The sequence below is a fragment of the Streptomyces chisholmiae genome (assembly GCF_031845445.1).
Classification (GTDB): domain Bacteria; phylum Actinomycetota; class Actinomycetes; order Streptomycetales; family Streptomycetaceae; genus Streptomyces; species Streptomyces chisholmiae.
The window spans coordinates 57,672-243,397 of sequence record NZ_JAVREO010000012.1 but is presented as its reverse complement, the minus strand read 5'-3'; the positions used below and the strand labels follow the sequence as shown (position 1 = coordinate 243,397).

The following is a 185,726-nucleotide window of genomic DNA, read 5'->3' as shown; positions in this document are numbered from 1 at the left end:
CCGACCCCCCGTACCGCCCGCCGCACCCGCCGCCCGTGTCCGCCGACGACCACCCCGAACGGAGCTGCCCCATGACCGCCAACCGTCCCCCGTTCCCCGGCCGGCGCCGGTTCCTGACCGGCGGCCTGGCCCTGGGCGGACTCGCCCTCGCCGCCGGCCCGTTGGCCGGCTGCGCCCCCGGCGAACCCGACGCCGCCCCGGACGCCGAAGCCGGCGGCTCGGCCGGCTTCGGACTCGCCTCCCAACGGCTGGCCTGGGTGAAGAACACCCAGTTCGCCGGCAGCTTCCTCGCCGACCACCACGGCTACTACACCGAGGAGGGCTTCAGCGGCGCCGACCTGGTCGCCGGCGGGCCCACCGCGCCACCCATCGAGTCGGACGTGCTGGACCGCACCTTCGCCGGGGTGTCGCAGATCGCCGGCGTGGGCGCCGCGATCAACGAGGGCGCCCCGCTGAAGATCATCGGCGCCGTCTACCAGCGCAACGCCAGCTGCGTGATGTCGCTCAGCGAACGCCCCGTCCGCGAGCCGACCGACCTCTACGGCAAGACCGTCGGCTGCTCATCCTCCAGCGCGCCGCTGTGGCGGCTCTTCCTCACCGCGCTCGGCCTGGACCAGTCCCGGATCACCACGGTCCCCGTCCAGGGCGACCCGATCGGCATGACCGAGGGGGAGATCGACGCCTACTTCGGCTACACCAACAACCAGCCGATCGAGCTGCGCGCCCGGGGCTTCGAGATCGACGAACTGCTGCTGGCGGACGCCGGGTTCCCCCTCGTCGGCCAGACCTACATCACCACCCAGGAGAACCTCGACCAGCACCGCGACAAGGTCAAGGGCTTCCTGCGGGCCGAGATCCGCGGCTGGCTGGACGTGCTGGCCGACCCCGAGCTGGCCACCCGGGTCACCGTTGAGGACTACGGCAGAACCCTCGGCCTCGACCCGGAGACCACGCTGACCGCCTGCCGGGTGGGCAACGAGCTGATCCTCGACGGCGACCCCGGCCAGCACATCCTGGCGCTCTCCGAGGAGACCGTCGCCGCCAACATCGAGGCCGCCAACGCCGGCGGCCTGGCCATCACCGCCGAGGAACTCTTCGACCTCGACCCGATCCGCGAGGTCTTCGCCGAGGACCCCGGCCTGGCCCTGGACGCCTGACCGGCCGCGCCCACGCCCCCCACCCTGCCCGCCCCCACCTGTCCCCGTCCACCCGTCACCCGCACCGAGACCGAGAGAGCCGAAGGGACCCACCCATGGCACACCAGGCACCGTACGACCTGCTCCTCACCGGCGGCACCGTGGTCGCCCACGACGCCCGCCACCAGCACGACATCGCCGTCCGGGACGGCCGGGTGGTGGCCGTCGGCGACCGGCTGGCCGCCGACACCCCCGCCACCACCGTCGTCGACGCCACCGGGCTGCTCGTGCTGCCCGGCCTCGTCGACGTCCACGTCCACTTCCGGGAGCCCGGCATGACGGAGAAGGAGGACTTCGGCAGCGGCACCCGGGCCGCCGCGGCCGGCGGCGTCACCACCGTCGTCGACATGCCCAACACCTTCCCGCCGGTGGCGACCGCCGAGGGCTTCCAACAGAAGCTCGACCTCGTCGCGCCCAAGGCCCACGTCGACTTCGGCCTCTACGGCATGCTCGGCCAGGACAACGCCGCCGAGATCGGCGCGATGGCCGAGCTGGGCGCCATGGGTTTCAAGCTCTTCATGGGGCAGACCACCGGCGACAACCGCTGCCCCGACGACGCGGCGATCTACCGCGGCCTGGAGGCCGCCGCGGCGGCCGACCTGGTGGTCGGCGTGCACGCCGAGAACGACCACCTGCTGCGCATGTTCATCGACCGGCTGCGCGCCTCGGGCCGCACCGACCCGCGCGCCCACCTGGCCAGCCGGCCCACCTTCGTCGAGGTGGAGGCCGTCACCCGGATCATCACCCTGGCCACCGAGGCCCGCACCAAGCTGCACATCCACCACCTGTCCACAGGGGCCGGGCTGCGCCGGGTGCGCGACCTGCGCGCCGCAGGGCACCGGGTCAGCGTCGAGACCCTCGTCGCCCACCTGTTCTTCGACGACAGCGCCTACGACACCCACGGCAACCTGGTGAAGCTCAACCCGCCGATCCGGCCGGCCGAGGACGTCGCCGAACTGTGGGCCGGCATCGGCCGCGGCGACGTCGACGTGATCGCCACCGACCACGCCCCGCACACCCCGGCCGAGCAGGCGGAGCAGGACGTCTGGCGCGCCTACGGCGGCTTCATCGGGGTGGAGACCATGCTGCCGCTGCTGCTCACCGCCGCCGCCGAGGGCCGGCTCACCGTGGAGGACATCGTCCGGCTCTGCTCCTACACCCCCGCCCAGCGCTGGTCCATGCCCGGCAAGGGCCGGCTGACGCCCGGCGCCGACGCCGACTTCGTGCTGGTCGACGCCGACGCCACCGGTGTGGTCGACCCGGCGCGCATGCACTCCCGGCACAACGTCACCCCGTACGCGGGGCACCCGCTGCGGGGTGCGGTGGTCGCCACCTATCTGCGCGGAGAATCGGTGTTCGACAAGAGCGGGATCACCGGGGCGCCGCGCGGCCGCCAGGTGCGCCCCGCCCGGCAGGTGTGAGATGAGGAACCAGATGACGACGGAATCCCGGACCCGGGTGGCGACCCCGCACGAGGCGGTGGCACGGTGCCTGGCGGAGGTGGGCCTGACCCCCGACCAGCCGCCGGCCGCCCGCCCGCCGGCGGTGCTGGCCGCGATCGGCACCACCGCCCCGCACGCGCTGGCCGGCCGGCTGCTGCGGGACGCGCTGGCCGCCGAACGGGTCGAGGTCGACCGGGCGTTGCCGTTCGACGACCCGGCCGCGCTGCTGGCCAGCCCCGACTGGCGGCTCGCCCTCGTGCTGAGCCCGTGGAAGAAGCAGGTCGCCACCCTGGTGGACGAGCTGACGCCGTCGGCGGCCGGCACCGGCGTGGTGGACACCGTGGTCCGCGACCGCGCCGGCCGGCTGCTCGGCGTCAACACCAACTCCTGGGCGGCGCAGGCCGCGATGGAGACGCTGCTCGGCGGCGAGGTGCCGGCCGGCACGCTGGTGCTCGGCTCCGGCGGCTCGGCCGGCTCGGTGGCGCTCGCCGCCCGCCGCGCCTGGCCGGCCGCGCCGCTGGTGGGCAGCGCGCGGAACGCGGCGGCGCTGGCCGCCTGGGCCGCCGACTTCGAGGCGCGGCCGGCCGCCCCCGACGCCCTGCCGGCGGTCCTCGCCGCCGGCGACGCCCCGTCGCTGATCGTCAACACCACCACCTGGGGCGAGACGGACGCCTCCGAGGAGCGGCCGTTCGCGTTCCCGCTGCCGCTGCTGCTGGCCCCCGGACGCCGCCTCTTCGATCTCAACAACCGGGTCTCGGCGCTCCAACACGCCGCCCTGGAAGCCGGGATGAGCGTGATGTCCGGCACCTACATGCAGCGGGTCACCAACCGGTGCCGGGCCGCCCTGCTCGCGGCGCTGGCCTCATGAGCACCACCCGGGAACGCGTCTACCGGCTGCTGCGCCAGCGCATCACCACCGGCGAGTACGCGGGCGGCATCCGGCTGGTCGAGGAGCAGATCGCCGAGGAGGTGGGGGTCAGCCGCACCCCGATCCGGGAGGCCCTGCAACGGCTGACCAGCGACGGGCTGGTGCAGCGGGTCCGCCGCGGCCAGCTCGTGGTGGTCAGCGTCGACGCCGAGGCGCGCGCCGAACTCCACCTGCTGCGCGTCGCGTTCGACGAGGTCGCCGCCCGGAGCCTGAGCGCCAAGGCGGACCGGGTGGACTGGGCGCCGCTCTACGCGCTGCTCGACCCGCTGGCCGCCGCGATGGGCGAACACGGTGTCGGAAGCCCGCAGTTCTCCCTGGCCCACCTGGACCTGCACATGGCCATCAACCGGGTCGCGTTCTCGCCGACCACCTCGTCGTTCCTGGAACGGCAGGCGTTCCTCTACCCGACGGACGACTACGTGCAGCAGTCCGGGCACGAACCGGTCTCCCAGCACCGGGCGTTGCTGGACGACCTGGCCAGCGGCGACCAGGAGCGGGCGCTCACCGCGGTCCGGGTGCACGCGCTGCGCGGCCACGGCAACACCACGCTCACCGAATGACCGGGCCCAGGCCCGCGGCCCGGCCGCCCCAGGCCGGGCCGCCCGCCGCCCAACGGGCCGACGCACGGCCCGACTTACCCGCCGCGCCGGCGGTCCGCCCCGCGGCCCGCCGCACGGTTCGACTCACGGACGACAGGAGTCCCCACGTGCACGACGACACCGTCACCATGTTCGTCAACGGCCAGGCGATGGGCGGGGGTGAGCTGAACGACGCCCTCGCCGGGGCCCGCTTCCTCGGCCCCGTCCGCACCGCCCCGCGCTACCGCTTCCTCTCCTTCGACGACCGCTTCCCCGGGCTGCTGCCCGACGAGGAGGCCGGCTGGTCGGTCCCCGGCGAGATCTACCAGGTCTCCTACCGCGACCTGCGGGAGCGGCTCCTGCCGAGGGAGCCGGCCGAGTTGGAGCTGTCGGCGATTCTGCTGGAGGACGGCCGCGGCTCGCTCAGCATGGTCTGCCGGCAGCCCGTCGTCCCCGGCGGCCGGGTCCGGGAGATCACCGCGGCCGGCGGCTGGCGAGCCCACCTGGCGGAGACCGCCGGCGCCTGACAACGAGCCGAGGCGGGCGGGCCGGCAGCGGGCGGGCCGAGGCGGGGCTAGCGCGCCGGTGCGGCCAACCGGCGGTGCCGAACGCTTAGTTGACGGCCCGTTTCGTCATTTCGCCGCCAGATCAATAGCATCAACGGATGATCTTGAGACGATGGTTGACGGTGGCCCTCGGCGGGCTGCTCGTCACACTTGCCATGGGCGGCGGCCTCGCCCCGACCGCCCAGGCTGACCAGCCAGAACAGGACGGCCCACCGCCCCGGGTCGACCTGGTCCTGGACGTCAGCGGTTCCATGCGGGAACGCGACATGGGCGGCGGCGAATCCCGCATAGCCGCCGCGCAGCGCGCCTTCAACGAGGTGATCGACGCCGTCCCCGACGAAGTGCACCTCGGCATCCGCACCCTCGGCGCCACCTACCCCGGCGACGACCTCGAAGTCGGCTGCCGGGACAGCGAACAGCTCTACCCCGTCGGCCCCATCGACCGCACCGAGGCCAAGACCGCGGTCGCCACCCTGCGCCCCACCGGCTGGACCCCGATCGGCTACGCGCTGCGCGGCGCCAACGAGGACCTCGGCGACGGCGAGGGCACCCGCCGGATCGTGCTGATCACCGACGGCGAGGACTCCTGCGGCGAGCCCGACCCCTGCCTGGTGGCCCACGAACTCGCCGCCAGCGGCACCGACCTGGTGGTCGACACCCTCGGCCTGACCCTCGACGACGCCGTCCGCGAACAGCTCAGCTGCATCGCCGAGGCCACCGGCGGCACCTACACCGCCGTCCAGGACGCCGACCAACTCGCCGACCGCATCAACCAGTTGGTGCGCCGCGCCGAGCAGCCGGTGGAGACCCCCGCCACCGTGACCGGCGCCGACGAGTGCCAGCGGGCGCCCTGGCTCGCCGTCGGCGTCTACGAGGACCGCGAGGAGTTCAACGAGCACCGCTGGTACCGGGTGCCCGTGCTGCCCGGCCAGGAACTCCGCGTCTCGGCCAGCGTCGCCGCCGACCGCGCCGTCAACCCCGACTACGGCGTGCTGCTCCGCGCCGTCGACGAGGACGGCCGCGAACTGACCCGCGGCACCGGAGCCGGCACCGGCCGCACCGACGTGCTCTCCACCGGCCTCCGCCACCCGGTGCCCGAGACCGACGAGGACGCCGACACGCCCCGCACCGTTTGCCTGGTGCTCAGCAACTCCTTCTCCGCCCCCGACTCCGTGGTCCGCACCCCCGGGCTGCCCGTCGAGCTGACCGTCGACGTGGTCTCCGGACCCGACACCTCGCCCGACGCGGCCTCGTTCGGGCTGGCCAGGGGCTGGGTGCCGATCCTGCTGCTGACCGGCGCCGGCCTGCTCGCCGGCCTCGTCGGCGGCGCGCTGGTACGACTGATCGCGGTGTTGCGGAGGACGGCATGAGACGACTGACCCGACGCGGGCCCCGCTGGTTCGCGCTGGCCCTGCTGACCGCGGCGCTCGGCCTGACCGGCGCCGGCCAGGCGCACGCGGCGGACGCCGAGGACCCGGCCGCCGCCGAGGCCACCGAGGCCGGCACCGCCTTCCGCACCGCCACCGTCATCGACCAGAACCAGACCGCCACCGCGGCCGCCTCAACCGGCGACTACCTCTACTGGGTCTTCCCGGCCGCCGCGGGCCAGCAGGTGACCGCCGAGGCCACCGTGACCCTGCCGGACCCCGGGATCCGCAGCGGCCCGGTCACCTGGCGCCTGGACGTCTACGACGGGCTGCGGCGCTACCAGTCCTGCACCTCGGGCCAGCAGACCGCGACCGCCGACGAGACGGCGACCACCCTCGCCCTGGACTGCGCCCCGCGCCCGGTCCGCTCCTGGGCCGACCCGTGGTCCGACACCCCGCTGCCCGGCGCCTACTACCTGCGCCTCTCGGTCGCCGAGCTGCCGGAACGCGACCTCGGGCTGCCGGTCGACGTCGAGGTGCGGGTCACCGCCGAGGGGTCCAGCGGCTCCGTGGCGGTCGGCGGCAGCCTCGCCGAGCCCCTGCTGCCGGTCGGCGCCGCCGGCACCGTCAGCACCGACGCGCCGGCCGACGCCACCAGCGACGGGGCAGACGACTCGGCAGACGCCGAGGAGACGAGTCCCTACCTCGCCGCCGTTCCCGAGCCGGACGGCGGCTGGATGGGCGGCTGGTGGAACGACCGCTGGCTGTGGACCACGGCCGGCGGCGTCCTCGCCGCGCTGGCCGCCCTCGGCGGCTACCGCCTCACCCGCCCCTGACCGCGCCCCCATCCCCGCCGCGCCGGCGCCCACCCGGGCCCCGGCGCGGCGCCGTCCCCGGGCCGGTCCGGTCCGGACTGGACAGCACACCGGCCCGGCTGGTCGGCTGGGCCCATGAGCCTCACCGTGGACGTGCTCACCATCGACCCGGACGGCACCTGGCACCTCCAGGCCACCCCGGCCGGCTGCTCCGACCTGGCCGGCCCCGAGAGTTGGCGCACCACGGTCTGGGGCTCGCCCACGGTCCACGCCCTGGGCGCGCGGTTCTTCCCCCAGCTGGCCCACGGCGACCTGATCGTCCCGCCGGACCAGGTGCCGGACTTCCTCCGCGAGTGCGCGCTGCTGCGCACCGCCCTGGACAGCATCACCCCCACCCCGGACGGGCGGTCCGCCCCGCTGGTCGCCGAGCGCCTGACCACCATCGAGCTGGCGGCCACCCGAGCCCTCCACACCGGCGCCGGCCTCGTCCTCTGGTGAGGGCGCTCGGCTCTGCCACGCGCCCGAGGCGTCTCCACGGCGCGCGTCCGTGGGGGGCGCGGGCTGCTATTCGACGAGCGTCCAGTCGGAGCAACCGGTGGTTTCGAACGCCACGTCGGACGGGTCGATGGTGATCACGCCGGGGCCGTCAAGGTTGTCGTTGGCGATGATGTCTCCGAACTCGCCGCTGGTACCGGAGAGCCGGGCCCAGTAGCAGCCGAAACTGTCCGGTCCTGCCGTCCGATAGGTGCCGGCGTCGATGTCGGTCCCGATGAGGAACACACCGCTGCCGGGAATCCCCTCGGGCTCGGGTACCGCCTCTTCCTCGGGCTCGGGTTCCGGTGCGGGCTCCTCCTCGGGAGCCGGTTCCTCCGCGACTGGCTCGGCGTCTTCCTCGGCGGGCACCTCCGAGGATTCGCTCGCCTCGTCGGCTGTGTCGCTGGCCTGTACCGGTTCTTCTTCCTCTTCGGGGGGCGCGACGATGTTGCCGACGACGCCGACGGCGAAGAGAGCGCCGACGATGACGCCGACCTTCTGCCAACGGGAGAGACGCTTCCACCGGCCGGGCGGTGGCCCTGGGGGTGGTCCTGGGTTCGGCGAGATTGGCTGCTGGGCCCATGAGGGCTGCTGTGGTGTCGTCACGCACAGCATCATGGCGGGGTGTCCACCGACTGTTCTCGGAAGTGATCATTCTGTGATGGTGATCGTGCCTCCTGGGTTGAGCCCCGGCCGGAACGTGCGTGACCGCTCAGGGCTGGGCGTCCACCTCCGCGAGCAACTCCGCCGCCGTGGTGCCCGGTTGGACCCGGACGTCGAAGTAGTAGCCCTGGTCGCAGAAGACCAGCTCCACGGCGTCCGGCACCAACCGGCGGAGCAGAGCGGCCAGTCGCGCCGAGTCGGGCAGCGACGCGTCGAAGTACAGGCCGGTGCCGTTTTCGGGCAGGACCACCTCGCCCGGCCCGTCGTCCGTGGGGACGACCCAACGAACGGCCGGCCGTTCGGCGAACCGGATCGGGGCGGCGTCCACCGCCCCCCACGACCCGGCCAGCGCGGTGGTCACCTCAGCCGCATCGAGCCGCCACGGCGTGGTCGAGCCGTCGAAGAACGCCAGATACGTCGCCATCTCCCGTGTCTACCACTCTCGCCTGGAGTCCGCGTCAGAACAGGCGGTGGCGGGAGATGGCCCGGAGGGCCTCGTCGGGGGTGGGGAAGGCGTCCGTGCCGGCCCGGACTTCGTCGACCAGCCATTCCTTGGTGTCGAGCACGCACACCAGGTGGAAGCCCTGCACCGGGTCGATGACCACCGCGCGCCAGCGACCCGGCGCGGTGTCGCTCGGCACCGCGTCCCCCACGTGCCGTCCCGTGACGGAGTCCACGGCGAGGACGCGGCCGGTGCCGTCCGTCGTATGGCGGGACGTCAACTCGCCCAGCAGCGGCGTGGCCGCCTCGGCCGCCGCCGGCAGGAGCAGCGTGACCAGCCACTCGGCTGGGGTGGACCGGAAGACCTGCTCGGAGTACGCGCGGCGGTCCGCCCCGGCGGGGAGCGGAAAGACCATCCACAGCGCGGGCGGCTTCACGACGACGACGGCGTTCGGCGTCACCGGGTGCGGCATCCGGAGCTCGGACGACGGGCGAGCAGCTGGCCGGCGGGCGGGCGGCAGACCGGAGTGGGCCCGGGCGACGGCCGCTGCCAGGTCAGGGTAGACGGCGGGGCGGCCACGCCACTGGAGGCACTCGGCACTGTTGCCGTCGCCCCGGGTCGTCCAGGCCCTCACCTCCAGCATCGCCCAACCCGCCGGTGGTGTCTCAGCCATGCTCACCTCGAAGCCGCCGCAGCCAGAGCGCGACCCGGTGGAACCCGCCCTGGCGGTGCACCGCTTCGTAGTACTCCCGGCTCACGGCCACGAGTTGGGACCGGTCCGGGCAGAAGAGCGTGAAGAGCCATATGTGCACCGCCTGGTCGGCGTCGCTCAGCAGCTTCCACTCCTCGCCCGTGGTCTCGGCCAGTTCGCTGAGGCACGAGGTCAGGGCGAGGTTCGCGTCGCCCGCCCAGTCCTCGTTGATCCACCGGTCGTGGTTCGCCCCGATCTGGACGACGTCCTGCTGCGTGGCCCTCCCGTTCAAAAGGCGCCTGACGAGCTCGACTTGCGGGTCGGGTGTGTTGCGCACCGGTCTCCCTTCGCGCCGCCGCCCGGTGGGGGCAACGGCCGCTGCGCACGGGGGAGTTTCAGGGTAGCGAGGCAGAGTGAGGCGGCGCCGGGCCAACCTGGGCCACGGTCGGGGGACATCCGGGCCTGGCCCGGTGGATTTTCGGGGCGGTGAAGGCTGTTGGGGGCGGCGTTGGGCAGCCTTCTCGGCGGGTGTGCCGGGCGACGGGCCGGCGAAGGTCCGCCACGACGAGGGGGAGCATGGTCGAGCAAGGGCAGGTCACACAGGGCCCTTCGGGAGGTCGGTCCGACGAGGCGGCGGTGTCGGCCCGGGCGGCCACGGCGGTGCGGCGGGCCGAGGAGGTGTTGCGTCGGGCGGAGTACGCCCCGGTGCCCGTCCCGGCCCTCGGCCTGGTGCGCGGCGCGGAGTTGGACGAGGCGGTGTCCGAACTCGTCGCGGTCGAGGACCTGTTGCCCGTGGACGCCGCCGAGCGTCGCGAACTGGTGCCGGCGCTCGGCGTTCTGCGTGCCCTCCGCCACGCGGTGACGTCGGGCACCGGCCTGCGGGTCCGGGAGTTCCGGCCGAACCCGGCCGGCCCGCCGACCCCGCCGGCGGTGGACCGGGAGGCCGCGCTGGGCCACCTGCGGTGGGCCGACCGGCGGCTGCCGCTGACCGACCCGCTGGCGACCGCCGCCCGGCTGGCTCTGGTCCGGCTGCTGGCCCCGAAGTGGCTGGCCCGCGCCGAGCGCCGCGACCTGCTGGAGATCGTGGGGTCGGCGGCCCGGCAGCGCGCCGCCGACCCCGGGGTCTGGGAGGCCGTCCGGGTGCAGGACCGCCTGGCGCGCACCATGTTCCCGCCGACCGTCACCTGGCGACTGGTCGACACCGCGCAGGTATTCAACATCGCGGTGGCCCTCAGCTGCGCGGACGGTGGCGTCGCCCTCATGGGGCTGCCGCCGCGCCAGGAGGCCCAGGCACGGCGGCTGTTCGCCGCGCTGGCCGAGGCGCCGGACGAGCGCCGGATGGTCACTGCCGTCCACGCCTGGCTGGACCTACTGGCCGCCCTGCCCGACGGGCCGATGCGGCCGCACTTCGTCCAGCACCGCGCCGACCTGCTCGGGGTGCTGGAGGCGGCGAACCCCAACCCGAGCGCGGAGCCGCGGGACGGCGGCGTCCCGCGCCGCGGCTGGCAGTGGCCGGCCGCCCGGGCCGCCGCGGCGGACCTCGCGGCCCTGCTCGACGGCGACGTGAGCTACTTCGGCGGCGTCCAACCGGCGGCGGCTGTGGCCGCGTTGGGCTGGCCGGCCGGTGCGCCGTCCGGGGTCTCCTGGCTGGTCGCCGAGCTGGCCGGCGGCGGCCCAGCCGGCCAGCCGGCCGCACCCGGTGCGGCCGGCCGCGCCGCCCCGGCCGGCCGCTACGGGCTCTGGCCGGCGGACCCGGACCGGCTGGCGCGGGCCGCCCGCCAGCTGCGGGACGCGGTGCGCGACCCGGCCGCCGCGGGCGGCGACCCGCGGCTCGCCGGGTACCGCCCCATGGCCCGGGCGATCCGGCTGCTCGGCCGGGCCCGCGTCGAGGACCGGGGCCTCCTCGACCAGGCCGTCGCGCGGGTTCGCCGGTGCCTGGACCGGGGGCCGATCCTCGGCGACCCGGAGTTCCACCGCCTGCTGGAGGGCGCGCTGCGCTGCGACCTCGCCCTGGAGTGCCTCCGCGGCGCGCTGCGGGAGCACAACCCGGAGCTGCTGGCGACGGCCCTGGTGGAGCTGGAGATGCTGCACGACCTGGCGGTGTGGGGCTGGGGCTCCGGGGTCGAGTACACCGCCCTCTCGCGGCTCGCCCACGCGCACGTCCTCCGCGCGCGGCTCGTCCCCGCGACCGCCGCCGACCACCTCGACCGGGCGGTGGAAGCCGGTCGCTGGGCGATGAACGAGCTGACCGCGCACGTCCTGCACCAGCACGGCGCCGAAGCCGCCCTGGCGGCGGCCCGCGCCGGTGCCACCCTGGCGCTGCGGGTGGCGGGCTGGGCCGGCGAACGGGGGCGGGCGGGGGACGTGGTGGAGGCGCTGGAGTTCGGCCGGGCCCTGGTGCTGCGGGCCGCCGCCGTCTCCGCCACGATCTCCGACCGCCTTCGGCAGCGTGGCTTCCCGCAGCTCGCCGCACGCTGGGACGCCACTTCCTGGGACGTCAAGGAGACGACGGACGAAGAGAGCGCTGCGGCGGAGCTGCGGCAGCAGGCGTTCCGCGCGCTCGGCGTCTCCGACCGGTTCACCAGCCGGGGCGGGCGCGGCACCCGGTTCCTCTTCGAAACGCCCAGCCCGGCGCTGCTGGGGACCGAGCTCGCCGAGTGCGGCGCCGACGCCCTCGCCTACCTGGTGCCGGGCGACGGGAGGAGCCCGGGCTACGCGGTGCTGCTGACGCCCGGGCTGACCGGGTTCCAGCTGCTGACCCTGCCCGGGCTCACCACGGAGGCCCCGCCGCTGCGGCGCTACCTGACCGCCGCCGCCGACCGCTCCCGCGCGCTCAACACGGATGACGAGCCGGCGGCCGAGGATGTCTGGCGAGGGGCCCTCACCGAGCTGTGCGACTGGGCGTGGCCGGCCGCCATCGGCCCGCTGCTCGACGCGCTCGCCCGGCGCGGCACGGCCGCCCCGGAACCGCGCGTCGTGCTGGTGCCCGGTGGCCCGCTCGGCCTCGTCCCCTGGCACGCGGCCCGGGCGCCGGGCGCCGGCCCTTACGCCTGCCAGCGAGCCGTGTTCAGTTACGCGGCCTCCGGTGCCCAGTTGCTCCGCGCCGTCGCCCGCCGCCGGCGGCGGCCCGCCGAACGCCCCGCGCTGCTGGCCTCCTTCGACCTGCTCTGGGCGCCGATCGAGACCGACCTGCTGCACGCGGCGTACTACCCGAACGCCCGCCGCTACGGCGACTGCGAGCGGGGCGAGCCCGACGCCCCCGGCACCCGCGACGAGGTGCTGGCGGTGCTTCCTGGCGGCGACCGTCCCGCGTCGCTGGTCCACCTGTCCTGCCACGGCATGGCAGGACCGAGCCCGGACCGGTCCTCGTTGTCGCTGGAGGACGGGGAGTTGACCGTCGCCCGGCTGCTGACCCACGCGGCCGGGGCGCGGTCGGGTGAGGACGCCGGCCCGCTGGTGGTGCTCAGCGTCTGCGAGACCGACCTCAGCACCCGTGACCATGACGAGGCGTTGACGGTGGCCACCGCGCTGGTCACCGCCGGTGCCGCCGACGTGGTCGGCTCCCGCTGGGCGGTGCGGGACGGTGCCACGGCGGTGCTGATCAGCGTTTTCCACCACTTCCTGAACACCGAAGGCCTCGCCCCGGCCGACGCGCTGCGCGCCGCCCAGCTCTGGATGCTCGACCCGGACCGGACGCCACCCGCTACCCTGACCGGCCCACTGGCCAGCGAGGCGACCCGCTCGGACCTGCACCACCCGCCGCACTGGGCGGCGTTCACCCACCAGGGGAACCCGCGGCCCAACGGCTGACATGTCGGTAACGTCGGGCAGGCCGGGATGTCCCGAAGCCCGGCGACAGATCATCGCTTGTCCCGACACCCCGCTCGTTGCGCTATGTTCACCTTCGGGGCACGGGTACGGGGCACGGGGAGATACTGATGACGCGTCCTTCCGACTGGTCGCCAGTCGACATGGATCGGGATCCGACACCGGGGGAGCCCGACGAGGTCCGCGAACTCGCCGACGAGCTGCGGGACTTCGCCGATGATGTGGGCGACGCGCTGGGGCGGATCCGCGGCATGGCGGGGGAGCGCGCCATGTTGGACTGGGCGGGGTTGTCGGCGGACGCGTTCCGCCGGGAGTTCGACGGGGTGCCCGGCAACCTGACCAAGCTGGAGGAGAGTTACTCCCTCTGCTCGCAGGCGTTGCAGACGTACTGGCCCAAGCTGCAGACCGCCCAGGGGATGGCGGACCGTGCGTTGGACCGGGCGGTCGCCGCGCAGGCCGATCTGGCGTCCGCGCAGAGCGCGTTGGGGGACGCGACGGACTGGGTCGGTCGGGCCGGCGAGGAGTCCGAGCGCCTCCAGCGGGAGGGCGAGCGGGACGATGTCGAGCCGCCGGACGAGGCCGACGTCCGCGCCGCGACCCGGGACCAGCAGGCCGCCGAGGCGGCGGCCGGCGCCGCCCAGGGCCGGGTCAACGACGCCGAGGAGCGCCTGTCCGCCGCGCGCCAACTGGCCCTGGACGCACAGGGGATGCGGGAGGACGCGGCCCGCGAGTGCGCCCGGGACATCGAGGAGGCGTCCGACGCCGGCATCCAGAACCGGAAGTGGTGGCAGGACGCCATCAAGTGGGTGACCGACAACTGGGACACCCTGGTCGAGATCTGCAAGGTGATCGTCGCCGTCCTCGGCATCGTCGTGATGATCATCGGCGGCCCGCTCGCCTGGGTGGTGCTGGCCGCCGCCCTCGTCGTGCTCGCCGACACCCTCATCAAATACGCCAGAGGAGAAGCCGGACTCCTCGACGTGGCCTTCGCCGCGCTGGACTGCATCCCCGGCTTCAAGGGCCTGACCACGCTCGGCGGCCTCGCCCGCGGACTGCGCGGCCTGGCCACCACCGGCCTCCGCGGCCTCCAGCAGGGCCTGCGCGGCCTCGGCCAGACGCTGCGCCGGATGGGCCGCGGCGGCGACAACCTGGTCTGCCGGACCGACCCCATCGACATGGCCACCGGCGAGATGGTGATGGACGCCACCGACGTCACCCTCCCCGGCGTCCTACCCCTGGTGCTCCAGCGGCACCACCGGACCAGCCTGCGGGAGGGCACCTGGTTCGGCCGCTCCTGGGCCTCCACCCTTGACCAGCGCCTCGTCCTCGACCCGGCCGGTGTACGGTTCGTCACCGCCGACGGCATGACCCTGGACTACCCGCGCCCGCTTCCCGACGAGCCGGTGCTGCCCGTCGAGGGCCCGCGGTGGGGGCTGGCCTGGAGCGGCGCGCCGGGCGATCCGCTCACCGTCCACCAGCCGGCGACCGGCCGCACCCTGGCCTTCGCGCCGATCTCCGGGCGGCGCGGCGGTGAACTGCCCCTGGTCTCCGTCACCGACCGGCACGGCAACCGGATCGACGTGCGGTACGACGCCGAGGGCGCCCCCACCGACGTCGTGCACGACGCCGGGTACCACGTCGGCGTCACCACCCACCAGGGGCGGATCACCGAGCTCCGACTGCTCAGCGCCCCGGACCAGCCCGTGCTGCTGGCCTACGGCTACGACGAGCGAGGCGACCTCACCGAGATCACCAACTCGTCCGGCCGGCCGTTCCGGCTCAGCTACGACGACCAGCACCGCGTCACCGGATGGCGGGACCGCAACGACCGCTGGTACCGCTACACCTACGACACCGAGGGCCGGTGCGTCGCCACCGACGGCACCGACGGCGCCCTGGCCAGCCGGATCGTCTACGACGCTGAGCACAACCGGACGTTGTTCACCGACGCGCTCGGCGGTACCACCGTCTTCCAGTTCAACGACTGCTACCAGCTCGTCACCGAGACCGATCCGCTCGGGCACCACACCCACCGCGCCCACGACCGCTACGACCGGCTGCTCAGCCTCACCGATCCACTCGGCCGGGTCACCAGGTACCGGCACGACGAGCGGGGGCGGGTCGCCGCCGTGGTCCGGCCGGACGGCCGGGAGGTCCGGTTCGACCACGACGAACTGGGGCTGCCGATCCGGATCGTCGAGGCCGACGAGGCCGTCTGGCAACAGGAGTTCGACGAGCGGGGCAGCCGCCTCTCGGTGACCGACCCGGCCGGGGTCACCACCCGCTACGCCTACGACGACCGGGGCGGGGTACGCGCCATCACCGACCCCTTCGGCAACGTCACCTCGGTGGAGTGCGATGCCGCCGGCCAGGTCGTCGCGGTCACCGGCCCGGCCGCCGGGGTGACCCGCTACCGGCGGGACGCCTTCGGCCGGCCGGTGGAGGTGACGGAGCCGGGCGGCGGGACCCGGCGCCTGGAGTGGTCGGTCGAGGGGAAGCCGCTGCGCCACACCGACCCGCTCGGCGGCACCCAGGTCTGGCACTGGGACGGCGAAGGGAACTGCCTGCGGCACATCGACGAGGCCGGTGGCGAGACCCGGTTCGCGTATGGCCCCTTCGACCTGCCCACCGTGCAGGTCCGCCCGGACGGCGCCCGGTACACGTTCACCCGCGACGCCGAACTGCGGCTGGTCCGGGTCACCAACCCGCAGGGCCTGGAGTGGAGTTACACCTTCGACGCGGCCGGCGGCCTGGTCGGGGAGGTGGACTTCGACGGCCGCGCCACCCGCTACCGGCGGGACGCGGCGGGCCAGTTGGTCGAACGGGTCAACGCCGCCGGGCAGCGCGTCGCCTTCGAGCGCGACGCCATGGGGCTGATCAGCCGGAAGGACGCCGACGGCCAGGAGACGCGCTACACCTTCGACGCCGCCGGCCGGCTGCTGTGGGCCGCCAACCCCGACGCCGAACTGGAGCTGGTCCGGGACCCGTTGGGCCGGATCGTGGCGGAGACCTGCAACGGCAGGACCGTCACCCACACGTTCGACGCGCTGGCCCGCCCCGTGCGCCGCACCACGCCCGGCGGGGTCACCAGCGAGTGGCGGTACGACGCGGCCGGCAAGCCGGTCTCGTTGACCACGGCGGGCCGCACCATGAGCTTCGAGCACGACGTGGCGGGCCGCGAGGTCAGCCGTGGCTTCGGGGCGGACGTGTCGGTCCGGCACGCCTGGGACGCGGCCGGCCACCTGGTCGGCCGCGGCGTCGCCGTCGGCGGCCGCCGGCTCCGGGACCGGACCTACGCCTACCGCGCCGACCACTACCTCAGCGAGACGCACCTCAGCGAGACGCCGCTCGGCGAGAGCCACCTCGGCGACACGCCGTTCGACGCCGGCCGACCGGGGGAGGCCACCCGGCTGACGCTGGACCCGGTGGGACGGGTCCTCGACCTCACCTCGCCGGCCGGCGACGAGTCCTACCGGTACGACGACGCCGGCAACCAGGTGTTCGCCCAGTGGCCCGACGCCGCGGACGCCCCGGACGTGACGGACGCCCTGGGCGACCGCCAGTACACCGGCACCTCGATCACCCGTGCCGGTCGGGTCAGCTATCGGCACGACGCCCTGGGTCGGATCGTCAGCAAGCGGCGGAAGACCCTGTCCGGGCAGGCCCGCACCTGGTCCTACGCCTGGGACGCCGAGGGCCGACTGACCAGCACCCACACCCCGGACGGCGCCAGGTGGGCGTACGCCTACGACCCCCTGGGCCGGCGGATCGCCAAGCACCTGCTGGACGCGGACGGCCGGCCCGTGGACAGCGTGCTCTTCGCCTGGGACGGCGCCACCCTCATCGAGCAGTCCACGGCCGCCCCGCCCGGCGCCGGCCGGCCGGCCCGGACGACCACCTGGGAGTACCGGGGCACTCACCCCGTCGCGCAGCTCGACCAGGACGAGGTGGACGCCCGGTTCCACGCCATCGTGACGGACCTCGTCGGGGCCCCCACGGAGCTGCTCGACGAGTCCGGCGCGGTCACCTGGCGGCGCCGGGCGACGCTCTGGGGCACGCCGGCCGCGGCGTTCGCGGCCACCTCGGGCGGCGCCGACACCCCGCTGCGCTTCCCCGGCCAGTACGCGGACGAGGAGACCGGCTGGCACTACAACTACCACCGGCACTACGACCCGGAGACCGCCCGCTACACCGCGCCGGACCCCATGGGACTGTCGGCGGCCCCCAACCCGGTCGCCTATGTGCACAATCCGCACATCTGGTCCGACCCGCTGGGCCTGGAGGGGTTCCTCGACTTCTTCACCGTGCAGTCCCCGGAGGACGCGGCCCGGCTGCGCGGCGACGGCACCCCGTGGCCCGGTGACGCGACCCGCGGCCAGTACGGCGACGGCGTCTACTCCTGGGGCAGCCAGCACGACGCGGAGGCCTACGCCGACCTGTTGCGCAACCGGCGGGGGGCCGACGTGGAGATCATGCACTTCCGCGTCTCCGAGGCCGACTTCGCCTCGATGAACCGGATGGACATCACCGCCCTGTCATCGGACGACGCGGAGGCCTTCATGGACCGGCACAGCCGGTTGTACGGCGACGGGGCACCGCACAACTTCGACTACATCAGGGGCTTCACCAGCAACTTCGGAAACGAACACTTCTTCACCCCGTCGGTATTCTGCCGACTGAAGTTCTCCTGAGGCGACGGGCACACCATGACCAACACCTACCAGTACCGTTTCCGGGCCCCCGGCGGCCGGGGTGGCCTGGCCGCCGACCTGGTGGCGACCGCCGGGCCGCCGCCGACGACCGTCGGGCGGGGCGTGCTCCGGCTGCACCGCGGCGTGCTGCTGGCGCTGCCGGCGGCCGTCTACTGGCGGGACGCCGCCTGGCTGGGTTTCGGCGCGGCGCTCTCCGCGCCCGCGCTCGCCGCGACCCATCCGGCCGGGCTGCTGCTCGACGTGCGGGCGCTGGACTACCCGCCGGACCACTACCGGGCCGAGGTGGCGGCGCTGGCCGTCGACGGCTGGCTGCACCGGGAGTTCGACCTCCCGCCGACCGGCGCCGGGGTCCGGCCGGCCGTCGACGGGTTCGCCTTCAGCTGGGGCGAGCACACCGCCCCGTTCGCCGACCCACCGCCGCCGCGGTAGCCGGGCGACCGGCGGCCGGCCCGCGCCGCCGGGCTGCCCACCCCGCCTGCCCGGCGCCGGCGGGCCCCTCTCGGACGGCCCGTCCGGCCAGCGCGCCCCGGCTGGTGACCAGCGCGCGACACCCCTCGCCGGCCGGCGGCGGCCGCACCCGCTCGGCGCTGCGGGCGTTGTCCGGCCCAGGGACGCCCGCGCGGACCGGTAGACGGCCAGCGCCTCGCCCGGCCGGCGTGGTGCAGCGCGGCCATCAACAGCCCGTGCAGCCGCTCGCGCGGCGGGTGTGCCCTCGCCAGCACGGTCAGCGACCACGTCCGCGCTCCGCCCGCACGCCAACTCGGCCTGGAAGGGTGCCTCGTACCCGGCCAGTCGGCGCTCGGTCGGCGGGTGCGCCCACGCGCCGGGCAACGGGACGTCCAGGGCGGTGAACGGGGGATCCCGCCACAGCCCGCACGCCTCCCACAGCGCTCCCGGCCCCCGGCGGCCGGGGAACGGAGGCGACCGCCGGGTGGGGGTCGGGCGCCCGGCGGTCGGCGCCGCGTGCGGCGCGGGTCGGGTGACCGGGTCAGCCGGCGGCGCGGGTGACCACGTCCTGGATGGCCGTGACGGCCTCCTCCGGCGTGTCGGTGTGGATGTAGTGGCCGGCGTTCTCCACGACGGTCAACTCGCTGTCGGTGGACAGGTTCAGCCAGGCCTCCTGGCCGGCGGTCCAGTCCTCCTCCAAGCCGTCGCCGTACTCGGGGTCCAGGTCGGCGAGGTAGCGCACCCCGTGCTGGAGCACCCGCACCGGGATGTCGCCGGCGGACTCGGCGGGGGCGTCGGCGAAGACCAGCTGCTCGTGGTTCTGCCCCTCGAACACGGCGAGCTGAGCCGCCCGCAGCTCGGCCGTGGCGCCGGTGACGTCCTCCGGAATCCGGTTCGCCAGGTCGCCGGCCGCGGTCGGGCCGGTGGCGTCCAGCAGGACCAGGCCGGCGACCTGCGCGTTGGTCGGCGCGTAGCGGCCGGCGATCAGCCCGCCCATGGAGTGCCCGACCAGCACGACCGGGCTGTCCCCGACGGTCTGCTCCAGCACCCCGGTCAGGATCGCGTTGGTGTCCCCGAAGTCCTGCGGGCCGGCCGGCGGGTCGCTCTGGCCCGCGCCGAGGCGGTCGTAGGAGCAGACCTGGCCGTCGGCGCTCAACGTCTCCTGGAGTCCGGCCATGTTGGTCAGGTCCTCGCCGCCACCGTGCAGCAGGACGACGACCGGCTGGCCCTCGACCGCCTCGCCGGTGCAGAGGACGTTGACGGCCTGGCCGTCAACGTCGATCTGCTCGGTGTCGGTGGGCGGCGCCTGCTCGGTCTCCTCCGGCGCGGGGCTGGCCGAGGAGTCCTCCGCCGGCACCGTGTCGTCATCGCACCCGACGAGCCCCACACCCGCCAGGGTGCAACACAGCGCCACGGCGGCCGAGGTGCCGATCCTGCGTATCACAGTTCCTCCGAGGAAAAAGTCGACATAAGTGTCCCCGCGTGCGGAGCGGACGCGTCGACCGTGCACTCCGGGGAGCGCCGACCGCCGGTCCCCCGTCGCGCGGTCGTCATCACCTGACAACGGCTCACAGACTAGGCACGCGCCACCGGCCGGCTCGATGGCCCTTCGCCCCCACCCGCCCCGGGACTGGGTGCACTCTCCGAGGGGGGCTGGCTACACCACGCGTCACCTGGCGGGCCTCCCGCTGGCTCGGGGACGCCGCCGTAGCAACTCGCTGACCTGCGGAAAAGGTGACGGGCCGCCGGCGGCTGCGGCCCGGCGCGGTGCCCGTGAGCGACCGGTCCGTGCTCCCGGCCCGCCCATCGATCCCGAACCCGTACGCCGCAGTATGTCCTCGCGGAAAACCTGCCAGGGAGCTTCCTGACACAACCTTTCACAGGACCCGTCGGTAGATTCACCGCACCGGCGCCCTCGGAAGGGTTCCGACACAACCTCCCGAGAACGGGTGCACCCGGCGCGGGTGACCGCTCCCGCCGGCCAGCGGAAACGCGTAGGCCCGACGCTCCCGCCCGGTTCACCCGGAGGTCGGTGGCCGCCCCCGGCCGAGCGCGTCGAGCAGCAGCCTGGCGGCCGTCGTCGTCCCGTCGGTGCGGATCGTTCGGGCGACCGCGCTCGCCCGGGTGTGGGTCGCGGGGGTCAGGGTCCTGGCGAGGGCCGCCGAGAGCGACGCGTAGGTCGGCGTCGGGCCGTCGTGTGCCGTGCCGATGCCCAGGTCGGCGACCCGGCCGGCCCAGTACGGCTGGTCCGCCGCCTGGGGCACCACCACCTGCGGCACGCCGGCCAGGGCGGCCGTGGTGGTGGTGCCGGCGCCCCCGTGCTGGACGACGGCGGCCACCCGGGGGAACAGCGCCTGGTGGTTGACCTCGCCGACGGCGAAGCAGTCGTCCCGGTCGTCGATCGGCGCCAGCCCCGCCCAGCCGCGGGAGACGAGCACCCGCCGCCCTTGCGCCCGGACGGCGGCGACGGCCACCCGGGCGGCGTCCGCCGCACCGTGCAGGGGCATGCTGCCGAAGCCCACGTACACCGGTGGCGTGCCGGCGTCCAGGAACGCCACCAGCGCGTCCGGGAGCGGGCGTTCGTCCGGCAGGATCCACGCGCCGGTCTGCACCACGTCGAGGTCCGGCATCTCCCGCATCGGGTCCAGGACCGGGTCCGTCGCCAGCCACGGCTGGTCACCGATGACATAGCCGCGGACGTCGGCCACCGGTGGCAGGCCGATCGCCGCCCGGTTCGCGTTGAGTGCCGCGCCGAACAGCTCGTTGGTCTGCCGGGCGTCCAGCTCCCACCGCGTCCGGTTGTCGGTCGTCTCCGGGGGCAGCGGCTGCCCCGGGTACGCCAACGGCCGGCGCAGCGGCGAGGGCAGGGTCAGCTGCTGGAAGGTCACGGACGCCGTGGGAACGCCCAGCTTCTCGGCGACCGACAGCGCGCCGGCCGCGGCCGGCAGCATGCCGGTCACCACCAGGGCGTCGCAGTCGGCGGCCGCCGTGCTGAGCACCTCCACCTGCCGGGCGATCACCTCGGCCGCCCGCTGGGGGAGGGAGGAGGGCGGCGGCGCCGCCTTCGTCAGGGCGCGCGCCGACGGGCCGACCGGCACCAGCTCCACGCCGACGCCGGCCAACCGCCGCGCGAAGTCCTCGTCCGGTGGCGCACATACCCGGACCTCCGCCCCGAGCGCCCGCAGCCGCACCGCGAGGCCCGCGACCGGTTCGACATCCCCACGTGATCCGTAGGTTGACAACAACACGCGCACCAGGCGACTCCTCTTGGACGTGGGTCCAGGCTTCGGCCGGTGATTCTGCGGCACCGGCGGGGTCTTGTGGCAAGCCCCCGGGTGCGCTATACGTTGAGCGTGGCAAGGGGCGCACGCTCCTTGCCTTTCGTGTTCTCCGCCCCCACCGGACCGCCCCCGCTTCCCCCGGCGCCGGAACAGGCCCCCCGTGCAGCGCACTTGTCGATTCCTCTCCTTCGGACAAGTCGCTGCGGCTATGGCATGTGCGCCTCAACTGTGTGGAGAATGAGGCGTGCCGCGACGGCACACTTCCCCCAGGAGAGTTACATGAGATCTGCGCGTTCCCTGATGGTTCTCGTGGTCGCCGTGGCGGCCCTGCTCGGGCTCGCCCAGCCGGCCTCCGCCGCGCCCGGGAGGTACGTCGCTCTCGGCGACTCCTACTCGTCCGGCTCGGGCGCCGGGGCGTACTACACCGACGGTGGCTGTCAGTTGAGCGCCAACGCCTACCCGCGGCTGTGGGCCGAGGCCAACTCCCCGTCCTCGTTCGCGTTCGTCGCGTGCGGCGGCGCGGTGACCGCGGACGTGCTCGCCGAGCAGGTCTCGGCGCTCACCGCCGACACCCGCCTGGTGACCATCTCCATCGGCGGCAACGACGCCGGGTTCGGCGACGTGATGACCACCTGCCTCCTCAGCTCCAACGCCACCTGCGCCGCCCGCAACGAACAGGCCAGGAACTTCATCCGGCAGACCTTGCCCGGCCGGCTGGACAACGTCTACGCCGAGATCGCCGATCGTGCCCCCGACGCCCAGGTGGTGGTGCTCGGCTACCCGCACATCTTCGGCTCCAACGCCACCTGCCTGCTGGCCGGCGCCACCAAGCGCGCCGCGCTCAACAGCTCCTCCGACACGCTGTCCGCCGTGATCTCCGCGCGCGCCGCCGCCCACGGCTTCGACTACATCGACGCCCGCGCCACCTTCGACACCCACGAGGTCTGCGGCAGCGGCACCGACTGGATCAAGGGCCTCTCCACGGACGGCGCGTTCCACCCCAACGCCGCCGGCCAGCGCGGCGGTTACTACCAGGCCCTGGAAGCCCTCGTCTGACCCGGCCCCGGACACCGCCCCGCCGCCGACCCGGACACCGCATCGCACCGCCCGCGCGGCCGGGGCGGTGCCCGCGGTCAGGCCGCCCGCGCCCGTTCCGGCTCCCCGCCCGGCGCCTCCCGGCCGCCGGGCGGGGAGCCGCGCAGCGTCACCGCGGCCAGCGCGGCCGCGCCCAGCAGGGCGACGGTGGTCAGCAGCGCGGTGGCGTGCAGCCCGGTCGTGAACGCCGCGCGGGCCGCGTCGAGCAGCGCGCCGCCCAGCGGCTCCGGCAGGGCCTCCGCGGTGCTGACCGCGCCGCCGATGGTCTCCCGGGCGTCGTGCAGCGCCGCGTCGCCGACGGCGTCCGGGGCGTGCGCGGACAGCTGTTGCCGGTAGACGGCGAGTCCGAGGCTGCCCAGCAGCGCCATGCCCAGGGCCAGGCCGAGTTCGGCGCCGCTCTCCGAGATCGCCGAGGCGGCGCCGGCCCGCTCCGGCGGGGCGGAGCCGACGACCAGGTCCGTGGTCAGGGCCAGGATCGGGGTGAGGCCGACGTACAGCACGGTGAAGCCGGTGACCGCCCAGGCCGGGCCGTCCTCGTCGGCCGCGGTGACCAGCGCCGCGCCGCCGGCGGCCACCAGCAGGCAGCCGGCGACCACGACGGCCGGCCGCACCCGGGCCACCACCCTCGGCGCGAGCAGGGTGCCGCCGATCCCGGCGACGACCGCGGGCAGCGTCCACAGCCCCGCCGCCAGCGGGGAGAGGCCGACGACGGACTGGAGGTACTGCATCAGCAGCAGCTGGGTGCCGGCCAGGCCACACACCGCCAGGGTCTGGGTGCCCAGCGCGGCGCTGAACGCGGGCAGCCGGAAGAGCCCCAGATCGAGCAGGGGTTCGTCGAGTTTCCGCTGCCGCCGCAGGAAGCCGCCGCCGACCGCGAGACCCACCAGCGCCCACCCCAGCGGCACCGCCCCCGGCCCCGCCCCCGACAGCTGCTTGACCGCGTAGACCAGGGCGAGCACCGCCACCGTGGACAGCGCCGCGCTGAGGATGTCGAAGCGCCCGGCCGCCCGCCCCGTGCGCCGCTCGGGCAGCAGCCGGGGCCCGGCGACGAGCAGCAGCAGCATCACCGGCACCGCGATGAGGAAGACGGAACCCCACCAGAAGAACTCCAGGAGCGCGCCGCCCACCAGCGGGCCGATGGCCTCTCCGCTGATGAACGCGGTCATCCAGACCGCGACCGCGAACGTCCGCTGGGCCGGGACGACGAACATCGTCGAGATCAGCGCCAACGTCGAGGGCATCAGGGTGGCACCGGCCACCCCCAGCAACGCCCGTGCGGCGATCAGCGTCTCGGCGCTCCGCGCGAAGGCGGCCAGCACCGAGGCGACGGCGAACGCGGCGGCGCCGACCAGCAGCAGCCGGCGGCGTCCGACCCGGTCGCCGAGCGTCCCCATGCTGATCAGGAAGCCGGCGACGAGGAATCCGTAGATGTCCAGGATCCACAGCAACTGGCCGCCGGTGGGGGAGAGTTCGGCGCTGATGGTCGGGGCGGCCAGGTGCAGCACCGTCATGTCCATCGCCAGCACGAGGGTGGGCAGCGCGAGGACGGCCAGCCCCACCCACTCCCGCCGCCCCGCCCGCCGCGGTGCGCTGTCGCCGGTGGTCACAGGGGGTCTCCTTCGGTCGCGCGGATCGGGGGAGACGCGGAGGGCGTCGCGTCCGCAGCACGCTAAACTCTGACATCGATGTGAGAGTCAAGTGGTGACCGGGCGTCGGAGGGATCAGAGGGAGGGGTGCGGTGCGGATCGGGGAGCTCTCCCGCCGTACGGGGGTCAGCGAACGGCTGCTCCGCTACTACGAGGAGCAGGGTCTCCTGCACCCGCACCGGCGTCCCAGCGGGTACCGCGAGTACCGGGAGGGGGACGTGGCGACGGTCCGTCGCATCCGGACCCTGCTCTCCGCGGGGCTGCCCACCGTGCTCATCGCCGAGGTGCTGCCGTGCATGCGGGACGACGGCGAGAAGCTGGTCCCCACCTGCGCCGAGATGGTGGAGGACCTGCACGAGGCCAGGGCCAGGATCACCGGCGTCATCGACGAGTTGAGCGCCTCGCGCGCCGTCCTCGACGAGGTGATCGCCGCCGCCCCGCCGCTCCCGGAGCGCGGCTGACCCCGCCCCGGTCGCCCGCACATGGCACCCGCGCGGCGGTCAAAGCGGAACACCCCCGGCACGGCGGCGCTGTCGCCGGTGCACTCCCAGGCGGCCCCAGACGACCAACCCGCCGTCCCGGCCCACCCGGACGAACAGGGCGCCGGGGCACCCGGCCGTGCGCGTCGGCTCGCCGATCACGACCCGGCGGCTCCTCCCGAGCGGTCAGCGCCCAGCTCTCGGCCGGCCCGGCCCAGTGCCGGCCACTCGCCGCGCACGCCCGCCGGGGGGACCTTCCGCAGGACGTCCACCCCGTCGATCAGCGGCCACACCCCGCCCCGGGGCCCGCCGCCCAGTCGTCCGGACCCCGGTGCCGCAGGGCCAGCACGCCGCTCGCGGGTCGGCCGGTCACCCCCGCGATCGGACCAACGCGGCGCGGGCGCACCCCGGTTCGCCGACGACCCGCGCCGCGCCGCGCCCGGCCGGCGGGCGCTACGCTGCCGGCCATGCGGAAGACGCGCCTCGACACCGATCGGATCCGAGCGGCCCGCCGGCTGATCGACCCGATGTTCCTGGACACCCCGCAGTACCGCTGCGAAGCGCTGGAGCCCGAACTCGGGTGCGCGGTGAGCATCAAGCTGGAGACGGCGAACCCGGTCCGCAGCTTCAAGGCGCGCGGCACCGAGGTCGTCGCGAGCCGCCTCGCCGCCCACGGCCAGCCAGCCGTGGTCTGCGCCAGCGCGGGCAACCTCGGCCAGGCGCTGGCCTGGTCGGGCCGGGACCGGGGGCTCGACGTCACCGTCGTGGCCTCCCGGCACGCGACCGCGGCCAAGCTCGACCGCGTCCGGGCGCTTGGCGCCCGGCTGGAACTGGTCGACGGGGACCACGAGTTGGCGCGCGACCGGGCGGCGGACATCGCCCGTAGGGACGGCGTCCGGCTGCTGGAGGACAGCCTGGACCTGGAGACCTGCGAAGGCGCGGCCACCATCGGCCTGGAACTGGTCGCCGCCACGCCCGCCTTCGACACCGTCCTCATCGCCCTCGGCGGCGGGGCGCTGGCCACCGGCGTGGGCCACGTGCTCAAGGAGTTGGCCCCCGAGGTCGAGGTGATCTGCGTCCAGCCGCTCGGCGCCCCGGCGATGACCCGCTCCTGGCGCGAGCGGCGCGTCGTCACCACCGACTCGGCCGACACCATCGCCGACGGGGTCGCCGGCCGGTGCCCCATCCCGGCCGTCCTGGACGACCTCCTGCTGGTCGCCGACGACGCCGTCCTGGTCCGGGAGGAGTCGATCGTCGCCGGCCTGCGGCTGCTCCTCGACCACGCCGGCCTGGTCGCCGAACCGTCGGCCGCGCTCGGTATCGCGGCGGTCCTGGAGGACCGCGACCGCTTCGCCGGCCGGCACGTGGCGACCATCGTGTGCGGCGGCAACGTCGATCCGGCCGCCTACCGCCGCTGGGTGGGCGCGCCCCGGGCCGGCGCCGCCTGACCGGGGAACGCCGCCCGCGCCGGCGCCCGCCCCGTCACGCGACGCGCGGCGCCGCGGAGAGTTGGTCCTGGAGCAGCGCGTGCCGGAACTGGAAACGCGGCCCCTCCGCTCGCAGGATCCGGCGCTCGTAGGACTCCTCGATGAAGAGCATCCCGTAGGAGGGGAAGTCCCGACGCAGGCGCAGCTGCCCGAAGAAGAGGATGCTGCGCCAGGAGTCGCACGTCGCGATCACACAGCCCACACTGAAGGGGACCCCGATGGCCAGGAACTGGACCAGACCGGGCAGCACGTCCGCGCCCCACTGGGGACCCGTGCCCGGGGCGTTCCACATGAAGATCTGGCGCAGGCCGAACCCCGCTCCCATGGTGAGGCCGAACAGCGAACCGGCGACGATCGCCCGCCGCAGTTCGAGCCGCCAGTCCGCGTCCCGCCCGGTGATGATGTGGGCCTGGGCCACGGGCCGGACGGCGCCGATGGCGAAGGCGACGAGGAACGTGCCCCACGCGCCGTTGAGCAGCCCTTCGTCCAGCCGCAAGGGCTCATCGAAGAGCCCCGCCGGATACGCGTACTGGAGGGTGAACGGGACGCCGCCGATGGCGGCGCCCGGGAGCAGCGGTGCCCTGGAGTACCACAGGCGCCAGCGGGCGAGGCGGGTGCGCCCGGGGGAGGGGTGCGGCCGGGCGGCGGCGACGCCGGTCGCGACGCCGGCGCCGGCACCGACCAGCACCGACCCGAGGACGGCGAGGCCACGCACCTCCAACAGACCGGTGAGGGCCCACTGGGCGCTCCACCCGATCATGATGCCGACGACGAGGCAGGCACCGAGGTTGATCCGTGGCCGGCGCAGTCGGCGGGACAGGGACCATCCGGCCCTGTCCCACGTGGTGTGGCGCAGCTCGGCCGTGAGGCCGGCGGCGGCACCGAGCACCAGGCCGACGAGCGCGCCGAACCGCAGCCCCGACGTCTCGTCGTTGGCGAAGTTGTCGAAGTACCGGCCGGGGCCGTAGAGGAGCGCGCCGCCGATGGCGCCGAGCAGCGACAACAGCAGAGCGGCGGCCAGGACCCGCGGCCAGGCCGGCGCCCAGCGGGGCAGCGTGCGCCAGTCGATGCTGTAGATGCCACGGCGGGCCATCTCGGTGGCGAGGTACCCGAGCCAACGCCGGGCGTCCGCCGGCCCGTACCGCACCAGGGAGGGCCCGGACTCCGGCTGGTAGGCGACCTCGACCAGCCGGTCCAGGAGATAGGCCCGGATCTCGTCCTCGGTGGTCAGGCGCCCGCCCAGCAGGACCTCCACGTCGGCCGGCCTGGGGAAGGCGTCCCGGACCAGCGACAGCATCAGGGGCGAGTCGAGCGCGCGGGCGAGCAGGCCGGCGGGCTGTTCCGTGAGGTGCCCGAGCAGCCGCTGCCACGGTTCGGGCACGGGATCGCCGTGACAGTGCCGCAGGTATTCGGCCGCGTCGGCGGGTACGACGGGAGACAGCCGCAGGATCTCGGCGCCGCGCAGCCGCCCGGCGCTCACCGCGTCGAACTCCTCGGTACGGGAGAGGATCACCACCCGGCAGGGCATGCGCCGGTCGATCTGCTCCAGGGCGGCGGCGCGGAGCTCGGCGGCCATCTCGTCGAAACCGTCGAGGAAGACGAGGACGCGGTCACCGCGCAGGAGCTGCCGGACGGCGCGCGGTCCGAACCTGCGGCGGCGCAGGAACCGGTAGCGCGACTCCAACTCCCCTTCCAGCCAGTCGTCCAGGTACTGCCGGCGGTGGTGCCAGCCGGTGACGGACAACAGCACCGGCACGGGGAAGCGTTCGCGTTCCTCGTCGCCGCGGGCCGCCCGGGTGCGCAGCGCCTGGAACACCGTCCAGGCGGCGGAGTCGGACTTGCCGCTGCCCGCGTCACCGAGGACGACGGTCCGCCCGGTGCGTGAGGTGCCGATGACCCCCAGCAGGTCGTCGATCCCGCCGCCCGCCGTCGCGGCCGCCCCTGGGGGTGCGACGCCCGGCAGCGGTGCGAAGGGAGCGGGGGCGTGTGCGCTGGTCAGCGGGCGGCGATGCCAACTCCAACGCAGCGGGATCGGTTCGGGGAGCAGCCCCCGGTCGCGCACGGTCCGTGCCGCGCGGTCGAGGAGGAAGTCCGCCAGGCTGTCCGCCGCCCACGCCAACCGGGCTCGCGCCCTGGGCTGCCGCCGGTCGTCGCCGGGGTGGGCGCCGTGGAGATGCACGCCGCCATGGATCTGGCCGGCCTGGAGGGCGGCGTGCGCGTCCCCCGCGTACTGGTTGTGCCATCGCTCGTTCACCTGGCCGGCCTCCCCGCTCGCCGCGCGCCCGCGCCCCGGCCCCGTCGTCGCTCGGGCAGGCGCCCCCTGGGGGCCTACCCCTTCCCCGGACGCGTAGTCCGCGCCGGGCAGGCGGCGCCGCCGGTCGGGCGCGCGGCGCGGGCGATCTCCTGGTCGAGCTGCGGCGGCATGCTCCGGAACCGGCGCACGCGCGGCCGGCGCCGCGGTGGTCAGGCCTGTCGCGACGCCAGTTCCACCACCGTCACGTCCGACGGCGCGCCGACCCGGGTGGGCGGGCCCCACGCGCCCGCGCCGCGCGAGACGTACAGCTGGGTGTCGCCGTACCGCTCCAGTCCGGCGACCGTCGGGTTGGCCAGTCCGGCCAGGTGGTTGACCGGCCACAGCTGGCCGCCGTGGGTGTGTCCCGACAGCTGTAGGTCGACCCCGTGCCGGACGGCCTCGTCGACGAACACCGGCTGGTGGGCCAGGAGGACCGAGGCGCGCGCCGGGTCCCGGTCCGCCAGCGCGGCCGCCAGGTCGGGGCCGTCCTCGTAGTCCTCTCCCGCCACGTCGTTCACGCCGGCCAGGTCGAACGACGGCAGCTCCACCCGCTCGTTGGCTAGGAGGCCCAGCCCCAACTCCCGCACGTGGGCCGTCCACTCCGCCGCGCCCGACAGGTACTCGTGGTTGCCGGTGACGAAGAACGTCCCGTGGCGGGCCTGGAGCCGGCCGATCGGCTCGACCGATCGGCCCAGGTCGGCGACCGACCCGTCGACCAGGTCGCCGACGACGGCGATCAGGTCCGGCTGGGTCGCGTTCACCGTCGCGACCACCCGCTCGGCGAAGCCGCGCCCCAGGACCGGGCCCAGGTGGAGGTCGCTGACCACCGCTATGCGGAAGCCGTGCGCCGCCCTCGGCAGCTTCGCCAGCGGCACCGTCACCCGCTTCACCCGGGGCCCGCGCAGCACCCCGTAGGTCCCGTAGCCGACGGTGCCGACCGCCACCGCGGCCGCCGCCCCACCGACCAGCCGCGCCGCGAACACCCGCCGGGACAGCTCCGCCGAGGCCTCCCGGTCGTCATCGCCTTCGCGGTCGTCTGGGGCGGTCGAGGGCGGGGCGGTGTCCGACGGCGCGGGCGCGGCCCCGGGCGCGGCGGCGGCCGGCTCCGGGGTGGCGGCCGGCGCCCTACGGGCCGCGCGGTGCCGCAACCAGCGGACCAGCGGGGGCCGGACGGCCTCGCCCACGAGTACGGCGAGCAGGAGGTAGAGGGCGAGGGCCAGCCACAGGTACGCCGGCCAGGAGAGGACGCGCACGAGCCAGAACGGCAGTCCGGCCCGCGCGCCGACGAGCGCCACCAGCATCAGCGTGGGCGCGGCCACGAACAGCGCGGTGCCCAGGCGCCGCCAGCGCGTGCCGGGCCGGGTGGTGTCCCGGACGAGCCGGCGCCACACGTACCAGTGCAGCGCGCCGATCACCCCCACGATCACCGGCGCGACGAGGAGGAGGACGATACTCACGGCGGGGAGCCCTTTCTGGCGGGGCGGAGTCGGGGACCGGGATGGTGTCCCGGCTCGTCCCCCAATCTGCCGCCTCCCGGCGGCCCGAACGTGCTACCGGTGGATGGTTTACGGCATACCTCGCTCGGAGTACGGCTCTACCCCAAGGAGGTGCGCGCGGGGCCGGGCGCGGCCCGTCTCGCGCGCGAGCGTCACCGGCCGAACCCGGTCGGGCGCGGCGCGTTCGGGCCGGGGCCGGGGCCGGGGCCGGGGCCGGGGCCGGGTCAACGCGCCCTGCCCCCGGCCGCGTTGCCGGCCGCCGCCGCGGGGCCGCTGGCCAGGGCCCGGGGCGCGCCGCCCTGTTAGCGTGGTCGGCATGTCGAGGGACCTTTCCCGGTTGCGGGCGTCGCACGAGGACCGGGACCGCGCGGTGGAGACCCTGCGGCTCGCCGGCGGGGACGGCCGGCTCAGCGCCGAGGAGCTGGAAGTCCGGGTGGAGCGCGCCCTGTTGGCCCGGACGCAGGGCGAACTGGCCGCGCTGGTCGGTGACGTGCCGGTCGAGCGCGCCCCGGGGGACCGCCTGGTGGTCGAGCAGCGCGGCGGCCGGTGGTCGCGGGCGGGGCGTTGGGTGGTGCCGAGCCACATCGAGGTGCGCACCGAGATGTGCCGGGTCGTGCTCGACTTCACCGAGGCGGTACTCACCTCGCGGACGCTGCGCATCGACGCGGACCTGCGGTTCGGCCGGCTCGTCCTGGTCGGCGCGCCCGACATCGTGCTTGAGACCGACGGGCTCAACCTGGTGTTCTCCAAGGTCAAGCGGCGCCCGGCCGGCGCTGTCTCCGACCCGCGGCTGCGCGTCGAGCTGGTCGGCACGCTCACCCACGCGAAGGTCGTCGAGCGGCGGCCGTGAGCGCCCGGGTGGCTTTCGGACGGCGTTCAAGTCCCGCTCGTCCAGGTCACGTTGCGGATAGACGGCCCTCGACGTGCCGCCGTCGCGGGGCCGTTGGCCCGGGTATACGGTGGGCCGTCGCGTCCGGGGTAGGCCGGCGTCGGCTTCTTCCTGGAGGGTTGCGTGCGGTACCGGGCCGTCCTCGTGGCGTTCTTCCTCGTGCCCACCGTCGGCGGGGTCTCCAACCTGCTGGAGGCCCTGCGGGCGCCGACCGAGGTCGTCTGCCCGGGCGAGAACGTGGGCGAGAACGGCGAGGAACGCCCCGGCCCGATGCGGCCGGGCGACACCCGGTGCGCGGTACTGGACGGGTCCTACTCCGTGGCGTCCCGCACCTACGCGCAGCAGCGGCTGACGCAGTCCCTGGAGCGGCGCCGCGCCGCCCGCGACGGCGCCCTGCTCCTGACGTTCGGCGCCGCCGGCACCCTCGTCTCCTGGCGCGCCACCCGGACGCCGTCCCCCGACCGCGACTGAACTCCCCGGTCACGGGCAGCCGTTCGTCAGCAGCAGGTGGAAGACGCGGTCCCGGTACAGGAACGTGGCGGTGTCCGAGGCGCCACCGTCGAAGTACGCCGGCCGCTGCGGCTCCTCGCCGGTGTGGTAGCCCGTGGAGCGCAGGAAGTCGGGGTCGACGGCGGCGAAGGACCAGGCCGCCCCGTCCGCGCCGAGCAGTTCCCGGACGAGGTCCCGGACCAGCGCGTCGGCCCGCGCCGCCGAACAGTGGCGGAGGTGCGGGCTGGGTCCCTCGTGGAGCATCCAGCGCAGTCGCGCCACGAGGGCGGCGCGGTCGAGCGGGCTGAGCCCGGCGCGGAACCCGGCACGTGGCAGCGGCCGTTCGGGGGGCTGGTCGGCGTAGGACTGGGACAGGTTGTGCCACCCGCGGCGGTCGTCGGCGGCGTACATGAGCCGCTCGAAGAGGGGGTCGCGCAGGAAGGCGCACAGCACGTCCTGCCGGTTGTCGACCGTGATGGGGGCGTCGTGGGCCGCAGTGAGCAGCAGGGTGTTGCTGTTCATCACCTGGTCGACGGCGGTGAGGAAGGCGTCCACGGCGGGCGGTTCGGGAGCCGGCGGTGGCGCCGTGAAGGTCGGACCGGGGGCGTCCGGTGCCGCAGCGTGCCGGGTCATGACGGGAGGTCACCTTTCTGTGGTGGGGCGCCGGCGCTGGTGGCCGGTGGGGCCCGGACACCATGAGCGTACGAGGCGGCGGGCGGCGGCGAGTATTTTCTGTTATGCCAATTGACGCAACTGGCCTACGCCCACTAGCTTCTGTGTCATGTCTGAGCCGAGGGGGCGGGGGCGGCCCCGCAAGGACCCGGAGAAGCTGGCCCGTTGGACTCCGCCGGAGGGCTGGTCCCGGTTGGTGGCCTGGGTCTCGCCCGAGGAGAAGAAGGCGCTCAAGCATGTCGCCGTCGATGCGGAGGTGTCGGTCGCCGAGCTGGTCCGCTCGCTGGCGAGCGGGCTGGCGGCCGGTGTGATCGACGCGGACGAGCTGCTGGGACACGTCCGGAGGGGTGTGCAGGTCATGGAGAAGATCCCCACGCTGTTCGAGCGGGACGACCGTTTCGGAGTCGTCGACCGCCCCCGGGCCGAGTGCGCCTGGGTCCTGGCGGGGGAGGGGGCGCCGACCGAGAAGCTCGACGGCACGAACGTCCGCCTCACCGTGCGCGCCGGTCAGCTGGTGCGCACGGAGAAGCGGCGCAACCCGAGCAAGGCGCAGAAGCAGCGGGGCATCGTCGACGGCTGGTACACCGACACGGACGAGCGGGCGGCCGAGGACAAGTGGATCCTGGCCGCTGTCCGCAACACCGACGTCTCCGGCTGGCCGGACGGGGAGCACCCCTGCGAGGCGCTGGGGCCCCGCATCCAGGGCAATCCGCTGGCCCTGGACGACCACCTGTGCGTGCCGTTCAACCTCGACGTCCCGGTCTACCGGGACGTGCCGCGCGACTACGACGGGCTGCGGGAGTACCTCGCCGCCCTGGAGAGCCGCTACGCCCCGGGGCACCTTGCCGAAGGCATCGTCTTCCACCACCCGGACGGCCGCCGCGCCAAGATCAAGCGCAAGGACTTCCGGCGGTCCGCCTGACGCGCGGGGCGGGGGGCGGTGCCGCGCGTCAGATTCGCATCTGCCACCAGTTCGCCAGCTCGTCGATGATGGGCAGCACGGAGCGCCCTCTGGGGGTCAGCCGGTAGCGGACGCGTGGCGCCGAGCCGCCGATGTCGAGGACGGTGCGGTCGACCAGGTCCGCGTTCATCAGGGTGCGCAGGGCGCGGTCCAGCGGCTTGTTCTCGGTGAGGCCGGTGGCGCGGGCCAGTTCGCTGTGGCACCGGGGGCCGGTGCCCAGGTGGCAGAGCACGGGGAAGACCCACTTGCCGGAGAGGACGCGGGCGGCCTCGTGCGCGTCCTGGTAGTGCTGGGTGGCATCGGCCCGTGCGCGCCGGCCGGCCGGCGCCAGGTGGGGGTCTCCCGTGTCTCCCGTGCCGTCCCCCTCGGCCGCGTCCGCGACGCCTTCGGGCGGCGCCACGCAGGGGTGGCCGTCGGGGAGCCGGCTCTCCACGGCCGGCGGCGCGGGCGCGGCCGAGGTCCGTGGGCGGGGCGACGTGTGCGTCAGCGTCATGCCAGGACACCTTCCGGACGGAAGTGCATTGCAGCTGAAAAGCTTTGCATGGTACCCACGTTGCTATCACTCGTGCTGACGGGGGGTCAAGAGTCGGCATGCCCGACGAAGAGCGCCACCGACCCCACCACCGTGACGTCGTAGCGGGTGAAGGCGCGGGCCAGCGCCGCTTCGAGGTCCGCCCGCCGGTCCCGCCGGTTGCTCATGATCCCGCGCCAGTTGGCGGCGGCAAGTTGCCCCCGCGCCAGCCAGTTGTGCGCCGGGCCCTGCCCGAGGATGGTGGTCCCGAAGAGCGTCCCGCCCGGGCGCAGCACCGCCCGCGCGTGGTCGAAGACCACGGCCTTGTCCGGCAGCGCGCCGGGCAGGCAGTGCAGCAGGTTGAACATCCCGATCGAGTCCACCGAGTCCGGCGGAAGCCCCCACGGCTCCAGCACGTCGGCCCGGTGCACGCGCGGCGCGTACCGGCGCAACCGGCGGGCCGCGTGGGCGAGCGAGACGCCGTTGAGGTCCATCAGCGTCAGCCGCGGGTCGGCGACCGGGAACCGGCACTGGTCCAGCAGCAGCCCGGTGGCGACGCCGACATCGAGGTGGTCCGCGGCGACATGCCGGTCGTACAGGTCCAGCAGGTGCCGCTTCGGGCAGCGCCAGGCCACCGGTGAACTGATGCCGTACACATAGGTGTCGTAGATGCTCAGGAACAGGCGGTTGTACGCGGCCTGCCCCCGGTACGCCGGGTGGCCGCGGTCCACCGCGCTCATGCCGCCTCCGGGCGGGGCGTCAGCCGGATCACCGGCAACTCCCGCTCCGTGCGACGCTGGTAGGTGGCGTAGCCCTGGAAGCTCCGCACCAGCCACCGCCACGCGGCGGCCCGCTCGTCGCCGGCCAGCACCCGCGCCCGGACCGGCCAGCTCCGGTCGCCGACCCGCAGGGTGGCGTCCGGGTCAGCCACCAGGTTGCGGAACCACCGGGGGTGCTCGGCCGAGCCGCGGTAGGAGGCGACGATCAGCACGTCGTCCCCGTCCCTGAAGGTGAACACGGGCACCGCGTACGGCTCGCCGTTCCCCCGCTGCGACGTGGTCAGGATGCCGACCTGGTGGCCCAGCATCCGCTTGCCCAGCCGGCCGCCGGTGCGCTCGTACAGCGCCACGTGCGCGGCGTTGTTCACCTGCTGGGCGAACCGGCCGAAGCGGGTGACCCGCCTTCCGTGCGGTGGCGCCGTCATCTCGTTCTCCCCGTGCTTCCCGTCGTGGGTCTTCCCCCACTCCCGCTGGCCCCGCCCGGCCTTCTGAGGCTCGCTCGGGTCCCTCGGGGTCTCGGTCGCCCGGCTGGCGCGCAGCCGCTGGGTCAGCAGCGTGGGGACGACCCAGCAGGCGTGGGTGAGGGCGAGCCGCTCCAGGCTCGCGCCGTTCGCGCGCTGGAACGCGAGGGTGGTGCCCATCGCGGTGGCGGCGCCGGTGACCGCCGCGTTGCCGGTCGGCACGTGGGCGAGGCCGTAGACCGCGCTCACCAGCAGCGCCGCCCGGTGGGGCCCGTAGCGCTCGGCGAGCCGGTCCTGGACGACGCCCCGCCAGAAGAGCTCCTCGCCCGGGGCGATGACCAGCGCCAGGCAGGCGCACATCCGGGCCGGGCCGATGGCCGTGGCCAGCCCGCTCAACGTCTCGGCGTCCCGGCCGAGTCGCGGCGCCACCCGGCGCGACGCCGCGTCGGCGAGCGTGCCGGCGGCCACCAGGCCGGCCCCCACGGACAGCGCCACGCGCACGTCCCGGCCGGTCAGCCGCCCACTGGTCGCCGGCCGGCCGACGGCGAGCGCCGCCAGGCCCAACGTGCCGTGGGTCAGGGCGAGTCGGCGCCAGTGCGCGCGTTCGGCGCCACGGAAGGCCGCCGCCATGCCGGCGGCCGCCAGCGGCACCCCCACCACCGGGAGGGCCGACGCCAGGAAGGCTCGTGTCGAGCTGCGCGGCATGGTCAGTCCCCCCGGCCCGCGCCCGACGCGGCGACCGGTGCCACCGGCCCCGGCCGCCGCAGCGAGGGGAACTTGGTGTGCACGCAGCGGGTCCACACGGCGGAGGACAGCGCCCGCCGCAGGGCCAGCAGCACGTGCGCGTCCACGCCCGCCCGGTAACGCGCCCGCGGCCGCCTGGCGGTGACCGCGCGCAGCACGATCTCGGCGACGCGTTCGGGCGTCACGCCGCGGGGGAGGCGTTCGGCCATCTGGCCGGCCATCTCGCCCACCAGGTCGCCGTACGGGCCGGCCTCGTACTCCTTGAGCGCCGGCACGTTCTCGCCCCACCGCGAGTTGACGGCGCCGGGCTGGACCAGCGAGACCCCGATACCGAAGCGGCGCACCTCAAGGCGGAGGACCTCGGTGGCGGCCTCCAGCGCGTACTTGCTGCCGTGGTAGGCGGCGCCGACCGGCAGCACGAGTTCGCCGGCCATGGAGCTGACGTTGACGATCCGTCCCCGGCCGCGCTCCCGCATGCCCGGCAGGACGAGCTGGATCAGGCCCACCGGGCCGAAGACGTTCGTCCGGAACTGCGCCTCCCAGCGGTCCAGCGGCACCTCCTCCAGCGGGCCCAGCTCGCCGTACCCGGCGTTGTTGACGAGGACGTCGACACCGCCGTACTCCTCGGTCAACTCCTTGACGACCAGGCGGCGTTCGGCGTCGTCGGTGACGTCGAGCCGCCGGACGTCGCAGCCCGCGGCGGCCAGCGGGCCCAGCGCCTCGGTGTTCCGCGAGGTGGCGACGGTGGTGAACCCGGCGCGGACCGCGCGCAGGGCGAGGGCGTGGCCGATGCCCGAGGAGCAGCCGGTGATCAGGACCACGGCGGGCGTGCGTGTGCTCATATGAAGACCCCCAGGGAGAAGTCGGCACTGACCCCCGGGCCGAACCCGGCGACGAGACCGCGCGCCCCGCTGCCGGCCACGTCGTCGTCGAACAGCCGGGCCAGCGCGTCGAAGATCAGGACGCTCGCGGTGTTGCCGTGCTCGGCGAGCGCGGCTCTGCTGAAGCGGTGGTGCGCGGGATCGATGTCGAGGTAGGTGGTCAGGTCGTCGAGGATGCGCGGCCCACCGGCGTGCGCGACGACGAAGTCCAGGTCCCCGGTGCTCCAGCCCGCGTCCGCCACCAGCTTCGCCATGCCGGGGGTCACCGCCCGCATGGTGTCCCGCACCCGGCTGTCCAGCCGGAAGTGGAACCCCGTCTCCCTGACCTCGTAGGAGATCCAGTCGGCGGTGTGCGGGATGGTCTCGGCCGCCGAGGGGCCGACGCGCAGCCCCCGGCCGCCCGCCCCCCGCATGACGGCGGCGGCGAACCCGTCACCGAAGAGCCCGGCGGCCAGCAGGGAACCCACGTCGGTCTCGGTCGGCTGGTAGCACAGCGAGCACAGCTCGCACGCGACGATCAGGACGTTGTGGTCGGGGAAGGCACGGCAGTACCGGGCGGCGTTGCTGATGGCGCTGCTGCCCGCCGCGCAGCCGAGCTGGGCGACGGGCAGCTGGTGCAGCCGGGTGGAGAAGCCCAGCTCGTTGATCATCCAGACGATCGGCGACGGCATGGTGAAGCCGGTGCACGAGACGAAGACGACGGCGTCGATCCGGTCCCTCGTCAACTCCGCCTGGTCCAGGGCCGCCTGGACCACGTCGGGCAGGTAGCCACGGACCGCCGTCCAGTACAGCTCGGTGCGGGCGGCCACCCCCGGGTGCCGCAGCGTCTCGTCCAGCGGTTGCAGGAGCCGGCGGGTGCGCACCCCGGTGTTCTCGATCAGCCGGACCGCGGTCGCCAGCCGGGGGTGGTCGGGGTGCAGGCGGCGGGCGCTTCCGACGGTGTCCGCCAGCGTGATCTCGTGGTCCGGGAACTGCACTGCGGGGCGGCACAGCACGGCCATGCGTTCCCCCTCTCTCGCGCGGCACCGGTTCGGCGGTGCCGTGGCGCGTCCAGGTCGGTCAAATCCAGCCGGCAAGCACGAAGAGCGCGAAGAAGACGGCGAGCAGGCGCGGCAGGTGGAACCAGGACGGCATGGTGCCGCCCAGCCGCGAGCGCAGCACGCCCACGGTGAGGTAGGCCGCGTAGGGCAGGGTGAGCAGCGGCGCCGCGTAGCGGAGCGAGCCGAACTCCACCGCCACCAGGGCGACACAGGGGTAGGGGCCGGCCATCAGGACCACGTACCAGGCCTTGGCGGCCCGCTCCGACAGGGCGTGGGCGAGGGTCCGCTTCCCGGCCCGCAGGTCCTCGGCGACATCCCGCAGGTCGTTGTGGAACATCGTGGCGGCGAACAGGAAGCCCGCGGCCACCGCGCCCAGCACCGCGGCGAGCGTGAGCTGCTGCGCGTTCACCCAGACCACCACGCCGACCACCAGGCAGCCGGTGAGCAGGAAGTCGACCAGCTCGCCGAGCCCCCGGTGGCCGAGCGGGCTGGGGCCCCCGGAGTAGATCAGGATGACGAAGGCGAACGGAAGGACCAGCAGCGAGGCCGCACTCGTGGTGGCGAGCAGGTAGGCCAGGGCGACCACGGAGGTGGCGAAGCAGGTCAGCCCCACGACCCGCACCCGCTCCATGGACAGCCCGAGCGCCAGCGCGCTGCCGGGCCGCGCGTTGTCCGGACGGTCCACCCCGCGCCGGTAGTCGTCGTAGTCGTTGATCAGCCGCCGGCCTATGCTTTCGGGAACAAACAGCGCCGCCGTCAGCAGCGCCCGGCCGGTGGACAGGGGCCCGAGTTGGCGGGCCAGGGTGAGCCCGTAGGCGACCTGGGCCAGTACGACGACGGTCATCTGGAGCCCGAGCGCGGATATCCAGGCGCGGACCCGGCCGGGCGGAACGCTATTCGCGTCCTTTACCGCCGTGCGCCGCTGAGTGTCTCCCATCGGGAAATCCGACATCAATGGCTCTCCACTTGTGTGGCTCATCTACGGCTTACTCTGACCATTACTGAAATCCCGTCGGCGACATTCAAGATTCCGGCTGTCGATCATGTCCAGAGACAGCGGTGTCCCGAGGAGACACACGTGTCCTTACCGCCCCGTGTGCGGCTCTGCTACGGTCGGGCGACGATCTTCCCGGGAGATTCACGGAAGGTATTCCCGGGACGAAGTCGCCTACGAAGTCCGTGCGCCGACTTCCTTTTCCCTGGGGGCGGAATGAGTCCTGACGCGCAGCACGCAGCAGACATCGCCGAGCTACCGTATCCGTTCGCCCCGCCCGAGGGGCTCGAAGTCCATCCGCGCTACCGGCAGCTCCAGGCGGACACCCCGGTCTGTCCGGTCCGGATGCCGTACGGCGACCCGGCGGTCCTCGTCACCCGCTACGAGGACACCAGGACGGTGCTCGGCGACTCCCGGTTCAGCCGGGCCACGCCGCCGGGGAACGACCAGCCGCGTACCACCCCCGACGAACTCCCCCTCGGCATCATGGCGATGGACCCGCCCGAGCACACCCGCATGCGGCGGCTGCTCTCCGCCACCTTCTCGCCCCGCCGCGCCGAACGGCAGCGGCCGGCGACGGAGGCGCTCGCCGGCCGGCTGCTGGACCGGATGGTCGAGACCGGCCCGCCCGCCGACCTGGTCACGGACTACGCCTCGCCGCTGGCGATGGGCGTCATCTGCGACCTGCTCGGCGTGCCCATCAAGGACCGGGAGGACTTCCACCGGTGGGCCGTCGCCGTCGCCGGCGGGCTCGGCGGCGAGGGCGTCGAGGAGCGGATGGAGAGCATCGCGACGCTGGCCACCTACATGGCCGAGCTGATCGCGCAGCGCCGCGAGACGCCGACCGACGACCTGATCGGCGAGCTGACCCACACCGCCGACCAGGGCGAGCGCCTCTCCGAAGGCGAACTCATCCACCTGTGCATGCTGCTGCTCGTCGCCGGATACGAGACCGCGGCCAGCCAGCTCGGGCACTGCGTCCACCTGCTGTGCACCCACCCCGACCAGCTGGCGCTGCTCAGGGAACGGCCCGAACTGCTGCCCGCCGCCGTGGAGGAGCTGCTCAGGTTCACCCCGCTGGCCGTCTCCGGTGGCTACCCCCGCTTCGCCACCCGCGACGTGGACCTGGGGGAGGGCCGGGTGCCCGAGGGCACGGCGGTGCTCACCCTCGTCGGGGTCGCCAACCGGGACCCCCGGGTCTTCGACGACCCGGACCGGCTCGACATCACCCGGCAGCACAACCCGCACCTCGCCTTCGGCCACGGCCCGCACCACTGCGTGGGTGCCGCGCTGGGCCGGATGCAGCTCCGGACAGCGCTGCGCCTGCTGCTGGAACGACTGCCCGACCTGCGGCTGGCCACCGACCCCGGGGAGCTGACGTGGAAGCCCAACCTGCTGCTGCGCGCCCACACGAAACTCCCGGTCGCGTGGTGACCGGCCGGCTCCGCGCAGCCCAGGGCGGGACGGCCGCGGTGGCACCGTGGCCCGGGTTCGACCGCCTCGCGAGCGACCTGACCCGTGTGCGGGCGTCGATGGCGACCGTCACCGCCATCGAACCGGCCGCGGTGGAACGGCCGTTCACCCACTACGTGCAGCACCAGGGGCGGCTGTTCCGGCCGGTGCTGACGCTCACCTCCGCCTACCTGTTCGGGGCGCCGCGCTCCACGTCGGAGCGGGAACGCCTGGTCGCCGCCTGCACCGGCCTCGAACTCATCCACCTGGCGACGCTCTGCCACGACGACATCTGTGACCAGGCGGCCACCCGGCGCGGCCGCCCCACCGTGCACGCCGCGTTCGGCACCGAGGCGGCGCTGGTCTCCGGCGACTACCTGCTGGCCTGCGGCACCTCCGCCCTCGCGACGCTCGGTGGCCGCCCGGCGCGGCTGGCCGGCGACACGCTGCGGGAACTCTGCCGCGGGCAGCAGCTGGAGATGGTCGACCGGTACGACGTGGCGCGCACCGAGGAGGCCTACCTCTCCGCCATCTCCGGCAAGACGGCCGCCCTGATGTCCGCCGCCACCCGGCTGGGCGCGGCGCTCGGCGGCGCCTCGGAGGCCGACCAGGACACCATGGCGGCGTTCGGGCACAGCCTCGGCCTCGCCTTCCAGATCTGGGACGACGTGCTGGACATCTGGGCCCCGCCGGGGGTGACCGGCAAGCCGCCGGTCAAGGACATCGAGAACGGCGTCTACACCCTGCCGGTGATCTACGCGCTGCGCGAGAGCTGGCGACACGGGGGCGAGCTGCCGCGCGTGCTGAAGCAGCGGCCCGCCACCCCCGACGAGCTGGACGAGGTGGTGCGGCTGCTCGGCGAACTCGGCGTGCGGGAGCGGGCGGTCGCCGTCGCCCGGCACCACGTCGACGAGGCGCTGGCCGCGACCCGACGCGTCGACTGCCCGCCGGAGGCCGCCACCGCGCTGGTCGAGGTGGCCCGCCGGCTGCTGCCGGAGATCGAGCCCCTGCTGCCGACCCGGCCGGACACCGTCTCCCGCTGACCGGCCCTTCGGCAATCCCGACAAGCACCCACGCACGAGGAGAGGAGCCCGCCGTGCAACCGTCCCCGGCGGAGAAGAAGGACGAAGACGAGGGCGCCGCCCACTACCGGATCACCATCGACGCCCCCGCCGCCGACGTGCTGGCGACGCTCCGGGACCTGGCCGCCTACCCGGACTGGCAGAGCGGCATCGACTCCTTCGCGGTGCTCGACTCCGACCACCGCGGCCTGCCCCTGGCCGCGCGGATGACGGTGCACGCCATGGGGATGCGCGCCACCATGGCCCTCGCCCTGGAACACGGCGAGCGGACGATGCGCTGGCGGCTGACCGAGGGCGACGTCATCACCCGCAACGACGTGGAGTACACGGTGGCGGACCTGCCGGACGGCCGCACCGAACTGCGGCTGCGTCAGGTGATGGCGCTCAAGTGGCACATGCCCGCCTCGGTGACCAAACTCTTCACCGAGCAGAAGATCGCCGGGACCATGGAGTCGGTCAGGAAGCAGGCGGAGCGCACGGCCCAGCGCCCGCGGCCCTGACCCCGGCCGGCCCCACACGCCGACGCCCCCGTCGCACGCGCCAGGACGCGTACGGCGGGGGCGTCGGCCGTCGCTCCCAGCGCGCGGCCGGCGGCCTCACCCCTCCGCCGGCGGCTTCACGCCGGTCACGCCGTAGATGATGCCGGTGTAGCCGACCTTCCGCATCGGCACGTCGCCGTGCCGGCCCAGCGTCCAGGCGAGCAGGTCACGGGTCCGGGGAAACAGCCCGTAGGTCTCCACCGGCACGCCGTTCGCCGCGCAGGCGCGGGCCAGCCGGCGGGGGTCGACGAACATCCGGTGGTCGTGCGTCCCCTTGGGCGCCGCCCAGGAGACCGGGGTGTTCTCGCCCAGCGTGATCACCGCGAACCTGGCCGGCCAGGTCCGCGCGATGGTGTCGATGATCAGCGTCCCGCCGGGCTTGAGCAGCCGGCAGCACTCGGCCACCACCCGCTCCGGCTCGTCCACGTGTTCCACGCAGCAGCCGGCGACCACCACGTCGGCGAACGCGTCCGGCAGCGGGATGTCGCGGATGTCGCCGATGACGACCTCGTCGACCCCGTGCCGCCGCGCGATCTCGGCGCTCTTCGTCGACACGTCCACGCCCACGTGCCGGTAGCCCTTGCCCGCGATGTACGGGTGCAGCATGCCGCCACCGCAGGCGACGTCGAGCAGCACGGCGTCCGGCCGCGTCGCCGGCGCCACCTGCTCGCCCCGGGCCCTGGCGATCCAGCGCAGCACGGAGAACGGCCCGCGCGGCTGCCACCAGTACGCGGACCAGTTGTCGTACTCGGGAACCGTGGTCGTCATCGGCTCTCCTCCTCGGCGGGCTCGGTGTGTGCGGCGTGCAGGGCCAGGGCCCACAGGGCGAAGGCGTTGGTCAGGGCGTCGTCCGACGCGTACACGTTGTTGGGGATGATGATCAGCCACTCGCGTTCGTCGGCCCAGGTCCCGTCCGCCTCCTGCCGCGCCATCAGGTAGTCGGCGGCCGCCGACACCCGCTTGGGGTCGGCGTCGGCCAGGCCGGCCAGGTGCAGGGCGCTCAGGCACCACGCGGTCTGCGTCACCGAGCTGGTGCCGGCGGCCGGACGCGTGGGGTCGAAGGCGGAGGCGATGTCCTCGCCCCAGCCCCCGTCGTCGTTCTGGTGCAGGAAGAGGAACTCCATCGCCGCCGCCATCGCCGGGTGGTCCGGCGCGAACCCGGCCGCCCGCAGGGCGATCAGCACCTGGGTGGTGCCGTACAGCCGGCCGCCCCAGCGGGTGGCCCAGGAGCCGTCCACCGCCTGCTGGTCGAAGAGCCAGCGCAGCGCCCGTCGCACCCGGGGGTGCCAGCCGAAGCCCTCGAGGCAGAGCATCTCCACCACGTGCGCGGTGACGCAGGGGGAGGGCGGCTCCACGAAGCTGATGCCGGCCAGCGCCCGGCCGCCGACCAGCGCCCAGTCGCTCATCCCGTAGCCCGACCAGCCGCCGGAACGGGTCTGCCACTCCATCACCCAGCGGATGCCCTCGGCGACTGCCGCCGCCGTCTCCGGGGTACGCGTCGCCCGCAGCGCGCTGAGCGCGCCGATGACCATCGCCGTGTCGTCCACGTCCGGGTTGATCGAGGGAATCCCGTGGAAGTCCCAGACCCGCGCGGGCGGATGCGGGGCGTTGTGGGTGGCGTCCGACCGGTGCGCCAGCAGCCAGGCGACGGCCCGGTCGGCCGCCGGGTCGGCGCCGGCGCGGCTGCCGGCCGCGGCCAGCGCCCGCAGGGTGATCGCGGTGTCCATCACGGTGCTGTGGAAGGTGCGCACGCGCAGCGTGCCGTCCCGCCTGATGTGGTACGCGTCGCAGGCCGCCAGTCCGCGGGCGATCGCCGGATGGCCCTTGCCGAACCCCAGCGAGTGCAGCGCCAGGGCGCACACCATGGTCTCCGCCCAGCTGCCGCCCCAGGTGCCGTCCGGCTCCTGCCGGCCCAGCAGCCAGCGCTCGGCCCGGTGCAGCGCCCGGCGGCGCAGCGGGGTCGGGGAGACCCGGTTGAGGCCGTGCGCCAGGCGGAGGACCGCCGTCCCCGCGGCGCGCGCCGGCTCCGCCCGGAAGGCGGGGCGTGGGGAGCCGCGGCGGGCCGGCCCGGCACGCAACGGGGCGGTCTCCAGCGGCAGTCGGCGCACCGGGCGCACCACGCCCAGGATGCCGACGGCGACCACCACCTCGCGGGCGAGCGGCTCGAAGTCGTAGACGGAGCCGGGGAACCAGCGGGGGAGCAGGATCAGTTCGGGCGGCAGCGGCGCGATGTCGTCCCAGCTCACGACGCCGACGAAGGCCAGCCAGAAGCGCGCGGGGATCATCTCGATCGACTCGATGCCACCGTGCGCCCGGACGAACCCGGCCGCCCGCTCCAACGCCTCCCGGTCCTCGGGGTGGCCCGCGAGTTGCAGGGCGAGGTGGGTCACCACGGAGCAGGAGAGGTCGGAAGGACCGCCGGTGTAGACGGGGAAGCCCCCGTCGGCGTTCTGCTGCGAGACGATCCAGGCGCGCTGCTCGGCGATCCGCGCGGGGTCGGCGGTGTCCAGGAAGTGGTGCATCAGGATGTCGGCGGCATCCCACATGGTGCCGCCGACGGCGAGGTCGCCGGCCCAGTTCCCCTCCCGGCCCTGCCGGTCGCACAGGGCCGCCCGCCCCACGGCGGTGGCGTCGGAGGCGGACCGGGCTTTCGCGGCGAAGTTCATGGAACGTTCCCTCCACTGGCGTCATACATCCGCTGGGCGGCGAGTTCGAGAAGTGGTCGCTACTGATTCCGTACGCGGGGAGACTTCGCGTATCCGAGAGCCGCGGAGCGAGAGAAAGTGGCGCGGCTGTCGGAACTGTATCCCATGGCCCCCGGCGAGTCCACGGTGATCCACTGGCGTCATTTCGGGCGTGGGCAGGGGAGTTCCGCAGGGAGAGGCCGGGATGTCACCAACCGGAAAAGTCCGCGGTCGCGCGCGATTCTCCCCGGCGGCTACGGCACGTTATTCCGGAGCCATCTCCGGCGGGGTTCGAGCGGCGGACGTCACGGGATGTGTCCCGTCTTGTGCCGGGATGCCGCCACCGGCCACGGGCCGCGTTCCCGGACGAGGGGTGAGCTTGCGGACGACCTCTAGGCAAACCACGCATAAGCAAACGTTGGCAAAGGTTTCGGTCCCGGCCCGGTGCGGCGGGCGGGCCGCGCCCGACTGGCCGTGCTCGCGCACCGCGCCGGCTCGGCCCACCGGGCGGAGCGTGTCCCGCCGCCCGCGGCGGGCACGGCCGTGGCGGGACGGCAACGAGCGACTCGCGGGCGATTCCCCGTTCTTCGCCGATCTCCCCAGCCGCGCCGCACACGGCCCCGCCGCTGGACCTCCGACCGCGGCGGCGCCGTACCACCCGTCGCTGCCGCGGATCTGGCCTTCGCGTCACGGAAGCCAACAGCCGGAGCCGCTGACCCCGGAGCCACCACCGCCGCGCCCGATCACCAACTCGGCCATCCTGACACCACACCAGTTGCCTACGCCGAAAGCGCCGAAAGCGCCGAACCCCGGCCACCGGGAAAGCGAACCGCGACCGGATGACCGACGCGACACACGAGCGCTGAGCCGGTGTACGGAATGCGCGATCCCGACTCCGATTCCGGAAGGCGGAGATCCACCCCGCTCGTCAGGTCCGGTGAGGCACCGGTCCGGCGGTCGCGACCACGGTGATGACAAACCGGTCCGGACACACCACGGGGTGCGCGGGCGACAGCTGTCGGAGCATGTGCGCACGCAGCTCCTCCGGCGTGAGCCGCGACGTCCGCGTCTCGACATGGGCGACCAGCACGGAATGGCCGGCGTCTTCCGTCACTCGGAGGACCGCGCCGGCGACATCGGGATGTCTCTCCAGTGCCGCGACGCTCTCGCCGAAGGAGAACACATCCACCCCTCTGCGGCCGAGGTCCGCACGCCCGGTTCCACAGACGCGCTCCCCGAACATGGCCCGCATCGCCTCCCAGGCGACATCACCTTCGGAGAGAAGTCGCCGAAGCAGCTGTTCTGGTCCGGCGAGCAGGCCGCGCATCTGTTCCGTGCTCATACTGAGACTGTTGAAGGTGCCGAATCCGTGCAACGTCTCGCTCCGCAGGCGAAACATCAGATAGGCGTCCAGCCCGGTGAGATCGGCGCCGCTCTCACCCGCCCCCATCAGCAGCTCGCGCTCCCCGGCTGACTCCAGCTCGGCGGCGAGCACACTGTCCTGAGAGGTCAGCTGGTTGAGCGGCACCTCGTAGTCGAAGTTCACCGTGATGCCCTCCGCGAAGGAAGCCCCCCGGGCCCGCTCCGCGCGGGCCCGCATCTCCCGGTAGGTCAGATGACTGACGCGGTACCGGCGCTGGACCCGGAAGGACTGGGACCTCACCCGTTCGATGATCCTGCCGAGGCTGGGCCGGTCACTGGTGTCGATAGTGAGGGGAAGTATCTGGTGGTAGCAGCCGACCGTGTTGTTCTCCTCGGGCGTACGGCCGGCGAAGTGTGTGCGCACGGTGGTCGTGGGGCTGCCGGAGATCAGGGCGGCGAGGGCGACGATGGTCGAGGTGTAGACGACGGCCGGGCTCGTCTGGAACCTGCGCCCCGTCAGGACGAGTGCCGGATGAGCCGCGAAGGATTCGTACTCCGAGTGATAGCGCTCGATGACCCCGCCGCGAGCCGGGGCGAACAGCCTGTTGGGCATCCTCTCGATCTCCTTCTCCCAGAAACGCAGGGAGGCGCTTCGCATACGGGACAGCGGACCGGAGTGTTCGGAGAGCGCCGAATCGACGGGGTGCGGTGCGGCTTCCGCCGTGGTGAGTTTCGTTCCCCGGCCGGCGAAGACGCTGTTGAGCCGTTGGCGGAGCACCTGAGCGCCACGCCCGTCGATGACGGCGTGACTGACCGAGAGGACGACACAGCGCACATACGGCCCGTCCACCACCATGCCGACACGCGTCAGCGTCCTGCCCTCGACGGTGAATTCCGTGTGCGTCAGCTCCGCGATGAGTTCCTCCGCGGTCACCTCGCCCGCGTCCCGTTCGAGTACCTCGAATTCCCGTACGGGGTGCACGTGCTGCCGCGGTCGGCCCTCCTCGTCCAGGCCGAAGGAGGTCCGCAGGGACTCGAAGGGGTCGACGGCCTCGTGCAGCAGGCGGCGTGCCATCCGGCGCGTGGTTCCCGCCTCGGGCACCACATGCGACACCACGTTGGTGCCGATGCCGTGCCGCAGCTTCCACCACTCGAACTCCTGGGCGCCGACAAGGGGACCGCTGCGGACGACGGGGACCGCTTCTTCTGTGCCCATGCTCACCCTCACTTCCTGCCGGTCAGGCTTCCGGAGACGGGTCGGTGTACGCGTTGCCCTGGATGGCGTACAGCTCGGCGTAACGGCCACCGGCGGCCAACAGCTCCTGATGACTGCCGACCTCCGCCAGCCTCCCCTGGTGCAGCACGACGATGAGGTCGGCCCCGGTCACCGTCGAGAACCGGTGGGAGACGATCACGGTGATCCCACCGGTCTCGGCCGCCAGGGCCCGGGCGCGGCTCATATAGCTCTGGAAGATGGCGTGTTCGCTGAACGCGTCGAGCGAGGCCGTCGGCTCGTCCAGGACGAAGAGCAGCGGTTGCCGGCGCATCGAGGCCCGGGCGAGCGCCGTGCGCTGCCACTGCCCCTCGGACAGCTGTATCCCGCCGAGTTCCCGCCCGAGCTGCGTGTCGAGACCGTCGGGCATGCGGTCGAAGATCTCGTGCGCCTCCGCGGTGCGGACCGCCGCGCGCACCCGTTCGTCGTCGTCGAGGAACGCGGGGTCGCCCAGGCCGACCACTTCACGGGCGCGCACGTGGAAGCGCCCGAAGTCCTGGAACGCGCAGGCCAGTCGCGCGTGCCAGGAGTCGGTGTCCAGCTCCGCCAGGGAGGTGCCGTCCACCCGCACCGTGCCGGCGTCCGGCTGGTAGAACTTCGCGAGCATCTTGACGAGCGTCGTCTTGCCGGACCCGTACTCGCCGACCACCGCCACCACGCTGCCGGCCGGGATGTGGAGGCTCACCTCGTCCATCGCGGGCGCCGTGGTTCCCGGGTAGGTGTAGGTGACCCGGTCGAGGTCGATTCCCTCGGTCAGCCGGTCGGGGGCGGGCACGGCGGCCCCGCGGCTGGCCCGCCTGCCGGCGGCGTGGTCGCGCAGCCAGAGGTAGGGGACGATCAGGCGGCCGGCGCCGGCGGTGTCGCTGGCCCGGGAGACCGCGGTCTGCACTGACTGCCGGAGGCTGGCGGCGATCGTGATCATCAGGACGATGTCGCCGATGCTGCCGTCGCCGCGCTGCGCCTGATGGGTTACCAGCGCCAGGCCGCCGACGAAGGCGGCGCTGAAGACACTCCACCCGCCGAACCGCCACAGCGCCGCCACCAGCCGCGCCCGGCCCCGGACGCCGGTGGCGGCACGCCAGGCGTCGGTCTGCAGCCGCGCGAGCTGCTCCCCGACTCCCGCCACCCGTACCTCCTTGCCCTCTCCCGCCGAGGTAGCCAGGTCGAAGAGGTGCTCCTGCAGGCGGTACTGCTCGGCCGAGGAGATCTCCGCCGCCCGTACGACGCTCTCCCCGCGCTGGCCGGCCCAGATGGGCGCGGCGGCCATGGCGAGCAGCACCACCAGCCAGGGGTTGACCTGCCCGAGGACCACGAGGGAGACCGCCAGCTGGAGCAGGGTGAACACGGTGGTGATCGCCGCCCACAGCCCGTCGGTGAGCCCCCAGGCCGCCCCACCGACCACGGTCACCCGGTCGAGATAGCCGGGGTTCTCCAGGTGCTCCAGCCCGTCGATGGTGGCGATGTCCAGCTGGATCTGCTCCTGCAGATCGGTCATGCCGACCCGCTCGACCAGCAGGATGCGCAGGTTCCCCAGGAGCCCGCCGATCACGCTCATCAGGCCGTACCCCGCGGCGGCGCCCACCGCGCCGACCACGGCGGCCGCGAGGTGACCGTGCATGCTGTTGTTGACGATGGCGCGCAGCGCCAGCGCGATCCCGGCCACGGCGACCACGTTGAGCGTGAGGGTGGCGAACATCGCGCAGGTCAGCCGTGGTTCAAGGCGCCAGGACAACCGCAGCAGGTGCGCCCAGACGGACAGGTAGCGTTTCACTGGACGGCTCCCTCGCTGGAATCTGCCCGTGGCTCGTCTCGCGCGCCCCGCCAGTCGGAGTCGGTGCTGAAGCGTTCGGCCTGCAGGGCGAACATGCGCGCGTACTGGCCGCCGCGGGCGATCAGCTCGTCGTGGCTGCCGCACTCGCTGATCCGGCCGCCGTCGAGCAGGACGATCCGGTCGGCCGCGCGGACGGTCGAGAGGCGGTGGGAGATCAGCACCACGCTGAAGTCGCCCTTCCGCCGGGCGAGTCGGCCGAAGATCTCGGCCTCGCTGCGGACGTCCAGGTGCGCGGTCGGCTCGTCCAGCACCAGCAGTCCCGCCCCGGTCCTGACCGCGTACAGCGCGCGCGCCAGGATCACCTGCTGCCACTGACCGCCGGAGAGCTCGACACCGCCCTCACGCGCGCGCGTCAGCGGGGTGTCGAGACCGTTGGGCATCCGGGCGACGACATCGGAGAGCCCGGCCTGCTCGACGACTTCGGCGAGTGCGGCCCGGTCCCGCTGCCGTCCGGTGTCCGCGGTGAGGGAGATGTTGGCCGCCATCGAGAGGTGGTACCTGGCGAACTCCTGGAACACCACCGTGATCCGCTGCCGCCACCGGGCGATGCCCGCGTGCCAGACGTCGGTGCCGTCCACCGTGATCCGCCCGCTGGTCGGACGGTAGAGCCCGGAGAGCAGCTTGATGAGGGTGGACTTGCCCGCCCCGTTGGCCCCGACGATGGCGAGCAGCTCACCCGGCCGGATCTCCAGGTCGAGTGCGTCGAGCACCGACGCCGAGGTGCCCGGGTACCGGAAGCCGACCCCCTCGAAGCGCACGGCGGGAAGCGCGGCGGGTTCGCCGGCGGGCACCGGGCTGGCGGAACCGCTGTCCGGATCGTCCGCCCTCGTGGTGCTCAGTCTCTGGCGCAGCGCCGTCCACGCGTGTTCGCCGGGCAGCGCCCCGACGATCGCGCGCGCGTCATAGCCGGCGATCGACTGGTACACCCCCCAGGCGGCCATCAGCAGCGCGCTCGCCAGCGAGACGGAGATGCTCTCCTGCGAGGCGGCACGCGCCACGACCACGAAGCAGACGCCCAGGCCGCCCCCCACCAGCCAGAACTTCACCCACTGCTCGCGCAGGTTGCGCGCCCCCACCGCCCAGACCGGCTCGAACATCCGGAGGACGTGGTGCCGCATCCGGTCGGCCGCCAGCCGGGCGAAGCCGAAGATCCGCACCTCCTTGCCCAGGGACGGCTCGATCAGCATCTTCGACCAGACGTCCGCGTGCATCCCCTCACGGATGCCGCGGCGCCACTGCCGCATGAACTCGACACCGTGCCTGCTCCACAGCGCCTGCACGATGGCGGACGGAATGGCGACCACGGGTATCAACCACCAGGCGAACGTGGCGAGGATGCCACAGGAAGCGATCAGCCCCAGGGCCTCCGCGCACATCCGGGTCTGGGCGAGGCAGCCGTCCCCCGGCGTGCGTTCGGTCCAGTTCCCCGGCTCGGCCTTGGCGAGCCGCACCAGCTCCCGGACCTCGGGCTCCTCCAGGACCTCGATGGTCTGGCAGGCGGCCGTCACCCGCAGGACATCGGTGCGCCGACGCCCGTCGATCCGTGCTTTGGCGAAGTACTGGAGGGGGGTGCTGAGCGCCTCCAGCGCCTGGGAGAGCACCAGCACACCGGCGTAGCCGAGCAGCGCCGGGCCGACCGCCGTCAACAGTCCCACGTCGGTCGGCTCGGAGACGCGGGAGATCACCCAGGCCAGGGAGAGCGCCGAGAGCGCGGGGAGCACGCCGCTGAGAAGCTCCAGCGCGACCACCGCCGTGGCCAACGGACCTCCCGCCGTGGGCAGCAGCGCGAGCAGCCGCGCCCGGTCGCGCAGCGTCACCCGGTTCTCCCGATGCTGGAACGCTCGCATCACGGCCGTGAGCAATCCGATCCCCCCTGAGGTCATCTCCGTGCCGGAGTGGTGAGTGCGTGGCCGGCGGCCGCGCCGTTGGCGGTCACCCGGCTCCGCTGCCGGCTGCCGCCACCGGTTGGCCACCGCCGCCTCCGCGGTGGCCACTTCCCGTGTGGTGCTCCGAACCGTCGGCCCGCGGGCCGGCCGGAGCCTGGCCCGGAGCGCCCGTTCCCGCCGCGGCGCCGTCCCGGTCAGGGGCGCGGCTTCGCGGCCGCTTCGGTCGCCGCCGTGGCCCGGCTGGCTGGTGGCCGACGCGCCGGGCCACCGCTGGACGGCGGCGGTGTGGGCAGCTCCGCCGGCGGGCCACGCCGTCCGAGCGGCGTCACGGCGAAGTCGCGCGCCCCAGACACATCGAGCAGGCGCGTACCGTCGCCGCGCGCCCCCGGGCGAACTTTCCGGCGACACAGGCCATTCCGACGGCAGCGTGCCCGGCGCCCTCCCCGTTCTTCGGCGCGCTTTCCCTCGCTCATTCCGGGGGCCGGGGAACGCATATCGCCCTGGCTGGGAATCCCGCGGCACGGTCCACAACCGCCGTATGCTTCGCGGCTTTTTCAACTGCTTGTCGGAGCTCGTCCAATGCCCTGACCCACTTCGCTGGTTCACAGTCGAACTACGGTGCTTCGGCCGTGCAGTCGAAGCGCTTCACTTGGCCAGGGGCTGACTGTAGGGTGCCGCTGCGACACCGTCAAGACATCTCGTTGGGTATCTGATGAGGAGTAACTGGGGTATTGCGCTTGCCTGGAGCGGTGCGGCACCTTCTTCTTCGGTGGCGGGGCGGCGCGGGCTGACCATCCCAGGCGAAGCGATTCGACCGGCCTCGCCATTTCGGGCATTCTCTTCACAGGCAGGCGAAATCGGTCGAGATGGAAGGGGGAGTGGAGCAGTCGGTACTGCGTGATGGCGCCGCATCTGATGTGTGTGACGCGGCCTTTCGGCTGTTTTCGACATCGATCGGGCTCGCCGGCAGCGTGGATATCCGGGGCACCGGCCGAATTCCCCTTTCACCGGCGGCTGGTGACGAATGCCGGTGCCCTACGGCCGGTCCCCTTCGCTTGGCCGCGCATACGTGGCGCCCGCCCGGCTGGCAGTCCGACGGTGAGCCGCGCTTCGGCGAGCCGCACCTCGCTCGACCGGGAACTCGGGCTCGGTGGCGGGGTCAACGCGCGAACCACCGCTTCCCAGAGCGACCATGCCCATGGGCAGGCCCGAGTCCCTGCCGAGCACGACGCAACGCTCAGGCGAGTGGCAGTCCTGATCGCCCGACCACCCATTCGTGGGTCGCCGATGTCGGCACTCCCAGGTCCTCGATCTCGAAGGCCCTCTCCTCCCAGAACAGCGATGCCCCGTCGAGCTCGGCCACCGACGCGGCGAAGCGTGTGGCGATCTCCTGCCAGACCGCCTGTGGGTCCGGGACCAGAGCCAGGTTGACCTCCCAGCTCTCGGTCAACGCCCTCAGCCACGCGAGATGGCACCGGGCATACGCGGACAGCGACGAGTTCACGGACCGCAGGAGCGGCTCGGTTCCGACGCCGTCGGCGAAGTCTCCAGCCGATCCAAGACTCAGCTCGACGATGCTCTTCGCCACGTGCGCACGACGCCCCGGATCCGTATGTGCTCGCGTCGTGCTCTCGACCTCGACGAGGACGGCATCGCCGCTCGTGGCGAACACGTCACCGACCAGCCCCGGGCCCTCGATCCGCAGGCGATCGTCGGGGTGCAGACAATGCCTCGGCGAGGTCATCCGCACCTGCGGAACCCACGCGAGGGGCCACTCCTCCAGTACCTGCCGCGCCGTAAGTCGACGAGGACGCACAGCGCAGACGAAGCCAGCGGCCGCGAACCGCGACGGATCGATCTCGGAGAAGGGGTAATGGAGGCTCACCGCAGTTATGGTGCCTCACCCCGGCCGCGGACCGTTCGACGGCAGCCTGACGGCGTCGGCGGGCGGGTCCACGTCGGCGCGGTAGACGACCTCGCGGCCGTCGAGCACCGTCCGGCCCGGCACAGCGCGCGAAGCGCCCGGTGCACGGTCGGCTTCGGGCTGCCCGTCACGTGGGTGAGCTCGTTCAGGCCCACCCCGTCGGGATACCGGGGCGAGCGCCCTGCGGACGGCGAGTACCCGGTCCGAGCCGACCAGCCGACCAGCCGGCCCTCGGCGGAGCCGGTCACGCCGTCCGCACCGAGGTCTGTTGATCCGTCGTACGGCTGCGTATGCTCACGATGTTCCAAACCGTGGACCTCGTACCGATTATGGGAAAACACCTGATGGGGACACTCCGCAGCGCACAGTGGTACGCGGGCCAGGACCGCAACGCCTACCTCCACCGGGCCTGGATGCGACGAGGTGTCCCGAGTGACGCCTTCACCGGCCGGCCGCAGATCGCCATCGCCAACACCGCTTCGGACCTGACCCCCTGCAACGCACACCTCGACGAGGTGGCGGCCTCGGTGCGCAACGGCGTATACGAGGCCGGCGGGATACCGCTGGAACTGCCGGCGGTGTCGCTGGGCGAGACGAACGTGCGGCCCACGGCGATGCTGTGGCGGAACATGGCGGCGATGGCCACGGAGGAGATGCTGCGGGCCAACCCCATCGACGGGGTGGTGCTGCTGGGCGGTTGCGACAAGACCATCCCGTCCCTGCTGATGGCCGCCGCGTCGGTTGACCTGCCCGCCGTCGTCGTCCCCGGCGGTCCGATGCTCAACGGCACCTTCCGCGGCAGCCTGCTGGGCTGCGGTACCGGCGTGTGGCGGCTGTCGGAGGAGGTGCGGGCGGGCACGCTGTCCCAGGAGCAGTTCGTCCGTTCCGAGTCGTCGATGATCCGCAGCCGCGGCCACTGCAACACGATGGGCACGGCGTCGACGATGGCCCTCGTGGCGGAGGCGCTGGGCACCGTGGTGCCGGGCGTGGCCGGGACGCCCGCGCCGGACAGCCGTCTGCTGGAGGCCGCCCACCACACCGGTCGCCTGGCGGTCGACATGGTGGGCGCGGACCGCCGGCCGGCGACGTTCCTGACCAAGGCGTCCTTCCACAACGCGATCGTGGCGCTGGCCGCGATCGGCGGCTCGACCAACGCCGTCGTGCATCTCCTGGCGATCGCCGGACGGTTGGGCATCGAGTTGACGCTGGACGACTTCGACCGCGTCGGCTCCCGCGTACCGGTACTGGTGGACCTCCAACCGGCGGGCCGTTTCCTCATGGAGGACTTCCACCGCGCCGGAGGTCTCCTCGCCGTCCTGCGCGAACTCCGTGACCTGCTCGACCCCGAAGCCCTGACCGTCACCGGCGAACCGTTGATCAGCTACCTCGACGACGCGCCGATCTGGGACGGCGAGGTCATCCGCACCCGCGCGGAACCCCTGGTCGCCGAGGGCGGCATCGCCGTCCTGCGCGGCAACCTCGCCCCCGACGGCGCGCTGATCAAACCCGCCGCCGCCTCCCCGCACCTGCTCCGGCACCGAGGCCGGGCCGTGGTCTTCGACTCCATCGAGGACTTCCACGCCCGCATCGACGATCCGGACCTCGACGTGGACGCCGACTCCGTGCTGGTCCTGCGCGGCTGCGGCCCCAAGGGCTACCCGGGCATGCCCGAGGTCTCGAACATGCCGCTGCCGGAGAAGCTGTTGAAGCAGGGCGTGCGGGACATGGTCCGGGTGTGCGACGGCCGGATGAGCGGCACCGCCTACGGCACGGTCGTGCTGCACGTGGCGCCGGAAGCCGCGGCCGGCGGCCCCCTCGGCCTCGTCCGGACCGGCGACTTCGTCACCCTCGATGTCGAGGCCCGGCGCATCGACCTGGACCTGCCAGCCGACGAACTCGCCCGCCGCACCCCCAACCAGGCGACCACCACCGGCTTCGCCAACCCCGCGCGCGGCTGGGAACGCCTCTATGTCGACCACGTCCTGCAGGCCGACACCGGAGCCGACCTGGACTTCCTCGTCGGCTCCAGCGGCTCGGACGTAGGCCGCGAGTCGCACTGACGACCCCCTCGCGCGCCTGGCGGCGGCACCGGGCCGGGTGGTCGTCCGCGTCCCAGCGCCTCCGACGAGGCGGAAGCCCGCTGGAACTACGCCTTCTGGCTACAGAACGAGCTCACGATCATCGGCGACCTCGCCCGAGACCCCGACGGAGCCGCAGCACGCCACCGGTGGATCAGCGAACTCGGACTTCGGTACGACAAGCCCACGCACCCCGGGGACTGGATGACCACCGTGGAGCCGACCGCCGTGCTGATCAAGGCCAACTTCGATCAGGAATGCGTCCACCTCGCTCGCGACCTCCACCACGATGGCGGCATCAAGAGCGTGATCGTCAGGCCCGTGCCCGTGATCCTCCACGAGCTGGAGTACTACGAGCGGATCGCTCGCCGGACCGAGGCGGCCAACCCGCCCGGACTCGCCGACGACTTCACGGCGTGGGTCCGCACCGGCTGAGGCATCGAGGGAGTTCCGATACCCGACTCCACCGTCACACCCGGGCCCGGAACGCGGGGAGTTCTCCGGCCTCGGTGGCCCCATGCACGGCGGGCGCCCGGCGTTTGGGTCCGAACGCCGCCGATCCTGTTCGAAGTTGCCGACCGTCACAGTGTGCGACAGGATGGCAGCATGGCGGAGGGGACATTGCTCGACGGCCGGTACCGGTTGGAACACCGGGTCGGCCAGGGCGCCACGGGGGTGGTGTATCGGGCGTTCGACACCGAGTCGGCAGGCAGGGTCGCGGTCAAGGTGCTGCACGACGAGGGCAGCGAGGCCACCAACGCTCGGACCACCCGGCGCCTGCACCGCGAGATCGGGGCGCTCCGCCGCATCAGCCACCCCAACGTCGTCAGCCTCCACGACACGGGGCTCGTCGATGAGCGCCCCTATCTGGTGATGGAGTGGCTCGGCGGCTTGGATCTGGTCGAGCTGCGCGAGCTGGCGGGTCCACTGTTACACCCGGCGGTCGGTGCGTTGGCGCGACAACTGGTGGACGGCCTGATCGCGACCCACCGCGCGTCGGTACTGCACCGGGACGTCAAACCCTCGAACGTGCGCGTCACCACCAACGGCCGTGCGGTCCTGTGCGACCTGGGGCTGGCCCGCCTGCGGGACGCGACCTCGATCACCAGGGCCGGCCACGTCATGGGCACGCCCCGCTACATGGCCCCCGAGGTGATCCGGGGCGAGCCCCCCACGCAGGCGTCCGACTTCTACGGCGTTGGGCTGTGTCTGCACGAACTCATCGTCGGCAGGCGCCCGTTCGACCACCGTGAGGACATCGGCGCGCTGCTGCTGTCGGTGTTGGACGAGGGGGTCACCACGCTCGACCCCGCACGGTACGGCGACCGAGTGCCGGCCGGCCTCATCGACCTCGTCAACGGCTGGTGCGACCGAGCCCCGGAACGCCGCCCGACCTCGCCCGCGTTGATCGACGGCCTGCTCCCCCCGGAGCCACCTGCCACGGCGGCCTCGCGGTTGCGCGACCTGATCGAGCACGCGACGGCTCAGCGGGAATCCGGAGGAGGGGCCAAGGACGCCTGGGCGCGGGTGAGCAACGCGGACACCGGCGTGACGCTCCGCGGCTCGGACCTCGTCACCAATGTCTGGCCGGGTGTCGACACCGTGGGCCCGAGCATCCCGGTGGGCGCCAAACCCCACGACCGGCACCCGCCGATGCTCTCGCTGGGTGACGTCACCCAGGCTTTGGTGCTGCACCGAATCACGCCACGCAACGCGGCCTCCCGCTTGCGGGAGGCGGTGGGAATGGTCCAACGCGGCGATCACCGTGAGGCGTTGGACCTCCTGACGACCATCGGGACGGTCGGCGCGGAGCAGTTGGGCCCTGGCGACCCCACCACTCTGACCGCCCGCTTCTGGCAGGCGGTCTGTCTCGCGCGGCTCGGGTCGGGTGAGGAGGCCCTCGCACTCCTCGCCACCGTCAACGCGCACACCGAGCCGGCGGTGCCGCCCGACGACGGCGAGCCGTCGCCCGTGCCCGCGCCGGAGGCGAACGAGAAGGGGGACCCCCAGTGACCGAGACCCGCGTCGAGGTGCGCATAGCACCTCGCGAGGACGAGAGCGGTGAGACGACCGCCGTGGAGGACGAACTCCGTTCCCTGGTCCGCTGGTTGCGCACCGACGAGAGCCTGGTGCATGGGCTGGTCGCCCAGCTGGAGGCCCAACGACCGCCTGGCGAGGGCGAGATGGGCGGGGCACTGGACGTGGTGGCTCTGGTGCTGGGCTCCGGGCTTTCGGCGGGCGCGCTGGCCGTCTCCGTGCTCCAGTGGCGGGACGCCCGGCGCACCAGCCGGCCGCTGGTGGTGAAACGCGGGGCGTGGGAGGTACACATTCCCCCGGGGCGGCCAGCCGACGAGGATACCTTCGACCGGCTGGTCGCCCTGCTGGAGGCGACCGATACGAGAGATGGGAACCGTGCCGGGAATGGTGGGGATCCCGACGGTGCCGGCGAGGGGCGGTGAGCGCACCGGGCCTGCCCGACCCGGCCGCTTCCCGGGCGGTGCTGCTGGGCGGGGCGCGATACGCGGAACTGGCTCAACTCCCCGCGGTCCGCGCCAACCTGCGCGACCTCGCCGGCGCCCTGCGGGACCCGCTGTTGTGGGGGCTGCCCGACGGGAACTGCGTCGAGGTGTGCGACCCGGGCACACCGTCGGAGCTGCTGGACCCGGTGCACCGGGCGGGTGAGGAGAGCACCGACACACTGCTCGTCTACTACGCGGGGCACGGGCTGCGCGATCCCGACACCGCCGACCTCTATCTCTCGTTGGCCGGCTCCCGCCCGCACACTGGCTACACCGCCGTCGCCTTCGACCATCTACGGGCCGCGCTGCGGCAGGCCAGAGCCCGGCGCAGGGTGCTCATACTGGACTGCTGCTTCAGCGGCCGGGCGGCCAGGACACTGGACGGCACGGACGCACTGGCGGCGCGGGCCACCATCGACGGGGCCTATGTGCTGACCGCCTCGCCAGCGGACCGGACCGCGCTGGCTCCGGAGGGCGAGCCGCACACCGCGTTCACCGGCGAGCTGCTGCGGCTGCTGCGACAGGGCGTTACCGGCGGGCCCGAGATGCTCGATCTGGACACGCTCTACCGGGAGTTGACGGACCGGCTGCGGGCGAAGTCGAGGCCGGCGCCGCAGCGCAGCCAGGAGAACGACATCGGGCGGCTGCCGCTGGTCCGCAACCGGGCCCTGGCCGCGCCGGACGCACCGGCGGGTCCCGTGGTGGACGCTGATGTGCGCACGGCCATCACGGCGGCGGGCCTGCGGCTGGGCCGGACGCTGCGTGCGGCGGGCCGCAACCGGGACGCGCTCACCGTGCTGCGCCTCGCCTTCGATGAGCGCGACGGCAGCGACCGGGACACGACCTTCGCCCTCCAGCTGGAACTGTCCGAGCTGCTGGCAGAAGCCGACCGTGCCAAAGAGGCGATCGAGGTGCTGGAGCAGGCGTTCCACCAAACCCAGCAGACGACGGGCCCGGAGGCCGTGCTGGTCTGCCGCCGGCTGGCCGAACTCCTCCAGGAGTCGGGCAACTACGTCCAGGCGTGTGAGGTGCTCAAGCACGCCCTCGACCTGGTTGAGGCCCGTTCCCGACGCGGCTGACCTCCCCAACGGATGGAAGTCGCGCACCACAACCGTTGGCCCAGTGCCCCTGCGTCCCCATGCGTGGGCGGTCACGGCCAGGACGGCGGCATGGGCGTCGATCGCGGCCTGTTCGGCTGGGGTGAACGCCATCTTGGGATCCTGGTACGGGGCTGACCGGCCCGCCCAGCGGTGTCTGGGCGGGCCCCCGCAGCCATTGACGTTGTCGGTTGCCGAGAAGTGCGGTGGCATCCTCGGTTGCGGCGGTGAGCGCGTGGGTGAGGTGTTCGGGGCGGCGGCCGCCGGCGCTGGCGAGGGCTCCGGTGCCGCCGCCTCCGCCGCCGACGGTCTTCGCGGCGCGGGTGATGACCTGGGCGGCTTGGACGCCGCGGCCGAGCAGGTGCGATGAGATGGGCGCGACGAGGAGGGCCTTGCCGGAGTGCTCCAGGGCTGGGACCACGATCGCGGGCCGGTCGGGGAGGTGGGTCAGGGAGTCGGAGGCAAGCTGCCGCAGCTCGGTGGGGTGATGCCGGTGACCTGCTGCGCGACGAGCTGCCCGCCGTCGGCTGGGCGGGCGGTGCCGGCGAGCCGGGCGGCCTGGGCGCGCAGTTCGGCTGCCCGCGGGTGTCCCAGTTCGGTCTGGGCGGTGGTGAGTGCCTCCAGGTGTTTGCGCAGGGCGCCGGGGGTGTCGGCGGGGCGGGTGCCGAGGAGAGCGGCGAGCTCGCTCGGCAGGCGCCGTTCGGTGTCGTGGTGGGTGAGGGCGCCGTGGCCGGTGAGGGCTTCGACGCGGCGGAGGTTGGAGCCGATCGAGGCGAACAAGGCCGTGTATGCGGAGTCGCCGCTGGGCGGGACGGTTGCGCAGACCGAAGAGATGGATGACGCGGTCGGCTCACTGCACACCGCGATCGGCCTGCAGGGCCGGCTCAACCCCTCGGTACGCCGCGCGGCGGAGATCATCGCTCAGGGCCGGCTCGGGCGGCTGCTCTCGGCACGAGTCGACGCGACGACCTGCGGCAACGGCCCGGAATCGGTGAGCGCGTACGCGTACTTCGACAAGGCAGTGTCCGGAGCCGGCTTTCTCACCATCGCCGCGGGCCACGTCCTGGATGTCGTCGAAGCCGTTCTCGGCGACATCACCGAAATCGACGCCCGCACCGAACTTCTCTGGCCACAGGTGAGATTGGTGGATACGGCGCGATTTCCGTCCGCGAGGTCCCGGATCACCTCGACGCCATCGCCAAGACCTCCTCGGGGGCGCCGGTCGGAGTGCAGATCCTGGCGGGCGTACCCGCCGCCGCCGACATCTGGACGGGCGCTTCCATCAACGTCGGCGAGGTCTACGCCAGCCTGGCCCGCGACATCACCAACGGCACCCGCCACACCCCAGGATTCCAGCACGCTGCCCACAACAGCCGACTCGTCGCCCGAGTCGAACAAGCCGCTCGGACCGGCGTCCGGCACTGACGCCACCACACCTCGCGGCACCGTGCACCACTGCCGGAGACGCACGGACAGCCGACAGAGACGCCCCACCCCGTCAGCCCCTGTGTCCGCGATCAAGGTCGCGGACACCAGGGGCCCATGGCGGCAGCCTTCGAGGGGCCGGGCCCGTGACGGATACGGCGACCGATCCGCGAGTACGGGCAGCCGACATAGGTTCGGACCCGCTGAAGGGTTCCCGCCATTCAACCACGACAACAATCAATTGGAGAATCCGAAATGCCTGCAGTCCTCGTCCATGGTGTACCTGATACCCACCGGCTTTGGGACACCGTCCGTTCCTATCTTCAACGCGAAGATATTGTGACGATCGATCTCCCCGGGTTTGGCGTACCCCTACCAGCGGGATTCACGTCGACGAAGGAAGAGTATCTCGATTGGCTTATCAAGAAGATCGAAAAAATCGGCGAACCCGTCGACCTGGTCGGTCATGACTGGGGGTCTCTGCTCACGGGCCGACTCGCGTCTATCCGACCAGATCTGGTGCGGACGTGGACAGGCATCAGCGGACCAATCGATCCGGATTATCCGTGGCACTATCTTGCCAAGATCTGGCAAACGCCAGGCGAGGGCGAGCAATGGATGGCTGACCTCGACCTTGAGGCGTTCGCAGCAAGCCTCAACGAGGCGCAGATGCCGCGCGACGCGGCAAACGAATCGGTCCGGCATCTCGATGCCACTATGCGAGCAAGCATTCTCGCCCTTTACCGTTCGGCGATCGAGGTCGGGGCGGAGTGGAAGCCAGGTTTGAGCAACGTGACCGCACCAGCGCTAGTGATCTGGGGCCTGGACGATCCGTTTCTTCCTCACCGTTTCGCCGACGAGCTCGGTAATGCCACACGCGCACGTGCCGTCTTCAAGCTGCGCAGCTCGCACTGGCCGATGATAGAGCGTCCGGCCGATGTCGCGCGCGAACTCGAGGCCCACTGGGCTCACGGGTAAAAACTGCACTTGGGTCACTCGGGCTCAAACCCCGCGGTCGCTACGCGAACGGCAATAATTGCTCGCTCGCCTTGGTGAGCCCGAGTGCCCACGCATTTGTCCGGAAACGAATCATCGTGACGCAGCCCGGAGAGCGTTGCCGGGGCTGCACACGGCAGGAGTATCCTCATGGCGAATTCAGCAAGTACCCGGATCGGCGTCGGCCTTGTCGGGGCTAGTACCGAACGGGGTTGGGGCGGAATCGCTCACGTCCCGGCGCTGCAGGCGCTCGACGCGTTCCAGATCCGCGCCGTCAGTACGACTCGTATGGAGAGCGCGAACGCGACCGCTCGTCGGCTGGGCGCCGATCTCGCCTTCGACACACATGAGGCTCTGGTCGTGCGACCGGAGGTCGACCTGGTGGTGGTTGCGGTCAAGGTGCCCGAGCACAAGCAGATTGTTTCCGACGCGCTGGCCGCCGGCAAGATGGTTTATTGCGAATGGCCGCTCGCAAGAAACCTATCGGAGGCCGAAGCGCTGGAGGGTTTTGCCCGCGAGCGGCGGCTGCGGACGGTTGTCGGGTTGCAGGGCGGCCTGCACCCGCCGATCCTCTTCCTTCGCGACCTCATCGCGCAAGGCGTGATTGGCAAGCCGCTCAGCACGAGCATCCGAGCGCATTTGACCGACGACATGTGGGTCGGCCGATATGACTCGCCGGTCGAGTACATGGCTCACGCGAAGCATGGCGCCACGCTTCTGAGCATCATGCTCGGCCACGGGCTCGAACCGCTTGCGCGCGTGCTCGGCACGTTCGAGAGTCTGTCTGCCGTCGTCGCCAATCAGCGCGGTGACGGCGTCCGCCTCTCCGATGGCGCGTCGCTGCCGAAGGACGCGCCGGATGAGATCGTCGTCGCCGGCGTTCTCGAAGGCGGAATCGTCACTTCGCTGCACTACAGTGCCGGGCAGTCTGCGGGCTCGGCGATGGTATGGGAGATCCAGGGCACCGAGGGCGGTGTGCGTGTGGAGTCGGCGTCGGGCTACATCCATTTCACCGATTTCACCATCACGCTGCGTCGCGGCAGCGAGCCTGTCCAAGTGCTACAGGTTCCCCCCGCTTATGCGGCTCCCGACCTGCAACTCGACGCACCCGCAGCGGGGGTCGCCCGCCTCTACGCCCAGTTCGCCGCCGACCTCCGCGACGGAACCGCCGATGCGCCGGATTTCGCGGTCGCACTCGATCGCCACCGGGTACTCGAGGCGATCACCCGGGCCGCTGAAACTGATCATCGGCAGCATCTGTCCCGCCCCGACCGAATGAACTCCAATCTTTGAACCGGGAGAGGCACTGCCGCAGGACCTGAGGAGATGGCGATCCGCGAGTCGCTGTTGCCTTCCCGCGTGCGCTTCGGGCCAGCAGGGGGCCAGCGCGAGCCACCCGGGACGGGCGAGAAGGTGGGGCAGGTGGGGCTCGAACCCACGGCCGACGGATGATGAGTCCGTTGTGTTGCCTCGTGGAAGTTCCTTGACTTCGCGCTATTTTCGACGTTCGGGGTCACCGGTGATGTACGTAGCTCCTCATGGGAGGTGCAGAAACGTGGGGGGTAATCTTTCTCGCGTTGAATATCGCTGTCAGTCGACATCGAATACGGGCCCCCACCGAGCCGGGTGGCGCCTGCGAGTCCTCCCCACGGTCGGCCATCTGCCCGTCCCATCGTTCACCGCCGGGATCATTGACCGCGCCGTGCACAGGTGGATCGCGGACGGTCACGGTATATCGACCATCAAGAACAACCTCGCCGTCGTGGCGGCGAGGTCTCCGGGGTCGCGCGGCGTCTGGACGTGCTGGAGGGTGAGCCGATGGCTCGCCTGTTCACCGGGCCGAGGGGCGGGCGCGTCACAACGGCCATCCTGCGGGACGCCGCGCACTGGGACGAGGTGGTCGTCGCGCTCGGGTACAAGCACCTGCGTCGCCACGACCTACGGCACACCGGGCTGACGTGGATGGCCGACGCCGGCGTTCCGGTGCACGTTCTACGGCAGATCGCCGGGCACCGGTCGCTGGCCACCACGTAGCGCTACCTGCACCCGAGCAACGACTCGATTCTCCAGGCGGGAGAGGCGCTCAACAGCCATCTGACGGGGAATCGTCCGGGCACGCTCCCCCCTCGTCCCCAAGTGGTCCCCAAGACGGGAACGTGTGGCCATCTCCGAGTGGTGCGGTAGTCCTTGACCGGGAACGACAAGAGACCCGCTGAGCTGGGAGGGAACCTCCGCTCAGCGGGCCTGTGTACCGTGTCGGGACGACAGGATTTGAACCTGCGACCCCTTGACCCCCAGTCAAGTGCGCTACCAAGCTGCGCCACGTCCCGGTACCTGCTCTGATCTGGGGCTTCGCCCTCGATCAGCGCGTGGAAGAACCATACCGCATCGACGCGGGTGCCCGCTCACGCCGGGGCTCGGTCGCCCGGGCCGCCGGCGGGCGTCGGCGGCCGCCGGTCAGTCGCCGGTCGGCCGCGCCGGCGGAGCTCCCGTGCCGCTCCCGCGCCCCGCCCGTTCCGCCCGGCGTCGCCCCCCGCCCCCGGGGCCGGCCTCCCCCGCCCCGCAAGGCGTTGACGTGCGAGGACGCACCCCGTACGTTTCGGCCGTCGATGATCGAGCCGGCCCCCGGACGGGGTGGGCGTGGAAGGGGCCGGAGATGGCACTGACCGATATGTCCTTGGCGGAACTGGTGCGCTACGACTCGGGGGTGACCCGGCCGGCGGACTTCGCCGCGTTCTGGTCGGACACCCTGGAGCAGGCGCGGACGGCCGGCGCCGGCCGTCCGGCGGAGTACCGGCCGGTGGCGGACGCCCGGCTGGCCACCGTTGACGTCTTCGACGTGCGCTTCCCCGGCTGGGGCGGCGAGCCCGTCGCGGCCTGGCTGCTGCTGCCCAGGAACGCCTCGGGTCCGCTGCCGGCCGTGGTCAGCTACCAGGGGTACAGCCAGGGGCGCGGCCTCTACCTGGAGCAGCTGTTGTGGAGCGCCGCCGGCTACGCCCACCTGGTGGTGGACAGCCGTGGTCAGGGCCACGACACCCCGGACCGGGACCCGTCCAGCGCCCCGCAGTGGGTGCGCGGCTTCCTGACCCGTGGGATAGCCGACCGGGACGAGTACTACTACCGGCGGCTGATGACCGACTGCGTGCGCGCGGTGGACGCGGTGCGCGAGCACCCGGCGGTGGACCCGGCGCGGGTGGTGGTGGCCGGCGGCAGCCAGGGCGGCGGGCTGGCCCTGGCCGCCGCCGGGGTGGCTGGGGACGCGGTGGCCGCCGCGCTGGTGGACGTGCCGTTCCTGTGCGACTACCGGCGGGGCGCCGACACGGCCAGCGACGGCCCCTACCCGGAGCTGGTGACCTACCTCGGGCGGCACCGCAGGGTGGAGCCGGCGCGGGTCTTCGACGTGCTGAACTACTTCGACGGGCAGCACTTCGCCGCGCAGGCCGTCGCTCCCGCGCTGTTCAGCGTGGGCCTGATGGACCCGGTCTGCCCGCCGGCCACGGTCTACGCCGCCTACAACCGGTACGCGGGCGAGAAGGAGATCACCGTCTGGGAGTTCGGTGACCACGGCGGGGGCTATGCCTCGCAGGCCGAGCGGCAGTTGGCCTGGCTGGCCGACCGGGGGCTCGGTAGCAAGGGCTGAACGCCGGTGGGCGCCCCCGTGGCCCGTCGGCCAACGATCGGACACCCCTGGACAAGTTGACCCGATCACCTGTTTTAATTGCGAGTGGTTCGCAACAACACAGGACACTCAGCGAGGGTATTGGGTGATGACGGTCCGCAGGCTGATCCGTGGTGGTGCCGCGCCGGGGGCGCTGGCCGTGCTGGTGGCCGTCGCCGGGTGCTCCGCGCCCAGCGACGAGGGGGACGACTCCGGGGGGAGCGGTGGCCAGGACAGCGTGGTGGTGGGCATAGCGAACGAGCCGGAGACGCTCAGCCCGCTGCTCGGCTACGGCAAGGACGGCAACTCCAAGATCTTCGACGGCCTGCTGCGGCACGACGGGGAGATGGGCCTTGAGCCGGCCCTGGCCACCGAGCTGCCCGAGATCAGCGACGACGGGCTGACCTACCGCTACCCGCTGCGGGAGGACGTCTCCTTCAGCGACGGGCAGCCGTTCACCGCGGCCGACGTGGTCTTCACCTACGAGACCATCCTGGACCCGGGCACCAACAACGCCGCCAAGGGCGAGCTGGACGCCATCGACAGCGTCGAGGCCGACGGCGACCACGCGGTGGTCTTCACCCTGAAGTACCCCTTCGCCCCGTTCGCCGAGCGGACCGTGCTGCCGATCGCCTCCGAGCGGGCCGCCGGCGACCAGGACGTCAACACCGGCGCCTACAACACCGAGCCGGTGGGCACCGGCCCCTACGTGCTGACCGACTGGTCGCCGGGCGAGCGGATCTCGCTGACCGCCAACCCCGAATACTGGGGCGGCGAGCCGGAGGTCAGGCGGGTCACCATGGCGGTCGTGCCGGACGACGACGTGCGCGCCACCCGGCTGCGCTCCGGCGACCTGGACGCCGCCGTGCTGCCGCCCAACCTCGCCGAGGGCTTCGCCGACGAGGACGGGATGGTCACCATCAACGCGGAGAGCGCCGACTTCCGCGCGGTCACCCTGCCGTCCGACAACCCGGTCACCGGCGACGTGGACATCCGCCGCGCCCTGGACCTGGCCGTGGACCGCGAGCTGATGGTGGAGAGCATCCTGCTGGGCGCCGGGCACCCGGCGTACAACGCGATCCCCACCGCCAGCCCCTGGTTCGCCGAGGGCACCGAGCGGGCCTTCGACCGGGAGGGTGCCGGCCAGCTGCTGGAGCAGGCCGGCTGGGCGCTCCAGGACGACGGCTTCCGGGCCAGGGACGGCCAGCGCGCCGAGTTCACCCTGTGGTACCCGGCCGGCGACCGGCTGCGGCAGGAACACGCCCTGGCCTACGCCTCGGACGCCAAGGAGATCGGCATCGACATCACCGTCGAGTCCGGCTCCTGGGAGATCATCGACGGCCAGCTCGCCGAGGACGCCGTGCTCTCCGGCGGCGGCGACCCGGCCGACCCCGACTTCCAGCTGTACACGCTGCTCCACTCCGAGCTGGCGGGCAACGGCTACAACAACATGGCGCACTACCGGAACCCGGCCGTCGACGAGCTGCTGGACGAGGGCCGGCAGAGCGGCGACCCGGCCGAGCGCGAGGCGGCCTACGAGGCCGTCCAGCGGGAGCTGGTCGAGGACCCGGGCTACACCTTCCTGACCCACGTCGACCACGTCTACGTGATGGCCGACGCGTGGGACGGCGTCACCACCCAGGTCGAGCCGCACGACCACGGCCTGGGGCACGGCCCCTGGTGGAACGTGGAGGACTGGCGAGTGCGCTCGTGACGGTGCCCTGGCCCGCGGTGGCCAGGCTGGTCGGGCGGCGGCTGCTGGCCGCCGTCCCGGTCATGGTCCTGGTCACCCTCGGCATGTTCGCGGTGGCGGCGGCCTCGCCGTTCGACCCGGTGCGCCGCTACGTGGGTGACGCCTCCGGCGCCTCCCAGGAGACGCTGGACGCGCTGCGCGCCAACCTCTCGCCCGACGGCACCTTCGTCGAGCAGTGGTGGAGCTGGCTCACCTCGGTGCTCGGCGGCGACCTCGGCCAGTCCATGGCGCTGCGCCAGCCGGTCTCCCAGGTGATCGCCGAACGGGTCGGCTGGTCGCTGCTGCTGTGCGCGGTCGCGTTCGTCGGCTCCGTGCTGCTGGGCACCGCGCTCGGGGTGCTGGCCGCGCGCCGCGAGGGCGGCCCGCTGGACCGGCTGTTCAGCTCGCTGGCGTACACCCTGCAGGCCGCGCCGCCGTTCTGGCTGGCGCTGCTGGCGATCTGGCTGTTCGCGCTCCAGCTGGACGTGCTGCCGGCCGGCGGGCTCACCGACGCCGGCAGCGACACCGTCACCGCCGGCTCGCTGCTGAGCCATCTGGCGCTGCCGGCCGCCGTGTTGACCATCTCGCAGCTGCCCTGGTTCGTGCTCTACGTCCGGCAGGGCGTCTCCGACGCGCTGCACGAGGACCCGGTGCGCGGGGCCAGGGCGCGCGGGGTGAGTGAGCGGACGGTGCTGCTCGGGCACGCGCTGCGCTCCGGGCTGCTGCCGGTGCTCACCCTGGTCGGCACCCGGGTGCCCGAGCTGATCACCGGGGCGCTGCTGGTGGAGACGGTCTTCAGCTGGCCCGGCATCGCCTCGGCCACGGTGCGGGCGGCGACCGACACGGACTTCCCGCTGCTGGCCGCGCTCGCCGCGTTCTCCGCCCTCGCGGTGCTGGCCGGCAACCTGCTGGCGGACCTGCTGTACGGGCTCGCCGACCCGCGCGTCGATCTGAACGAGATGTGAGCGCCATGGCCCAGGAAACCTCCCCACCGCCGGCGCGGACGGACAGCGTGTCGGCCCGTGCCTGGCGCGCCGCCGGCGACGCCCGCCGGGGCACCCGGCGGGTGCGGGCCGTGGTCGCGGTCACGCTGGTCGGGCTCGCCGCGCTGGCCGTGCTGCTGGTGCCGGTGCTCTTCCCGCTGGACCAGCAGGCCGTCGACCTCACCAACAAGCTGGAGCCGCCCTCCGGCGCGCACCTGTTCGGCACCGACGACATGGGGCGCGACCTGCTGCTGCGCAGCGTGTACGGGCTGCGGGTCTCGCTGCTGGTCGGGCTGGTCGCCGCGCTGGTGGCCAGCGGCCTGGGGCTGGCGCTCGGCGCGCTGGCCGGCGCGGTCGGCGGGCGGGTTGACCGGCTGCTGATGCGGCTGGTCGACACCTTCACCGCCGTGCCGCACCTGCTGATGGGCATCTTCATCGTGGCGATGTTCCGGCCCGGGGTGTGGCCGGTGGTTGCCTCGGTCGGGCTGACCCACTGGGTCTCCACCGCCCGCATCGTCCGGGCCGAGGTGCACTCGCTGCGGGCCCGGCCGTTCGTGGACGCCGCGATCTCCGGCGGCGCCTCCCGGCTGCGGGTCGCCGCCCGCCACCTGCTGCCCGCCGTGCTGCCGCAGGCCGGGCTGGCCGCGGTGCTGATGGTGCCGCACGCCGTCTGGCACGAGTCGGCGCTGTCCTTCCTGGGGCTCGGCATCCCGGCGCACCAGGCCAGCCTGGGCACCATGATCAACGGGGCCAGGGGTTCGCTGTCGGCCGGCGACTGGTGGCCGACGCTCTTCCCCGGCCTGTTCATCGTGGTCACCACGCTCGCCATCGCCGGCGTGGCCAGCCTGTGGCGGGAGCGGATCAACCCACGTCGCCGATCGGAGCTGGTGCTGTGACCGAGGCCCCCGCCGTCGCCCCGCCCCCGCCGGCCGCTCCGGCGCCGGGCGGCGGGCCGCTGCTGTCCGTGGACGGCCTGTCGGTGCGTTTCCTGATGCCCGGCGGGCGCCGGGTAGCGGCCGTCGCGGACGTCTCCTTCGACCTGGCCGCCGGCGAGTGCCTGGCGCTGGTGGGGGAGAGCGGCTGCGGCAAGTCGGTGCTGGCCTCGGCGCTGCTGGGGCTGCTGCCGGCCAACGCGCAGACCCGCGGCGCCGCCCGGCTGGCGCCGGCCGGCCCCGACCTGCTGACCGCGTCGGAGGCGGTGCTGGCCCGCACCGTGCGCGGGCGCCGGGTCGGCCTGATCCCGCAGAGCCCGGCCGGCCACCTCACCCCGGTGCGCACCGTCAGGTCCCAACTGGAGGAGACGGTACGCGAGGTGACCGAGGTGCCGCGGGCCGGCCTGCGGGCCGCCGCGGAACGGGCCGCCGAGCGTGCCGCGTTCCCGCTGGACCACCTGGACCGGTACCCGCACCAGCTCTCCGGCGGGCTGGCGCAGCGGGCCGCCACCGCGCTCGCGTTGGTGGCCGACGCCCCGCTGCTGATCGCCGACGAGCCGACCACCGGCCTGGACCGCGACCTGGTGGACCGCACCGTGGACGAGCTGCGCCGCCAGGTGGACGAGGGCCGTGGCCTGTTGGTGATCACCCACGACCTATCCGCGGCGGCCAGGATCGCCGACCGGGTGGCCGTGATGTACGCCGGCCGGATCGTCGAACTCGCCGCCGCCGACGCCTTCTTCGGCACGCCCGGGCCCCGGCACCCGTACGCCGCCGGGTTGTTGGAGGCGCTGCCGGAGCGGTCCTTCGTGCCCATCCCCGGGCTGCCGCCTGAGCTGGACGCGCTGCCCGCCGGCTGCGCCTTCGCCCCGCGCTGCGCCGCCGCCAGCGCGGCCTGCGCCGAGCTGCCCGCGTTCAGCGGCGGCGTCGCCTGCCACCACCCGCGAGAGGTCGCCGATGCTTGAGCTGGACGGGATCACCGCCGGATACGACCGCCGCGCCCCGGTGCTCTCCGGGCTGTCGCTCGCCGTCGCGGACGGGGAGGCGGTCGGGCTGCTCGGGCCGAGCGGCTGCGGCAAGTCCACCGTGGCCCGGGTCGCCGCGCTGCTGCACCGGCCCTACGCCGGCACCGTGCGGCTGGCGGGCCAGCCGGTCCACGGCTTCAGGTTCCGCGCGCCACGGTCCCAACGCACCAGCGTCGGGCTGGTCTTCCAGCAGCCCCGGCTGGCCGCCGACCCGAGGATGACGCTCCGTCAGCTGATCGCGGCGCCCGCCCACGCCACCGGACGCGGTGACGAACTCGCCTCACATGTCGATGAGTTGGCCACCCGGGTCGGGCTGACCGGCGACCTGTTGGCCCGCCGGCCGCACCAGGTCAGCGACGGCCAGCTGCAACGAGCCTGCGTGGCCCGCGCGTTGCTGCTCACCCCCCGGCTGCTGATCTGCGACGAGATGACCGCCATGCTGGACGCCTCCACCACGGCCGCGCTGGTCGCCGTCGTCGAGGAGTACCGCGCCGCGCACGGCGCCGCGCTGCTGGCCGTCGGCCACGACCGGGTGCTGCTGCGCCGCTGGTGCGACCGCGTGCTGGACTTTCCGGGGACGCCGGCGGCCGGCCACCCCGACCGGGTGCCGGCGCCGTCCGGCGGTCACTCGAACCGTTCGGCGAGCGAGCCGACCGCCAGGCCCAGCACCAGCAGCACCACGCAGGTGAAGACCTCGTAGCCGTCCAGGAAGCCGATTCGGTGGACCACGGTCCACACGTCGAACCAGTCCCAGAAGTAGTGCACCAACCCGCCCGCGCCCTGGGCCAGCAGCACGAAGGCGAGGAACCCGAGAATCCTGTCCATGGCCGGGACGCTAGGGGCGAAGGCCGGCCGGCGGCCTCGGCCAAAGGTCTCGCCGGCCGCGACCAAGGTAGTCGGCGCCGCTACCTTGGTCGCGGATCCGTCCGCCGCCGCCCGGCGCCGGCCCGGCGGCCGGTACCTTCGGGTCTCGTGACCGAGCGCGTCCCCCTCCACCGTCGTTTCCGCCGCCCCGACCAGCGGGTGGTGGACCTGGCCTTCATCGTGCTGGCGGCCGTCGCCACCGTGGCCAGCTCTGGCGTGCTGGTGGGGGAGACCCACGAGACCACCGGCGCCGTCGTCCTGGACCAGACCGTCGCCGGGCTGGCCTGCGGGCTGCTGTGGTGGCGCCGCCGCCGGCCGGTGCTGGTCGCGGTGGTCATCCAGCTCGTCGGCCTGCCCTCGCACGCCATGGCCGGCCCCGGCCTGGCGAGCCTGTTCACCGTCGCCGTGCACTGCCGCACCCGCACCCTGGTGCTGCTGGTCCTCATGAAGCTGCTCCTGATACCGGTCAACGTGGACCAGCGGCCGGAGTCCTCCATCTCCGACGCGACCTCCGTCACGATGAAGCTAGTGATGATCACCGCGGTCGTCTCCTGGGGGCTGTCGGTGAAGTCGCACCGGAGGCTGCGGGCGACCCTCTACGAGCAGGCCCAGCGCCGCACCCGGGAGGCCGTCGCCCGGGAGATGCACGACGTGCTCGCGCACCGCCTCTCGCTGCTGAGCGTGCACGCCGGCGCGCTGGAGTACCACCCGGACGCCCCGCCCGAGCAGGTCCGCCAGGCGGCCGGCGTCATCCGCGAGAGCGCCCACCTGGCGCTGGAGGAACTCCGGGACGTGATCGGGGTGTTGCGGGCCGAGCCGGGCGAGGACGGCGCGCCGGAGCGGCCCCAGCCGACGCTGGCCGACCTGCCCCGGCTCGCCGACGAGTCCCGCCGGGCCGGCACCCCGGTCCGGCTCGACCAGCGCGCCGAGGCCGACGGCGCGCCCCCCGAGACGGTGGGCCGCACCGGCTACCGGGTGGTGCAGGAGGGCCTGACCAACGTCCGCAAACACGCGCCCGGCGCCGAGGCGCTGGTCAGCGTCGCCGGCGGGCCCGGCGCCGGGCTCACGGTCCGGATCAGCAACCGGCTGGCCGCGCCCCCGCCGGGGCCCGGCGTCCCGGGCGCAGGGGCCGGCCTGACCGGCCTGACCGAGCGGGTGGCGCTGGCCGGCGGACGGCTGACCCACCGGCGGACCGGGGATGACTTCGTGCTGACCGCCTGGCTACCGTGGCCGACATGACGATCAGGGTCCTGCTGGTGGACGACGACGCGCTGGTCCGGTCCGGGCTGCGGCTCATGCTGGGCGCCGCCGAGGACCTCCTCGTGGTGGGCGAGGCGGCCGACGGCCGGGAGGTGCCGGCGCTGGTCGCCGCCGAGCGGCCCGACGTGGTGCTGATGGACGTCCGGATGCCGGGCCTCGACGGCCTGGCCGCCACCGAACGGCTGCGCCAGCGCGACCCGGCGCCCGAGGTCATGATGCTGACCACCTTCCACGCCGACGAGCACGTGCTGCGCGCGCTGCGCGCCGGGGCCGCCGGCTACGTGCTCAAGGACACCCCGCCGGCGGAGATCGTGGCCGCCGTCCGCCGGGTCGCGGCCGGCGAGCCGGTGCTCTCCGCCGCCGTTACACAGCGGCTGATCGCCCAGGTCACCGGCGACCGCCGGGACACCAGGCGGGCCCGCCGCCGGATCGACGCGCTGCCGGAGCGGGAGCGGGCGGTGGCACTGCTGCTCGGCCAGGGCAGGACCAACGCGGAGATCGCCGCCGAGCTGTACCTCTCGGTGCCGACCGTGAAGACCCACGTCTCCCGCCTCCTGACCAAGCTCGACCTGAACAACCGCACCCAGGTGGCGCTGCTGGTGCACGACGCCCGGCTGCTGCCGGACGGGCCGCGCTGACGCCCCACCGCCGGCCGCCGGCGGCGGGGCATCAGCGCGGCCTCACCGGCCGGTCACGGCTTGCGGGCCACCCCGCCGTACATCCCGATGTCCTCGTCCCTGATGCCGGCCGGCGCGCTGCCGTCCGGGCGCCACTTGTGGATCTGCACCACCCCCGGGTCGACCAGGTCCAGGCCGGTGAAGAACTCCGCCGCCTCGGGCAGGTTCCGCAGCCGCATCGGCATGCCGCGGGCCGCGTACTCCCGGGAGACCCGGCCGACCTCCTCGGGGGCGAAGTCCGCGGTGCCGATGGTCATCGCCAGGTAGCTGCCCGCGGCCAGCGGCTCCAACAGTCGCCGAACGATGCCGATCGCGTCGTCCTCGTCCAGCACGAAGTGCACGATGGCGATCACCGTCAGCGCCACCGGCTGGCTCAGGTCGAGCGTCTCGCGCAGCTCGGGCGCCGCCAGCACGGCCGCCGGGTCCCGCATGTCGGCCTCGACGTAGGCGGTGCGGCCGGCGGCGCTGCTGGTGAGCAGCCCGCGGGAGAGCGAGAGCACGATCGGGTCGTTGTCCATGTAGACGACCCGGGCGTCCGGCGCCACCTCCTGCGCGATCTCGTGCAGGTTGGGCGAGGTGGGGATGCCGGTGCCGATGTCGAGGAACTGCCGGATGCCGGCCTCGGCGGCCAGGTGCCGGACGGCCCGGTGCATCCAGTCCCGGTTGGCCCGCATGTGGATCGGCAGCGCCGGCCACTCGACGCACATGGCGTCGCCGGCCTCCTTGTCGGCCGGGTAGTAGTCGGAACCGCCCAGGATGTAGTCGTAGATGCGGGCGGAGTGGGCACTGCCGGTGTCGATGCGGTCGGCCGGCCAGCCGTCGTCGGACATCTCGCTTCCCTTCGTGCGCTGGAGGGGATCGGCCCGGGGCCCAACCGGCCCCGGGAAGCTCACAGTTCGTCGCGGAGCGCGGCGAGGATCTCGGGGGTGCGGGTGCCGGGGGCGGCCTGGGCGCCCAGCCGGTCCAGCGCCTCCCGGTAGACCAGTACGTCGGCCCGGTCGTCCAGGTAGACCGCGCCGATCAGGTTGGCCAGGTAGGCGATGTCCGGCAGCTCCTTGGCGCGGAACCGGAAGAGGTGGAAGGCGCCGGCCCCCTGCGCCGGGTGCGGGCCGCGCTGGAAACGCATCAACTGAAGTGTCACGTGCGGTAGTTCGCAGGTGGCCAGCAGGTGGTCGAGCTGCCGGCGCCGCACCGCTGGGCCACCCACCGGCCAGCGCAGCGCCGTCTCGTCCATCACCACCCACAGCCGGGGCGGGTCGGCCCGGTGCAGCAGCTCCTGGCGGCGCATCCGCAGCGCCACCCGCCGCTCCTGGTCCCGGGGCGCGGCGTGCGGGTGCTCGGCGTTGAGCAACGCCCGGGCGTACTCCTCGGTTTGCAGCAGGCCGTGGACGAACTGCGGCTCGTAGGCACGGATCTGACGTGCCGCCTGTTCCAGGTTGAGGTAGGCGGCGAACCAGTCGGGCAGCACGTCGCGGTAGGTGTGCCACCAGCCGCGCTTGTTGGCCTCGCGCACCGAGCGCAGGAAGGTGTCGATCTCCTCCGGGTCCGCCACCCCGTAGGTCTCCAGCAGCTTCTCGATGTCGCCCAGCCGGAGCCGGGCGACCTTGGCGCCCTCGATCCGGCGGATGGTGGAGTGGCTGACGCCGAGCGCCTCACCGGCCTGCGCGTAGGAGAGTCCGGCCTGGCGGCGTAACTCCTCCAGCTGACGCCCCAGGATCATCCGCAGCACGGCCGGCGCCCCTCCCCAGTCCGTTCCGTGGGTCACTGACGCCTCCTCACCCGATCCGCGACGCCCCTGCGCGGCCTCTCGGCGACCCAGCCTAGAGTCATGACAGTGGCGATATGCAAATTGCAACTTACCTGTTGCGGACTGAACTTGGCAGTGTCAGAGTGGCTGAGAGCGGTTACTACTGGCATGACTCGTGGCCAGACGCGGGGGATATAGCCTCTTCTGTCTGGTTTCACCCGGTCGTGCGTGTGTCAGCAGAGAAAGGCAGCGCCATGGTCCCCCTCGCCACCGCGGCCCCCCGGCGTCCCACGTACCCCACACCGACCGCGCGTGGTGAGAGCAGCTTCCGGCTGCCGGCGGAGCTGAGAGCCGCCGGCCAGGCACGCCGCCGGGTGCGGGTGGCGCTGGCCGCCTGGGGCGTGCCCACCCCGGCCGCCGAGGCCGCGGAGCTGGTGGTCTCCGAGCTGGTCGCCAACGCCGTCCGGCACACCGCGAGCGGCACCGTGCACTGCCGCCTGTGGGACACCGGCAGCCGGCTCGGCGTCGAGGTCACCGACGAGCACGCCGGACCACACCGGCCCCGCCAGCGCGCCGCCCAGGCCCAGGACGAGGGCGGCCGCGGCCTCGCCCTGGTCGACGCCGTCAGCCTGCGCTGGGGCGTGACCGCCGCCGCGGCCGGCCCCGGACAGCGGGTCTGGGCCGAACTGCCGCGCCCCACCGCCCGGATAGCCGGGGCGGCGCCGGCCGGCCACGGACCGGTCCAACCCGCCGAGACAAGGTCCTGACACCCTCCTATGGCCCCCCTCACGCACCCCGCACCCCGCCCCGACCACCTCCGGTCGGTGCCCAGGCGCCGGCCCCGCTGGTTGGAGTCCGACGTCATCGAGACCCCCGGGGAGCACGGCCGCCAGCTGCTCGCCGGACTGCCCCGCCCGGGCGCGATCTTCGCGGTCGGCCCCAGCTGGTGGTTCCCCGTGCCCAGCGGCTCCGAGACCGGCATGCCCTGGCCGGCCCCCGCCCGCTACCTCAACGACGTCCGGCTCGCCGTCGCCGCCCCGCCCGAATGGGCCGGCGAGGGCCTGTGGGCCCCCCAACTGATCCACTGGCCCAACCACGGCGTCCCCTACAGCCATCCGCTCTTCCTCTTCGTCGGCGTCTGCCAACTGGCCGGCGTCGACCCGGTGGCCACCACCACCGCCGGCGACCTCACGGCGTCCTGAGCGCCGCCACCCACGCCGGCAACGGCTCGGCCCGGCGCGACCACTCCACCGGCACCCCGGCCAGGCCCACCCGCGCGCCGACCACCCCACCGGCGATGGCGCAGGTGGTGTCCACGTCCCCGAGCCCCTCGGCGGTGCGCCACAACGCCTCGGTCAGCTCGTCCAGTCGATGCGCCGCCGACCACAGCGCGAACGGCACCGTGTCATCCGCCCGCATCCGGTAGCCGCTGCCCAACTCGGCGGCGGCCGCCGCCGGCCCGGTGTCCGCCGGCAGCCCGGCGGCCCGGACCAGCCCGTCCCGCACCGCGCTCGCCGGCGTGTGCCCGGCGACCTCCCGCAGCAGCGCCGCCGGCGCCACACCGGCCGGCGCCGTCACCGCCAGCGCCGCAGCGACCGCCACGGCCACCGCACCCGCCACCCCCTCCGGGTGCGCGTGCGTCACCTCGGCGGCCAGCGCCGCCCGCTCTGCCGCCAGCCGGGGATCGGACCCGAACAGCGCCCCCAGCGGAGCGGCCCGCATGGCGGCGCCGTTGCCCAGACTGCCCTGCCCGCCGAACAGCTCCCGCGACCTGACCCGCCACCGCCCCGGCTCCTCGGCCAGCTCCGGCAGCAGCTCGTGCATCCCTGCCGCGTAACCGCGCCCGTCGTCCGCCAGATAGGCCCGGCCGAACCCCTCGGCCACCGCCTCCTGGTCCACCTCGCCGCCCGGCCAGGCCGCCGCCAGCAGCGCCAGCGCCAGCGCCGTGTCGTCCGTCCACGGCCAGTGCCCGGCCGCCGGCGTCACCCGGTCCCGCAGCAGCGCCGGCACGTCCAGGCCGGCCCGCCGGGCGCCGAACCAGGTCTCGCCGAACGCGTCGCCCAGGGCCAGCCCCCGCAGGCTGTCCAACGCCGCCACCGTCGTCCTCCGCGTCTCCCGTGTCACCCCGCCATGCTCGGCCCTCCACCCGCCCCCTGGCCAGCCCCCGCCGCGCCGGACGGGCCCGTTCGGGTAGACCCCCGCCCCTGGTGTTGCCGCCAACTGAGCGCTCCGCACGCGGAGTTGGCCGGATCGGCGGCGGCCGGCCGCGCATGGCGCTGCCGGACCGCCGACCGGGCCGGCCATAGCCTGCGGCGGTACCCGCCAGGGGCAGCCCAGGCACCCGCGCGTCCGGAGGAGACACCATGAGCAAGCGAACCGCAGCCCCCCGATGGCTGGCCGTGGGGGCGGCCATCGCCTTCGCCACCGGCACCGCGACCCTGAGCGCCCAGCCCGCGCTCGCCGACTCCAGCCAGTGCGCCAGCGGCTCGTTCTGCGTCTGGGAGAAGTCCAGCTACGCCGGCGAGTTCCTGCAGTCCAGCGGCTCCGTGACGAACGTCGGCAACGGTATGAACGACCGGATGACCTCCTACTGGAACCGCACCAACCAGACGGTCAGCGTCTACGAGCACGACAACCACACGGGCTGCATGTTCTCCATCGCCCCCGGCGAGTCCGAAGCCGCGGTCGCCTCGCACTTCAACGACAAGATGACCTCCTTCAAGGTGGGCGGCGGCTGCTGACCGACGCCCGGGGCGGCGCGCGCCGCCCCGGGCCACCCGCCCGGCTACTCCGGCTGGACCACGGCCGCCGACCAGCGCACCGCGTCCGAGGAGGCGTCGATCCCGACGGAGAAACTCCCGAAGTCGAGCACCCCAGCGGGCATTTCCTGGGACCCCGTGCCGACCGAGCCGACCGGGCACGCGACGGTGAAGGCCGCCACCTCGACATCGAACTGCTCCATGGAGACCGCCACGCTGCCGCCGCCCTCACAGGCGACGGTGAGCACCGTCGGCAGCCGGCTCGTCCCCCCGCCGGAGACGAACCCGCCGTCCCCGGTCATCTCCGGGACCCAGACCAGGCCGTCCGGCCCGGGGTGCGGCAGCAGCGGCTCGTCCGCCGCCGCCCCACCCGCGGTGCCGACCAGGGCGGTCGCCGTCGCGACCGCCGTCACCATCCACCTCGTACGCTTCACTCCTGCTCCCCTCTCTCTCCCCGGGACTCTCACAGATGGCGGAGTCGGCCACCAGAGGGCCTCGGCCCGACGAGCCGGCGCCGGCTCGGGCGGCGGCGGGAATCCGGCCGTCGCCCGCGGCGTTGCCAACGGACATGAGCACCTCCGCGCCGCCCGCCGAACGCGCCGCCCGTGCCGTCCTGGCCGGCACCCGCTGGTCCGTGCTGGACCGGGCGCTGATCCGCCAGGGCCGGCCGGCCGCCGAGGCGCTCCGCGAGGCGGTGGACTTCGCGCGGGACGTGGAGGAGCTGGGCTACCACCGCTTCTGGGTTGCCGAACACCACGCGGTGCCCGGCGTCGCCGGGGCGGCGCCCACCGTGCTCGCCGCCGCGGTGGCCGCCGCCACCAGCCGCATCCGGGTGGGTACCGGCGGGGTGATGCTGCCCAACCACCGGCCGCTGGTGGTCGCCGAACAGTTCGGGGTGCTCGCCGCGCTGCACCCCGGCAGGATCGACATGGGCCTGGGCCGCTCGGTCGGCTTCACCGAGGCGGTGCGCCGGGCGCTCGGCGCCGACCGGTCGGCGATGGCCGGCTTCGCCGACCAACTGACCGAACTCCTGGACTACTTCGCCGGCCGTGGCCCGGTGCGCGCGGTGCCGGCCGAGGGCCTGGACGTACCCGCCTTCGTGCTCGCCACCGACACCGGCGCCGACCTGGCCGCCGAGCTGGGCCTGCCGCTGGTGCTCGCCGCCGGCGCCGACCGGGACCGCACCCGGGCCACCGCCGCCCGCTACCGGGCGGCGTTCCGGGGCGACCGGCCCTACCTGGTGCTGGGCGTCAACGTGGCGGTCGGCGCGACCACGGCCGCCGCCCGCCGGCTCCAACTGCCGGAGGCCTGGGCCGTTGTCCACTCCCGCACCAGGGGCGACTTCCCGCCGCTGCGGCCGCCGGCCGAGATCAGCGCCGACCTGGCGGCCGGCACGCCGACCGAACGGGAGCGCCGCTACCTGGACGAGGCGCTGGCCGGGCAGCTGGCCGGCACCGAGGCGGAGGTCGCCGCCGCGCTGGCCGAGCTGGTCACCGCGACCGGCGCGGACGAGGTGCTGGTCTCCCTGGCTACCCACGACCGGGCCCAACAGCTGGACTCCTACCGGCGGTTGGCCCACGCCGTCGGGCTCTGACCCCGGCCGGCGGGGCGCCTCACTCCACCATGCCCCGCGCCAGCCCCATCGCCACCAGGTCCTGGGGACGCAGCCGCAGCAGGTCGGCGACCTCGGCGACCGCCGCCGGGTCGGCCGGGTCCCGCTTCAGCACGGCGGCGGCCGGCTCCGGCGCCAGCACCGAGTAGTAGCTCTCCGGCGCCACCCACAGCCGGTCGGGCGAGGTCAGCGCCACCGCGCCGCCCGAGCCGCCCTCCCCGACCAGCAGGGTGGTGACCGGCACCCGGCAGCCGGCCAACGCGGCGATGGTCTCCGCGACGGCCGCCCCGACCCCGTCCCGTTCGGCCCGCTCGTCGTTGGCCGCGCCCGGGGTGTCCACCAGGGTGAGCACCGGGATGGAAAGCCGGTCCGCCAGCCGGATCAGCCGGGTCGCCGCCCGGAACCCGGCCGGGCTGGTGCGGGTGCCCAACTGCGCCACATAGCCCACCGCGCGCCCGTCCCGCTCGCCGAAGCCGACCAGCAGCCCCGGGTCGACGCAGGCCAGCGGCGCCAGCCGGCTGAAGGCCGCCGCCAGGTAGGCCCGGGCGTCCGGCCGGTCCGCCGCCCTGGCCCTGGCCACCGCCTGCCAGCCGGAGGCGGCCGGCTCGGCCGGCCGCACCGCGCCCGGCGGGGCGACCGGCCCGGCCGCCGGGCTGGTCAGCAGCGCCAGCCAGCCGGCGACCGCCGCCGGCAGCCCGTCCCACGGCACCAGCTCGTCCACCTGCCCCATCGCCAGCTGCCCCTCGGCCGTGTAGGCCGACGCGTCGACGCCCGCCGGCCGCACCCGGGCCCCGGAGAACCCGACCTGCACCCCGGGCAGCGCCAGCCGCACGTCGGCCCCCGCGCCCAGCGTCACCCAGGCGCCGCCGGTCACCGGGCCGGCCAGCACCGCCAGGTGGGCCGGCCCGGCGGCCCGCAGCCGCACCATCTCCCGCGCGATGTGCTGGAGTTGGGTCAACGCGTGCATGCCCTCCTGGACCCGGGTGCCGCCGGAGGCCAGCAGTGAGACCAGCGGCAGTCCGAGGTCGGCCGCGGTGCGCAGGGCGCTGCCGATCCGCTCGCCGGCGACCCGGCCGATGGAGCCGCCGAGATAGCCGAACTCGAAGGCCAGCAGCACCGCCTCGTGCCCGCCGACCCGACCCACCCGGCCGACCACCGACTCCGAGGCGCCGGAGCGGTCCGCCGCCCTGGCCCGGGTCGCCGCGTAGCCGGGCCACTCCAGCGGCCCGTCGGGCGGGCCGGTATCGGCTCTGACCGGCAGCGGCGCCGCGTCCGGCGCCAGCTGGTCCAACAGCACCCGCGCGGGGCGCGCGGTCTCGCTCACGCCAGCTCCCGCTTGAGCACCTTGCCCAGGTCGTTGCGGGGGAGCGCGGTCAGGAACCGCACCTCCCTGGGGCGTTTGTGGGCGGCGAGCTGGCCCACCACGTGGTCGCTCAGCTCCTCCAGGGACGGCGGGCGCGCCGGGTCCCTGGGCACCACCCAGGCCACCACCCGCTCGCCGAGATCCGGGTCGGGCGCCGCCGTCACCGCCGCCTCGGCCACCCCGGGGTGTGCCAGCAGCACGTTCTCGATCTCGCCGGCGCCGATCTTGTAGCCGCCGCTCTTGATCAGGTCGGTGGACTTCCGGCCGACGATCCGGTAGCCGCCGGTGGAGTCCCGGGTCGCCATGTCGCCGGTGCGGAACCAGCCGCCGGAGGCGAACGCCTCGGCGGTCGCCTCCGGGCGGTTGAGGTAGCCGCTGAACAGGTTGGGGCCGCGCACCTGCAACTCGCCCACCGTCTCCCCGTCGCCGGCGTCCAGCGGCCGCCCCGCGTCGTCGACCAGCCGCACCTCGACGCCGGGCAGCGCCACCCCCACCGTGCCGGTGGCCGGCGGGCCGTCGGCCCGGACGCTGGTGTTCATCAGGGTCTCCGTCATCCCGTAACGCTCCACCACTCGGCGCCCGGTGGCGGCCCACAGCCGTTCGTGGTCGGGCAGCGGCAGCGGGGCGGAGCCGGAGACCAGCAGCCGCGCCCCGGCCAGCGCCTCGGCCAGCGGCCGGTCCCCGGCGACCGCCTCGGCCAGCCGGTGGTACATGGTGGGCACGCCGAAGAGCACCGTGCCGCCCGAGGTGAGCGCCGCCCGCACCCCGTCCGTCGAGAACCGGCCCAGGTGCCGCACCGTGCCACCGCGCCGCAGCGGCCCCAGCACGCCCAGCACCAGCCCGTGCACGTGGAACAGCGGCAGCCCGTGCACCACCACGTCCTGGTCGGTCCACCGCCAGGCGTCGGCCAGCGCGTCCAGGGTGGCCGCCACCGCCCGGTGCGAGAGCAGTACGCCCTTCGGCGGCCCGGTGGTTCCCGAGGTGTAGACGACCAGCGCCGGGTGTTCCGCGTCGACCGGGGGGAGCGGCACGGGCTCCGGTCCTGGCACCGCCGCTAGGTCGACCGACCGGGCGGGCAACGCGCCCAGCTCCGGCGGTGGTTCGACCCCGGGGGCGGTCACCAGCAGGGACGGCGTGCTGTCGCCCACGATGTGGGCCAGCTCGCGGGCGCCGCTCTTCGGGTTGAGCGGGACCACCGGCACCCCGGCCAGCAGGGCCGCGACCACCCCGACCGCGGTGTGCGCGGTGGGGGTGGCCCACACCGCCACCCGGAACTGGCCCCGCAGCTCTCCGGCGAGCGCGAAGGCCAGCGACCGGAGCGTCGGGTAGTCGAGTATCTGGTCCGGGAAGTGCAGCGCGGGCTTGGCGGGCACCTCGTTAAGGGCCGGGAGCAGCGAACTCATCTGCTCATGCTAAGCGCTGGGGCCCCGGGGCCACCGGGGGGCAAAACGGACCGGGCCGGACCTTCCCCGGCCCGGCCCTTCGCCTGCTCCCGACCGCCGAGCCGGTCAGTCCCCGCCGGTCGCCTGCGGGAAGTAGTTCTGGTAGGCCTCGGTGAGGTCGCCCAGCGCGCGGCTGTACGGCGCGTCGAAGTACCAGATCAGGAAGAGCAGGAAGGTGATCAGCGCGCTGAACAGCCCGGCGAGCAGCAACTCCCGTCCGGAGCGCTGGATCTGGAGGGTGAAGACCATGCCCACCGTCACGGCGGCGCCGGCGATCAGCCCGAACCACACCACCGCGGGCATGGTGGACTCCGCGCTCTCCGCCCGTCCGGCGCGGGCCGCGTCCACCGCGGCCGCCTCGTCCCACAGCGCCTGGTGCGCGGTGATCTCCCGGATGGTGGTGGGCTCGCGCTCGCCGATCACCGCGCGCAGCTGGGTGAGCAGGTCCTCGCCCTCGTCGGTGAGTTCGCCCTCGTCCAGCATCTGGTCCCACTCCGGGCCGGCAGCGTGCGCGACGTAGTCGTCGATGGCGGCCCGCACCGCCGTCGCGTCCTCGGCGGGGAGCACAGCCGCGCGCTCGTCCATCTCGTGCAGCGCCTGGGCCTCCTGCTGCACCCACTCCTCGGCGGCCGCGCGTTCCTCCCAGACGCCGGCGATGGCCAGGCCCAGCACGATCGCGTAGACCACGCCGATCATCATCGTCATGTACTCGATGACGTCGGGCGTCTCGGTCGGGTCGTCCTCGCCGCCCACCCGGCGTTGCCGGAGCACGGCGACGATCAGGACCACCGAGCAGGTGGCCAGGATGGCGAAGAGGAGAACGAGCCATTCGGACATCGGGGTCAGCTCCTAGGAGGTGCCGGCGCGGGCACGGGAACGGGGACGCAACGCGGCGGCGGCCAGCACGGCCGGCGCCACCACCAGCACCATCCGGCTCACCAACGAGCCCTCGCGGGGCGGGCGTTCGGGATCCGGGGCGACGCGGGGCACCACCGGCAGCGGGCTGGGGGGTGCCTCGGGCGCCGGCTCGGCCGGTGGCGCCTCGGCCGCCGGTGGGGCCGGGGCGTCCGGCGCCGGCTCGGGGGTGGGGGCCGGTTCGTCCGGGGCCTGGGCAGGCGGTTCGGGCGCGGGTGGCTCGGGCTCGGGCGCGGGGGGCGCCGGCTCGCCCGGCGGCTCCGGCTCCGCAGCGGGCGGGTCGGTCGGCTCGGGCGGCGGCGGGCTCGGTTCGGGCGGCGGGGGCGTGGGCTCCGGCGTCGGGGTCGGCTTCTCGCAGTCCCAGATGACCGGCTCACCCACCACCGCGCAGGAGTCGCCCGGCCGGCCCGCCGCGGTGGCGGTGCCACCGGCGACGGCCACCAACAGGAGGGCGGCGCCGACGGTTTGGCGGGTGCGCCAGCGCGCTCGTTGCCCAGTCGTCACGGGAACGATCCTGCGCCCCGCCAACCTCACCGGCCGCCCATTCGGCCGGCTTTTCGCCTTATCCGGTGAACAGATCAACCCGCCCGGGTGGCGGCCAGAACTCCCGTACGAGGGAGGGGAGTTGACTCAGAGGGGACAGGCCGCCCGGCCGCCGCGCCGTGGCCGGCCCCCCCGGGGCTCGGCATCGACGCCACGGCCGCCGGGCCGCGACCAGTGGTGGTCGCGGCCCGGCGGCGCGGTGGCGAGCGGTTGAGTCCGCCGTGCTGGCTCAGTCCTGGCTGTCCGCCGTCCCAGCCGGCTCCGTCTTGTCGGCCTTGTCCGCCGCGGCCTTCTCCTCGGCCTTCTTCGACGCCATCAGGCTGGTGATCGTCGTGACGACCAGCACGCCGCAGATGACGCCCAGCGAGACCGGTATGGAGATCTCCGGCACATGCAGGTCCGTCGTCTCGTGGAGGCCGTGCAGGACCAGCTTCACGCCGATGAACGCCAGGATGACCGACAGGCCGTACGACAGGTGGACCAGCTTCTTCAGCAGCCCGGCGATGAGGAAGTACAGCTGCCGCAGCCCCATCAGCGCGAAGGCGTTCGCCGTGAAGACGATGTACGGATCCTGGGTCAAACCGAAGATCGCCGGGATCGAGTCCACCGCGAACAGCACGTCCGTCATGCCGATCGCCAGCATGACGATCAGCATCGGGGTCGCCAGCCGCTTGCCGTTCTCGTGGATGAACAGCTTCGTGCCGTGCCAGGTGTTGGTGGAGGGCACCCGCCGTTGCACGGCCTTCATCAGGCGACCCTCCTCCCAGTCCTCGTCGTCCTCGTCGGCCCGCGCGTCCTGGATGAGCTTCCACCCGGTCCAGATGAGGAAGGCGCCGAAGACGAAGAAGACCCAGGCGAAGGTGTTGATCGCGGCCGCGCCCACGGCGATGAAGCCGGCCCGCAGCACCAGCGCCATCAGCACGCCGATCATCAGCACGCGTTGCTGGTAGATCGACGGCACCGCGAACTTCGCCATGATCAGCACGAAGACGAAGAGGTTGTCGACGCTGAGCGACTTCTCGGTGACATAGCCGGCGAAGAACTCACCGGAGGCCTGTCCGTCACCCCAGAGCAGGAGACCGATGCCGAAGAGCACGGCGAGCACGACCCAGACGATCGTCCAGATGCCCGCCTCCTTGATCGAGACGTCGTGCGGCTTGCGACCACCTATGAAGAAGTCGGCCGCGATGAGCGCGCACAGACCACCAATCGTGAGCACCCACACGGTCAATGAGACGTCCAACTCAGGTCCTTCCCTGACACGTACACCGGCGGCAGCAAGAATGTCCGAAGCCAGGTAAAGAGAGTGTCAAGAAACGAGGCGCCGGCTCTCCCGCGCGGTGCCACCGCCCGCCCCGCCCCTGTGGCGGCGCGCTGACCGGCCGCGATGCCGGTGGGGAAGGGGCGACGGCGCCACCGTGGTTCCGTGGCCGCCCCGCCGTGCGGTGGCGCTACGCGCCGTATCCGCCGTCGATCGGCAGCACCGCGCCGGTGACGTAGGAGGCCTGCGGGCTGGCGAGGAAGACGACGCCCGCGGCGATCTCCTCCGGCCTGCCGTACCGGCCCATCGCCGTCGTCGGCAGGAACATGGGTGCCGCCGGGCTGTCGGCCGGGTTCATCTCGGTGTCGACGAACCCGGACTGGATGACGTTGACCGTGATGCCCCGGTGGGCCAGGTCGCGGGCCGCGCCCCGGCTGTAGCCCTCGAGGGCCGACTTGGTGCCGGCGTAGTCGGTCATGCCGGGGAAGCCCACCCGTGTTCCCACGCCCGAGCTGATACTGACGATCCGGCCGCCGTCGGGCAGCAGCGGGAAGGCGGCCCGGATCGCGGCCACCACGCTGGTGTAGTTGACGGCGAGCTGGCGGTCGAGGGCGGACTCGTCGACGGCCTCGCTGTCGATGGGGGCGGCGACGGTGACGCCCGCGTTGTTGACCAGGATGTCCAGCTTTCCGAAGTGCTGGACGACGCGGTGGATCAGGCCCGCCGCCTGCCTCGCGTCCGCTTGGTCGGCCTGGAAGGCCGCCGCGCGCACTCCCTTCGCCTCCAGGTCGGCGACCACGGCCCCGGCCTGGTCCGCCGAGGACGAGTAGCTGATCGCGACGTCGGCTCCCTCGTCGGCCAGCGCCAACGCCGAGGCCGCCCCGATGCCCCGCGATCCGCCGGTCACGATCGCCACCTTGCCGTCCAGCTTTCCCATGTGCTTGCCCACTTCCTCAGGTGCTGCCGAGTTCTTGACCGTTCGGTCCACCATAGGTTTGGTGGACCGAACGGTCAAGAATCCGTATCCTGGTGCCCATGGCACGTCCGCGAGCGTTCGACGAGGAGCAGGTGCTGCAGGCCGTCCGGGAGCAGTTCTGGGACGCCGGTTACGCCGCGACCTCGCTGGAAGACCTGATGCGCGTCACCGGGCTGGGCAAGGGCAGTCTCTACGCGGCGTTCGGCGACAAGCGGCAGCTCTTCCTCCGGGCGCTGCGCGGCTACACCGACGAGAACCACGACCACCTGCGGAGAGCCCTCGCCGAGCCGCCACGGGCGGTGGACGCGCTGCGCATGCTCCTGGAGGCGCCGATCGGCGACCCGGCCGACGCCGGCCCGCGGCGTGGCTGCCTGCTGGCCAACAGCACCTGCGAACTCGGTAACGCCGACCCGGAGGTCCTCGCCCACGCCCACCGCACCTACGAGACGACCACCGCGCTGATCGGTGACTGTGTCGCCCGCGCCCAACGCGAGGGCGACCTGCCGGCCGGCGCGGATCCGATCGCCCTGGCGCGGGCCCTGCTGGCCGCGCAGCAGGGGATCGTCTTCATGAGCCGGACCGGCTTGGACAGGGCCACCCTCACCGCCACGGCGCGCTCACTCGCGGCGCGCCTCCTGCCGGACCACTCCGGCGATCGAACCGATCGAACCGATCGAACCGACCGGTCCTGACGGGTCGTTCGCGCCGTCCGTCAGGCACCCGGCCCGCGCTGTCCGGACCGGGTCGCCGACCCGGCCGTCCGTCTCGCGCGGTGACCGCTCGGGAAGAGGAGCCCTCGTGCCGCTGTGGAACGCTCGTGCTCGCCGCCGCCGGTGCCACCCCGACCCTCCCCGGCGCAGCCACCGACGGCACCGCCCGCCGCTCAGTGCTGGACCGGCTCGTCGGTGAGTTCCTGGTCGCGGAGCAGGAACCAGGCGACGGCGGCGGTCAGGAGCAGGAGGGTGGCGCCGACGCCGGCGGCGAGGTTCATGCCGTCGACGAAGGAGTCGCGTGCCGCCGCCAGCAGCGCGGTGGCGGTGTCGGCGGGCAGGTGGGCGGCGGCCACGACGGCCCCGCCGAGTGACTCGTGGGCCGCCTCCGGGGTGCCGGCCGGCCCGGTGAAGTCCCGGTAGACGTTGGTGACCACGGACCCCAGCAGGGCGATGCCCAGCGCGGCGCCCAGCTCGTAGGCGGTCTCCGAGACCGCGGAGGCGGCGCCGGCCTGTTCCCTGGGGACGGCGGTGAGGATGATGTCGGCGGTGACCGTGAACGACAGGCCGGCGCCGAAGCCGACGACCAGCAGCACGGCGCCGAGCAGCGGGTAGCCGGTGGACTGGCTGATCACGGTCAGCGTGGCCAGCGCCAGGCCGATCACGGCCAGGCCGCCGGAGACGACGGCGCGCACCGAGAAGCGGCGCGCGGTGGCGCCGGCGATCAGCCCGGCGACCACCGCGCCGGCGGCGGCCGGGAGTTCGGCGACGCCCGCCTCCATCGGGCCCCGGTCCTGCACCAGTTGCAGGTACTGGGAGAGGAAGAACAGCAGCCCGGACAGCCCGAGGATGGTCAGCAGGTCCGCCAGGACGGCACCGCTGAAGCCGCGGTTGCGGAACAGCCGGACGTCCACCAGCGGGGCCGGCAGCTGGCGTTGGCGCCGGACGAACAGGGTGAGACCGGCGGCCCCCAGCAGGCCGGCCGCGAGGACGGGCCACCCGGGCCCGTCGGCGGCGGCCTCCTTGATCGCGTAGACCACCCCGACCATGCCGACCAGCGACAGCAGGACGCTCGGCAGGTCCCAGGGCCCCGGCGCTGGGTTGCGCGACTCCGGCAGTGTCCTGGCTCCGACGAGGACCAGCAGGGCCATCACGGGCAGGTTGATCAGGAACACCGAGCCCCACCAGAAGTACTCCAGCAGTGCCCCGCCGACGATCGGTCCCAGCGCCATGCCCGCCGAGGCGGCGGCGCTCCAGATGCCGATGGCGAGGCTGCGCTCCCGTGGGTCGTGGAACAGGTTGCGGATCAGCGCGAGGGTGGAGGGCATCAGGGTGGCGCCGGCGACCCCGAGCAGCGCGCGGGCGACGATCATCATCTCGGGTGTCTGCGCGTAGGCGTTGAGTACCGAGACCAGCCCGAAGGCGGTGGCGCCGATCAGCAGCAGGCGTTTGCGGCCGATCCGGTCGCCGAGGCTGCCCATGGAGATCAGCAGGCCGGCGAGCACGAAGGAGTAGGAGTCGCCGATCCACAGCAGCTGGGTGCCGGTCGGCTCCAGGTCCGCGCTGAGGTAGGGCGTGGCCAGCCCCAGCACGGTGGCGTCCACCGCCACCAGCAGCACGGCCAGGACCAGCACGCCCAGGGCGAGCCAGCGGCCGGGGCGCGGCGGCTCGCCGCCCCGGCCGGTCGGGGTGGGCGCGCCTATCACGGCGTGTCCTTGCGGGTCGCGCCGCCGAGCAGCAGTTCGACGATCATGTGGGTGAAGTCCTGGCGTGCCACCCGGCCCTCAAGGACGGCCCAACTGCCGGCGCCGAGCAGGCCGTAGAGCGCCTCGGTGATCCAGACGGCGCTCAGGTCGATGCGGAACTCGCCACTCTCCTGGCCCCGGCGGAAGAGGGCGTTGAGCTGCTCGTCGATGCGGGTCCAGCCGGCGTTCTGGGTGCCGCCCTCGAAGAGCTGGTTCTCGGAGTAGAGGAAGGTGAGCAGGCCGGTGCAGGGCTGCACCTCGCGGACCAGCCGGCGCACCGCGTCGGTGGCCGTCCCCTCGGTGAGGCGGGCCGCCGCCAGGGCGGCCTCGCACTCGGCGATGCCCAGCTCCTCCAGCGCGCGGACCAGGTCGTCACGCCCGGCGAAGTGGCGGTTCAGCGTGGCCCTGCTGATCCCGGCGGCTCGGGCGACCTCGGCCATGGTCGCCGTGGCCTGGCGGGTCAGCAGATCGGCGGCGGTCCGCAGCACGTGCTCACGATCGAAACTCATGAGTCAACGGTAAACCATGCGAGGCGTCGATGTCTCATGCGGGGCGCCGCTGACTCCCTCGGGGTGGCTGGCAGCGGTCACGCCGCCTGCCTCGGGCCCGGCGAGCCCCTCAGGCGGGTGGGCCGGCGAGGGCGGGGGAGGCGGGCGCGGCGGGTGGCGCGCTGGCCGAACAGGGGGCGCTGAGCACCGCCCCGTCGTACGGGCCCGGGTTCGCCAGGCCGAGCGACGCGGTCGTCACCACCAGGGCGCGGCCGGTCAGGCAGACGCTGGAGGGTTGGGCGGCCGGCACCTCCACGATGCCCAGCAGCGTCCCGTCGGGGGCGTACTTCCTGATCTGTCCGGCGCCCCAGATCGCCGACCACAGGCAGCCCTGGCTGTCGACCGTCATGCCGTCGGGGCTGCCCACGGCGGGGTCGACGTGGAAGAGCGGGCGGCGGTCGGCCAGTTGGACGGTGCCGGGGGTGACGGTGAAGGCGTCGACGGTGCCGGCGGCGCTGTCCGCCAGGTAGAGGGTGCGCCCGTCCGGGCTGAGGGCCGGGCCGTTGGGGATGGTGAGGCCGTCCAGCACGGTGGTCACCGTGCCCTCGGTGTCCAGCAGGTGCAGGGCGCCCGAGCCCGGTGTGGCGTCGTAGGCCATGGTGCCGGCCCACATCTGCCCGGCCCGGTCGCAGGCGGCGTCGTTCATGCGCTGCGCGCCGCCCGGCCGGGGCGGCACCGGGGTGCTCCGGACGACCCGGCCGTCCGGGTCGAGCACGGCGAACGCCAGGCCCGTCGCCGCGAGCCACCCGGTGCGGCCGTCGGCGAACGGCAGCGGGGCGACCGCGCCGAGCGGGTCGGACAGCCGGGCCAGCGTGGTCGGTTCGGCGCCGGGTGTGGTCGGAAGTCGCAGTAGTCGGCCGGTGAGGATGTCCACCAACACCACGGTGCCGTCGGGCAACAGGCGTGGCCCCTCGCCGAGCCGCAGCCGTTCGGTGGTGATCGGCCGGAACGGCCCGACGTCCGGCGGCTGGTACGCGGTCATGGGCGGCCTTTCGCGGGGTCGGGGTCGAGGGTGCGGCGCGACGCGGTGGAGTCCCGCTCCCCGAGGTCGCGGCAACACCGAAGGATTAAATACTAATTATTGCGGGGCGCCAAGGGTTCGCGGCGTCGCGACCGCGCGTGGTCAACGCGGCGTGGCGTGACCCTCTCCCGGTGTGACCGAAGTGGCCGGCGGTCGAGGTGAGTTCGGGTCCACAGGGTTCACTATTCAGAATTTATGTTTTAACTTGCCTCCGTCGATGATGCGGAACCGCCGGACAGGCCCACCTGGACCCGGCTCCGTGGCAAGGAGGCCGCGTGTACGAGTTGACTCTCCGCCCACCCGTGGAACCGCGAAGCGGCCACCACCCGACGGGCGTCGAGCGCCCCGCCGCCGGGACGGGCGCGTGGTGAGCGCGCTCAGCCGGCGCCGGTTCCTGGGCCTGACGGGGGGTGCGATGGGGGCGCTCGCCACCGGCGGGTGTGTCACCGCGGCCCCCGCCGAGCCGGTGACCGACGGATCGGTCGGTCTGCGGTTCTGGACCCACGACCCGAGCTACACCGCCACGTTCCAAGCCGCCCTGGGCGACCGGGACATCATGCGCGGCTCGCCGTACGCGCCCTCGCTTGAGGTGACCGCGGCGGCGGGTACCGACCTGCTGACCCGGACCATCACGCAGTTCATGGCCGACGGCGCCCCGCCCGACCTGCTCGGCATCATCATCTCGGAGTTCCCCCGGGTGATGAAGGGGGGCCTCGCCGAGTCCCTGTTCCTGGACCTGACGGAGATCGCCGAGCCGTTCGGCGACGACCTGCTGCGCCGCTCGCCCTACACCGTGGACGGCCGCCTCTACGGCCTGGACTCCGACACCTCGATCTCCGTCCTCTACTACCGCCCCGACGAGTTCGCCCGGGCCGGGCTGCCGGCGGACGCGGCCACCTGGGAGGACATGCTCGACATCGGAGGCCGGCTCAACGAGGCCACCGGGAAGTCCGTCGGCATGGTGTCCAACGGCGACAACACCTCGCTGTACAACACCTACCTGCAGGTGCTGGTGCAGCGCGGCGGCAGCCCGTTCGACGCCGACGGCGCGCTCACCATCGACACCGACGAGTCCGTGGCGGCGCTGGACCTCATCCAACGCGGCGTCGCGAACGGCGCGTTCCTCGTCGTCGGCGACCCCTACGGCGCGGCGGCCGCCGCCGCCATCAAGTCCGGCCTGCTCGTCGCCCTGACCATGCCCTCCTGGTACCGGGTCTACGGCCTGGAGGCCAACGCCCCGGAACAGGCCGGGCAGTGGCGGCTGCGGACGCTGCCCCGCTTCGAGGACGGCGGCCACATCGCCGCCAACCTCGGCGGCACCGGCTTCACCGTCTCCGCGGTCAACCCGGGGCGCGAGGCCGCGCTGGACCTGCTGCGTCGCGTCTACCTCACCCCCGAGGGCCAGCTGCTGCGCTTCCAAACCGGCGGCTTCCTGCCCACCCTGCGTTCGCTCTACACCGCGCCCGACTTCACCTCCTTCCGCGACGAGTTCCTCGGCGGCCAGGAGTCCTTCCTGGAATACGCCCGGGCGGCCGACGACCTGCCCGAGTTCTTCCTGTCGGCGAACAACGAGGCGCTCGTGGTGGCCATGGGCGCGCCGCTGCTGGGCCTCTACGCCGGCGACCTGACCCCGGCCCAGGTGATCCGCGCGGCCACCGACTCCTACCGCCGGCAGGTGAGGCCCTGATGAGCGTCGTCGAAATCCGCGCCCGGCGCGGCCGGCCGACCACGGCGAAACCCGCCACCGGCGGGCGACGCGGCTCCCGCTCCCGGTCGTGGGCGCCCTACCTGTTCATCTCCCCGTTCTACGTCCTCTTCCTGCTCTTCCTGGTCGTCCCCATCGGCATCGGCGCCTTCCTGAGCATGACCGAGTGGGCCGGCGTCGGCTCCCCGAAGTGGGTCGGGGCGGACAACTACGCCCGCCTCTTCGACGACTCCAGCTTCTACACCGCCGTCGGCAACACGGCGATCTTCACCCTCGGCACGATGTGCGTCGTCCTGCCCCTGTCGCTGCTGATCGCGCTCGCCCTCAACGCCCGCGGGCTGCGGCTGCGGGATTTGTTCCGCACCATCTTCTTCCTGCCCGTGGTGGTCTCCCCGATCGTCGTGGCACTCGTCTTCGGCCTCTTCTTCGACCAGCGGTTCGGCCTGGTCAACGGCCTCACCAGAGCCGTCTTCGGCGCCCCGGGCGTCAGCTGGCTCACCGACCCGTTCTGGGCGAAGGTCGTGGTGATCATCCTGGTGCTGTGGCGCTGGACCGGCTACCTCACCATGTTCTTCCTCGCCGGCCTGCAGAACGTCTCCCACGAGCTGCGCGAGGCCGCCGAGATCGACGGGGCCGGCCCGGTCCGTCGCTTCTGGAGCGTCACCCTGCCCCAACTGCGCCCGGTGACCGCCTTCATCGGCGTCACCGTCCTGGTCTCCACCGCGCAGATCTTCGAGGAGCCCTTCCTGCTGACCCAGGGCGGCCCCGGCGAGTCCACCCTTTCGGTGGCCCAGTTCATCTTCCGCGCGGCCTTCCAACGGCAGGAACTCGGCTACGCCTCGGCCGCCGGCGTGGTCATGTTCGTCGCGGTCTTCCTGCTGGGCCGGATCGCGATCCGGGTGTTCGGAGCGGGGGAGAACCGATGACGAGGAACCACCAACCGGCCACTGGCCGGGCCCTGACCAGGCGAGCGGGCCGCCGGGCCCGCCCCGGCCGCGTCGCGCTCTACACCGGGCTCGCCCTCGCCTCGGCGCTGTGGCTCTTCCCCATGGTCTGGGCGCTCTTCTCGTCGTTCAAGCGCCGCAGCGACATCTTCGCCTACCCGCCGAGCCTGCTCCCGCCCGATCCGACGCTGGACAACTACGCCACGCTCTTCGAACGGCACCCGTTCTGGCAGTGGTTCCTGATCTCGACGCTGATCGCGCTCACCTCGACCGCCATCACCGTGGTGGTCTGCTCGATGGCCGGATACGGCTTCGCCAAGTACCGCTTCCGGTTCAAGAAGCTGCTGTTCAACGTCATGTTCAGCTCCCTGGCGATCCCCTTCGCGGTGATCGTGGTGCCCCTGTTCGTCTTCCTGGCCAGGACCGGCGCCGCGGACCCGTGGTTCGCGCTCGTCGTGCCCTGGGTCGCCCCCGCCTTCGGGATCTTCATGATGCGGCAGTTCGTGGAGCAGTCCGTCCCCGACGAGATCCTCGACGCCGGCCGGATCGACGGGGTCGGCGAGGCGGGGCTCTTCTGGCGCCTCGTCATGCCGCTGCTGCGCCCCGCCATCGCCGCGCTCGCCGTCTGGAGCTTCCTGAATTCCTACAACAACTTCCTCTGGCCGCTCATCGTCATCGGCGACCCGGACAGCTACACGCTGCCCCTCGGCCTGCAGGCGATATTCGGCGCCGAGGGCCGCCAGTACGACATCGTCCTCGCCGGCTCGATGCTCGCCGCGATCCCCTCGGTCCTCGTCTTCGTCGCCCTCCGCAAACAGCTCATCGACGGCCTGAGCGCCGGCGCGCTCAAGGGCTGACCCCGCCTCGAAAGGACTTCCCATGACCTACGAACCGGTCCCCATCCCCGCCGGCGTCCCGGACCAACTGACCATCGCGCTCTGGGACTTCAGCTGGTACACCCGCACCGGTCCAGGCGAGCCCTTCGAGGACCTCGACCGGGCCTTCGCCGAGACGGTCACGCGCGGGTACAACACCATCCGTATCTGCGCGATGCCGTACCTGCTCTTCGGCTCCGGGCTCGACACCACCCGGGCGTCCTTCGGGCCACTCGGCGGCGGGTACGCCCAGGGCACCCGGTGGTACGACGTCAAACACCGCGTCGCCCTCGACGCCCGCGCCCACCTGGTCGCCCTCTTCGAGGCCGCCCGCCGGCACGACGTGCACGTCATCGTCTCCAGCTGGGAGTACCAGCAGAGCCCCGCGTTCTACGGCGACCGCTCCTGGTTCGACGCGCTCACCGCCGTCGCCCCGGCCGACCGCGCCGTCGCGCTCGCCCAGGCGCACGCCGACCTCTACGCCCACCTCGCGGACCGTGACCTCGCCGACCGGGTCGCCTTCGTCGAGCTGCACAACGAGGTGCAGTTCGGCCGGCTCACCGACGGCCTGGAACCGGACGGCACCGACCTCGTCGTCCCCCTGCGGGAGCGGCTGACCGCGGGCCTCGACGCGTTCCACCGGCGGCTGCCCCACGTCCCCGTCACGGTCAACTACGCACGGGTCCCGGTGGACGCCCTGCGCGGCGTCCCGCACAACATCGACGTCGCCGTCTTCCACCCGTACGTCTACGGGGTGCTGGGCGAGCTGGCCGAACAGCTCGCCCTCCGGGACGAGGAACGGTTCTCCACGGAGCGCGCCCGCCCGTTCCTGCGTCCCGGCGCGCCGGACTACCAGGACTGGCAGCCGCCGCTGGCGGACCGGTGGCGCAAGGACGCCACCATCGTCGGCAAGCCCGAGATCTACGTCCACGACTGGTGCGACCCGGACGCCTGGGACCGCTACCTCTACGAGCACCACGAGGCCCACCATCACGCGATGCGCCTCAAGCTCGACCTGTGGATGGACACCGCCAAGGACTTCAGCCGGGGACGCGGCGTGCCGCTGGTCTTCGGTGAGGGCTGGATCGGCTACACCCCGCTCAACACCTGGTACGAGGAGGGGCCGATCGGGACCGAGGTCTGTCGCGCCGCCGCCCGCAAGGCGCGGTCCATCGGCGCCTGGGGCTCCGTCGTCTGCTCCAACGCGGCCCCGCACCACCCCATGTGGGCGGAGGTGGCGATCCAGGCGGAGTGCAACGAGATCCTCCGGCAGGGCGCCCGGCCGCCGGCCTGATCCCCGGGCAGCGGGGGAGAGGTGCCCACCGGGGAAGCCGCCCCGGTGGGCACCTCGGCACGTCCACGCCGGCCAGCGAATCCTCCATGAACGCCGTGCGATCGTCGCTGTCCCGGCCCCCCGGCCCGGCCCTAGCGTCGGGGACGTGACTCAGAACCCCGACGGCACCCAGCCCCCGCCCGCCGACCAGACGGCGCCGCCCCGCCACCTCCGCGTTCCCCCGCCCGCCCCGGTGACCCCCGCGCCGCTCGACATGGGCGACCCCGCCGGCCTGCCCGGCGGCATCCGGCTGACCTCGCGCCACGTCGAACGGGACGGCGCGCCCTGGTTCCCCGTCATGGGCGAGTACCACTTCAGCCGGGACCTGCCCGAGCACTGGGAGCGGGAGCTGCGGAAGATGAGGGCCGGCGGCGTCAACGTCGTCGCCACCTACCTGCTGTGGATCATCCACGAGGAGGTGCGGGGCGACATCCGCTGGGACGGCCACCGCGATCTGCGCCGCTTCGTCGAGACCGCCGACCGCGTCGGCCTCCAGGTGGTCATCCGCATCGGCCCCTGGGCGCACGGCGAGACGCGCAACGGCGGCTTCCCCGACTGGGTGCAGGCCCTGCCCGTCGCCCACCGCACCGACGACCCGGCCTACCTCGAACTGGCCAGCGGCTGGTACGCCGCGATCGCCGAGCAGGTGCGCGGACTCTGCCACGGCCCGGACCACCCCGACGGGCCGATCATCGGCGTCCAGGTCGACAACGAGCTGTACGACCAGCCCGAGCACCTGCGCACCCTGCGCGAGCTCGCCCACCGGGCCGGGATGCGCCCCTCGCTGTGGGTGGCGACCGGCTGGGGTGGGGCCCGCCTGCCGGCCGGGGCGCTGCTGCCCGTGTACGCGGGCTACTCGGACGCCTTCTGGGAGGAGTCGACCACCGGCTGGCCGGCGTTCGGCGTCCTGCACTTCACCTTCACCACCGTGCGCGACGACCTGTCGGTCGGCGCCGACCTGCGTGACGCCCCCGCCGAGGCGCGCCAGGACGCGGCGCCCGACGGCGACGACCCGTGGCCCTTCGCGACCTGCGAGCTGGGCGGCGGCATGCAGGGCGCCTACCACCGGCGTCCCCTGGTCGACCCGGACGACATCGCCGCCCTCGCGCTGACCAAGCTGGGCAGCGGCTCCGCCTGGCAGGGGTACTACCTCTACCACGGGGCGACGCAGGTCGTCGGCGACCTCTCGACGACGCAGGAGTCGCACGCCACCGGGTACCCGAACGACCTGCCCGTGCGCGACTACGACTTCTTCGCGCCGCTGGGCGCCGTCGGGGGACAGCGCCCGCACTTCCACCAACTGCGCCGCCAGCACCTGATGTTGGAGGCGTTCGGCGGTCAGTTCGCCGCCCACCCCTCGGTGCTGCCGTCCGGCGAGGACGGGGTCCGCTGGGCGGTGCGCGGCGACGGCGAGCGCGGCTACCTCTTCCTCAACAACCACCAGCCGGCCGCCGCCGCGCTGCCGGACGTGCCGGACGTCCGGTTCGCCGTCGAACTCACCGACCGCACGGTCACCGTCCCCAGCACCCCCCGCACGCTCCGCTCCGGAACATTCGGCGCCTGGCCGCTGCGCCAGCCGTTCGGCACCATCCCGGCCCTCACGGTGACCGCCCAGCCGATCACCCGGATCGACACCGCGGCCGGGCCGGTCGTGCTCTTCGCCGCCACCGAGGGCATGCCGGTCGAGCTCCAGCTGGAGGGGGTCGCGGCGGCGGACGTGCGCGGCGCCGACGTGCGCGAGGCGGGCGGCACGCTCATCGCCGTCCCCCGGGCCGCGCCCGGCCTCGGCACCGAGGTCACCGTCGCCGGGACCACCCTCGTCTTCCTCGACCCGGCCACGGCCGACGCGGTGTGGCAGGGCGACATCGACGGCCGCGAGAGCGTCGTGCTGTGGGCCGGCGAGGGGTGGTTCGACGACGAGGGCTTCCGCGTCGTCGAGCCGGCCCAGACGGCCGTCGTCGACGTCTACCCCGCCCTCGGGCGACCCGACCTCGACGAGGTGCCCGGCGCGGGCACCGTCTTCACCCGCTACGCCGTGCCCGCGCGGGAGGTCGTCCACGCGCTCGACGTGCCCGCCTTCGACACCCCGGCCGTGGCGCCCGTCCGCACCGGCGGCAGCTCCGGCCGGCTGTCGGCGCCGACCGACGCCGACTTCGCCGCGCTCACCCCGGTCGAGGTGCCGGTCCCCGACGAACTCTTCGACCAGGCCGAGCGGTTGATCCTCCGCCTCGACTGGACGGGCGACGCCGTCCGGGTCCACGCGGGCGACCGGCTGATCGCCGACCAGTTCTGGTCGGGCCGCCCGGTCGAGGTCGACCTCACCCCGCACCGCGACGCGATCCGGGCCGCCGGGCTGCGGCTGCGGGCGTTCGCCTGGGCGCCGGACTCGGGCGTCCACGTGGACCCGCGGGTGCGCCCCACGGCGACCGAGCCGGTGCTCGCGGTGCACGCGGCGTCGCTGCACACCGTCCGCACCCGCGTACTCCGCTGACGCGGCACCGGCCGGCTGGATGCCCGGGCCCGGCGGACGAGGAGCGCCCCGCGATGCGCGGGGCGCTCGCTCAGCCGCCCGCCCGGTCGCGGTAGGCCGAGGGGCTGAGGCCCTGGTGCTGGCGGAACCGCCGGGAGAAGTGCAGGGGGTCCGAGTACCCGACGGCGCGGGCGACTTCGGCGACGGGCATCGTCGTGGTCGCCAGCAGCGTCCGGGCCCTGGCCATCTTCAGCCCGGTGTGGAAGGCCGCGGGACCGGAGCCGGTGGCGGCGCGGAAGAGCGCGCCCAGGTGCGAGGCGGACACCCCGACGAGTTCGGCGAGCGCGCCGACCTGGATGGTTCCGTCCACGCGCGCCTCCAGATAGCGGACCGCGCGTTCGAACGGCGACGCGTCCCCTGGCAGGGCCCGGTCGGCGGCGAGGCGGGTCAGGAGCTGCCAGGCGACACCCGAGGCGGCCAGGACCTGGGCCGGCGACGGCCGTCGTTCGAGGAGGCTGAGCAACTCGTCGAAGAGCGCGACGGCCCGGTCGAGCGACCGTACGGCGGCGACTGGCTGGCCCTCGCGCACCAGCAGACGCGTGAGGTCGCCGATCTCGGCGCCCCGCAGGTGCGCCCACCAGATCGTCCAGGGGACGTCGTCGGAGGACTGGTACCGGTGCGGGACGAAGGCCGGCAGCACGGCGTAGCTCGCGGCGCCGAGGCGATGGCTGACGCCGCCGATGTCCACCTGACCGTGCCCGGAGACGCAGAGCAGCACGATCAGGTCACGGGCCCCCACGTCGCGCCGGCGGAGGTGGCCGGCTGCCGCGGGGTAGTAGCCGGCGTCGACGACGGTGAGCTGCCGGGTCGCGGGCTGCCGCAGGGCGGCCTCGACGTGCGCGGGCGGCACCTCGCGCACCCGTTGCCCGGCGAACGCCGAGGGTGGCCCGGGCGCGGCTGAACCACGAGCGGTGATCATGTGTGTGGCTCCGGAAAGGGAGAAGGCTGGCCGGCCGGTCCGGCCGCGGCGTGTGGCGGGGCCCGCCGCGACCGCCCGGACCGGATCGTGCGGGCTGGCGTGGTCGCGACGGGCACCGGCGGGTGGGCGGACCGGTCAGGTGGTGCGGTAGGCGCGCAGCGCGGGCAGTGCCCGGCCGTCGAAGTCGAACAGCGTGGTGTTGCTGACGACGTTGGGCTGGCCGACCTCCCAGCCGACGCCGTCGGCCGGGATCATCACCGGGTCCCAGTAGATGGCGCCGCGCACCGCGCCGTCGCCGACCTGACCGAGCTGGCCGAACAGGTCGACGAGGAAGTCGTGTTGACCCTGGGGGGTCTCGGGGTAGGAGACGCCGCCGTTGTCGGTGAGCTGCCCCTCGACGCCCTCGTGGGTGAGCGGGTTCCAGTTGATGCCGGTCTCCATGACCATGATGTCCTTGCCGAACCGGTCGTGGAGCTGGTCGTAGAAGGCGGCCACGGTGGGGATGTCCTTGCCCGTCCAGAACGGGTAGTAGGACGAGCCGATGACGTCGTAGGGGATGCCGTGCGCCTCGGCGGTGGAGAAGAACCACTCGTACTTGTCCATGTTGCCGCCGTCGTCGAGGTGCAGGATGACGTCCGTCGAGGGGGAGACCTCCTTGACCGCCTCGTAGCCGGCGCGCAGGAAGCGGGAGAGGTTCTCCCAGCCCTGCTCGGAGGTCGTCGCCGCGTAGGGGAAGAGGATGCCGCCGTGCATCTCGTTGCCCAGCGAGACGGACGCCGGCAGGGTGCCCTGGTCCCGCAGCGCCAGCATGGTCGCGCGGGTGTAGTCCCGCACGTGCTGTTCGAGCGCGGCGACCGCCTGGTCGTCGGGCAGGGCGGTGACGTCGCGCCACTCCTTGGGGATGTCCTGGATCTCGCCGTTGGACCAGTAGTCGCTGTAGTGCAGCGTGAGTTGGATGTCCATGCCCTGCCGGTCGACGCGGCGGGCGAGGTCGAGCATGTCGGGCGTGTCCTGGTAGCCGTCCGGCAGGTAGGAGTTCGGGTGGCCGATCCGCGGGTTGTCCGGGCCGGTCTCGGTGTAGACGCGCAGCCGGGCCAGGTCCATCCCGTTGTCGGCCAGGACGCGGACCGGGTCGGCGGGCCGGCCGTGCTCGTCGTGGTACCGACCGCCGCTGTCCTCCACCCAGTTGAGCATGGTGAGGTCACCGCCGCCAGCGAACCCGTCGGCGGCGGGGCGCGGGCGCTGCTCGGGCTCCCGCGGCGGGCTGGCCTGGGCGCCCTGGACGGCGGTGAAGCCGGCCAGCGACGCGGCGACAAGGACGAGCGTGGTCAGCCACGCCGACACACGGCTTCGTTGTCGTGCATATGACATAAGCGTCTCCCGGGGGTGTGAGGGAACCCGTCGGCGCGCGTCACGCGGTCGCGCGCCAACGGGTGGCGAGCGTCGGGAAGTTCGCCGGGCGGCGCGGCGCCGTCCGGCCACGAGGTGCGGCTCCGCCAGCCGGGCCGGTGGCCCTGGGTGGGACGGCTCGGGTGGCGTGCGTTCATCGTGGAGGCGGCCTGAGGCGCTGTCAAGATGAATTCATAAATAATGCCTACTGTGGGGTCGGCGGGTGTGCGACCCCGGCTGGAGGTGACCGGGTGGGGAGCCGGCGGGGGCGCGGTCACCTCCGGGGGTGCGGCTACTGGATGGTGGTGATCCAGGTGGGCGCGTCCAGGGTCATGTCGTCGGTGTAGCGCCACGCCTCGATGACGACGTCCCGGCCGTTCGCCTCGGTGTCGATGCTGTACGCCTCCCGGTACTCCTTGGTCTCGCCCGGCGCGAGGCGGCCCTCCAGGAACTCCTGGTCCGTGAGGTACACCGAGTCCACCGTGCCGCCGTTTGTCGCGCCGGTGACGACGAGTCCGAACTCGCCCAGGTCAATGGGCTGTTCGCCGTCGTTGACGATGGTCATCGCCACCCAGAACGGCGTGTGTCCTTCGGCCACGGTGTCGAACTCGCCCAGGCTGTCGAGCGGGATCTCCGTGCTGCCCTCGATGGTCAGCGACGTGCCGTCCGCCCAGGCGTGGGTGTCGCCCGCGGCGAGGTCGGACGGCGCGGCCGGCGGGTCGTCCGGGACGGCGCCGACCTCCTCGGCGCAGCTGTCGTCGCGCCAGGCGCCGTCCTCCCAGATCCAGCGCGCGCCCTCGGTTCCGTTCGCCTCGTCCAGGGCCTCGATCCCGGTGGTGCCGTGCACCCGGGCGGTGGTGCCGTCGAACTCCAGGACGTCGAGGGACTCGAAGGTGATCTCGCCGTAGAGGGCGTCGATGAGTTCGACGGCCGCGGCCGCCTCGGCCACCGTGACGTCCTCCTGGCAGCTGGCGGATCGGGACGCGAAGACGGCCTCGGCGTCGCCCGCGTTGATCGCGTCGAGGTTGGCCTGGACGGCTTGACGGAGGGCGTCCTCGGTGCCGCCGTCCGCCGACGGCCGGGGCTGGGCGTCGTCGGCGCCGTCGTCGCCGCCACAGCCGGTGAGGGCTAGGGCGGTCGCGGTGGCCGCCGTGAGCAAGAGGGTGCGGGTGCGCTTCATGTGATGATCATGGCGCCGACGTTGAGACTATGGGGCAGAAGTGACTGTTCTGTGATGATGAGTGGCCGAGATGCTCCCGTTCGCGCGGCCCCGTCGCACGCGTCCCGGCCGGCTCCGACGCCCCCGCTCGCCGCGTCCGGTCAGTGGTCCGCGCGGGCTCGTCGGTGGTCCGCGCGGGCTCCTCCGGGGTCTACTCCGTGCCGCCGTCCGCGAGTTGGTAGCGCAGCGCGCCCGAGGGGCAGCGCCGCACCACCTCGGCCAGGCGGTCGGGGGTGGCCGCGTCCGGTTGAATCCACGGGCGCTTGGTGATGTCGAACACCTCGGGCAGGCCGTGGACGCACTCGGCGGCGTGCTGGCAGCGCCCCGCCTCGAACGTGACCGTGATTCCCTGCCCCTGGTAGGCCTTCTGTTCGGGTCCGCCGCTCATGCCGGCCTCCGTCGCTTGTCGTCGTGTCCGGTCCGGCTCAGTCGCTGACCCTGCTGCGCGACTGGTAGAGCAGGTCCTGGTAGTCGGGGTGGCGGGCGATCCACTGGGCGAAGAAGGGGCAGGTCGCCAGCACCCGCAGGTTCGCGGTCCGCGCCTCGTCCAGGGCGGTGCGGGCCAGTGCCGACCCGACGCCCTTGCCCTCGTGCTCCGGCGTGACCTCGGTGTGCAGGAACGCGATCAGCTCCGTCGTGCGCATGTACGCGGCGAAGCCGGCGACCTCGGTCCCCCCGTCGATCCTGGCCTCGTACCGCTTCGTCTCGGGCACGTCCCGCACGTCGATCGCCATGTGTCCTCCAACCGCCCGTCCGTCTGAGTCGCGTGCCACAGTAGCCGCATGCGGTTGATGCATCAACTTTATCCTGGCGTGGGTGAGGCGGTGCGGGTCAAGCCGGGTCTCGGGAGCCGCCGTTTGACGCCCTGGGGTGGCCGCCCTAGGGTGGCGGTTGATAAGTCAACTACCTGGGTGTGGGTGGCGGTTGAGGGCGTGCGGGAGGGCGGTGAGCGTCAGTCGGGCTGCTTCTCCATGTGCGTGAGGACGCGATCGGAGATCCGGGCGAGCGTGTCGAGCTCCTCCGGGGTGAGGGCGTTGATGAACAGGCGCCGGACGTGTTCGACGTGCGTCGGCGCCGCCTCCTCGATCGCCCGGTGACCGGCCGGCGTGGCCACGACGAACGCGCCGCGTCCGTCCTCGGGGCACTCCTCCCTGGCCACCAGCCCGCGCTTCACCATCCGCGCGACCTGGTGGGACATGCGGCTCTTCTCCCACTCCAGCAGCTTGGCCAGGTCCATGAAGCGCATCCGCCCGCGGCCGGTCTCGGTGAGCTTGGCCAGCACGAGGTAGTCGGCCGCGGACATCCCGGAGTCGGCCTGGACGCGGCGGGAGAGTCGGCCGATGAGCTTCTCCTGCATGCGGATGAAGCTGTCCCAGGCGGCCTTCTGCTCCGAGGTCAGCCAGCGGGGTGATGCGTTCATGGACCGAGTGTAGCGAGGTCGTTGACAGTTCACCTATCCCGCTGACGCGCCTGGTTCCGGTGGGTCTCCGGACCGCGCGGGGCGCCGCGAGCCCGGCACGGTCCGGCTCCGTGGCCGCCGAGGGGCGGGTCGCCGGCAGCCGTCGGCGACCCGCCCCTCGGGCCGCGCCCGCCCTCCCGCGCCCGTCGCCGCGGGCTGCCGGGGGGCGCGGCCGCGCCCTCAGGCGTCGGCCCCGGCGCGTCCTCCGGCGAGGAGCTGGGTCTCCCAGGCGAAGGCCACCCCGGTGGCGCCGGTGTGCTGCAGCATGATGTCGGTGACGCCCGTTATGGTCTCCTCGCGGGCCCAGTCGCGCTGCCACTCGCTCGTCACGGCCAGCCAGGTGATCGGCGTGACGCCGGCCTGGACCATGCGCCGCACGGCCATGTCGTGGGCCTCCGCCGAGCCGCTGCCGGAGGCGTCGGTGACGGCGAAGACCTCGAAGCCCTCGCCCGCCGCCTGGATGGCGGGCATCGCCAGGCAGACCTCCGTCCACAGGCCGGCGAGGATCAGCTTCTTCCGCCCGGTCGCCTTGACGGCGTCCACCACGCGCTCGTCCTGCCAGGTGTTGATCAGGGTCCTGTTGATCGGCTTCTGCTCCGGGAACACGTCCTGCACGCCCTGGATGAGGTAGCCGCCGCGCTCTTCCAGCACGGTCGTCAGGATCGTCGGGACTCCGAACACCTTGGCCGCCTTGGCGAGCCCGATGGTGTTGTTGACGATCATCGTCGGCTCGTGGCTGTTCAGGTTGGCGAACTGGAACGGCTGGTGGTCGATCAGGACGACGACGCTCTCCTCAGGCGTCAGCAGTGCGTCGAGTCCGGCCTTGTGCTGGGTGCTCAAGGGATTCCCTTTCTGGAGTGACGCGTCCGGGGGCCTGGGGTCGGGCGGCGGCGTCGTGCCGCCTGTCGTGGGTCGAGCACGGGTTGACCGGCTGGGCGGCCCCACCATTTGGTTGACGCGTCACCTACGTTAGGTCGGAGCTAGTTGAAGTGTCAACCAGGCCGCTGGGGTGCCGGTTTGCCGCTCCGCTCGGCCGAAGTGGCCGCCGTCACGGGGGCGTTGCGCCCCGCGTCCCGTCCCGGTGGCCACCCGGCCGCACAGGGCCGTCCACCCGCCACTCCGCGCACGCGGTGGGGCCCCGCGCCGGTTCGCACCAGCACGAGGCCCCACTTCACCCACTCACCGCGCCGCCGGGGCCCCACCCCGGGGCGGCCGTCAGTGCGCGACGTACACGCTGCCCCCGGTGGTCAGCTCCGCCGAGGACTGCGGCGGCAGGTTCGCCAGGCGCTCGCCGTTGCACTGCGATCCGGCGAAGACCGCCACGGTCGTGTTCGTCTCGTTCTCCACCAGCAGCGGCGCCTCCTGCCCGGGGTAGCAGCCGGCCCCGGGGTTGAGGTATTCGGCCCCGCTCACCTTCAGCGAGCCCTGCGCTGCCATGGCCTCACCCGGCAGCAGCCCGATCCAGGCCCCTGCCGCCAGCAACGACAGCAGTACACCCGACGCACGACGACGTGCCATCACCATCTCCGCTCAAGAAGCTTTCCGGAGACGACCACCGTCTCCGCGCCCACCCTGCCCGGCACACCCGCCCGAACTCCCCGACAGCGGACCAACCACTCGAAAGAGCGGCCCAGGCCGCGGCGGGGTCGTCCGCGCGCCCGCACGTCACTCGATCGGGAACCGGGGGAGGTGCCGGCGCCGCCGTTGACCGGGGTCTGGCCCGGCCGTGCCCGGCGCGCGAGCATGCTCCGTGCCGATGACCAGAAAGGGCGATGCCGCGTAGGTCGCCCGGCGCGCTCCGCGCCGCGACACGCGGCGGCCGACCGCAGGCCCCGAAACCCAGCCGGGCCGCCGACCCGGCGACCGCTCGCTTCGGGTGAAACGTGCCGCCGTCCGCCCGCCCCTGGCCGAGGAGTTGGCCCTCCGCACCAGAGAACCGTAGCCGCCGGTAGGGGTCTTGGGCTCCCGGGGCGCCGCCTGCCGTCCTCGCCGCTGCCGCCCTCGGCACGACGGTGCGAGCCTGCGTCCGCCTCCTCGGTGCCGTCGATGGCCGTACGCACGCCCGTGGCGACCGACCGCCGGCCGGCTCGCCCAGCGAAGGGACCAGCACCATGGCACCACCGAACCACCGCACCGCGCCGCGAGTCGGCACCGACAACGGCGCGCACCGGGTCGGCGCTGGCGCACCACGAAATCTTCCACGCCCGCACGGCGGACGGCGGAGCGACGTGGGCGTGGACCCCGGTCACCGAGAACTCCGAGGTGGACAACCTGCGTCCGATCGTGGCGCTGGGCGATCCCGGGCGCGTCCCCCCTGCTGTGGTTCCGTGGCGCGATGACGGCCTCGCAGCACTACGACTGCGAGGTCGTACTGCTCGACCTGCAGCGCTCTGCCCAGGGCTGATCACCCCCGCAGGCGACCGGGCCCGCGCCCCCGCCGGTCAGGCGCCGTCGGGGGCGGCCCCGCGCAGGAAGAGGTCGACGACGTCCCGGGCCAGCCGGTCGGCCGGGGCCGGGGTGGCGCGCGACGGCTTGGGCAGTGCGATGTCCTCGGGCACGGGTTGGACGGTGGCGGCGAGCTCCATGAAGGCGGTGGCGAGGAACTCGGGGTCGGCCTGGCGGAGTTCGCCGGTCTCCACGGCCTGGGCCATGAGGTCGGTGACGGGTTGGATGAGGCCGTGGACGTAGGCGTGGGAGATCTCGGCGCGCTGGGCGTCGTCGAGGTAGCGGGTGCCGTAGTAGATCTGGTGGCTGAGGGCGGAGTTGTAGGTGCCCTGGGCGTAGGAGGCGGCGAGGGCGAGCAGCCGGTCGCGCAGGGTGCCGGGGGTGGCCAGGGCGTGCGCGAGGACGGCCGCGGCCTCCTCCGTGTGGTGGGCGGCGACGGCCATGAACAGGGCCGGCTTTCCGCCGGGGAAGTGGTGGTAGAGGCTGGCCTTCCGTACGTCGACGGCCTTGGCGATGTCGTCGAGGGAGACCCCGAGGTAGCCGTGTTCGGTGAGGCGGCGGGCGAACTCGTCCCGGGCGCGGGTGCGGGTGTCGGTCTGGCGGGGCATGGGTTCACACTCCGGTGCGGGTGCGGCGGGTCAGGGCGAGGTGGGCGGCGAGGGCGCCCGCGACCAGGATGACGAGGGCGACGCCGACGCCCGGCAGCGGGTGCTGTTCGCTCCAGGGGGTGGTGAGCAGGCCGCGCATGGCCTCCAGTGGTGGGGTGAGGGGGTTGATGTCGGCGGCGTGTGCCATCCAGCCGTCGAGTTGGTCGCGCGGCACGAAGGTGGCGGTGAAGAAGGAGAGCGGGAAGAAGACCAGGGTGACGGAGCTGACCGCCGCGTTGCTGCCGGTGTGCAGGCCGAGCGCGGCGGCCAGCAGCAGGAAGCCGGTGCCCAGCAGCACGGTCGCGCCGACGAGGGCCAGCAGGGCTGGCGGTCCGGAGACGGGGCTGAGGCCGAGCAGCAGGGCGAGCGCGGTGAGTGCCGTCGCCTGGCCGGTCAGCACGACGACCCCGGCCAGCACGGGCGCGGTGACGAGGGTCCAGCGGGCGACGGGGGTGAGCCAGAGCCGTGCGTGGTAGCCCGAGCCGAGGTCGGTCACGAGGAGTTGCCCGGCGGTGGCGCCGCCGGTGAAGGCGGTGGTGAGGAGGCACAGCGGCAGTACCACGTCGACGTAGCGGCCACCCGGCGTGGCCGTGGCGGCGACCGAGGAGAGCTGTCCCTCGTAGATGACCAGGAAGAACGCGCTCATGAACAGGGGCGAGACGAGCAGCGACGGCGTCCGGAGACAGGCCCTGAGCGAGCGGGCGGTCAGCGGTCCCAGGGCCGCGAACGACGCCGGTGACGTGCGCGGGGCCGGGTGGTCGGCGGCGGGGGACAGGGCGGGGCTGAGCGCGGTGGTGCTCATACGGCGGCGCTTTCGGGGGCGAGGGCCAGGCGGAGGAAGACGTCCTCCAGGCTGGGCTCCTGGACGGTCAGGGACGCGGCGTGCAGGCCGGCGGCGGACAGGGCGAGCAGTGTCTGTCCGTCGGCTCCCGGGCGGGTGAGCCGGACGCTCACCGCGTGCGGGGTCGCCTCGGCCGGGTCGAGCCGTTCGCCCCTGGCCGCGAGCAGGTCCCGCGCCTGGTCGGCGGTGGGCGTGTCGTGGAACCGCAGGGTGAGCACGCGGTCGCCGGCCCGCTGCTTGAGTTCTCGTGGGGCGGCGGAGGCGACGAGGCGCCCGGCGCGCAGGATGCCGACGCGGTCGCAGAGCTGGTCGGCTTCTTCGAGGTACTGGGTGGTCAGCAGGACGGTCACGCCGTGGGTGGTGGACAGCGCGCGGATCTCGTCCCACAGGGCGCGGCGGCTGACGGGGTCGAGCCCGGTGGTGGGCTCGTCCAGGAAGAGGACCTTCGGGCGTTGGGTCAGGGCGACGGCGAGGTCGATGCGGCGGCGTTGGCCGCCGCTGAGCCGGCCGACCGGGGTGTCGGCGAACTCCCGGGCGTCGAACGCGGCCAGGAGTTCGGCGCAGCGCGCGCGGGCCTGCCGGGCGGTGAGCGACTGCAGCCGGCCCTGGAGGCGGAGCAGCTCGCGGGCGGACATGAGGGGGTCGAGAGCGGTGTCCTGCAGGACGACTCCGGTGCGACGGCGGACGGTCCCGGGGTCGCGGTCGATGTCGGCGCCGGCGACGTGGGCGGTGCCGCGGGAGGGGCGGAGCATGGTGGTGAGCATGCGGACGGTGGTGCTCTTCCCTGAGCCGTTGGGGCCGAGCAGTCCGTAGACCTCCCCGGGGCGCACGTCCAGGTCGAGCTGGTGTACCGCGGTGCGGCCCGCGAAGTCCCGGCCGAGCCCGGTGGCGCGGATGGCTGGGGTGACGTTCTCCATACCTGAAACCTACCTATCGATAGGTAGGAATGCAAAACGTGTGACGCTCGTCTCGGCCCTCCTCTCGATCCGTCGGCTCCGCCTGTCGCTGACCCGGCGCGGCCCGCGATGGGTCCACCGGGTGGTTTCGTCCTGCCGACCGGGCGACGTGGGGCGTTGTGCGGCATTTGCGTCTATATCTTCGCCCCATGATGATGCATCGACAGGCGATCGCGAGAGCGATGTTCGGCGTCGTGCTGGGCGCCACACTGCCGCTGGCGTTCGCCTCTCCCGCCTCCGCCCAGGGCTTCCAGGGCAACCCGTTGGAAGGCAACGAAGGCTTCGGCGTGATCGTCGAGGAGGACGCGCAGCTCGGCAGCACCGAGTCCGAGGGCCCGGTGGCGGTCGGCGGCGACCTGAGCTTCGGCGCCGGCTACAACGTCGCCCTCAACACCCCGGGCACCTTCGTCGCCCCGGGCGACACCAACCCCACCGCCCTGCTCGTCGGCGGTCAGGTCGACTTCGCCGCTTCCGACCCGAACGGCGTGCTGCGCGTCCTCAACGACGGCTACGTGAAGATCGGCGACCTCACCGGCGCCGACGTGCTGAACGAGGACAACAACGGCGCCTCCGTCAACACCCAGGTGGTGGAGGAGGGGGCCCCCTACAACAGCGTGCCGCGCATCGAGCTGACCACCCAGCAGCCACTGGCCTCGGTCGGCCCGCAGCCCGGCCTGATCGACTTCGCCGACGTGTTCGCCACCTACCGGGAACGCGCTCAGCAGATCGCGGAGTGCCCCGCCAACGTCACCCTCGACGACGGCAACCTCACCCTGCTGGAGGGGCAGACCAATGTCCTGCACCTGACGGGCGAGGAACTGAACGACCTGGGGGAGATCACCTTCCAGAACCAGCCGTCCGCGTCAACGCCGCTGGTGATCGTCGTCGACACCACGGCGACCGGCGGCGTCTTCGAGTGGGACGTCCCCAACCTCGCCGGGATCGGCGGCGCGCAGGCGCCCTACATCCTGTGGGACTTCCCCGACGCCACCGACATCACCATCGTCTCGGGCGACACGCTGGAAGGCACGATCTTCGCCCCCAGCGCCCTCCTCACCGACCTCGACGCCTCCAACATCGAGGGCGACATCGTGGTCAGGTCCCTGGTCGCCGGCCCCATCGAGGACTCGGTCAACGCCGGCGAGATCCACTACTTCCCCTTCGACGCCGAGATCGAATGCGGTGACGTCGAGCCCGACGAGGGCGAGATCCGGGTGGAGAAGACCGACGCCGAGTCCGGTGAGCCGCTGAGCGGCGCGGTCTTCGAGCTGTGGCGGGAGACCAACGGGCTCGAGGGCCTGCAGGTGGAGGGCGCCGACCCGGACACGATGGCGGACGCGCCCTGTGTGACGGACTCCGACGGCAGTTGCGTCTTCGACGGCCTCGCGCCGGGCGAGTACTACCTACGGGAGACGGCCGTTCCGGGCGGCTACCAGTTCCCCGAGCAGACGGTGACCGGTCCGTACACCCTCACCGAGGACAACCTGGCGGACGGGATCACCGTCGAGCTGGAGAACGAGGAAAGGGACCGCGGCGGGAACGGCGACGGCGACGGCGACGGCGATGGTGACGGCAACGGCAACGGCAACGGTGACGGTGACGGCGGCGGGCACGGCGGCGGTGACGGCGATGGTGACGGCGACGGGCACGGCGACGGGCACGGGGACAAGGGCAAGCACAAGCACAAGGGCAAGCACAAAGGCCACTGCGAGTGCAAGCACATCGACAACAGCGTGGACAACAGCGTGCACGTGAACTACTGAACCAACCCCTCGTGCGGCGCCGCCCGCTCGCTGGCGGCGCCGCACGCCTGTGTCCGGGCGCGGGGCCCGGGGCCGGTCGTGGTTCAGCTAAGGGCCGGCATGATCTCGTCGTGGATCAGGCGGAGTTGGGTGGGCACGTCGGCGACGCCGGCCAACTCCCGGCCGGTGAACGTGCGCACCAGGCTCCGGTCGGTGAGGGCACAGATCAGGTGGTTGACGCCGGTGGGCGCGATCTCCGCGCGGATCCTGGCCAGGCACTCCGCCGGGGTGCCGGAGATCGACAGGCGGTCGGCGACCTCGGGACTGGTGAGTTCGATGCCGCGCGCCAGGTCACCGGCCGCGATGGCGTCGATGGCCGGGCGCAGCTCCGCCGGGTCGACCCCGTTGCGGCGCAGCTGCTCCTCCGACATCGAGGAGGCGTAGATGCCGACCATGCTCCGGGCGGCCTCCTTCGCGGTGGCCGAGTCGGGGCCGGTGGCGAAGACGACCCAGGCGCCGATGTCCAGCGTCCGCCAGTCCTTGCCGGCCCGTTCGGCGCCGATCCGCAGGTGGCGGACGGCGTACTCGTACGCCTCGCGGGTGTAGCTGAGCGCGTGGTGACAGCCGTCCGAGAACTCGGCGGCCGCCTCGAAGGACTTCGGTCCGCGCATCGCGCCGAGCATCACCGGCAGGCGTTCCTGGACCGGGCGCGCGAAGGTGAACAGGCCCTCGTAGGTGTGGAAGTCACCGCGGTAGGTGACCGTGCCGTCGTCCAGCAGGGCGCGCACCACGTGCAGGGCTTCCTTGACCCGGGACAGCGGGCGGATCGTCCGCCAGTCGATGCCGTACTGGGCCAGCAGCCCGAAGTTGCCGCTGGAGAGCACGCCCTCCGCGCGTCCCTGGGAGAGTTCGTCCAGGGTGGCCAGCGACTGGGCGATCAGGCTCGGCTCGCGCAGGGTGACCGGGGACACGCTCGGGCCGAGGCGGATGCGGCTGGTCTGGCCGGCGGCCACCGCGAACAGTTGCCACAGGTCCTTGTGCCAGGTCTCGTCCGCCGCGTAGCAGGCGTGGAAGCCCAACTCGTCGGCCAGCCGGATCGCGGCCAGGGACTCCCGCAGGGGGTAGTCGGGGAGCATGGCGTAGCTGAACTTCATGTTGCCGCCCGGGAGTTGGGGACATGGACGCGCACCACTATCGCGGAGTTCCCGGCGCCGCACGAGAGGGCCGGAATGCGGTCGAAAAGCGTCACCCGCTGATCGTTTATGGTCGTGAAAGGGGTGCGTCCCATGGGATGTGATCAGTTGGTCTCAACAGGCTGACCGCCCGTTGCTCTCGCCTAGTCTCGGGCCCAACGGGAGGGAGTAAGCGTGCGCGACAACGAGTTCGTCATCGCCAAGATCGGTGCCGGTTTCGACGGCCTGGACCGGGACGGGAACGGCGTGCTGACCGAGGCGGACCACGTGCTGATGGGCCGCGGCGTCGCCCAGGGGCTCGGCCACCCGGCGGGCTCCGCCGAGGAGCAGGCCGTCATTGACGCCTACCTGCGGATCTGGCGCGAGCTGCACCTGCCCATGGACACCGACGGGGACGGCCGGATCAGCCGCGCGGAGTTCACCGCCGCCACCGCGGCGCTGGCCCACGACGCGGAGCGGGCGGACACGGTGCTCGGCGGGCTTGCCGACCGCATCGCGGACCTCGCCGACCGCGATGGCGACGGCGCGTTGGACCTGGCGGAGTACACGGCGTTCGTCCGCGGCCAGGCGCCCGGCCTCGCCCCCGAGGAGGTCGCCGAGGCCTTCGGCCACTTGGACCGCGACGGCGACGGCCGCCTCACCCGAGCCGAGCTGCGCGCCGCCGTCGTCGAGTACTTCACCAGCCCCGACCCGACCGCCCCGGGCAGCTGGTACTTCGGCTCCCCGCCCGGTCCGCGCTGACGCCAGGAGCTTCCCCCGTCAAGACTTTCCGCGGTTGACCGCCCAGGGGCGGGCGCGGTTCGGGCAGCATGGGGTTGATGCACTCCGATCAGCCGCTGCCTCGCGAGGTGCAGGTCATCGGTACGGCCTCGCTGGTGAGGCTGGAGGAGAGAGCGTGTGCCCTCCGTCTGAACCAGAGGTGGGACCCGGCATGGGTGCGCACGCACGCGGCGCCGGACGGAGCCCACTACCTGTGGCCAGCCCTGTGGCACCGCCTGTTCCACCGCCCGGATATTCCTCGTCACTTACGGTGCGAGCTGTTGATCACTCTGCGTGCGGGAGACCGCGTGCTGAGCCTGCTGGACGTGCTTCCCGATGACTTCGCCCAGCTGCCGAAGGTGACCTCGCGCCAAGAGCTGGCGCAGGTCAGGCGACTCGTTGAAGGTGCTCTCTCAGTCAGGGAATGGCTACTGCGGGAGGGCGAGGGCGAGGGCAACGCCGAGCGGCCGCGCTGACCCTTGCCGGTGACGGCTCCCCGGCCCACCTGGCGGGGTGCCTTCGAGCGGCCCGGGCCCCGAAACGCGCCTGCCGCCGCTGCCCGCCGCCCCAGTGCGTTGCCCCTTCCGCCGCCTCGCGGACAGCCGACCGCCACCGACCGCTGGTCCGCGCACCGCCCGTCGTGCCCCTGACCGGTCACGTTGGCGGTCGCGTTCCCGGAGTTTGGGCGGGATCTGGGGCGCCTCTGGCGTCGCCGGCCAGTCTGGGACACGTCCCAATCGCTCGGACTCCGCGAGGAGGTACAGCCATGAAGAAGATCGTGATCCGTAAGGCCGGCCCCGTCCGTCTGACGACCGCCGCCTGTAGCACGTACCCGGCGAACTGACCCGGGACCACCGTCGCCGTCCGGCCCCCGGCCGGACGGCGACACCGGGAACCCCCGACCTCCAGCGGCGGCCAGCGCTCGCCGAGCAGAAACGGAAGGCGGCACAGGTGTCCGACCACCGCACCACCGTCGGCGGGCCCGACCAGGCGGACGAGCACGAGGCGGACGAGCACGAGGCCGGTGACCTCCAGGCCGGCGACCCAGGGGCTGGAGACCACGAGGCGCCGCCCAGCGGACTCCCCGTGGACCCACACAGCCCCCTGCCGCTGCACCCCCTGGTGTACCTGGCGGACGGCGACGAGGTCACCGTGGGCCGCCCCGACACGGACTCCTACGCCATCCTGCCGCCGGACGGCGCCGAGCTGGTGCGCTGGCTGGCCGCCGGCCAGCCACCCGCCGAGGCCGCGGACCGCTACCACCGGACCTACGGTGAGCACGTCGACATGGCCGACATGATCGGCGCCCTCCACGAGTTGGGCTTCGTCCGCCAGGCCGGCGAGGACCCCGGGCCCCCGCCGCCGCTCCGCTGGCAGCGCCTCGGCCGCGCGCTGTTCTCGGTGCCCGCCTGGCTCTGCTACGCCGCCCTCGTGACCTGGGCCGTCGTCGTCATGGCCGACGCGCCCAGCCGGGTCCCCGAGGCCGGGGACCTGATCTTCAGCGACTACTACTCCGTCGTGAACCTCACGCTGCTCGCCGTCGTCGCCCCGCTCATCGCCCTCCACGAGAGCTTCCACGCGCTGGCCGGCCGCCGCATCGGCATCCGCTCGCGGGTCTCGCTCAGTCACCGCTTCTACTTCCTGGTGGTGGAGACAGCGCTCGACGGGCTCGTCACCGTCCCCCGCCGCCAGCGCTACCTGCCGATCCTCGCGGGCATGCTCGCCGACGTCCTCGCCCTGGCCGCCCTGGTGGTCATCGCCGACGCCTGCTGGGGAGGCGGCGCCGGCCCCTCGTTCGCGAGCCAGCTCTGTCTCGCCATCGCCTTCGCCACCTTCACCCGCCTGCTGTGGCAGTTCTTCTTCTACATCCGCACCGACATCTATGTGCTCATCACCACCGTCATCGGCTGCGTCGACCTGCACTCCGCCGCCCTGCGGGTGCTGCGCAACCGTCTGTGGCGCCTGCTGCGCCGCCCCCACCGGCGCACCGACGAGACCACCCTGCATCCCACCGACCGCCGCGTCGCCCGCTGGTACTCCTGGCTGATCGTCGTCGGCTACGCCCTCAGCATCGCCACCACCGTCCTCGCCCTGGCCCCGGTCTTCCTGGAGATGTTCGTCGGCGCCGTCGAACGCTTCGCCGGCGCCGGCGAAGCCGACCCGCTGCGTCTCCTCGACTCGGTCGTCTTCCTGGCCCTCACCGTCGTCCAGTTCGCCCTGCCGGCCCGCATCGCCCTGCGCGACCGGGCCCGCCGGGCCCAACACACCCACGTCATCAGCTGAACAGCGCCCCACCACGCGGGCCGGAAGGAGTCGGCGTCATGCGCAGTCACCACTGGATCGCGGCCGCGCGCCCCACGGAGCGGGACACCCTGCGGGCCGCCCTCGCCCTCCCGCCCCCGCTGGCCCGGGTCAGCGCCCACCGCGGTCTGCGCGGCCCCTACACCGCCGCCGGCACCCTGCTGCGCGCCATCGCCGACGACGCGCTCCGCCTCCGGCCCGAACTCGGCCCCCGGCACGCCATCGAACTACAGGAAGCAGCACCGGAGTTGGCGGACCGCGTGCCGCGGCTGACCCGCGCCATGCTCAGCAGCGAGCCCGGCGTCGCCCCCGTCGCCCGCTACCCGGCGCGCCAACACTCGCTCCGCATCTCCCATGGCCTGACCGACTTCCTCCACGGCTACCTCGACGCCCTGCCCGACACCCCCCGCACCCTGATCGTCGACGCCGTCGACCACGCCGACCCGACCGACCGTGAGTTCCTCGCCGTCCTGCTGCGCCGGATGCCCGCCCACCGGCTCACCCTCGTGCTGCACACCGGCCCGGAACTCCCCGTCGACCCGCCGGGACCGGTCGACGCCTCCCTCCTGGACGCCGTCGCCCGGCACTGCGTCCCGCACACCGGCGCACCCGCCGACCCGCCACCGGCCGCCGACGCCCACCCCGACCCGCTGGCCGCCGCCCGCGCCCATGTCGCCGCCGACGGCACCGACGAGGACCCCACCCGGGCCCACCACTACGCCAGCCTCCCCCCGGAACAACGCGCCGCCCTGCACGACGCCCGCGCCGCCGAGCTGGCCACCGTCGCCGCGACCGAACCGTCCCTGCGCCTGGGCGCCCTGCCGTACCACCTGGAACGCGGCAGTGATCCGCACGGCGCCGGCCTCGCCGCCCTGCGGCACGCCCAGACGCACTGCAAGCACCTCGGCCTCTACCAGTCGGCCGTCGCCTACGGGGAACGCGGCCTGCGCCTCGTCGATCCCACCGCGCACCCCGACACCTGGTGGGAGACCATCCGCGACACCGCCGTCGCCCTGGCCGCCGCCGGCCGCGCCGACGAGTCCAAGGACCTCCAGGACCAGGCCCGCCGCACCAGCGTCGATCCCGTCGTCCACATGAAGCTGGCCTACGAGACCGCCATGCTCTACGCCCGGCACTTCGACGCCGACCGCCGCGACCCCGACCAGGCCAGGGCCTGGGTCAACCAGGCCATCGCCTTCGCCGACCAGCTGCCCGACCCCGGCGAACGCGCCTTCTACTCCGTCTTCAACCGCAACGGACTCGCCCTCATCGAAACCCGCGTCGGCCGCGCCGACGAGGCGCTCCGCCTCCTCGACGACGGCATCGCCCGCCTGGACCGCGAACTCCACCTCGGGGAACGCTCCTGGCACCGGACCGGGCTGCGCTACAACCGCGCCCAGGTCAACGCCATGAGCGGCCGCCTGGAAGCCGCCCTCGCCGACTACGCCGAGGTGATGGCCTCCGAGAACGACTTCGCCGACCACTACTTCAACCGCGGCACCATCCTGCGCCGCCTGGGCCGCCCCGCCGAGGCCCTCGCCGACTACCAGGAAGCCCTGCGCCTCGAACCGCCCTTCCCCGAGGCCTACTACAACTGCGCCGACGCCCGGCTCGAACTCGGCGACACCACCGGCGCGCTGGCCGACCTCGAACGCGTCCTGGAGCTCGACCCCGACCGGATGGACGCCCGCCTCAACCACGCCAGCCTCCTGGCCGACCTGGGCGAGCACGCCGCCGCCACCCGCAGCGTCGAGGCCGGCCTCGGCACGGCACCCGACGACCCCCACCTGCTGACCCTGCACGGCCGGCTGCTCGCCGAGGCCGGCCAGCCCGACGAGGCCCGCGGCGCCCTCGACGCCGCCCTGCGCCTGGCCCCCGACCTCGCCGAGGCCTGGGGCCTGCGCGCCGCCCTCGCCTTCGAGGCCGGCGACCTCACCGCCGCCACCGCCGACTTCGACCGCGCCCTCGACCTGGGCGACCTCCCCGAACTCCGGTACAACCGGGGCCTGGTGCACGAGGCAGCCGGACGATTCCCGCAGGCCGCCGCCGACTTCGCGGCCTACCTGGCCACCGTCGACGACCCCGACGCCCGCGCCCGCCACGACGCCTGCCGCCGGGCGACGGAACAGGCCGGGGTGTGACGTTGACCGCCGAGACCAGGCTGCCCGCCGCCGGCCGACCCGGCACCGGCCCGCCCTCCCACGGCGCCGGCCAACCCCGCACCGGCGGCGCCCCGTTCGCCGACGTGATGGCCGCGCTCGCCTCCGGGGTTGCCGTCGTCACCACCGGCCACCCCGACCTGACCCCCCACGGCCTGCTGGTCTCCTCGCTGTGCTCCTACAGCGCCGATCCGCCCTCGCTGCTGGTGTCCGTGGCGGAGACCTCCCGCTCCTACCCCGCCCTCACCGAGGGCGCCGCGTTCGGCGTCCACCTGCTGGGGCGCGGGGACGCCGCGTTGGCCGCCCTCTTCGCCGGCCGCGGCGACAAGTTCGCCCGCCTCGCCTGGTCCTGGGACGGCACGGTGCCACGACTGGCCGGCCACCGCGCCTATCTGCGCTGCGCCCGGGCCGCCACCTTCCAGCACGGCGACCACGCCGTGGTCATCGGCGAGGTCGTCCACTGCGAGCCCGACCACGACGAGCCGCTGGTCTACTACCGTCGCCGCCTCGGCTGGCAGCTGACCGACCCACCACCCCCGGTCTCCTGACCACCGGGCCCGCCCGCACCGGGCCCGGTCAGCCGGCCGCCGGCCGGCAGCGTGGATGCCGCGCCAGCGCCACCGCCCGGTCGCTCAGCGCCACCGCCTGCGCTTCCCGCAGCGCCGGCCCCGGCTCCACCCCGATCTCCCGCACGATCACCCGCCGGGCAGACGCGTAGCCGGCCAGCGCCTCCGCCCGCCGGCCCGCCTGACACAGGGCCAACATCAGCTGCTCGTGCGACGCCTCCCGCAACGGGTGGCGCGCGCTGCGCTCCGTCAACTCCCCGATGATCCGCGGCCCCAGCCCCAGACACAGCACCGTGTCGTAGAAGTCCTGCTCGACCGCCAGCCGCTCCTCGGCCAGCCGGGTCACCCGCGCCGTCAGCAGCCCCGCCGCCGCCAGATCGGCCAACGGACGCCCCTGGTACAGCGCCAACGCCTCGTGGAACGCCCGGTTCGCCGGCCCGCACTGCCCCTCACCGACCAGCCGCCGCCCCGTCGCCGCCAGCAGCCGGAACCGCTCCAGGTCCAGTTCCCCCGGCCGCACCCGCAGCCGGTACGTCGCCCCGTCCGTGGTCAGCCGCGGATGGCTGCGCGGAGCCCGGCGGGCCGCGCTGTGCGCCGGGTCCAGGGTGCGCCGCAGACCCGAGATGTACATCTGCAACGTCGCCAGGGCCGACTTCGGGGGGCGGGAGTCCCACAACTCCTCGACCAACTCACCCGCGGCCACCTGCCGGTTCGCCGAGAACAGCAGCAACGCCAGCAGCGCCCGCCGCTTCACCGCGCTCGGCGTGCACGGCCGCCCCTCCCGCACCACGCTCAACGGCCCCAACAGCAGGAACCGCAACCGCTCCCGGCCGCGCCCGACGGACACCGGCACCTGCGGCTCGACGACCGGCCCGCTCACCGCCGTGCCTGACCCGGACACGTCCCCACACGACCGCGGAGCGGGCCCGGTAACCCGCCCGCCTCACCCGTCAGGTGATCCACTCCCGACGCCCCCTTCACCAGCCCGACACAGTGTGAACCAGCATTCCCACCGGCGGGCACGCTGAGAACACCGAAACTGGTCAAAGCCCGCTCCCACCCCACCGGGGTCGCCGCCCGCCACCGCCCCGAACGCCACCTGCGTGAAATCCCGCCCGGACGCTGCCCGACCGCGAGCAACGCCCCCGTCAAGGCCGGGCGTTCTCACCGATGACACACCCACCTGTCCGAAAACCCACCATCGCCTTTTCCGTGTGGGGCCAGCGGGCTTGCGCCGTACCGTAGGCACTGCGGACCCGGCGCGTTGTGCTTCGAGCTACGGCTCCCGCGCGGAGCGTGTTCCGCCGGCCCCGGGTTGAACCACGAGCCAATACTCGTCGACCTGCCGGTCAACTCGCCAGCGCCCGGCGCGGAAGTTTGGCGCCGAGGCGGTCAACTATGGGGCTCCCAGTCCGCGAACAAAACCCTCGATGAGATGTCAGACCGGGAGTGCATCTGCCTGGGGCGTTCAGAAACGTCACTGCGTCAGGGCTGCGTCGCCAGGCGGTACCGGTGATGGATAAAGGGATAAGAGGCGGGCGCGGTCGAGGTTATCGGCGCGCTACAGTCCCAACCGTCCTGACCGTGCGGAGCCAACCGGAATGGGTTGTCCGCGGCATTCGAGTCTCGGAGCAGGTGCGAACCCGCGGGCATCAGAACGGATCATCAACGAGGTTGCTCAAGGGTTTCGCGCTCCGGACGGCGCTGTGGACTGGTTCACCTCGTTGGAGCGGGCCGAGCAGAAGGAAGCGCTCCGAGAGGTTGTTCACTACTCGATGCAGGCGCGTGCGTCTGCGCATGACGCCCGCGATGGGCTGCTGCGATCGGGGGTCAAGCCGACCATGACGCCGGCGGTGTTGATTGTTCGGAAGCCGGTTCTCGAACAGATGGGAAAGATCATCAATCTGCCCCACTCCGCAGTTGCTGACACGCGCCGCAGAGAAAGGGAATGTCAGGGGACTTGTCGTCACGCCTGGCACGCCCTGCCGTAGGCGTGGACGTCACCGGTTGGCCGAGCAGGTAGATCTCCTGGTGTCTGGTGATTCTGTTCCTGCCCGGTCGAGTTGCCGTCATCGCGGATCTGTGCGATCGGGGTCTCGATGCTGGAAATAGGTGGCGTGGCGGTTGTGCCACCAGGCTGCCGGCGCCCTCACGGGCCCGTGAGGCGCTGCGTCACCGCCCGCCCGAGTTCGGTGGGGGAGGGGTCCTCGCCGGCTCCGGCACCGAGCCGTTCCGCCAGGTCCGTCAGGTGTAGGTCGACCGCCGTTTCCACAAGAGTGGCCAGCAGGTCCGCGGTGTCCCGGGCGCGGCCGACGGCCGTGGCCAGGATGGCCGTTCCGGCCAGCGCGGCGGGCCACCACAGCACGGCCAGCGTCGCGTAGAGCAGCGCCCAGCCGGCCAGGCGGGCGGCGGAGTCGTACGCTTGGCGGGCGCTGGTGACATCGGCACGCAGGGTTTCGGGGAGCAGTGCCCACAGCCGTGGCCAGGCCGGTTCCAGATCGAGCGCGTAGCGGCCCTGTACCCGGATAGCGACGGCGTGAAAGCTCTCCCCTATCCGGGTCGGGCGCTGCGGCTCCAGCACCTTCCGGCGGCGGGCCGTGTGCCGGGCGTGGGCGCGGAGTAGCCGGCTGCCTCGGCGGCGGTGAGCGGCGGCCCGTGCGATGGCGCGCCGGGCGCGCTCGTCGCGTCGCCGCCGGCTGTGCCGGCGCCAGCGCAGCACCCAGGACAGTGGTGGCCCGTGACCGGTCGCGCCCCACAGCCGCTGGAACGCTCCGCCGAGTGCCTCGGCCGCGAGGCCTGCGGCGCCGGCTGCCAGTAGCGCGGCCGCGACGGCGAGCAGGACGGCGGAGCCGCTTTGCCCGGCCCTGTCCTGGGCGGTCTCGTCGAGCCACGCGGCCAGCCGGTCGACGTCGAACGGGTGCGTGTGGCCGAGCCGTACGGCGATGAACAGCGTCGCGATCCACAGCAGTCCGGCCAGGACGACCGTTTGCAACCATCGTTCCGCGATCCGGGTGCCGACGCCGGTGAGCAGCGCGGACATCAGCGCGAGGGGAATGCACGCAGTGGCTCGTCGCCCGCCGCGCAGGCGGGTGGCGCATCGGCCTCCTCGGGGAAGACCACTCGGCCGCAGTGGCCCCAGGGGCAGACCCAGGCATCCATCTCGCCCGCCGCCCCGTGCACCGCCGCGCCGTCCCGCCCGAGGCCGAATCCCGGGGGCAGCCGCCCGGCTACCGGTCGGCCGTCAGCCGGACCTCGTACATCCAGTGCGGCCAGACCGTGACGAGTGCACGCGTCCTCGATGACGTCCAAGAGGTCTCCCAGCCTCGCTTCGGAGGTGCGCGCGTTGGGCTTGTTGGACAGCAGGTCGAGGAGTTCCCGCAGTTGTGGCCCGGCACCGGCCGTGTCGATCTCCGTGGCCATCGCCTGGTACCGGGTGAGTTGGTCGCACAGCAGCCCCAGCCGGTCCCGAATGCCGTTCACGGTCCACCTCGATCCGTTCTACCGACGGACAGTCAACTGGCCCGTCTTGGCGCAGGATTGTCAATGTACCGCCGCCCTGTGCCCCCAGGTGGGGGAACGGAGAGGAACGCGATGGCTGACCGTAACCAACTGCTCGCGGATCTCCGGTGCCGCGTCGCGAGTGCCCGCGACACGGGGGACGCCAGCGCGTTGCGCACGGCCGATGCCGCGCGGGTGGCCGCGACGCTCACCCCGGTCGTCGGCCCGGCCACCGACCTCGAAAGCGCTGTCGTGCTGGGCTGGTACCACTGGACGCGCTACCGGCCGGGGGCGGCGGACGAGCAGGAGGACCTGGTGCAGGCGGTGCGCTTCCTGGCCCCGGTGCACGCCAGGCATCCCGGCGCGGTCCCCGATGAGCTGGCCGAAGTGTACGCGGGCACAGAGAGGGACGGCGTGGACGCCGAGGCGGCGCTCGAGTTCGGCGTCCTCTTGACCCTCGCCTACGAACGTGACAACGCACTCCCGGTGCTGCGCCGCGCCACCGACCTCTTCCGGATCGCGGTTGCCGGCCCGCTGCCCCAGCCCCTCGACCGGGCCATGGCCCTGAACAACCTGGGCAACTGCCTGCGGATGGCGTACGAGTCCACGGGGGAGGATGCCTCGCTGGACGAGGCCGTCGCGGTGGCCAGGGAGGCGGCGGAGGCCACGTCGCACCCCGAGCACCCGATGTTGCTGAGCAACCTCGGGCTCGCACTCTTCCAGCTGTTCACCCGGGACGGAGACGCCACGGTGCTGGACGAAGCGACTACCGTCGGTCGGAGAGCCGTCGTCGCGACCAGGCCCGGCCACCCCCAGCTGGTGCGGTACCGGACGAGCCTTGGTGTGCTGAGGTCCCGTTGGGCCGAACTGTACGACGATGCCGCCGCGGGTGCCGAAGCGATCACGCTGTTCCGGCTCGCCGTATCGGCGACGCCCGCCCGTGACCCCGCCTGTGGTCCCCGACTTCTGCTGCTCGGCAAGGCGTTGGACGCGCAGTTCAGGCGCTTCGGTGACATGGCGCACCTCCACGAGGCCATCGCTGTCGTGCAACAGGCCGTCGCCGTGAGCCCAGAGGGACATCCCGCCCACTCCGAGGCCGTCGGCCTGCTCGCCCAAGCACTCGCCCGGTTGGGCAGCCAGACCGATGACGTGGGCCTGCTGCGCGCGGCGGTCGCCACCGCGCGGACCGCGGTCGGCGGCGCCGAGGCGGCGCGGCGAGCCTGGTCTCTGTACCGGCTCAGCTGGTGCCTGCAGTCACTGGCCGAGGCCCTGCCCGAGGAGACCGCCGTGTCGGCCGAGGCGGTCGCGGTCGGTCGCCAGGCGGTCGCGGCCGACCCAGCGGAGACGGAGTTCCGGCATGGGCTGGCCAAGGGGCTTCTCGGTCTGTTCCAGCACGGCGGGGAGGTCGGCGGGTTGCTCGAAGCGGCTGACCTCGCGCGGTCCGTGGTCGCAGCTACGCCCCGGAGCGTTCCGGATTTCGCCCGTCGCGCGAACAACCTGGTGTTCACGCTGTTCCGTGTGCACGACGCGATCGGGGACAACGACATACTGTGGGAGGCGATCAGCGTCGGCCGTGCGGCCGTCGCCGCGATGCCAGACCGGCACCGAGACCGGGCCCCGGCCCTGTCCTTTCTGGGCATGGTCCTGATCCGTTCCTTCGAGCACACCGGACGGACGGCTCTCGCGGAGGAGGCCATCGCCTATCACCGAGAGGCCGTCGCCACCTCCGGTCAAGCCCCGGACCGGGTGGTGTGGTTGGCGAATCTGGGTATGGCACTGGCCTCGTTCGCCCGCAACGGCGGCAGTCGGGCACCCGCCGAGGAAGCCGTCACCATCCTCCGAGAAGCCCTCGGTGGCATGCCTGAAGGACACCACGACCGGGCCACCGCGCTGAACAACCTCGCGCACGCCCTGCTCGGGCTGTCCTCGCACGTCGCGGAGCCCCTCGTGGTCCTCCGCGACGCCGTCCGGATCGCCCGCGCCGCTGTCGCCGCCACGCCCAGCCGCCACCCGCACCGCACCCTGCACCTGAACGGCCTCAATCTCGTCCTGCAGATCCTGGCCTCGCACACCGGCGACTCCGCACTGGTGCGAGCAGCGGTCGCGGCCGGTCGGGAGGCGTGCGTCGTCGCGCCCCGACGCCACGCCCACCGGGCGATGTTCCTGGGCAATCTCGCCTCCGCGCTGCAGATGTCCTTCGCCCGGGCCGGCCGGAACGAGGACATCACCGAGGCGATCGAGGCATGCCGTGAAGGACTGGCCACATTGCCCCGCGACCACCCGTTCCGCGTCCGGCTGCACCAGCAACTCGCCCAGGTGACGTTGACTCGGGCGCTCTGGGGCCACGACGCAGCCCTGTTGGAGGAGGCGACCGAGGCCTGCCGGGTGTGCGTGGCCGCCGTGGGCAACGACGGGGCTCCGTCCCTCGTCGCACAGAGCTTGCTGGTCAAGGCACTCCTTTTGAACGCCGTACGGAAGGACGATGGCGCGCCGCTGCATGAGGCGGTCACTCACACCCGCGCGTTGGTCAGCCGTACCGAGCCGGGCCTCCCAGCGCATGCCGACGCCCTTCACCAGCACGGCAGCGTGCTCTTTCTGCTGTACGAGTGGACCGGTGAGCCCGGTCTGCTGGTAGAGGCGCTGTCCGTCGCTCGTTCAATGGTCGGGGACGGTCTCGCCGAACCCGAACTGCGGATCTGGGCTCACGGCCTGCTCGCCGCTGAGGCGGAGTCCGTCGAGGCGGTGTCGTCGGCGGAGGCGATCGTCAGCCTGTTGCCGCAGATCGGCCGGGGCGCGCTGGACCTGGGCGACCGCGGGCAGGTCCTCGGCGATCTGGGCGCGCTCGCGCCGGTGGTGGCGAGCGCCGCCCTGTCGGCTGGTCGCCCGGCACAAGCCGTGGAACTGCTCGAAGGGTCGCGTGGTGTGTTGACCGCCGAGTCCGTCGCTGCCGTCGGAGCCGACCTTGACCGGCTTCGCGCGGTAGACCCCGGTCTGGCCGCCACCTTCCTGGACCTGCGGAACCGGCGCGCGGCCCTTGACTGGCCTCTCCCCACCTCCAGGGATTCGCCGGTGACGCCCGAGGCACGCGCCGTCGCCCGTTCGGAGGCCCAGACGGCGTGGCAGGCACTGCTCCGGCGGATCCGCGCGCAGGACGGATGTGCCGACTTCCTCATGCCTCCGCGCGCAGCGGGCCTCACCAGTACCGCTGCCGAGGGCCCGGTGGTCTACGTCTACGCCGCGCCGAGGCGGTGTGACGCGCTTGTGCTGACCGGTGATCCCGACCATCCGGTCTCCGTGGTCCCGCTCCATGATCTGCGGGATTCCGACGTCGTGCGGCAGGTCAAGGCGCTGGCGGCAGCGGTCGACAGATCCGTCGATCCCTACGTGGACCCCATGGCACGCCGCGCCGCGCAGGCCGAGTTGCTTGAGGTGCTCGCCTGGCTCTGGGACACCGTCGCCGAACCGGTACTGGCCGCTCTGGGACGCCGCACGCCACCGGCCGCCGGCCAGCCCTGGCCACGGCTGTGGTGGTGCCCCGTCGGCAACCTGGCCTACCTGCCGCTGCACGCCGCCGGGCACCACCGGGACCTGGCCGACGGCTCGGCACACCGGGCCGCGCCGCGCACCGTACTGGACCGGGTCGTCTCCTCCTACACTGCCACGGCCCGCGGCCTGGCCCGCGCCCGCGCGGTCGACCAGCAGGATCGGCCCGACATCCGCACCGCGGTCATCGCGGTCCCGGACGCGCCCGGCGTCGCGACCCTCCCCAACGCCGCGGCCGAGGCCGCGCTGCTCGCCGGCCTGGTCCCCGGAGCCACCGTCCTGAGTGAGCCGACCCGCGCCTCGGTGCTCGCCGCGCTGCCGGACCATCCCATCGTCCACCTCGCCTGTCACCACGAACCCGCCCGGATCGACCCCTGGCAGGGACAGCTGGTACTCCCTGATCATCAACACGACCCGCTGACCGTCGCCGACATCGCCGCCCTGCGGTTGAACGGTGGCCTCGCCTACCTCTCCGCGTGCTCTACCACTTTGACCCGGTTCGCCGACGAGGCGCTGCATCTCACGGGTGCCTTCCAGCTCTCCGGGTATCCGCACGTCGTGGGCACGCTGTGGCCCGTCGGTGACCGGCCAGCGCAGCAACTCGCCGCCGACTTCTACGGTCGTCTCACCCAGGGCGGGCGCGTCGCACCCGATCCCACGCACGCGGCCACGGCCCTGCACCACGCGGTGCGCGCCCTGCGCGCCAAGTTCCCCCTGACGCCCACGACGTGGGTCGCCCACACGCATACCGGTGCGTGATGGAGATTATGTGAAAAAGAAACACGGCTGGTCCTGCTCGTGTCTACTGGCGGCTGCGTTGACAAGAATGAACACACGGATGCGAAAAGAGGGGGAATCCGGGTGGCCGAACCACGGGGTTTACTGCTGCCGGCCTACGTAGTGGCCGACGAATCAGGGTCGATGGCACCCTATCGACAGGACCTGTCCAGCGGACTCGTTTCGCTCTGCGAGGCACTGAGGGCGGAGCCGATGGTCTCCGCGAAGCTGCGGCTGACCGTGCTGGGATTCTCCGACGACGTACAAGTCCGCCTGGAAATGGCCGACATGCGCTCCGCCACCAGCCTGCCGGAGGTCGGCATCAGGGGCCTGACCGACTACGGAGCGGTCTTCGACGACCTGCTCCATCGCATTCCTCGTGACGTGCAGCGATTGCGCGCCGAGGGCTACAAGGTCCACCGGCCGGTGGTGTTCTTCCTCAGCGACGGACAGCCCACCGACGGCCGTGCCTGGCAGACGCCACACGGCACGCTCACCGACCGGGCACGCACTTCCACCGCCCCAAACATCATCGCCTGTGGCATCGGCGAAGCGCAGGCGGCCACCATGGTCGAGGTTGCCACCCGCCAGGAGTTCGCGTTCATCGCCAAGTCCGGCACCGACGTCGGTCAGGCCGTCGCTGAGTTCTTCCACGCGCTCACCACCAGCCTGGTCGCCTCGGGCAGTTCCCTCAACGCGAGCAACCCGCAGCTTGTGGTGAACCGTCCTGACCAGTTCACCATGGCGATCGACGAGGTCCGCTGATGACGGACCTCGGCGGCGCCGGTCCACGTGGCCCGGGCTTCGGCGCCGACCTCCCTCCCCGGCCCGCGTTTCCCCCGACTATCCCGGGATCCACCCCCTGGCAGCGCCTCACGGTGGGGGAGCCAGGCCCGAAGTTCGAAGCCCGGCCACCGGTCGGCCCGTTGGCCTACGACCACCCCGACACCGAATGCGACGGCTGGTCGACTCCGCTGGTCACCCTGCGCTTCGCCTCGGTCCGGGGCGCCAAGCACCGCTACTACCGCCAACCTCGCCAGGACGCCGCACGGGCCGCCGTCCACGAGCCCACCGGAAGCACGGTGTTCGCGGTCGCCGACGGGGTGTCCAGCGCCGTGCAGGCAGAACTCGGGGCCGCCGAGGCCTGCCGGACGGCCGTGTCACGCATGCTGGATCTGCTGACCGAGCAGCCGGGTCCGCTCGACCTCGAGGACGTCGCTCACCATGCCGCCGACCGGCTCCGGGAGCTGGCCACGTGCGACATGAGCGGCCGCGAACCCCAACTGGGCGAGGTCGCGGACCGGTACGCGACGACACTCGTTTTCGGGGTGGCCTACGCCGACCCCGAGGGGCACGCGGTGGACATCGGCCGGATCGGGGACTCCGGGGCGTGGGTGTTGGACCTGGCGAGCGGCACGTACCAGGCGCTGTTCGAGAGCAAGACGGGCTCGGACAGTGCCGTGGTGTCGAACGAGGTGCACCCGCTGCCGCAGGTCCCCGACCCGCTGCCGACCGTCGGGATCCGGCCGGTGCCCGGCCAGGCCGTGCTGATCGCCACCGATGGCTTCGGTGACCCGCTCGGCGACGGTGACGGCGCGGTCGGCGCCCTGTTCACTCGGAACCTTGGCGCACCCGAGTACCCGTCACCCCCCTGGTTGGCGCACCTCCTGGACTTCTCCAAGGAAACCTTCGACGACGACCGGACCCTGCTCGCCATCTGGCCCAGCGGGGAAGCGGCAGCGCGGTGACATCCAGCCGGCCGCCCGTCCTCGACCGCCACACGCTCGTGCTGGGGAGCCGGCTCGGTCAGGGCGGGCAGGGCACCGTGCGTCAGGTGACCAACAAGAGGGTCAACACCTCACAGGGCGGCGGTTGGGCCGCCGTCTACAAGGAGTACGCGCCCGGCGTGCTGCCCCAACTCGACGTGTCCGCGCTGGAAGCACTGGTGCGGCTGCCGAACCGGTTGACCGGCGCGGAGGGCCGTTGGCTGTCCGAGCGCATGGCCTGGCCCGCCGCCATGGTCCGCCGCCAGGGCACCGTCTGCGGTTTCCTGATGCGGGCCGTCCCCGACAGCTTCATGTTCACCCTCCGCGGCCTACAGGGAAACGCCGGGACGTCGCGCCGACTGGCGAACATGGAGTACCTGCTCAACGACGACGCCTATGTCGCCGGTATCGGTCTGCGCATCAGCGAACGCGACCGGCTCCTGCTGCTGGCGGACCTCGCTGACACCCTCGGCCGGCTGCACGCCATGGACATCACCATCGGTGATCTCTCCCCGAAGAACCTCCTCTTCACCACCCGCCGGAGGCCCGGCTGCTTCCTCATCGACTGCGACGCCGTGCGGCTGCGCGGCGCCACCGCCCTCCCGCAGGCCGAGACACCCGACTGGGAGATCCCCGCCGGCGAGCAGAAAGCGACCCGGGCCAGCGACGCGTACAAGTTCGCGTTGCTGGCCGTGCGCCTGCTGGCACGAGACCAAACCGCGACCGACCCCGCCGCCCTGGCCGCGCTCGACTCCGAGCTCGGCCGGCTGGCCCGCGCGGGCCTGTCACGAAACCCAGCCGCTCGGCCGGCACCGGCACAGTGGGCCGCACCGCTCAACAACGCCAGCAGGAAGGCCTCGACCCGGGCCGCCGCCGGCTCCACGCCACGCCGCACCGCCGCCCCGTCGCCGCCCCGCACCACCCGGACCCCGCCCGCGCCGCCGGCCAAGAACAACAACGCCGCCATCGCCACCGCGGTCGCCGCGGGCGTGGCGCTCCTGCTCTTCCTGGCGGTCACGGAGGAGGACACCGACTCGACGCCCGACAACGCCGTGGGTGAGACGCCCACGACGCCGGCGTACGAGGCGCCACCTGACGAGGAGCCATGGGAGGTGGAGCCGCCTGAGGAACCGCCTTACGAGGAACCGCCCTATGAGGAACCACCACCGCCCGAGCCCCCACCGCCTCCCCCGGACAACTACGGAGCGCTGGCGATCAGCCCGGACGGCAACATCGGTAAATCCTGGGACTGGGACACCCAGGAGGAAGCCAGAGCGTCGGCGCTGGATGAGTGCAACCGCAGTGACTGCCAGGTCTTGACGACTTTCGTCAACGGGTGCGGCGCCATCGCCTACAACGACAGCACCAACAGGTACCACGGGGGGAGCGGCGATACGCCAGACGAAGCCACCCAGGACGCCATGGCCCGCGTCGGCGGTGGTCGATGGATCACCTGGCAGTGCACCACGAGGTAGCCGGCCGCGCAGGCCCGACTGGGCCCCACGGGTGTCCCCCCGGCCCGCCGGTTCGCCATCCCGGTGGAGACCGAGGACCTGATCCGGCTGCTGCCGCGGCCTGGCTCGATTGGCATGCGAGATAGCGGGGGGAACCTCGGTGGACATCCCGGGCGGCTCATCGGTATCGGGGTGTTGGCGGCCCGTGCGAAGTTCCTTCGGCGTGTGACCGATGCGGCAGAGCGGCTGGCTGTCGAGGAGAGACAGGGCTCAGTTGTGCTTCCCGCGCGGTTGGCGTCGTGCGTCTCCCACACGGATGAGGCCGGATTAGCGGCCGGATCTGTGGGTCCGCCCAGGCAGGTGATCCCTGATGCCCCATACGGGACGTGAGCCACGACCTTGACCGAGCGGGACTTCCATCGGCCGTGCCCGGTCCCGGAGACGGTCTGCGCGCGGCCCGGGCTCAGTCCTGGTCGCGGGCAAGGCCGCTGCCGTCGGCCTCCATCGTGTACTGCCAACGCCCGTCGCTCACCAAGGCGAAATCGATGCGCACGGGCTCCGTCTGTGAAGCGTCGTCCCAGCCGCGCCGGACATGGATCTCGGTGACCCCGTCCGGCTCCTCCCCGTGCTCGGCGACGTACTCCGCGCTCGCCCGCTCGACAGCGGGCAGGATCTCGTCCCATGCCACCTCGTCCATCGAGAACTGCTCGTCCGCCGACGGCGGTTGGACGGCGTTGTTGTCCCGCCCCGCCTCGGTGATCTCGCCCTGCTGATAGCCCCAGAGGCGTACGTCCCACTCGCCCGGTTCGACCGGCACCCGAGCCCACACCACCACCGGGGTGATCGTCACATCGACGACCTGCCGATGTCCGGCACGCTCGCTGAGCGCCGCCAAGGCGGCCTCCAACTCCTCGGGCTCGCGCATGTCGACGCCGGGCTTGTCGTCCCCGGCCGCCCGCACGCCATCGACGATCGCCGCCCGGGACGGGTAGACGGCCAGCAGCAACCCCAGCGCCAGCACCAGGGCGTGCCCGACGGCCCGCCCGGGCCCGCCCCCCTTCGGCGAGTCCAGCCCTCGGCCCCAGACCACCCGAGCGACGGCCCAGACCGCCACCAGCACCATCCCCACCAAGGCCGGCCGGTTGTCAACTCCCGTACCACCGACGAACTGCGCGACCATGCCGCCGACGATCAGCCCGAAGCCGAGCAGTACGACGACCGTCCACAGCGGCCGAACGAAACGGTTCATGACCACATGCTGCCGCAAGGTTCCTGCCACCGGTCACTGGAACCCCCTCGCGGATGCGGTTGGCTGGGGTGCGAAGGCCGGGTGGGTGGTGGCGGGGGTGATGGCGATGTGGGTGACGCGGCCGGCCTCGGTGGTGAGGTCGATGACGGCGAGGGGGTGGCCGCCGGGGGCGATGACGTGGACGCGGCGGCCGGCCAGGAGCATCGGGGCGCTGGCGCGGATGCGGTCGGCGAACAGCCGGGTCTCCACGGCCACTTCGGCCGCGCCGGCCACCCGGGTCGGGGTGCCGCGCGGGACGAGGGTGGCGTCCGCGGTGCGCACGCAGTCGTCGGCCAGCAGGGTGAGCATGCGGTCGAGGTCGCCGCCGGCGGCAGCGGCGAGGAACGCGTCAACGACGGAGCCGTCGGCGCGGGCGGTCGCGGCGGGCGCCGGGTCGGCGTCCTGAACGCGGGCCCGGGCCCGGCTGGCGTGCTTCTTCGCGCTGGCCTGGCTGGTGCCCAGCGTCTCCGCCACCTCCCGGAACGGGACGTCGAACAGGTCGTGCAGCACATAGGCGACCCGCTGCGGGGGTGTCAGCTGGCCGAGGACCACCAGCAGCGCGCGGGAGATCCGTTCGCGCCGCAGGTAGCGTTCGTCGGCCGCCTGGGCCTCGGCCGGGATCAGCTCCGCGAACAGCGGCTCCTCGCGGCGCCGCCGCCGTGCCCGCAGCTGGTCGAGGCAGACCCGGGTGAGGACGGTGGTCAGCCAGGCCGCCGGGTTGCGGAGGGCGCCGGGGTCGGCGGCCGTCGCCTTGAGCCAGGTGTTCTGCACGGCGTCTTCGGCGTCGTCGACGGAGCCGAGCAGTCGGAACGCGAGCGCGGTCAACTGCGGCCTGGCCGCTTCGAACTCCGCAATCGGTACCACCAGGTGTCACCTTTCCGAGGTGGGAGACGTCGGGACGGGCGAGACCAGCAATCTCAGCCCCGAACAACCTCAGCTCCGAACCACCTCAGCTCCGAAGAGCCCAGCACCCGAGAGAGAACACCTGACGATGAGCGTACACACGGTCCGGTTCCGCACCACTCCCGAACGGGTCACCACGGTGGCCGAACGGATCGCGGCGGTGTGCGCCGCCGTGCGGGCCGAGGCCCCGGCGGGGGTGCGGTACACCGCGTTCCAGGACGCGGACGAACCGGTCTTCACCCTGGTCCTCGAACTCGCCGACGGGGTGGCCAACCCGCTGCCGTCGATCCCCGCCGCGGCGGACTTCCGCCGCTGGCTGCCCGGCCAGACCGACGACGACCTGACGCCGAAGGCGAGCACCGTGGTGGGCGGGTACCCGGCATGACGACGGTCCTCTTCGTCGCCACGCTCCTGTGTGTCGTGGCGAACGCGTCCATGGCGGTCGCCGACTACGCCAAGGCGGGGTTCGTGTTGCGGAACTCCGCCGAGGTGAACCTGCCCCCCAGCACGCTGCCCTGGCTCGCGACGCTGAAGCTGGCCGGGGCGGTGGGGCTGGTCGTGGGGCTGGCCGCGCTGCCCTGGCTCGGAGTCGCCGCCGGCGTCGGCCTGGTGCTGTTCTTCGTCGGCGCCGTCGTGGCCCACGTGCGGGCCAGGGTCTTCTACAACATCGCCTTCCCCGGCGGGTACCTGCTGCTCGCGGTGGCGGCGGCCGCTCACCTGCTCGACCGGGCGGCCGGGGCCTGACCCCGGCGCCCGACCGGTCCTCGACCACGGCCGGCGTGGCATCGGGCCCCGGAGCGGTGCGGCCGACGGCGCCGCACAGCTCCGGGCGCCCGCGTCACTCCGGGGCCGGCCGGGGTCGGCCGCCGGACGCGCGCGGGTGCACCAGCTCCGACAGCACGTCCTCCATGGTGACGAAGCCCAGCAGCGCGCCCCGCTGGTCGGTGACCGAGGCCAGGTGGGTCGAGGCGGTGCGCATCGCGGTGAGGGCGTCGTCCAGCGGGGTGTCGGCCGCCAGGGACAGCACCCGGCGCAGGCCGCCGGGCGGGAAGGGCCGGTCGCGGTCGGCCCCGGTGAGGGAGTCCTTGACGTGCAGGAAGCCCAGCACCCGCTGGCCGGGGGCGGTGACCGGGAACCGGGAGAAGCCGGAGCGGGCCGCCGCCTGCGTCAGCTGCCGCGGGGTGGTGTCCGGGGCGAGCGTGGTCATCTCCGCCACCGGGACGAGCACCTCGGCGACGGTGCGGGTGCCCAGGGCCAGCACGGTGCGCAGCCGGTGGCTCTCGTCGGACTCCAGCAGGCCGGCGTCCGTGGAGTCCTGGACGAAGCGGGTCAGCTCGTCGTCGGTGAACGTCGAGGCGACCTCGTCCTTCGGCTCCACCCGCAGCAGCCGCAGCAGCGTGTTGGCGAAGGCGTTGATGCCGAAGATCGCCGGCCGCAGCGCCCGGGTGACGGCGACCAGGCCGGGGCCGAGGACGAGCGCGGTGCGCTCCGGCGCGGCCAGGGCGATGTTCTTCGGGATCATCTCGCCGATCAGCATGTGCAGGTAGGTCGCCAGCGCCAGGGCGATGGTGAAGGCGACGGGGTGGACCAGGCCGTGCGGGACGTTCGCGGCCTCGAACGCCGGCTCCATCAGGTGGGCGATGGCCGGTTCGGCGACGGCGCCGAGGACCAGGGAGGAGACGGTGATGCCGAGTTGGGCCGTGGCCATCATCGGGGAGAGGTGTTCCAGCGCCCACAGCACGCTGCGGGCCCGTCGCTGGCCGGCCTCGGCCCGGGGCTCGATCTGGTCCCTGCGGACCGAGATCAGGGCGAACTCGGCGCCCACGAAGAACGCGTTGGTCAGCAGCGTGAAGGCGCCCAGCGCGAGTTGGAAGAGGGTCACGCCTCGCTCCCCTCGGCGGGTTCGGTGGGGTCGGCGGGGGGAGCGGTGAGCCGGATCCGCTCGGCGCGGTGGGCCACGGTGCTGAGCACGTCCAGCCGCCACCCGGCCGCCTCGACGCGGTCTCCCGGCTGGGGCACGCGGCCGAGCAGGGTGGCCACCATGCCGGCGAGGGTCTCGTAGGAGCCGTCCAGGTCGGGCACGCCGAGGTGGTCGAGTTCGTCGACGCGCACCAGGCCGTCCGCGTCCCAGACGCCGGGGGCGAGCTGGGTGAGTTGGGGGGCCGTCACCGGGTCGTGTTCGTCGGTGACCTCGCCGACGACCTCCTCCAGGACGTCCTCGACGGTCACCACGCCGGCGGTGCCGCCGTACTCGTCCACCACCACGGCCAGCGCCACGGTGTCCCGCAGGTCGTCGAGCAGCCGGTCCACCGGCAGGGTCGCGGGGACCAGGAGCGGCTCCGCGAGCAGCGTGGTGACCGGCCGCGTCGCTCGCTCCTCCTCGGGCACGGAGAGCACCTCCCTGATGGCGACGACGCCGAGCACCTCGTCGAGTCGGTCCCGGTAGACGGGGAAGCGCGAGTGCCCGGTGCGGCGGGTCAACTCGGCGACGTCGGCGGCCGACGCGGTGGCGGGCAGGGCGTGCACGTTCACCCGGGGCGTCATCACGTTCTCGGCGGACAGCTCCCCGAGGCGCATGGTGCGCACGAACAGCTCGGCGGCGTCCGCCTCCAGGACGCCCCGCTCGCTGGAGTGCCGGACCAGCGCGACGAGTTCCTGCGGGGTGCGGGCGGAGGCCAGCTCCTCGGCCGGTTCGAGGCCGATCCGGCGCACCGCCCGGTTGGCGGCGCTGTTCAGGTGCCGGATCAGCGGGGCGAACGTCGCGGTGAACGCCCGCTGCGGTCCGGCGACGGCCTTGGCGACGGCCAGGGGGCGGGAGATGGCCCAGTTCTTGGGGACCAGTTCGCCGATGACCATCAGCACGATGGTCGACAGGACGACGCCCAGCACGGTGGCGACCGACGGCGCGGCGCCGCCCAGTCCGAGGTCGCGCAGCGGGCCGCGCAGCAGGCTGGCCAGCGCCGGCTCGGCGAGCATGCCGATGACCAACGAGGCGACGGTGATGCCCAGTTGGGCGCCCGACAGCTGGAAGGTCAGCCGTCGCACGGCGAGCAGCGCGCCCTGTGCGCCCCGTTCGCCGGCCGCGGCGGCCGCCTCCAGCTGGCCGCGGTCGAGGGTGGTGAGGGAGAACTCGGCCGCGACGAAGATCGCGCAGGCCAGCACCAGCGCCAGGGCGGCGAGCAGCAGCAGGATCTCGGTCACCGGGCCGCCCCCGACCACCGGCGGGGGCCGGGTGTCAGGAGGGGGACTCGTCGATCGACGTCACTCGGTGGGCGTCCCATCGGGGATCGACCTTCCTCTCGGGTCCGGCTGGCCGGGCACGCCGGACGGGTGCCGCCAGTAAAGGCCACGCGAGGCCGTGGACCGGCCGGCCTCTCCGTGGCAGTCGCCCGATGGTTGGCCCGCCGGGCCCGGACGCCCGGCCATCCGGACCGCCGTCCCCGCTCCGCTACGCCGGCTGGTCACCGCGCAGGCCGCGGAAGGCCGGGATGGCCAGCAGCGCGAGGCAGCCGACCAGCAGGCAGACGGCGGAGAGGGTGAAGACCGCGCCGGTGCCCAGCAGGCCGGCCGCCGGCCCGGCCAGCGCCCGGCCTACCGGCTGGAGGACCATCGAGCCGGTCTGGTCGTAGGCGTAGATCCGGTTGATAACGTCGGCCGGGATGCGGGTCTGCACCGTGGTCGCCCACATCACCGCCCACACCGAGGCCCCGGCGCCGGCCGCCGCGAACGCCGGGCCCAGCACCACCAGGGGCGCGCCGGCGGCGACGAGCAGCGGGACGGGGACGTAGCCGAGTAGCGCGACGATGCCGCCGCGCAGCGGGAAACGGGGCCGGATCCGCATCGCCACCAGCCCGCCGGCCGCCGCGCCCGCGCCGAAGAGTGACATCATCAGCCCGTAGCCGCCCGCGCCGTCCCGCTCGGTGAGCACGGTGGCGCTGAGCACCTGGAACGGCCCGTAGAGGGTGAGCCCGAGCAGCGCGAAGACGCCGATCACCGGCCAGAGCCAGTCGCGTGAACGGAACTCGTGCCAGCCCTCCCTGATGCCCTGCCACAGGCTCTCCCGCGCGGCGCGGCCGGGCGCGGCCAGCGGCCGGATCGCCGCCAGGCAGGCGGCGCTGATCGCGAAGGTGACGGCGTCCAGGGCGATGGCGGTGGCCGGGGTGGCGAAGCCGACGATGATGCCGGCGCTCATCGGGCCGACGGTCGCGCCGATCGAGATGCCGATCCGCAGCGCCGCGTTGGCCTCCCTGACCTGGTGGGGGGCGACGGCCGGCACCATGCCGGCGACGCCCGGCTGGTGCAGCGCGGTGGCGGCGCCGGTGACCGCCTGGATCACGATCAGCAGCCACAGCGACGGCCGGCCCTGGGCGACGTCGAAGGCCATCACGCCGATGCCGACCAGCCGCACCAGGTCGGCGAGGATCATCATCCGGCGGGCCTGGAAGCGGTCGGCGAGCACGCCGCCGACGAGCATCAGCACCACCAGCGGGGCGATCTGCGCGGCCAGCACCAGCCCGACCTCGCTCGCGCCGAAGCCGGCCGAGAGCATGGCGACGGTGAGCGCCACGGGCAGCATCATGTCGCCGACGAAGGACGTGGTCTGCGCGGCGAAGAAGCGCAGGAACTCGCGGTTGCGCCACACCGACGCCGAGGCGGGCGGCGCCGGTGGGGTCACTCGGGTCGTCATGCGGGGCACCGTCCTCGGCTGGCGGGGGGCCGCCGCCCGGGCGGCGTCAACCGCCCGGGGCCGGCCGGGTCTACGGGGTGGTCACCCCTGGTCGGTGTCGGCGGGCGCGAGGATCAGTGGCACCAGCACGCTGCTGACGCACCGCCGGAAGAAGTCGTCCCACTCGGAGTCGGGCATCTCCACGAACCGGGTGCCGCAGACCAGCAGGGGCACCCGCCCCTCGGCGTCCCGGTGCCGGTCCAGGACCGCCCGGGGCACCAGGAACGAGACGTGCCACCCGGCGGCGTCGATCTCCCAGGTCGCGCCGGCCGGCGTGGCCCAGGGGAACTCCCGGAATCCGGCCTGGTACACGTCGCGCGCGGTGTGCACCAGCTCGTTGCCGAAGCACAGCAGCAGCTCGTCCAGGTAGACCCCGAGGCCGCGGGGCGAGTGGAAGACGAGGCTGATCCCGTCGTCGACCTCCGCCACCTGGCAGTCGAGGGTGAAGACCTCCTTCGGGTGGGCCGGCGGCGTGGACCAGAGCGCCGGGGCGCCGGCCGCGCCGTGCGCGGGGTCCACGGCGACGCTGACCGGGGCGCGGCCGACGGGGACGACGGTGTGGCCGACGGCCTCGGCGGCCGTCCCCAGGGTGTCGGACCGGACGAGCAGGTCCGGCAGCCCGCTGCCGGCGTCGACCAGCACGCCGAACGCGGCCTCCTGCGGGTAGCCGTCCCGGGTGGGCCACTGGGTCAAGTTCAGCGTCGGGGGCAGGGCGTCGAGGTCGGTCAGCAGCTGGCGCACGAAGCCGACCGCGTCCTGCGCGGCGTGCTCCGTGGCCAGCTCGGTGAAGCGGGCCGCGTCGAACTTCGGGTGCCGCGCCAGGTCCCGGATCTCGCACAGCTCGGCGAGCCGCACCTTGGCGAGCGGCTGGATGAACGGCGGTTCGACGTAGTCCTTGAAGACGTGCGCGCACAGCAGCAGCGTCGCCGTCGTGACGTCCGGGATGCGGAGGGTTCCCGAGGGGGAGCCCGGGTGCGGGACGGAGTCGGTCAGCACCGTCTCGTAGGTCAGCCGGCGGGTGGTGGGCCAGTCGGCCATGGCCAGGCCGCCGCCGTGCGCGACGGTGTGCGGGGCGGCGGGGTAGCGCCAGACGGGGAAGTAACCGTGCAGGTCGAGCGGGGACCGGTCGGCGGCGGCGAAGGTGGCGTCCTCGTGGCAGGCCCGGTTGGCCAGCCTGGTGTAGCCGAGGCCCTCGAAGATCCCGCCGTAGCGCGCCCCGTCCCCGGTGAGCACGTCCAGGTCGGAGGTGTGGCGCCGGGCGTGCGGGTCGCCGAGCAGGTGGCTGGCGCAGTTCCCCTTCAGCAGCACCAGGGGGCGCCCGTCCCAGGCCGGGTGGTCCTTGACGCCCTGGGCGACCCAGCTGGCGTCGGCGTCCAGCCGGGCGGCGGTCGCGGTGTCCCGCGCGTGCGAGGCGCGGACGGCCTGCAGCAGGCCGGCGTCGACCCGGGTGGTCGGCTGGTCGGCGAGGCGGCCCAGGAACCGGCCCGCCACCCGGTGGATGTCCAGCGCGGTGATCACGTCCCCGGGGTCCGCCTCGGCCAGGGCCGCGGGGTCCGCGTCGAATCCGCCGGCCCACAGGACCGCGTCAAGCGCTCGACTGCCCATGCTGGTTGTGCTCCCTTGTTCGTGGTCTCCCCCGGCGGGGCCGGGTGCCGCCCGGCGGGCGGCGGGGGCGTGTCGGCTCACGGCCGCGCCCCGGTGGCCGTGGCGTTCCCCTCGGGCAGTGCCGTCAGCGCCGCCGCGGCAAGCCGTGGCAGGTCGGGCGGCGCCCCGTGGGCGCGGAGGTAGTCGGCCACGGTGCCGTGCTCGGTGGCGAGCCACTCCAGCGCCGCCGCCAGGGCGGGCACGGCGTCGCTGTTCATCGCGTCGAAGTAGGCGAGGTCCTTGCCCTTGGCGAGCCAGGAGGCGCGGCGGCGGGCCACGGTCGGGGCGACCGTCTCGGCGGCCCGCGCGTGGTGGGCCAGCACCTCCCGGGGGGTGAGCCCGGCCAGGCTCAGGGCGAGGCTGACCACCAGCCCGGTGCGGTCGCGTCCGGTGCGGCAGTGCACCAGCACCGCGCCGTCCCGGGGCCGCACGACGAAGGCGACGGCCTGGGCCAGGGCGGCGCCGTGCCGCGACAGATGGCCGGCGTACAGCTCGGTCAGGGAGCCGTACCGGCCCGGCTGGGGCCGGGACGCCTCGTCCCCGATGGGCACCCGCCGGTAGCTCAGCCCCGGCTCGTCGGCCAGGCCCTGTCGTACCTTGCCGGCCTCGCGGTCGCTGCGCAGGTCCAGCACGGCGAGCAGGCCGTGCTGGCGTAATCGGGCGACGTCCGTGGGGGAGTAGGGGGTGACGAACCCGCCGCGCAGCAGCCGGCCGTGGGCGATCCGTCCGCCGTGGACGTCCTGGCCGCCCACGTCGTGCACCAGGTGGGGCGGTGGGAGTTCGACTGCTCGCACGTTGTCCGCCTTTCTGCGGTCCGGAAGGTCACGGCGGCTCGCCGTCCCGTTCGTCTGGTCGCGCGGCCGGCCACCGTCGCGGGGAGTCGCGGGGAAAGGGAAAGCCGGACCGGCCGGGGGTATTTCCCCCTCGCCGCACACGGCTGCGGCTCCGCTTGTGCGGCGGGAAAGGCCTTCATTTCTCCCTCGCGCGGCACGGAACTCCGGCAGTCCGTCCTTTGATTCGGCCGTGCCGATGGCTTCGCTCTGGCTTTCCCGCGCGATGAGGAGTTTCCGGTGAATCCCAGGAGCGGCTGGGTTTTGGCGTCGCAGGACATCCCTGCTGATCGGGAGCCTAAGTGTCTGATTCGAGAGGTGTCAACGGCGCCTACGGAAGGTGGCCGGCCGGGAAAGTGTCATCTTCATCGAATTTTCGTCGAACGCACAAACCGCTGGCCGCGCCGCTGGTCCGGTGATGGTGGTGGGCGTTAAAGATCATGCGGGCGGTGCCGCCCCGGTGGCGCTTTCTGGTGCGGGTGTGCCGTGTTCTGTCTGGATAGTGACCGGAGACCTTGCGCCGGGGGGTTGACAGGCGGGCAGTTCCTGTCGAGGCGCGAATGGGGACAGGGTGGGTCAAGTCGCTTGCGGAATGGGCTGGTTGGCGCGGTCTGCGAGGTTGGCGGCGGCGTCGCCGGCGGAGTTGGAGCGCACTTCAGGCCAAATAAAAGTGAACCGGTCAAGTCCAGAAACCGGTGCATGGTTGACCCTGGCGCGACAAGGCTCCTAAAGTTTTGGCTCGCTACTCGGCAACCGCTTTCTGGGGCGACTTCCGAACGGGATGGAAGGCGTCGTTCGGGTGCGGTGGTCGCGACGTGAGCGTCGCGGTTATCCGCCTCCAGGCCGGTGGTTGTACGGGCCTTACTCACCGCCCCTGAGACGGCGGTTCCCACCCTTCTCGAACAGCGCGAAATCGGCGTGCCGCGAGGCCCTGGCGGCGGCGCCGAGAACCGTAGCAACGGCGATTCACCCCTCGTTTGATCAGACGCCGAGCCGGGAGAGCAACGAAATGACGCACAGCATGGCGGCCCCGCCCGAGCAGTTCCACTTCGGGCTTGACTACATCCGCGAGCACTTCGGCAGCAACGTGGCGCTCGCCACCCAGCAGATGACCCACAACCTCTACCGAACCAACCTCCTGCCCCTGGTCGACCACATCTTCGAGTCCCTGGAGCTGACCGGCCGGGAGTCCCTGCTGGACGTGGGCTGCGGCAACGGCTTCGTCCTGCGGGACATCGTCAGCCGGATGCGCGACGGGGGGCGGGTCACCGCCCTCGACATCTCCCCGGCCATGCTCGACCTGGCCCGGCGCAACGTCACCGTCGCCTGGGTCCCGCTGGAGTTCACCGAGGGCGACGCCTACGACCTGTCCCGCTTCGCCGACGGCGCGTTCGACCGGGTGATGGCCAACTTCATCTTCCACTACGTCGACCGGCCGCACGACGTCCTCGCCGAGCTGCGGCGGGTGACCGCCGTGGGCGGCCGGGCGCTGGTGACCATCGAGGCCAGGCACTCCATGCCGGAGATGTACGGCATGCACTTCGAGGCGATGGAACGGGTCGGCTTCCCCGCCGAGTTCATCGCCCGCCTGCCGCGCGGCCGACGCGGCGTCATGACGCTCGACAACACCGCCGAGTACGTCACCGAGCACTTCGACATCGTGGACGAGCGCCCCTACCGGGACGCCCTGCGCTTCACCTCACCCAAGCCGTTCATGGACTTCTACGTCGCCGGCCACCGCTACTGCGGAGCCCTGGCCAAGGCCGGCGACGAGATCCCGAAGGAGCTGTTCGACGCGCTGCACGCCGATGTCGAGGGCCAGGTCGCCGCCCGCATCGCGCGCCACGGGCACTTCGAACTGACCAAGCGCAACTCCGTCTTCGTCTGCTCCTGACCGCGAGGAGACGAGGAGGTCCCGACCATGAGCACCCCACACCCCCCACGCCTCGCCCTCTTCGGACTGCCGGGCGCGGGCAAGTCGACCACCGGCGCGCTGCTCCGCCGCCGGCTGGAGGAACGCGGCGCCAGGGTCGCCGTGGTCCGGATCGCCGCCCCGCTGTACGACGTGCAGCGCGCCTTCCACGAGCGGGCCGGCAACCCGCTCGCGGAGGGCCGGCAGGACGGCGCCCTGCTGAACTTCCTGGGCTCGCACTTCCGCACCGCGGCCCCCGGCTTCCTGCTGGCCGACTTCGAGCAGCGCTGCCAGGACGCGGTGCTGGCCGGCGCCGAGGTGCTGATCTGCGACGACGCCCGGCCGGTCGACCTCGACGAGGTGGCCAAGCGGGGTTTCACCCTGGTGCGGATCAACGCCCCGGCCGAGCTGCGCCGGGCCCGGAAGTCCGGCCGCGGCGACCGCACCAGCGGCGACGACGAACACCCCACCGAGGTCGGCGTGTTGGCCGTGCGACCGCACCACGAGATCGACAACGCCGGCGACCTCGACCAGCTCGGCGTCCGCGTGGACGCCCTGCTGGCCGGGTTGGCCGGCGGCCCGGCCGAACCCGGGCCGCCGGTCGGCCAGGGGACGCGGCTGGACGCGCTGTTCCGCCGCGCCGCGGCGACCATCACCCCCCGGTACGCGGAGAACCGGCACCAGATCGGCGCCGCCATCCTGGCCGGCGACGGCCGGGTCTTCACCGGCCTGCACGTCGAGGCCATGGTCGGCCGCGCCTCGGTGTGCGCCGAGGCGGTCGCGCTCGGCAAGGCGCGGGAGGCCGACGCCACCGGTCTGCGGCTGGTGCTGGCCGTCCGGCACCCCAAGCCCAGCGAGGCGGACCGCCGCATCCGCCCGGTACCGCCGTGTGGGCTCTGCCGGGAACTCCTGCTGGACTACGGGCCCGACATCGAGGCGGTGGTCGGCCCGCCCGACGCGCTGACCGCCGTCCCGATGGCGGACCTCCTGCCGCACAAGTACGTGGGCACCAAGTGGAAGGCGACCCGCGCCGTCGAGAGCCCGGCCGTGCGCGCGCACGGTTGACGACGGCCGGGACGCGAAGAGTCGGAGAGTGGGAGAAGCGCATGTCCGGTTTCGAGAGTTACCTCGCGGCACAGTACCCGGGGGCACGGGTGACCCAGCTCAGCGCGTCGAACAACACCGTCTTCCTGGTCACCGGGACGGCCGGGGCGGACGGGACGGACGGGGTCGCCGGGGCCCCCGCCGGGCTGGTGGCCAAGCACGTCACGGACAGCGACATCCCGCTCTCCTACCTCGCGGAGTCCAACGCCGCGCTCGCCCGCACCATCCCGGTGCAGCGGGTGCGCCGGGTCCTCGACCAGGAACGGGGCGACCCGTTCGACGGGGTGCTCGCCGACTACGTACCGGGCACCGACCTGGCCACCGTGCTCGCCGAGGACGAAAAGGCCCTGCCCGCCGAGGAGTTGTCCGAGCAGCTGGCCCGCTTCCTGCTGGCCTGCCGGGAGCTGCCCCGGATGCACGACGGCTACGGCCCCTACAAGCGGACCGCGCCCCGCGTCGCCACCCACACCGAGTTCGTCCAGCGCTACGCCGCCCGCTACTGGGGCCGCGCCCGGCCCCTCTACCAGGACACCGAGATCGGCGACGCCGTCGACGACTGGGTGAACCACCGGCTGCCCGAGGCCCTGCGCCGCAACCCCGCCCCGCACGCGGTGGTCCCCATCGACGCCAACCTGAAGAACTTCGTGGTCACCCCCGACGGGCGGCTCGTCACCCTCAACGTGCCCATCGCCGCCGTCTCCACTCCGGCGCACGCAGTCGCGGCCGTCAGCGCCCACCTGCGGGGCCGGGCGCTGCACCAGGTCTTCCTCGACCACGTCCTGGAGAGCCAGTGCGCGGCCGACGCGGAGCTGGTGCCGCACTTCGAGCTGTGGGCCCTGCTGGGCATCCTCTCCTTCTACGCCGTCCGCCACCCCCTGGAGCGCGACACCTGGCGCGACTGGGGCTCGCCGGTCCTCCTCGACGAGGACTTCCGCTCGCTGGTCGGCGAACTGCTCCTGAAGCGGGCCCCCCGGTGATCCTCACCGGCGCGGCCATCACCCGGGCCGTGGCCGCCGGAGACATCGTCATCGACCCCTTCGCCACCGAGCGGGTCAACCCCAACAGCTACAACTACCGGCTCGGCCACGAGATCCACGAGGTGGTGATGGAGGGCGAGGGACAGCCCGAGGCCAGCCACGTCCGGCTGGCCCCCGACGGCGGCCGCTACCTGTTACGCAAGGGGCGGTTCTACCTCGGCCACACCCTGGAACGCATCGGCAGCGCCCACTACGTCACCTCCCTCATCGGGCGCAGCTCCATCGGCCGGCTGGGCCTGTTCGTCCAGCTCTCGGCCAACCTCGGCCACCAGGGCGCGGTACACCGCTGGACGCTGGAACTCCTCCCGGCCCTCGACATCTACGTCTACCCGGGGCAGGTGATCGGCCAGGTCTCCTTCTGGAACATCCAGGGCGCCCCCGCCCCCTACGCCGGCTGGTACGGGCGGCACGACCGGCCCATGCCATCCAAGCTGCACCAACCCAGCGCGGAGCCACCGCGCGCCAGCCAACCCCTCACCAGGACAGGGGAGTCGCAGTGATCCTCAGCGGCCCGGAAATCAGGCGACAGGTGGAGAACGACGTCATCACCGTGACCCCCTTCGAGCCCGAGCACCTCAACCCCAACAGCATCGACCTCACCCTGGAGGACACCGTCCTGCGCTACTGCAACCCGGTGATCGACCCCCGGGAGGAGCAGGAGGTCCAGGAGGTCAAGATCCCGTCCACCGGGCTGCAACTCGAACCGCTCGGCTTCTGCCTCGGCTCGTCCCGGGAGACCGTCGGCAGCGCCGAGTTCGTCCCCATGGTGCACGCCAAGTCCAGCACCGCCCGCGCCGGCCTGTTCGTCCACGTGACGGCCGACCTCATCGACATCGGCTCGGTCGGCACCGTCACCTTCCAACTCTTCTCCACGCTGCCGCTGACCGTCTACCCCGGCATGCGCATCGCCCAGATGACGTTCTGGCGGCCCCAGGGGGAGATCATCCTCTACTCCGGCAAGTACCAGGGCTCCAAGGGGCCGCGGAAGTCGATGATCTTCCGGGACCCGTTCTGGCAGTCGCTGCCCGTCCACGGCTGAGCGCCCCCGTGCCACCCCCCGCACCGGAAGGGAAACCCCGCCCATGAGCGGCGTTCGACAGGTGGTCGCGTCCGTACGCGGCGCCACCGTCTCGGTGGCGGCCCGCCCCGAGGCCCTCGCCGGCCTCGCCCGTGTCGCCCGCCCCTACATCGACTGGGCGCCGGCGGCCGGCCCGCCGCGCGCCCCGCACGTCCGGGTGGGCGACGGGCCGCCCGACGGCGCCGACTGGCGACGCGTCGTGCTGCGCTCGGAGTACGAGCCGGACCGGGTGCTGTGGGTCGACGACGCGCGCCACCGGCTGACCCTGCCGGCCGACGACCCGGAGTGGACGCTCCAGCAACTCCTGCGCTCCGTACGGCACCTGCTGCGCTGGCAGGGCTTCGCGCGCGGCGACCTCTTCCTGCACGGCGGGCTGGTGCGGGTCGCCGGCCGGGGCGTCGCCTTCCTCGGCCACAAGAAGTCCGGCAAGACCTCCAGCATCCTGAGCGCCCTGCTCAACGGCGGCGCCGACTTCGTCTCCAACGACGACCTCGTCCTCACCGACACCGACACCGACCCTGATTCCGGTGCTGGCGCCGCCGGCGGCCCCCTGCGGGCCGGCGCGCCCCTCACCGGCTACGGCTCCCCCCGGACGGTCAACATCCGCACCGACGCCCTGCTGGAGCTGGCCGGCACGGCCCCCGGCCTGCGCACCCTGCTGGCCGAAGCCAGCCACCCCACCAACGCCTTCCCCGGCCGCCACCACACCCGCGACGCCGTCCACGCCGAGTCCGGCACCCGCCTGCCCGGCTCGGTCTGGGTCCGCTGCGCCGAACTCGCCCACGTCACCGGCCGGAACCTGCTGCCCGACGCCCCGGTGCACGCCGTCGTACTGCCCCGCTTCGACGCCGGCACCACCCGCCCCGACCTCACCCGGCTGACCCCGGCCGAGGCGCACCGCGCACTCGCCGCCCACGTCGAGGAGACCGCGACCAAGTACGACCCCTTCCTGGCCGCCTGGTACCCGCGCACCGACGCCGACCGGCGGGCCCGGCTGCTGCGCCGGCTGGCCGAGGAAACCCCCTGCTACCGGCTCACCCAGAGCATGACGCGGCTCGCCGACGGCACGTCAGCCGTGCTCGCCGCGGTGCGCGACGCCCGGTGACCCGCCACCCCCAGCCGAGGAAACCGCCCATGCGCCAGCCCCCGCACCCACCCCACGGCGAGGCCGCGGCCCTCGTCACCGACCCACACGGCCGCGTCCTGCTCGTGCCCGCGGCCGACGGCACCCTGGCGCTGCCCACCGGGCCGACCGGCGACCGCTCCCCGCCCGCCGCCGCGCGGCACGCGGTGCGCGCCGCCACCGGCCTCACCCCCCGGCTCGGGCCGACGCTGCTGTCCGACTGGCGGCCGACCGGGGCGGGCGGCACCATCCGGCACGTCTTCGACGCCGGCGAGATCTCCGCGAACGCCGCCCGCCGACTCACCGACCGCGCCATCACCTTCCTCGCCCCCGAGGCACTGGCCCAGGCCTTGCCGCCCGAGGAGGTGGGCCGGGTGCGGGCAGCGCTGCGCGCCCGGCGGACCGGCACCCCCGCCTACACCGAGCGCGGCCACCCCCCGCCAGTGCTCGACGCCGTCACCCGGTTCGGCATCGCGCCCGCCGTCCAGAGCGCCGGCGCCTGGACCTGGCGGCCCGGGCCCGTGCCGGCGGAACTCCCCGTCCGGCAGGCGTGGGTGTGGCTGTTCGTGCCGGACGGGCGGGTGGTCGCCTTCGTCAGCGCGACCGGCCTCTTCGGCCTGCCGGGCGGCACCCTGGAGCCTCGCGACGGGGGCGACGCCGTCGCGGCCGCCGTCCGCGAGGTGCGCGAGGAGGTCAACAGCGAGATGACGCCGCCGGTCCACCTCGGGTACCTGGTCGACCGGACGCCCGACGGGCCCGTCGTCGCCCGCGTGCGCCTGGCCGCCCGCGCCACGGCCGTCCGGCCGGCGGCCCGCGACCCGCACACCGGGACCGTCCACCGGCGGCTGCTGGTACCGCCCGACCTGGTACCGGAGTTGACCGGCGCCGGCCCGGACGGGGAACCGCAGGCCCGGGCGGCGGTGGCCGCCGCGGCCGGCTGGGGCCTGCCAGACGGCGCCGGGGCCGGCGTCGAGGAGATCCCGGCCGCCGGCATCGCCCCCGCGTCGCTGTGCCCACCCCCGCGACGGCGCCCCGCCGGCCGGCCGCCCGGGACCAGGGAAACGAGGGCCTGAGTTGACCGAGTACCGCGAGGGCCGCCGGGTGCTGCGCCGCACCGCCGCCCGGGTCGTGCTGATCGCCGGAGGGACCCACACCCTCCTCGTGCACGGCCGCAACCCGCACCAACCGGCCGCCGGCAGCTGGTGGTTCACCCCCGGCGGCGGCTGCGAGCCGGACGAGTCGCTGGCCGCCGCGGCCCGCCGGGAGCTGTACGAGGAGACGGGCATCGCCGACCTCACCCTCGGCCCCGTCGTCTGGACCAGGTCGGTCGCCCACCCCTACCTCAAGGACCAGTTCCTGTGCCAGGAGGAGCACTACTTCGTGGGCTTCACCGACTCCCGCCAGCTGCGCCAGGTGGCGTGGACCGACGAGGAACGCCGCCAACTGCTCGGCATGCGCTGGTGGGACGCCGACGAACTGGCCGCCACGACCGAGACCATCCTGCCCCCGATCCTGCCCCGGTCGCTGCCCCGGCTGATCGCCGGCGACTACCCACCCAGCCCGGTCCACCTGGACCGGTGAACGCCCCCGACCGGCCGGCCGCCACCACGGCCGACCGGGTCCGCGCGCAGAGGAGACCATCGTGACCAGCCAGGAGACCAGCAGCGGCGTGTTCGACGGCGACATGGGCCGGTGGTACGCCTCGCACGCCACCGACAGCGTGTACAACGCCTACTACGACCGCCCCGCCCTGCTCGACCTGATCGGCCCCTGCCGCGGCCTACGCGTCCTGGACGCCGGCTGCGGCGCCGGCCACTACCTGGCGGAACTCATCCAGCGGGGCGCCGAACCGACCGGCCTCGAGGGCGGCGCCGAACTGCTGGCCAGCGCCAGGGAACGGCTCGGCGACGCCGTCGACCTGCGCGCGCACGACCTGGAGAAGCCCCTGGACTTCCTGGCCGACGCCTCCTTCGACGGGGTGCTGCTCGCGCTCGTCTACCACCACATCGACGCCCGCGCCCAACTCCTCGCCGAGATCCGCCGGGTGCTGCGGCCCGGCGGCTGGCTCGTCCTCTCGACCTTCCACCCCACCCGCTCCTGGCAGTTGTTCGGCGGCTCCTACTTCACCACCGGGAAGGCCGAGACCGCCCTGCTGGACGAGTGGACGGCGCCGGTCTGGCGGATGCCGCTGGAGGTGCTCTTCACCGAACTGCTGACCGCCGGCTTCGTGGTGGAACAGGTCCGCGAGCCACGCCCGCTCCCGGAGGCCGCCGCCCTGAACGAGCGGATGTACCGCAAGCTCTCCACCGAACCCAAGTTCCTCGCCCTCCGCCTCCGACGCCCCTGACCCCGCGGCCGGTGAGCCGCGGGGTCAGGAGTCGGGGGCGCCTGGCGTCGGGTCAGGACATGTACAGCGTCTCCAGCCGGGTGACCTGGCCGTCGCCGTCGAAGCTCAGGTCGTAGCCGAGCCCGGGGATGGCCGACTCCGGCTGCTCGGCGAACCGGCTGACCAGCTCCTCCTGGGAGTACTCGGCCGCGGCCGACTCGTCACCGAGCGGGACCGACAGCAGCACCTGGGCGTCCTCGGTCAGGGCGACCGTGGTGTAGGGGCCCTCGCTCGGGATGATGATCCACGCCTCGTGCGGCTCCGTCATCGCCTCCTTCTCGGCGGCGCGCACCGAGAGGAGGGTCTGCCCCTCTTCGCTCCAGACGTCCTCGATCTGGACGAACTGCTTGGTACCGGCCCAGGCGGCGGCGTCGCCCGTGGCCGCCTCGCCGTCGGACCCGGCGTCCTCGTCCGTGGCCGCCTCGTCGTCGGCCGCCGCGTCGTCCGACTCCACCGCCTCCTCCTCCGGGTCGGTGTCGCCGCCCGACGTGGTGTCCGAGACCGTCTCGTCGGTCGTGTCGGTGGTCGTCGCCGACGTCTCGGACGCGGAGGAATCCGCCTTGTCACCACCACAGCCGGTCAGCACCACGGCGCCGATGGCGAGGGCGGTGAGGCTGCGCAGAACCGCTCGGCGGCGTGAGACACACATGGTCAACGTTTCTCCTGGCATCAGGGGTGAGCTGGTTACACGCTCTCTACGCGCCAGCCGACCCGGTGGGTTGCACCCCGATGCGCATTCTTTTTTTCTCGTGATCCCGCGCCGCCCGTTCGCCGGCCCCGGGGCTCACTCGGTGAGCCAGTACGCCTCCCGCAGCGACGCCACCCGGCCCTCGCTGTCGTAGTCGATGGCGAACACCCACCGCGGCTCGCCGGCCAACGCCTCGACCAGGTCGCTCAGTTCCAGGTCGGTCGGGGTCCCGCCGGCCAGCTCGCGGACCTCCAGCCGGGTCCACCCCGGCAGGGTCAGCGTGTGCGTCACCCCGACCGACTCCAGGGTGCCGTCCTCGGAGCTGAGTTGCTCGACGGTGACGTTCACCATCTCCCCGTCGGCCACCGCGCCGTGCACATAGCCCAGTTCACTGGCGTACGCCTGCCCGGGCGCGGGCGTCGGCGGCACGAACGGCGAGGCGGTCGGCGTGGTCGGGACGACGGCCGGCGGCTCCGGCCCGCGGGACACCCCGGCCAGCGACCAACCGCCCACCACCACCGTCACGGCCAGCAGCGCACCGCCGGTCGTCAGCGCCGCCCGCCGGCGGCGCAGCCGCCGCTCACCGTGCGCCCGGATGCTCGCCGGGGCCACCGGCACCGCCTGCCGCCGCCCCGAGTCCGCGAGATCGGTGAGATACCCCCGCAACTCCGTCTCGTCAGTCATGACGCACCTCCGACCGCCCGGTCGTCCGCGAATCCAGTTCCGTGTCGGTCAACAGCCGAGCCAGCGCCGCCCGCCCCCGGCTCAGGTGCGACTTGACGGTGCCGACCGGCGCGTCGGTCTCGGCCGCCACCTGCTCCACCGACAGGTCACACAGGTGGTGCAGCACCACCGCCCGCCGCTGCGTCTCGGGGATCCGCCGCAACGCCTCGACCAGCAGCACATGGTGTGGCTCGGGCGGCGGCACCGAGGCCGGCGGCCCCTGCCGCCGGGCGAAGGAGAGCGCGGTGCGCATTCGCCGCCACCGGCTGACCGCCAGCCGCCACGCCACCGTGCGCACCCACGCCTCGGGGGCGCCGTCCAGGTCCAGGTCGGCCCACCGTTGCCAGGCCCGGACGTAGGCTTCCTGCACCACGTCCTGCGCCTCGGCCAGGTCACCGGTCATCGCGTACAGCTGGCCGATAACCCGGCCGACGCTCGCGGTGTAGAAGACGTCGAACGCTTCCTCGTCAGCATCCCGGCCTCGCGGCTTGTCTGGTGGTCGCATAGTTCTCCTGTTCGGCTGAACAGTGCCACCTGACGCGCTCGCCACACAAGCCGCGATCGGCCCGTCCGCAGCTCAGCGCGCCGGCCCCGGCCCGGGCGCCGCGCGGGGCCGGGCCCCGATCGTCGACCAAACCCGCGCCGTCAGCCCCGCCGACGGCCGCCCCGACCACCCCGAACTCCCTTCAAGCGGTGGCGCGTTCGGGGTGGTCAAGGCGCCGATGGCGGGCCGCGCCGGGTAACACGTCCTCCGCACAGACGTAACGCCCAGCCAGTGGCGGGAGCATGCCACGCGGGGTGAGAGTGGAGGCCCGCCGCGGGGCCACCCCACCCCCGTCGGGAGCCGCACCGGGTCGAACCCCCGCCCGAGCCCGCACCGCCGAAGGACCAACGCCCGGCCCGCATCCGAGAACCGCCGGCCCGCCGGCCGACACCCCAGTGGACGGCGCCGCTCCCCCCACTTCGGGCGACCGCACCGGCCCTCCACGGTCAGCGCCGACGCGCGACGGTCAGCACCGTCCCGCAGCGCTCAGCACCCACCCGCGACGGACAGCCCCCACCCGCACTGACAGCACCGACAGGCACCGACAGCACCGACACGCACGGCACGCAGCCCCCGCCACCGCCGCCGGGCGCCGAAACGCCGCGCGGACGCAGCGAGAGGCGACACACATGACCCGAATCGGCAGGCGCGGCTTTGTGACCGGCGTGGGCGCCATGGGACTGGCCGCCGGCATCCCCGGGATGGCGGCGGCGCGGGACCGGGGGAGGGGCCACCCCTCACACGGCGGACGGGAGTTCACCGTCGAGGAGACCACCGTCGCCGACATCCGGCGGGCCCTCGACTCCGGCCGGCTCAGCTGCGTGGAACTGACCCAGCTCTTCCTCGCCCGGATCGCCGCCTACGAGGAGGGCGGCCCCCGACTGAACGCGATCACCACGGTCAACCCGCGCGTCGCACGCCAGGCCGCCGAGCTGGACCGCGTGCCGCGCGGGCGGCGCGGCCCGCTGCACGGCGTCCCCGTGCTGCTGAAGGACAACGTGGACACCGCCGACCAGCCGACCAGCAACGGCTCGGTGATCCTCAAAGACGCCTACCCCGACGACGACGCGTTCCTCACCAGGGCGCTGCGGCGGCAGGGCGCGCTCATCCTCGGCAAGGCGTCCATGGGCGAGTTCGCCGGCAGTCCCTACAGCACCCTCGACGGCCAGATGCTCAACCCCTACCACCTTGAGCGCCAGACAGGCGGGTCCAGCGCCGGCTCCGCTGGCGCGCTGGCCGCCAACCTCGGGGTGCTGGCCATCGGCACCGACACCAGCACCTCGGTGCGCGGCCCGGCCGCCTACTGCGGCATCGTCGGCCTGCGGCCCACCACCGGCCTGATCAGCCGGGACGGCATCGCCCCCAAGAACCTGACCTTCGACACCGCGGGGCCCATGGCCCGCACCGTCACCGACACCGCGCTGCTGTTCAACGCCGTCGCCGGCGAGGACCCGGCCGACCCGCTGTCGGTGGCGACCTACCGTGCCTACCCGCGCGCGCTGCGCCGCCAGGCGGCGGCCGGCCGCCTCGACTACACCCGCTACCTCAGGCGCCGTTCGCTGCGCGGCACCCGACTCGGCGTCATGCGCGACTTCTTCGGCGGCGACCCCGAGATCGACGCGCTCACCGAGACCGCCCTGGCCACGCTGCGCGACCTGGGCGCCGAACTCGTCGACGTGACCCTCGACCCGGCGTTCGTGGAGTACTACATCGTCAACGGCGGCACCAACATCCGGCGGATCGCCGACTACCGCTTCAAGGAGGACTGGGAACGGTACGTGACCACGCTCGGCCCCCGAGTGCCGCGCACCGTCGAGGAGTTCGTCCGCGTCTACGAGACGGAGGTCAACCAGTCCCCGCTGCCGGTGGCCGACTCCGTCCTCAACCTGCTCATCAACTCGCTGCGCACCTCGACCGCCGCGCCCGAGTACGCCGACCTGATGGAGAACGTCCTGCCGGAGGCTACGCGCCTGAAGCTGGCGGTCTTCGACGCACACCGCCTGGACGCCATGGTCTTCCCCTACGAGTCCCGCTTCGCGCCGCCCATCGATAACCCCGTGCAGACCATTGACGACCCGGACTACGTGCGCTCCGACCGGCCGGACCCCGCGACCTTCGCCGGCTACAGCTCGGTCGGCTTCCCCGGCATCGTCGTGCCGATGGGCTTCGGCTCGCAGGGGCTGCCCATGACCCTCTCCTTCATGGGCCGCCCGTACAGCGACGGCGCGTTGCTGGGCTACGCCTACGACTACGAGCAGGAGACCACGCTGCGCGCCCCGTCCCCGCTGACCCCGCCACTCTGACCCCCGGCCCCCGCCCCGGCCCCGGGCACCGCGCCGTGCGGTGCCCGGGGCGGGCCGCCGCGGGGCGCGGTGATCACGGAGGGCTCCGCCGCATCAGATCCGATGCCTACCCCGGCAGTTCTTCCGTTCCCCGTTCGGCGGCCGCGGCGAGTTGGGCGGCCAGGTCGCTGAGCGCCTGCCGTAGCTCGTCGGGCTGCCCCCGGCGGCTCGCCGACGGCGCGGCCGAGCCGCTAGGCGCCGTGGTGGTTCCGCGGCCCGGTGGAGGTCGCGGCCCGGCGGGCGGCCGCGGCGAGCCAGGGCGTGATGGAGCCGTCGTTGGTGAGGTCGGCCCGGTAGGCGAGCGCCACGGCCAAGTAGCGGTGCTTGCGCCAGGTCTGCTTCCATCGGCGGCTGCGGCGGACCTTGTCGGGACCGGGGGTGAGGCCGCCCTCGGCGCTGGCACCCCAGATGGTGAGGTGCCACGCCCCTCCGCCGTCGCCCAGGTACCCGTGCGCGTCCTGGGCCGTCGCCACATCGGGGAACGCGAAGACCTGGACGGAGATGTGGACGGGGTGCTCGGGCGTGGCGTGGGAGCCGGGCTGCTCCGCGTAGACGCCGGCGACCACTTCGGTACAGTCGCGGCGCGCGAGTTCCCTGACCAGGTCGCTGGGGCCCGCTTCCCGGGAGGGGCGGGTGTCCGCGGCGATCCGCGCGAACTCGATGCCCAGGTCGTTGGTGAACCGCCGCGGCAGCAGGGCATCGGGGGTGAACGGCGTCTCGTCGGTGGAGGCGCGGTTCCAGGAGCCGGGGGAGGGTGGCCGAGGCACGCGCCGCGTGACGTCGTCCAGCGGGCGGGTGGGTGGCGTCGGGGGCACCGCCGCGGTGGGAGCGTCTGCCACCGCGCACGAGGCCAGGAGTGCCTGAAGCCGCTGCTGGACCAGGCGGGCCGACTGGGGGCGCCGGTCGGGATCGCGCGCCAGTAGTTCGGCGACGAGCGTGGTCACCTCCGGCGGCAGGCCGGAGCGGAACGCGTCGAGGGGCGGGGCCTCCTCGTCGAGCTTCCGCCGCACGACCGCGATGCTGTTGTGCCCGGTGAAGGGCGGCCGGCCGGCGAGCATCGCGAAGAGCATCCCACCCAGTGCGTACAGGTCGGAGCGTTCGTCGCCGCGTTCCGTGCGGAACTGCTCCGGGGCGCCGAACTCCGGCGTTCCGGCCGGCGCCAGTTGGGAGGAGCGCGCCACGGTGAACGCGGCCTGGACGAACCCGGCGATCCCGAAGTCGATGACCTTCACCAGCCCGTCGCCGGTGAGGATGACGTTGTGGGGCTTGATGTCGTAGTGGATGACCTGGGCCCGGTGGGCGGCCTCCAGCGCGGCGCAGACGCCGCTGGCGACGGCCAGGGCACGCGTCAGGGGGAAAGGGCTCTCGGCCCGAAGCCGCGCTGTGAGCGTCTGGCCGTCCACCTTCTCCATCACCAGGAACAACACGTCGTCGTGGATGCCCCGGTCGTAGAGGGCGGCGACGTTGGGGTGGACGATCTGGGCAGCGGCGACCGCCTCGCGCTCGAACCGCCGGGGCAGGTCAGCATGGGCGATCCCGTCGAGATCCAGCAGCTTGAGCGCGACCTCACGGTGGAGCACACGATCCCGCGCGGCCCACACCTCGCCCATGCCGCCCCGGCCCAGACGGCCGGTCAGCTCGTACCGGTCCGCGATCAGCTTGCCCCGCTCCACGCCCACCTCCGCTTGTCCTTGACATGGCAGGGCCAGCTTAGGAGGCCCCGCCGCACCCGCGAAGACGGCCGGTGCGCACCGGCTTCGCCGGCCGGCGGATCGCCACCGCCGTGCTCGTGCCACCGCCCGGCCAGCGCCCCGAGGCGGCGGTCAGCCCCGTCGTCCGGCTGATCGACGCCCCGAACGCCGGGCCCGACACCGACCGGGACCTACTGGACGCCACCTGTCTGGCGACGGCGGTCGAGCGGAGTCCGTGACGTCGAGTGGGCGGTAGCGCACGTGGTGGCAGAACGTCGAGCGCTGCGGCGGGCGTTGACACCTCCCGGGTCCCGCCCTACCTTCCGTTCGAGAAGATGAACGGCGTCCGAAATAGCGAACGTTCGGCGCTCGCATCCCGCGCGGCACGCCGGCCCGACGAGCCGCCCCGGCGTGCTGGCTGAGCCGGCCGCACCCGCCGCGCGTGTGCCGAGGCCCCCCTGGACCATCCGCGGGCCGTCGCCCCCGGCTGGCGCGAGACCGGACCGCACCACCGCGCGCTCCGCGAAAGGTTGACCATGATGCAGGACAGACGATCCTTCCTGGCCCTGGGCGCCGCCTCGGTGGCGGCCGCCTCCGTGGGCCTCCCGGCGCTGACCGCCGGACCGGCCGCCGCCGCCGGGCCCGCGGCCACCCACGAGGCCTTCGTGATGGGCTACTTCACCGAGTCCCCGACCATGCTCGGCGCCCGGTACGCCCTCCACCTGGCGGTCAGTCCGGACGGGCTCAACTGGACGCCGCTGAACGACAACAACCCGGTGGCCACCCCCACCGCCGGCACCGGGGGCCTGCGGGACCCGTTCATCCTGCGCCGGCAGGACGGCACCTTCGTCGTGCTGGCCACCGACCTGACCGGCACCGACTTCGGCCAGCGGAACCAGTACATCCACGCCTGGGACTCCGCGGACCTCCGGTCCTTCACCGGCTACCGGCGGTTACGCCTGCACGACCGGCCCACGCACACCTGGGCACCGGAGGCGTTCTGGGACCCCGAACGCGGCCAGTACGGCATCTTCTACTCCGCGAACTTCGACGGCGTGGACTCCTTCTTCGTCAACTACACGCCGGACTTCGTCACCGTCAGCGGGCCGCAGCCGTTCTTCGCCCCCGGGTACCCGGTGCTCGACGGCACCCTGCACCACACCGCGACCGCGCACTACCTCTACTACAAGCACATGGGGAACGGCCGGCTGTACGGGGCCCGTTCCAGCACGCTGCGCCCCCGCTCCTTCGACGCCGGGACGTACACCGGCGGGGTGATCCAGGGCGGCATCGAGGCGCCCATCGTGCAGCGGGCCAACGACCGCGACCAGTGGTACCTGTGGGGCGACTCCTACGCCCCGGTCAACGGCCGACTCCACCTCTGGACCAGCGGCGACATCACCGGGGACCACTGGACCGAGGTCGACAGGTTCGCCTACACCCAGCCGCTGAACGCCAAGCACGCCACCACCTGCCCCCTCACCGCCGCCGAGCACGCCGCCCTGCTCGACCACTGGGGCACCCCGACCTGGCACCGGGTCCGCTCCTACAACCACCCCGACCGGTTCCTCCGGCACGCCGGCTTCGCCGCCCGCCTCGACGCCTACCCCTTCGACCCGTACCCCGACGCCCAGTGGCGCCTGGTCGCCGGTCTCGCGGACCCGGCCGGGGTCTCCTTCGAGTCGGTGAACTACCCGGGGCACTTCCTCCGCCACCAGAACCTCGACGTCGTGCTGGCGGAACGCGACGGCTCCGCGACGTTCGCGGCCGACGCCACCTTCCACCGGCAGCCCGGCCTCGCGGACGCCGGCTGGGCGTCGTTCCGGAGCGTCAACTACCCGGACCACTACCTGCGGCACGCCGAGTACCTGCTGCGGATCGACCCGCTCGGCGCCGCCTCACCGGCGACGGACCGGCGGGACGCGACCTTCCAGCTGACCTACTGACCTACTGACCTACTGACCTACTGAGCTACTGACCTATCGACCTACCGACTCACCGGGTCGGCGCGTTGGTGGGTTCCCGAAGGGCCCGCTGGCCCGGCCCCCTCGCGCCCAGCCCAGCACCCCACCCCACACCAACGAAAGGGCCGAAGATGTCCTCCCACGTCAGCCGGCGGCGGCTCCTGCAGGCCGCCGGCGCCGCAGTCGCCGCCTCCGCCACCGGAGCCACCCTGGGAAGCACGCCAGCCCGGGCCGCGACCGGCGCGGCGCCCACCGCCCCCGCCGCGGCGGCGGTCGCGCCCACCGCGCACCCCTTCGAGCCCGGCCAGGTGCGGCTGACCGCCAGCCGGTGGCTGGACAACCAGCAACGCACCCTGAACTACCTGCGGTTCGTCGACGTCGACCGGCTGCTGTACAACTTCCGCGCCAACCACGGGCTGTCCACCCAGGGCGCCGCGCCGAACGGCGGCTGGGACGCCCCCGACTTCCCCTTCCGCACCCACATGCAGGGGCACTTCCTCACCGCCTGGGCCCGCACGCACGCCGAGACGGGCGACCAAACCTGCCGCGACAAGGCCCTGCTGATGGTGGCCGAGCTGGCCAGGTGCCAGGCGAACAACGCCGCCGTCGGGTTCGGCGACGGCTACCTGTGCGGCTTCCCGGAGTCCGACTTCACCGCGCTTGAGGAGCGCACCCTGGACAACGGCAACGTGCCCTACTACGTGATCCACAAGACGCTGGCCGGGCTGCTCGACGTGTGGCGCCACCTGGCGAGCACCCAGGCCAGGGACGTGCTGCTGGGCCTGGCCGGGTGGGTCGACGCGCGCACCGGCCGGCTCACCAGGGAACAGACCCAGGCCATGCTGGCCACCGAGTTCGGCGGCATGAACGCCGTCCTGACCGACCTCCACCTGCTGACCGGCGACCCGCGCTGGCTCGCCGTCGCCCAACGCTTCGACCACGACGCCGTGTTCGACCCGCTGGCGGCCGGCCTGGACCAGCTCGCCGGGCTGCACGCCAACACCCAGGTGCCGAAGTGGATCGGCGCGGTCCGCGAGTACCGGGCCACCGGCACCACCCGCTACCTGGACATCGCCACCCACGCCTGGGACTTCTGCGTGGGCGCGCACACCTACGCCATCGGCGGGAACAGCCAGGCGGAGCACTTCCGCGCCCCGCACGCCATCGCCGGCCACCTGCGGCACGACACCTGCGAGAGCTGCAACACCTTCAACATGCTCACGCTCACCCGGGAGTTGTTCACCCTCGACCCGACCCGGGCCGCGCTCTTCGACTTCTACGAGCGGGCCTGGCTGAACCACATGATCGGTCAGCAGGACCCGGCCAGCGAGCACGGCCACATCACCTACTTCACCCCGCTCAACCCCGGTGGCCGCCGCGGCGTGGGCCCGGCCTGGGGCGGCGGCACCTGGAGCACCGACTACGACAGCTTCTGGTGCTGCCAGGGCACCGGCCTGGAGATGCACACCAGGCTGATGGAATCCGTTTACTTCCACAGCGAAGAGGCGCTGATCGTGAACCTGTTCGTGCCCTCGGTGCTCACCTGGGCCGAGCGCGGGATCACCGTCACGCAGACCACCTCGTTCCCGGTCAGCGACACCACGACGCTGACCGTCACCGGCGACGCCGGCGGCAGTTGGGCGCTGCGGGTGCGCGTCCCCGGCTGGACCAGCGGGGCGACGATCAGCGTCAACGGCGCGGAGCAGGACGTGGACACCACGCCCGGCGGCTACGCCACCCTGACCCGCTCCTGGGCCAGCGGCGACACGGTCACCGTCCGACTGCCCATGCGGGCCGTGCCGGAGCCGGCCAACGACGACCCGGGCGTGGTCGCGCTCGTCTACGGCCCGGTGATCCTCTCCGGCGACTACGGCGACCGCACGCTCGACGCCCTGCCGAGGCTGGACCCGTCCTCCCTGACCAGGACCGGCGCGGACACCCTCGCCTTCACCGCGACCGCGGACGGCGCCACCGTCCCGCTCGGCCCCTTCCACGACGCGCACGGCCACAACTACACCGTCTACTGGCGGATTTCCGGGCGCGTCGTCCGGCTGGTCAACGTGGCCAGCGGCCTCGTGCTGGGTATCCAGGACATGTCCACCGCCGACGGCGCCCGGGCCCTGCAGTGGACGGACAGCGGCACCGCCGACCACGACTGGGAGCTGGTGACCGACGGCGAGGCGGTCCGCTTCCGCAACGCGCACAGCGGCAAGGTGCTCGGCGTGCGGGACATGTCCACCGCGGACGGCGCGGCGGTCCTGCAGTGGACCGACAACGGGACCGCCGACCACCGGTGGCTGCTGCTCGACCAGGGGGACGGGAGCCACCTGATCCGCAACGCGCACAGCGGCAAATTCCTCGGCATCCAGAACGACGCCACCACCCTCGGCGCGTTCGCCGTCCAGGACGGCGACGACGGCACGCCCGACAACCTCTGGCGGCTGGTCCACATCGGGTAGCGCGGAGGGCCGTGTCCGGCCCGCGGGGGAACGGCGCCGGAGCCCCGGCCCTGTCACCGGTAGGCCCCCTGACTCTCCGCGAGGAAAAAGCGGTTGCACGGGTGGTCCGCTCGCGGAGAGGGTGCGGTGGTGACCGGAGCAGAGATCGAATTCCCCGTCGTGGACGGGGTCCTGTCCGGTGTTGACTTCGGCGGTCGCGGTGCGGGTGTGCTGCTTGTCCACGGCAGTGGACACAACGCCGCCGCGTGGACGGACGTGGCGTCCCATCTGGTGGGCGAGTGCCACCCGGTGGCCTTCGACCTGCGCGGCCACGGGCAGACCCGGCTCGACTCCACCCACCCCGAGCAGTACTGGCGGGACCTCGCCGGCGTCGTCACCTCGTTGGCCTGGGACCGACCCGTGCTGGTCGGCCATTCCACCGGCGGGTACGCGGTGACGGCCGCCGCCGCGAGCGGACTCGTGGAACCGGCCGCCCTCTGTGTCGTGGACGGGGTGGTGCTTGATGACCGCGACGCGTCACTCGCCGCGCACGCCGACATGCGGACCGCCGAGGCGGCGGAGCGCCTACGGACGATGTTCCGCTACGGCTGGGAAGCCGACGACGACGAGATGCGGGCCTATGTCGAGCGGTGCGTGCGAGAGGCCGGCGGGGACTGGCTCAACGCCGGAGCGCGGCCCGGACTGGTCGAGGAGGTCACCCGGCGCTCTTTCACGCGGCGCTCCTTCACCCGCCGCGGCCGCGGGTGGGTTCGGCGGCCGGCCATCGAGGAGGTCGCGACCGTCGCCGCCGTGCAGCCCGGCGCGGACGTCTTCCCAGCCGTCGATGTGTACGCCCGCCTCACCTGTCCGATGACGATCGTGCTGGCCGAGGACGGCTTCTACGCTTCGCGGCGCGACGAGGTGCGTGCGGTCGTCGATGCCGCCCCCGACCGTCGGCTCATCGACATCGGTTCCCACCACAACGTCCCCATGACCCGGCCCGCTGACCTCGCCGCGATCATTCTCGACCTGGTGCGCGACCGAGCCGCGCCGTCGGCCGGGAACGTCGGCTGATCCCCACCCCGCCGCCCCACAAGGAGTCGCCGTGCCCCCTTCCGATGCCCCCGCCATCAGGGAGCTCTCCGTGGCCGACCAGGCTGCTGGGCCCTACGGCATCGCCGCCGGCCCAGACGGTGCGCTGTGGCTCACCTTCGCGCACAGTGGCCACGTCGCGCGACTCACCCTCGACGGCGAACTCAGCGCATACCCCCTGGACTCGCCCGAGTGCCGCCCCACGGTCATCACCCCCGGGGCGGACGGAGCGCTGTGGTTCACCCGGTACCAGGATCATCGGATCGGCCGCGTCACCGTCGACGGCGCTACGGCCTCCTTCCCCGTGCCGACACCCGGCAGCGGCCCCTTCGGCATCACGGCCGGTCCGGACGGCGCGCTGTGGTTCACCGAGACGCACACCGACCGGATCGGCCGGGTCACCGGCGAGGGGGAGATCACCGAGTTCGTCCTTCCCGTCACCGGCGGCTATCCCTCGGCCATCACCGCGGGCCCGGACGGCGCCCTGTGGTTCACCCTCAACCAGGCGAACGCGATCGGCCGCGTCACGGTCCACGGGGACATCGCGATACACCCGCTCCCCACCCCAGGCGCGGCGCCGGTGGGCATCACCAGTGACGGCGCCGCCCTGTGGTTCGTCGAAATCGCGGCGGGTCAGATCGGCAGGATCTCGGTGGACGGCGAGATCGAGGAGTTCCCGCTCCCCGACCGCACGGCCAGACCCCACGCCATCGTCGCGGCCGCCACCGGGGACTGCTGGTTCACCGAATGGGGAGCCAACCGCGTGGGCCGCCTCACCGCGGCCGGTGAGATCGCCGAGTACGACCTGCCGTCACCGTCGTCCGAGCCGCACGGCATCGCCCTGGGACCCGACGGCGCCCTGTGGGTGGCCCTGGAGACGGGAGGGGTCGCGCGGCTGGAACCGTAGCTCGGTCCGGAGACCGCCCGGGGCCGTGATGCGGCGGTGCCGTCTCACCCCGGTCGCCGGCGCGGCGAGTACGCGAGCACAGTCCCTCGGGTGCCCGGGCGCGCTCGCACGGGAGGGGCCCGAGGGCGCGCGGGTCCCAGCGGTCGGTGAGTTCCGGGCGTGGGCGGGCGTCGTCGTCGAAGAGCGCGAGGGCTGGCCACCGGCGGGCGCATCGACGGTCCGTCACGTTTCCGCGGAGCGTCCGCGGGCGCCCGTCAGTCCTTCGGCGGAGCCGTGCTGTTCCGGACGACGAGCGTGGTCGCGATCTCTAGGCCGGTCCGCAGGGTCTGTTCGCCTCGGCCGAGGGCCAGCGCCAACTCGGTGGCCGCCACGGCCATCTCGGTCAGCGGCTGGTGGACCGTCGTCAACGGCGGTTCGACCCAGGCGGCCACCGGCAGGTCGTCGAAGCCCACCACGCTCACGTCCTCAGGGACGCTCAGCCCGATGGCCCGCGCGGCCTGGTAGACGCCCAGGGCCTGTAGGTCGTTCGCGGCGAAGACGGCGGTGGGCCGGTCGGGGCGGGTCAGCAGGGCGCGGGCGGCGGCGTAGCCGTCCTCGCGGGTCAGCGGCGCGTGGACCACCAGGTCGGGGTCCGCCGCCAGGCCCGCCTCCGCCAGGGCCGAGCCGTAGCCGGCCAGCCGCGCGCGGCAGCACAGCACCTGCTCCGGGCCGCTGATCATGGCGATCCGCCGGTGGCCCAACGCGACGAGGTGCCGGGTCGCTGACTGGCCGCCGCGCCAGTTGGTGGCGCCGACGAACGGGACGCCGTCCGGCAGTTCGGACGTCGGGTCGAAGACGACGAACGGGATGCCCTTCGCGGTCAGCTGCTCGCGCTCGGCGGCCGAGAGCTGCGCCACCGACAGCACGCAGTGCGGGCGGCGGCCGACGGTGTCCTCCATGGTCATGGGGGTCGAGTCGTGCAGGCCGAATTCGGAGACGACCACGCCGATCCGGCGCTCGCGGGCCACCCGCTCGACGCCGCGGATGATCTCCACCGCCCACATGCTCTCCAGCTCGCGGAAGACGAGTTCCACGACGTTGGTGCGGGTGCCGGGCGGCTTGCGGTAGCCGAACCGGTTGATCAACTCCTCGACGCGGGCCCGGGTTTCGTCGGACACCCCGGACCTGCCGTTCACCACCTTGGAGACGGTGGGCACCGAAACGCCCGCCGACTCCGCGATGTACGCGATCGTGACCGGCCGCCGCGAGTCGCCGCCCGCCTCCGACCGGTCCGCCGTCGATGCCCCCGCCACGTCCGCTGCCGCCGACCGCTCGTCCGTCACGATGCCCGCCCCTCTGCTGATTCGGCCGCCATTGTGGCACCGGGGCGAGCAGCCGGGCCAGAGAAACTTTCCGCGCCATGAAGTCGAAACTTTCGCGCGAAACATATCGACAGTCGGAGGTGCCCTCACTAGCCTCGCCGGAGCGGGGACTGGGCTACCCATCGAGATGTCATGGACGCGCAAAGAGGAGAGTCGTGATGTCAACCCCCCAACTCCAGCGAACCAAGCAGCGCCCCCGACGCCCCCGCGCCCTCCTGGCCGCCACGGTGACGACCGCCCTGGCGGCGGCCATGGCGATCGCCAGCCCCTGGGCGCCCCCGACCGCCTCCGCCCACGGATCGGTCGAGGACCCGCTCTCCCGCGTCTACGGCTGCATGCTGCGCTGGGAGTACAACTGGCAGGACCCGATCGTGGAAGAGCAGGACCCCATGTGCTGGGCGGCCTGGCAGGCGAACCCCAACGCCATGTGGGGCTGGTCGGGCCTGTACCGCGAGGGCACCGGCGGCGACTTCCAGGCGTACATCCCCGACAACCAGCTCTGCAGCGCCGGCCACGTCTGGAACTCCGAGTTCGCGGCCATGGACACGCCGGGCCCCTGGCTGACCACCGAGGTGGCGGAGGACTTCACCGTCGACGTCTACGACCTGGCCCGGCACGGCGCCGACTACCTGCAGGTCTACGTCACCGAGCAGGGCTACGACGCCCAGACGGACGCCCTCGACTGGGACGACCTGGAGCTGGTGGCCGAGACCGGTCGCTACGAGCCGTCGGACCACTACACGGTCGACGTCAGCGCGCCGGGCCGCAGCGGCCACCATGTCGTCTACACGATCTGGAAGGCCTCGCACCACGACCAGATCTACTTCATGTGCAGCGACGTGACCTTCTGATCCACTGGTCGCCGACCCGGCGACCGGGCCCGGCCGCGCGGCGGACCGGGGCCCGTTCGCCGGGCGTCGTCCTGGACGGGGCGCTGGCCGCTGGGCCGGGAACCGGCGGTTGGTCACGCGGTGACCGGGCTTGGTCGCGGTCGGCGCGTCCCGAGTGGCCCTCACCCCGGGGCGAGGCGGCTGAGTTGTTCCCAGGAGCGGTACAGGTCGGCCTGGGCCTGGTCCATGGCGAGAACGTGGTCGAAGGACTGGCTGCCGACGATCAGCCGCCGGGGCGGGTCGGGGAGGTCGACCAGCCGCATGATGACCGGCGCGGCGGTGTCCGGCTCCGGGCCGGCGTCGTCGCCCCACTGGGCCTCCATCTGGGTGCGCAGCGGCTGGTACCGCGGCAGCGGTTCGGTGGCCGTGGTGCCGTCGGTGAACAGGCCGGTGTTGTACCCGCCCATCTGCACGATGGTGACCTTGACGTCGAAGTCCTCGACCTCCATCGCCAGCGCCTCGCTGATCGAGTCCAGCGCGGCCTTGCCCGCGCAGTAGGCGCCGACGGTGGCCATGCCGCCGCCGCTGCCCATCGAGGTGACCTGGAGGAGTCGCCCGCCGCCGTGGGCGCGGAGGTGGGGGAGTACCGCCTGGGACACCCACACGGCGCCGAAGAAGTTCACGTCCAGGTGGGCCCGGAGCTGCTCCTCGGTGGCCTCCTCCACCATGCCGTAGAGCATGCCGCCGGCGTTGTTGACGACGATGTCCAGCCTGCCGAACGCGGCCGCCGCCCGCTCCACCCCGGCGAAGACGGCCTGCCGGTCGGTCACGTCGAGCGGGAGCGGGAGCAGTTGGTCGGGGTGCTTCTCGGCCAGCTCGGTCAGGGGTTCGACGTTGCGGGCCGCGGCGACCACCCGGTCGCCGGCGGCCAGGGCGGCCTCCGTGAAGGCCCGGCCCAGGCCGCGGGAGGCGCCGGTGATGAGCCAGACTCTGGCGGTTGTCATGGGGAGGCTCGCTCTCAGTAAAGGAAACGGTTCGTCTCGGTTCGTTGTCGAGGTTAGAGCATGGCTCTCGTCGCTGCAATACGGTTCGTCTCGTTTAGTTGGGTAGCTAGACTCACGCGCATGCCCAACGAGAAGGGGCCGGACCACTCCCGGCGCAAGGAACGCTCCCGGCAGGCCATCCTCGCGGCCACCCGTGCCCTGGTCGCGGAGGAGCCCTACGAGAAGGTCACGGTCGAGGCCATCGCCGCCCGGGCCGGCGTCGGCAAGCAGACGATCTACCGGCGCTGGCCGTCCAAGAGCGCGGTCGTCTTCGCCGCCTTCCTGGCGCTGAGCGAGGGCGCCGACGGGCCGGGCGAGGGCGCCGACGGGCCGGCGGTCGCGCTGCCGGACACCGGTGACCTGGGGGCCGACCTCCGGCTCGTCCTGCGGGCCACGGCCGAGGAGTTCGCCGACCCCGCCTTCGACCGGCTGATCCGGGCCCTCACCACCGAGATCGCCAACGACGCCGTGCTGGCTGCCGAGTACCAGGAGAAGCTGGCCCAACCCCTGGAGGAGGCGAAGAAGGCGCGCCTGCGCAGCGCCCAGGCCGCCGGCCAACTCGCCGCCGACGCCGACCTCGACCTCTTCCTCGACCTGCTCTACGCCCCGCTCTTCCAACGCTGGCTGCACCGCGCCGGCCCGCTGACCGCCGACTACGCCGACGCGCTGGTCGACGCGGCCCTCCGGGCCTTCGCCCCCTGACCGGCGGCGCGGCCGGCCGAGCGCGCGGGAGCGGGCGCCGGGCCGGCGCGAGTGGTGTTCCGGGGAGGCGAGGAGTAGAACTGGGCCTCATGTCGCACCAACAGTCCACCCCGCCGCCGCCGCGGCCTCCCGGGGTCAGCGCCGGCTACCAGCGCTGGGCCGGCGCCCTCGTCCGGCTCGCCGTCGGCCTCGGGGTCCTGGTGGCGGTCGCGTTGGTGGTCAGCTTCGTGCTCCTGGCGCGGGCGGACGCGGACCAGGACCGGGCCGCCGAGGGCTACCTCGCCATGTTCCTCTGGTTCGGGATCGTCGCCGTGACGCCGGTGCTGCTCGCGGCCGGCATCGTGGGCCGGGCGATGAGGGAGCGGGTGCGGCGGACCCGGTCGGCCGGCGGTCAGCCCAGCAGCGACGGTCACCCACGTTGACGCACGAGGGGTCGGCCGACGAACGGACGGCGGGGCGACGCCCGGTGGGCTCCGTGCCGGTGGACGCCGCCGGGGAGGCGGCCGAGGTCCGTCGCTTCTGGGGCGGGCTCGGGCTGCCCGGGCTGATCGACGTCCACACCCACTTCATGCCCGAGCGCGTGCTGCGGAAGGTCTGGGCCTACTTCGACGGCAACGGGCCGCTGATCCGCGGCCTGGAGTGGCCCATCACCTACCGCCTGCGGGAGGCCGAACGCGCGGCGATCCTGCGGGACTTCGGGGTGCGGGCCTTCACCGCGCTGCTCTACCCGCACAAGCCCGGCATGGCCCGCTGGCTCAACGGGTGGGCGGCCGACTTCGCCCGCCGCACCCCCGACTGCCTGCACACCGCGACGCTCTACCCGGAGCCGGACGTCGAGGCGTACGTCCGCGAGGCCGTCGAGGCCGGGGCGCGGGTGTTCAAGGCACACGTTCAGGTGGGCGGCTACGACCCGACCGACGAACTGTTGCGGCCGGCCTGGGGACTGCTGGCCGAGGCCGGCGTCCCCGTGGTGATCCACTGCGGGTCAGGGCCCGCGCCCGGTCGGCACACCGGGCCGGAGCCGATCGCCCGGGTGCTGGCCCGGCACCCTCGGCTGCGGCTGGTCGTCGCGCACCTGGGGATGCCCGAGTACCCGGAGTTCCTCGACCTGGCCGAGCGGCACGACCAGCTGCGGCTGGACACCACGATGGCGTTCACCGACTTCACCGAGGGGTTCATGCCCTTCCCCCGCCGGGCCCTGCCGCGCCTGGCCGACCTGGGGGAACGGGTCCTGCTCGGCTCGGACTTCCCCAACATCCCCTACTCCTACGCGCACCAGCTGCGCGCGCTGGAACGGCTGGAGCTGGGCGACGACTGGCTGCGCGCGGTCTGCCACGACAACGCGGCCCGGCTCTTCGGGCTGTAGGGAGGGCCGCGACGGGTGGCGAGGTCGCGGTCACCACGCACCTCCGGATGCCACCCCGGGGGCCCGAAGCGGCCCCGGCGGCGTGGCCGGCGCGACGGGTCGGGCGATCCGGCCGTTGGCGCCCGCTCCCGGCACCGCTGCGCCGCGCCCGCCCGCTCGCGCGCGGCGGCAACCCCCGTCCACACCGTCAGGTTTGGCCGAAGGCCCGCCGGTAGGCGCTGGGTGTGGTGCCGAGGTGTTCCCGGAAGCGCCGGCGCAGGTTGACCGCGGAGGCGAGTCCGACCCGGGTGGCGACGGCTTCCACCGGAAGGTCGGTCTGTTCCAGCAGGATCCGGGCCGCGTCGAGGCGCTGGGCCAGCAGCCACTGTCCGGGGCTGGTGCCGAGTTGTTCGGCGAAGCGCCGGGCGAGGGTGCGGCTGGACAGGCCGGCGCGTTCGGCGAGGTGGTCGAGGGTCAGTCTGGTGTCGAGGCGGGTGGTGGCCCACTCCAGCAGGGGTGCCAGTGACGCGTCCGCCCTGGCCGGTGCCGGTCGTGTGGCGTACTGGAGCTGGCTGCCCTCCCGGTGCGGCGGCAGGACCATGCGCCGGGCGATGCCGGCGGCGTACGCCGCTCCGTGGTCGGCACGCACCAGGTGCAGGCACAGGTCGATGCCCGCGCCGGTTCCGGCGCTGGTCGCCACGTCGCCGTGGTCCACGAAGAGCACGTCCGGGTCCACCTTCACCTCGGGGAAGGCCGCGGCGAACCGGGCCGCGCTGCGCCAGTGGGTGGTGGCGCGGCGGCCGTCGAGCAGCCCGGCCTGGGCGAGGACGAACGCCCCCGTGCAGATCGCGGCGATCCGCGCCCCGCGCCGGTGGGCGCCCAGCAGGGCCTCGACCAGGTCCGGCGACACGGGCGCGTCGGGTGGCTGCCGGCCGGGGACGACCACGGTGTCCGCCGCCCGCAGGGCGGACAGCCCCGCCTCGACGAGCATCGGGTAGCCCGCGCTGGTGGGCAGGAGTCCGGGGTGCTCGGCGCAGACCCGGAAGTCGTAGCGGGGTGGGGCGTCCGGCGGGGCGGTACCGAAGACCTCGGAGGCGCAGGCCAGTTCGAAGGGTGACTGCGGTGGGGTGAGCAGGGCCACCACCCGGTGGAGCGACATGGTCAGACGGTACCTGGCTGGAATGTACCTGAGGGTGTCATTTCAGACTCTCGGCCGGGCGTCCGGTCCGGCGGAGAGTGGGTCCATGAGCGAGATCATCGAATCGACGGTGCTGCGGACCGAGGTTGAGGTGGACGGTGCGCCGGCCAGCTATCTGACCGTGGAGCGGGACGGCCCGGCCGTGCTCCTGCTGCACGGCACCTACTGGAGCCGGGTCTGGCTTCCGGTGCTGGGCCGGCTCGGCGCGGCCGGGCTGCGGCCCGTGGCGGTTGACCTCCCCGGACTGGGGCGCTCGGGCGGTGAACTCACCCTGGAGACGGGCACGGTGCCGGCGCTCGCTGACTGGGTGACGCGCTTCGCCTCCACCCTCGGGCTCGACGGGCCGATCGCCGTCGCGGGGCACGACATCGGCGGCGCCGTCGCCCAGCACCTCCTCGTTCACGATCGGCTCGCGGTGTCCCGGCTGGCCCTGGTCAACTCCGTCACCTACGACTCCTGGCCGGTGTCCAGCGTGGCCCGCTTCCGGGACCCCGAGGCGGTCGCCGCGACCACCGCCGACGAGCTGCTCACGGCCCGCCGGCGGGCCGTGACCCAGGCGTTGGCCGGTGCCGCCACCGAGCGGCGGATCACGGAGTATCTGTCCCCGTGGACCGATGCCCGGGTCCGCCGTTCCTGGATGGCCATGGTGGGCGCGGCCGACAACCGCTACACCCGGGACGCCGTCCCCGCCCTGCGGCGGAACGCGACGCCCAAGCTGCTGGTCTGGGGCGAGGACGACGACTTCCAGCAGGTGACGTACGCCGAGCGGTTCGCCGCGGAGATCCCGCACACCACCCTGGTCCGCGTCCCGGACGCCGGCCACATCCCCACGGAGAACGCGCCAGGACCGGTCGCCCGCGCGCTGGCGGACTTCTGCACGGCGTAGCGGCGATGTCGGTTCCTCACCGCCGCAGGCCTCGCCCGGACGGTGGGCCCCCGGCGGTGCCGGGGGCCCACGCTGCTCACGGGCTGTCAGGCGGGCGTGATGCCCAGGGGGGCGAGGACCTCGTGGAGGGCGGCCCGGGTCGGGGCGTCCAGCGGGCGGGCGGGGGCCCGGACGGTGGCGTCGGCGATGAGCCCGCGGGCGACGAGCACCTCCTTGTGTATCGCCCAGGCCCAGCCCTGCTGGAGGCCGTGCAGGATCAGCGGCAGCAGCCGGGCGAAGCCCGCCCTGGCCTCGGCCCGGCGGCCGGCGGCCCAGTCGTCGAGGACCGGGCGCAGCAGGTCGGGGAACTCGCAGGCGGGCATGGTGCCGACGGCGCCGCGGGCGTACTCGTCGAGGCAGAACTGGGCGTTCATGCCGCCCAGGACCACGAACCCGTCGTCGGCGGCCGTCTCGACCACGGCGGTCACCTTGGGCGGGGTCGGTGGCGCCTCGACCTTGACCGAGGTGACGCCGGGCAGCTTGCTCAGCTGGGCCAGCGTCGCGGGGGTGATGGCGACGCCGGTGACGCCTGGGGCGTCCTGGACCATCACCTCGCAGTCGGTGGCGGCGGCGACCTCGGCGTAGAAGTCGACGAGCTGCGCGGGGGTCGGCTTGACCATGTAGGGCGGCAGCACCATCAGCGCGGCGGCGCCGTCCGCGGCGGCGGCCCTGGCCTGCTCGACGGCGGTGACCGTGGAGGTCGCGTTGACCCCGGACACCACCGGGACGGCGCCGGCCGCGACGTCGACGACCTCGCGCAGCACGCGGGCCCGCTCATCGGCGGTGAGCGCGAAGGTCTCGCTCGCCATGCCGGAGACGGCGAGCCCGTCGACGCCGCTGCGGAGGTTGAACTCCACGACGCGGCGCAGCGAGGGCAGGTCGAGGGAGCCGTCCGAGGCGAAGGGGGTCGCCAGGATGGGCGCGAGCCCGTGGACGAGGGGCATGGGGAGATCAGTCCTTTCCGGCGAGGTCGCGGACGACCTGTTCGTCGACGTCGATGCCGAGCCCGGGCCCGGCGGGGAGGGGGAAGTGGTCCGGGTGGACCTCCAGCGGGGTCCGCAGCACCCGCTGGCCGACCTCGGTCGAGGTCGGCTGGTACTCGAAGACCAGCAGGTCCTCGACGGCGGCCGCCACGTGCAGGCCGGCGGCGGCGGCGACGCCGAGGCCGACGGAGTGGTGCGGGGCCACCGGGACATGGGCGGCGGCGCACAGCTCGGCGATCGCCATCGCCTCGGTGATGCCGGTGCGGGCCACGTCCGGCTGGGCGATCTCCAGCGCGTGGGCGGCCAGCCAGCGGGCGAACTCGTAGCGGTTGCGCAGGGTTTCGCCCACCGCGATGGGCAGCGCGGACCGTTCGCCGAGCCGGCGGTGGCCGTCCTCGTCCTCGGGGGCCAGCGGGGCCTCCAGGAACCAGCCGCCCCGGTCGGCCAGGCCGGCGGCGAGCCGGCGGGCGTCGGCCTGGCCGTAGGCCCAGTGCGCGTCCACGGCGATGCGCAGTTCGGGGGCGGTGGCCCGGACGGCGTCCACCGTGGCCAGGTCGGCCGCCACGCCGTGGCCGAGGTGCAGCTTGACGGCGCGGGCGCCGCGGGCCGCCCAGTCGGCGGCGAGTTCGGCGCGCTCGGCGTCGGTGCTCTTGGGCAGGCCGGAGACGTAGGTCGGCAGCCGGTCCCGGAACGCGCCGCCGAGCAGGTCGGCGACGGGCGCGCCGCGCAGCCGGCCGGCCAGGTCCCACAGCGCGATGTCGACGGCGGCCAGCGCGTCGGCCTGGTGGCCCACCAGGTGTCCGCGCTCGCGCATCAGGTCGCGCAGCAGCACCCAGGCGGGCCGTGGCGCGAGCGCGTCCCGCCCGCGCAGCACGGGGGCCAGCAGCAGGTCGACGACGGCCGCCGGCACCTCGGGGGCGACCGGCGCCAGCGCCTCGCCCCAGCCCGCGGTGCCGTCCTCGGCGGTGACCTTGACCAGCAGGGTCTCGAACCGGCGCGAGTAGAGGCTGCGCCAGGGCGCGCGCACCTGGTAGCCCTCCGGGACCTCGCTGCCGTCCGGTAGCGCGCCGAGGTAGGCCTCGTCGTGGAAGACCTTGAGTACGAACGTCTCGACAGAGGCGATCTGCATGCGCGCATCCATTCTGCGGTTGAACCCTTGCAATCTGCGGATACCTTAATGCAATATCCGTTGCGCAACGCAAGTGTTTCGGATGCAGGAGAGCAGACCATGGCCGCTGAGCAAGGTACGAGCACCAACCAGAGCGTGGAGCGCGCGGCCGCCGTCCTCGCCGCGTTCCACGACGGCCGGCCGCTCCGCGTCGCCGATGTCGTCGCCCGCGCCGGGCTCGGCCAGTCCACGACCTCCCGCATGCTGGCGACGCTCGAAGCCCTCGAATACGTGGAGCGCGACCCCGAGTCCGGCCTCTACCGGCTCGGCACCGGGCTGATCACCCTGGCCGGCTCCGCGCTCAACCAGCACCCGGTCTACCGCGCCTCCCGGCCGCACGCCCAGGAGGCCGCCGCCCAGCTCGGCCTCGGCGTCAACGTCTCCGTCCTGCACCGCGGCACCGTCTTCTACCTCGCCAACTACGAGGGCGCGCTGGCCCCCAAGGCCATGACGCTGGCCGGCCAGCGCAACGCCCTGCACGCCACCGGCATGGGCAAGTGCCTGCTGGTCGGCACCACCCCGGAGGAGCGGCGGGCGCTGCTGCCCGAGCTGCCCCGGTTCACCGGCCGCACCGTCGACGGCCACCGGGAGCTGGACGCGCAGGTCGAGCTGGTCGTCGCCCGCGGCTACGCCACCGAGGTCGAGGAACTCGCCCTGGGCCGCGCCTGCGTGGCGGCGCCGATCCGGGACGCCGGCGGGGAGGTGGTCGCCGCCATCTCCATCTCCGGCTCGCTGTCGGCCATCGACCTGGACCACCGCGAGGCGGAGCTGGCCGGCCGGGTCATCGAGACCGCCGACGAGGTCAGCACGGCGCTGGGCTACACCGGCCCCGCCGTCTACCCCCCGCACGGCGGGCCGGCCGCCGGCGCCCCGCGCACATCGGGCGGGGCCGCCTGATGCGGGCCTGGCGCGACGGCCGGACGCCGTCCAGAGCCGCCGGACCCACCCGGCGGAGCGTGCTCTCCCTGGGGCTGGCCGCCGCCGCGGGCGCGGCGCTCGCCGGCTGTGGCTCCGGCGGCAGGTCGGACGGGAAGACCGTGCTGGAGTTCCCCTCCTGGCAGGCCAACGAGGGCACCTTCGCGGTCTGGTGGCGGGAGGTGATCGCCGAGTTCGAACGCACCCACCCCGACGTGCGGGTGGACTTCTACCCGCTGCCCTACGACAGCTACGTCGACCAGCTGACCATCCGGTTCGCCGCCAACGACCGCCCCGAGATCACCCACCTCCCGGCGCGCAACGCCGCCGAGTTCGCCGGCCGAGGCTGGCTCAGCTCGCTGGCGGACCGCCTCGCGGACACCGACATCCCGCGCACCTGGACCCCGTTGCAGGAGGAGATGCTGCTGGACGGCGAGGACCACGGCGTCCTGCTGCTCGGCTACGGCTACACCCTGTACTACAACGAGCGGCTGCTGGAATCCGTCGGCGCCGGCGTCCCGACCACCCCGGAGGAGCTGATCGCGGCCGCCGAGGCGATCACCGGCGACGGGATCTACGGCTTCGGCGCCACCACCGCCCCCAATCCCGACAACTACACCGAGCTGGCCGCCTTCGTCGTCGGCGGCGGGGCCGCCCTGTCCACGGACGACGGCGGGTTCACCGCCGACAGCGAAGGCGCGATCGCCGGCCTCGACCACTACCGCCGCGCCCTCGCCCAGGCGCCCAAGGGCATCCAGTCCCAGCAGCGCAACGAGCTCTTCCTCACCGGGAAGATCGCCATGCTGCTGGACGGCCCGTTCTTCCTCACCGAACTCGACAACGCCAGCGAGGCGGTCCGCCCCGACCTCAAGGTCGCCCGCGCGCCCTTCCCCCAGGTCCCCGGCGGCGTCTCCAACAGCGTCCACCTGCCCGCCGGTCTCGACCCGGCCACGGCGGACGCCGCCTGGGAGCTGATCAAGCTGGCCGCCAGCCCCAGGTGGCAGCGCCGCTACACCGAGGTGACCACCAACCCGGCACCCCGGGAGGGCTCGGTCACCGACCGCGCCGTCGCCGAGACGCCGGAGCTGGCGCTCTTCCAGCAGCTGGCGGACGAGGCCGTGTCGATCTTCCCCGGCCACCAGGCGCACCGGGAGCGGTTCGGCCGGATCAGCGACCTCGTCTCCGCCGCCGCCACCTCCCTGATCACCACCAACGAGTCGACCGCGTCCATCGCCGCCCACCTGCAGGACGAGCTCGAAGACGCCATGGAGTCCTGATGACCACCCCACCGCAGCACCCTCAGCGCAGAGGGCTCCGGAAGTCCGCCGGGCGCGGCGCGTCAACCGCCCCGGAGACCCCGGCCGAGCTGCGCCGCGAGCACCGCCGCCGCAACCTCTTCGCCTACCTGACGCTCTCGCCGACCCTGGCCGTCGTCGGCCTGCTGATGGCCTACCCGCTCTACGTGGCGATCGACCTCAGCCTGCGCGGCGGCCAGATCTCCGACCTGCTCAACCTGGAGCAGAACCCGCTCACCCTCGACAACTACGGCGACATCCTGACCGACCCAGGGCTGGTCAACGACATCGTGCGGTCGATGGTCTACACCCTGGGCGTGGTGCTCCCCGCGTTCGCCCTCGGCCTGGGCCTGGCCCTGCTGCTCAACAGGGCCTTCCCCGGCCGCCGGATCATCCGCCCCCTGGTGCTGCTGCCCTGGGCGGTGCCCGGCGTGGTGGTGGCCGCGGCGTTCAGCTGGATGCTCGACGCCTCCTACGGCGTCGTCAACTACCTGCTGCGCACGGTCGGGATCATCGACGAGAACGTGGCCTGGCTGGTCGACTCCAACACCGCCATGTTCGCCGTCATCCTGCCGACGATCTGGAAGTACTACCCGTTCTTCATCCTGGTGCTGCTGGCCCAGCTCCAGTCGGTGCCCAACGAACTCTACGAAGCCGCCCGGGTGGACGGGGCGTCGCCGCTGCGGCAGTTCACCCACGTCACCTGGCCCGCCATCCGCACCGCCTCCTCGCTGGCCATCGTGATCACCGGCATCGGCGTCTTCCGCGAGTTCGACTTCATCTTCCCGCTCACCGGCGGGGGCCCCAACGACGCCACCCAGACCCTCGCCATCCGCATCTACAACGAGGCCTTCCAGTTCTTCGAGATGGGCACCGCCGCCGCCCTCGGGATCGTGACCATGGCGATCTGCGGCGCCCTGCTGAAGGCCGCGGGTCGGTCCGTGCGCCGCGAGTTCGGCTGACCCGGCCCGTCACCACAGGAGCACCCCATGTCCACCACCCTCTCCCGGCACCGCCGGTGGTCGCTGCTCGCGCTGGCGATCGCGGTCACCGCCGTGCTGATGTTCCCCATCTACTGGATGATCATGACCTCGATCGTCCCCTCCGAACGGCTGCTGGTCTCCGAACCGCCGCTGCTGCCGCCCGCCGACGCCGCCTCGCTCGACGCCTACGCCTCCGTGCTGCGGGACGTGCCCGTCCTGGAGTGGATGTGGAACTCGACGGTCACCACCCTCGGCGCCGCCATCATCTCCACCGTGGTCAGCACGCTCGGCGGCTACAGCCTCTCCCGCTTCCGCAGCAAGGGCCAGCAGGCGATGGGCTTCACCCTGCTGTTCAGCCGGATGCTGCCCGGCACCCTGCTGATCATCCCGATCTTCGTGCTCTTCGCCAACCTCGGCATGGTCAACAACCTCTGGTCGGTCACCCTGGTCAACACCGCCGCGACCGTCCCGTTCACCACCTGGCTGATGAAGGGCTTCGTGGACGCCGTCCCCAGGGAGATCGAACAGGCCGCGATGATCGACGGCTGCGGCCGGGCCGGCGCGCTGTGGCGGGTCGTCGTCCCGCTGCTCAAGCCCGGCATCGCCGCGACCTTCACCTACGCGTCGATCCTCACCTGGGGCGACTTCCTCTTCGCCCGCACCCTGATGGGCAACCCCGACGGCTGGACCGTCACCGTCGGCATCGCCTCCTTCATCGGCGAGTTCAGCGTCGACTGGTCCGGCCTGATGGCCGTCGGCCTGATCTCCATGGTGCCGATGATCATCCTCTTCCTGCTCCTTGAACCCTTCCTGACCAAGGGCATGGCCTCCGGGGCGGTGAAGGGATGACCACCCTCGGGAACCCCGCGACGGCCCCGGCCGGCGTCGTCGCCATCGTGCGGCTGCGCACCGCCCCGCCGGACGCGATCCGCACCGCGCTGGAGGACGCCGGCGTCCCCGCCCTGGAGATCACCCTCACCACGCCGGGCGCCGAGGCGGCCATCGCCCGCTGGCGGGCGGCGGGCGGGGCCGCCGCCGTCGGCGCCGGCACCGTCCGCACCCCCGACGAGGCCCGCCGCGCGGTGCGCGCCGGCGCCCAGTTCCTGGTCACCCCGACCACCTCGGCGGCCGTCCTGGAGACCGCCGGCGAGGCCGGCGTGCCGGTGCTCTGCGGCGCCCTGACCCCGACCGAGATCGACACCGCCTGGCGGCTGGGCGCCGCGGCGGTCAAGGTCTTCCCCGTTGACGCGGTCGGCGGGCCGGCCTACGTCAGGGCCGTCCAGGCGCCGCTGCCCGACATCCCGCTGGTGCCGACCGGCGGCGTCGACGCGGCCGCCGCCCGCAGCTACGCCGCCCTGGGCTGCCACGCGGTCGGCGTGGGCGGCCACCTGGTCTCCGACCGGGTCACCGCCACCGGCGACTTCGACGGCCTGCGCGCCCGGGCCGCCGCCCTGACCGGCGCCTGGCAGGCCGGCGCCGCGCAGCACGCCGGGGGCACCCCGTGACCTGGCCGCCGCGCCCCGAACCGCTCGGCGGCCGGCTCGACGTGGTCGGCGTCGGCGAGGCGATGCTGCTCCTCCAGGCGCCGCCCCCGGCGCCGATCGAGGAGGCCGACGCCCTGTCGGTCTCCGTCGCCGGCGCCGAGCTGAACGTGTGCGCCGCCGTGGCCCGGCTCGGCGGCCGGGCCGCGTTCCTCTCCGCCGTGGGGGATGACGCCCCCGGGCGGCGGGTCCGGCGCGCCGTGCGCGAACTCGGCGTCGCCGACCGGCTGCTGCGCGTCGACCCGGCCCGGCCGACCGGCCTGTTCCTGCGCGAGACCCCCGCCGACGGGGCCCGCCGGGTCACCTACTACCGGGCCGGTTCGGCCGCCTCGGCCCTCGACGCGCCCGCCGCCGCGCTCCTCACCGGCCACGACGCGCCCCGGGCGGTGGTCGTCTCGGGCCTGACCGCCGCCCTGGGCGCCGGCCCCCGGCGGCTGCTGGAGCGGCTGGCCGGGCAGGCGGCGGCGGCCGGCACCGCCGTGGTGCTGGATGTGAACCTGCGCCCCGCCCTCGGTATCGACGAGGCACTGGCCACCATGCGGCGGCTGCTGCCGCACGTCGACCTGCTGCTGCTCGGTGACGACGAGTCGGGTCCGCTGTTCGACACCACCGACCCCGCCGAGGTGCTGGCCCGGGCCGCCGCCGCCGGCGTCGGCGAGACGGTGCTCAAGGGCGGCGAACGCGGCTGCTGGCTCTGGGACGAGGGCCCGCGGCACGTGCCCGCGCACCCCACCCGGGCCGTCGACACGGTCGGTGCCGGCGACGCCTTCCTCGGCGGCTACCTCGCCGGGCGGCTCGCCGGCGCCGGCCCGCTGCCCGCCGCCGACCTGGGCGCCCGGATCGCCGCCGGCGTCGTCGCCCACCCCGGCGACACCGAGGGCCTGCCCGACCCGCCCACCGCCCGCCGCCTGCTGGCCGCCGCCCTCACCCCACCACCCGGCCGCCCCTGACCCCTACCGGCACCCCGCCCCGGGCCGGCACGACCGCCGGCCCGGGGGTGGGGCGCCCGGCCCGGTGTCGCCGGTCAGCGCAGTTCGCTGAACCGCTCCGTGGCCCGGTTGCGGCCGGCCACGATGATGGTGTCGTCGGCCCGCACGACCGTTTCCGCGGTGGCGTAGGTGAAGTCCTCGCCGGGGCGTTTGATGGCCACCACGGTGACGCCGTGGCGGGAGCGGACGGCGCTGTTGCCCAGCGGCAGTCCCACGATGTCGGCCGGCGGTTTGGTCTTGACCATCGCGAAGTCCTCCTCGAACTCGACGTAGTCGAGCATCCGGCCGCGCACCAGGTGCGCGACGCGCTGGCCCATGTCGTGTTCGGGATAGACGACATGGTCGACGCCGAGCTGGGTGAGGATGCGGCCGTGGGCGTCGCTGATGGCCTTCGCCCACACGTGGGTGATGCCGAAGGAGAGCAGCAGGGAGGTGGTGAGGATGCTGGATTCCAGGTTGGACCCTATGCCGACGACGGCGCGGTCGAACTCGTGGACGCCCAGTTGCCGCAGCGCCTCCTCCTTGGTGGCGTCCGCGCGCACCACGTGGGTGAGGGAGCCGGCCAGGGACTGGACGACCTCCGCGCTCGCGTCGATGCCCAGCACCTCGGTGTCCTCCTCGACGAGTTCAAGGGCGAGGGCGCGGCCGAAGCGGCCGAGGCCGATGACGACGACGGTGTCCTGCGGTGCCGCGCGGTGCTTTCTGGAGGTCCGGTTCCTAGCCAATGATGGGTCGCTCCTCGGGCAGTTGGTAGAGGCGCACGCGGTGGCGCAGGGCGAGTGCTGAGGCGACGGTGATCGGGCCGAGCCGGCCGACGAACATCAGCACGATCAGCAGGAGTTGCTCGAGGCCCGGCAGGTCCGCGGTGATGCCGGTGGACAGGCCCACGGTGCCGAAGGCCGAGACGACTTCGAAAAGCGACTGGTCGAGGTTGTGGCTGGTGCGGGTGAGGAGCACCAGGGTGGAGAGGACCACGGCGGCCGCACCGAGGAGGACGACGGTGAGCGCCTGACGCTCGACCCCCCGCTGGAGGCGGCGGTGGAAGATGTTGGCGCTGTCCTCGCCGCGGACCTCGGCGTAGACGGCGACCAGCAGCACGGCGAAGGTGGTGATCTTGATGCCGCCGGCGGTCCCCGCGCTCGCTCCGCCGACGAACATCAGCACGTCCACGCCCAGCCAGGTGGCCGGATTCATCTCCGCGATGTCGACGCTGTTGAAGCCCGCGGTGCGCGGCATCACCCCCTGGAAGAGACCGGCCAGCAGTTTGCCGGGGACGCTCAGCGGGCCAAGGGTGTGGGGGTTGTCCCACTCCAGGGCCGTGACGAAGACGCTGCCACCGACGATGAAGGCGCAGGTGGCCCAGACGACGATCCTGGTGTGCAGGGACCACCTGCGTGGGGTGCGCCACCGCCGGCGCAGTTCGAGCAGCACGGGGAAGCCCAGGCCCCCGGCGACGACCGCGAACGTGATGGGCAGGCAGATCCACGGGTCGGTGGTGAAGCCCATCAGGTTGTCGGAGTAGAGGGCGAAGCCGGCGTTGTTGAAGGCGGAGACGGCGTGGAAGACGCCCAGCCAGAGCGCCCGGGGGAGCGGCTCGTCATAGGCGGTGGCGAACCGGGTCAGCAGGACCAACGCGGTGATCGCCTCCAGGAGGAGGCTGACCTTGACCACGCCGAAGACCACGCCGCGGACGTCCCCCGGCCCCAGGGACTTGGTCTCGGCGGCCGCGGTCAGCCGGGCCCGCAGGCGCAGCCGGTGGGAGACCAGCAGGACCAGCAGCGAGGCGAACGTCATCACGCCGAGGCCGCCGAGCTGGATGAGGACCAGGATCACGCCCTGCCCGAAGCCACTCCAGTGTGCCGGGGTGTCGACCACGATCAGCCCGGTGACACAGACGGCGGACGCCGAGGTGAACAACGCGTCCAGGAAGTCAGCACCGCCGGGGCCCGTGGAGGCAACCGGCAGGCACAACAGCCCGGCCCCGGCCATGAGTACGGCGAAGAACGCGGCGACGAGCACCTGGGCGGGATGGCGCAGGCGCGGCCGCCTCCGCTTCGTCAGGTCCGGCGCCGACGTGGCGCGCTCCCGCCCGGGGATGAGTCGCACGGGGAGAGGATAGGCATCCCGGGTGCGGAATCCCGTGCTCGACCCCGGCCACCTCGCGTGCCGGGGCTCGTTGCGTCGCGGCCCTGGCCTGGCTGCTGCCCGGCTATGCCGTGGGGGCCGTCTACCTGGGGCAGATCATCGGGCTCCCCGACTGGACACGCGGCCTCTCACCCTTCGGCCATGTCCCCGCCCTGCCCGCCGGAGACTTCGAACTCGCCCCGGTCCTGGGCCTGTTGGTCGTCGCCGCAGGGCTGTCCTGGTCGGGGTTGCTGGCGCTGCGCCGCCGCGACGTCTCCGCGGCCTGAACCGGCCCGCCGTGTGGCGCCCGCCGACTCGGCGGACGCCATGCCGCGGGAGCGGACGCGGCTGCCGGGCGGGAGGCGGAGCGCCGGACCGACCCCGGTAGGCACGGGAAGCTCCGGCAGCCCGGGGCCGTGGTGTCCCCCTCGAAGCCGCCGCGCCCTGGGATAGGGTCGCCGTCAGGTGAGCCGGGAAGCCTGGTCGGCGGTCAGTCCGTCGATCCCTGGGAGCCCCACTGATGCCGCCTCCTCTCGTGCGCGCCGTCACCTTCCCCGCCCGCCGCCGGCCCGCCAAACCGGTCGGGGGCGGCCGGTGACACCGCCGCACCGATGGCTCGGAGGCGGCGGCGCGCTCGCCCTCGCCGGCGTGACGGGAGCGCTCGCGGCCCGGTCCGAGGCCGGCCTCGCGCGTGGCGTGCTCCTGCTCGCGGCCGTCGCTGGCCTGGTGGGCGCGGCCCTGCTGGGGTGGCGCGCGGTCCGCGCCGCCCGGGACTGCGTGGTGATCGACGACGGCGCCGGGGACTGGACCGTCGTGCGGCTGCGGGGGCGCGTGCACCGGGGCAACGCCCGGCGGGTGGCGCGGCGGCTGATCACCGCGGTGGAGGGCGAGCCGGCGATAGTGGAGATCGACCTGGCGCGGGTCACCACCCTGCACCGGGCGGGAACCTGGGCCTTCTTCGAGGCCGCCCGGGTGTCCCGACAACGCGGTGTCGCCCTCGTGTTGACCTGCCCCACGCACCAGGTGCACACCATGCTCCGCTCGGTCGGCCTGCCCCGGCTGGTGCGGGTGATCGGCGGGGCGCGGCCGACCGCCGGGGCAGGCGGCCCCCGGTGGCTCAGGTCCCGCTGGCGTCGCCTGGCGAGGCGGGCCCCTCGTCGGCGCTGACCCGGTCGGGTCGGGCCACCGGCTCCGGCATCAGGTCGAGCCGGGATGCCTCCTCGTCGCTCAGCTCCGCGTCCGGGTCGGCGCGGCGCCGGCGTCGGTCGTTGAGCAGCGCGATACCGCAGGCGAGGAAGTACAGGCCGGTCACGGCGATCTGGAGAACGGCCATCGACATCAGGTCGTTCGGGGTGACGGCGGCGGCGAAGACCGCGATGCCGAGCACCATCCAGCGCCACCAGCTGATCATGCGCTGCCCGGTGACCACCCCGGCGAAGTTCAACAGCACCAGCAGCAGTGGCAGTTCGAAGGAGATCCCGAAGACCAGAGCCAGCCGCAGGGTGAAGTCGAGGACCTCCTCGACCGTGACGAAGTTCTGCGCCTGGTCCGCACTGAAGCTCAGCAGCACCGGGATCGCACGGGGCAGCAGCCAGTACGCGAGGTAGGTCCCCGCCAGAAACAGCGGCACGCCCACCGCCACCACGACGCGGCTGTACTTCTTCTCGTTCCGGTGCAGGCCCGGCGCGAGGAACGCCCAGCACTGGTAGAGCCAGACGGGGGAGGCCCCGATCAGCCCCACCAGCAGGGACACCCGGAGATAGGTGGCGAACGGGGCGGTCAGCCCGTTCTGGGACAGGACCGCGCACCGCCCCTCCCCGGCGTCGGGATCGCCGTACGCGCACATGGGCACCGGCTCAGTCAGGAAGGCCATGATGTCCTTGGCGAAGAACGCCGCCCCGATCGCGACGACGACCACCGCGACAACGGCGATCCCGAGCCGGTTGCGCAGCTCCCGCAGGTGCTCGGTGAGCGACATCCGCCCTTCCGGGTTCTTGCTCCGTGCCGACTGCGTTCTGGGCATCCCTGATCCTCGTCTCCCGAGACGGTCGTCATCCAGCTGGTCACGCGGCGGTGCTCGTCAACGGCCGTCGCCGGCCCGGCCGTTCAGCGCGGACTCCACGAGACCGACCACGGTCTCGGGGCGTTCCTCCGCCACCAGGTGGCCGACCCCGGGCAGTATCCGCACCGGCGTCCGGAGGCGCCGCTCGACGGCCGAGGCCAGTCGGGCCGGCGGCAGGAAGACGTCGTGCTCCCCGGTGGCCACCAGGGTCGGCCCGTCGCCGGCCAACGCCCACCCAGGCAGCGGGGCGGGCGCCAGGCTGGAGCGACAGGACCGGGCCAGCAGCGTCATCCAGTCGACCAGCTCCGCCGCCGGGCGGGCACCGGGCCCGGACATCTGCCGCAGCAGGCGCGCGCTGCGTGCCTCGGTGGGCCGGGCCAGCCAGGGCACGGTGGCCGCGAGCAGTCCGCCCGTGACCCGCAGCCGTGTCACGCCGGCGGGCGAGACCAGCACCCGGCCCGCGATCCGCGGGCTGTCGCACGCCAGGGCGATGCCGCCGCCGAGCGAGTGGCCCAGCACCACGACCGGCTGCGGCCCCAGCTGGTCCAGGACCTCGCCGAGCCACTGCCCGTAGGCCAACAACCGCTGGGACCTGGGCCGTTCGGGTCCGCTGAGCCCCGGCTGCCCGGGCACGTCCGCCACGTGGGTGGGCCAACGCTCGGCCAGGGCCGCCAGCAGCGACAGGCTGGTGGCGGCGTTGAAGTTGGTGCCCGGCACGAACAGCACCCGGGGCGCCCCGTCAGCCCGGGCCTCGTCCCCCGCGCTGACGAGGTGGGTGCGGCCCAGCCTCGTCGGGAACACCGTGGTCCGGTGGGGGAGCGGCCACCGCGCCAGCCGCTCCGCGCACCACCGTTCGACAGCCAGCCGTGGCCCGGAGCCGCGGTAGATGTCACTCGTCCGAACCCCCGCGTCAGGGGTAGACCTGGGGGATCTCGCGCGTCCCGCGCCGTCGTGCGCACGCCTCATCGAAGGCTCCTGAACATCGGTCGTGGACAGCATCACTTCCACGCCGACCAGGCTTCCCGGCACACCAGCGCTCCCACGGGCGCGCTGCGGCGACTGTAGCCGCTGCCCGCCCCCTCTGGCCAGGTGCGTCGCCCGGGCCCAGGCGGCGCGCCGACGAGACATCCGGGAACCGGGTCCGGCGACCGGGTGGCGCCGCCTCGTGGGTGACGACACGGACATCGCCCTGGAGCCCACGCGCGCCCCGACAGCTCGGTGCAAGGCGGGGGCCGGCGGGCCCCCCTTGGATGCCCGGTCACTCGTCGAGGGAGAAGTAGTTCTCCTCCTCCTGCGCGAAGTGCAGGCGCAGCACGGCGTGCAGACCGTAGAGGCAGTCCCGCAGATCGCTGATCTGTTCGGGACGCAGGCCGGTGGTTCCCTCGGGGCCGGTCTGGTCGGCCAGCGCGAGGTGTCGGGTGAGCCGGTTCGTCAGCCCCTCGATCTCCAGGTGGGCCCGGCTCATGGTCGCCGTCGCCTCGGCGCTGCCCAACCAGGCGGCCAGCGCGGGATACAGCTCGTGTTCCTCGGCCCGCTCGTGTGGCAGCAGCCGTTCCCGCAGCAGCCGTTCGACCTGGCGCACCGCCGGCAACGCCTCGGCCGGGTCGCTCGTGGAGAGCGCCTCCGCCGCCTGCCGCGTCGCCTCGATGACCTCCCGCAGCCTCTCGTGCTCCGCCGCGAAGCGCCGCAGCAGGTCCCGCGTGCCGGGTTCGACCCGCCGTTCGGCGCTCCGCAGGACCCGCAAGGCGTTGAGGATCACCGCCACGTCGATGCACTCCTGGGCCAACGCGCCGGCCGCCGGCGGCAGCAGGCCGAACGCGGCCACCACCATGGCCGCCAGCGACAGCGCCATTCCACCCACGGCGCTCTGCACCGCGATCCGCCGGGCGCGGCCCGCGATGGTCACCGCGTCCGCCAACCGGTCGACGCGGTCGGTGGTCAGCACCACGTCGGCGGCCTCGGAGGAGGCGCCGGCCCCGGTGGCCCCCATCGCGACGCCGATGTCCGCGGCGGCGAGTGCCGGCGCGTCGTTCACCCCGTCCCCCACCATCACGGTGACCGCCGCGTCCTGTTCCGAGCGGACCGAGTCCACCTTCTGCGGCGGGCTCTGCTCGGCTCGCACCTCGTCCAGCCCCAGCACGGTGGCGATCTCCCGGGCGGGGGTCGGGCGATCGCCGGTGAGCATCAGGATCCTGCGGATGCCCGCCTCGCGCAGCCGGCGGACGGTGCGTGGCGCGTCGGTGCGCAGCGGATCTTTCAACAGCACGGCCCCGACCAGGTCTTCGTCCACCGCGACCCACACCACCGCCGCCCCGTCCAACACGGCCCGGTTCTCGGCGGCCCGCGCCCACGCCGGCGGCTCTCCGCCGCCCTCCTCCCGACGCCCCACGCTGACCACCGCGCCTTCCACCACCCCGCGTGCGCCGCGCCCCGGCTCCTCCGCCACCTCCCGGGCCGCCGACAACTCCAACGAGCGGCTCCGCGCCTCGTCGACCAGCGCCCGGGCGAGCACGTGCGGGGAGTACTGGTCGACCGACGCGGCCATCCGCAGCACCCGCCCCGCCGTCCAGCCCGCCGCGACCGCCACCTCCGTCACCCATGGCCGTCCGGCGGTGAGCGTGCCGGTCTTGTCCAACACCACCGTGCGCGCGTGCCCCAGCCGCTCCAGCGCGCCCCCGTCCCGCACCACCACGCCCCTTCTCGCCGCGCGCGCCAGGCCGGAGACGATCGCCACCGGAGCGGCGAGCAACAGGGGACACGGCGTCGCCACCACCAGGACCGCCACGGCCCGCACCGGATCCCCGCTCAACAGCCAGGCCAGGCCGCAGATCGCCAGGGACACGGGGACGAACCAGGCGGCGTACCGGTCCGCGAGCCGGACCACCGGGGCGCCCTCCGCGCCGGCCTGCCGCGCCAGACGGACGATCTCCGCGTAGGCGCTGTCGGCCTCGGTGGACGTCGCCCGAATCTCGAAGACGTCCCCGCCGTTCACCGAGCCGCTGCGGACCCGATCCCCCTCGGCGCGTTCGACGAGTTCCGGCTCCCCGGTCAGCGCCGACTCGTCCAGTACCGCGGTGGGGCCGACCACCCGACCGTCCACCGGCACGGCCTCACCCGGCCCCACCACCAGGACGTCATCGGGACCGACCTGACCGAGCGGCACGGTCACCACCCCGGTGGCCGACCGCCGGCGGGCCGAGCGGGGCGCGCGTTCCACCAGGGCCCGCAGGTCATGTGCCGCGCGCTGCTCGGCCGCCGACTCCAGCCAGCGGCCGGTGGCCAGCATCAGCGCGATCAGCGCCCCCGCCAGGTACTCGCCGACCGCCAACGAGCCGGCCAGGGCCAACACCGCGATCAGGTCCACGCCGGTGCGCCCCCGACGGACCGCCAGGCCCACCCAGACCAGGGCCGGAAGCAGCCCGCAGACGGTGCCTACCGACCACAGCACGTCGGCGGCCGTTGCGGCACCCACCCACCAACAGACGGCCCCAGCCGCCAGACAGGTGCCCGTCACCATGGTGAGGCCCTCTTCCACCGGATGCCTCCGGCGGTGAGCGACCTCATGGCTAGAAGCGGGAGGAGCGGACGGGACCATGGGCACCTCTTCACACGGGCTCCGACGTCACCGACGGCTGGCCCGTCAGCCCTCACATCAGACCCCGGCGGACTCCCGCGGGCGTGGAAGGGCCCGCGCCGCGCGCCCGAATGTCCGCCTCCCGGACGCCTGCGACCCCGGGCGGTGGCGATCCGCCCGAGGGCGGCCTGGGCGCGCCGCCAACTGTCCTGGCCGGCACCGCAATCGGCAGGCTGATCCGAACGGGGCAGGCGCGTTCCCTCGCTGCGGTGAACGGCGCGGCCGTCGACCCAAACGCGCGCTGCGTTCATCTGCGCTGAACGGGTTGTGGGGACCCACGCGGCTGCACGTGGGCCAGGCGCTTTCACCGCCCCGGCATGGTGAGGAGCGTCCTCGGAGCCGCTCTCAGCTGTCCGTGGTGAGCACGGCGGTGCCGGTCACCCCTCTGCGGACGCGGCGGGCCGGTGGACGGCAGATCAGCCCGTGACCTCGTCGTTCTCACGAGGGGCGTTCGGCCGCGATGGCCGTCACCACCGCGCCGTCCGGTGTCTCGCACCAGGTCAGCAGGTTGAGCCCGGCCCGGTCCACGGTGAGCCGGCGGTCGCCGGCGCAGGTGTCCGCGACGCCCGGCAGCTCGGCGTACGGCGTCATCGCCGGTTCGGCGGCCGCCGTCCACACCACCTCACCCTGCTCGTCCACCCCGACCCCGTCCTGCTCCAGCGCCAGCACGTCGCCGGACGCCGTCACGGCGTACGCCAACAGCGGCGCGGGGAACAGCGTGCCGGGCACCTCGCCGACCAGCACCGCCTCCAGTGGCTCCGCCCCGGTCTCCACCGGCCCGTACGCGCCGGCGCGGTAGTACTGCCCGCCCTCCGTGTGGAGCTGCTCGCCCCCGTGCCGGTGCAGCCCGTACAGTGTGCCGCCGTCGAGCCACACCGCCTCGAACTCGGTGCCCCGCGCGCTCATCGGGCGCAGCGGCGGCTCCGTGCCCGCGGGCAACTCGGCCACCAGGAAGTCGCCCGAGGCGCTCGTCTCGGCGAGCAGATACGCGCGGTCCCGGCACCAGGTGCCGGTCAGCAGGGCCCCGCCCATGGTGCCGCCGAAGTCGGCGATCCGCGGCGCTTCCTCGCAGCCGAGCGTGCTGACCTGCCGGAACGGGGCGGTCGGCGCGCGGTGCGGCTCCCGGGCGGGAGAGTCGGCGTCGTCCGGGTCGAACTGCCCGGGTGGGGCCGGGACTTCGCTGTACCCGCCAAGGGCGCAGCCCTGGGTGAGCAGCAGCGGCCGGGGATCGTCGGGGGACGGGCGGGCGCCGGCCGGCGCCTCGACGGGGGTGACCGACCGCCGGCACTCCTGCTGGTCGCGGCCCACGGACACCACCTCGCCGGTGGGCTGGGCCAGTTCGAGCAGCAGGTCGGGGGAGGCCAGGAAGAACCCCGTGCCGTGGCCCAGCGCGATCACCGGCCGCCAGTCGAAGGGCGAGCCCTCCTCACCCGGGTCGGTGGCGATCGGATGGGTGCCGGTGAGGAACATCCAGTTCCTGGTGGGGTCGGCGAACCGTTCGCCGGCGGGTGGCAGCGGGGTCTCCCGCAGCACCTCGCCGGTGTCGCCGTCGAGGGTGACCAACGTCCGCTCGTCCGCCACCACGTGCACCGTGCACAGCTCGGAGACGCCGACCTGGCCGAGCCGGCCGGGGTGGTCGCGGACATCGGGCGCGTCGACGACCTCCCGGTCGGCGGGGTGGCGCACGGTGTAGCGCCAGCGCTCGGTCCCGTCGGCGGTGTCGTAGCCGATCACCGCGGACGCGTCGTCGCCCGGATCGACCGAGACCAGCGTGCCGCGCGCCACCGGCGGGGTGTCGTCGTCGCTGTCGCTAGCGGCCTGGTCGAGCAGGCAGGTGGTCGGTGCGGCCGGGCCCGGCAGTTTGGCCTGCCAGAGCACCGCCGTGGGCGCGAGGAAGGGACGGGTGTCCCGGTACTGGCCGGGCGTCAGCTCGATGCCGTCAGCGCGCTGGGCGGGCGGGGCGGGGGAGGAGGTCGCGTCCACCCGGGACGGCTCGTCGGCCCAGGCCCGTTGCAGCGCCTGGGCCGCGTAGCCGCCGCCGACGCCCAGCAGCCCGCCGAGCAGCCCACCCGTGGCCAGCACGGCGGTCAGCCGGCGGGCCCGCCGGTGCGGGCCGGCCAGGGTGGCCGGCGGCAGCCAGGACTCCTGGCGGCGGGCCAGCAGCAGGCAGAGCCCGGCGGCGAGCAGACAGAGGCAGGTGACCGCCAGGGGCGTGACCGAGCGGGCCAGTTCGACCGGGCTGGCGAAGAGTTCGGCCGGTGCCTCCCGGCCGCCGCCCTGGACGTAGGCGAGCACGCCGAGCGCGGCGGCCACCGAGGCCAGCAGCGCACCGCGGGTCGGGCCGGTCCACGCCGCGAGGCCGGCCAGCGCGGCCGTCGCCGCCAACCACCAGGGGGCGGCGTCGAGTTCGCCGAACAGCCGGTCGGCCCAGGGGGAGAGGGCGGCGGCCAGCAGCAGCGTCAACGCGCCACCGAACAGCGCCGGGCCCCACCACCAGCCCCGCAACCGCCGCCGCACCGCCGTGGCGGATGGCTCGGCCGGCCGGTCCGGTGTCCCCTCCACCCCGTCCCGCTCTCGACGTCCCTCCGACACGGCCACCCCCGTCATCCGCCCGCCGGCGTCGCTCCGCAGGGGGAGCGGCGCCGGCGGGCATTCGTTGCTTCTTCACGTTTGCGTGTGCGCAAATCATGCTAGCCGAGGGGTGTTTGCGCACGAAGTCGGGTTGGGGGCGATGCCGGGAGACGCTTCCGCAACCACTTCAGGCGGGCGCATAGCCCTGCTCGCGGTGGACGAGAGGGCCAGGCGTGTCGCCGAGGCGACCACCGGACCGTCGGGCGGGCCGGCACGCGCTCATCACCACGGGATCGCCTGGCGTGACTACGCTGCCGGCCGCTCGTCGACCGCGTCGTGCCCGGGGTGGAGGCCCGGCCCCCCGGTGTCTACCGCCCCGCCAGGGCGAGGTTGGCGCCGTCCCTGAGGTCCGGGAAGCCCTGGGCGATGATGGCCGCCGCTTCGAGGCGGTCCGCCCGGAGGGCTTCGGCGGTGGGGTCGGTGGCGCATTCCGTACCCCGGTAGGTGGCTGCCGCCTCCTCGATTGCGACGGGCGCCCGGTGCACCGCGGGAAACGCGCCAGCCGGCCGCCGTGGGGTGGTGCCAGTCCGTGGGCCGGTCGAGGGCGTCGGTGGGCGCCGTCGTCGCTGGCCGCCTGGTCGAGTAGGCAGGTGGTCGGTGCCGCCGGGCCCGGCAGTTCGGCCTGCCAGAGCACATCTGTCGGCTGCGTGCCGTCGGCGCGCTGGGCGGTCGGGGCTGTGCGCGCATACATGTGACCAGCGCTGAGCTGGCCTCGCGCCGTCATGAGCGTGGCTGGCCGACGCGTGATCAACGACGTGAGAGGTGCCGCCGACCTGGCGCGGTGGGACTCGTTCAGAGTCTTGGCACGGTCAGGAACGCCGCACCCTCCAGGTGAAGAGGCCTATCGGGTGCTACGCGCGTGTGCGGGTGGCCGGTGCCCGGGTCGGGAGAGCCTGCTGCCCAGGGGGCACCGCTTCGTAGCGCTGGCCCAACGGGATGCGACTGATCGTCCGCAAGGAACGCCCGCACCCCGGAGCCCAGTTGCGCTTCACCGATGACGACGGCCCGCGGCTCACCACGTTCGCCACCAACACCACCGGCGTCCCGAGCGCCGCGCTCGAACTGCGACACCGTCAGCGGGCCCGCGCCGAGGACCGCGTCCGAGACGCCCGCGCCACCGGCCCGCGCGGCCTGCCACTGCACGACACCGCGCAGAACAAGATCTGGCCGGAGATCGTCCAGATCGCTCTCGACCTGCTGGCCTGGGTGCCCGTGCTCGCTCTGAGCAGCGAAATCCGCAGGTGGGAGCCTCGCCGGCTTCGCCTCTTCCCCGCCGCAGCCCAGCTCGTCACGACCTCCCGCCGCCGACATCTGAGGTTCGCGCGCCACTGGCCCTGGACCGACGCGACAGCCGGGCCATCAGCCTGGCCACCATCAGCTCAAACAACCGAAACGGCCCGTCGAAGAAACCGATGGGCCGGCACGAGAGATGGAGGCTCATGCCCTCGGGGTTTGCCGGAGCCGGGATGCCGGACACCTGTTGGTCCAGAACCTTGAGGGCTCCGTGTCACGCAGCTGTCCGCCTGGGTTCCGTCGCGAGGTTCCTCGGCCTCGTTGCTACGGACGCCTGGCGGGCACGTTGTCCATCCCGCGACCGACTACGCCGGAGGGGATCGTCAGTTGGTGGCGAGAAGGTGCTCCAGCCAGTTGCGGCGTGCCGCGACAGCGGCCTTGCTGATTCGCGCCTCGGGGGCTTTCCGGTCGAAACCGTGGATTCCGCCGGGCCACACGTGCAGCTCGGCTTCGCCGCCGGCCTGCCAGATCCGGTCGGTGTAGGCGAGGATCTCATCGCGCAGGCACTCGGCGGAGCCGACGTCGAGGTAGGTGGGCGGCAGGCCGGCCAGGTCAGTGGCGCGGGCGGGCGCGGCGTACCGCGGCACTTCAGGCCCGCCCTGGACGTCGCCGAGCAGTGAGCTCCAGGCGAACCTGTTGCGGCTGCGGTCGAAGAGTTCGACGTCGTCCATCTGCAGGGCCGAGGCGCTGTCGTTGCGGTCGTCGAGCAGTGGGGCAATCAGCAGCTGGCCGAGCAGGCGGGGACCGCCCTTGTCGCGCACGGTCAGAGCCAGCGCGGCGCTGAGGGTGCCGCCGGCGCTGAAGCCCGTGACGACGATGCGCTCCGAGTCGACGCCGAGTTCGTCCGCGTGGTCGGCGACCCACAGCAGACCGGCGTAAGCGTCGTTGATCTGGGCGGGGTAGGGGTGCTCGGGCGCGAGCCGGTAGCCGACCGAGATCAGCGTGGCCCCGAACCGCTCGGCCGTCTCGAGTATCTGGTCGAGCTCGGTGCGGTGATCGCCACAGTAGAAGCCGCCGCCGTGGAGGAAGTAGAGCGCCGGCCGTGATGCGGGCGCGCCGGAGGGGGTGCACACCAGCAGCGGGATCTCGGGGGCGCCGTCCAGGCCGGGCACCGAGGGCTGGAAGACGGTGAAGCGCCCGCCCTGGCTGAGGTCCTCAAGCGCCGCCACTTCGGCGTCGGCCTCCGCGCGGATCACCGACAGCTTCTCCGGGGTCATCGGCGCCAAATCCGGTTCCTCCGCCAGGTAGGCGTCATAAGCGACCCGAAGTTCGGCATCGAGAGGAACGGGAACGGCGGGCACGGTCTTTCCAGGTTCAAGATCCATACGGGTACGCTAGCGCCCCGGCTCCTTTCGCATCATCCGGATTTCAACACCTTGTCGATCGTGCGGCAGGGCCGGGCGGATCGGCCGCGTGGGTCAGGCGTGGGCCTGCTCGACCTCGGCCAGGCTCACCGAGAAAGTCCTTACCCGGCCACCGCGCCGGGCTTGCCGCGTGCCCGCACCACACCGTCACGACCCAGCCCACTCAGAACCCAGACTCAACCGCAACGCTCAGCGGCTTGATGAAAGACCGAGGCCGGTCATCTGGAGATCGTTCCCCAGGGCTCGGGTGATCGTTCCCCGATCCCTGCCTTGGATGGACCGGCGCGAAAGCGTCCACCATCCTCCCGCAACCCCGCTCTGCGACGACCCTGGGGAGGAGATCACCCGAGGAACGCGGAGGCATGCCGAAGGGCAGCCAGAATTTTTGGTAACCGCCGGTATGGATGGTGCATAGTGAGGTCGCACATCCGCAGTTCCAGGTCCCGTAGCGCAGAGGCAGGCGCACCGCCCAGCCAAGGTGGACACGCCGGTTCGAATCCGGCCGGGACCACACGGCATCGAAGGATCGACTGGAGCGGGAGAGCGGCAGTGCGGGACGCGGAGTTGGCCGAGTTCTCACGTCTGGTCCACGCGTTCAGCGAGCTGCCGGCGGACGACCCGTCACGGCTGCGGGCGGAGCGCGTCGCCGAGTCCTTCGCGCGCGAGGGCCGGCGGCAGCGCCGCCAGGCACGACGGGACGAAGTGCGGGAGGCGGACGCCGCGTTGCGCGCGCGGACCGCGACGGGCGCCACCGCGCGACGCGAGGACGCCCCGCTCGCCGCGCCGTCCGGGGACGAGCCCGCCGGGGAGCTGCGCAAGCCGCGCCGCTGCTACGTGTGCAAGCGGTCCTACCAACAGCTGGACGCCTTCTACCACCTGCTCTGCTCGGCCTGTGCGGCCGACAACGCCGCCCGGCGCGGGCTGACCACGGACCTGCGTGGACGACGCGCACTGCTCACCGGCGGCCGAGTGAAGATCGGCTTCCAGCTGTCGCTGATGCTGCTGCGCGACGGCGCTGAACTCATCGTCACCTCCCGCTTTCCCCGTGACGCCGTGCGCCGGTTCCAGGCCGTACCCGACAGCGCGGCGTGGCTGGACCGGCTCACCGTCGTCGGCATCGACCTGCGCGACCCTCGGCAAGTGCTGGGTCTGTGCGATGAGTTGCGTGCGAGTGGCGGTCCGCTGGACATCCTGGTCAACAACGCCGCACAGACGCTCCGGCGGCCGCCCGAGTCCTACGCCCGTCTCGCGGCCGGGGAACGGGAGGCGCTCCCCGCCGGTCGGCGTGCAGGTGTCCGCTACGCGCCGGGGTTCGCGCCGACGCTGGCGCTCTCTCCGGTCTGGCCCGCCGCCGAGCTGGAGGCCGCGGGTGGTCCCGGGCGCGTCCTGGACGCCCCCGTCGACGAGGCCGGGCTGCTGCCCGACACCGCGCCGGAGAACTCCTGGTCGGCCCGGCTGGGCGGACTCGACCCGGCCGAGGTGCTGGAGACCCAGCTGGTCAACTCCCTGGCGCCGGCGCTGCTCTGCGATCGGCTGCTGCCACTGCTGCTGGCCTCCCCGTACCCGCGCCGC

General features: G+C 73.4%; 166 protein-coding genes, 2 tRNA genes and 3 pseudogenes (1 of these 171 only partly in view). 92 read left to right on the top strand and 79 right to left on the bottom strand.

Annotated features, from left to right (window positions below; all coding sequences use genetic code 11):
• The first annotated feature begins 71 nt into the window (after positions 1 to 71).
• The 8 genes from RM844_RS21025 to RM844_RS20990 all read left to right on the top strand — a co-directional run bounded on the left by RM844_RS21025 (position 72) and on the right by RM844_RS20990 (position 7,390).
• On the top strand, positions 72 to 1,157 hold the full coding sequence (locus RM844_RS21025; protein ID WP_311668857.1) for an ABC transporter substrate-binding protein: 1,086 nt from the start codon (positions 72 to 74) through the stop codon (positions 1,155 to 1,157).
• A 95-nt stretch (positions 1,158 to 1,252) separates the two neighbouring features.
• Positions 1,253 to 2,617, top strand: coding sequence for an allantoinase AllB (allB, locus tag RM844_RS21020; RefSeq protein ID WP_311668856.1), 1,365 nt, complete (start codon positions 1,253 to 1,255; stop codon positions 2,615 to 2,617).
• A gap of 13 nt (positions 2,618 to 2,630) precedes the next feature.
• The gene (locus RM844_RS21015; RefSeq protein WP_311668855.1) at positions 2,631 to 3,506 is read left to right on the top strand and encodes a hypothetical protein; all 876 of its coding nucleotides are present in this window, start codon (positions 2,631 to 2,633) and stop codon (positions 3,504 to 3,506) included.
• A complete protein-coding gene (locus RM844_RS21010; RefSeq protein WP_311668854.1) occupies positions 3,503 to 4,126 on the top strand; it encodes a GntR family transcriptional regulator in 624 nt (207 codons plus the stop codon). Before RM844_RS21015 ends, RM844_RS21010 begins: the two co-directional genes overlap by 4 nt.
• Positions 4,127 to 4,272: 146 nt before the next feature.
• Positions 4,273 to 4,671 (top strand): allophanate hydrolase-related protein, encoded by a 399-nt coding sequence (locus tag RM844_RS21005; RefSeq protein WP_311668853.1) that lies wholly within the window; start codon positions 4,273 to 4,275, stop codon positions 4,669 to 4,671.
• A 137-nt stretch (positions 4,672 to 4,808) separates the two neighbouring features.
• A complete protein-coding gene (locus RM844_RS21000) occupies positions 4,809 to 6,080 on the top strand; it encodes a VWA domain-containing protein (protein WP_311668852.1) in 1,272 nt (423 codons plus the stop codon).
• A complete protein-coding gene (locus tag RM844_RS20995; protein ID WP_311668851.1) occupies positions 6,077 to 6,913 on the top strand; it encodes a hypothetical protein in 837 nt (278 codons plus the stop codon). The genes RM844_RS21000 and RM844_RS20995 overlap by 4 nt, the downstream gene beginning before the upstream one ends.
• 114 nt (positions 6,914 to 7,027) lie before the next feature.
• Positions 7,028 to 7,390 carry a hypothetical protein gene (locus RM844_RS20990; RefSeq protein ID WP_311668850.1) on the top strand — a complete coding sequence of 121 codons (363 nt, stop codon included), beginning with the start codon at positions 7,028 to 7,030 and terminating at the stop codon, positions 7,388 to 7,390.
• A 66-nt stretch (positions 7,391 to 7,456) separates the two neighbouring features.
• On the opposite strand, the gene RM844_RS20985 is transcribed toward RM844_RS20990, so the two are convergent.
• From RM844_RS20985 to RM844_RS20970, 4 genes are all read right to left on the bottom strand, one after another.
• A complete protein-coding gene (locus tag RM844_RS20985; protein WP_311668849.1) occupies positions 7,457 to 8,032 on the bottom strand; it encodes a hypothetical protein in 576 nt (191 codons plus the stop codon).
• 106 nt (positions 8,033 to 8,138) lie between these two features.
• Complete coding sequence (locus RM844_RS20980; protein WP_311668848.1) at positions 8,139 to 8,513, bottom strand: hypothetical protein; 375 nt, start codon at positions 8,511 to 8,513, stop codon at positions 8,139 to 8,141.
• 34 nt (positions 8,514 to 8,547) lie between these two features.
• Positions 8,548 to 9,204, bottom strand: a complete 657-nt coding sequence (locus RM844_RS20975; protein ID WP_311668847.1) for a hypothetical protein — start codon at positions 9,202 to 9,204, stop codon at positions 8,548 to 8,550.
• The gene (locus RM844_RS20970) at positions 9,197 to 9,514 is read right to left on the bottom strand and encodes a hypothetical protein (RefSeq protein WP_311668846.1); all 318 of its coding nucleotides are present in this window, start codon (positions 9,512 to 9,514) and stop codon (positions 9,197 to 9,199) included. The genes RM844_RS20975 and RM844_RS20970 overlap by 8 nt, the downstream gene beginning before the upstream one ends.
• Before the next feature lie 284 nt (positions 9,515 to 9,798).
• Between RM844_RS20970 and RM844_RS20965 the strand changes: the two genes are divergently transcribed.
• The 3 genes from RM844_RS20965 to RM844_RS20955 all read left to right on the top strand — a co-directional run bounded on the left by RM844_RS20965 (position 9,799) and on the right by RM844_RS20955 (position 18,191).
• A complete protein-coding gene (locus RM844_RS20965) occupies positions 9,799 to 13,032 on the top strand; it encodes a CHAT domain-containing protein (protein ID WP_311668845.1) in 3,234 nt (1,077 codons plus the stop codon).
• A 128-nt stretch (positions 13,033 to 13,160) separates the two neighbouring features.
• Positions 13,161 to 17,741 carry a DUF6531 domain-containing protein gene (locus RM844_RS20960; protein WP_311668844.1) on the top strand — a complete coding sequence of 1,527 codons (4,581 nt, stop codon included), beginning with the start codon at positions 13,161 to 13,163 and terminating at the stop codon, positions 17,739 to 17,741.
• A 15-nt stretch (positions 17,742 to 17,756) separates the two neighbouring features.
• Complete coding sequence (locus RM844_RS20955) at positions 17,757 to 18,191, top strand: hypothetical protein (RefSeq protein WP_311668843.1); 435 nt, start codon at positions 17,757 to 17,759, stop codon at positions 18,189 to 18,191.
• 186 nt (positions 18,192 to 18,377) lie between these two features.
• Here RM844_RS20955 and RM844_RS33600 read toward each other — a convergent pair.
• The 3 genes and pseudogenes from RM844_RS33600 to RM844_RS20945 all read right to left on the bottom strand — a co-directional run.
• Positions 18,378 to 18,650, bottom strand: a pseudogene (locus RM844_RS33600) (BTAD domain-containing putative transcriptional regulator); the annotation flags it as partial.
• A gap of 100 nt (positions 18,651 to 18,750) precedes the next feature.
• Positions 18,751 to 19,653: an alpha/beta fold hydrolase gene (locus RM844_RS20950; protein ID WP_311668842.1), complete on the bottom strand. Its 903-nt coding sequence runs from the start codon at positions 19,651 to 19,653 to the stop codon at positions 18,751 to 18,753.
• A 574-nt stretch (positions 19,654 to 20,227) separates the two neighbouring features.
• Complete coding sequence (locus RM844_RS20945; protein WP_311668841.1) at positions 20,228 to 21,463, bottom strand: glycosyltransferase; 1,236 nt, start codon at positions 21,461 to 21,463, stop codon at positions 20,228 to 20,230.
• A gap of 306 nt (positions 21,464 to 21,769) precedes the next feature.
• On the opposite strand from RM844_RS20945, the gene RM844_RS20940 reads away from it, so the two are divergent.
• Positions 21,770 to 22,546, top strand: a complete 777-nt coding sequence (locus RM844_RS20940; RefSeq protein ID WP_311668840.1) for an SGNH/GDSL hydrolase family protein — start codon at positions 21,770 to 21,772, stop codon at positions 22,544 to 22,546.
• 77 nt (positions 22,547 to 22,623) lie between these two features.
• On the opposite strand, the gene RM844_RS20935 is transcribed toward RM844_RS20940, so the two are convergent.
• Complete coding sequence (locus RM844_RS20935) at positions 22,624 to 24,192, bottom strand: MFS transporter (protein ID WP_311668839.1); 1,569 nt, start codon at positions 24,190 to 24,192, stop codon at positions 22,624 to 22,626.
• Positions 24,193 to 24,323: 131 nt separating this feature from the next.
• On the opposite strand from RM844_RS20935, the gene RM844_RS20930 reads away from it, so the two are divergent.
• Both RM844_RS20930 and RM844_RS20925 read left to right on the top strand, forming a co-directional pair.
• Positions 24,324 to 24,692 carry a MerR family transcriptional regulator gene (locus RM844_RS20930; RefSeq protein WP_311668838.1) on the top strand — a complete coding sequence of 123 codons (369 nt, stop codon included), beginning with the start codon at positions 24,324 to 24,326 and terminating at the stop codon, positions 24,690 to 24,692.
• A gap of 485 nt (positions 24,693 to 25,177) precedes the next feature.
• The gene (locus tag RM844_RS20925) at positions 25,178 to 26,158 is read left to right on the top strand and encodes a threonine ammonia-lyase (RefSeq protein WP_311668837.1); all 981 of its coding nucleotides are present in this window, start codon (positions 25,178 to 25,180) and stop codon (positions 26,156 to 26,158) included.
• Between the two features lie 34 nt (positions 26,159 to 26,192).
• Here the strand turns inward: RM844_RS20925 and RM844_RS20920 are convergent, their stop codons facing one another.
• Positions 26,193 to 28,451, bottom strand: coding sequence for an NACHT domain-containing protein (locus tag RM844_RS20920; protein ID WP_311668836.1), 2,259 nt, complete (start codon positions 28,449 to 28,451; stop codon positions 26,193 to 26,195).
• Between the two features lie 209 nt (positions 28,452 to 28,660).
• Positions 28,661 to 29,947, bottom strand: coding sequence for a metallophosphoesterase (locus tag RM844_RS20915; protein WP_311668835.1), 1,287 nt, complete (start codon positions 29,945 to 29,947; stop codon positions 28,661 to 28,663).
• A gap of 355 nt (positions 29,948 to 30,302) precedes the next feature.
• On the opposite strand from RM844_RS20915, the gene RM844_RS20910 reads away from it, so the two are divergent.
• Complete coding sequence (locus tag RM844_RS20910; RefSeq protein ID WP_311668834.1) at positions 30,303 to 30,836, top strand: DUF1707 SHOCT-like domain-containing protein; 534 nt, start codon at positions 30,303 to 30,305, stop codon at positions 30,834 to 30,836.
• Between the two features lie 162 nt (positions 30,837 to 30,998).
• Positions 30,999 to 31,346 carry a hypothetical protein gene (locus RM844_RS20905; RefSeq protein WP_311668833.1) on the top strand — a complete coding sequence of 116 codons (348 nt, stop codon included), beginning with the start codon at positions 30,999 to 31,001 and terminating at the stop codon, positions 31,344 to 31,346.
• A gap of 9 nt (positions 31,347 to 31,355) precedes the next feature.
• On the opposite strand, the gene RM844_RS20900 is transcribed toward RM844_RS20905, so the two are convergent.
• Complete coding sequence (locus RM844_RS20900) at positions 31,356 to 31,997, bottom strand: hypothetical protein (protein WP_311668832.1); 642 nt, start codon at positions 31,995 to 31,997, stop codon at positions 31,356 to 31,358.
• 148 nt (positions 31,998 to 32,145) lie between these two features.
• On the opposite strand from RM844_RS20900, the gene RM844_RS20895 reads away from it, so the two are divergent.
• Positions 32,146 to 32,958: a hypothetical protein gene (locus RM844_RS20895; RefSeq protein ID WP_311668831.1), complete on the top strand. Its 813-nt coding sequence runs from the start codon at positions 32,146 to 32,148 to the stop codon at positions 32,956 to 32,958.
• Positions 32,959 to 32,986: 28 nt separating this feature from the next.
• Here the strand turns inward: RM844_RS20895 and RM844_RS20890 are convergent, their stop codons facing one another.
• The 6 genes from RM844_RS20890 to RM844_RS20865 form a co-directional block, all read right to left on the bottom strand.
• Positions 32,987 to 33,490 carry a winged helix-turn-helix transcriptional regulator gene (locus tag RM844_RS20890; RefSeq protein ID WP_311668830.1) on the bottom strand — a complete coding sequence of 168 codons (504 nt, stop codon included), beginning with the start codon at positions 33,488 to 33,490 and terminating at the stop codon, positions 32,987 to 32,989.
• 86 nt (positions 33,491 to 33,576) lie between these two features.
• Complete coding sequence (locus RM844_RS20885) at positions 33,577 to 34,248, bottom strand: class I SAM-dependent methyltransferase (protein ID WP_311668829.1); 672 nt, start codon at positions 34,246 to 34,248, stop codon at positions 33,577 to 33,579.
• Complete coding sequence (locus tag RM844_RS20880) at positions 34,245 to 35,453, bottom strand: nitroreductase/quinone reductase family protein (protein ID WP_311668828.1); 1,209 nt, start codon at positions 35,451 to 35,453, stop codon at positions 34,245 to 34,247. Before RM844_RS20880 ends, RM844_RS20885 begins: the two co-directional genes overlap by 4 nt.
• A gap of 2 nt (positions 35,454 to 35,455) precedes the next feature.
• The gene (locus RM844_RS20875; RefSeq protein ID WP_311668827.1) at positions 35,456 to 36,334 is read right to left on the bottom strand and encodes an SDR family oxidoreductase; all 879 of its coding nucleotides are present in this window, start codon (positions 36,332 to 36,334) and stop codon (positions 35,456 to 35,458) included.
• Entirely contained in the window at positions 36,331 to 37,374 is a 1,044-nt protein-coding gene (locus tag RM844_RS20870; RefSeq protein ID WP_311668826.1) for a type III polyketide synthase, read from the bottom strand. Before RM844_RS20870 ends, RM844_RS20875 begins: the two co-directional genes overlap by 4 nt.
• A gap of 58 nt (positions 37,375 to 37,432) precedes the next feature.
• Positions 37,433 to 38,350, bottom strand: coding sequence for a prenyltransferase (locus RM844_RS20865; protein ID WP_311668825.1), 918 nt, complete (start codon positions 38,348 to 38,350; stop codon positions 37,433 to 37,435).
• Positions 38,351 to 38,623: 273 nt separating this feature from the next.
• Here RM844_RS20865 and RM844_RS20860 point away from each other — a divergent pair, with 273 nt between their 5' ends.
• From RM844_RS20860 to RM844_RS20850, 3 genes are all read left to right on the top strand, one after another.
• On the top strand, positions 38,624 to 39,841 hold the full coding sequence (locus RM844_RS20860) for a cytochrome P450 (protein ID WP_311668824.1): 1,218 nt from the start codon (positions 38,624 to 38,626) through the stop codon (positions 39,839 to 39,841).
• A gap of 98 nt (positions 39,842 to 39,939) precedes the next feature.
• Positions 39,940 to 40,902 carry a polyprenyl synthetase family protein gene (locus RM844_RS20855; RefSeq protein ID WP_311668823.1) on the top strand — a complete coding sequence of 321 codons (963 nt, stop codon included), beginning with the start codon at positions 39,940 to 39,942 and terminating at the stop codon, positions 40,900 to 40,902.
• A gap of 53 nt (positions 40,903 to 40,955) precedes the next feature.
• A complete protein-coding gene (locus tag RM844_RS20850; RefSeq protein ID WP_311668822.1) occupies positions 40,956 to 41,441 on the top strand; it encodes an SRPBCC family protein in 486 nt (161 codons plus the stop codon).
• 96 nt (positions 41,442 to 41,537) lie between these two features.
• On the opposite strand, the gene RM844_RS20845 is transcribed toward RM844_RS20850, so the two are convergent.
• From RM844_RS20845 to RM844_RS20820, 6 genes are all read right to left on the bottom strand, one after another.
• Positions 41,538 to 42,248, bottom strand: coding sequence for a methyltransferase domain-containing protein (locus tag RM844_RS20845; RefSeq protein ID WP_311668821.1), 711 nt, complete (start codon positions 42,246 to 42,248; stop codon positions 41,538 to 41,540).
• Positions 42,245 to 44,146, bottom strand: a complete 1,902-nt coding sequence (locus RM844_RS20840) for a prenyltransferase/squalene oxidase repeat-containing protein (protein ID WP_311668820.1) — start codon at positions 44,144 to 44,146, stop codon at positions 42,245 to 42,247. The genes RM844_RS20845 and RM844_RS20840 overlap by 4 nt, the downstream gene beginning before the upstream one ends.
• A gap of 946 nt (positions 44,147 to 45,092) precedes the next feature.
• Complete coding sequence (locus RM844_RS20835) at positions 45,093 to 46,742, bottom strand: condensation domain-containing protein (protein ID WP_311668819.1); 1,650 nt, start codon at positions 46,740 to 46,742, stop codon at positions 45,093 to 45,095.
• Positions 46,743 to 46,764: 22 nt separating this feature from the next.
• Positions 46,765 to 48,570 carry an ABC transporter ATP-binding protein gene (locus RM844_RS20830; RefSeq protein ID WP_311668818.1) on the bottom strand — a complete coding sequence of 602 codons (1,806 nt, stop codon included), beginning with the start codon at positions 48,568 to 48,570 and terminating at the stop codon, positions 46,765 to 46,767.
• Positions 48,567 to 50,477, bottom strand: coding sequence for an ABC transporter ATP-binding protein (locus RM844_RS20825; protein ID WP_311668869.1), 1,911 nt, complete (start codon positions 50,475 to 50,477; stop codon positions 48,567 to 48,569). The genes RM844_RS20830 and RM844_RS20825 overlap by 4 nt, the downstream gene beginning before the upstream one ends.
• 1,276 nt (positions 50,478 to 51,753) lie before the next feature.
• Positions 51,754 to 52,401: a hypothetical protein gene (locus tag RM844_RS20820; RefSeq protein ID WP_311668817.1), complete on the bottom strand. Its 648-nt coding sequence runs from the start codon at positions 52,399 to 52,401 to the stop codon at positions 51,754 to 51,756.
• Positions 52,402 to 52,784: 383 nt separating this feature from the next.
• Here RM844_RS20820 and RM844_RS20815 point away from each other — a divergent pair, with 383 nt between their 5' ends.
• From RM844_RS20815 to RM844_RS20795, 5 genes are all read left to right on the top strand, one after another.
• On the top strand, positions 52,785 to 54,500 hold the full coding sequence (locus tag RM844_RS20815; RefSeq protein WP_311668816.1) for an IlvD/Edd family dehydratase: 1,716 nt from the start codon (positions 52,785 to 52,787) through the stop codon (positions 54,498 to 54,500).
• Between the two features lie 222 nt (positions 54,501 to 54,722).
• Positions 54,723 to 54,953: a hypothetical protein gene (locus tag RM844_RS20810; RefSeq protein WP_311668815.1), complete on the top strand. Its 231-nt coding sequence runs from the start codon at positions 54,723 to 54,725 to the stop codon at positions 54,951 to 54,953.
• Between the two features lie 171 nt (positions 54,954 to 55,124).
• Positions 55,125 to 56,531, top strand: coding sequence for a serine/threonine-protein kinase (locus RM844_RS20805; protein ID WP_311668814.1), 1,407 nt, complete (start codon positions 55,125 to 55,127; stop codon positions 56,529 to 56,531).
• Positions 56,528 to 56,977, top strand: a complete 450-nt coding sequence (locus RM844_RS20800) for an effector-associated constant component EACC1 (protein WP_311668813.1) — start codon at positions 56,528 to 56,530, stop codon at positions 56,975 to 56,977. The genes RM844_RS20805 and RM844_RS20800 overlap by 4 nt, the downstream gene beginning before the upstream one ends.
• Positions 56,974 to 58,116 carry a caspase family protein gene (locus RM844_RS20795; protein ID WP_311668812.1) on the top strand — a complete coding sequence of 381 codons (1,143 nt, stop codon included), beginning with the start codon at positions 56,974 to 56,976 and terminating at the stop codon, positions 58,114 to 58,116. Before RM844_RS20800 ends, RM844_RS20795 begins: the two co-directional genes overlap by 4 nt.
• Here RM844_RS20795 and RM844_RS20790 read toward each other — a convergent pair.
• Together RM844_RS20790 and RM844_RS20785 are read right to left on the bottom strand one after the other, a co-directional pair.
• Positions 58,070 to 58,585: a DHHA1 domain-containing protein gene (locus RM844_RS20790; RefSeq protein ID WP_311668868.1), complete on the bottom strand. Its 516-nt coding sequence runs from the start codon at positions 58,583 to 58,585 to the stop codon at positions 58,070 to 58,072. The two genes, RM844_RS20795 and RM844_RS20790, sit on opposite strands and share 47 nt — an antisense overlap.
• A complete protein-coding gene (locus tag RM844_RS20785) occupies positions 58,582 to 58,914 on the bottom strand; it encodes a hypothetical protein (RefSeq protein WP_311668811.1) in 333 nt (110 codons plus the stop codon). Before RM844_RS20785 ends, RM844_RS20790 begins: the two co-directional genes overlap by 4 nt.
• A gap of 52 nt (positions 58,915 to 58,966) precedes the next feature.
• Between RM844_RS20785 and RM844_RS33595 the strand changes: the two are divergent.
• The 5 genes and pseudogenes from RM844_RS33595 to RM844_RS20765 form a co-directional block, all read left to right on the top strand.
• A pseudogene (locus tag RM844_RS33595) lies at positions 58,967 to 59,236 on the top strand (Gfo/Idh/MocA family protein); the annotation flags it as partial.
• Positions 59,237 to 59,361: 125 nt separating this feature from the next.
• Positions 59,362 to 59,559, top strand: a complete 198-nt coding sequence (locus RM844_RS20780) for a hypothetical protein (RefSeq protein WP_311668810.1) — start codon at positions 59,362 to 59,364, stop codon at positions 59,557 to 59,559.
• Between the two features lie 255 nt (positions 59,560 to 59,814).
• Positions 59,815 to 60,537 carry an alpha/beta fold hydrolase gene (locus RM844_RS20775; RefSeq protein WP_311668809.1) on the top strand — a complete coding sequence of 241 codons (723 nt, stop codon included), beginning with the start codon at positions 59,815 to 59,817 and terminating at the stop codon, positions 60,535 to 60,537.
• Between the two features lie 168 nt (positions 60,538 to 60,705).
• On the top strand, positions 60,706 to 61,848 hold the full coding sequence (locus tag RM844_RS20770) for a Gfo/Idh/MocA family protein (RefSeq protein WP_311668808.1): 1,143 nt from the start codon (positions 60,706 to 60,708) through the stop codon (positions 61,846 to 61,848).
• Positions 61,849 to 62,373: 525 nt separating this feature from the next.
• Positions 62,374 to 62,589: a tyrosine-type recombinase/integrase gene (locus tag RM844_RS20765; protein ID WP_311668807.1), complete on the top strand. Its 216-nt coding sequence runs from the start codon at positions 62,374 to 62,376 to the stop codon at positions 62,587 to 62,589.
• Between the two features lie 222 nt (positions 62,590 to 62,811).
• Here the strand turns inward: RM844_RS20765 and RM844_RS20760 are convergent.
• A tRNA-Pro gene (locus RM844_RS20760) sits at positions 62,812 to 62,885 on the bottom strand.
• A gap of 326 nt (positions 62,886 to 63,211) precedes the next feature.
• On the opposite strand from RM844_RS20760, the gene RM844_RS20755 reads away from it, so the two are divergent.
• The 6 genes from RM844_RS20755 to RM844_RS20730 all read left to right on the top strand — a co-directional run bounded on the left by RM844_RS20755 (position 63,212) and on the right by RM844_RS20730 (position 69,585).
• Positions 63,212 to 64,195 carry an acetylxylan esterase gene (locus RM844_RS20755; protein WP_311668806.1) on the top strand — a complete coding sequence of 328 codons (984 nt, stop codon included), beginning with the start codon at positions 63,212 to 63,214 and terminating at the stop codon, positions 64,193 to 64,195.
• A 127-nt stretch (positions 64,196 to 64,322) separates the two neighbouring features.
• The gene (locus RM844_RS20750) at positions 64,323 to 65,927 is read left to right on the top strand and encodes an ABC transporter substrate-binding protein (protein WP_311668805.1); all 1,605 of its coding nucleotides are present in this window, start codon (positions 64,323 to 64,325) and stop codon (positions 65,925 to 65,927) included.
• Between the two features lie 62 nt (positions 65,928 to 65,989).
• Positions 65,990 to 66,910, top strand: a complete 921-nt coding sequence (locus tag RM844_RS20745; RefSeq protein WP_394814563.1) for an ABC transporter permease — start codon at positions 65,990 to 65,992, stop codon at positions 66,908 to 66,910.
• 5 nt (positions 66,911 to 66,915) lie between these two features.
• Positions 66,916 to 67,824, top strand: coding sequence for an ABC transporter permease (locus RM844_RS20740; protein WP_311668804.1), 909 nt, complete (start codon positions 66,916 to 66,918; stop codon positions 67,822 to 67,824).
• Positions 67,825 to 67,919: 95 nt separating this feature from the next.
• Positions 67,920 to 68,825 (top strand): ABC transporter ATP-binding protein, encoded by a 906-nt coding sequence (locus RM844_RS20735; protein ID WP_311668866.1) that lies wholly within the window; start codon positions 67,920 to 67,922, stop codon positions 68,823 to 68,825.
• Entirely contained in the window at positions 68,818 to 69,585 is a 768-nt protein-coding gene (locus tag RM844_RS20730) for an ABC transporter ATP-binding protein (RefSeq protein ID WP_311668803.1), read from the top strand. Before RM844_RS20735 ends, RM844_RS20730 begins: the two co-directional genes overlap by 8 nt.
• On the opposite strand, the gene RM844_RS20725 is transcribed toward RM844_RS20730, so the two are convergent.
• Complete coding sequence (locus tag RM844_RS20725) at positions 69,510 to 69,710, bottom strand: hypothetical protein (RefSeq protein WP_311668802.1); 201 nt, start codon at positions 69,708 to 69,710, stop codon at positions 69,510 to 69,512. The two genes, RM844_RS20730 and RM844_RS20725, sit on opposite strands and share 76 nt — an antisense overlap.
• A gap of 147 nt (positions 69,711 to 69,857) precedes the next feature.
• Here RM844_RS20725 and RM844_RS20720 point away from each other — a divergent pair, with 147 nt between their 5' ends.
• Together RM844_RS20720 and RM844_RS20715 are read left to right on the top strand one after the other, a co-directional pair.
• Positions 69,858 to 70,988 carry a sensor histidine kinase gene (locus tag RM844_RS20720; RefSeq protein ID WP_311668801.1) on the top strand — a complete coding sequence of 377 codons (1,131 nt, stop codon included), beginning with the start codon at positions 69,858 to 69,860 and terminating at the stop codon, positions 70,986 to 70,988.
• Entirely contained in the window at positions 70,985 to 71,647 is a 663-nt protein-coding gene (locus tag RM844_RS20715; RefSeq protein WP_311668800.1) for a response regulator transcription factor, read from the top strand. The genes RM844_RS20720 and RM844_RS20715 overlap by 4 nt, the downstream gene beginning before the upstream one ends.
• Positions 71,648 to 71,700: 53 nt before the next feature.
• Here the strand turns inward: RM844_RS20715 and RM844_RS20710 are convergent, their stop codons facing one another.
• Both RM844_RS20710 and RM844_RS20705 read right to left on the bottom strand, forming a co-directional pair.
• Positions 71,701 to 72,516 carry an SAM-dependent methyltransferase gene (locus tag RM844_RS20710; protein ID WP_311668799.1) on the bottom strand — a complete coding sequence of 272 codons (816 nt, stop codon included), beginning with the start codon at positions 72,514 to 72,516 and terminating at the stop codon, positions 71,701 to 71,703.
• 59 nt (positions 72,517 to 72,575) lie between these two features.
• A complete protein-coding gene (locus RM844_RS20705) occupies positions 72,576 to 73,451 on the bottom strand; it encodes a helix-turn-helix domain-containing protein (protein WP_311668798.1) in 876 nt (291 codons plus the stop codon).
• A 212-nt stretch (positions 73,452 to 73,663) separates the two neighbouring features.
• On the opposite strand from RM844_RS20705, the gene RM844_RS20700 reads away from it, so the two are divergent.
• Complete coding sequence (locus tag RM844_RS20700) at positions 73,664 to 74,200, top strand: ATP-binding protein (protein ID WP_311668797.1); 537 nt, start codon at positions 73,664 to 73,666, stop codon at positions 74,198 to 74,200.
• A gap of 9 nt (positions 74,201 to 74,209) precedes the next feature.
• Positions 74,210 to 74,635 (top strand): hypothetical protein, encoded by a 426-nt coding sequence (locus RM844_RS20695; protein ID WP_311668796.1) that lies wholly within the window; start codon positions 74,210 to 74,212, stop codon positions 74,633 to 74,635.
• Here RM844_RS20695 and RM844_RS20690 read toward each other — a convergent pair.
• The gene (locus RM844_RS20690; protein ID WP_311668795.1) at positions 74,622 to 75,557 is read right to left on the bottom strand and encodes an ADP-ribosylglycohydrolase family protein; all 936 of its coding nucleotides are present in this window, start codon (positions 75,555 to 75,557) and stop codon (positions 74,622 to 74,624) included. The genes RM844_RS20695 and RM844_RS20690 overlap by 14 nt on opposite strands.
• 239 nt (positions 75,558 to 75,796) lie before the next feature.
• Here RM844_RS20690 and RM844_RS20685 point away from each other — a divergent pair, with 239 nt between their 5' ends.
• A complete protein-coding gene (locus RM844_RS20685) occupies positions 75,797 to 76,174 on the top strand; it encodes a peptidase inhibitor family I36 protein (RefSeq protein ID WP_311668794.1) in 378 nt (125 codons plus the stop codon).
• Positions 76,175 to 76,218: 44 nt separating this feature from the next.
• Here RM844_RS20685 and RM844_RS20680 read toward each other — a convergent pair whose 3' ends face one another.
• Positions 76,219 to 76,626 (bottom strand): hypothetical protein, encoded by a 408-nt coding sequence (locus RM844_RS20680; protein ID WP_311668793.1) that lies wholly within the window; start codon positions 76,624 to 76,626, stop codon positions 76,219 to 76,221.
• A 134-nt stretch (positions 76,627 to 76,760) separates the two neighbouring features.
• Between RM844_RS20680 and RM844_RS20675 the strand changes: the two genes are divergently transcribed.
• Positions 76,761 to 77,786, top strand: a complete 1,026-nt coding sequence (locus RM844_RS20675) for an MsnO8 family LLM class oxidoreductase (protein ID WP_311668792.1) — start codon at positions 76,761 to 76,763, stop codon at positions 77,784 to 77,786.
• A gap of 19 nt (positions 77,787 to 77,805) precedes the next feature.
• Here the strand turns inward: RM844_RS20675 and RM844_RS20670 are convergent, their stop codons facing one another.
• The 6 genes from RM844_RS20670 to RM844_RS20645 all read right to left on the bottom strand — a co-directional run bounded on the left by RM844_RS20670 (position 77,806) and on the right by RM844_RS20645 (position 84,265).
• Positions 77,806 to 79,128, bottom strand: coding sequence for a carboxyl transferase domain-containing protein (locus tag RM844_RS20670; RefSeq protein WP_394814560.1), 1,323 nt, complete (start codon positions 79,126 to 79,128; stop codon positions 77,806 to 77,808).
• Complete coding sequence (locus RM844_RS20665) at positions 79,125 to 80,570, bottom strand: acyl-CoA synthetase (RefSeq protein WP_311668791.1); 1,446 nt, start codon at positions 80,568 to 80,570, stop codon at positions 79,125 to 79,127. The genes RM844_RS20670 and RM844_RS20665 overlap by 4 nt, the downstream gene beginning before the upstream one ends.
• A 105-nt stretch (positions 80,571 to 80,675) precedes the next feature.
• The gene (locus tag RM844_RS20660) at positions 80,676 to 81,446 is read right to left on the bottom strand and encodes a bestrophin-like domain (RefSeq protein ID WP_311668790.1); all 771 of its coding nucleotides are present in this window, start codon (positions 81,444 to 81,446) and stop codon (positions 80,676 to 80,678) included.
• Positions 81,447 to 81,458: 12 nt separating this feature from the next.
• On the bottom strand, positions 81,459 to 82,028 hold the full coding sequence (locus tag RM844_RS20655; RefSeq protein ID WP_311668789.1) for a hypothetical protein: 570 nt from the start codon (positions 82,026 to 82,028) through the stop codon (positions 81,459 to 81,461).
• Between the two features lie 268 nt (positions 82,029 to 82,296).
• On the bottom strand, positions 82,297 to 83,310 hold the full coding sequence (locus tag RM844_RS20650) for a TerC family protein (protein ID WP_311668788.1): 1,014 nt from the start codon (positions 83,308 to 83,310) through the stop codon (positions 82,297 to 82,299).
• A gap of 208 nt (positions 83,311 to 83,518) precedes the next feature.
• Entirely contained in the window at positions 83,519 to 84,265 is a 747-nt protein-coding gene (locus RM844_RS20645; protein ID WP_311668787.1) for an SDR family NAD(P)-dependent oxidoreductase, read from the bottom strand.
• 98 nt (positions 84,266 to 84,363) lie between these two features.
• Here RM844_RS20645 and RM844_RS20640 point away from each other — a divergent pair, with 98 nt between their 5' ends.
• The gene (locus RM844_RS20640) at positions 84,364 to 84,996 is read left to right on the top strand and encodes a TetR/AcrR family transcriptional regulator (RefSeq protein WP_311668786.1); all 633 of its coding nucleotides are present in this window, start codon (positions 84,364 to 84,366) and stop codon (positions 84,994 to 84,996) included.
• 191 nt (positions 84,997 to 85,187) lie between these two features.
• On the opposite strand, the gene RM844_RS20635 is transcribed toward RM844_RS20640, so the two are convergent.
• The 3 genes from RM844_RS20635 to RM844_RS20625 form a co-directional block, all read right to left on the bottom strand.
• Positions 85,188 to 86,720 (bottom strand): MFS transporter, encoded by a 1,533-nt coding sequence (locus RM844_RS20635; protein WP_311668785.1) that lies wholly within the window; start codon positions 86,718 to 86,720, stop codon positions 85,188 to 85,190.
• Positions 86,717 to 87,268, bottom strand: a complete 552-nt coding sequence (locus RM844_RS20630) for a TetR/AcrR family transcriptional regulator (RefSeq protein WP_311668784.1) — start codon at positions 87,266 to 87,268, stop codon at positions 86,717 to 86,719. Before RM844_RS20630 ends, RM844_RS20635 begins: the two co-directional genes overlap by 4 nt.
• A gap of 109 nt (positions 87,269 to 87,377) precedes the next feature.
• Positions 87,378 to 88,289 carry an SMP-30/gluconolactonase/LRE family protein gene (locus tag RM844_RS20625; RefSeq protein ID WP_311668783.1) on the bottom strand — a complete coding sequence of 304 codons (912 nt, stop codon included), beginning with the start codon at positions 88,287 to 88,289 and terminating at the stop codon, positions 87,378 to 87,380.
• A 406-nt stretch (positions 88,290 to 88,695) separates the two neighbouring features.
• Between RM844_RS20625 and RM844_RS20620 the strand changes: the two genes are divergently transcribed.
• From RM844_RS20620 to RM844_RS20600, 5 genes are all read left to right on the top strand, one after another.
• A complete protein-coding gene (locus tag RM844_RS20620; RefSeq protein ID WP_311668782.1) occupies positions 88,696 to 90,015 on the top strand; it encodes an ABC transporter substrate-binding protein in 1,320 nt (439 codons plus the stop codon).
• Positions 90,015 to 90,959, top strand: a complete 945-nt coding sequence (locus RM844_RS20615) for a carbohydrate ABC transporter permease (RefSeq protein ID WP_311668781.1) — start codon at positions 90,015 to 90,017, stop codon at positions 90,957 to 90,959. The genes RM844_RS20620 and RM844_RS20615 overlap by 1 nt, the downstream gene beginning before the upstream one ends.
• Complete coding sequence (locus tag RM844_RS20610; RefSeq protein WP_311668780.1) at positions 90,956 to 91,834, top strand: carbohydrate ABC transporter permease; 879 nt, start codon at positions 90,956 to 90,958, stop codon at positions 91,832 to 91,834. Before RM844_RS20615 ends, RM844_RS20610 begins: the two co-directional genes overlap by 4 nt.
• Before the next feature lie 22 nt (positions 91,835 to 91,856).
• Positions 91,857 to 93,146 (top strand): cellulase-like family protein, encoded by a 1,290-nt coding sequence (locus RM844_RS20605; protein WP_311668779.1) that lies wholly within the window; start codon positions 91,857 to 91,859, stop codon positions 93,144 to 93,146.
• Between the two features lie 145 nt (positions 93,147 to 93,291).
• Positions 93,292 to 95,676: a beta-galactosidase gene (locus RM844_RS20600; RefSeq protein WP_311668778.1), complete on the top strand. Its 2,385-nt coding sequence runs from the start codon at positions 93,292 to 93,294 to the stop codon at positions 95,674 to 95,676.
• A 70-nt stretch (positions 95,677 to 95,746) separates the two neighbouring features.
• On the opposite strand, the gene RM844_RS20595 is transcribed toward RM844_RS20600, so the two are convergent.
• The 11 genes from RM844_RS20595 to RM844_RS20545 form a co-directional block, all read right to left on the bottom strand.
• Positions 95,747 to 96,634 (bottom strand): AraC family transcriptional regulator, encoded by an 888-nt coding sequence (locus tag RM844_RS20595; RefSeq protein WP_311668777.1) that lies wholly within the window; start codon positions 96,632 to 96,634, stop codon positions 95,747 to 95,749.
• A 135-nt stretch (positions 96,635 to 96,769) separates the two neighbouring features.
• Positions 96,770 to 97,978 carry a glycoside hydrolase family 53 protein gene (locus RM844_RS20590; RefSeq protein ID WP_311668776.1) on the bottom strand — a complete coding sequence of 403 codons (1,209 nt, stop codon included), beginning with the start codon at positions 97,976 to 97,978 and terminating at the stop codon, positions 96,770 to 96,772.
• A 337-nt stretch (positions 97,979 to 98,315) separates the two neighbouring features.
• Positions 98,316 to 99,203 (bottom strand): hypothetical protein, encoded by an 888-nt coding sequence (locus RM844_RS20585; protein ID WP_311668775.1) that lies wholly within the window; start codon positions 99,201 to 99,203, stop codon positions 98,316 to 98,318.
• Positions 99,204 to 99,393: 190 nt separating this feature from the next.
• Positions 99,394 to 99,630, bottom strand: a complete 237-nt coding sequence (locus RM844_RS20580; RefSeq protein WP_311668774.1) for a (4Fe-4S)-binding protein — start codon at positions 99,628 to 99,630, stop codon at positions 99,394 to 99,396.
• A 37-nt stretch (positions 99,631 to 99,667) separates the two neighbouring features.
• Positions 99,668 to 99,976, bottom strand: a complete 309-nt coding sequence (locus RM844_RS20575; protein WP_394814559.1) for a GNAT family N-acetyltransferase — start codon at positions 99,974 to 99,976, stop codon at positions 99,668 to 99,670.
• A gap of 218 nt (positions 99,977 to 100,194) precedes the next feature.
• Positions 100,195 to 100,662, bottom strand: a complete 468-nt coding sequence (locus tag RM844_RS20570; protein WP_311668772.1) for a MarR family winged helix-turn-helix transcriptional regulator — start codon at positions 100,660 to 100,662, stop codon at positions 100,195 to 100,197.
• Positions 100,663 to 100,881: 219 nt separating this feature from the next.
• A complete protein-coding gene (locus RM844_RS20565; protein WP_311668771.1) occupies positions 100,882 to 101,541 on the bottom strand; it encodes a hydrolase in 660 nt (219 codons plus the stop codon).
• Between the two features lie 375 nt (positions 101,542 to 101,916).
• The gene (locus tag RM844_RS20560; protein WP_311668770.1) at positions 101,917 to 102,219 is read right to left on the bottom strand and encodes a hypothetical protein; all 303 of its coding nucleotides are present in this window, start codon (positions 102,217 to 102,219) and stop codon (positions 101,917 to 101,919) included.
• A 923-nt stretch (positions 102,220 to 103,142) separates the two neighbouring features.
• The gene (locus RM844_RS20555) at positions 103,143 to 103,754 is read right to left on the bottom strand and encodes a TetR/AcrR family transcriptional regulator (protein ID WP_311668769.1); all 612 of its coding nucleotides are present in this window, start codon (positions 103,752 to 103,754) and stop codon (positions 103,143 to 103,145) included.
• A 4-nt stretch (positions 103,755 to 103,758) separates the two neighbouring features.
• Positions 103,759 to 104,595: an ABC transporter permease gene (locus tag RM844_RS20550; RefSeq protein WP_311668768.1), complete on the bottom strand. Its 837-nt coding sequence runs from the start codon at positions 104,593 to 104,595 to the stop codon at positions 103,759 to 103,761.
• The gene (locus tag RM844_RS20545; protein ID WP_311668767.1) at positions 104,592 to 105,551 is read right to left on the bottom strand and encodes an ABC transporter ATP-binding protein; all 960 of its coding nucleotides are present in this window, start codon (positions 105,549 to 105,551) and stop codon (positions 104,592 to 104,594) included. Before RM844_RS20545 ends, RM844_RS20550 begins: the two co-directional genes overlap by 4 nt.
• A gap of 188 nt (positions 105,552 to 105,739) precedes the next feature.
• Between RM844_RS20545 and RM844_RS20540 the strand changes: the two genes are divergently transcribed.
• Positions 105,740 to 107,353, top strand: a complete 1,614-nt coding sequence (locus RM844_RS20540) for a collagen-binding domain-containing protein (RefSeq protein ID WP_311668766.1) — start codon at positions 105,740 to 105,742, stop codon at positions 107,351 to 107,353.
• 83 nt (positions 107,354 to 107,436) lie between these two features.
• Here RM844_RS20540 and RM844_RS20535 read toward each other — a convergent pair whose 3' ends face one another.
• The gene (locus tag RM844_RS20535; RefSeq protein ID WP_311668765.1) at positions 107,437 to 108,486 is read right to left on the bottom strand and encodes an LLM class flavin-dependent oxidoreductase; all 1,050 of its coding nucleotides are present in this window, start codon (positions 108,484 to 108,486) and stop codon (positions 107,437 to 107,439) included.
• A gap of 213 nt (positions 108,487 to 108,699) precedes the next feature.
• Here RM844_RS20535 and RM844_RS20530 point away from each other — a divergent pair, with 213 nt between their 5' ends.
• From RM844_RS20530 to RM844_RS20510, 5 genes are all read left to right on the top strand, one after another.
• Positions 108,700 to 109,266: an EF-hand domain-containing protein gene (locus tag RM844_RS20530; RefSeq protein ID WP_311668764.1), complete on the top strand. Its 567-nt coding sequence runs from the start codon at positions 108,700 to 108,702 to the stop codon at positions 109,264 to 109,266.
• 77 nt (positions 109,267 to 109,343) lie between these two features.
• Positions 109,344 to 109,760, top strand: a complete 417-nt coding sequence (locus RM844_RS20525; RefSeq protein ID WP_311668763.1) for a hypothetical protein — start codon at positions 109,344 to 109,346, stop codon at positions 109,758 to 109,760.
• A 475-nt stretch (positions 109,761 to 110,235) separates the two neighbouring features.
• Positions 110,236 to 111,567, top strand: coding sequence for a hypothetical protein (locus tag RM844_RS20520; protein WP_311668762.1), 1,332 nt, complete (start codon positions 110,236 to 110,238; stop codon positions 111,565 to 111,567).
• Positions 111,568 to 111,605: 38 nt separating this feature from the next.
• On the top strand, positions 111,606 to 113,726 hold the full coding sequence (locus tag RM844_RS20515) for a tetratricopeptide repeat protein (protein WP_311668761.1): 2,121 nt from the start codon (positions 111,606 to 111,608) through the stop codon (positions 113,724 to 113,726).
• The gene (locus RM844_RS20510) at positions 113,723 to 114,292 is read left to right on the top strand and encodes a flavin reductase family protein (RefSeq protein ID WP_311668760.1); all 570 of its coding nucleotides are present in this window, start codon (positions 113,723 to 113,725) and stop codon (positions 114,290 to 114,292) included. The genes RM844_RS20515 and RM844_RS20510 overlap by 4 nt, the downstream gene beginning before the upstream one ends.
• A gap of 28 nt (positions 114,293 to 114,320) precedes the next feature.
• On the opposite strand, the gene RM844_RS20505 is transcribed toward RM844_RS20510, so the two are convergent.
• A complete protein-coding gene (locus RM844_RS20505) occupies positions 114,321 to 115,211 on the bottom strand; it encodes an AfsR/SARP family transcriptional regulator (RefSeq protein ID WP_311668759.1) in 891 nt (296 codons plus the stop codon).
• A gap of 700 nt (positions 115,212 to 115,911) precedes the next feature.
• Between RM844_RS20505 and RM844_RS33590 the strand changes: the two genes are divergently transcribed.
• Positions 115,912 to 116,301 carry a DUF5958 family protein gene (locus tag RM844_RS33590; protein ID WP_394814558.1) on the top strand — a complete coding sequence of 130 codons (390 nt, stop codon included), beginning with the start codon at positions 115,912 to 115,914 and terminating at the stop codon, positions 116,299 to 116,301.
• A gap of 158 nt (positions 116,302 to 116,459) precedes the next feature.
• On the opposite strand, the gene RM844_RS20500 is transcribed toward RM844_RS33590, so the two are convergent.
• Both RM844_RS20500 and RM844_RS20495 read right to left on the bottom strand, forming a co-directional pair.
• A complete protein-coding gene (locus tag RM844_RS20500; RefSeq protein ID WP_311668758.1) occupies positions 116,460 to 117,350 on the bottom strand; it encodes a hypothetical protein in 891 nt (296 codons plus the stop codon).
• The gene (locus RM844_RS20495) at positions 117,350 to 117,790 is read right to left on the bottom strand and encodes a hypothetical protein (protein WP_311668757.1); all 441 of its coding nucleotides are present in this window, start codon (positions 117,788 to 117,790) and stop codon (positions 117,350 to 117,352) included. The genes RM844_RS20500 and RM844_RS20495 overlap by 1 nt, the downstream gene beginning before the upstream one ends.
• Positions 117,791 to 117,901: 111 nt before the next feature.
• Between RM844_RS20495 and RM844_RS20490 the strand changes: the two genes are divergently transcribed.
• The 4 genes from RM844_RS20490 (at position 117,902) to RM844_RS20475 (ending at position 125,369) form a co-directional block, all read left to right on the top strand.
• Positions 117,902 to 122,110 carry a CHAT domain-containing protein gene (locus RM844_RS20490; protein WP_311668756.1) on the top strand — a complete coding sequence of 1,403 codons (4,209 nt, stop codon included), beginning with the start codon at positions 117,902 to 117,904 and terminating at the stop codon, positions 122,108 to 122,110.
• 102 nt (positions 122,111 to 122,212) lie between these two features.
• Complete coding sequence (locus RM844_RS20485) at positions 122,213 to 122,893, top strand: vWA domain-containing protein (RefSeq protein WP_311668755.1); 681 nt, start codon at positions 122,213 to 122,215, stop codon at positions 122,891 to 122,893.
• Positions 122,894 to 123,006: 113 nt separating this feature from the next.
• Positions 123,007 to 123,876 carry a protein phosphatase 2C domain-containing protein gene (locus tag RM844_RS20480; RefSeq protein ID WP_311668754.1) on the top strand — a complete coding sequence of 290 codons (870 nt, stop codon included), beginning with the start codon at positions 123,007 to 123,009 and terminating at the stop codon, positions 123,874 to 123,876.
• Positions 123,877 to 123,962: 86 nt separating this feature from the next.
• Entirely contained in the window at positions 123,963 to 125,369 is a 1,407-nt protein-coding gene (locus RM844_RS20475) for a DUF4189 domain-containing protein (protein WP_311668753.1), read from the top strand.
• Positions 125,370 to 125,811: 442 nt separating this feature from the next.
• Here RM844_RS20475 and RM844_RS20470 read toward each other — a convergent pair whose 3' ends face one another.
• Complete coding sequence (locus RM844_RS20470; RefSeq protein WP_311668752.1) at positions 125,812 to 126,597, bottom strand: hypothetical protein; 786 nt, start codon at positions 126,595 to 126,597, stop codon at positions 125,812 to 125,814.
• A 33-nt stretch (positions 126,598 to 126,630) separates the two neighbouring features.
• Positions 126,631 to 127,500, bottom strand: coding sequence for a sigma-70 family RNA polymerase sigma factor (locus RM844_RS20465; protein WP_311668751.1), 870 nt, complete (start codon positions 127,498 to 127,500; stop codon positions 126,631 to 126,633).
• 127 nt (positions 127,501 to 127,627) lie between these two features.
• Between RM844_RS20465 and RM844_RS20460 the strand changes: the two genes are divergently transcribed.
• Entirely contained in the window at positions 127,628 to 127,924 is a 297-nt protein-coding gene (locus tag RM844_RS20460) for a hypothetical protein (RefSeq protein ID WP_311668750.1), read from the top strand.
• Positions 127,921 to 128,283 carry a DoxX family protein gene (locus RM844_RS20455; RefSeq protein ID WP_311668749.1) on the top strand — a complete coding sequence of 121 codons (363 nt, stop codon included), beginning with the start codon at positions 127,921 to 127,923 and terminating at the stop codon, positions 128,281 to 128,283. Before RM844_RS20460 ends, RM844_RS20455 begins: the two co-directional genes overlap by 4 nt.
• A gap of 94 nt (positions 128,284 to 128,377) precedes the next feature.
• On the opposite strand, the gene RM844_RS20450 is transcribed toward RM844_RS20455, so the two are convergent.
• The 5 genes from RM844_RS20450 to RM844_RS20430 form a co-directional block, all read right to left on the bottom strand.
• Entirely contained in the window at positions 128,378 to 129,421 is a 1,044-nt protein-coding gene (locus tag RM844_RS20450) for a hemolysin family protein (protein ID WP_311668748.1), read from the bottom strand.
• Positions 129,418 to 130,740, bottom strand: a complete 1,323-nt coding sequence (locus tag RM844_RS20445; protein WP_311668747.1) for a hemolysin family protein — start codon at positions 130,738 to 130,740, stop codon at positions 129,418 to 129,420. The genes RM844_RS20450 and RM844_RS20445 overlap by 4 nt, the downstream gene beginning before the upstream one ends.
• A 247-nt stretch (positions 130,741 to 130,987) precedes the next feature.
• Positions 130,988 to 132,226 carry an MFS transporter gene (locus RM844_RS20440; protein ID WP_311668746.1) on the bottom strand — a complete coding sequence of 413 codons (1,239 nt, stop codon included), beginning with the start codon at positions 132,224 to 132,226 and terminating at the stop codon, positions 130,988 to 130,990.
• 81 nt (positions 132,227 to 132,307) lie between these two features.
• Positions 132,308 to 133,870 carry a nucleotidyltransferase family protein gene (locus RM844_RS20435; protein WP_311668745.1) on the bottom strand — a complete coding sequence of 521 codons (1,563 nt, stop codon included), beginning with the start codon at positions 133,868 to 133,870 and terminating at the stop codon, positions 132,308 to 132,310.
• A gap of 77 nt (positions 133,871 to 133,947) precedes the next feature.
• Positions 133,948 to 134,703 carry a tyrosine-protein phosphatase gene (locus RM844_RS20430; RefSeq protein ID WP_311668744.1) on the bottom strand — a complete coding sequence of 252 codons (756 nt, stop codon included), beginning with the start codon at positions 134,701 to 134,703 and terminating at the stop codon, positions 133,948 to 133,950.
• Positions 134,704 to 135,748: 1,045 nt separating this feature from the next.
• Between RM844_RS20430 and RM844_RS20425 the strand changes: the two genes are divergently transcribed.
• The 9 genes from RM844_RS20425 to RM844_RS20385 all read left to right on the top strand — a co-directional run bounded on the left by RM844_RS20425 (position 135,749) and on the right by RM844_RS20385 (position 143,340).
• On the top strand, positions 135,749 to 136,633 hold the full coding sequence (locus tag RM844_RS20425; RefSeq protein WP_311668743.1) for a class I SAM-dependent methyltransferase: 885 nt from the start codon (positions 135,749 to 135,751) through the stop codon (positions 136,631 to 136,633).
• A gap of 27 nt (positions 136,634 to 136,660) precedes the next feature.
• A complete protein-coding gene (locus RM844_RS20420; protein WP_311668742.1) occupies positions 136,661 to 137,716 on the top strand; it encodes a cytidine deaminase in 1,056 nt (351 codons plus the stop codon).
• A 41-nt stretch (positions 137,717 to 137,757) separates the two neighbouring features.
• Positions 137,758 to 138,732, top strand: coding sequence for a phosphotransferase family protein (locus RM844_RS20415; RefSeq protein ID WP_311668741.1), 975 nt, complete (start codon positions 137,758 to 137,760; stop codon positions 138,730 to 138,732).
• Positions 138,729 to 139,292 (top strand): dCTP deaminase, encoded by a 564-nt coding sequence (locus RM844_RS20410; RefSeq protein ID WP_311668740.1) that lies wholly within the window; start codon positions 138,729 to 138,731, stop codon positions 139,290 to 139,292. The genes RM844_RS20415 and RM844_RS20410 overlap by 4 nt, the downstream gene beginning before the upstream one ends.
• A complete protein-coding gene (gene dcd / locus RM844_RS20405) occupies positions 139,289 to 139,831 on the top strand; it encodes a dCTP deaminase (RefSeq protein ID WP_311668739.1) in 543 nt (180 codons plus the stop codon). The genes RM844_RS20410 and dcd overlap by 4 nt, the downstream gene beginning before the upstream one ends.
• A gap of 43 nt (positions 139,832 to 139,874) precedes the next feature.
• A complete protein-coding gene (locus RM844_RS20400) occupies positions 139,875 to 140,975 on the top strand; it encodes a hypothetical protein (RefSeq protein ID WP_311668738.1) in 1,101 nt (366 codons plus the stop codon).
• Positions 140,976 to 141,004: 29 nt separating this feature from the next.
• Positions 141,005 to 142,066: an NUDIX domain-containing protein gene (locus tag RM844_RS20395; protein ID WP_311668737.1), complete on the top strand. Its 1,062-nt coding sequence runs from the start codon at positions 141,005 to 141,007 to the stop codon at positions 142,064 to 142,066.
• Position 142,067: 1 nt separating this feature from the next.
• Positions 142,068 to 142,574 carry an NUDIX hydrolase gene (locus tag RM844_RS20390; RefSeq protein ID WP_311668736.1) on the top strand — a complete coding sequence of 169 codons (507 nt, stop codon included), beginning with the start codon at positions 142,068 to 142,070 and terminating at the stop codon, positions 142,572 to 142,574.
• A 61-nt stretch (positions 142,575 to 142,635) separates the two neighbouring features.
• Positions 142,636 to 143,340, top strand: coding sequence for a class I SAM-dependent methyltransferase (locus RM844_RS20385; RefSeq protein WP_311668735.1), 705 nt, complete (start codon positions 142,636 to 142,638; stop codon positions 143,338 to 143,340).
• A gap of 52 nt (positions 143,341 to 143,392) precedes the next feature.
• Here RM844_RS20385 and RM844_RS20380 read toward each other — a convergent pair whose 3' ends face one another.
• From RM844_RS20380 to RM844_RS20370, 3 genes are all read right to left on the bottom strand, one after another.
• Positions 143,393 to 144,028 carry a hypothetical protein gene (locus tag RM844_RS20380; RefSeq protein ID WP_311668734.1) on the bottom strand — a complete coding sequence of 212 codons (636 nt, stop codon included), beginning with the start codon at positions 144,026 to 144,028 and terminating at the stop codon, positions 143,393 to 143,395.
• Between the two features lie 135 nt (positions 144,029 to 144,163).
• Complete coding sequence (locus RM844_RS20375; protein ID WP_311668733.1) at positions 144,164 to 144,751, bottom strand: hypothetical protein; 588 nt, start codon at positions 144,749 to 144,751, stop codon at positions 144,164 to 144,166.
• Positions 144,744 to 145,295, bottom strand: coding sequence for a SigE family RNA polymerase sigma factor (locus RM844_RS20370; RefSeq protein WP_311668732.1), 552 nt, complete (start codon positions 145,293 to 145,295; stop codon positions 144,744 to 144,746). The genes RM844_RS20375 and RM844_RS20370 overlap by 8 nt, the downstream gene beginning before the upstream one ends.
• A gap of 668 nt (positions 145,296 to 145,963) precedes the next feature.
• On the opposite strand from RM844_RS20370, the gene RM844_RS20365 reads away from it, so the two are divergent.
• Complete coding sequence (locus tag RM844_RS20365) at positions 145,964 to 147,637, top strand: amidase family protein (RefSeq protein ID WP_311668731.1); 1,674 nt, start codon at positions 145,964 to 145,966, stop codon at positions 147,635 to 147,637.
• Positions 147,638 to 147,867: 230 nt separating this feature from the next.
• On the opposite strand, the gene RM844_RS20360 is transcribed toward RM844_RS20365, so the two are convergent.
• Positions 147,868 to 149,355 (bottom strand): serine/threonine-protein kinase, encoded by a 1,488-nt coding sequence (locus RM844_RS20360; RefSeq protein WP_311668730.1) that lies wholly within the window; start codon positions 149,353 to 149,355, stop codon positions 147,868 to 147,870.
• Between the two features lie 65 nt (positions 149,356 to 149,420).
• On the opposite strand from RM844_RS20360, the gene RM844_RS20355 reads away from it, so the two are divergent.
• From RM844_RS20355 to RM844_RS20335, 5 genes are all read left to right on the top strand, one after another.
• A complete protein-coding gene (locus tag RM844_RS20355; protein WP_311668729.1) occupies positions 149,421 to 149,606 on the top strand; it encodes a hypothetical protein in 186 nt (61 codons plus the stop codon).
• A 297-nt stretch (positions 149,607 to 149,903) separates the two neighbouring features.
• Positions 149,904 to 151,313 (top strand): glycoside hydrolase family 43 protein, encoded by a 1,410-nt coding sequence (locus RM844_RS20350; RefSeq protein ID WP_311668728.1) that lies wholly within the window; start codon positions 149,904 to 149,906, stop codon positions 151,311 to 151,313.
• Positions 151,314 to 151,462: 149 nt separating this feature from the next.
• Positions 151,463 to 153,790 (top strand): beta-L-arabinofuranosidase domain-containing protein, encoded by a 2,328-nt coding sequence (locus RM844_RS20345; RefSeq protein WP_311668727.1) that lies wholly within the window; start codon positions 151,463 to 151,465, stop codon positions 153,788 to 153,790.
• 129 nt (positions 153,791 to 153,919) lie between these two features.
• A complete protein-coding gene (locus RM844_RS20340) occupies positions 153,920 to 154,843 on the top strand; it encodes an alpha/beta fold hydrolase (protein ID WP_311668726.1) in 924 nt (307 codons plus the stop codon).
• A 31-nt stretch (positions 154,844 to 154,874) separates the two neighbouring features.
• Positions 154,875 to 155,768 carry a Vgb family protein gene (locus RM844_RS20335; RefSeq protein WP_311668725.1) on the top strand — a complete coding sequence of 298 codons (894 nt, stop codon included), beginning with the start codon at positions 154,875 to 154,877 and terminating at the stop codon, positions 155,766 to 155,768.
• Positions 155,769 to 156,022: 254 nt separating this feature from the next.
• Here the strand turns inward: RM844_RS20335 and RM844_RS20330 are convergent, their stop codons facing one another.
• The gene (locus tag RM844_RS20330) at positions 156,023 to 157,090 is read right to left on the bottom strand and encodes a LacI family DNA-binding transcriptional regulator (RefSeq protein WP_394814557.1); all 1,068 of its coding nucleotides are present in this window, start codon (positions 157,088 to 157,090) and stop codon (positions 156,023 to 156,025) included.
• Between the two features lie 197 nt (positions 157,091 to 157,287).
• Between RM844_RS20330 and RM844_RS20325 the strand changes: the two genes are divergently transcribed.
• Positions 157,288 to 157,980, top strand: coding sequence for a lytic polysaccharide monooxygenase (locus RM844_RS20325; RefSeq protein WP_394814556.1), 693 nt, complete (start codon positions 157,288 to 157,290; stop codon positions 157,978 to 157,980).
• A gap of 161 nt (positions 157,981 to 158,141) precedes the next feature.
• Here the strand turns inward: RM844_RS20325 and RM844_RS20320 are convergent, their stop codons facing one another.
• Positions 158,142 to 158,963 (bottom strand): SDR family NAD(P)-dependent oxidoreductase, encoded by an 822-nt coding sequence (locus RM844_RS20320; RefSeq protein ID WP_311668724.1) that lies wholly within the window; start codon positions 158,961 to 158,963, stop codon positions 158,142 to 158,144.
• 120 nt (positions 158,964 to 159,083) lie between these two features.
• On the opposite strand from RM844_RS20320, the gene RM844_RS20315 reads away from it, so the two are divergent.
• The 3 genes from RM844_RS20315 (at position 159,084) to RM844_RS20305 (ending at position 161,070) form a co-directional block, all read left to right on the top strand.
• On the top strand, positions 159,084 to 159,704 hold the full coding sequence (locus RM844_RS20315) for a TetR/AcrR family transcriptional regulator (RefSeq protein ID WP_311668723.1): 621 nt from the start codon (positions 159,084 to 159,086) through the stop codon (positions 159,702 to 159,704).
• A gap of 89 nt (positions 159,705 to 159,793) precedes the next feature.
• Entirely contained in the window at positions 159,794 to 160,126 is a 333-nt protein-coding gene (locus RM844_RS20310; protein WP_311668722.1) for a hypothetical protein, read from the top strand.
• 44 nt (positions 160,127 to 160,170) lie between these two features.
• Positions 160,171 to 161,070, top strand: a complete 900-nt coding sequence (locus tag RM844_RS20305; protein ID WP_311668862.1) for an amidohydrolase family protein — start codon at positions 160,171 to 160,173, stop codon at positions 161,068 to 161,070.
• Positions 161,071 to 161,257: 187 nt separating this feature from the next.
• Here RM844_RS20305 and RM844_RS20300 read toward each other — a convergent pair whose 3' ends face one another.
• Entirely contained in the window at positions 161,258 to 162,208 is a 951-nt protein-coding gene (locus RM844_RS20300; protein ID WP_311668721.1) for a GlxA family transcriptional regulator, read from the bottom strand.
• A gap of 85 nt (positions 162,209 to 162,293) precedes the next feature.
• Here RM844_RS20300 and RM844_RS20295 point away from each other — a divergent pair, with 85 nt between their 5' ends.
• Entirely contained in the window at positions 162,294 to 163,133 is an 840-nt protein-coding gene (locus RM844_RS20295) for an alpha/beta fold hydrolase (protein ID WP_311668720.1), read from the top strand.
• Positions 163,134 to 163,219: 86 nt separating this feature from the next.
• Here RM844_RS20295 and RM844_RS20290 read toward each other — a convergent pair whose 3' ends face one another.
• On the bottom strand, positions 163,220 to 164,116 hold the full coding sequence (locus RM844_RS20290) for a dihydrodipicolinate synthase family protein (RefSeq protein ID WP_311668719.1): 897 nt from the start codon (positions 164,114 to 164,116) through the stop codon (positions 163,220 to 163,222).
• A gap of 7 nt (positions 164,117 to 164,123) precedes the next feature.
• Complete coding sequence (locus RM844_RS20285) at positions 164,124 to 165,284, bottom strand: mandelate racemase/muconate lactonizing enzyme family protein (RefSeq protein WP_311668718.1); 1,161 nt, start codon at positions 165,282 to 165,284, stop codon at positions 164,124 to 164,126.
• A gap of 99 nt (positions 165,285 to 165,383) precedes the next feature.
• On the opposite strand from RM844_RS20285, the gene RM844_RS20280 reads away from it, so the two are divergent.
• From RM844_RS20280 to RM844_RS20255, 6 genes are read left to right on the top strand one after another with little or no spacing between them, the layout of a single operon-like run.
• Entirely contained in the window at positions 165,384 to 166,220 is an 837-nt protein-coding gene (locus RM844_RS20280; RefSeq protein ID WP_311668717.1) for an IclR family transcriptional regulator, read from the top strand.
• Between the two features lie 59 nt (positions 166,221 to 166,279).
• Complete coding sequence (locus RM844_RS20275) at positions 166,280 to 167,515, top strand: ABC transporter substrate-binding protein (protein ID WP_311668716.1); 1,236 nt, start codon at positions 166,280 to 166,282, stop codon at positions 167,513 to 167,515.
• On the top strand, positions 167,515 to 168,495 hold the full coding sequence (locus tag RM844_RS20270) for a carbohydrate ABC transporter permease (RefSeq protein WP_311668715.1): 981 nt from the start codon (positions 167,515 to 167,517) through the stop codon (positions 168,493 to 168,495). Before RM844_RS20275 ends, RM844_RS20270 begins: the two co-directional genes overlap by 1 nt.
• Before the next feature lie 27 nt (positions 168,496 to 168,522).
• The gene (locus RM844_RS20265) at positions 168,523 to 169,365 is read left to right on the top strand and encodes a carbohydrate ABC transporter permease (protein ID WP_311668714.1); all 843 of its coding nucleotides are present in this window, start codon (positions 168,523 to 168,525) and stop codon (positions 169,363 to 169,365) included.
• Complete coding sequence (locus tag RM844_RS20260; RefSeq protein WP_311668713.1) at positions 169,362 to 170,021, top strand: bifunctional 4-hydroxy-2-oxoglutarate aldolase/2-dehydro-3-deoxy-phosphogluconate aldolase; 660 nt, start codon at positions 169,362 to 169,364, stop codon at positions 170,019 to 170,021. The genes RM844_RS20265 and RM844_RS20260 overlap by 4 nt, the downstream gene beginning before the upstream one ends.
• The gene (locus RM844_RS20255; RefSeq protein WP_311668712.1) at positions 170,018 to 171,007 is read left to right on the top strand and encodes a sugar kinase; all 990 of its coding nucleotides are present in this window, start codon (positions 170,018 to 170,020) and stop codon (positions 171,005 to 171,007) included. The genes RM844_RS20260 and RM844_RS20255 overlap by 4 nt, the downstream gene beginning before the upstream one ends.
• Before the next feature lie 74 nt (positions 171,008 to 171,081).
• Here RM844_RS20255 and RM844_RS20250 read toward each other — a convergent pair whose 3' ends face one another.
• Together RM844_RS20250 and RM844_RS20245 are read right to left on the bottom strand one after the other, a co-directional pair.
• Positions 171,082 to 171,771, bottom strand: a complete 690-nt coding sequence (locus RM844_RS20250) for a potassium channel family protein (protein WP_311668711.1) — start codon at positions 171,769 to 171,771, stop codon at positions 171,082 to 171,084.
• A complete protein-coding gene (locus RM844_RS20245; protein ID WP_311668710.1) occupies positions 171,764 to 173,152 on the bottom strand; it encodes a potassium transporter TrkG in 1,389 nt (462 codons plus the stop codon). The genes RM844_RS20250 and RM844_RS20245 overlap by 8 nt, the downstream gene beginning before the upstream one ends.
• A gap of 110 nt (positions 173,153 to 173,262) precedes the next feature.
• Between RM844_RS20245 and RM844_RS20240 the strand changes: the two genes are divergently transcribed.
• Together RM844_RS20240 and RM844_RS20235 are read left to right on the top strand one after the other, a co-directional pair.
• A complete protein-coding gene (locus RM844_RS20240) occupies positions 173,263 to 173,457 on the top strand; it encodes a hypothetical protein (RefSeq protein WP_311668709.1) in 195 nt (64 codons plus the stop codon).
• A gap of 361 nt (positions 173,458 to 173,818) precedes the next feature.
• Positions 173,819 to 174,337, top strand: a complete 519-nt coding sequence (locus tag RM844_RS20235) for an STAS domain-containing protein (RefSeq protein ID WP_311668708.1) — start codon at positions 173,819 to 173,821, stop codon at positions 174,335 to 174,337.
• On the opposite strand, the gene tatC is transcribed toward RM844_RS20235, so the two are convergent.
• The 5 genes from tatC to RM844_RS20210 all read right to left on the bottom strand — a co-directional run bounded on the left by tatC (position 174,288) and on the right by RM844_RS20210 (position 181,982).
• Positions 174,288 to 175,193, bottom strand: a complete 906-nt coding sequence (tatC, locus tag RM844_RS20230; RefSeq protein WP_311668707.1) for a twin-arginine translocase subunit TatC — start codon at positions 175,191 to 175,193, stop codon at positions 174,288 to 174,290. The two genes, RM844_RS20235 and tatC, sit on opposite strands and share 50 nt — an antisense overlap.
• Positions 175,194 to 175,250: 57 nt before the next feature.
• Complete coding sequence (locus tag RM844_RS20225; protein WP_311668706.1) at positions 175,251 to 176,033, bottom strand: alpha/beta fold hydrolase; 783 nt, start codon at positions 176,031 to 176,033, stop codon at positions 175,251 to 175,253.
• A gap of 457 nt (positions 176,034 to 176,490) precedes the next feature.
• Positions 176,491 to 178,827, bottom strand: a complete 2,337-nt coding sequence (locus RM844_RS20220) for a heavy metal translocating P-type ATPase (protein WP_394814554.1) — start codon at positions 178,825 to 178,827, stop codon at positions 176,491 to 176,493.
• Between the two features lie 477 nt (positions 178,828 to 179,304).
• Positions 179,305 to 181,458 (bottom strand): hypothetical protein, encoded by a 2,154-nt coding sequence (locus RM844_RS20215; protein ID WP_311668705.1) that lies wholly within the window; start codon positions 181,456 to 181,458, stop codon positions 179,305 to 179,307.
• A 347-nt stretch (positions 181,459 to 181,805) separates the two neighbouring features.
• Positions 181,806 to 181,982, bottom strand: coding sequence for a hypothetical protein (locus RM844_RS20210; RefSeq protein WP_311668704.1), 177 nt, complete (start codon positions 181,980 to 181,982; stop codon positions 181,806 to 181,808).
• Positions 181,983 to 182,421: 439 nt separating this feature from the next.
• On the opposite strand from RM844_RS20210, the pseudogene RM844_RS20205 reads away from it, so the two are divergent.
• A pseudogene (locus RM844_RS20205) lies at positions 182,422 to 182,838 on the top strand (transposase); the annotation flags it as partial.
• A 275-nt stretch (positions 182,839 to 183,113) separates the two neighbouring features.
• Here the strand turns inward: RM844_RS20205 and RM844_RS20200 are convergent.
• Positions 183,114 to 184,115: an alpha/beta hydrolase gene (locus tag RM844_RS20200; protein ID WP_311668703.1), complete on the bottom strand. Its 1,002-nt coding sequence runs from the start codon at positions 184,113 to 184,115 to the stop codon at positions 183,114 to 183,116.
• A 478-nt stretch (positions 184,116 to 184,593) separates the two neighbouring features.
• Between RM844_RS20200 and RM844_RS20195 the strand changes: the two genes are divergently transcribed.
• Both RM844_RS20195 and RM844_RS20190 read left to right on the top strand, forming a co-directional pair.
• Positions 184,594 to 184,665 (top strand) — tRNA-Gly (locus tag RM844_RS20195).
• Between the two features lie 38 nt (positions 184,666 to 184,703).
• Positions 184,704 to 185,726, top strand: the 5' portion of a protein-coding gene (locus RM844_RS20190; protein ID WP_311668702.1) for an SDR family NAD(P)-dependent oxidoreductase. The gene runs 342 nt beyond the window's last position; the window shows 1,023 of its 1,365 coding nt (coding positions 1-1,023); it begins with the start codon at positions 184,704 to 184,706; the stop codon falls past the right edge of the window.

Bases quoted from the DNA above. Each gene is read 5' to 3' on its own strand.
- RM844_RS21025 (WP_311668857.1), top strand. From the start codon at position 72: ATGACCGCCAACCGTCCCCCGTTCCCCGGCCGGCGCCGGTTCCTGACC.
- allB (WP_311668856.1), top strand. From the start codon at position 1,253: ATGGCACACCAGGCACCGTACGACCTGCTCCTCACCGGCGGCACCGTG.
- RM844_RS21015 (WP_311668855.1), top strand. From the start codon at position 2,631: ATGACGACGGAATCCCGGACCCGGGTGGCGACCCCGCACGAGGCGGTG.
- RM844_RS21010 (WP_311668854.1), top strand. From the start codon at position 3,503: ATGAGCACCACCCGGGAACGCGTCTACCGGCTGCTGCGCCAGCGCATC.
- RM844_RS21000 (WP_311668852.1), top strand. From the start codon at position 4,809: ATGATCTTGAGACGATGGTTGACGGTGGCCCTCGGCGGGCTGCTCGTC.
- RM844_RS20995 (WP_311668851.1), top strand. From the start codon at position 6,077: ATGAGACGACTGACCCGACGCGGGCCCCGCTGGTTCGCGCTGGCCCTG.
- RM844_RS20990 (WP_311668850.1), top strand. From the start codon at position 7,028: ATGAGCCTCACCGTGGACGTGCTCACCATCGACCCGGACGGCACCTGG.
- RM844_RS20980 (WP_311668848.1), bottom strand. From the start codon at position 8,513: ATGGCGACGTATCTGGCGTTCTTCGACGGCTCGACCACGCCGTGGCGG.
- RM844_RS20975 (WP_311668847.1), bottom strand. From the start codon at position 9,204: ATGGCTGAGACACCACCGGCGGGTTGGGCGATGCTGGAGGTGAGGGCC.
- RM844_RS20965 (WP_311668845.1), top strand. From the start codon at position 9,799: ATGGTCGAGCAAGGGCAGGTCACACAGGGCCCTTCGGGAGGTCGGTCC.
- RM844_RS20960 (WP_311668844.1), top strand. From the start codon at position 13,161: ATGACGCGTCCTTCCGACTGGTCGCCAGTCGACATGGATCGGGATCCG.
- RM844_RS20955 (WP_311668843.1), top strand. From the start codon at position 17,757: ATGACCAACACCTACCAGTACCGTTTCCGGGCCCCCGGCGGCCGGGGT.
- RM844_RS20940 (WP_311668840.1), top strand. From the start codon at position 21,770: ATGAGATCTGCGCGTTCCCTGATGGTTCTCGTGGTCGCCGTGGCGGCC.
- RM844_RS20925 (WP_311668837.1), top strand. From the start codon at position 25,178: ATGCGGAAGACGCGCCTCGACACCGATCGGATCCGAGCGGCCCGCCGG.
- RM844_RS20910 (WP_311668834.1), top strand. From the start codon at position 30,303: ATGTCGAGGGACCTTTCCCGGTTGCGGGCGTCGCACGAGGACCGGGAC.
- RM844_RS20900 (WP_311668832.1), bottom strand. From the start codon at position 31,997: ATGACCCGGCACGCTGCGGCACCGGACGCCCCCGGTCCGACCTTCACG.
- RM844_RS20895 (WP_311668831.1), top strand. From the start codon at position 32,146: ATGTCTGAGCCGAGGGGGCGGGGGCGGCCCCGCAAGGACCCGGAGAAG.
- RM844_RS20890 (WP_311668830.1), bottom strand. From the start codon at position 33,490: ATGACGCTGACGCACACGTCGCCCCGCCCACGGACCTCGGCCGCGCCC.
- RM844_RS20885 (WP_311668829.1), bottom strand. From the start codon at position 34,248: ATGAGCGCGGTGGACCGCGGCCACCCGGCGTACCGGGGGCAGGCCGCG.
- RM844_RS20880 (WP_311668828.1), bottom strand. From the start codon at position 35,453: ATGCCGCGCAGCTCGACACGAGCCTTCCTGGCGTCGGCCCTCCCGGTG.
- RM844_RS20875 (WP_311668827.1), bottom strand. From the start codon at position 36,334: ATGAGCACACGCACGCCCGCCGTGGTCCTGATCACCGGCTGCTCCTCG.
- RM844_RS20870 (WP_311668826.1), bottom strand. From the start codon at position 37,374: ATGGCCGTGCTGTGCCGCCCCGCAGTGCAGTTCCCGGACCACGAGATC.
- RM844_RS20865 (WP_311668825.1), bottom strand. From the start codon at position 38,350: ATGGGAGACACTCAGCGGCGCACGGCGGTAAAGGACGCGAATAGCGTT.
- RM844_RS20860 (WP_311668824.1), top strand. From the start codon at position 38,624: ATGAGTCCTGACGCGCAGCACGCAGCAGACATCGCCGAGCTACCGTAT.
- RM844_RS20855 (WP_311668823.1), top strand. From the start codon at position 39,940: ATGGCGACCGTCACCGCCATCGAACCGGCCGCGGTGGAACGGCCGTTC.
- RM844_RS20845 (WP_311668821.1), bottom strand. From the start codon at position 42,248: ATGACGACCACGGTTCCCGAGTACGACAACTGGTCCGCGTACTGGTGG.
- RM844_RS20840 (WP_311668820.1), bottom strand. From the start codon at position 44,146: ATGAACTTCGCCGCGAAAGCCCGGTCCGCCTCCGACGCCACCGCCGTG.
- RM844_RS20835 (WP_311668819.1), bottom strand. From the start codon at position 46,742: ATGGGCACAGAAGAAGCGGTCCCCGTCGTCCGCAGCGGTCCCCTTGTC.
- RM844_RS20825 (WP_311668869.1), bottom strand. From the start codon at position 50,477: ATGCGAGCGTTCCAGCATCGGGAGAACCGGGTGACGCTGCGCGACCGG.
- RM844_RS20815 (WP_311668816.1), top strand. From the start codon at position 52,785: ATGGGGACACTCCGCAGCGCACAGTGGTACGCGGGCCAGGACCGCAAC.
- RM844_RS20810 (WP_311668815.1), top strand. From the start codon at position 54,723: ATGACCACCGTGGAGCCGACCGCCGTGCTGATCAAGGCCAACTTCGAT.
- RM844_RS20805 (WP_311668814.1), top strand. From the start codon at position 55,125: ATGGCGGAGGGGACATTGCTCGACGGCCGGTACCGGTTGGAACACCGG.
- RM844_RS20775 (WP_311668809.1), top strand. From the start codon at position 59,815: ATGCCTGCAGTCCTCGTCCATGGTGTACCTGATACCCACCGGCTTTGG.
- RM844_RS20770 (WP_311668808.1), top strand. From the start codon at position 60,706: ATGGCGAATTCAGCAAGTACCCGGATCGGCGTCGGCCTTGTCGGGGCT.
- RM844_RS20765 (WP_311668807.1), top strand. From the start codon at position 62,374: ATGGCTCGCCTGTTCACCGGGCCGAGGGGCGGGCGCGTCACAACGGCC.
- RM844_RS20755 (WP_311668806.1), top strand. From the start codon at position 63,212: ATGGCACTGACCGATATGTCCTTGGCGGAACTGGTGCGCTACGACTCG.
- RM844_RS20750 (WP_311668805.1), top strand. From the start codon at position 64,323: ATGACGGTCCGCAGGCTGATCCGTGGTGGTGCCGCGCCGGGGGCGCTG.
- RM844_RS20745 (WP_394814563.1), top strand. From the start codon at position 65,990: ATGGTCCTGGTCACCCTCGGCATGTTCGCGGTGGCGGCGGCCTCGCCG.
- RM844_RS20740 (WP_311668804.1), top strand. From the start codon at position 66,916: ATGGCCCAGGAAACCTCCCCACCGCCGGCGCGGACGGACAGCGTGTCG.
- RM844_RS20735 (WP_311668866.1), top strand. From the start codon at position 67,920: ATGCCCGGCGGGCGCCGGGTAGCGGCCGTCGCGGACGTCTCCTTCGAC.
- RM844_RS20730 (WP_311668803.1), top strand. From the start codon at position 68,818: ATGCTTGAGCTGGACGGGATCACCGCCGGATACGACCGCCGCGCCCCG.
- RM844_RS20725 (WP_311668802.1), bottom strand. From the start codon at position 69,710: ATGGACAGGATTCTCGGGTTCCTCGCCTTCGTGCTGCTGGCCCAGGGC.
- RM844_RS20715 (WP_311668800.1), top strand. From the start codon at position 70,985: ATGACGATCAGGGTCCTGCTGGTGGACGACGACGCGCTGGTCCGGTCC.
- RM844_RS20710 (WP_311668799.1), bottom strand. From the start codon at position 72,516: ATGTCCGACGACGGCTGGCCGGCCGACCGCATCGACACCGGCAGTGCC.
- RM844_RS20695 (WP_311668796.1), top strand. From the start codon at position 74,210: ATGGCCCCCCTCACGCACCCCGCACCCCGCCCCGACCACCTCCGGTCG.
- RM844_RS20685 (WP_311668794.1), top strand. From the start codon at position 75,797: ATGAGCAAGCGAACCGCAGCCCCCCGATGGCTGGCCGTGGGGGCGGCC.
- RM844_RS20675 (WP_311668792.1), top strand. From the start codon at position 76,761: ATGAGCACCTCCGCGCCGCCCGCCGAACGCGCCGCCCGTGCCGTCCTG.
- RM844_RS20665 (WP_311668791.1), bottom strand. From the start codon at position 80,570: ATGAGTTCGCTGCTCCCGGCCCTTAACGAGGTGCCCGCCAAGCCCGCG.
- RM844_RS20660 (WP_311668790.1), bottom strand. From the start codon at position 81,446: ATGTCCGAATGGCTCGTTCTCCTCTTCGCCATCCTGGCCACCTGCTCG.
- RM844_RS20645 (WP_311668787.1), bottom strand. From the start codon at position 84,265: ATGGGAAAGCTGGACGGCAAGGTGGCGATCGTGACCGGCGGATCGCGG.
- RM844_RS20640 (WP_311668786.1), top strand. From the start codon at position 84,364: ATGGCACGTCCGCGAGCGTTCGACGAGGAGCAGGTGCTGCAGGCCGTC.
- RM844_RS20630 (WP_311668784.1), bottom strand. From the start codon at position 87,268: ATGAGTTTCGATCGTGAGCACGTGCTGCGGACCGCCGCCGATCTGCTG.
- RM844_RS20625 (WP_311668783.1), bottom strand. From the start codon at position 88,289: ATGACCGCGTACCAGCCGCCGGACGTCGGGCCGTTCCGGCCGATCACC.
- RM844_RS20615 (WP_311668781.1), top strand. From the start codon at position 90,015: ATGAGCGTCGTCGAAATCCGCGCCCGGCGCGGCCGGCCGACCACGGCG.
- RM844_RS20610 (WP_311668780.1), top strand. From the start codon at position 90,956: ATGACGAGGAACCACCAACCGGCCACTGGCCGGGCCCTGACCAGGCGA.
- RM844_RS20605 (WP_311668779.1), top strand. From the start codon at position 91,857: ATGACCTACGAACCGGTCCCCATCCCCGCCGGCGTCCCGGACCAACTG.
- RM844_RS20595 (WP_311668777.1), bottom strand. From the start codon at position 96,634: ATGATCACCGCTCGTGGTTCAGCCGCGCCCGGGCCACCCTCGGCGTTC.
- RM844_RS20585 (WP_311668775.1), bottom strand. From the start codon at position 99,203: ATGAAGCGCACCCGCACCCTCTTGCTCACGGCGGCCACCGCGACCGCC.
- RM844_RS20580 (WP_311668774.1), bottom strand. From the start codon at position 99,630: ATGAGCGGCGGACCCGAACAGAAGGCCTACCAGGGGCAGGGAATCACG.
- RM844_RS20575 (WP_394814559.1), bottom strand. From the start codon at position 99,976: ATGGCGATCGACGTGCGGGACGTGCCCGAGACGAAGCGGTACGAGGCC.
- RM844_RS20570 (WP_311668772.1), bottom strand. From the start codon at position 100,662: ATGAACGCATCACCCCGCTGGCTGACCTCGGAGCAGAAGGCCGCCTGG.
- RM844_RS20560 (WP_311668770.1), bottom strand. From the start codon at position 102,219: ATGGCACGTCGTCGTGCGTCGGGTGTACTGCTGTCGTTGCTGGCGGCA.
- RM844_RS20555 (WP_311668769.1), bottom strand. From the start codon at position 103,754: ATGCCCCGCCAGACCGACACCCGCACCCGCGCCCGGGACGAGTTCGCC.
- RM844_RS20550 (WP_311668768.1), bottom strand. From the start codon at position 104,595: ATGAGCACCACCGCGCTCAGCCCCGCCCTGTCCCCCGCCGCCGACCAC.
- RM844_RS20545 (WP_311668767.1), bottom strand. From the start codon at position 105,551: ATGGAGAACGTCACCCCAGCCATCCGCGCCACCGGGCTCGGCCGGGAC.
- RM844_RS20540 (WP_311668766.1), top strand. From the start codon at position 105,740: ATGATGATGCATCGACAGGCGATCGCGAGAGCGATGTTCGGCGTCGTG.
- RM844_RS20535 (WP_311668765.1), bottom strand. From the start codon at position 108,486: ATGAAGTTCAGCTACGCCATGCTCCCCGACTACCCCCTGCGGGAGTCC.
- RM844_RS20525 (WP_311668763.1), top strand. From the start codon at position 109,344: ATGCACTCCGATCAGCCGCTGCCTCGCGAGGTGCAGGTCATCGGTACG.
- RM844_RS20515 (WP_311668761.1), top strand. From the start codon at position 111,606: ATGCGCAGTCACCACTGGATCGCGGCCGCGCGCCCCACGGAGCGGGAC.
- RM844_RS33590 (WP_394814558.1), top strand. From the start codon at position 115,912: ATGGGTTGTCCGCGGCATTCGAGTCTCGGAGCAGGTGCGAACCCGCGG.
- RM844_RS20500 (WP_311668758.1), bottom strand. From the start codon at position 117,350: ATGTCCGCGCTGCTCACCGGCGTCGGCACCCGGATCGCGGAACGATGG.
- RM844_RS20490 (WP_311668756.1), top strand. From the start codon at position 117,902: ATGGCTGACCGTAACCAACTGCTCGCGGATCTCCGGTGCCGCGTCGCG.
- RM844_RS20470 (WP_311668752.1), bottom strand. From the start codon at position 126,597: ATGAACCGTTTCGTTCGGCCGCTGTGGACGGTCGTCGTACTGCTCGGC.
- RM844_RS20460 (WP_311668750.1), top strand. From the start codon at position 127,628: ATGAGCGTACACACGGTCCGGTTCCGCACCACTCCCGAACGGGTCACC.
- RM844_RS20455 (WP_311668749.1), top strand. From the start codon at position 127,921: ATGACGACGGTCCTCTTCGTCGCCACGCTCCTGTGTGTCGTGGCGAAC.
- RM844_RS20440 (WP_311668746.1), bottom strand. From the start codon at position 132,226: ATGACGACCCGAGTGACCCCACCGGCGCCGCCCGCCTCGGCGTCGGTG.
- RM844_RS20435 (WP_311668745.1), bottom strand. From the start codon at position 133,870: ATGGGCAGTCGAGCGCTTGACGCGGTCCTGTGGGCCGGCGGATTCGAC.
- RM844_RS20425 (WP_311668743.1), top strand. From the start codon at position 135,749: ATGACGCACAGCATGGCGGCCCCGCCCGAGCAGTTCCACTTCGGGCTT.
- RM844_RS20420 (WP_311668742.1), top strand. From the start codon at position 136,661: ATGAGCACCCCACACCCCCCACGCCTCGCCCTCTTCGGACTGCCGGGC.
- RM844_RS20415 (WP_311668741.1), top strand. From the start codon at position 137,758: ATGTCCGGTTTCGAGAGTTACCTCGCGGCACAGTACCCGGGGGCACGG.
- RM844_RS20400 (WP_311668738.1), top strand. From the start codon at position 139,875: ATGAGCGGCGTTCGACAGGTGGTCGCGTCCGTACGCGGCGCCACCGTC.
- RM844_RS20395 (WP_311668737.1), top strand. From the start codon at position 141,005: ATGCGCCAGCCCCCGCACCCACCCCACGGCGAGGCCGCGGCCCTCGTC.
- RM844_RS20380 (WP_311668734.1), bottom strand. From the start codon at position 144,028: ATGTGTGTCTCACGCCGCCGAGCGGTTCTGCGCAGCCTCACCGCCCTC.
- RM844_RS20375 (WP_311668733.1), bottom strand. From the start codon at position 144,751: ATGACTGACGAGACGGAGTTGCGGGGGTATCTCACCGATCTCGCGGAC.
- RM844_RS20370 (WP_311668732.1), bottom strand. From the start codon at position 145,295: ATGCGACCACCAGACAAGCCGCGAGGCCGGGATGCTGACGAGGAAGCG.
- RM844_RS20365 (WP_311668731.1), top strand. From the start codon at position 145,964: ATGACCCGAATCGGCAGGCGCGGCTTTGTGACCGGCGTGGGCGCCATG.
- RM844_RS20350 (WP_311668728.1), top strand. From the start codon at position 149,904: ATGATGCAGGACAGACGATCCTTCCTGGCCCTGGGCGCCGCCTCGGTG.
- RM844_RS20345 (WP_311668727.1), top strand. From the start codon at position 151,463: ATGTCCTCCCACGTCAGCCGGCGGCGGCTCCTGCAGGCCGCCGGCGCC.
- RM844_RS20325 (WP_394814556.1), top strand. From the start codon at position 157,288: ATGTCAACCCCCCAACTCCAGCGAACCAAGCAGCGCCCCCGACGCCCC.
- RM844_RS20320 (WP_311668724.1), bottom strand. From the start codon at position 158,963: ATGACAACCGCCAGAGTCTGGCTCATCACCGGCGCCTCCCGCGGCCTG.
- RM844_RS20315 (WP_311668723.1), top strand. From the start codon at position 159,084: ATGCCCAACGAGAAGGGGCCGGACCACTCCCGGCGCAAGGAACGCTCC.
- RM844_RS20310 (WP_311668722.1), top strand. From the start codon at position 159,794: ATGTCGCACCAACAGTCCACCCCGCCGCCGCCGCGGCCTCCCGGGGTC.
- RM844_RS20300 (WP_311668721.1), bottom strand. From the start codon at position 162,208: ATGTCGCTCCACCGGGTGGTGGCCCTGCTCACCCCACCGCAGTCACCC.
- RM844_RS20295 (WP_311668720.1), top strand. From the start codon at position 162,294: ATGAGCGAGATCATCGAATCGACGGTGCTGCGGACCGAGGTTGAGGTG.
- RM844_RS20290 (WP_311668719.1), bottom strand. From the start codon at position 164,116: ATGCCCCTCGTCCACGGGCTCGCGCCCATCCTGGCGACCCCCTTCGCC.
- RM844_RS20285 (WP_311668718.1), bottom strand. From the start codon at position 165,284: ATGCAGATCGCCTCTGTCGAGACGTTCGTACTCAAGGTCTTCCACGAC.
- RM844_RS20280 (WP_311668717.1), top strand. From the start codon at position 165,384: ATGGCCGCTGAGCAAGGTACGAGCACCAACCAGAGCGTGGAGCGCGCG.
- RM844_RS20270 (WP_311668715.1), top strand. From the start codon at position 167,515: ATGACCACCCCACCGCAGCACCCTCAGCGCAGAGGGCTCCGGAAGTCC.
- RM844_RS20265 (WP_311668714.1), top strand. From the start codon at position 168,523: ATGTCCACCACCCTCTCCCGGCACCGCCGGTGGTCGCTGCTCGCGCTG.
- RM844_RS20260 (WP_311668713.1), top strand. From the start codon at position 169,362: ATGACCACCCTCGGGAACCCCGCGACGGCCCCGGCCGGCGTCGTCGCC.
- tatC (WP_311668707.1), bottom strand. From the start codon at position 175,193: ATGCCCAGAACGCAGTCGGCACGGAGCAAGAACCCGGAAGGGCGGATG.
- RM844_RS20220 (WP_394814554.1), bottom strand. From the start codon at position 178,827: ATGGTCCCGTCCGCTCCTCCCGCTTCTAGCCATGAGGTCGCTCACCGC.
- RM844_RS20200 (WP_311668703.1), bottom strand. From the start codon at position 184,115: ATGGATCTTGAACCTGGAAAGACCGTGCCCGCCGTTCCCGTTCCTCTC.